At 67.5% G+C, this 169,286-nt stretch carries 146 protein-coding genes, 2 tRNA genes, 9 pseudogenes and 1 riboswitch; of the genes and pseudogenes, 80 read left to right on the top strand and 77 right to left on the bottom strand.

Features of this window, described 5'->3' with window-relative positions:
• Positions 1-74: 74 nt before the first annotated feature.
• Positions 75-2,885: an aconitate hydratase gene (locus ACFWBU_RS05140; RefSeq protein WP_169621899.1), complete on the bottom strand. Its 2,811-nt coding sequence runs from the start codon at positions 2,883-2,885 to the stop codon at positions 75-77.
• A 356-nt stretch (positions 2,886-3,241) separates the two neighbouring features.
• Between ACFWBU_RS05140 and ACFWBU_RS05145 the strand changes: the two genes are divergently transcribed.
• From ACFWBU_RS05145 to ACFWBU_RS05180, 8 genes are all read left to right on the top strand, one after another.
• On the top strand, positions 3,242-3,799 hold the full coding sequence (locus ACFWBU_RS05145; RefSeq protein WP_169621900.1) for a DUF6676 family protein: 558 nt from the start codon (positions 3,242-3,244) through the stop codon (positions 3,797-3,799).
• A gap of 462 nt (positions 3,800-4,261) precedes the next feature.
• Positions 4,262-5,776 (top strand): NlpC/P60 family protein, encoded by a 1,515-nt coding sequence (locus ACFWBU_RS05150; protein ID WP_378527699.1) that lies wholly within the window; start codon positions 4,262-4,264, stop codon positions 5,774-5,776.
• Between the two features lie 379 nt (positions 5,777-6,155).
• Positions 6,156-7,268, top strand: coding sequence for a MoxR family ATPase (locus ACFWBU_RS05155; RefSeq protein ID WP_346765179.1), 1,113 nt, complete (start codon positions 6,156-6,158; stop codon positions 7,266-7,268).
• Positions 7,265-8,227: a DUF58 domain-containing protein gene (locus tag ACFWBU_RS05160; protein WP_378527700.1), complete on the top strand. Its 963-nt coding sequence runs from the start codon at positions 7,265-7,267 to the stop codon at positions 8,225-8,227. The genes ACFWBU_RS05155 and ACFWBU_RS05160 overlap by 4 nt, the downstream gene beginning before the upstream one ends.
• A complete protein-coding gene (locus tag ACFWBU_RS05165) occupies positions 8,224-9,204 on the top strand; it encodes a VWA domain-containing protein (protein WP_378527702.1) in 981 nt (326 codons plus the stop codon). Before ACFWBU_RS05160 ends, ACFWBU_RS05165 begins: the two co-directional genes overlap by 4 nt.
• 65 nt (positions 9,205-9,269) lie before the next feature.
• Positions 9,270-10,019 (top strand): 3-oxoacyl-ACP reductase FabG1, encoded by a 750-nt coding sequence (gene fabG1 / locus ACFWBU_RS05170; protein ID WP_169621904.1) that lies wholly within the window; start codon positions 9,270-9,272, stop codon positions 10,017-10,019.
• A 53-nt stretch (positions 10,020-10,072) separates the two neighbouring features.
• Positions 10,073-10,879: an NADH-dependent enoyl-ACP reductase InhA gene (inhA, locus tag ACFWBU_RS05175; RefSeq protein ID WP_169621905.1), complete on the top strand. Its 807-nt coding sequence runs from the start codon at positions 10,073-10,075 to the stop codon at positions 10,877-10,879.
• A 20-nt stretch (positions 10,880-10,899) separates the two neighbouring features.
• Entirely contained in the window at positions 10,900-11,979 is a 1,080-nt protein-coding gene (locus tag ACFWBU_RS05180; protein WP_378527703.1) for a ferrochelatase, read from the top strand.
• Positions 11,980-11,990: 11 nt separating this feature from the next.
• Here the strand turns inward: ACFWBU_RS05180 and ACFWBU_RS05185 are convergent, their stop codons facing one another.
• A complete protein-coding gene (locus ACFWBU_RS05185; protein ID WP_169621907.1) occupies positions 11,991-12,677 on the bottom strand; it encodes a helix-turn-helix domain-containing protein in 687 nt (228 codons plus the stop codon).
• Positions 12,678-12,808: 131 nt separating this feature from the next.
• On the opposite strand from ACFWBU_RS05185, the gene ACFWBU_RS05190 reads away from it, so the two are divergent.
• Positions 12,809-13,642, top strand: coding sequence for a class I SAM-dependent methyltransferase (locus ACFWBU_RS05190; protein ID WP_169652132.1), 834 nt, complete (start codon positions 12,809-12,811; stop codon positions 13,640-13,642).
• A gap of 4 nt (positions 13,643-13,646) precedes the next feature.
• Here ACFWBU_RS05190 and ACFWBU_RS05195 read toward each other — a convergent pair whose 3' ends face one another.
• Complete coding sequence (locus ACFWBU_RS05195; protein WP_169621909.1) at positions 13,647-14,456, bottom strand: hypothetical protein; 810 nt, start codon at positions 14,454-14,456, stop codon at positions 13,647-13,649.
• A 76-nt stretch (positions 14,457-14,532) separates the two neighbouring features.
• Between ACFWBU_RS05195 and ACFWBU_RS05200 the strand changes: the two genes are divergently transcribed.
• Complete coding sequence (locus ACFWBU_RS05200) at positions 14,533-15,369, top strand: DUF3097 domain-containing protein (RefSeq protein WP_378527704.1); 837 nt, start codon at positions 14,533-14,535, stop codon at positions 15,367-15,369.
• Between the two features lie 39 nt (positions 15,370-15,408).
• Here ACFWBU_RS05200 and ACFWBU_RS05205 read toward each other — a convergent pair whose 3' ends face one another.
• Positions 15,409-15,837 (bottom strand): pyridoxamine 5'-phosphate oxidase family protein, encoded by a 429-nt coding sequence (locus ACFWBU_RS05205; RefSeq protein ID WP_169621911.1) that lies wholly within the window; start codon positions 15,835-15,837, stop codon positions 15,409-15,411.
• A gap of 180 nt (positions 15,838-16,017) precedes the next feature.
• Between ACFWBU_RS05205 and ACFWBU_RS05210 the strand changes: the two genes are divergently transcribed.
• Both ACFWBU_RS05210 and ACFWBU_RS05215 read left to right on the top strand, forming a co-directional pair.
• Positions 16,018-16,458 carry an NfeD family protein gene (locus ACFWBU_RS05210; protein WP_169621912.1) on the top strand — a complete coding sequence of 147 codons (441 nt, stop codon included), beginning with the start codon at positions 16,018-16,020 and terminating at the stop codon, positions 16,456-16,458.
• A gap of 3 nt (positions 16,459-16,461) precedes the next feature.
• The gene (locus tag ACFWBU_RS05215) at positions 16,462-17,703 is read left to right on the top strand and encodes an SPFH domain-containing protein (protein ID WP_169652130.1); all 1,242 of its coding nucleotides are present in this window, start codon (positions 16,462-16,464) and stop codon (positions 17,701-17,703) included.
• 34 nt (positions 17,704-17,737) lie between these two features.
• Here ACFWBU_RS05215 and ACFWBU_RS05220 read toward each other — a convergent pair whose 3' ends face one another.
• From ACFWBU_RS05220 to ACFWBU_RS05235, 4 genes are all read right to left on the bottom strand, one after another.
• Complete coding sequence (locus tag ACFWBU_RS05220) at positions 17,738-18,712, bottom strand: DMT family transporter (RefSeq protein WP_378527706.1); 975 nt, start codon at positions 18,710-18,712, stop codon at positions 17,738-17,740.
• Positions 18,713-18,853: 141 nt separating this feature from the next.
• Positions 18,854-18,944: riboswitch (glycine riboswitch) on the bottom strand.
• Positions 18,945-19,014: 70 nt separating this feature from the next.
• Positions 19,015-19,530, bottom strand: coding sequence for a hypothetical protein (locus ACFWBU_RS05225; protein ID WP_169621914.1), 516 nt, complete (start codon positions 19,528-19,530; stop codon positions 19,015-19,017).
• Complete coding sequence (locus ACFWBU_RS05230) at positions 19,527-20,108, bottom strand: hypothetical protein (RefSeq protein WP_378527708.1); 582 nt, start codon at positions 20,106-20,108, stop codon at positions 19,527-19,529. The genes ACFWBU_RS05225 and ACFWBU_RS05230 overlap by 4 nt, the downstream gene beginning before the upstream one ends.
• Before the next feature lie 49 nt (positions 20,109-20,157).
• Entirely contained in the window at positions 20,158-20,571 is a 414-nt protein-coding gene (locus ACFWBU_RS05235) for a cupin domain-containing protein (RefSeq protein WP_378527710.1), read from the bottom strand.
• A 317-nt stretch (positions 20,572-20,888) separates the two neighbouring features.
• On the opposite strand from ACFWBU_RS05235, the gene ACFWBU_RS05240 reads away from it, so the two are divergent.
• On the top strand, positions 20,889-21,908 hold the full coding sequence (locus tag ACFWBU_RS05240) for a zinc-dependent alcohol dehydrogenase family protein (RefSeq protein ID WP_169621916.1): 1,020 nt from the start codon (positions 20,889-20,891) through the stop codon (positions 21,906-21,908).
• 64 nt (positions 21,909-21,972) lie between these two features.
• The gene (locus ACFWBU_RS05245; RefSeq protein ID WP_378527711.1) at positions 21,973-23,622 is read left to right on the top strand and encodes a DHA2 family efflux MFS transporter permease subunit; all 1,650 of its coding nucleotides are present in this window, start codon (positions 21,973-21,975) and stop codon (positions 23,620-23,622) included.
• A gap of 25 nt (positions 23,623-23,647) precedes the next feature.
• Here ACFWBU_RS05245 and ACFWBU_RS05250 read toward each other — a convergent pair whose 3' ends face one another.
• Together ACFWBU_RS05250 and ACFWBU_RS05255 are read right to left on the bottom strand one after the other, a co-directional pair.
• The gene (locus ACFWBU_RS05250) at positions 23,648-23,812 is read right to left on the bottom strand and encodes a hypothetical protein (protein WP_378527785.1); all 165 of its coding nucleotides are present in this window, start codon (positions 23,810-23,812) and stop codon (positions 23,648-23,650) included.
• 175 nt (positions 23,813-23,987) lie between these two features.
• A pseudogene (locus tag ACFWBU_RS05255) lies at positions 23,988-24,527 on the bottom strand (Mur ligase family protein); the annotation flags it as partial.
• Positions 24,528-24,920: 393 nt separating this feature from the next.
• On the opposite strand from ACFWBU_RS05255, the gene ACFWBU_RS05260 reads away from it, so the two are divergent.
• The 5 genes and pseudogenes from ACFWBU_RS05260 to ACFWBU_RS05280 all read left to right on the top strand — a co-directional run bounded on the left by ACFWBU_RS05260 (position 24,921) and on the right by ACFWBU_RS05280 (position 27,791).
• Positions 24,921-25,634 carry a GAF and ANTAR domain-containing protein gene (locus tag ACFWBU_RS05260; RefSeq protein WP_169621918.1) on the top strand — a complete coding sequence of 238 codons (714 nt, stop codon included), beginning with the start codon at positions 24,921-24,923 and terminating at the stop codon, positions 25,632-25,634.
• Positions 25,635-25,763: 129 nt separating this feature from the next.
• The gene (locus ACFWBU_RS05265; RefSeq protein ID WP_378527712.1) at positions 25,764-26,519 is read left to right on the top strand and encodes a GAF and ANTAR domain-containing protein; all 756 of its coding nucleotides are present in this window, start codon (positions 25,764-25,766) and stop codon (positions 26,517-26,519) included.
• 77 nt (positions 26,520-26,596) lie between these two features.
• Positions 26,597-26,941 (top strand): hypothetical protein, encoded by a 345-nt coding sequence (locus tag ACFWBU_RS05270; RefSeq protein ID WP_378527713.1) that lies wholly within the window; start codon positions 26,597-26,599, stop codon positions 26,939-26,941.
• Positions 26,942-26,977: 36 nt separating this feature from the next.
• Positions 26,978-27,322, top strand: a pseudogene (locus ACFWBU_RS05275) (ANTAR domain-containing protein); the annotation flags it as partial.
• A gap of 163 nt (positions 27,323-27,485) precedes the next feature.
• Complete coding sequence (locus ACFWBU_RS05280; RefSeq protein ID WP_169621920.1) at positions 27,486-27,791, top strand: hypothetical protein; 306 nt, start codon at positions 27,486-27,488, stop codon at positions 27,789-27,791.
• A 61-nt stretch (positions 27,792-27,852) separates the two neighbouring features.
• On the opposite strand, the pseudogene ACFWBU_RS05285 reads toward ACFWBU_RS05280, so the two are convergent.
• Positions 27,853-29,320 (bottom strand): annotated as a pseudogene (locus tag ACFWBU_RS05285) (aminotransferase class I/II-fold pyridoxal phosphate-dependent enzyme).
• A 252-nt stretch (positions 29,321-29,572) separates the two neighbouring features.
• Between ACFWBU_RS05285 and ACFWBU_RS05290 the strand changes: the two are divergent.
• The gene (locus tag ACFWBU_RS05290; protein ID WP_378527714.1) at positions 29,573-31,060 is read left to right on the top strand and encodes a flavin-containing monooxygenase; all 1,488 of its coding nucleotides are present in this window, start codon (positions 29,573-29,575) and stop codon (positions 31,058-31,060) included.
• 29 nt (positions 31,061-31,089) lie between these two features.
• Here ACFWBU_RS05290 and ACFWBU_RS05295 read toward each other — a convergent pair whose 3' ends face one another.
• Positions 31,090-31,578, bottom strand: a complete 489-nt coding sequence (locus ACFWBU_RS05295; protein WP_169621934.1) for a hypothetical protein — start codon at positions 31,576-31,578, stop codon at positions 31,090-31,092.
• 283 nt (positions 31,579-31,861) lie between these two features.
• Between ACFWBU_RS05295 and rph the strand changes: the two genes are divergently transcribed.
• Complete coding sequence (gene rph, locus ACFWBU_RS05300; protein WP_378527715.1) at positions 31,862-34,501, top strand: rifamycin-inactivating phosphotransferase; 2,640 nt, start codon at positions 31,862-31,864, stop codon at positions 34,499-34,501.
• Here rph and ACFWBU_RS05305 read toward each other — a convergent pair whose 3' ends face one another.
• Positions 34,502-34,978 carry a polyketide cyclase gene (locus ACFWBU_RS05305; protein ID WP_169621936.1) on the bottom strand — a complete coding sequence of 159 codons (477 nt, stop codon included), beginning with the start codon at positions 34,976-34,978 and terminating at the stop codon, positions 34,502-34,504.
• A gap of 322 nt (positions 34,979-35,300) precedes the next feature.
• Between ACFWBU_RS05305 and nhaA the strand changes: the two genes are divergently transcribed.
• Both nhaA and ACFWBU_RS05315 read left to right on the top strand, forming a co-directional pair.
• On the top strand, positions 35,301-36,605 hold the full coding sequence (nhaA, locus tag ACFWBU_RS05310; RefSeq protein WP_378527717.1) for a Na+/H+ antiporter NhaA: 1,305 nt from the start codon (positions 35,301-35,303) through the stop codon (positions 36,603-36,605).
• 171 nt (positions 36,606-36,776) lie between these two features.
• A complete protein-coding gene (locus ACFWBU_RS05315; protein ID WP_169621938.1) occupies positions 36,777-37,481 on the top strand; it encodes a universal stress protein in 705 nt (234 codons plus the stop codon).
• A 108-nt stretch (positions 37,482-37,589) separates the two neighbouring features.
• On the opposite strand, the gene ACFWBU_RS05320 is transcribed toward ACFWBU_RS05315, so the two are convergent.
• Entirely contained in the window at positions 37,590-37,883 is a 294-nt protein-coding gene (locus ACFWBU_RS05320; protein ID WP_378527718.1) for a hypothetical protein, read from the bottom strand.
• A 121-nt stretch (positions 37,884-38,004) separates the two neighbouring features.
• Between ACFWBU_RS05320 and ACFWBU_RS05325 the strand changes: the two genes are divergently transcribed.
• From ACFWBU_RS05325 to ACFWBU_RS05340, 4 genes are all read left to right on the top strand, one after another.
• A complete protein-coding gene (locus ACFWBU_RS05325; RefSeq protein ID WP_169621940.1) occupies positions 38,005-38,148 on the top strand; it encodes a hypothetical protein in 144 nt (47 codons plus the stop codon).
• 99 nt (positions 38,149-38,247) lie between these two features.
• Positions 38,248-38,691 carry a hypothetical protein gene (locus tag ACFWBU_RS05330; RefSeq protein ID WP_378527719.1) on the top strand — a complete coding sequence of 148 codons (444 nt, stop codon included), beginning with the start codon at positions 38,248-38,250 and terminating at the stop codon, positions 38,689-38,691.
• A gap of 144 nt (positions 38,692-38,835) precedes the next feature.
• Positions 38,836-39,237, top strand: a complete 402-nt coding sequence (locus ACFWBU_RS05335; protein WP_169621942.1) for a DUF302 domain-containing protein — start codon at positions 38,836-38,838, stop codon at positions 39,235-39,237.
• 157 nt (positions 39,238-39,394) lie between these two features.
• Entirely contained in the window at positions 39,395-40,285 is an 891-nt protein-coding gene (locus ACFWBU_RS05340) for an NAD(P)-dependent oxidoreductase (protein WP_169652119.1), read from the top strand.
• Here the strand turns inward: ACFWBU_RS05340 and ACFWBU_RS05345 are convergent.
• Positions 40,282-41,877: an MFS transporter gene (locus ACFWBU_RS05345; protein ID WP_169621944.1), complete on the bottom strand. Its 1,596-nt coding sequence runs from the start codon at positions 41,875-41,877 to the stop codon at positions 40,282-40,284. The genes ACFWBU_RS05340 and ACFWBU_RS05345 overlap by 4 nt on opposite strands.
• A 230-nt stretch (positions 41,878-42,107) precedes the next feature.
• Between ACFWBU_RS05345 and ACFWBU_RS05350 the strand changes: the two genes are divergently transcribed.
• Positions 42,108-42,440 (top strand): amphi-Trp domain-containing protein, encoded by a 333-nt coding sequence (locus ACFWBU_RS05350; protein ID WP_169652118.1) that lies wholly within the window; start codon positions 42,108-42,110, stop codon positions 42,438-42,440.
• Positions 42,441-42,473: 33 nt separating this feature from the next.
• Here the strand turns inward: ACFWBU_RS05350 and ACFWBU_RS05355 are convergent, their stop codons facing one another.
• Together ACFWBU_RS05355 and ACFWBU_RS05360 are read right to left on the bottom strand one after the other, a co-directional pair.
• Positions 42,474-43,247, bottom strand: coding sequence for a crotonase/enoyl-CoA hydratase family protein (locus ACFWBU_RS05355; protein WP_296549528.1), 774 nt, complete (start codon positions 43,245-43,247; stop codon positions 42,474-42,476).
• An 86-nt stretch (positions 43,248-43,333) separates the two neighbouring features.
• Complete coding sequence (locus ACFWBU_RS05360; RefSeq protein WP_378527720.1) at positions 43,334-44,035, bottom strand: TVP38/TMEM64 family protein; 702 nt, start codon at positions 44,033-44,035, stop codon at positions 43,334-43,336.
• Between the two features lie 240 nt (positions 44,036-44,275).
• Between ACFWBU_RS05360 and mutA the strand changes: the two genes are divergently transcribed.
• From mutA to ACFWBU_RS05380, 4 genes are read left to right on the top strand one after another with little or no spacing between them, the layout of a single operon-like run.
• Complete coding sequence (gene mutA / locus ACFWBU_RS05365) at positions 44,276-46,165, top strand: methylmalonyl-CoA mutase small subunit (RefSeq protein WP_169621947.1); 1,890 nt, start codon at positions 44,276-44,278, stop codon at positions 46,163-46,165.
• Positions 46,166-48,412 carry a methylmalonyl-CoA mutase gene (gene scpA / locus ACFWBU_RS05370; protein ID WP_169652117.1) on the top strand — a complete coding sequence of 749 codons (2,247 nt, stop codon included), beginning with the start codon at positions 46,166-46,168 and terminating at the stop codon, positions 48,410-48,412.
• 7 nt (positions 48,413-48,419) lie between these two features.
• The gene (meaB, locus tag ACFWBU_RS05375; RefSeq protein WP_169621949.1) at positions 48,420-49,484 is read left to right on the top strand and encodes a methylmalonyl Co-A mutase-associated GTPase MeaB; all 1,065 of its coding nucleotides are present in this window, start codon (positions 48,420-48,422) and stop codon (positions 49,482-49,484) included.
• Positions 49,481-50,176 carry a lysoplasmalogenase gene (locus tag ACFWBU_RS05380; RefSeq protein ID WP_346765329.1) on the top strand — a complete coding sequence of 232 codons (696 nt, stop codon included), beginning with the start codon at positions 49,481-49,483 and terminating at the stop codon, positions 50,174-50,176. The genes meaB and ACFWBU_RS05380 overlap by 4 nt, the downstream gene beginning before the upstream one ends.
• Here ACFWBU_RS05380 and ACFWBU_RS05385 read toward each other — a convergent pair.
• The 3 genes from ACFWBU_RS05385 to ACFWBU_RS05395 all read right to left on the bottom strand — a co-directional run bounded on the left by ACFWBU_RS05385 (position 50,160) and on the right by ACFWBU_RS05395 (position 51,636).
• A complete protein-coding gene (locus ACFWBU_RS05385) occupies positions 50,160-50,579 on the bottom strand; it encodes an Hsp20/alpha crystallin family protein (protein WP_378527721.1) in 420 nt (139 codons plus the stop codon). The two genes, ACFWBU_RS05380 and ACFWBU_RS05385, sit on opposite strands and share 17 nt — an antisense overlap.
• A gap of 185 nt (positions 50,580-50,764) precedes the next feature.
• Positions 50,765-51,181, bottom strand: coding sequence for an amino acid-binding protein (locus ACFWBU_RS05390; RefSeq protein WP_378527722.1), 417 nt, complete (start codon positions 51,179-51,181; stop codon positions 50,765-50,767).
• Positions 51,178-51,636: an OsmC family protein gene (locus tag ACFWBU_RS05395; RefSeq protein WP_378527723.1), complete on the bottom strand. Its 459-nt coding sequence runs from the start codon at positions 51,634-51,636 to the stop codon at positions 51,178-51,180. The genes ACFWBU_RS05390 and ACFWBU_RS05395 overlap by 4 nt, the downstream gene beginning before the upstream one ends.
• Positions 51,637-51,700: 64 nt before the next feature.
• Here ACFWBU_RS05395 and ACFWBU_RS05400 point away from each other — a divergent pair, with 64 nt between their 5' ends.
• Positions 51,701-52,396, top strand: coding sequence for a helix-turn-helix transcriptional regulator (locus tag ACFWBU_RS05400; RefSeq protein WP_206037120.1), 696 nt, complete (start codon positions 51,701-51,703; stop codon positions 52,394-52,396).
• Positions 52,397-52,429: 33 nt separating this feature from the next.
• Here the strand turns inward: ACFWBU_RS05400 and ACFWBU_RS05405 are convergent, their stop codons facing one another.
• Positions 52,430-53,017 (bottom strand): hypothetical protein, encoded by a 588-nt coding sequence (locus ACFWBU_RS05405; RefSeq protein WP_378527724.1) that lies wholly within the window; start codon positions 53,015-53,017, stop codon positions 52,430-52,432.
• Between the two features lie 76 nt (positions 53,018-53,093).
• Complete coding sequence (locus ACFWBU_RS05410) at positions 53,094-54,053, bottom strand: sulfite exporter TauE/SafE family protein (protein ID WP_169621955.1); 960 nt, start codon at positions 54,051-54,053, stop codon at positions 53,094-53,096.
• A 408-nt stretch (positions 54,054-54,461) separates the two neighbouring features.
• Here ACFWBU_RS05410 and ACFWBU_RS05415 point away from each other — a divergent pair, with 408 nt between their 5' ends.
• Positions 54,462-55,298: a mycofactocin-coupled SDR family oxidoreductase gene (locus tag ACFWBU_RS05415; RefSeq protein ID WP_169621956.1), complete on the top strand. Its 837-nt coding sequence runs from the start codon at positions 54,462-54,464 to the stop codon at positions 55,296-55,298.
• A gap of 6 nt (positions 55,299-55,304) precedes the next feature.
• On the opposite strand, the gene ACFWBU_RS05420 is transcribed toward ACFWBU_RS05415, so the two are convergent.
• From ACFWBU_RS05420 to ACFWBU_RS05430, 3 genes are all read right to left on the bottom strand, one after another.
• The gene (locus tag ACFWBU_RS05420) at positions 55,305-56,540 is read right to left on the bottom strand and encodes a trans-acting enoyl reductase family protein (RefSeq protein WP_169621957.1); all 1,236 of its coding nucleotides are present in this window, start codon (positions 56,538-56,540) and stop codon (positions 55,305-55,307) included.
• Between the two features lie 126 nt (positions 56,541-56,666).
• Complete coding sequence (locus ACFWBU_RS05425; RefSeq protein ID WP_169621958.1) at positions 56,667-57,050, bottom strand: universal stress protein; 384 nt, start codon at positions 57,048-57,050, stop codon at positions 56,667-56,669.
• Between the two features lie 145 nt (positions 57,051-57,195).
• A complete protein-coding gene (locus ACFWBU_RS05430) occupies positions 57,196-58,668 on the bottom strand; it encodes an SDR family NAD(P)-dependent oxidoreductase (protein WP_169621959.1) in 1,473 nt (490 codons plus the stop codon).
• A gap of 86 nt (positions 58,669-58,754) precedes the next feature.
• Here ACFWBU_RS05430 and ACFWBU_RS05435 point away from each other — a divergent pair, with 86 nt between their 5' ends.
• Positions 58,755-58,997: a PLDc N-terminal domain-containing protein gene (locus ACFWBU_RS05435; RefSeq protein ID WP_169621960.1), complete on the top strand. Its 243-nt coding sequence runs from the start codon at positions 58,755-58,757 to the stop codon at positions 58,995-58,997.
• Between the two features lie 81 nt (positions 58,998-59,078).
• Here the strand turns inward: ACFWBU_RS05435 and ACFWBU_RS05440 are convergent, their stop codons facing one another.
• Together ACFWBU_RS05440 and ACFWBU_RS05445 are read right to left on the bottom strand one after the other, a co-directional pair.
• The gene (locus ACFWBU_RS05440; RefSeq protein ID WP_378527725.1) at positions 59,079-59,486 is read right to left on the bottom strand and encodes a YdeI family protein; all 408 of its coding nucleotides are present in this window, start codon (positions 59,484-59,486) and stop codon (positions 59,079-59,081) included.
• 1 nt (position 59,487) lies between these two features.
• Positions 59,488-59,907: a VOC family protein gene (locus ACFWBU_RS05445; RefSeq protein WP_169652112.1), complete on the bottom strand. Its 420-nt coding sequence runs from the start codon at positions 59,905-59,907 to the stop codon at positions 59,488-59,490.
• 94 nt (positions 59,908-60,001) lie between these two features.
• On the opposite strand from ACFWBU_RS05445, the gene ACFWBU_RS05450 reads away from it, so the two are divergent.
• Positions 60,002-60,946 carry a YafY family protein gene (locus ACFWBU_RS05450; RefSeq protein WP_169621963.1) on the top strand — a complete coding sequence of 315 codons (945 nt, stop codon included), beginning with the start codon at positions 60,002-60,004 and terminating at the stop codon, positions 60,944-60,946.
• Between the two features lie 29 nt (positions 60,947-60,975).
• Here the strand turns inward: ACFWBU_RS05450 and ACFWBU_RS05455 are convergent, their stop codons facing one another.
• The 3 genes from ACFWBU_RS05455 to ACFWBU_RS05465 form a co-directional block, all read right to left on the bottom strand.
• Positions 60,976-61,389 carry a lipopolysaccharide assembly LapA domain-containing protein gene (locus tag ACFWBU_RS05455; protein WP_169621964.1) on the bottom strand — a complete coding sequence of 138 codons (414 nt, stop codon included), beginning with the start codon at positions 61,387-61,389 and terminating at the stop codon, positions 60,976-60,978.
• A gap of 466 nt (positions 61,390-61,855) precedes the next feature.
• Positions 61,856-61,941 (bottom strand) — tRNA-Leu (locus ACFWBU_RS05460).
• 211 nt (positions 61,942-62,152) lie between these two features.
• A tRNA-Leu gene (locus ACFWBU_RS05465) sits at positions 62,153-62,238 on the bottom strand.
• Between the two features lie 118 nt (positions 62,239-62,356).
• On the opposite strand from ACFWBU_RS05465, the gene ACFWBU_RS05470 reads away from it, so the two are divergent.
• Both ACFWBU_RS05470 and ACFWBU_RS05475 read left to right on the top strand, forming a co-directional pair.
• Positions 62,357-63,709 carry a M20/M25/M40 family metallo-hydrolase gene (locus ACFWBU_RS05470; protein ID WP_378527727.1) on the top strand — a complete coding sequence of 451 codons (1,353 nt, stop codon included), beginning with the start codon at positions 62,357-62,359 and terminating at the stop codon, positions 63,707-63,709.
• A gap of 32 nt (positions 63,710-63,741) precedes the next feature.
• Complete coding sequence (locus ACFWBU_RS05475; protein ID WP_169622206.1) at positions 63,742-64,284, top strand: YbhB/YbcL family Raf kinase inhibitor-like protein; 543 nt, start codon at positions 63,742-63,744, stop codon at positions 64,282-64,284.
• A gap of 73 nt (positions 64,285-64,357) precedes the next feature.
• On the opposite strand, the gene ACFWBU_RS05480 is transcribed toward ACFWBU_RS05475, so the two are convergent.
• From ACFWBU_RS05480 to ACFWBU_RS05515, 8 genes are all read right to left on the bottom strand, one after another.
• Positions 64,358-65,428, bottom strand: a complete 1,071-nt coding sequence (locus tag ACFWBU_RS05480; RefSeq protein WP_378527729.1) for a quinone-dependent dihydroorotate dehydrogenase — start codon at positions 65,426-65,428, stop codon at positions 64,358-64,360.
• 40 nt (positions 65,429-65,468) lie between these two features.
• Entirely contained in the window at positions 65,469-65,723 is a 255-nt protein-coding gene (locus tag ACFWBU_RS05485) for a DUF5703 family protein (RefSeq protein WP_169622208.1), read from the bottom strand.
• A gap of 2 nt (positions 65,724-65,725) precedes the next feature.
• On the bottom strand, positions 65,726-66,730 hold the full coding sequence (locus ACFWBU_RS05490; RefSeq protein ID WP_378527731.1) for a hypothetical protein: 1,005 nt from the start codon (positions 66,728-66,730) through the stop codon (positions 65,726-65,728).
• 134 nt (positions 66,731-66,864) lie between these two features.
• Entirely contained in the window at positions 66,865-67,713 is an 849-nt protein-coding gene (locus ACFWBU_RS05495; RefSeq protein WP_378527732.1) for a heme ABC transporter ATP-binding protein, read from the bottom strand.
• Positions 67,710-68,726: a FecCD family ABC transporter permease gene (locus ACFWBU_RS05500; RefSeq protein WP_378527786.1), complete on the bottom strand. Its 1,017-nt coding sequence runs from the start codon at positions 68,724-68,726 to the stop codon at positions 67,710-67,712. Before ACFWBU_RS05500 ends, ACFWBU_RS05495 begins: the two co-directional genes overlap by 4 nt.
• Positions 68,727-68,821: 95 nt before the next feature.
• Complete coding sequence (locus tag ACFWBU_RS05505) at positions 68,822-69,847, bottom strand: hemin ABC transporter substrate-binding protein (RefSeq protein ID WP_169622211.1); 1,026 nt, start codon at positions 69,845-69,847, stop codon at positions 68,822-68,824.
• Between the two features lie 2 nt (positions 69,848-69,849).
• Positions 69,850-70,515: a heme oxygenase (biliverdin-producing) gene (locus ACFWBU_RS05510; RefSeq protein ID WP_169622212.1), complete on the bottom strand. Its 666-nt coding sequence runs from the start codon at positions 70,513-70,515 to the stop codon at positions 69,850-69,852.
• Between the two features lie 86 nt (positions 70,516-70,601).
• Positions 70,602-71,540 (bottom strand): aldo/keto reductase, encoded by a 939-nt coding sequence (locus tag ACFWBU_RS05515; RefSeq protein ID WP_378527733.1) that lies wholly within the window; start codon positions 71,538-71,540, stop codon positions 70,602-70,604.
• Positions 71,541-71,734: 194 nt separating this feature from the next.
• Between ACFWBU_RS05515 and ACFWBU_RS05520 the strand changes: the two genes are divergently transcribed.
• The 7 genes and pseudogenes from ACFWBU_RS05520 (at position 71,735) to ACFWBU_RS05550 (ending at position 77,462) form a co-directional block, all read left to right on the top strand.
• A complete protein-coding gene (locus tag ACFWBU_RS05520) occupies positions 71,735-72,580 on the top strand; it encodes an undecaprenyl-diphosphate phosphatase (RefSeq protein ID WP_378527787.1) in 846 nt (281 codons plus the stop codon).
• Between the two features lie 63 nt (positions 72,581-72,643).
• On the top strand, positions 72,644-73,372 hold the full coding sequence (locus tag ACFWBU_RS05525) for a histidine phosphatase family protein (protein WP_296550128.1): 729 nt from the start codon (positions 72,644-72,646) through the stop codon (positions 73,370-73,372).
• A gap of 45 nt (positions 73,373-73,417) precedes the next feature.
• Positions 73,418-74,005 (top strand): DUF3090 domain-containing protein, encoded by a 588-nt coding sequence (locus ACFWBU_RS05530; protein WP_169622216.1) that lies wholly within the window; start codon positions 73,418-73,420, stop codon positions 74,003-74,005.
• Between the two features lie 2 nt (positions 74,006-74,007).
• Positions 74,008-74,817 (top strand): SCO1664 family protein, encoded by an 810-nt coding sequence (locus ACFWBU_RS05535; RefSeq protein ID WP_296550125.1) that lies wholly within the window; start codon positions 74,008-74,010, stop codon positions 74,815-74,817.
• Between the two features lie 59 nt (positions 74,818-74,876).
• Positions 74,877-76,118: a cysteine--1-D-myo-inosityl 2-amino-2-deoxy-alpha-D-glucopyranoside ligase gene (mshC, locus tag ACFWBU_RS05540; protein ID WP_378527734.1), complete on the top strand. Its 1,242-nt coding sequence runs from the start codon at positions 74,877-74,879 to the stop codon at positions 76,116-76,118.
• A gap of 38 nt (positions 76,119-76,156) precedes the next feature.
• Positions 76,157-76,252, top strand: a pseudogene (locus tag ACFWBU_RS05545) (YfcE family phosphodiesterase); the annotation flags it as partial.
• Positions 76,253-76,496: 244 nt separating this feature from the next.
• The gene (locus ACFWBU_RS05550) at positions 76,497-77,462 is read left to right on the top strand and encodes a recombinase family protein (protein ID WP_378527789.1); all 966 of its coding nucleotides are present in this window, start codon (positions 76,497-76,499) and stop codon (positions 77,460-77,462) included.
• 725 nt (positions 77,463-78,187) lie between these two features.
• Here the strand turns inward: ACFWBU_RS05550 and ACFWBU_RS05555 are convergent.
• Positions 78,188-78,493 carry a hypothetical protein gene (locus ACFWBU_RS05555; RefSeq protein ID WP_378527735.1) on the bottom strand — a complete coding sequence of 102 codons (306 nt, stop codon included), beginning with the start codon at positions 78,491-78,493 and terminating at the stop codon, positions 78,188-78,190.
• A gap of 568 nt (positions 78,494-79,061) precedes the next feature.
• The gene (locus ACFWBU_RS05560) at positions 79,062-80,684 is read right to left on the bottom strand and encodes an LGFP repeat-containing protein (RefSeq protein WP_378527737.1); all 1,623 of its coding nucleotides are present in this window, start codon (positions 80,682-80,684) and stop codon (positions 79,062-79,064) included.
• 4 nt (positions 80,685-80,688) lie between these two features.
• Here ACFWBU_RS05560 and ACFWBU_RS05565 point away from each other — a divergent pair, with 4 nt between their 5' ends.
• A complete protein-coding gene (locus tag ACFWBU_RS05565) occupies positions 80,689-81,048 on the top strand; it encodes a hypothetical protein (RefSeq protein ID WP_378527738.1) in 360 nt (119 codons plus the stop codon).
• Between the two features lie 427 nt (positions 81,049-81,475).
• On the opposite strand, the pseudogene ACFWBU_RS05570 reads toward ACFWBU_RS05565, so the two are convergent.
• Positions 81,476-84,497 (bottom strand): annotated as a pseudogene (locus tag ACFWBU_RS05570) (Tn3 family transposase).
• Between the two features lie 83 nt (positions 84,498-84,580).
• On the opposite strand from ACFWBU_RS05570, the pseudogene ACFWBU_RS05575 reads away from it, so the two are divergent.
• Positions 84,581-85,030, top strand: a pseudogene (locus ACFWBU_RS05575) (metallophosphoesterase family protein); the annotation flags it as partial.
• Here ACFWBU_RS05575 and ACFWBU_RS05580 read toward each other — a convergent pair.
• Entirely contained in the window at positions 85,031-85,573 is a 543-nt protein-coding gene (locus tag ACFWBU_RS05580; RefSeq protein ID WP_169622220.1) for a TetR/AcrR family transcriptional regulator, read from the bottom strand.
• Positions 85,574-85,659: 86 nt separating this feature from the next.
• On the opposite strand from ACFWBU_RS05580, the gene ACFWBU_RS05585 reads away from it, so the two are divergent.
• Positions 85,660-87,222, top strand: a complete 1,563-nt coding sequence (locus ACFWBU_RS05585; RefSeq protein ID WP_378527739.1) for an MFS transporter — start codon at positions 85,660-85,662, stop codon at positions 87,220-87,222.
• Positions 87,223-87,321: 99 nt separating this feature from the next.
• Positions 87,322-88,209 (top strand): alpha/beta fold hydrolase, encoded by an 888-nt coding sequence (locus ACFWBU_RS05590; protein WP_378527741.1) that lies wholly within the window; start codon positions 87,322-87,324, stop codon positions 88,207-88,209.
• A gap of 18 nt (positions 88,210-88,227) precedes the next feature.
• Here the strand turns inward: ACFWBU_RS05590 and ACFWBU_RS05595 are convergent, their stop codons facing one another.
• From ACFWBU_RS05595 to ACFWBU_RS05605, 3 genes are all read right to left on the bottom strand, one after another.
• The gene (locus ACFWBU_RS05595) at positions 88,228-88,665 is read right to left on the bottom strand and encodes a carboxymuconolactone decarboxylase family protein (protein ID WP_169622223.1); all 438 of its coding nucleotides are present in this window, start codon (positions 88,663-88,665) and stop codon (positions 88,228-88,230) included.
• Positions 88,666-88,790: 125 nt separating this feature from the next.
• Complete coding sequence (locus ACFWBU_RS05600) at positions 88,791-89,363, bottom strand: DUF488 family protein (protein ID WP_378527743.1); 573 nt, start codon at positions 89,361-89,363, stop codon at positions 88,791-88,793.
• Between the two features lie 10 nt (positions 89,364-89,373).
• Complete coding sequence (locus ACFWBU_RS05605; protein ID WP_378527744.1) at positions 89,374-90,225, bottom strand: SDR family oxidoreductase; 852 nt, start codon at positions 90,223-90,225, stop codon at positions 89,374-89,376.
• Between the two features lie 199 nt (positions 90,226-90,424).
• Between ACFWBU_RS05605 and ACFWBU_RS05610 the strand changes: the two genes are divergently transcribed.
• Positions 90,425-91,168 carry a VIT family protein gene (locus ACFWBU_RS05610; RefSeq protein WP_169652102.1) on the top strand — a complete coding sequence of 248 codons (744 nt, stop codon included), beginning with the start codon at positions 90,425-90,427 and terminating at the stop codon, positions 91,166-91,168.
• Between the two features lie 82 nt (positions 91,169-91,250).
• Here the strand turns inward: ACFWBU_RS05610 and ACFWBU_RS05615 are convergent, their stop codons facing one another.
• Positions 91,251-92,066 (bottom strand): glycoside hydrolase family 19 protein, encoded by an 816-nt coding sequence (locus ACFWBU_RS05615; RefSeq protein ID WP_378527746.1) that lies wholly within the window; start codon positions 92,064-92,066, stop codon positions 91,251-91,253.
• Between the two features lie 720 nt (positions 92,067-92,786).
• On the opposite strand from ACFWBU_RS05615, the gene ACFWBU_RS05620 reads away from it, so the two are divergent.
• Entirely contained in the window at positions 92,787-93,359 is a 573-nt protein-coding gene (locus tag ACFWBU_RS05620) for a TetR/AcrR family transcriptional regulator (RefSeq protein ID WP_378527748.1), read from the top strand.
• A gap of 135 nt (positions 93,360-93,494) precedes the next feature.
• Here ACFWBU_RS05620 and ACFWBU_RS05625 read toward each other — a convergent pair whose 3' ends face one another.
• Positions 93,495-94,055 carry a hypothetical protein gene (locus ACFWBU_RS05625; RefSeq protein ID WP_169652053.1) on the bottom strand — a complete coding sequence of 187 codons (561 nt, stop codon included), beginning with the start codon at positions 94,053-94,055 and terminating at the stop codon, positions 93,495-93,497.
• A gap of 250 nt (positions 94,056-94,305) precedes the next feature.
• Between ACFWBU_RS05625 and ACFWBU_RS05630 the strand changes: the two genes are divergently transcribed.
• Positions 94,306-95,817 carry a YdiU family protein gene (locus ACFWBU_RS05630; protein WP_378527749.1) on the top strand — a complete coding sequence of 504 codons (1,512 nt, stop codon included), beginning with the start codon at positions 94,306-94,308 and terminating at the stop codon, positions 95,815-95,817.
• Between the two features lie 27 nt (positions 95,818-95,844).
• On the opposite strand, the gene ACFWBU_RS05635 is transcribed toward ACFWBU_RS05630, so the two are convergent.
• Positions 95,845-96,048 carry a zinc-ribbon domain-containing protein gene (locus ACFWBU_RS05635; protein WP_378527751.1) on the bottom strand — a complete coding sequence of 68 codons (204 nt, stop codon included), beginning with the start codon at positions 96,046-96,048 and terminating at the stop codon, positions 95,845-95,847.
• A gap of 30 nt (positions 96,049-96,078) precedes the next feature.
• On the opposite strand from ACFWBU_RS05635, the gene ACFWBU_RS05640 reads away from it, so the two are divergent.
• Positions 96,079-96,663 carry a DinB family protein gene (locus ACFWBU_RS05640; RefSeq protein WP_169652097.1) on the top strand — a complete coding sequence of 195 codons (585 nt, stop codon included), beginning with the start codon at positions 96,079-96,081 and terminating at the stop codon, positions 96,661-96,663.
• A gap of 40 nt (positions 96,664-96,703) precedes the next feature.
• Here the strand turns inward: ACFWBU_RS05640 and ACFWBU_RS05645 are convergent, their stop codons facing one another.
• Positions 96,704-97,486, bottom strand: a complete 783-nt coding sequence (locus ACFWBU_RS05645; RefSeq protein ID WP_378527752.1) for an SDR family NAD(P)-dependent oxidoreductase — start codon at positions 97,484-97,486, stop codon at positions 96,704-96,706.
• Positions 97,487-97,667: 181 nt separating this feature from the next.
• On the opposite strand from ACFWBU_RS05645, the gene ACFWBU_RS05650 reads away from it, so the two are divergent.
• Positions 97,668-99,320 carry a RecQ family ATP-dependent DNA helicase gene (locus ACFWBU_RS05650; RefSeq protein WP_378527753.1) on the top strand — a complete coding sequence of 551 codons (1,653 nt, stop codon included), beginning with the start codon at positions 97,668-97,670 and terminating at the stop codon, positions 99,318-99,320.
• Positions 99,321-99,357: 37 nt separating this feature from the next.
• Here the strand turns inward: ACFWBU_RS05650 and ACFWBU_RS05655 are convergent, their stop codons facing one another.
• The gene (locus tag ACFWBU_RS05655; protein ID WP_378527754.1) at positions 99,358-100,002 is read right to left on the bottom strand and encodes a dihydrofolate reductase family protein; all 645 of its coding nucleotides are present in this window, start codon (positions 100,000-100,002) and stop codon (positions 99,358-99,360) included.
• Between the two features lie 141 nt (positions 100,003-100,143).
• On the opposite strand from ACFWBU_RS05655, the gene ACFWBU_RS05660 reads away from it, so the two are divergent.
• Positions 100,144-100,701 carry a dihydrofolate reductase family protein gene (locus ACFWBU_RS05660; protein ID WP_169652093.1) on the top strand — a complete coding sequence of 186 codons (558 nt, stop codon included), beginning with the start codon at positions 100,144-100,146 and terminating at the stop codon, positions 100,699-100,701.
• Between the two features lie 100 nt (positions 100,702-100,801).
• A complete protein-coding gene (locus ACFWBU_RS05665; protein ID WP_169622235.1) occupies positions 100,802-101,017 on the top strand; it encodes a hypothetical protein in 216 nt (71 codons plus the stop codon).
• Between the two features lie 12 nt (positions 101,018-101,029).
• On the opposite strand, the gene ACFWBU_RS05670 is transcribed toward ACFWBU_RS05665, so the two are convergent.
• From ACFWBU_RS05670 to ACFWBU_RS05690, 5 genes are all read right to left on the bottom strand, one after another.
• Positions 101,030-101,374 carry a type II toxin-antitoxin system Phd/YefM family antitoxin gene (locus tag ACFWBU_RS05670; protein WP_296549655.1) on the bottom strand — a complete coding sequence of 115 codons (345 nt, stop codon included), beginning with the start codon at positions 101,372-101,374 and terminating at the stop codon, positions 101,030-101,032.
• A 162-nt stretch (positions 101,375-101,536) separates the two neighbouring features.
• Positions 101,537-102,034 (bottom strand): hypothetical protein, encoded by a 498-nt coding sequence (locus ACFWBU_RS05675; RefSeq protein WP_240952574.1) that lies wholly within the window; start codon positions 102,032-102,034, stop codon positions 101,537-101,539.
• 395 nt (positions 102,035-102,429) lie between these two features.
• A complete protein-coding gene (locus ACFWBU_RS05680; protein ID WP_378527755.1) occupies positions 102,430-106,593 on the bottom strand; it encodes a TIGR02680 family protein in 4,164 nt (1,387 codons plus the stop codon).
• Positions 106,586-107,971 (bottom strand): TIGR02678 family protein, encoded by a 1,386-nt coding sequence (locus ACFWBU_RS05685; protein ID WP_378527756.1) that lies wholly within the window; start codon positions 107,969-107,971, stop codon positions 106,586-106,588. Before ACFWBU_RS05685 ends, ACFWBU_RS05680 begins: the two co-directional genes overlap by 8 nt.
• Positions 107,968-109,440, bottom strand: a complete 1,473-nt coding sequence (locus ACFWBU_RS05690) for a TIGR02677 family protein (protein WP_378527791.1) — start codon at positions 109,438-109,440, stop codon at positions 107,968-107,970. Before ACFWBU_RS05690 ends, ACFWBU_RS05685 begins: the two co-directional genes overlap by 4 nt.
• A 155-nt stretch (positions 109,441-109,595) precedes the next feature.
• Between ACFWBU_RS05690 and ACFWBU_RS05695 the strand changes: the two genes are divergently transcribed.
• Complete coding sequence (locus ACFWBU_RS05695) at positions 109,596-110,045, top strand: hypothetical protein (protein WP_378527757.1); 450 nt, start codon at positions 109,596-109,598, stop codon at positions 110,043-110,045.
• A gap of 161 nt (positions 110,046-110,206) precedes the next feature.
• Positions 110,207-112,954, top strand: coding sequence for a cation-translocating P-type ATPase (locus ACFWBU_RS05700; RefSeq protein ID WP_378527758.1), 2,748 nt, complete (start codon positions 110,207-110,209; stop codon positions 112,952-112,954).
• A 27-nt stretch (positions 112,955-112,981) separates the two neighbouring features.
• Here ACFWBU_RS05700 and ACFWBU_RS05705 read toward each other — a convergent pair whose 3' ends face one another.
• Both ACFWBU_RS05705 and ACFWBU_RS05710 read right to left on the bottom strand, forming a co-directional pair.
• Complete coding sequence (locus ACFWBU_RS05705) at positions 112,982-116,515, bottom strand: trehalose-phosphatase (protein WP_378527759.1); 3,534 nt, start codon at positions 116,513-116,515, stop codon at positions 112,982-112,984.
• A gap of 338 nt (positions 116,516-116,853) precedes the next feature.
• The gene (locus ACFWBU_RS05710; RefSeq protein ID WP_378527760.1) at positions 116,854-117,231 is read right to left on the bottom strand and encodes a hypothetical protein; all 378 of its coding nucleotides are present in this window, start codon (positions 117,229-117,231) and stop codon (positions 116,854-116,856) included.
• A 29-nt stretch (positions 117,232-117,260) separates the two neighbouring features.
• Between ACFWBU_RS05710 and ACFWBU_RS05715 the strand changes: the two genes are divergently transcribed.
• Positions 117,261-117,890 carry a class F sortase gene (locus ACFWBU_RS05715; protein WP_296549665.1) on the top strand — a complete coding sequence of 210 codons (630 nt, stop codon included), beginning with the start codon at positions 117,261-117,263 and terminating at the stop codon, positions 117,888-117,890.
• 63 nt (positions 117,891-117,953) lie between these two features.
• Here the strand turns inward: ACFWBU_RS05715 and ACFWBU_RS05720 are convergent, their stop codons facing one another.
• From ACFWBU_RS05720 to ACFWBU_RS05740, 5 genes and pseudogenes are all read right to left on the bottom strand, one after another.
• Entirely contained in the window at positions 117,954-119,048 is a 1,095-nt protein-coding gene (locus ACFWBU_RS05720; protein ID WP_378527762.1) for a hypothetical protein, read from the bottom strand.
• Between the two features lie 423 nt (positions 119,049-119,471).
• Entirely contained in the window at positions 119,472-120,239 is a 768-nt protein-coding gene (locus ACFWBU_RS05725; protein WP_378527792.1) for a MerR family transcriptional regulator, read from the bottom strand.
• Between the two features lie 65 nt (positions 120,240-120,304).
• Positions 120,305-120,892, bottom strand: coding sequence for a DJ-1/PfpI family protein (locus ACFWBU_RS05730; RefSeq protein WP_296549668.1), 588 nt, complete (start codon positions 120,890-120,892; stop codon positions 120,305-120,307).
• Between the two features lie 55 nt (positions 120,893-120,947).
• Positions 120,948-121,895, bottom strand: a pseudogene (locus ACFWBU_RS05735) (FAD-dependent monooxygenase); the annotation flags it as partial.
• 44 nt (positions 121,896-121,939) lie between these two features.
• Positions 121,940-122,947 carry a site-specific integrase gene (locus ACFWBU_RS05740; protein WP_229564909.1) on the bottom strand — a complete coding sequence of 336 codons (1,008 nt, stop codon included), beginning with the start codon at positions 122,945-122,947 and terminating at the stop codon, positions 121,940-121,942.
• A 254-nt stretch (positions 122,948-123,201) separates the two neighbouring features.
• On the opposite strand from ACFWBU_RS05740, the gene ACFWBU_RS05745 reads away from it, so the two are divergent.
• A complete protein-coding gene (locus ACFWBU_RS05745; protein ID WP_229564910.1) occupies positions 123,202-123,846 on the top strand; it encodes a trans-aconitate 2-methyltransferase in 645 nt (214 codons plus the stop codon).
• A gap of 512 nt (positions 123,847-124,358) precedes the next feature.
• On the opposite strand, the gene ACFWBU_RS05750 is transcribed toward ACFWBU_RS05745, so the two are convergent.
• Together ACFWBU_RS05750 and ACFWBU_RS05755 are read right to left on the bottom strand one after the other, a co-directional pair.
• Positions 124,359-127,376 carry a Tn3 family transposase gene (locus tag ACFWBU_RS05750; protein ID WP_378527763.1) on the bottom strand — a complete coding sequence of 1,006 codons (3,018 nt, stop codon included), beginning with the start codon at positions 127,374-127,376 and terminating at the stop codon, positions 124,359-124,361.
• 132 nt (positions 127,377-127,508) lie between these two features.
• Positions 127,509-128,018 (bottom strand): annotated as a pseudogene (locus ACFWBU_RS05755) (FAD-dependent monooxygenase); the annotation flags it as partial.
• 336 nt (positions 128,019-128,354) lie between these two features.
• Between ACFWBU_RS05755 and ACFWBU_RS05760 the strand changes: the two are divergent.
• The 4 genes from ACFWBU_RS05760 to ACFWBU_RS05775 all read left to right on the top strand — a co-directional run bounded on the left by ACFWBU_RS05760 (position 128,355) and on the right by ACFWBU_RS05775 (position 135,760).
• On the top strand, positions 128,355-130,088 hold the full coding sequence (locus tag ACFWBU_RS05760) for an ABC transporter ATP-binding protein (protein WP_169622247.1): 1,734 nt from the start codon (positions 128,355-128,357) through the stop codon (positions 130,086-130,088).
• A 77-nt stretch (positions 130,089-130,165) separates the two neighbouring features.
• The gene (locus tag ACFWBU_RS05765; RefSeq protein ID WP_169652204.1) at positions 130,166-132,040 is read left to right on the top strand and encodes an ABC transporter ATP-binding protein; all 1,875 of its coding nucleotides are present in this window, start codon (positions 130,166-130,168) and stop codon (positions 132,038-132,040) included.
• 73 nt (positions 132,041-132,113) lie between these two features.
• Positions 132,114-134,603 carry an aminopeptidase N gene (gene pepN / locus ACFWBU_RS05770; protein ID WP_378527764.1) on the top strand — a complete coding sequence of 830 codons (2,490 nt, stop codon included), beginning with the start codon at positions 132,114-132,116 and terminating at the stop codon, positions 134,601-134,603.
• Positions 134,604-134,695: 92 nt separating this feature from the next.
• Positions 134,696-135,760, top strand: a complete 1,065-nt coding sequence (locus ACFWBU_RS05775) for a tyrosine-type recombinase/integrase (protein WP_169652203.1) — start codon at positions 134,696-134,698, stop codon at positions 135,758-135,760.
• A gap of 45 nt (positions 135,761-135,805) precedes the next feature.
• On the opposite strand, the gene ACFWBU_RS05780 is transcribed toward ACFWBU_RS05775, so the two are convergent.
• Positions 135,806-137,212, bottom strand: a complete 1,407-nt coding sequence (locus tag ACFWBU_RS05780; protein ID WP_378527765.1) for a PLP-dependent aminotransferase family protein — start codon at positions 137,210-137,212, stop codon at positions 135,806-135,808.
• On the opposite strand from ACFWBU_RS05780, the gene ACFWBU_RS05785 reads away from it, so the two are divergent.
• From ACFWBU_RS05785 to ACFWBU_RS05805, 5 genes are all read left to right on the top strand, one after another.
• Positions 137,211-138,203 carry a DMT family transporter gene (locus ACFWBU_RS05785; RefSeq protein WP_378527766.1) on the top strand — a complete coding sequence of 331 codons (993 nt, stop codon included), beginning with the start codon at positions 137,211-137,213 and terminating at the stop codon, positions 138,201-138,203. The genes ACFWBU_RS05780 and ACFWBU_RS05785 overlap by 2 nt on opposite strands.
• A gap of 44 nt (positions 138,204-138,247) precedes the next feature.
• Entirely contained in the window at positions 138,248-138,655 is a 408-nt protein-coding gene (locus ACFWBU_RS05790) for a YciI family protein (protein ID WP_169622251.1), read from the top strand.
• 22 nt (positions 138,656-138,677) lie between these two features.
• Positions 138,678-139,868, top strand: coding sequence for a DUF6596 domain-containing protein (locus ACFWBU_RS05795; RefSeq protein ID WP_169622252.1), 1,191 nt, complete (start codon positions 138,678-138,680; stop codon positions 139,866-139,868).
• Positions 139,869-139,952: 84 nt separating this feature from the next.
• Positions 139,953-140,927: a pirin family protein gene (locus ACFWBU_RS05800; protein ID WP_169652076.1), complete on the top strand. Its 975-nt coding sequence runs from the start codon at positions 139,953-139,955 to the stop codon at positions 140,925-140,927.
• Positions 140,928-141,037: 110 nt separating this feature from the next.
• Entirely contained in the window at positions 141,038-143,461 is a 2,424-nt protein-coding gene (locus ACFWBU_RS05805) for a phosphoketolase (protein ID WP_378527767.1), read from the top strand.
• 22 nt (positions 143,462-143,483) lie between these two features.
• Here the strand turns inward: ACFWBU_RS05805 and ACFWBU_RS05810 are convergent, their stop codons facing one another.
• From ACFWBU_RS05810 to ACFWBU_RS05825, 4 genes are all read right to left on the bottom strand, one after another.
• On the bottom strand, positions 143,484-144,290 hold the full coding sequence (locus ACFWBU_RS05810) for an HAD family phosphatase (protein WP_169652074.1): 807 nt from the start codon (positions 144,288-144,290) through the stop codon (positions 143,484-143,486).
• Between the two features lie 19 nt (positions 144,291-144,309).
• Positions 144,310-146,754, bottom strand: coding sequence for a glycoside hydrolase family 65 protein (locus ACFWBU_RS05815; protein WP_378527768.1), 2,445 nt, complete (start codon positions 146,752-146,754; stop codon positions 144,310-144,312).
• A 35-nt stretch (positions 146,755-146,789) separates the two neighbouring features.
• Complete coding sequence (otsB, locus tag ACFWBU_RS05820; RefSeq protein ID WP_378527769.1) at positions 146,790-147,605, bottom strand: trehalose-phosphatase; 816 nt, start codon at positions 147,603-147,605, stop codon at positions 146,790-146,792.
• 140 nt (positions 147,606-147,745) lie between these two features.
• Positions 147,746-148,828: a helix-turn-helix domain-containing protein gene (locus ACFWBU_RS05825; protein WP_378527793.1), complete on the bottom strand. Its 1,083-nt coding sequence runs from the start codon at positions 148,826-148,828 to the stop codon at positions 147,746-147,748.
• A gap of 112 nt (positions 148,829-148,940) precedes the next feature.
• Between ACFWBU_RS05825 and ACFWBU_RS05830 the strand changes: the two genes are divergently transcribed.
• Positions 148,941-149,402, top strand: coding sequence for a 6,7-dimethyl-8-ribityllumazine synthase (locus ACFWBU_RS05830; RefSeq protein WP_378527770.1), 462 nt, complete (start codon positions 148,941-148,943; stop codon positions 149,400-149,402).
• A gap of 26 nt (positions 149,403-149,428) precedes the next feature.
• Here the strand turns inward: ACFWBU_RS05830 and ACFWBU_RS05835 are convergent, their stop codons facing one another.
• Entirely contained in the window at positions 149,429-150,343 is a 915-nt protein-coding gene (locus tag ACFWBU_RS05835) for an SDR family oxidoreductase (protein ID WP_378527771.1), read from the bottom strand.
• 126 nt (positions 150,344-150,469) lie between these two features.
• On the opposite strand from ACFWBU_RS05835, the gene ACFWBU_RS05840 reads away from it, so the two are divergent.
• The gene (locus ACFWBU_RS05840) at positions 150,470-151,483 is read left to right on the top strand and encodes an AraC family transcriptional regulator ligand-binding domain-containing protein (RefSeq protein ID WP_378527772.1); all 1,014 of its coding nucleotides are present in this window, start codon (positions 150,470-150,472) and stop codon (positions 151,481-151,483) included.
• Positions 151,484-151,703: 220 nt separating this feature from the next.
• On the opposite strand, the gene ACFWBU_RS05845 is transcribed toward ACFWBU_RS05840, so the two are convergent.
• From ACFWBU_RS05845 to ACFWBU_RS05865, 5 genes are read right to left on the bottom strand one after another with little or no spacing between them, the layout of a single operon-like run.
• Positions 151,704-152,201 carry a hypothetical protein gene (locus tag ACFWBU_RS05845; protein ID WP_378527774.1) on the bottom strand — a complete coding sequence of 166 codons (498 nt, stop codon included), beginning with the start codon at positions 152,199-152,201 and terminating at the stop codon, positions 151,704-151,706.
• Positions 152,202-152,234: 33 nt separating this feature from the next.
• Positions 152,235-152,579, bottom strand: a complete 345-nt coding sequence (locus ACFWBU_RS05850) for a Rieske 2Fe-2S domain-containing protein (RefSeq protein WP_378527775.1) — start codon at positions 152,577-152,579, stop codon at positions 152,235-152,237.
• Positions 152,576-155,086 (bottom strand): nitrite reductase large subunit NirB, encoded by a 2,511-nt coding sequence (nirB, locus tag ACFWBU_RS05855; RefSeq protein WP_378527776.1) that lies wholly within the window; start codon positions 155,084-155,086, stop codon positions 152,576-152,578. The genes ACFWBU_RS05850 and nirB overlap by 4 nt, the downstream gene beginning before the upstream one ends.
• A gap of 56 nt (positions 155,087-155,142) precedes the next feature.
• Positions 155,143-156,309, bottom strand: coding sequence for an MFS transporter (locus tag ACFWBU_RS05860; protein WP_378527777.1), 1,167 nt, complete (start codon positions 156,307-156,309; stop codon positions 155,143-155,145).
• Complete coding sequence (locus ACFWBU_RS05865; protein ID WP_378527778.1) at positions 156,306-157,205, bottom strand: PAC2 family protein; 900 nt, start codon at positions 157,203-157,205, stop codon at positions 156,306-156,308. The genes ACFWBU_RS05860 and ACFWBU_RS05865 overlap by 4 nt, the downstream gene beginning before the upstream one ends.
• 51 nt (positions 157,206-157,256) lie before the next feature.
• On the opposite strand from ACFWBU_RS05865, the gene metH reads away from it, so the two are divergent.
• The 6 genes from metH (at position 157,257) to hisG (ending at position 164,569) form a co-directional block, all read left to right on the top strand.
• Positions 157,257-160,826 (top strand): methionine synthase, encoded by a 3,570-nt coding sequence (gene metH / locus ACFWBU_RS05870; protein WP_378527779.1) that lies wholly within the window; start codon positions 157,257-157,259, stop codon positions 160,824-160,826.
• Positions 160,819-161,535 (top strand): HAD family phosphatase, encoded by a 717-nt coding sequence (locus ACFWBU_RS05875; protein WP_296549358.1) that lies wholly within the window; start codon positions 160,819-160,821, stop codon positions 161,533-161,535. The genes metH and ACFWBU_RS05875 overlap by 8 nt, the downstream gene beginning before the upstream one ends.
• A gap of 1 nt (position 161,536) precedes the next feature.
• Positions 161,537-162,397, top strand: a complete 861-nt coding sequence (locus ACFWBU_RS05880) for a rhodanese-related sulfurtransferase (RefSeq protein ID WP_378527780.1) — start codon at positions 161,537-161,539, stop codon at positions 162,395-162,397.
• Position 162,398: 1 nt separating this feature from the next.
• On the top strand, positions 162,399-163,286 hold the full coding sequence (locus ACFWBU_RS05885; protein WP_378527782.1) for a pseudouridine synthase: 888 nt from the start codon (positions 162,399-162,401) through the stop codon (positions 163,284-163,286).
• Between the two features lie 50 nt (positions 163,287-163,336).
• The gene (locus ACFWBU_RS05890) at positions 163,337-163,618 is read left to right on the top strand and encodes a phosphoribosyl-ATP diphosphatase (RefSeq protein ID WP_206037218.1); all 282 of its coding nucleotides are present in this window, start codon (positions 163,337-163,339) and stop codon (positions 163,616-163,618) included.
• An 87-nt stretch (positions 163,619-163,705) separates the two neighbouring features.
• Entirely contained in the window at positions 163,706-164,569 is an 864-nt protein-coding gene (hisG, locus tag ACFWBU_RS05895) for an ATP phosphoribosyltransferase (protein ID WP_169622269.1), read from the top strand.
• 62 nt (positions 164,570-164,631) lie between these two features.
• Here hisG and ACFWBU_RS05900 read toward each other — a convergent pair whose 3' ends face one another.
• Positions 164,632-165,462, bottom strand: coding sequence for a thioesterase family protein (locus ACFWBU_RS05900; protein ID WP_378527783.1), 831 nt, complete (start codon positions 165,460-165,462; stop codon positions 164,632-164,634).
• Between the two features lie 246 nt (positions 165,463-165,708).
• On the opposite strand from ACFWBU_RS05900, the gene ACFWBU_RS05905 reads away from it, so the two are divergent.
• Positions 165,709-166,560 (top strand): tRNA (adenine-N1)-methyltransferase, encoded by an 852-nt coding sequence (locus tag ACFWBU_RS05905; protein ID WP_169622271.1) that lies wholly within the window; start codon positions 165,709-165,711, stop codon positions 166,558-166,560.
• A gap of 51 nt (positions 166,561-166,611) precedes the next feature.
• Here the strand turns inward: ACFWBU_RS05905 and ACFWBU_RS05910 are convergent, their stop codons facing one another.
• Positions 166,612-167,100: a nuclear transport factor 2 family protein gene (locus ACFWBU_RS05910; RefSeq protein WP_378527784.1), complete on the bottom strand. Its 489-nt coding sequence runs from the start codon at positions 167,098-167,100 to the stop codon at positions 166,612-166,614.
• Positions 167,101-167,286: 186 nt separating this feature from the next.
• On the opposite strand from ACFWBU_RS05910, the gene arc reads away from it, so the two are divergent.
• On the top strand, positions 167,287-169,071 hold the full coding sequence (arc, locus tag ACFWBU_RS05915) for a proteasome ATPase (protein ID WP_072698186.1): 1,785 nt from the start codon (positions 167,287-167,289) through the stop codon (positions 169,069-169,071).
• Positions 169,072-169,103: 32 nt separating this feature from the next.
• Positions 169,104-169,286 (top strand): annotated as a pseudogene (locus tag ACFWBU_RS05920) (hypothetical protein); the annotation flags it as partial.

Below are 169,286 nucleotides of genomic sequence, written 5' to 3' on the forward strand. Positions count from 1 at the left end.
GAGACGAGACGTCCCGGGCCCGCCGTCACTTCACAGCGTGGGCCACCCGCGGATGTGGGCGGCCGATCGGGATGTCAGCCCCGGATCATGTTGCGCAGCACGTACTGCAGGATGCCGCCGTTGCGGTAGTAGTCCGCTTCACCCGGCGTATCGATGCGCACGACCGCGTCGAACTCGACCTTGCTGCCGTCGTCCTTCGTTGCGGTGACGTGCACGGTGCTCGGCGTGGTGCCCTCGTTGAGCGCCTCGATACCGGTGATATCGAAGACCTCGGTGCCGTCCAGTCCGAGACTTGCCGCAGACTCCCCGGCGGGGAACTGCAGCGGGACGACGCCCATACCGATGAGGTTCGAGCGGTGGATGCGCTCGAAGGACTCGGTGATGACGGCCTTGACGCCGAGGAGGCTGGTGCCCTTGGCCGCCCAGTCGCGCGACGACCCGGAGCCGTACTCCTTGCCGCCCAGGACGACCAGCGGGATGCCGGCCTTCTGGTAGTTCTGCGACGCGTCGTAGATGAACGCCTGCGGTGCACCGTCCTGGGTGAAGTCGCGGGTGTAGCCACCGGACACACCGTCGAGCAGCTGGTTCTTCAGGCGGATGTTCGCGAACGTGCCGCGGATCATCACCTCGTGGTTACCGCGACGCGAACCGAGCGAGTTGTAGTCCTTGCGCTCGACGCCGTGCTCGTCCAGGTACTGAGCGGCCGGGGTGCCCGGCTTGATCGGACCCGCGGGGCTGATGTGGTCCGTCGTGACCGAGTCGCCGAGCAGCGCGAGCACACGAGCGCCCTTGATGTCGGTGACCGGAGCCGGATCCATCGTCATGCCGTCGAAGTACGGAGGCTTCCGCACGTAGGTCGAGTTCTCGTCCCACGCGAAGGTGTCACCCGCCGGGGTCTCCAGGTTCTGCCAGCGCTCGTCGCCCTTGAAGATGTCGGCGTAGGAGTTGCGGAACATGTCCTGGCTGATCGCCGACTTGATGGTGTCGTCGATCTCCTGCGCGGACGGCCAGATGTCCTTGAGGAAGACGTCGTTGCCGTCCTTGTCCTTGCCCAGGGCGTCGGCCTCGAAGTCGAAGTCCATGGTGCCGGCGAGCGCGTACGCGATGACGAGCGGCGGCGACGCGAGGTAGTTCATCTTCACGTCGGGCGAGATGCGACCCTCGAAGTTGCGGTTACCCGAGAGCACCGCGGTGACCGAGAGGTCGTTGTCGTTGATCGCCTTGGAGATCTCCTCCGGCAGCGGACCGGTGTTGCCGATGCACGTGGTGCAGCCGTAGCCACCGAGGTAGAAACCGAGCTTCTCGAGGTAGGGCCACAGGCCCGCCTTCTCGTAGTAGTCGGAGACGACCTGCGAACCCGGCGCCATGTTGGTCTTGACCCACGGCTTCGTGGCCAGGCCCTTTTCGACCGCGTTGCGGGCGAGCAGCGCTGCACCCAGCATCACGGACGGGTTCGAGGTGTTGGTGCAGGAGGTGATGCCCGCAACGACCACGGCACCGTGATCGAGGACGAACTCGCCCTGCTCCGTCTTGACGGTGACCGGCTTGGACGGCCGGCCGGTGGCACCGTTGGCGGCGGACTGCACGCGGTCCGCGGTGTCGTCACCGTCGTCGGCGAACGAGAGAGCGGCCGGGTCCGACGCGGGGAAGGACTCCTCGACGGCCTCGTCGAGCTGGCTGTGCTCGGTCGGCTGGTCGTCGCCCACGTAGGTGCGGATGTCGCGGCGGAAGGCGAGCTTCGAGTCGCTGAGCAGGATGCGGTCCTGCGGGCGCTTCGGGCCGGCGATCGACGGAACGACGGTGCTCAGGTCCAGCTCGATGTACTCCGAGTAGACCGGCTCCTTGTCGGCGTCGTGCCACATGCCCTGTTCCTTGGCGTACGCCTCGACGAGCGCGAGCTGCTCGTCGCTGCGGCCGGTCAGGCGCAGGTAGTTGATGGTTTCGCCGTCGATCGGGAAAATCGCTGCGGTGGAACCGAACTCGGGGCTCATGTTGCCGAGGGTGGCGCGGTTCGCGAGGGGGACCTCGGCGACGCCGGCGCCGTAGAACTCGACGAACTTGCCGACCACACCGTGCTTACGCAGCATCTCGGTGACGGTGAGCACGACGTCCGTCGCGGTCACGCCCGGCTGGATCTCGCCCGAGAGCTTGAAGCCGACGACGCGCGGGATGAGCATGGAGACCGGCTGGCCGAGCATTGCGGCCTCGGCTTCGATGCCGCCGACGCCCCAGCCGAGGACGCCGAGTCCGTTGACCATCGTGGTGTGCGAGTCGGTGCCGACACAGGTGTCGGGGTAGGCCTGGCCGTTGCGGGTCATGACCGTCGGAGCCAGGTACTCGATGTTGACCTGGTGGACGATGCCCATGCCGGGCGGGACGACCTTGAAGTCGTCGAACGCGCCCTGGCCCCAGCGCAGGAACTGGTAACGCTCACCGTTGCGCTGGTACTCGAGGTCGACGTTGCGCTCGAGCGCGTCGGCGCGGCCGAAGACGTCGAGGATGACCGAGTGGTCGATGACCATGTCGGCGGGGGAGAGCGGGTTGACCTTGTTCGGGTCGCCGCCGAGGGTGGTGACGGCCTCGCGCATGGTGGCCAGGTCGACCACGCACGGCACGCCGGTGAAGTCCTGCATGATCACGCGGGCAGGCGTGAACTGGATCTCGATGCTGGGATCGGCTGCGGGATCCCAGTTGGCGATGGCGCGGATGTGATCGGCGGTGATGTTGGCACCGTCTTCGGTGCGCAGCAGGTTCTCGGCGAGAACCTTCAAGGAGTAAGGGAGTTTCTCGGTGCCGGGGACGGCCGACAGGCGGAAGATCTCGTACGAGTTATCTCCGACCTGCAGGGTCCCCTTGGCGCCGAACGAATCAGTATTGGTGCTCACGTCAGCTCCACTCGTCGTTTCGGCTCGCCGCCGACGGGGCTGTGTCGACGGCTGAAGCGAGGCACACAGCGTCCACAGAGGAGGAATTTCCTGTGCGGTGCCGCCGTGGCGTCTCACCGTAGAGTCTAACAGTACGCTTGTCCTGTAATAAAGCCGGGAGTGTACAGAGAATACGGCGCTCTCAGGGGTGCGCGACGCCACATCGGACGCGCCCGCCGACCTCGGCGCGGCTGCGCCACCCGCGCGCGATCGCGTACTGTTCGGTGTTGCCCTGCGAGCGTGTGCTCCCTGTGCCGACTGCTCGACGCGGCGAAGCCGGGCTCGCACACGCTCCCGACCAGCACTACCGGAGAGAAATGTCTGCGCCACTGCTACGAATTCCCGGGCCGTCGGCCACAGATCTCCCTCCGGGTGTCACGGTCGAGGCGATCCTCGCCGACCTGAGCGACGACCAGGTCTCCGCGCCTCCCGAACAGGTCGACGATCTGGTCGCGGAGGTGGCGCGGGCGCAGGAACACGGGATCGACCTGAGTGTCGTGGTGATCGATCGAGATCCGCGCATGGACTCCCAGCTCCGTGACCTCGCCACCGAGGTCGGAGCCGAAGACGGGGGCACCGTGCTCGTCCTCAGCCCCGGGTGGGTCGGCACGTTCAGCGACAGCCTGGACCGGGTCACCCTCGAAGCCGCCGAGGACCGCACCTATACCGGCAACCCGGTGGTCTCGACGAAGAACTTCGTCGATTCCGTGATCGAGCCCTCGCCACCGTGGACGATGCTGACGATCCTGCTCGTGCTCGTCGTCGCTGCGGCATCGGGCGCGACGTACTGGGCGAAGATCCGGCGTGCCGCCCGATCCGATGCGGCCGAACACGAGCAGGTCCCCGCCGAGGACACGACACCCACGACCTCCTGACGGCGCCGCCGCCTGTCTTCTCGCCGGCTCCGGTGTCGATGTCCGGCGCCGGAGTGCGCCCCGAAGGTCGCGTTCCGTAATCGAAATCCGTAACTGTCGCGCGAGACGCGCCTGGTGTGTCGTACGGTTCAGATGACGCTCTTGGGGAAGGTGTGTCACAAGCCCAGTCGTGGGGCGCTGCCCGCGACCGGAGACCGGTACAGCGACCGATCGCGGGGACCCCGCGAGCGGTGTTTGCTGTGCGCTCCCCGAGGCGTCGGGCCCGACTGTTTCTCAGGTCGGCACGACCGAGGGAGAGCGCAAGTGAGACGATTCGGTTTCCACGGGGGGATTCCGCGACGGTCGTCGCCTACCGGCGCACCGGCATCGCCTACCACTGCCGGACGTCGGCGGTCTTCTCTTCGCAGCACCCGTTCGGGCCACGTCGTCCGCGCCTCCCGGTTGCTCGCGGGAATCGGCCTCTTGACGACGGTGCTCGTCGCAGTGGGGTCGACTGCGGCCGCGGTGCCACCACCACCGCCCAATCCGTCGGACACGGAACTGGACGCGGCCGGGGCGGCCGTGAACTCCGGGATCGACCGCATCGGTGAACTGATCGTGCGCATCTCCCACGCAGATCAGCAGCTCGCCGAACTCGACGCCAAGGTCGCGATCAAACGCGAGGACGTCAACCGCGCCCTCGTCGACTTGCATTCCGCCCAGGACGCCGTGGCAGCAGCCGCGCAGGCCGTGGCGTCCTCCCAGCTCGCCCTCCAGGACGCGGGCGCCCAGATCTCACACGCGCAGGCGGACTTCGACTCGTTCGCGCGGGAGAGCTACACCCGCGGATCGAACGCGACATCACTCGCCGCGTTCCTGACCACCGACGGCCCCGAGGACCTGCTCGACCGCGCGCAAGTGATGCGCATGCTCTCGACCGGGCGCGACGCGGTGCTCGACGCACTCGAACGCGCGCGCACCGAACAGGCGAACTCCCATTCCCGTGCGCGCGCCGCGAAACAGGAGGCCGACGCCGCAGAGGCGGCCGCCGAGCAGCGCAAGGTGGACGCGGAAGCTGCGATCGCCGTCGCCCGCGATGCCCTCGACCGGGAAGCCGCAGAAAAGAGCCGCATCGAGCAGGCACGAGCGGGAGCCCAGGCCGAACTGGATTTCGCGCGCTCCAACGTTGCCGGTCTCGAGGGTCAGCGCGCGGAGTACGTGGCATGGGATCGCCGCCGCGTGGCGGAGGAGGCGGCCCGTGCCGCTGCCGCCGAGGTGGCGCGTGAGGAAGCGGCAGCGGCGGCCCAGCGGGTCGCAGCCGACGACGCCGCGCTCGCACGGGCAGCCGAACTCGCCAACGGACGACGCCCCCACGCCGACTTGGGGGAGAGCGCACCTGCCCTCGACACGGCCGTGAACGCCGCCGTACCGGACGAGGACCTCGATCCTGACGTGACACCGAGCCCGGGTAGCGAGGTGAACCCGGCAGACGAAGTCACCGAGACACCTCGCACGCCCACACCGCAGACTCCGCGGTCGTCGCCGCGCACCCGGTCGACGCCGTCGCTCACCGGCGCCGCGGCGGTCGAGACCGTGATCGACCGTGGGCTGTCCCAGATCGGCGTGCCGTATGCGTGGGGTGGGGGAGACGAGAACGGACCGACCCGCGGAATACGGGACGGCGGTGTCGCCGACAGTTACGGAGATTTCGGCAAGGTGGGCTTCGACTGCTCCGGGCTGATGATCTATGCGTTCGCCGGTATCGGCATCTCCCTGCCGCACTACACCGGATATCAGTACACAGCGGGCACCCAGATCCCGTCGTCGGAGATGAGACGCGGCGACATGATCTTCTACGGCCCCAATGCGAGCCAGCACGTGGGCCTGTACCTCGGCGACGGCACAATGCTCGAGGCGCCGCAGTCGGGTTCGCACGTCATGATCTCGCCGGTACGCTGGGACGGCATGACATCGTATGTGGTGCGCATGGTGTCCTGACGGTGAAGTGATCGTGATCGCACTGTCCGGGCGTGGGACTCGCCCACGCCGCGGGCCTGGCGTTACGGCACACTGAATCGACACCTGCCATAGTGGTGCAGCAGGCGATTTCCAGTGGATCAACGTAGGCGAAAGCGGTGGATTCTTGGTGACCTCACGCGAGGGCGGGACGTCGGGTACGGCAGCGGGCGCACAGAAGGGCGGGGCCGGCTCGAACAACGCCGCCGGTCAGGGCCACGACGTGGAGCCGCAGGGCACGGCCGGACCGGGCAGCGGCAGGGCGGACGCCGGCGCTCCCACACGGGGCAGTGTCGCGGCGAACCCTCCCGTTGCCGGAAACGGCCCGTCCGCCGGTGCGACGAGTGCGTCCGCTCCCGCCGTGTCCACGTCGAAGGAGCCTGTGGCCGCACCGGAGAAGGCGTACGACCCGGCAGACGACGTCCGCCTTCTCGAGCGCGCCATCTACGAGGTCAAGCGAGTGATCGTCGGCCAGGACCTCCTCGTCGAACGCATGCTCGTCGGAGTGCTCGCCCGCGGGCACGTCCTGCTCGAAGGCGTGCCGGGTGTCGCGAAGACCCTCGCGGTCGAGACGTTCGCCAAAGTTGTCGGTGGATCCTTCTCCCGCGTCCAGTTCACTCCCGACCTGGTACCCACCGACCTCGTCGGAACCCGGATCTACCGGCAGGGCCGCGAAGAGTTCGACACCGAACTCGGCCCGGTGGTGGCGAACTTCGTGCTCGCCGACGAGATCAACCGCGCCCCGGCGAAGGTGCAGTCGGCGCTGCTCGAAGTGATGGCGGAACGGCACGTCACCATCGGTGGCAAGACGTTCCCGATGCCCGACCCGTTCCTGGTCATGGCGACGCAGAACCCCATCGAGAACGAAGGCGTCTACCCGCTGCCCGAGGCGCAGCGAGACCGGTTCCTGTTCAAGGTCCTCGTCGACTACCCCTCGGTCGAGGAAGAACGCGAGATCGTCTACCGGATGGGAGTCGCGGCTCCGGAACCGAAGCAGGTGCTCTCCCGGGAGGAACTGCTGCGACTGCAGAAGATCGCCAGTCGCGTGTTCGTGCACCATGCGCTCGTCGACTACGTGGTGCGGGTCATCTTCGCGACGCGCTCGCCGGCCGAACTGGGTCTGCACGACGTGCAGGGATGGATCGCCTACGGCGCCTCTCCGCGTGCCACCCTCGGCATCATCTCCGCAGCCCGCGCGCTCGCTCTCGTCCGCGGGCGCGACTACGTGATCCCGCAGGACATCATCGACGTGATCCCCGACGTGCTGCGTCACCGCTTGGTGTTGTCGTACGACGCGCTGGCCGACGACGTCTCACCGGACCGGATCATCGCCGAGATCCTCCAGACGGTCGGTCTGCCGCAGGTCGCGCCCCAGGCCACGGCACCCGTGCCGGCGGGTCCCCCCGCGGCGGTGCGTCCCGGTGCTCCTGTGGTGCCCGCGCCCGGACCGCACGGAGGTGCAGGGCAACGGTGAGCGAACCCGCCCGCGACGGGTCGCCACCCACGTTCCGTTCCGGCGAGCTGCGCGACCCCGCATTGACTGCTGCGCTGCGCACCCTGGAACTGACCGTCCGGCGCCGGCTCGACGGTGTCCTGCACGGTGATCACCTGGGCCTGATTCCCGGACCCGGGTCCGAACCGGGCGATGCCCGGGAGTACCAGCCGGGCGACGACGTACGCCAGATGGATTGGTCGGTCACCGCCCGCACCACCCATCCGCACGTGCGGCAGACCGTCGCGGATCGCGAACTCGAGACCTGGCTCGCGGTCGATCTGTCCGCGAGCCTCGATTTCGGCACGGCCGCGTGCGAGAAGCGCGATCTGGTCGTCGCAGCGGTCGCGGCGATCGCGCATCTGACGATCGGCGGCGGCAACCGGATCGGCGCCGTGGTGTCCACCGGCCGCGACACGGTGCGGATTCCCGCGCGCGGGGGACGGGCCCACGCCCAATCCATGCTGCGCACCATCGCGACCATCCCGCACCCACCGGACGGGACCCGCGGTGATCTGCGCGGTGTCGTCGAGGCGCTGCGGCGGCCCCAGCGCCGGCGCGGTCTTGCCGTCGTGATCAGCGACTTCCTGGGACCGCTCGAATGGCAGCGGTCGTTGCGTGCCCTCTCCGGCCGGCACGACCTGCTGGCAGTCGAGGTGCTGGACCGCCGCGATCTGGAACTGCCCGACCTGGGAGACGTCGTCCTGCACGATCCCGAAACCGGACGCACCCGTGAATTCACCACCACCCCCCAGCTTCGCGCCGACTACGCCCAGGCTGCAGCGGAGCATCGCGCTGCCGTGCAGCAGGCGATGCGCAGTTGCGGGGCCCCGATGCTGAGTTTGCGGACCGATCGGGACTGGATCAGCGACGTGGTTCGTTTCGTCGCGGCTCGCCGGCACAGTTACGCGGCCGGCGGCGTGGGGAGGGTGGGCCGGTGAGCATCTCCGGTTTCACCTCACCGTGGTGGTTGCTGTTCCTGGTCGTGGTTGCCGCCCTCGGCGTCGGCTACGTACTGGTGCAGCGCCGCAGGCTCTCGCACACGCTGCGGTTCACCAACTTCGAACTTCTCGAGAAGGTCGCTCCCGACCGGCCCGGCCGTGCCCGCCACATTCCGGTCGCGCTGCTGCTGGCCGGCCTGTTCTTCCTCACGGTCGCCCTCGCCGGACCTACGGCCGAGCAACGGGTGCCGCGTAATCGCGCGACGGTCGTCGCGGTGATCGACGTGTCGCTGTCGATGGAGGCGACCGATGTCGCACCGTCCCGGCTCGCCGCCGCGCAGGAAGCGGCGAAGCAGTTCGCGGACGATCTGACTCCCGGGATCAACCTCGGTCTCGTCGCGTTCTCCGGTACCGCGTCGGTGCTGGTGTCACCGACCACCAACCGGGAAGCGACGAAGACGGCAATCGATCACCTGCAACTGAGTGAGCGCACCGCCACCGGCGAAGCGATATTCACTGCGATGCAGTCCATCGACACCCTGGCCGCTGTGCTCGGCGGCAGCGATCAGGCGCCGCCCGCCAGGATCGTGCTGCTCTCGGACGGAAAGCAGACCGTGCCGGAGAGCCCCGACGACCCGCGGGGAGGTTTCACCGCGGCGAGGCAGGCAGCCGAGAAGGGAATCCCGGTCTCGACGATCTCGTTCGGCACCGCGACCGGAACGGTCACGATCGAGGACGAGCGCATCCCGGTCCCTGTCGACGATCCGTCTCTCAAGGAGATCGCGAACCTGTCCGGGGGCAGCTTCTTCACCGCGTCGAGTCTCGAGGAACTCGAGGACGCCTACAACACTCTCGAGGAGCAGATCGGCTTCGAAACGACGCGCGGCGATGCCAGCCGGCCGTGGCTGATGCTCGGTGCTCTCTGCGTCGCCGCAGGCCTCCTCTCCGCCATGGTGCTTCGCCAGCGCCTGCCCTGACCCTTCTTGTCGCCGCTCACGGAGCCCTGTCCGTGTGCGATCCACCACCAGATAGGTTTGTCGCCATGACTGACGCAAGTAGCCCCGCCGCGTCCACGCGCCCCGCGGGCACGCCCCGGTCCGTTCTCGTCACCGGAGGAAACCGCGGTATCGGCCTCGCGGTGGCTCGCCGCCTGCAGGCCGACGGACACAAGGTTGCCGTCACCCACCGCGGTTCCGGTGTCCCCGACGACCTGTTCGGTGTCGTGTGCGACGTCACCGACGCCGAGTCGGTCGACCGCGCATTCACCGAGGTCGAAGAGCATCAGGGCCCTGTCGAGGTGCTGGTCGCCAACGCCGGCGTCACCGACGACACCCTGCTGATGCGCATGACCGAGGACCAGTTCACCAGCGTCCTCGACGCCAACCTCACCGGATCCTTCCGGTGCGCGAAGCGCGCCAACCGGGCGATGCTGCGCGCACGGTGGGGACGGATGATCTTCCTCGGTTCGGTTGTCGGTATGGCAGGCCAGGCCGGGCAGATCAACTACGCGGCCTCGAAGGCCGGCGTGATCGGACTCGCCCGGTCGGTGACCCGCGAACTCGGCTCACGCTCGATCACCGCCAACGTCGTCGCACCCGGGTTCATCGAGACGGACATGACCGCGGAACTGTCCGACGATCTGCGCGACATGGCAAAGAAATTCATCCCGATGCAGCGTCTCGGCAAGCCCGACGATGTCGCGGGCGTGGTGAGCTTCCTCGCCTCGGACGACTCCGCCTACGTCTCGGGCGCTGTCATCCCCGTCGACGGAGGCATGGGCATGGGTCACTGACCCGCCGCCACACCCGGACCACATCCGAATCTCACTGGAGGATCGACACACTCATGGGCGGACTGCTCGAGGGCAAGACCATTCTCGTCACCGGCATCATCACCGATGCCTCCATCGCGTTCCACACCGCCAAAGCGGCACAGGAACAGGGCGCGAAGATCATCATCACCGGCTTCGACCGGTTGCGGCTGATCGACCGCATCGCGCAGCGTCTGCCGCAGCCGGTGCCGCCGGCGATCGAACTCGACGTGCAGAACACCGAGCACCTCGCCGGGCTCGCCGACAAACTGCGTGAACTCGCGCCCGAAGGGATCGACGGCGTCGTGCATTCGATCGGTTTCGCGCCGCGTTCGTGCCTGGGCAGCCCGTTCCTCGATGCCCCGTGGAGCGACGTCGCCGTCGCCCTGGAGGTCTCCGCGTATTCGTACGGTGCACTTGCCAAGGCGGTGCTGCCGGTCATGAACGAGGGCGGTTCTCTCGTCGGCATGGACTTCGATCCGTCACGCGCGGTGCCGTTCTACAACTGGATGGGCGTCTCCAAGGCGACCCTCGAATCGGTCAACCGGTATGTCGCCAAGGAGGTCGGTCCGCGCGGAATCCGCTCGAATCTCGTCGCCGCCGGCCCGATCAAGACCCTTGCGGCGAAGGCGATCGCCGGGGATGCCACCGGACCGGGAGCCGAGATGAACCGGCTCAACGAAGGCTGGTCCGCCGCGTCCCCGATCGGATGGGACGTCGAAGACCCGACTCCGGTCGCGAAGACCGTGTGCGCGGTACTGTCCGATTGGTTGCCCGGTACCACCGGGTCGATCGTGTACGTCGACGGTGGTTTCCACTCACAGGTCGGCCTCGGCGCCTGACAGGTCAGGAGAGCACTCCCATGGTGAGCACCCCCGAATCGTTCGACGCGCTGCTGGTGCTGTCGTTCGGCGGCCCCGAAGGCCCGGACGATGTCCGGCCGTTCCTCGAGAACGTCACCCGGGGCCGGGGGATCCCGCCGGAACGTCTCGACGACGTTGCGCAGCACTACCTGCACTTCGGGGGTGTCTCACCGATCAACGCGCTCAACCGGGCCCTCATCGATGCCGTGCGCGGCGAGTTCGAGGCGCACGGCATCGACCTGCCGGTGTACTTCGGAAACCGTAACTGGCATCCGATGGTCGAGGACACCGTCGCGGCCATGCGTGACGACGGAATTCGCAACGCGCTGGTCTTCGCGACCTCGGCGTGGGGCGGTTACTCGGGATGCCGGCAGTATCACGAGGACATCCGCCGGGCGCGGAGCGCGGTCGACGACGCCCCCGACCTGACGAAGATCCGGCAGTTCTACGATCACCCGCTGTTCCTCGACGCGGTCGCCGATGCCGTGCGCGCGTCCCGCGCCGAACTATCCGACGAGGCAGCGGACGCGCGCCTGGTTTTCACCGCTCACTCGATCCCGACGTCCGCCGATGCGACCGGTGGACCGCCGGACGCCGGCGGGCGTCTCTACAGCCGCCAGGTGGCCGAGGCCGCGCGCCTGGTCGCGGATTCGCTCGGTGTCGACGACTACGACCTGGTCTGGCAGTCGCGTTCGGGCCCGCCCCGGGTGCCGTGGCTCGAACCCGACATCGTCGACCATCTCGATGCTCTCCACGAGCGGGGAGTGACCGCGGTGATCGTGGTTCCGGTCGGATTCATCTCCGACCACCTCGAGGTGGTCTGGGATCTCGACACCGAAGCCCGGGACCGTGCGGCCGAACTCGGCATGGAGTTCGTGCGCGCGGCGACGGCCGGGACCGATCCCCGTTTCGCGCAGATGGTCCGTGAGCTCGTGCAGGAACGCCTCGGTACGGCATCGCCGCGCCGGCGCGGAACGGAACCGGAGTTCGGAGTGGGGTGCAACGGCACGCTCTGCGCGGTCCGGTGCTGCGAACCCCCGGCGCGGCCCTCTCGGCCGGCGCCCACAGCGGAGGACTGAGCACTCACGGCTCAGAGCGCCGGCTCACCACTGCGATTCGCCCCGGCCAGGGGAGAGACGAACCAGCTCGGGAGGGACCGCCGCAGCCCCACCGGGCCCTCCACCACCACGGCTCCGGTCCGCAGCGCCTCGGGCCAGTCGTTTTCTCCGCGCCAGATTTCGGTCAGATCCCGCAGCCCAGCCGTGACCGTGACGGAGACCTCGAAGCCCGGATCGGTGTCGCAGACGTCGACCTCTCCGGGAACGATGACCAGCCACCACCGCCGCGACCCGCGTGGGGCGCCGGTGAAGACGAACTCCACGACCACCCGAGTCTCCTCGATCGCGGAGTGGTCGACGTTGCGGTGCATATCCCACATCAGCAGCTTGGGGTCGAGGTCTTCGTCGCCGAGCCGGCCCGTCCACCGCGATCCCCACGTGCCGAGCGCGGACACCACCGGTTCCAGATCACGTCCGGCGGGTGTGAGCACGTAACGGACCTCCGAACCGTCGACGGTCCGTTGCACGATGCCCGCGACCGTCAACTGGTGCAGGCGGGTGGACAGCAACGACGGCGACATCCGGGGGAGTCCGCGGCGGAGGTCGTTGAATCGCTCGCTACCGAGCACCAATTCGCGCACCAGCAGAAGTGTCCACCGCTCGTCGAAGAGTTCCATCGCTTTCGCGACGGGACAGAATTGGTGGTAGGGCGAGCCCATGCTTCGAATGGTAGGCCTGCCGAGCGGTACAGATTCCGAACTGGAAGCAATCCGCGGGTGTTCATACCGTTGACGTGCGCCTCCGAGATCTGTCGACGACGGATCGGACGCTCCGTTGAAGGAGATGTGTGATGACGCAATCCCGCTCGGCACTCGATGCAGACCGCGACCTCAAGGCGAAACACCGGGCCATGTGGGCGCTCGGCGATTATCCGGCCGTCGCGTCCGGAGTGATCCCGTCGCTCGGGCAGATCCTCGTGTCCGCGTGCCGGGTCGGCCCGGGCGACCGGGTGCTCGACATCGCGGCCGGTTCGGGCAACGCCGCGATTCCCGCCGCACTGACCGGGGCCACCGTCGTGGCGACGGACCTGACTCCCGAACTGTTCGACATCGGCCGGCGCGATGCCGAGGACGCCGGCGCCACCGTGACCTGGCAAGAGGCGGACGCGGAGGCGATGCCGTTCGGCGACGCGAGTGCCGACGTGACGCTCTCGTGCGTCGGGGTGATGTTCGCGCCGCACCACCAGGTAGCGGCGGACGAACTCGTGCGCGTCACCCGTCCGGGAGGCCGGATCGGGCTCTTGAGCTGGACGCCCGCGGGTTTCATCGGCCGGATGTTCGCCACGATGAAGCCGTACGCGCCCGCACCACCCCCGGGGGCACAACCACCCCCGCTCTGGGGCGACGAAGACCATGTGCGGACCCTGCTGGGGGACCGGGTGACCGATCTGACGGCGAGCACCGGTTCGTTACGTGTCGACCGTTTCCCCACGGGCGAAGCGTTCCGCGACTTCTTCAAGACGAACTACGGGCCGACGATTGCGGTCTACCGCGCACTCGCGGGTGATCCCGAGCGAGTCGCCGCGCTCGACGGCGAACTTGCCGAACTGGCGCGCCGGCACGATCTGGGTGGGGGAGCGATGGACTGGGATTACCTGCTGGTCACTGCCAGTCGCGCGGGGTGAGAACTCAGCCGTGCTGGGGCGCGCGCAGAGCGGCGTCGACCGCGCCGACTCGCGCGTGCCGCACCGCGGTCCACAAGGGACGCAGCGCGGATTCGCGGGCGTCCAGCGTGGTCGCCGAACCGGCACGCAGACCCCCGCCGCGCCCCGCGACGGTGAGGATCGCCGCGACCTGATCGGCGGAATCGAGGATCCGCACGGCACGCTGCGGGATCGAGTCCGGATACCGGTGACGGGCGTACTCGGCGATCTCGGCCGCGATCTCGGCACGCGGGTCGGTGCTGCGCCCGTCGTCGCCGACCGTGCGGATACCCGTGAGCGTGGCGGCGGCGTCGCGCACCGCTTCGCGCATGGTGAATTCCGCTTCGCCGAGGCCTGGTAGGTCGGTGAGTTCGGGTACCGCCGGGACGGCGAACACGGTCCAGCGGAGTACATCGGGTCCCTCGACGGTCGGAACCAGGCCGAGTCCGGGCGTTCCCGGCGCGCCGACGAGTACACCCTCCCCGGCAGCCGTTGCTGCTGCGGAGAAGGCGATGCCGACGGGCAGGCCGCGCACATCGCCCGGAGACGGCAACAGCAGTCGGATGCCCGAACCTCCCGCGGGGTCGGCTCGCCGGATCACGGTGAGCAGTACCGCGGCGCCGTCCTGCGGGTCCTGGCCGGTCAGCCCGGCGCGGTGTTTCGCGTCCGCCTCGGCGGCAGCGACGAGGTGCATCGGCGCCCACTCGTGCAGGGCATCGATGACCTCGTCGGGCGCCGCGCGACCGGAGAGCCATGCTCCGGCCCACAGCGTCAGGCTCTGACTCGGGGAACTCACGGAACGAGCATAGGACGCCTGTTCTCCGGCGTGGCGACGACCGCCCGCCGGTGTCGTTGTCCTAACGTTGACCGGCGTGAGTCCACGCGACAGCTACGGCGACATCTATGCCGGACACAACCGCAAGCGGAGGAAGACCGTCCCGGAACTCGAGGCCGAGAAGGATCTCGTGGTCGAAGACGCCGCGTCGGGGTGGTGCGGCGCGATCGTCGGCATCGAACGCACCTACGACGGCGACTTCGTGCGCTTGGAGGACGGGCAACGCCGCACCCGTCTGTTCGCGATGCGGCCTGCCGCGTTTCTGATCGACGGTGCACCTGTCACTCTGGTGCGGCCGAAGCCGCGACCGGCGGCGCAGACCCCGGCGAGATCGGCCTCGGGGTCGACCAGAGTCGAGGGCTTGCGGGCACGCGTGGCCCGCGGAAGCCGCATCTGGGTCGAAGGTGTGCACGACGCGGCCCTCGTCGAACAGGTCTGGGGACACGACCTCCGTGTGGAGGGCGTCGTCGTCGAACAACTCGAAGGGCTCGACAACCTGGCCGAGCGGCTCGCCGAGTTCCGTCCCGGTCCGGGACGGAGGGTCGGTGTCCTGGCGGACCATCTCGTCACCGGATCGAAGGAAGAGCGGCTGACCGCGAACCTCGGCCCGCACATCATGGTCACCGGCCATCCCTACATCGACGTGTGGGAAGCGGTGCGCCCCAAGGCCGTCGGGATCGAGTCCTGGCCGACGATTCCGCGCGGCCAGGACTGGAAAACCGGCGTGTGCCGTGAACTCGGCTGGGGTACGCCGCAGGAAGGCTGGCGGCGGGTCTACGGCGCGGTGTCGTCGTTCCGGGACCTCGAAGCCCCGCTGATCGGCGCTGTCGAGCGACTCGTGGATTTCGTCACCGAACCCGGCGACGGCGACTGAGCGCCCCGCACCGAAGGTCGACGGCACATCCGGGCGCACTCAATACCTGTACCGCCGCACGGTATCCGGATGGATGACGATACGTACCTGGTCTTCGGCGAGGATCCCGGCGAGATCGGCGGCACGAACCGGATCGTCGAGATCCCAATAGCGCGCGGCCAGGCGGGAACACAACTCGTGTGCTCCGTCCGCCTCGATCGTGGTGTGGCCCGCGACCGACACCCACCGTTCACGTTCCCCGACCGGTGCGGCGACCACGATCGAGGCGCGGGGGTCGCGCCCCAGGCGGCGGATCTTCAGCGAGTCGGGGGCGGTGAACAAGTCGACGGTGCCCGCGTCGGTGGCCTCGAACCAGACCGGTCGGGGCTGGGGCGGGAGCGGTCCTGCGGCCACGCTCACGAATCCGTGCAGGGGGCGTCTGAGGAACTCCAGGTCCTCGGCGGTCAGTGAACTCGTGGGGGTGCTCATCATGACCCTTTCGGATTCGGGGAAGGGTGGGGCCGGCGGCGCCCGCCCGGTCGCGTTCCCTCCGCACGGACGGTTCGCCGACGTGCTGAGCATTGTGCTCGTCGCGGCGGGTGTGTGCGCGGCAACCGCTCGGCAAGCCTGTGAACTGGCTCTCTGCCGCAATGTCCGATTTATGGTTCGATGGTTGCTGTGGCGGCATTGATATGGCTTATCGCCGGCGTGGCACTGGCTGCGGCGGAAGCGCTCACCGGTGACTTCGTCCTGCTGATGCTCGGCGGTGCGGCGCTGGCTACCGCCGGTGTCTCGGCTGCAACGGATCTGCCGGTGTGGCTCGACGCCGTGGTGTTCGCACTGTTCTCGCTGGTATTGCTGCTCGGAGTCCGGCCCATCCTGCGCCGCCGCTATTCCGCGCCGCCCGCGCTCACGACGGGCGTCGACGCGCTACCCGGCAAGCACGCGCTCGTCGTCGAGCAAGTGGGTGAGCACGCGGGCCGGGTGAAAATCGACGGCGACGTGTGGACTGCCCGGCCGTTGGACGCCACCGAAGTGTACGAACCCGGAACAACCGTGACCGTGATGCAGATCGACGGCGCGACCGCCGTCGTATGGAGGGGTGTCTGACCTATGGAAGCGCTGATCGTACTCGCCGTACTGGTGGTACTCGTCGTGATCGTGGTGGTGAAGTCAGTCGCCCTGATCCCGCAGGCAGAAGCCGCGGTCATCGAGCGGCTGGGACGCTATTTCCGGACCGCGTCGGGACAGTTGACGTTCCTGGTGCCGTTCGTGGACCGTATCCGCGCGAAAGTCGATCTGCGCGAACGGGTGGTGTCGTTCCCGCCGCAACCGGTCATCACCAAGGACAACCTGACGCTGAGCATCGACACGGTCGTCTACTTCCAGGTCACCAACCCGCAAGCCGCGGTGTACGAGATCAGCAACTACATCGCCGCCGTCGAACAGCTCACGGTGACGACCCTGCGCAACGTCGTGGGCGGTATGACCCTCGAAGAGACTCTCACCTCCCGTGACTCGATCAACGGTCAGTTGCGCGGCGTGCTCGACGAAGCGACCGGCCGCTGGGGTCTGCGGGTCGCGCGCGTCGAACTCAAGAGCATCGATCCGCCGCCGTCGATCCAGGAGTCGATGGAAAAGCAGATGAAGGCGGACCGCGAGAAGCGCGCGACGATCCTCACGGCCGAAGGCCACCGCGAGGCCGCGATCAAGACCGCAGAGGGCGACAAGCAGGCACGCATCCTGTCGGCCGAGGGATCGAAGCAGGCCGCGATCCTCGAGGCGGAAGCGGAACGGCAGTCCCGCATCCTGCGGGCGCAGGGTGATCGGGCCGCCCAGTACCTCGAGGCGCAGGGCGAGGCGAAGGCGATCGAGAAGGTGTTCGCAGCCATCAAGGCCGGTAAGCCGACCCCCGAGATGCTCGCGTACCAGTACTTGCAGACGCTGCCGCAGATGGCTCAGGGTGACGCGAACAAGGTGTGGCTCGTGCCCAGCGACTTCGGTGACGCCCTCAAGGGTTTCGCAGGCGCGCTCGGTGCTCGCGGTGAGGACGGTGTCTTCCGTTTCGAGCCGAGCCCGGTCGACGAAGACCTCCAGCGTCCCGAGGACGACTCGGCAGAGGTCAGCGACTGGTTCGACATGAAGACCGACCCGGTCGTGGCGAAAGCGGTCGCCGAAGCCGAGGCAGTGGCACGCAAGCCGGTGGACCCCGCGGTCCCGGTCGTCTCCGGAGAGAAGCCGGCCGGTGTCACGCGCGGTAGCCAGTCGTCCGCGCTGCCGGCCGCAGACCCCGCGCCCGAAGAGCGCGTTCCGTCTCTGGAGACAGAGGTCGGCGAGGAACTCCCGAGGCAGTAATCCTGCCCCGGCCGCCGGGGCGTGCGCACGCACGTCACCGGCGGCGAGGAGATGTGAGCGGAAGTGCCATCGCCACGATGACGAGACCGGCGCCCACGCCCGCGAGGAGCGACACGGATTCGCCGAACACCGCCACACCGAGCAGCAGAGCGACCACGACTTCCAGGTACGACAGTCCGGCGAGTTCGGCCGCACGCAGATACGAGCCGGCGACGACGAGCAGGCCCAGGGCGAACAACCCGCAGACGACGAAGAACCCGATAGCCCATACCCAGTTGCCCGGGGTCATTCCGGAAAGATCGGGCCGGGTGACCACCACGACGAGCCCGGTCGCTGCCGCCCCGAATGCGAAGGTCCAGAAACTGCGTACGTCTGCGGGCATATCCGAGCGATAGCGGTAGCAGAGCAGCGCGGCGCCGTAGAACACTCCCGACACGACACCGAGCACGGTACCCAGCACTTGCTCGTCCGAACTCGGGGCGGGCGCGCCGCCGATCAGACCCGCGGCCAGGAGCATCCCGGTGAACGCGGCGACAAGGGACACCGCATCTCGGCGAGTGATCGTCTCTCCGAGGAACATCCTCGCGAACACGGTCGCGAGAACCGGGCCGAGATAGTGCAGGACCACCGCGCGCGACAGGTCGGTGAGCACGGTCGCGGAGAGATAGGTGGCAAGGGACAGGGCGAGGAACACGCCGCCGAGCACCACCGACCACGACAGCCGGGCTCGTCGCAGTTTCCCGAGACGTCGCGACAGTGCCAGCATCACCAGCATCCCCAGCCCGCCGACGAGCATCCGGCCGAAGGTGAGGGCTTCGCCGAGTACGGCGCCGGGAGGGGTGGCCATGCGGCCGAACAACCCGGCGGTGCCCATCGCCGTTGCGGAGACCACGATCGCTGCGATACCCAGCCGCCTTCGGCGGGTATGTGCCGACTGATCGGCCGGGCGGTTATCGATGAGAAGCGGAACGACAGGCACGCGTGAGGGTGCGTCGACAGACGGAGCCACGGAACTTCCTCCGGACAGGGTGCATCGCGCACCGGCGGGTGGTCGGTTCCCCGCTCTGTCATGTGACCTGAGAGCTTTCGCGGATCCGTGGACCCACTTACACCTTCGGTGAACCCCGCGGGGTTGCTTTCCAGAGGAGCCTCGCCGGCGGCGGTCTGGGGGCCTGAGAGATTCCCGGGGAGGTTGCTCCTTCGGCGCCCGCACGTGTGCGGAACTCTCCCGCTGCAGTTCGATGGCATATTCGGTTGTCCGAGCGAGTATGCCAGCCCGATGCGGAGGCCCTGGATCCGGGTGAGCGCGGATCAGGTGATGAGCGCGGTACCGACGCCACACGCGGCACACGCCCACAGCACACTGGTGGCCGTGCCGATGATGAACTGCTCCGAGGCGTTCGGCTCGCGTAGCTCCGGGTACCGCGCGAGACCCTTGACGGCCATGATGATCGCGATGCCTTCGGGCCACCCGGCAAGGATCGACACCGCGACGGCGCCGCGCTCGAGCACGCCGATGACCCGTCCGCCCCGCAGCGGCCCGGGCGGGGGAGCGGGATCGGGTCCGGCATCCGGTTGGCGTCGGGCGACACGGAAGGCGACGAGTACGGCCGGTCCGCCGCCGGTGACGGCGGCCAGGGTGGTGAGCGCGAGTGTCACTGCCAGCGCGAGGCCGTGCACGGGCGCGGTGGCGGTGGCTGCCAGGGCTGCACCGCCGAGCGCTGTGGTCGTCACTGCCGCGCCGAGCCACGCCGGGAGCGTAGGACGGAGAGAGAGCGCGGGCGCGAGGGCGGCAACGGCGAGGCACACCAGCGAGACGACAGTCAACGATCGGCCCTTTCCAGCAGTCGGTGAGCGAGCGCGCATCCTGCGATCTCGGCTTGCCACCCGGCCGCGGCCAGGCGTTGGGACACGGCTTGCTTGCTGATGCCGAGTTCGTCGGCGATCCGGGCTTGCGTCGATCCGGTGCGAGCGAGTGCCACGGCTTCGTGTCCCTGGGGGGAGCGCCGGAGGACGAGGGTAGCGAGCAAGGTCAAGGCGGCGTCGGCATCTGCTGCGGCCTCGGCGTCGTCGCCCTCCACGGCGACCTGCCCGATGGAACTCTTGGCGCGTTCGACGGCACGTCGGGCGAGTTCGAATGCCGGTCCGCGACCGGCGCGGGTCTGTTTCGGCAAGGGAGTCTCGACGGGGCCGATCCCGATTCCGATGCTCCACCGCTCTCGCCGGAGCAGTTCCAGCACGAGGTCGACCACAACCCCGGGATCGTCGGCGACGGCCTGAACTTCGTCGCCGGCTGTGCGGTCGAACGGACGGACCAATCGTGGGTCACGCAGGTCGGTGAGAAGTCCCGAGACGCGGTCGATGTCGCGGCGACTGCCTCGTTGATCGACCGTCAAGACGAACATCGGTCAAGTGTGGAACCTTGTTTCATCAAAGTCAAGGGTTGAGGCTTGTTCAGAGTTCGCCTTCGGGCACCCGGTTGTATTCCTCGTCGGTGACAGGTTCGAGCCAGTGGACCGTATCGTGCTCGTCGTCCGTTTCGTTGATGGCGAGGTGAATCATCAGGCGGGTGGCCGCGGCGCCGTGCCAGTGCTCCTCGTCGGCTTCGAACCACACCCGATCTCCGGGCCGGATCACCTCGACCGGGCCGCCCCGGCGCTGGCACAACCCGACCCCCTCCGTGACGAAGACGGTCTGGCCGAGGGGATGCAGATGCCAGTGCGTGCGCGCGCCGGGCATGAAGTGGACGAGAGCGGCCGACACTCGCGACGGTGGCGGCGCTGCCGCCACCGGGTCGATGTAGACATCACCGCTGAACCAGTCCTCCGGGCCTATCCCGGTATCGAGCGAGCTGCGCACGATCTGCATGACGTCCTCCTTCGGCCGAGCCCTCCCACGTATGTCCCGGACGGCGAGGGCGGCCGTCATCGCCCGATGTCGTGCTGTCCATCAGATCAGGCGGCATCGTCGGGGATGCACTTTCCGAACGGCAATTGCCCGTACTGTGACCTGGAGAGCAGTGCAGCCGTGATCGGTAGCGGGAACGCCGCGGGCTGCGTGAGCAGCACCCGAACGGAGTGCACGTTCGCGTCGTTGATCGCCGAAGTTGACCTTTCGGACGCGAGCGGAACCCCGAACCCGAAACGGGTGAACCGGAATCCGTGTCGGCAGACGAAGGAGATCTCATGCGTGGAGTCATTCTCGACGGGCCCGGCGAGGTGCGGATCGCGGACCGTCCGGATCCGGAGATACTCGAGCCGACCGACGCCGTCATCCGATTGGCCGCCACCTGCATTTGTGGTTCCGATCTGTGGCCCTACCGCGGCGCAGACCCTGTCGACCACATGCCGATGGGTCACGAGTACGTCGGAACGGTCACCCGGATAGGCGATGCGGTTGCCGACGTCGCGGTCGGGGACTTCGTGGTCGGTTCGTTCTTCGCATCCGACAACACCTGTGAGATCTGCCGCGCCGGTTATCAGTCCCGGTGCGTGCACGCCGTACCGATGGGTGCCATAGGCACCCAGGCCGAGTACGCGCGCGTCCCGTTGGCCGACGGCACACTCGTCCGGACGCCCGGCCCACCCGACCCGGATCTCATCCCCTCGCTCCTGGCAGCGTCGGATGTACTCGGAACCGGGTGGTTCGCCGCGGTTGCTGCGGAGGCAGGCCCCGGTAAGACCGTCGCAGTCGTCGGTGACGGTGCAGTGGGGCTACTGGGGGTCATGGCAGCGAAACAGCTCGGCGCCGAACGGATCATCGCCATGAGCCGCCACGCCGATCGTCAAGAGCTGGCGCGCGAGTTCGGAGCCACCGACATCGTCGAGGAGCGCGGGGACGAGGGCGTCGGGAGAATCAAGGACCTCACTTCCGGACTGGGAGCGCACTCGGTGATCGAGGCCGTCGGCACCCAGGAGTCGATGATGCAGGCGATCCGCTCGACACGGCCGGGTGGGCACGTCGGGTATGTCGGTGTGTCCCATGACGTATCGCTGCCCGGCGGAGAACTGTTCTTCGCCGAGGTGCATCTGCACGGCGGGCCCGCCCCGGTACGGCGCTTCCTGCCGGAGTTGATCGACCTGATCTGGAACCGCGCCATCGACCCAGGAGCCGTATTCGATCTGACTCTGCCTCTCGACGAGGCAGCCGAGGGCTACCGCGCAATGGATGAACGTCGAGCGATCAAGGTGATGCTCACTCCCTGAGTTCCGTCGATGGTGCGGTGCTGTCCAGGGCGACGAACTCCGCAGCCGGGAAAGGAAGCCTCCGATGACGATGGAAACCCCTGATCCTGAAGTCGACGTGGGCCGCCGGAAGTGGATCGGACTCGGCGTCCTGGCCCTGGGACTGTCGTTGATCGTCGTCGACGGCACGATTGTCAACGTCTCCCTCCCGGTCATCATCGACGACCTGAACCTGGATCTGACCGACGCGCAGTGGATCAACAGCATCTATTCGGTCGTGTTCGCGGCATTGTTGCTCACGACGGGAAGGCTCGGCGACCGAGCCGGTCGCCGAATGCTGTTCATCATCGGGGTGCTCGTGTTCATCTGCGGAAGCCTGGCCGCAGCGGCGTCGGACAGTTCCACCACGTTGATCTCTGCCCGCGTCGTTCAGGGCATCGGAGGTGCCCTCGTTCTTCCCTGCACACTTTCGACGGTCAACGCCACCTTCCGCGGCAGGGACCGAGCAGTCGCGTTCGGCGTGTGGGGTGCGGTGATCTCGGGGATGGCAGCCGTCGGTCCGTTGCTGGGAGGTTGGCTGACGACCTCGTTCACCTGGCCGTGGATCTTCCTCGTGAATGTGCCGATCGGCATCCTCGTCATCATCGGAGCGGTGCTGTTCGTGCCCGAGACCCGGTCGAAGACCACGGTTCCCGGACTCGATGTCCTGGGGCCGATTCTGAGTGCGATCGGGTTCGGCGCGCTGGTGTTCGCCCTCATCGAGGGGCAGAAGATCGGCTGGTGGAAACCGATCGCCGATCTGAGGGTCTTCGGGGTGACGTGGCCGGAGACCGCGCCGATCTCGGCGACCCCGGTTGTCGCTGTGGTGGGAGTTGTCACCCTCGGGGCGTTCGTGATGTGGGAGCGACACCGTGCCGGCCTCCGGCGGTCCGCAATCCTCGACCTGACCCTGTTCCGGATCCGCACCTTCAGCTGGGGAAACACCACCGCGATGACGGTGGCGATCGGAGAATTCGGGCTCCTGCTGGTGCTACCGCTGTTCCTCGTGAACGCCTACGGACTCAGTACCCTCGGCGCCGGCTATGTGCTGGCAGTAATGGCGCTGGGCGCGTTCGCTTCCGGGGCTTCGGCGCGCTTCGTCACCGGGAAACTCGGAGCTCCCCGTACCGTCATGCTGGGTCTGACGCTGGAAGTGATCGGGGTGCTCGCCTTCGCGCTGTACCTCCGCCCGTCGGCGAGCTCCGTCCTGCTCGCGCTGCTGCTCGCGATCTACGGCATGGGCTTGGGCCTCGCGTCCGCCCAGCTCACCGGAACCGTGCTGGTCGATATCCCGACAGCGGAGTCGGGGGAGGGGTCTGCCATTCAGAGCACCTCCCGGCAGCTCGGCGCAGCCCTGGGCACGGCCATCCTCGGGACCGTGCTCTCGCTCGGCTTGGCGCACAGCCTCACCGACCGCCTCGAATCGAGTCCTCTACCGGCGCAGGTGCAGTCCGGCTTGGCCGACAGCACCCGGGACTCGGCAGGCAGCACCATTCCGATCATCCGCGATCAGGGCGACGACGGCCGTCTCGGTCCGGCCGGTCCCGAGACCGCCGAGGCCCTGTCGGAAGGTTTCGCGGACGCCACCAGGTGGTCGTTGTTCTTCGCGGCGGGATTCCTCGTCATCGGACTGGCGAGCGCCACCCAGTTACAACCGCGCAGGCAGGCTGGAGTGCCGGTACCGGACGCCGGATAGCAGTCGGCGCTTGCTCGTCACCGGATCAGGTGACGACGACGTCTGCGTACGCGGCGGCAGTGTGCCCGAGCGGGAACCGTTTGCTCGGATCCCGGTCGCCGGTCGCGCCGATCACGAGGATGAACAGCCCGCCGGCCGTCAGCGAGCGCAGAAACGGCAACAACTCTTTCTGGCCCGACGTGTTGTGCATGTAGTCCACGAGGGCGAGGAAATCCTGGCCGGCGTCGAGGCGGCCCGGGGACGCCGTGCAGAGTCTCGAGGCCCGCCGCCGCACCCAGTACGTCGGCACCGGTGGCGGCGAGCGACGTGAGAGCGGTCAACGCGTTACCCACCTGGTGCGGTCCGAGAAGGGAAAGGCGGACTCGGGCATACCCGTCGGGTGTGTGCAGAGAAAAGTCGGTTCCGTCGGCACCGCAACGTATTTCGTCGGCGTACAGATCCGCATGCGTGTCGTTCGTCGAGTGGGTCCACACCGGTATCCTCGCGGTCGCCGCCAATCGCCTCGCGTATTCGTCGTCGCGATTGACGACGGCGGCCTTTGCGCGGTCCGGGGTGAACACGGCGGCTTTGGCGGCGAAGTAGCGGTCCATCGTTCCGTGGAAGTCCAGATGATCGGGTCCGAGGTTGGTGAACGCAACGGTGCGGAACCACACGCCGTCCACGAGGCCTTGGACGATGGCGTGAGACGACACTTCCATCGGCACCGCGCCCACGTCCTGCTCCCGGAACTCGGCGAGGATGCGCTGGAGCACCGCCGCTTCGGGGGTCGTTCGCGTGGCTGGACGGGCGCCGCCGGGACCGCGCACGGTGACTCCACTGATCATGCCGGTGACGACGCCGAGCGTCCCGAGAGCGGCGTCGAGGAGGTACGTCGCCGCGAAAACTGTTTCCGGGCCCGGCGGCATAGAGGCAGCGGAGGGCTACCGAGCGATGGACGAACGCCGCGCGATCAGGGTGCTGCTGACCGTCTGACCTCCACCGAGGCCGGTCCCGTCGTCCGCGGTAAGGGGACCGCTCGGAATGCACACCGTCGTCTCCCACAGCGTGATCGGCACTGGGACGTTTCCTTCGGGACCGACCCGGGAACCCCTGATTCGCGATGGAAGGTCCCGCTCATGAAGGCAACGGTCGAAGGTAAGGGGCCGGCGCGGGATCGACACAGTGGTCGACGTCCGAGCCGTCGGACGACGCGAGGCGGACACATCACCTCGGTGGCAGGCGGCTGGCGGCATGTGTAGGCAACCTCCCGCACGGTCGGCGTACGGTGTGCCTTTTCCAGCCGAAGAAAGGACCTGCTCATGAATGCGTCGGCGGAACCACAGGACCTCGGTCGCCAGATGGCGAAGCTGGCACGCGAGTTCTACCGTCCCAGCAGTCTCGCGGATACGTTGCGCGGTGTCACCACCGCTGCGGTCGAACTGGTGCCGGACGCCGACTGCGCCGACGTCCTCGTGGTGACCGGCAGGAGGAAGGTCGAATCGTACGCCGCTACCTCGACTTTGCCGGAAGAACTCGATGCCGTGCAGGAGAAGCTCGGCGAGGGGCCATGCCTCGATGCTGCGTACAAGAATCTCATCGTAAGGACGGATGATCTTCGGACCGAGACACGGTGGCCGCGTTTCTCCCGCGAAGCGGTCCAGGCAGGAGTGCTCAGCACTTTGTCGTTCCAGCTCTACGTCGAGAAGGACTCGATGGGTGCGCTGAATCTGTTCTCGTTCAAGCCGAATGCTTTCGACACGGACGCGGAGGCGATCACCGAGGTGCTGGCCGCGCAGGCAGCAATGGCGTTGAGTGCCGCACGTGACCACCAGAACTTCTCGTCGGCACTGGCGAGCCGCGACATCATCGGTCAGGCCAAAGGCATGATCATGGAGCGGTTCGGCGTCGATTCCGTACGCGCTTTCGAGTTGCTGCGCAAGCTCTCCCAGGACAGCAATATTGCGCTTGCCGAAGTCGCGGCCAGAATTGTCGAGGCGGGTCCCGCCCAACTCGGCGGCGACCCCTCCGCCTGACCGAGCTCCCGGAACCACGTGGGGCTGCGCTCGCATCGGACAAGACAGGTCCGCTCCGGGTTCCGGAGCACGCGCAGCGCTACAGGTCCCTGGGCACGAATCAGGGGTAGCGTGGAGGTCACGGGCAACTTGGCCCGGGCACTTTTTCGCCTCGTCAGCGACATCGTGGTCGATGCGGAAGAGGGCGCTCTCATGGCAGAGCCGATCGACAACAAACTGGTGGATTCGCTGGCAGCACTGGCGCGATCTCTGTCGGGACAGCGCGACCTCGAGGGTGTACTGCGCACGGTCACCGACTCTGCCGTCGACTTGATTCCCGGCGTCGAGAGCGCAGACATCCTGCTCATCAGCGGGAAGAACACGTTCGAATCCCATGCCCCGACGTCGCTGTTGCCCGTCGAACTCGATCGTGCGCAGGAGCGGCTCGGGGAAGGACCGTGTGTCGATGCCGCGATGGGTGCCTTCACCACCCTCAGCGATGATCTCGTGTCGGAGACCCGATGGCCCCGGTTCACCCCGGAAGCGCTCGACGCGGGGGTGCGCAGCATTCTGTCGTTCCAGCTGTACACCTCGGCGAGCACCGCGGGGGCGTTGAATTTGTTCGCCACGTCACCGAACGTATTCGGCGGCGAATCGATTGCGGTCGGGGAGGCGTTCGCGGCGCATGCGGCCATCGCCATCGCCGCGGGACGGGACGAACTGAAGCTGCATTCCGCAGTGCTGAACCGTGACGTCATCGGCCAGGCCAAAGGCATGATGATGGAGCGATTCGGCATCCCCGCCGACCGTGCGTTCGGCATGCTCATCAAGCTTTCGCAGGACACCGGGATTCCGCTCGTCATCCTTTCCCGGTGGATCGCCGAAGAGCGCACCGAACCTTCGTAACGCGAATTCGGTAGAATTATCTGCTTGCTGCTTGCTGCTTGCTGCTCCCTGCGCTACACTGTGGGAGACTATCGAGTATGGACGGGTGGGAACGGGGGGAAGGCGCTCCGGCCGGTTTTCCGACCTCGGCGGAGATCAGCCGACGGATCGGAGTGCTGGCGCGTGAGTTCTTCGTTCCCGAGGATCTCGACAGCACGTTGTATCGGATCGCTGCGTCGGCGGCAGAACTGATCGGTGCGGCCGACGGTATCGGCATTCTCCTCTCGGTCGATCGGGAACAATTTCGATCCACCGCTGCCACCTCGCCTCTGGCCGCGCAGCTCGAGGCAATGCAGATCAAACTGGGCGAAGGCCCGTGCCTCGACGCTGCCAGGTCCGACCCCATCGTCCGGTGCGCGGACTTGCGTACCGAGACGCGATGACCGGCGTACGCGTCGGCCGCGGTCGACGCGGGAGTCCTCAGCTGCCTCTCGGTGCGCTTGTACACCCACCGCGACGAGGTCGGGACCTTGAATCTCCATTCCCGCGTCGCGGATGCGTTCGATGCCGGGGACGAGGCCCTCGTCGATGCCCTGGCCGCACAAGCTGCCACGGCGATCACGGCTGCCCGTGTTCAGGAACAACTCACCTCGGCTCTCGCAACCAGGGATGTCATCGGCCAGGCCAAGGGCATCATCATGGAGCGCTACGGTATCGACGCGCTGCGTGCCTTCGACATGCTGCGGCGGCTGTCGCAGGACACCAACACTCCTCTTTCCGAGCTTGCGACCCGACTCGTCGACTCGGGGCCCGCCACGGCGTGACCGCGTCGCGGCGGCGTTCCACCCGGATCGTGGGCAGCACCACCTCACCCTCAGGTTTACCCGGGGACACGCCGCGGTATCTGTACTGATACCCGGGGAGGGTGTCCGGCGTTGCTACACGGCGCCGGACACAGCCGGCCGCTACGAGAAGGTGAGGGTGACAATGACGTCTCCGCAGAGATATGTGGTGTTGGTGGGCACGCCGTGCGATGCTGCCGCCCGCGCTCACTGGGACGCGGTGCAGAGTTGGGCGGACGAACACGGGTGGCTGACGACGCGAGACATTCCCGCGGCCGGAGATGTCTGGGGCGCAGTGGCCACCGAGGAGGTCCTCGACGGTATGTGTTCTCCGACGGAGGCGAAGGTGATCTACGACGTCCGCGCGGCAGGAATCCCCTGCGTCAGCGTGCATCGGGCGCCTGCGATGCTCGCGTCCCTGTTCCTGACTGCGGCCGTCCAGCCGGCCTGAGGCGACCGCCGCGCTCGACCTCGGCGGAGGGCAGGTGGGTTCCGTCTGTTCCGGACCGACGTCAGTCCTCGACGACCACACGTAGCTTTTCGAGAGTCGCGTCGGTTGCGTCGGGGAGAGTCATCCCCGGCGCCCGGTCCGCTGCGCAGGTAGTCGAGAACCGCCCGATCGAGCCGCTCACCGGGCACCACCGCGGGGATGCCCGGGGGATACGGGGTGATCTGCTCGGCTGCGATACGGCCGGCGGCCTTGTCTGCCGCGACCATTTCCGCACGGCCGAAGAATGCATCTCGCGGCGACATCACCGACTCGAGCTGGATCTCGTCGGGTCCCGGCAGATACATTTTCGGCGGGGGATCGAACGATTCGGCTGCCTGCACCAGCAACTCGAGGGAACGGACCAGACGGTCCGTGGTGTCCTCGTCGTCGGCAATCGAGATCGTTGCGAGGATCCGGCGGTGATCGGTCAATCCCATGTCTATCCGGCAATGTTCGCGGAGCCAGTCGGCACATTGATAGCCCGAGGCGCCGAGCGCGTCGACGTCGACGAGAATCTGGAGCCGGTCCAGGTCGTGTGAGGCCTGGTCACCGAGCAAGCGGCCTTCGAGGACATCGAGTCCGTCGAGTGCGGCGATCCGGTCCCTCGTGCGACGGGCGAGGTCGAGTGCGCTCCCGAGTAATTCGGTGCCGTGCTCGACCATCTGCCGTCGCCAGCCGTCCATCGCGGCGTAGATCATCACATTGGGGCTCGTGGTCATGAGCAGATCCGCGCAGGCGGACAGGTGTGCGCCGTCGACCAGGTCTCCCTGCACGTGGTACACCGAACCCTGCTCGAAGCCCGAACCCGTCTTGTGGACGCTCACCACGCACACGTCCGCCCCGGCATCCATGGCCCACGTCGGCAGGTCGTCGTCGAAGGGCAGGTGCGCGCCCCACGCCTCGTCGACGATCAGCGGTTTGCCTCGTTCGTGGCATACCGCGGCGATGCCCTCGATGTCCGCGCATGTGCCGTACGGGCTGGGGCTGACGATCAGGGCTCCGGCGGCATCCGGGTATTCCTCCCATGTCTGCCGCACCTGTTCGGGTGAAGGCGGATGGGAGAAGTGCATATCCTCGTCCCACTGCGGGGTGATCCACCGGGGAACGACGCCGCTGAAGATCAATCCCGCAACAACCGATTTGTGGGAATCGCGCCCGAGCAACAAGCCGCCGGGATCGTTTCCCGCCACGGCCATCATCGCGGCCTTGACCGAGAGCGAACTGCCGCAGGTCGAGAAGAAGGCCTGTTCGGCGCCGACTGCTTCGGCCATGAGTTGCTCGGCCCGGGACAGGTACCCGTTGCTGGAGGTTCGGTCGTCGAGACCGCCGGAAGCGAGTACGTCGGCCCGGAACGGATCGATGCCGAGCACCTCTACGACGCGTGAATCGACCCCGCGGCCCTCGCGGTGCGCCGGCGGGGAGAATCCGTAGCGACCAAGTTCGTGGTATTGCGCCAACCCCGTCAGCAGCGGTGTCTCCGACTGGTCCATGACGTCGAGATACCCGGTTATCCCTCCGGCAATCGGCTGACGCTGTTCGGATCCGGAGGGCCCGCAGAACATATGCCGAGCGAGTGGTCGACGCGGTGGTCGGAGACTGCATGGCCTGGTAACTTCTTGGTATGACGGCGAGTTACACACAATTCGTCGATGGATCGGTTTCCGGCACCGCTCGCACCTACGGGTGCACGTGGACGGCGACTCGGTCCTGTCATCGGGGGAACTGCATATGGAGGCTCGGCAGTGAAGCATTACGAGGTGGTGATCGTGGGCGCCGGAATCTCCGGTATCGGCGCGGCGGTCCGGTTGAGCCGGCAGGGGATCGACGACTTCGTTCTTCTCGAAAAGGGAGACGCTGTCGCGGGTACGTGGCGTGACAATACCTATCCGGGATGTGCCTGCGACGTCCCCTCTGCTCTGTACTCATACTCGTTTGCACCCAACCGGGAGTGGTCCCGCCTCTTCGCCGGGCAGGCCGAGATTCGGCATTACGTCGAGCGAGTGGCCGGGGAACACCGCATCTTTCCCCGCGTGCGTTTCGGTACCGAGATGCGTCGCGCCCAGTGGGACGAACAGACCCACCGATGGATCATCGAGACCTCCGCCGGCGTGATCACGGCCGGCGCGCTCATCGCGGCAGCAGGTCCCTGGAACGAACCCCTCGTCCCCGACGTCCCCGGACTCGACACGTTCCCGGGCGAAGTGTTCCATTCCTCGCGGTGGAACCACCGGTACGACATGACCGGAAAGCGCGTGGCGGTGGTCGGCACGGGTGCGTCCGCGGTGCAGTTCATCCCCGAGATCCAGCCGAAGGTCGAAGCCCTGCACGTGTATCAGCGCACGGCCCAGTGGGTGCTGCCCAAGCCGGACTACGCCCTGCGCGCCTTCGAGCGCACCGTACTCCGGCGTGTGCCGGGCGCGCACGACGCTCTCCGGCGCGTCGAGTACGGCATCATGGAGGCGCTCGGACTCGGCTTCCGAAACCCGTGGATCATGAAGGTGATTCAGCAACTCGGCAAGATATGGCTCCGACTTCAGGTGAGCGAACCCCGACTCCGCGAGACGCTGACGCCTCGGTACATGCTGGGTTGTAAACGACTTCTGTTCTCCAACAAGTACTACCGGTCCCTGGCCCGACCCGGCGTCGAGGTTCATCCGACGGCCGTCGCGTCCGTGCGCGGGAACGTCGTGGTCGCGGCGGACGGAAGCGAAACCGCCGTGGACGCGATCATCTTCGGCACCGGCTTCCACATTCTCGACATGCCGGTCGCGAGCCGAATCTTCGACGCGCAGGGCCGTAGCCTCGACGACCACTGGAAGGGCAGTCCGCAAGCATATCTCGGAACCACGGTCGCAGGGTTCCCGAACGCATTCGTTCTGCTCGGCCCGTCGCTCGGCACCGGCCACACCTCGGCATTCACGATTCTCGAAGCGCAGCTCGGTTACGTCCTCCAGGTGCTGACCCGTGCACGGCAGGAGGGATGGACCCGCGTCGAGCCCCGCCGCGCCGCGCAGGACTCCTTCAACACGCGCGTACAGAAGGCACTCGCCGGCACGGTGTACAACGCCGGAGGCTGCCAGAGTTACTTCTTCGACGCCAACGGCCGTAACAGTTTCAACTGGCCGTGGTCGACCCGGCGGATGCTGAAGGAGCTTGCGGCATTCGACGACACCGCGTTCGACGTGGCGTCGGCTTCTCGTGCGGACGTAGTCACGGCGCCGCCGTCCTGACCAGGGGTCAGGACGGCTTGCGTGCTTCGTCAGGGCACGGTGTATTCGGTGGAGCAGTCGTAGTACGTAACGTTCTGCCCGTTGTCTGCGGTGTTGGTGACACCGGTGACGGCCGTGATCCGGCCCGGTTCCGTGTTCTGGACAGGCAACTCGATGATCGTGTCACCAGCGTCGATACGCGCCGTTGCCTCGCCGACGCCGTTGAAACCCGTGTCGAGGTTTGCCCAGACCACATGCGCCCTCTGGGTGTACGGCGCTGCAGACTGCGAATGGGTGTGGAACGTGAAGATCACTTGCCCGGGTGCGGGCGAGGCCACGGTGACGTCACTGCTGTCGAATCGACCGAAGTCGTTGGGGTCGACGTAATCGATGCTGCAGAACGGTGTCTCGACGGGATCCTTCGGCGGGAACAAGTCGACGGAGTTCCACGGGACCGCGTGCGCCGCACCCACGCTCAGTGATGCGGCCGCGACGGTGACGAGCGGGGTGACGATCAGGCGGGACAGTTTCCGGTGCATATCTCTCCTCGGACGGTTCGGTGGCGCGACAGGCACGCACGAAATGGCCGGGTGGTGAGAGAATTCTGGCATCGCGATACGTTTCCGGCGCCCGAAAACCTCGAATACGTTGGCGCCGTGTGCGTTCAGCGGACGCTCCGGAACCCCAGGCCCGCTAGGACGGGGTATACACGTCTCGCTATCCCCCTTTCACGTTATACCGCATCGGGCGACCTCATGAGACCCGGATTTTCGGCCCATACTCGCTCGCAGAGTGCTCGGGCGCGCAGCGAGAGGAGCGGGCATGAACTACGTACTGGGTCTAGGTGAGGTCGGGCGGGAACAGGGGGCGCCGGCAGGAGGAAAAGGGGCGAATCTAGGAGAACTCACGAGGGTCGCAGGGACGCGTGTGCCGGACGGCTTCTGCGTCACAGCGGATGCATTCACGCGTGCCATGGACGCCGTTCCGTCATTCGGTGACCTGCTCGATCGACTGTCGCTACTCGACCCGGACGACCGCGACGGGATCCGTGTGGCGAGCGGGACGCTCCGCGACTCCATCGAAGATCACGGCGTTCCGGACGATGTCGCGGGCGCGGTCCTCGCGGCGCTCGGCGGGTTCGGTGGAGATGCCGCCTTCGCGGTCCGGTCCAGTGCCACCGCCGAGGACTTGCCCACGGCGTCTTTCGCCGGACAGCAGGATTCGTACCTCAACGTCTCGGGCCGTGACCAGATCCTTCGGTGCGTAACGCGATGCTGGGCGTCGCTGTTCACCGAGCGGGCCGTGGCCTATCGAATGCGGAACGGATTCGACCACCGGCAGGTCCGTATGGCTGTGGTCGTGCAGAAGATGGTGTTCCCGGACGCGGCGGGGGTTATGTTCACCGCAGACCCGGTTACCTCCGATCGCACGGTCGTGTCCGTGGAAGCAGTCTTCGGGCTCGGTGAGGCGCTCGTGTCGGGCTCCGTGAACCCGGACGTCTACAGCGTGCGCGCAGGCGATGTCGTCACCAGGGCGGTTGCCCGGAAACGGCACGCTCTGTGGGCTGCGCCCACCGGGGGAACGCGCGTCCGGGAAGTCGAACCGGAGCGGCGGAACATCCCCGTCCTGTCCGACGCGCAGATCCTTCGTCTCGCGCGTCTGGGGCGGGACATCGAGGCTCATTTCGGCTGCCCCCAGGACATCGAATGGTGTCTGGTGGGCGACGACTTCCGCGTCGTCCAGAGTCGGCCCGTCACCACCCTGTTCCCGCTCCCCGCAGTACGGGACGGAGAAAAACACGTCTACGTGTCGGTCGGACATCAGCAGATGATGACCGACGCCATGAAGCCGTTGGGAATCTCCGTGTGGCAGTTGACGAGTCCGGCACCCATGCGTGATGCGGGAGGACGGTTGTTCGTCGATGTCACCGCTGCGCTGTCCGCACCGGCGACCCGTGCCGCCCTGGTGGAAGGCCTCGGAAGATCCGATCCACTCATCGGGGATGCCTTGCACACCGTTCTCGCCCGCGCGGATCTCGTTGGATCGGGCACCGACGAGCAGCCGGGCGGTCCCGTGCCGGACGCACCCGACCTGCTCGACGCGGACCCGGAGGTCGTCACCGAGTTGATCGCGCACGCGGAGGCCTCTCTGGACGCGTTGCAGCGCGAGATCCGTGGCAGATCCGGGACGGCGTTGCTCGATTTCATCGAAAGCGACATCCAGGAGCTGAGACGGCTGTTGTTCGATCCCCGAAGTCTTCGGGTGATCACCTCCGCGATGGAATCGGCGCGGTGGCTCGGCGCTCATCTCCACGAGTGGCTCGGCGAGAGGAACGCTGCCGACACGCTCGCGCAATCCGTTCCCCGCAACGTCACCTCCGAGATGGGTTTGGCGCTCCTCGACGTCGCGGACGCGATCCGGCCGTACCCGGAGGTGGTGGAGTTCCTTCGGCATGTGGCGCGATCGGGTGGCGACGACGAACGTTTCCGGCGGGAACTGGGTGAGATCCCCGGCGGTCGGCAGGCCGAAGCCGCGATCGACGAGTATCTCGCCGAGTACGGGATGCGCTGTGCCGGCGAGGTCGACATCACGAGGCCGCGATGGAGCGAACGGCCGACGGCTCTGGTGCCGGTGATCGTCGGCAACGTCGAGAACTTTGCTCCCGGCGCTGCGAGGCGGCGTTTCGAACACGGCCGGCGTGAGGCGGAAGAAAAGACACGCGAGTTGCTCGGACGCCTACGGACGCTGCCGGACGGGAATCGGAAAGCGGACGAGACCGAACGCATGATCGACCGTCTCCGGGCTTTCTCGGGGTACCGGGAGTACCCGAAGTACGCCATGGTCAGCCGTTATTTCGTGTACAAACGAGCACTGTCCGCCGAAGCCGAGCGCCTCGTGCACGCAGGTGTACTCCGCCACCGGGACGACATCTTCTACCTGAGGTTCGAGGAACTGCGCGACATCGTGCGCACGCATCGAGAGTGCGATGCCCTTGTGCGGGAGCGGAAAGACTTGTTCCGCACGTACACGTCTCTCACGCCCCCTCGGGTCTTCACGTCCGACGGGGAGGTCATCGTGGGGGAGTACCGGCGTGAGGACGTCCCCGACGGCGCACTGACCGGCATGCCGGTCTCCGCCGGGGTGGTCGAGGGGAGAGCCCGGGTGGTCGACGACATGGCGAAGGCGGACCTCGAGCCGGGCGACATCCTGGTCACCGCGTATACCGATCCGAGTTGGACCCCATTGTTCGTCTCGATCGGCGGGTTGGTCACCGAGGTGGGCGGACTGATGACCCACGGCGCGGTGGTGGCACGGGAGTACGGCGTGCCGGCCGTGGTGGGCGTGCAGCACGCCACCGGGACGATCCGGGACGGCTCGCTCATTCGCGTGAACGGGACGGACGGCTACGTCGAGATCATGCCCGAGGCAGGCACGGGACGTGACGCACCCCCGGGTCCGTGATCAGTGCGGATAACCCCGGCGCACGGTGCGCGCGAGGATACCGAGCGACGATTTGAGAGTCGCCTCGGAGATCACCGGAAAGATGCCCGCCTCGCGCCACGTCGGGTGGATCTCGGACCAGTCGTAGTACGACGTCACGAGAGAACCGTCGTCGACGGGTTCGATCCGGTAGCCGTAGATGTGCCCGATCTGGGGTCGCACTCTTCCCAGGATGGTCCAGGAGATCTCTCGTTCCGGGACGAAGTCTCTGATCGTGACCGTGACATCGTATTCACCCATCGGAATGTCACCGAGGGCCTCCCGGTCCATGTGAACGACGAATTTATCGCCGGCCGCGGTCACCACCGGGCCCTCCGCGTCCATCAACATGCCGGAACCGTCGATGGCAACGTGCCCCTGGGGGTCGCACAGCACCGCGAAAATCGCTGCGGGATCGGACTTGACGGTCCGCTGTACTTCGATCCGATCGGTCGTCACGCCATGATGGTGCCAGAGATACGGGATCACCGCACGGGAGCGCCGGTTGCTCGCGACGGCCTGCTCCAGCATGTGCGAGGCGCAGGAGGGCGACGACCGTCCGCACCGTACGAGTGCGGTACTGTCCTTTCCGGTGCGCCGGGAAGTCTGGTCGGCAAGGTGATGATCTCACTCTCGAGCCGGAGGACTGTGTGTACCGTCGTGTTGTATCTCCAACCCCGCCTGCCGGGATGCCCGGCGCGTTGACTCCCGTCGTGAATTCTCGGCCCGGCCGATGCTGCCCCGCACGACAGTCGGCCGCGCTGTCTTCCGAGGACGTGTGATGTCGAGCATCTTCTCCGGCCTTCCGTTCCTGTCCCGTGGTTCCTGGGAGGAATCCCGGCGTGTGGCGGACATTCTGCGCAAAGAAACGGTGGGCGGCATCCTGCTGCTCGTCGGGGCGGTCGCCGCGCTCATCTGGGCGAACACCGCGTGGTCCGACTCCTACCACGCCTTGCGCGAGACCACCGTCGGTCCGTCGGCGCTCCACATGGATTTGTCGTTGGGCACGTGGGCGGCGGACGGGCTGCTCGCGGTTTTCTTCTTCGTCGTCGGTGTGGAACTGAAGCGCGAATTCGTCGAAGGCAGTCTGCGGGATCTGCGCCGCGCCGCGATGCCTGTCACCGCCGCGCTCGGCGGCATGGTGGTCCCCGCGTTGATCTTCGTTGCGATCAACGCGCGCGGCGGTGCGGAGGCGCTCAACGGCTGGGCGGTCCCCACCGCGACCGACATCGCGTTCGCGGTGGCCATCCTCGCTGTGATCGGCGCACACCTGCCGTCGGCGCTGCGGACGTTTCTGCTCACGCTGGCCGTGGTGGACGACCTCCTGGCGGTGACGGTGATCGCCGTGTTCTATACCGACGATGTAAAGCTGCTCTTTCTCGGCGCTGCGTTGCTTCCCCTGCTGGCGTTCGGGTTCGCCCTGCAGCGCGGGGTGAACGCATGGTGGGTGCTGGTGCCCTTGGCTGCTGTCACCTGGTGGCTCGTCCACGAATCCGGGGTGCACGCCACGATTGCCGGCGTCCTGCTCGGGTTCGTGGTTCCGGTGTCACGGATGGTCGACGGTAATAAGGTTCCGGTGGCCGAGCACATCGAACACCGGATTCGCCCGCTGTCCGCCGGAGTCGCGGTACCGGTGTTCGCGTTCTTCGCCGCCGGCGTGACGGTCGGCGGCCTCACGGGGTTGGCCGATGCCCTCACCGATCCCATCTCCATCGGCGTGATTGCGGGCTTGGTCATCGGTAAGGTCGTCGGAATCTTCGGTGTCAGCTACCTGGTGGCGCGCTTCACCCGCGCGCACCTGGACGACGAACTGAGCTGGGTCGATGTGTTCGGTGTCGCGCTGCTCGGCGGTATCGGATTCACGGTGTCGTTGCTGATCGGGGATCTCGCGTACGGCGCGGGGACTCCTGCCGCCGACCACATCAAGGTCGCCGTCCTGTGCGGCTCGCTGCTCAGTGCCTTGTGCGCTTCGTCGGTGCTTGTCGTCCGCAACCGCACCTACCGGAGGATCGTCGCACTGGAGACGGTCGACGACGACGGAGACGGGATCCCCGACGTCTACCAGAAGGGTGAGCGTCATGCCTGAGATCGGGCTCGGCGCGGCGCCGGGAGGCAGAGTTCGGCCGAGCTCGGCGCGGGACACAGTCCCCGACTTCCGCACTGTCCCCGACTTCCGCACTGTCCCCGAGGTGCGCACTGTCCCCGAGGTCCGCACGCGGACACACCGTGATGCTGCATCGTGTACGAGGAGAAGATCGTGAACTGGACCGTATTTGCCGTCTTCGTCGTCGTGTGGGTGTGCGTCGGATTGCTGACGGGTCTATGGATGGCGCGCCGCGGACACGACGGTCGATGGACACTCATCGCGGTGATCCTCGGGCCGTTGTTCGTCCCCATTGCGTACGAGCGAGTCGAACGCAATCCCCGCTCCGTCGACGTGACGTCCGTCGACAGCTGGGGCGCCGACGCCGCGAAGGCGTCCGGACTCCGCGTAATGGTCGGGTACGACGCTTCCGTCGAGGCCGAGCACGCGCTGCACTCGGCGCTGCGCTTGTTCGGGAGCGGCGGCGGAGTTCTCGAGCTGGTCGCGGTCGTGTCCTACGACGACGCCAACGACCCCGACTCGACGATGGTGGACCGGGCGAAGCAGCGTCTGACCGCGGCAGCCTCCGGCGCCGGGACCGTTCCGGTGGGTTACGCGGTTCTTGCAGGTCCGCCCGGAGAGTGCCTGCGCTGGTACGCCGAGAACCACCGTGCAGACGTGCTGGTCGTCGGGAAGCGGGGCCGCGGGATGTCGACCCGGATGCTCGGCAGCGTGGCGGAGTATCTCACGGCGCACTGTCCGGTCCCTGTTCTCGTGGTGGATCCGACGGTTCCGTCGGAAGGGCAGGATTCCGCAGAACCCACTGTGGCCGTTCGGGTGAGCCCACTCGACTCGCCGAGAGAAACCGGAAACCGTTAGCGATCCCCCATGTTTCCCACGCATCGACGACGGTCGATCCGGCCACGGCGGTGGGCGCAGCGAACGCCGGGCGGCGTCGGACGACAGCCGGGGGAGCGGTCGCCCGCCTCAGTGAAGTCCGCGCCGCTGAGCCTCGCTCGTGAATTGTCCGAGGGCGGCGCGAGCCTCTTCCTCGGCGACGGTGTCTCCTTCGGAAGCGAAGTGGCGCAGTCTGTTTCGCCAAAAATAGAGGCCTTCTACGATCTCGTCGTCCGAAAGATCGGCGGGCACCCCGAAGTTCCCCATGCGGTGATTCTCTGCAGGAAGTCGGCCCAGCACAAGGGATGATCGTCGCGCGATCAGGGACCTTCGGACCTGGATATCGTGTCCTTTCTGTGGATCGTGATGATCGTCCGTCGTCACTGCGGGAGCATTGCCTTGCCTCCTGGTGGGTCCGGAGTACTACCGGTAGGTCGCGCAGTCCGGTGTCGGCTCGTACCGTTTGAAGTATCGGATTCGATGTCCGCACGACAGGAGGCACACGATGGGAATGCTCAGCAGGGTCATCAAGGGCGGCGTGGCCGTCAAGGCAATCCAGGTGGTCAAGCGCGAAGCGTCCAAACCGGAGAACCAGCGCAAGGCGCGCGAGTTCGCTACCCGGTTACGCGACAAGCGCCGCTCGCGCTGACGTGTGACGGCGGAGGTCCGCAGAAACACTCACCCGTCCCGCCGCACTCCGGCGACGAATAACTCTCGTACGAGTGACCACGAGGAGAGCGGGCGAGCGATGAAGGAGCTTGATACCGGATTCTTCAGCTGGACTGCCCGGCGGGTGAGCCTCGGTGGGGAACTGCAGGAGGTGCGTCGAGGCGAGCACGTGGACGTTTCCTTGCCCGCAACGACGCGCCCCAGCCATCTCGTCGTCTACCACGACGACGAAGCCGACTACGTCGCGCTCGTCGTCGGAGATGCTGCCGGAAACGAGGACGTCCCGGTCCATGCCGTCCACGAGGAACAACTCCTGCTCGAGGGTGGGCGCAGTACTGCCCCTGTCGAGATCCTCGTCGGGGTACCCGACGGCCGTGATCTGGGCGCGCAACAGAGAGAACTCGACCGTCAGTTGTGCGCAGGCGGGCCGATTCGGTCGATGCTGGAATGTTCGGGGGTGCGGTCGGTGGTCGTGAGTTGGTCCGGGCCGTCGAGGACGCCGGCGTCGCCCTCGCCGGAGTAGGGGTCCGAGTTCGTCGCGCACCCTCGGTCGGCCCGGTGGGCCGGGCGTCCGAACGGGGAGTGGGGATACCCCGAGGGGTATACTGAGAGGCGGCGCCCGCCTGACGCAAAGCGGGCCCGACGCCGGACCGGAAAGGAAACACCCATGACCCTCGCACTCTCGACCACTCTCGCGACCACCTTCGACGACGCACTCGACCGGACTCGAAAAGCATTGTCGGAGCAGGGTTTCGGTGTTCTCACCGAGATCGATATGAAGGCGACGCTCAAGGCCAAGCTCGACGAGGACATCGAAGACTACGTGATTCTCGGCGCGTGCAATCCGCCACTCGCGCATCGCGCCGTGACCACGGACAGGCAGATCGGACTTCTCCTGCCCTGCAATGTCGTGGTGCGTCGGGACCCCGAGAACGACGACGTGATCATCATCGATGCGATGAACCCGCAGATCATGGTGCAGGTGGCCGACACCGAGGGGTTGCGTGAGGTCGCGGAGGACGCCGCCGCCAAACTCGCAGCCGCGATCGACGCACTGCAGAACGACTGATCCACGACCCTGCGTGATCCGGCGGTACTGCTTCTCTCGGGTCTCACGAGCCGCCGCGACCGTTCGCCCGCTTCCGTCGAGCGCCCGCGCCCGCACGGAGGCGGCGCTAGAGTTGAACCGGCCGCCAACACGCTTTCCCGATGGGAAGGACTTTGCTGTGGAGATCGGATTTCTCGGCCTCGGCACGATGGGTACACCGATGGCCCGCAATATGGCACGAGCCGGAAACACCGTCTCCGTCTGGAATCGAAGCCCCGGCAAAGCCGGCGCTGTGGTCGAGTACGGTGCCACGGAAGTCGACTCGCCGGCGGAGGCGTTGCGTGTGCCCATCTCGTGTAGTGCACTCGCCGACGACCACGCATTCGCGGGCACCGTACTGTCTCCCGACTCTCTCGCTGCGATGCCGCCGGGTGCCATCCACGTCAACCTCGCCACGGTGAGCCCCGAAATGGCTACCCACGCTGCGGAGGCGCTGACAGGTATCGGCGTCCGCTACGTGGCCTCCCCGGTCTTCGGGCGCGCGGAAGTTGCGGACGCGGGCAACCTGACGGTGCTCGCCGCGGGTGACTCCTCCGCCGTGGAGGAAGTGGCTCCGCTGCTCGAGGCGATCGGACGCCGGACGTGGCGGATCGGCGAGGACCCCAAGCAGGCCAACATCGTCAAGATTCTCGGCAACTATCTGATCGCCAACGCACTCCAGGCCATGGCCGAGGCGACGACCATCTCGGAGAAGGTGGGCGGATCACCGGAGTTGCTGATGAACATCATGAACGACAGCTTGTTCCCCGGTGCCGTCTACGAGGGCTACGGGCGGATGATCTCTCGTCGCACGTATGAGCCGACCGGATTCGGACTGGCTCTGGGGCTGAAGGATGTGCGTCTCGCACGCGCCCAGGCGCGGGAGGCCGATGTGACACTGCCGTTCGGAAGCGTGCTCGAAGATGTGTTCATCGATGCGCTGGCCCACGGGCAGGCCCGTCAGGACTGGTCCGCGATCACCGAGGCGACCCGGCGCAGGGCCGGTCTGACCGGGGACACCACCGCCTAGGTGCTGTCCGCCGGTTCGTGGGATTCCGGATCGGGTATGCGCCCCATCCGTAGGCATGTGACGATCCCGGCGAGGCCTGCGACAAGGGGAACGAGCAAGGCAACCTGGAGAGCGCGAGGACGGCTGTCCGTGTTGATCCGAACGATCTCGTCTCGAATCACCGGCGGCTGTTCTACGAGCAGTTGTTCGAGTTGTGTGTTGCTCATGACCTGCGCGTCGTCCTCGAGCACGTGCGCGACCTGACGCTGCTCGGCCGGAGGGAGTACGGTGCTCGATTCCGCCATGGACGTGAACGTGAAGGACAGTGTCGCCAGCATCAGAGCACCTGCGAATGCGAGTCCGAACGAGAGTCCGAACGACCCCGACGCGGAGTTGACCCCCGCCGCTTCGCTGATGCGCTCTTCGTCGATCGGTGCGAGTGTGTAGTTGTTGAGCTGGGACACCAGCAAACCGAGGCCGGATCCGGCGATCATCAGGGGAAGTATGAGCCCCCATCCGAATTCGGCTCGCGGCACGATCGGTATCAGCGCGGCGATGCCGATCGTCAACAGCACGAATCCTCCGCGGATGATGCTGCTGGGGCGCCGGTCGCCGGCCTTGTTGCCTGCGAGCAACGCCACCGCGAACATACTGAGAGACAGCGGCGCGAGCGACAGTCCCGCTTGAAGCGCGTTGTATTCGAGCACCATCTGTAGGTAGATGGGCAACGCGATCATCGTCCCGCCCAGGGCGATCTGCTGGAGCATCTGTCCCGTGATTCCAAGCCGGAACATCGTGGAGTGAAACAGATCCGGGTCCAGCAACGTCGTCTTCCCTCGATGTTTGCGGCGCACGAGCCAGCCCGCGAGGCAGACCAGCGAGAGTGCGCCGAGCACGAGGAGCACGCCGACGAACTCGCCGCCTTCCTGCCACACCAGAATCCCCAGTACGACGCCACCCATTCCCACGACGGAGAGGGCGGCGCCGACCAGGTCGATCGTCCGCGGACCGGTGTACGGCACGTCGCGGACGAGTCCGATCCCGCACAACACGATCCCGATGACGACAACCTCGAGGACGAAGCCCACCCGCCACGACAGGAACGTGGTGATGAACCCGCCGAGCAGTGGCCCGACCGCAGCGGCGATCGCGGCGGCCGCCCCGACCAGGGCGTAGACCTTCTTCTGCGCCTTCCCTTCGAAGTTTCCGTGGATGAGCGATTGCATGGCGGGTAACAGCAGCGACGCGCCGATACCGCCCAGGACGGCCCAGAAGACGATGACCGCCGTGAGGGTCTGTGCGAGTGCCATGGCTGTCGCACCGACGGCATAGCCCAGCAGGCCGAGTACGTAGGCCCGCTTCCGTCCGATGAGGTCGCCGATCTTGCTGCCGATCAGGATGAACGCGGCCGAGACCAGTGCCTCGAGCGCGATCGCCGACTGAACACCGCTCACGGTCGTGTCGAGATCGCGAACCACAGACGAGATGGACACGTTCATCAGTGAGGTATCGACGACGAGGACGAACATCGCCATCGCCAGCAGGAGACCCAGCAGCCGCCGAGGAGCCACTACTTCCCCGGACGATTCGCCGGCAGGTGGGTGTTCGCTCATGCGGTGTGCACCGCCGTTCGGTCGGGGTCGCCGGAGCGGCCGGGAAGCCACACCGGTACCCGGTGTGATACCCATCCCGAGATCGAGTTTCCCACGAGCGAGGGCGATGCAGGCAGAGGTCGCGAAGGTTCGTGCGGCCGCTGACCCGCCGTCCGTCTTCTCGTTCGGGCCGGTCACATACCTCGCGGCGGTTACGGTGAGTGCACACTGCGCTGAGGTCAGGAGTCGTCGTGCCCAAGCTGGAGATCAAGAAGACGTCCGAGCTTTCTCGTAAGGAAGCGTCCGAGCGGCTGATCGAACTCGGCCGTGCTCTCGCCGACGGCTCGGAGGTGGAGCTGGGATCGTCCGGTGACTCGGTGACGATGGAGGTCGCCGACCGAGTGCGGTGGGAGCTGGAGATCGAGGTCGACGGCGACGAGATCGAAATCGAAATCGAAATCAGCTGGCGCGACGCTCCGTCCGGCGCATCGGGGGCCGAGGAACAACCGTCGACGGAGCCGGCGAGCCCGTCTCCTGCCCGGCCGGCGCGCCGGGGACGGCCCCGCAAGACCCCGGCAAAATGACCCCGTGGCGCACGCCCGTCCAGCCGGGCCGGTCTACGAGAAGTCGCCGTGGCGGCCTTCTCCGTCGCTGAACCGAGCAGCGCCGTGGGTCGTATCGACCGCGAGAGATTCCATCCCGACCCGGATCTCGAGTGCCATGGCCTCTCGCTCTGTGCGTCCGAACTGGTTGTGAGCCGACCGGCGGTCGTTGCGCATGCAGGTTTGCGGAAAGCGCGTCAGCTCGCGGGCAAGCTGCTCTGCGGCTGCTCGCGCGGTGCCGGGCTCGACCACACGATTGGCCAGGCCGAAACCGAGCGCCTCGTCCGCACCCACCGGCCGGCCGGTCAGAATCATGTCCATGGCCCGGCTCTCGCCGATCAGTCGCGGTAGGCGCACGGTGCCGCCATCGATGAGCGGTACTCCCCAGCGCCGGCAGAACACGCCGAACACGGCGTCCGACGCGGCAACCCGCAGGTCACACCAGATCGCAAGCTCGAGACCACCGGCCACCGCATAGCCCTCGATCGCCGCGATCACCGGTTTCGACATGCTCAGGCGCGTCGGGCCCATCGGGCCGTGACCCTCCACCGCGACGGTGTTGGCTCTCTCTGTACCGATCGATTTCAGATCGGCGCCGGCGCAGAACGTCCCGCCCTCGCCGTACAGGACGGCGACGTCGGTGCCGGGGTCGGTGTCGAACTCTTCGAATGCCCGCGCGAGTTCCGCAGCCATCGCACCGTCGACGGCATTGCGACGACCCGGTTGCGCCATGACCACCGTGGTCACGCGATCCTCGGTCTCGACGCGAATGGACTCGTATCTCGTCATCTTCCCGCTCCGCTCCCCGTCATCGCTCCCAGTGTGAAGGGGAGTGCGGCAGAGCCGGGGCAATACTCAGTATCGACCGGGGCATGTCACTCGCTCCGGGGCGAGTGTGCCGGGGGATCGACGACAGCATCCAGAGCCGAGCCCGCCGGTTCGGGGAGTCGCGCTTCGAGTAGGAGGCCACCGATACCGACCGCGATACACACGGCGCTGACGACCATCAACGCGGGATCGGCCCGGCCGGTGAGGGCGTCGCCGAGCAACACGACACCGACGGTGCCGGGAAGGATGCCGATCATCGTGGCGAGGGTGTACGGCACGAATCGCACCGACGACACCGCGCAACAGCAGTTGACGACAAAAAACGGTGCAGCCGCGATCAATCTCAGGGACCCGACAGCGAGCCAGCCACGGCGGGCCAGGCGCAGATCGACCGCCTTGGCGGCGGGGTGCGTCAGATGCGCCTCGACGACGGTGCGCCCTACGGCGCGCAGCAGAAGAAACGCCAGAATCGCGCTTGCGGTTGTTGCGGCGACCGACACCGCGATTCCGGTCACGCTCCCGAAGAGCACACCGGCGCTGAGCGTGAACACCGTTCGCGGCACGGGAGCGATCGTCACGAGTGTGTGGATCGCAAAGAACGTCAGGATCAGCGTGGGGCCGTTCACCGACTGGGACCACTCCCGAATCTGTCCTACGGAGGGGAGCGGAACCAGCAGCGCCACGGCGATCAGGCCGGCGAGCAAGAGGAGGAGACCGAGGATCCTGCGGTCTCCGATAATCCTCGTCACGGGGTCTGAGCGTACCCGCGGGGCGCGGTACTTCCGGAGGTGCCGCGACCGGCGTGCCCGATCACACACTGCGGACCACATTTATCGATCGTTAGAGAATCTGTGGGAATCCCCACAGTGAGTGCCCAGAGTGTGCGGCTAGCATCACAGCGACAAAGGTTTAACCTTTTCGGGATCATCCGCCTCCGGCCCACAACGCCGCCGAACAGATCCTGCATGCCGCAGTAGGAGGAATCGCACGTGTCATTAGCTGCAGAAGCCGAGGACGCCGCGCGCGCATATGCGCAGTGGCAGGACGCGGTCGCGGGAGTGCTCGCGAAGTCCCGGCGTGTCGATCCGGCAGAACTCGGCCCTGAGCCGCAGCGACTGCTCGAGACCACGACGTACGACGGTGTCACCGTGAACCCCCTCTACGGCATTCGCGACGAACGTCCCGAAGTCCCGTTGCCCGGTGAGTTCCCGTTCGTACGCGGAGGTTCCTCCACCCGCGACGTCACCACCGGTTGGCTGGTGTCCGCGCAGTTCGGCGGCGACGCGGCAGCGACCGGTTACGGCACCGCCACCAAGGTCAACGAGCGCATCCTCAACGGACTCGAAAACGGCGTCGGTGCACTGTGGCTGCGTGTCGGCGGCACCGACCTTCCCGTCGAGTCTCTCGGCGCAGCCCTCGAGAACGTACTGCTCGACCTCGCGCCGGTGACACTCGACGCCCGGGCCGAGACCGTTGCTGCCACCGCAGCGCTGTACGCGGTCGTCGATTCCCGCAGCGACCTCGCCGACCCGGATGCCGTACGCCTCTTTCTCGGTGCCGCGCCGCTGACCAGCGAATTCTCGGGCCGCGCGGACACCACCGTGCCGGAAGCGGTCGAACTCGCGGTCGTGGCGGCAGAGCGAACCGGCACGGTTCGGGCCCTCACCGTCGACGGCACCGCATTCCATGACGCCGGTGCCTCGGACGCCGAGGAACTCGCCGCCTCGGTCGCCGCCGGTCTCGCGTACGTTCGCGAACTGATCACCGCCGGACTCTCGCCGGAGCAGGCGCTCGGACAGATCGAGTTCCGCCTGGCTGCGACGGACGATCAGTTCCAGACCATCGCGAAGTTCCGCGCGGGCCGGCAAGTGTGGGCACGTATCGCCCAGGTGGTCGGCGCACCGGAAGCCGGCAACGCTCCCCAGCACGCAGTCACCTCGGCCGCGATGATGGCCCAGCGCGACCCCTGGGTGAACATGCTGCGCACCACCCTCGCCGCATTCGGCGCGGGCATCGGCGGTGCCGACGCCGTGACCGTGCTGCCGTTCGATGCCGCTTTGCCGACGGGCGCGCTCGGCGTGTCCGAAGGGTTCGCCGCACGCATCGCCCGCAACACCCAGTTGCTGCTCCTCGAGGAATCCAACCTCGGCCGCGTTCTCGACCCCGCCGCCGGATCCTGGTACGTCGAGGAACTCACCGCGCAGATCGCCGCCAAGGCCTGGGAGTTCTTCCAGGAGATCGAAGCTGCCGGTGGATACCGCGCCGCCCTCGAGTCGGGGCTGGTCGCCGAACGCATCGCCGCGACCCGTGCGCACAGGGAAGACGACATCGCGCATCGCAGGACCGCGCTCACCGGCATCAACGAGTTCCCCAATCTCGCCGAGGCCCCGCTCCCCGCCGGAGCCGCGGACGCCGGCACGTTCGCCGCGCGCTATGCGGCGCCGTTCGAGGCGCTGCGTGACCGCTCGGACGTCTACCTCGCCGCACACGGCGCCCGGCCGAAGGTGCTGCTCGCACCGCTCGGACCCGTCGCAGAACACAACGGCCGCAGCACTTTCGCCGCGAACCTGATGGCATCGGGCGGCATCGAGACCGTCAACCCGGGTCCGCTCGATCTCACGGGCGATGCCGTCGCCGCCGCCGTCAGCGGCTCCGGCGCGAGTATCGCGATCCTCTGCGGCACCGATGCCCGGTACGGCCAGGAAGCCGCGACCGCCACCGCCGCGCTGCGCGCCGCGGGAATCACGACCGTGCTGCTCGCCGGACCGGAGAAAGCCGTCGGCGATGTGCAGGGCGAGAGCCGTCCCGACGGCTTCCTCACCGCCCGTATCGACGCGGTTGCCGCGCTGACCGACCTGCTCGACACCCTGGGAGCGTAAGTGAGTATCGAACACGAGATCGGCAGCTTCGCCGACATCCCGCTGACTGATCCGGCGGCGCCGGTGCCGTCCGCTCCCACTCCGGAGCAGGCCGACGCGCTCACCGAATCCGTCGCCACCGCCAACCTGTACACCAAGGACCAAGTGGTGTGGTCCACCCCCGAGGGGATCGACGTCAAGCCGGTCTACACCCGGGCGGACCGCGACGCGATCGTCGCCGAGGGCTACCCCCTCGACAGCTACCCGGGGATCGCGCCCTTCGTGCGCGGCCCCTACCCGACGATGTACGTCAACCAGCCGTGGACCATCCGCCAGTACGCCGGATTCTCCACCGCCGCGGAGTCCAACGCCTTCTACCGCCGCAATCTCGCGGCCGGGCAGAAGGGCCTGTCGGTCGCCTTCGACCTCGCGACCCACCGCGGCTACGACTCCGACCATCCGCGCGTCCAGGGCGATGTCGGTATGGCCGGTGTTGCGATCGACTCGATCCTCGACATGCGGCAACTCTTCGACGGCATCGATCTGTCCCAGGTGTCCGTGTCGATGACGATGAACGGCGCGGTGCTGCCGATTCTCGCGCTGTACGTCGTCGCCGCGGAAGAGCAGGGCGTCAAGCCCGAACAACTCGCCGGAACCATTCAGAACGACATTCTGAAAGAGTTCATGGTCCGCAACACCTACATCTATCCGCCGAAGCCGTCGATGCGGATCATCTCCGACATCTTCTCGTACACCAGCGCGAAGATGCCGAAGTTCAACTCCATCTCGATCTCCGGCTACCACATCCAGGAGGCCGGAGCGACCGCCGATCTGGAGCTGGCGTACACCCTCGCCGACGGTGTGGAGTACATCCGTGCCGGGCTGGACGCAGGCATGGCCATCGACAAGTTCGCACCACGGCTGTCGTTCTTCTGGGCGATCGGAATGAACTTCTTCATGGAGGTGGCCAAGCTCCGCGCCGGCCGGCTCCTGTGGGCCGAACTGGTCGAAAAGTTCGAACCGAAGTCCGCCAAGTCGCTGTCGCTGCGCACCCACTCGCAGACCTCGGGGTGGTCGCTGACCGCGCAGGACGTGTTCAACAACGTCACGCGTACCTGCGTCGAGGCGATGGCCGCGACACAGGGTCACACCCAGTCGCTGCACACCAACGCGCTGGACGAGGCGATCGCGTTGCCGACCGACTTCTCCGCCCGTATCGCCCGCAACACGCAGCTGTTGTTGCAGCAGGAGTCGGGCACCACCCGGCCCATCGATCCGTGGGGTGGCTCGCACTACGTCGAATGGCTCACCCACGAGCTCGCCAACCGGGCCCGCGCGCACATCGCCGAGGTCGAGGAAGCCGGCGGAATGGCACAGGCCATCTCCGAAGGCATCCCGAAGTTGCGCATCGAGGAAGCTGCCGCGCGCACCCAGGCCCGTATCGACTCCGGGCGCCAGCCGCTGATCGGCGTCAACAAGTATGTTCCCGACGAGGTGGACACCATCGAGGTGCTCAAGGTCGAGAACTCCAAGGTGCGCGCCGAGCAGATCGCGAAGCTCGAGCGGCTTCGCAGTGACCGCGATGAGGCGGCAACGAAGGCCGCGCTCGCCGAGCTGACCCGCGCCGCCGCGTCGGCCGACGGCGGCATGGAGAACAACCTGCTGGCCCTCGCGATCGACGCGGCACGCGCGAAAGCGACTGTCGGAGAGATCTCCGACGCCCTCGAGAAGGTCTACGGGCGGCACCAGGCCGAGATCCGCACGATCAGCGGGGTGTACCGCGACGAGGCCGGAAAGGCGACCAACATCACCACGGCAACGGAACTCGTCGAGAAGTTCGCTGAAGAGGAGGGCCGCCGGCCCCGCATCCTCGTCGCGAAGATGGGGCAGGACGGCCACGACCGCGGACAGAAGGTGATCTCCACCGCGTTCGCCGACCTCGGCTTCGATGTGGATGTCGGACCGCTGTTCCAGACGCCCGAAGAGGTCGCCCAGCAGGCGGCCGACAACGACGTGCACGTCATCGGTGTGTCGTCGTTGGCCGCGGGTCACCTCACTCTCGTTCCTGCTCTCAAGCAGGCACTGGCCGAGGTGGGCCGCGAGGACATCATGATCGTGGTGGGCGGCGTCATTCCGCCCGGGGATTTCGACGAGCTCTACCAGGCAGGTGCCGCGGCGATCTTCCCGCCCGGAACCGTGATCGCCGACGCGGCCGCCGGCCTGCTCACGAAGCTGGCAGCCCAGCTCGGCCACCACGTCCAGGGATAGACCGGACATGGGCAGACCTCCGGTCGATACCGACGCTCTCGCCGACGCGGTGCTCGCGGGACAGCGAGCCGCCGTGGCGAAGGCGATCACCCTGGTCGAGTCCACCCGCAACGACCATCGGGAGCAGGCGCAGCAGTTGCTGTTGCGCCTGCTCCCGGAGGCGGGCGGGGCGATCCGGGTCGGCATCACCGGCGTTCCCGGTGTCGGCAAATCGACGTTCATCGACAACCTCGGCATGTACCTGCTGGGCAAGGGGCACCGCGTGGCGGTCCTGGCGGTCGACCCGTCGTCGACCCGCACCGGCGGATCGATTCTCGGTGACAAGACCCGCATGGCCAGATTGTCGGTGGAACGCGATGCCTTCATCCGGCCGTCGCCGACCGCCGGAACACTCGGCGGTGTCGCGAAGGCCACCCGCGAAACCATGGTGCTGCTCGAGGCGGCCGGATTCGACGTGATTCTCGTCGAAACCGTCGGTGTCGGGCAGTCCGAGGTGACGGTCGCGAACATGGTGGACTGCTTCACCTTCCTGACACTCGCGCGCACCGGCGACCAGTTGCAGGGCATCAAGAAGGGCGTGCTCGAACTGGCCGATCTCGTTGCCGTCAACAAGGCCGACGGCAAGTTCGAGCGCGACGCCCGCGTCGCCGCCCGGGAACTCGCCGGGGCCATGCGGCTCGTGCACCCGCACGACGCGCTGTGGAAACCTCCGGTCATCACGATGAGCGGGCTCGAAGGCAGCGGCCTGGACACGTTCTGGGACACCGTCCTCGAGCACCGTCGCGTGCTGACCGAGGCGGGCCGATTCGAAGAGAACCGGCGTCGTCAGCAGATCGACTGGACCTGGACGATGGTGCACGACCAGCTGCTGCGGCGTCTCGAATCCGCACCGCGGGTCAAGGCGATCCGGGGCGAGGTCGAGGCGGCGGTGCAAGACGGATCGCTCACCGCGGCTCTGGCGGCGCAACGAATTCTCGATGCGTTCGACGGTGTGGGCGAACAAGAGTCTGCCGGCGCTACGGCTACGAACGTCGGCAGCGCGGTGTCCACGGGTGACGGCGGCGAGCGGTGAACCGCACTGCGGCCGCTACCGCCGCATTCGTCGCGTTCGCGGCCGTCGCAGTGGCGCACCTCGTCGCCCAGCTGGTGGACCCTGATTCCTTCGTGACCGAGTCCACTCAGTGGCTGCTCATGCCGCTGCTCGCGCTCGGAGTGGCCGCCCGGACCGCGCGTCCCCGGGATCGGCTGGTGACACTGACGCTTCTCGCGCTGGTGTTTTCGTGGCTCGGCGACGCAGCCCCGGACCTGTTCGACGGCGACACAGCATTCCTCGTGCTGATCGGGTTCTTCCTGTGTGCCCAGATCACGTATATCGCCGCGTTCCTGCCCTACCGCCACCGCAGCGTGATCCGCACGAACCGGTGGCTTCTCGCGCCGTACGCCGCGGCAGTGGTGATTCTGATCGCGGTGTGTGCGCCGGGCGCCGGGGCTCTCGTCGTCGCGGTGACGATCTACGGAGCGTGCATCGCCACGATGGCGGTTCTCGCGACGGGCGTGTCCCGGACCGTCGCGTGGGGCGCGGTCGTCTTCGTGGTCTCGGATTCGCTGATCGCGCTGAACGCCTTCGTCGACGGGTTCTCCCTGCCCGCCACCGGTTTCTGGATCATGATCACCTATATCTGCGCGCAAGCTCTCATCGCACGCGGTGTCCTCACCAGGAACGCGGAAGCACAGGCCGACGTCCGCGTCAGTCCGCTTTCTTGACCTCGATCTTCTTCGCGGACGAGTCGGTGTCGCCGATACCGACGGACACGGTCAGAATTCCTTGGGCGTACGAGGCGTCGATGTCGTCCTCCTTGGCTCCGCGCGGGAGGGTGACGCTGCGCCGGTAGGAACCGTAGGTGAACTCGGAGTGGCCGTTGTCCGTTTTCTTGTCGGTGCGCTCGGCCGAGATCTCGAGCCGCCCGTCGTTCACCTGCACGTTGATGTCCTTGTCGGGATCGAGACCGGGCATTTCGGCGCGCACGATGTAGCGGCCGTCTGCCAGTTCGTCCTCGACGCGAATGATGTTGTTGCCGAGAGTCGGGCGGAACCCGCCGATCGAATCGAAGAAGTCGGACAGTTCCGGAAACGGGTTCCAGGCGCGGCGTGCGGGAACAGTGGACATGAGATCTCCCTAGAGGTGAATGCCGGTTTCGTGTCCGGCCCAGTGCGGACAATCCACGCGAATGCACCGATTGTCCTTGTCGGGCAATCGAATTCGGTCGCGCTCTGGCTTCAAGGTAGTGCACCGTGTGTGGCCTCGTGGCGGGTATCGGGCGATCGGTGCGCAGGGGCGTGCCGATCGCGCAGTCACCCGCTTCGCTGCGACCGGGTCGTCCACTCTGCGGCGACGTGTCGGGCGTCCTCGTGTCGCGCTGGGTCGGTGACGATGACGAGGTGGTGGTCGTGGTCGCTGTACTGGACGAGAATATTGATCGCTTCGTCCGCAAGGCAGCGCGTGAAGGCACCCAGCTGACCGGGCACCTCCTGATCGAGCGCGAGCATCACCACGGGCCGGATCGTCACCGGCCCGACGCCTGCCGTGTCGAGCACGCGACTCGCGGTCTCGGCGTCGCCGACGAGGAAATGGGCGATCGCTGTACCTCGGAAGGTGAAGACGCCACCGCCTTCGAGGCTCACTCCCGCCCGGCCCAGCAGCTCACCGAAATGCGCGAGGGCACCGGGCTCGTCGGGGAGTGTTACTTCGATATCGCGGAGGGTGCTCATGCGTCGATCACCGTCACCTCGACCTGAACGGGACACTTCAGCGTGTTCGCGATGTAGCACCCGCGGTGCGCGGCGGCGGCCGCGGTGCGGACCTTCTCGTGATCGGTTCCCGGAGCGACGCGAATCATCGGTGCGAGCCGGATTTCGGCTATCTGCGGAGGGGCGCTACCGGTATCGAGCACCGCAGTGGCGGCGTCCTCGTAGGAGAGCACGTCGAGGCCGGCCTGAGCAGCAACCGCGAGAAACGAGAGCAGTTGGCAGGACGAGGCGGCGGTGACCAGGAGCTGCTCGGGGTCCAGCAGGTCCGCGTCCCCGCGGAACGCCGGATCAGCGCTGAGAGAAAGTTGCTGGGCTGCCGGCGGAGCGGTGGCGGTGTGAGTGCGTGAATACCCGCCGTACCCTGCTCCTGTCGTGCCCTGCCATTCGATGTGAGCGCTGTAGTGGTGTCGAGTCATGTCGGCACCGTATCCCTGCAAAGTTTCGGCGTGCGCCGAACTGTCCCCGTTCTACAGTTGTGTTGTGAGTAAAGACTTCTCGGTGATCGGGCACGCGCTGTCGGCCCCCGCGCGGTCGGTCGTGCTCAATGCGCTCATGGACGGATCGAGTCGGCCGGCATCGGAATTGGCTGCGGCTGCGAGGGTCAGCCCATCCACTGCGAGTGGGCATTTGGCGATTCTCTGCGACGCCGGCCTCATCGTGGGCACGGTACGCGGCCGGCAACGCTTCTACCGCATCGCCGGTCCCACCATCGCCGCTGCGCTCGAACAGCTCGGCCATCTGTGCCCCTCTGCTCCGGTGGTGTCGTACCGGCAATCTCGTCAGGCCGAAGACCTTGCGCAGGCACGGCTGTGCTACGACCATCTCGCCGGGCGTCTCGGCGTCGCGTTGACCGACGCAATGGTCCGGGCCGGGTGGTTGTGCGAGGAAAGAGGGCTGGAGGCGACCGATCTCGGGCTGATCCGGCTCGGCGACATCGGCCTGGACCTCGCGGCAGGCGCGTCGTCCCGCCGACCGCTCTGCCGGGCGTGTCCCGACTGGACGGAGCGGCGGCCACACCTCGCAGGACGACTCGGCGCCGTCCTCGCGAGTCACGCCCTCGCAGCCGGTTGGGTCCTGCCCGCTCGCCGCGGTCGTGGTCTCGCGGTCAGTGCCGCGGGACGGGACGCGCTCGAGAAGCACTGGGGTGTCGACGGCGACACCCTCGCGTCAGTCTGATCGGGTCGTCGGCGGTGCCGCGGTCGCTCGGCGTTACAACCCGAGCAGCTTCTTCGTGATCTCGACAGCGGCAGGTCCACTCGGTGTCGACTGCGCGCCGCTGCCCCCGACGGTGATCGACACCGACACCTGGGGCAGTTCGACTTTCGTCGCCGAGAAGGCAGTCCCCGCGGTCGAGACGGACATGCTGTAGGCGAGCCCGCCCAAGAATTCGATCTGCTCGTCGGGAATCATCTCGAGTCCGGTGGTCGCGGCTGAAGCGGTCGCGACGACACCGTTGCCCGGTTCGATGAGGATCTCGACGCCGCGTGAGCCGCCGGCATCGGACGAACCCCGGCTTCCCCACGTGCAGTACACCCGGGACGGGTCGAACCTGTCCGACGGTGTGGACACGAGGCCGGCGACATAGGGAGTGACTGTCGCACCGATCGCCTCGCAATCCGCGAAACGGGCGCGTACCGCGGCCACGTAGTCCGGTCCGCTGCTCTCCGGGGAGTCGGAGGCGGCGAGATCGCGAGGACCACCGGTCTCGGCCTCCGCGGGGGAGCCCGCCGAACACGCTGCGAGTACCAGTCCGCCCGCAAGGAGAGCGGCAACAATGTGTATTCGGTTTTGTGTCACGCCGGGGATAGTAGCGATCAGGCGGGCCCGGTGGTGGGGTATGGCGAGGGGAGCGGACATTGCTCGGCCGAACCGGTTACGGGCGCGGATTCCCCGCGCCGTCGATCACAGTTTCGCGCAGGGGGACAGGCGTGGGCACACCGAGGCGCTCCAGCGCCCCGGAGGACTCGGCCGGAGTCAGGCGCGAACGCTTCCACGACACTGCCAGCAACGCGATCCAGGCGCCCACGATCGCGCACGTCACCGAGGCCGACGCGATCGGTCCGGCGTCGGCGACGCCGAGCAGCTTGTAGGCGTTGGTGAGGACGATGACCCCACCGACGGCAGTACCCAGCAACGTGGCCGGTACCCGGCTCACCAGCCATGCGGCGAACGGAGCCGCCAGGGCGCCACCGAGAGCCAGACCGGCGACCACCAGCAGATTGCCGAGGGACTCGTGCCCCAGGCCGACGAGGAAACCGATGCTCGCCGACACGGCCACGAGGAACTCGGACGCGCTCACCGAGCCGATCACGGTGCGGGGGGCGGTTTTGCCGCGCGACAGCAATGTGCTGGTCGTGATCGGACCCCAGCCCCCACCGCCGCTCGCGTCGACGAAGCCGCCGAAGAAGCCGAGAGGGGAGAGGAACTTCGCCGTGTGCGGCGAGGTCCGTGCGTGCGCGACCGCCGGTGGCCGCACCGAGAATCGCAGAGCGACGTACACGCCGATCGCCAGCAGGATGGCGGCAGTCACGGGTGCCGCTGCCTCGGTCGACAGACTCGACAACACCGTCGCACCGAGGAACGCGCCGATCGCCCCGGGAACACCGAGTCGCAGCACGACCTTCCAGTCGATGTTGCGGAACCGCCAGTGCGACGCGCCGGAGACCAGCGTGGTCCCGACTTCTGCGAGGTGCACCGCCGCGCTCGCATGAGCGGCACCGACACCGCTGAAGATCAGCAGGGTGGTCGCGGTGACGCCGAACGCCATGCCCAGGGCGCCGTCGACGAGCTGCGCACCGACGCCGACAAGGGTGAATACGAGCAAATTGAACATGAGCAGAGCTCCGAAGTCCGAAAGTAACCGAGCTGTGCTCGGTGGTGAGAACCGAAAGGAGCGGTCGAACCGCTCAGCAACAGACCTCGGTGCAACACAGACAGTCGAAACACGCGCCACGACGCGTAGGCCAGAACGGCATGAGCGCAAGCATGGTGGCCGGAGCCGCCTCGATGCTCGTCGCGTGCACGCTACCGTCCTCGGATGTCGTCGATGTCACCACTGCTCGCGGCGACCGGTCGAGCATAACCCGTTCCGCCGACAGCAACAGCGTCCACCGGAAAATCTGGGAAAGCCGTTTCGGCACCGCCCGGTAATCCCGATGTGTGAGACCGGCGGGAGACGGTTCGGGGCCCCGTGGCTTACTGGCGGATCTACGGGCACACCGGAACGACTTGGAGGAATCGCGTGAACGGATTCGAAGGCAGAGTTGCATTCATCACCGGCGCCGCACGAGGACAGGGCCGTGCGCACGCGGTGGCCTTCGCCGAGCGTGGAGCCGACGTCGTTCTCCTCGATCGTTGCGAGGACCGTGACGTTCTCAGCTACCCGATGGCCACTGCCGACGATCTTGCGGAGACCGCTCGCATGGTCGAGAAGGCCGGGACACGGTCCGTGGTCGTGCACGGCGATGTGGGGGATCGGGACGCGATGAACGCCGCTGTCGAGGCGGGTATCTCCGCGTTCGGCCGGATCGATATCGCGGTCGCCAACGCGGGGGTGACGCTCATGGGATCGGTTCAGCACACCACGACCGCACAGTGGGACGAAGTCCTCGGCAGCAATCTCACCGGAGTGTTCAACACCATCGGAGCGGTCGCGCCGGGAATGATCGAACGCGGCTACGGCCGGATCGTGACCGTCTCCTCGATGCTGGGCCGTCAGGGCGGCACCAACACTGCCGCCTATTCCGCCTCGAAGTGGGGCGTGATCGGCCTGACCAAGAGTGCCGCACTCGATCTCGCAAGGCACGGCATCACGGTCAACGCTGTCGCACCCGGCAACATCAGCACCCCCATGATCCACAACGAGACGCTCTACGGCCACATGCGTCCGGATCTGGAATCCCCGACAGCCGACGACGTCGAACCGGTCTTCCGCTCCCTCCACGTGCAACCCGTCGCGTGGCTCGATCCCTTCGAAGTCACGCGGGCAGTGCTGTTCCTGGCGGCCGAGGACAGCGTTCACCTCAGTGGCGTCGTGATCCCCGTCGACGCCGGCAACGCCGCCAGGACCAGCGGCTGACCTCGGTCAGGGGAGGCGGCGTGCGGAGATTTCGAAACCGGCGTCGCGCAGGCGCTCGGTCAGTACGTCGCCGAATGCGACCGCAGGCGTGAGGACTCCGCCGCCCGCATGCAGGGCGGACCCACCCGAGGCGAGCGAGAGCGCAGACTCCGCCAGCATGACAGCGGTCGCCTTGTAGCCGGGGTCGCCCTGCGCTGCGAACCGTGCGGTGTAGCGTGCGCCGGATTCTGTTGTCGTGTAGAGGTCGACGGTGAAATGGCCCGATTCCCGGGTCTTCTCGGACGGGCCTTCACCCGGAGCGGGCAGCACCTTGTCGAGCAGGAAACGGGTGGGCGGAAACGCCAATCCTGCCGCAAGTGCTCCGCTCCCCGCCGCGACCAGGCCGGCGAGGACCGGAGAGAACGCGGACGAGCCGACGCTCATGACCTCCCGGTACGCAAACTTCTTCCCGTACGCCCACCCGGTGAGCGCGTTGCTGCGGCGCACGACCCGCGTGTTGTAGGACGCCATGACGAACGGCGCCTTCCAGCCCGACAGTTCCGGGGCAATCGACTTGCCGTCGACCATCGCGAAGTCGTTCTGGCGCCCGAGGTCGGGTTCCTGTGCGGGGTCGGGGGACAGGGAGTACGGCCGGGCCGCGATCTTGCGGGCGGCAGAATCCTTGCGCACGGCGTCGAGTTGCAGTCGCAGCGAGTCGATCGTGCCCCCGCTGACCCCGCCGCGCAGCGACGTCAGTACGAACGTCGTGTCGGTGAGGGCACCGGCATCGTCCGCCTCCGCCGCCCGGAACAGCGCGTGGACGCCCAGATCGGAGGGGATGGAATCGAAACCGCACGAGTGGACGATGCGTGCACCCGTGCGCCGGGCGACGTCGTCGAATCGATCGATGCTCTCCCGGTGGAACAGCACTTCGCCGGTGAGATCGACGTAGTCGGTTCCGGCTTCGGCACACGCTTCGACCAGTGGCAGACCGTATTTGGCGTACGGGCCGACGGTGCTGATGACCACGCGCGTCGCGCGTGCCAGTGACGCCAGGGAGACCGGGTCGTCGGAGTCGGCTTCGATCAGCGGCCAGTCGGTGCCCAACTCCACACGCACTTTCTCGAGTCGATCGGCGGACCGGCCGGCCAGTCCGACGGCGACGCCGGTGGGCAGGTGCGCGGCGAGATAGGCAGCGGTCAGCCGCCCGACGAATCCGGTGGCGCCGTAGACGACGATGTCGAGGTCACGTGAGGCAGTCATGTGACTCACCCTACTGCCGGGTAAGTCCGGGTGCGAAGCGCGTCACATCCGTGGGACGTCGCAGAACCGACCGCGAGCGTGACGCCTCAGGGCGTCGGGTGAACTACCGGCACTCCCGAATCCGGCTCACGCTGCCTTGACGATCAGGACCGGAACCCCGACCTCGATCAGCAACCGCTGTAGCGGGCGTTCGAGGAGGAACTTGCCGACCGCGTTCTTGCCGCGGCTTCCCGCCACGACTCGTTCTGCTCCGGTGCGGGCCACGAGATCGATCACGGCGCCGACGCGATCACCGTCGTGCACCTCGGTGCACAGATCCCAGTCGTCGTTCCCGAGGACCTCGCGGACGGCGGCGCGCACCTTCTCCTCCTGTGCCCGGGCGACAGCACCGTCGTCGTCGAGAACGTGAAGGACGACAAGCCGCTCGTCCCGATCGGCCGCTTCACGCGCTGCGGCGACGAGTGCGGCACGACCCTCCGGGCTATCGGTATGGACCACAGCGACAGACATAACTCTCCTCGGGCGGTGGAACGGCGACGACCTTGTCCATTATCTCCGTGCTCGAGGTCCGCTCGCGTCACCTGACGGTGTGCAACGGGCCTCCAAACCGTGTTCGTGTCGGCCCGGTCGCAGACGCGGGCCGACACCCGGAGCATCACCACGGGGCGGGACGGTAGTCCTTGAGGAAACAGCCGTACAGATCCGTACCGGCCTCGCCTTGCACGATCGGATCGTAGACGCGGGCCGCACCGTCGACCAGATCGAGAGGAGCGTGGAACCCTTCCTCCGCCAGTCGCATCTTGGTGTGGTGGGGACGCTCGTCGGTGATCCAGCCGGTGTCGACTGCCGTCATGAGAATGCCGTCCTCGAGCATCTCCTCGGCGCTGGTGCGAGTGAGCATGTTCAGCGCGGCCTTGGCCATGTTGGTGTGCGGATGCCCGGCGCCCTTGTACCGGCGGCCGGCGAACTGACCCTCCATCGCGGAGACGTTCACGACGTACTTACGGCGGGCGGGGGAGGCCGCCATGGCCGGCCGCAACCGGTTGACCAGGATGAACGGTGCCACCGAGTTGCACAGCTGCACCTCGAGAAGCTCGAGCGGTTCCACTTCGCCGACGGTCTGCACCCAGCTGTTGGTGTGCACGAGATCGGGAAGCAGGCCGCCCGCGTCGACCGCAATGCCGGCGGCGACCCGTTCGGGTGTCGCCGACCCGGCCACGAGCGCGAGTGAGGTCAGCGCGTCACCGGACAACTCCGCGGGCAGTGCACCGGTCAGCGCCGCCGGATGCGCGTCGGAGGGCTTCCCGAAGGTGAGCACTTCGGGAAGCGGTCCCGCCGGCAAGGGGCCCGATTCGGCGTCGGCGAGCGCCGAGTAGGCACCGGGGGAGCGGCGCACGGTCTGGGCCGCGTTGTTGATGAGGATGTCGAGAGGGCCTTGCGCGGCCACGTCCTCGGCAAGTGCGACGACCTGGGCGGGATCGCGGAGGTCGATTCCGACCACACGCAATCGGTGCAGCCAGTCGCCGCTGTCCTCCATCGCGGAGAAACGGCGGATCGCGTCGTTGGGAAACCGGGTGGTCACGGTGGTGTGGGCGCCGTCGCGGAGCAGTCGCAACGCGATGTACATACCGATTTTGGCACGACCGCCCGTGAGCAGCGCGCGGCGACCCGTCAGGTCGGTGCGGGCGTCGCGTTTGGCGTGGTTCTCGGCCGCGCACGACGGGCAGAGCTGGTGGTAGAAGGCATCCACCTGCGTGTAGCGGTCCTTGCAGATGTAGCAGGGGCGCGGACGCAACAGCGTACCCGCACTCGCACCGCTCGTCGAGGAGGTGATCGGGACCCCGGCGGTTTCGTCGTCGATCCGCTGGGGAGACCCGGTGGCCGTCGCCGAGATCACCTCTCGGTCCGCCGCGGCCTTGCGCCCACGGGTTTCCTTACGCCGCATCTGCTTGAACTTCTTGAACATGTGCCCGACCGCGCGCTGCACGGTCACGGCGTCCGGATGCTCGGCGTGGAGTTCGGCGGCCTGGTCGAGAACTCTCAGGCAGATTTCGAGGTCGGCGGGATCGATGCGATCGGTACCGAAGGTCTCGCTGGTCGAAGTCAGGGTGTCGCTTTGGGGGTTCATCTGCCTTTTCCGTGTGGTGCTGTACCAATAATGATATCGGGCGTGGTTGTCGCGCCCGATATCGCTATGCCACACCAGGAGGAACGATGAGCCGGACCGTGACGACACGGACGTCGAAGAAGACCAGGTTTGCCGAGATGCCTCCGTGGAAGCAGGCACTGGTTCTGACACTCGCGTCGGTGCAGTTGTCCTTGGCGGCGACGGCCTGGGCGGACCTCGCGACACGTCCGGCGGAGAAGGTCAACGGCAGCAAACTCAAGTGGGCGCTGGTGATCGCGGTGAACTTCTTCGGACCGATCCGCTACTTCCGCAAGGGACGCCGACCCTGAACGGTTGTCGCGGACGCCGACAGCACGGAGTGAGGCCCCGAACCGACATGGTTCGGGGCCTCACTCGTCCGATGATCCGACTCAGCGGCGACGGTCCCGGACCTGCGCCCCTTCGCGCCGATGGACGGGCGCTGTGCCGGGCGTCGGCTGCCAGGTGCCCCGCTTTTTGGCGAGGTCGATCGCTGATTGCCCTGCCTCGGTCATCAGACCCTGCGCGACCATCCGCTCGGCGCGTTCCCGGTTCAGCGCACTCCACGTGCTCCTCGGCCGCCGGGGGCTGAACCGGAGCCGCGAGCTGTGTGCGTCGTGTTTGCGGTGCAGACCGTCGATCCATCCGTAGCAGAGTGCGTGCTCGACCGCCTCGTGGTATCGCAGGCTCGGCCTGCCGCTGCCTTTGTGCGCGATGATCAACCACACTTCGGTCTCGGACCGGCCGTGGGTGTCCAGCCATGCGCGCCATTCCTCGGCGTTGCTCGCCACGACATCCATGTCAGGAGCCCTTCGTCGACTCGACGATGTCGAGATAGTGCTGGTTGTACATCACGCCGAGCGCGTTGCCGAACGGATCGACGACCGACGCGGTGACGAACCCCGGTCCGCGCTCGGTCACGTCCTCGTGTGGCGTGGCGCCCATCGACAGCAAGCGTTCGTATGCCGCCTCGACGTCGTCGACGGCCCAGTAGGTCAGCGCCGAGCCGAGTTCCGCGCTGCCTCGGCCCGGAGGGGTGAACCGCCGATCGACGAATCCGAGTTCGTGCTGGAAGTCGCCGATGCGGAATTCTGCGTACGCCGTCGTCCCCTCTGCTTCACGGACGAAGTAGGGCTCGATGCCCAGCAGTTCGCTGTACCAGCTCACGGCAGAGTCGAGGTCGTCGACGACGAAATTGGTGGTGGTCAGTCCTCGCAGCATGGCAGCAGTTCCTTTCTCGTTTCTTTCCGGTGAGATCCACTTTTCTCCTCGAAGTGCTCATCAACTGAGCACTTTTACGGGGATAGTTGGGGCCATGCGCGCAGACCGGCTCGTCGCGGCCCTGCTGTTTCTCCAGCAGCGGGGGCGGGTGACCGCCGGGCAGCTCGCCGACGAACTCGAGGTGTCGGTGGCGACGGCCCGACGTGACCTCGAAGCGCTGTCGATCGCCGGGATTCCGGTCTACCCGCAACCCGGGCGTGGTGGTGGCTGGGCACTGGTCGGCGGCGCCCGCACGGACCTGAGTGGCTTGTCGGCCACAGAGACGCAGGCGCTGTTTCTGCTGGTCGGTCCGTCGGCCGCGATCTCGGGGGAGGCCAGGACCGCTCTGCGCAAGCTCGTCCGCGCCCTTCCTCAGACCTTTCGGGCCGACGCGGAAGCGGCTGCCGGTGCCGTGATGAGTGACCGCACGGGGTGGAGCCGGCTCGACCGGCCGCGGCCGCACACCGTCGACGTCTTGCAGAATGCCGTGGTGCGTCGCCGGAAGGTGCGACTCACCTACACCAACGCGCTGGGGGACCGCTCGGTGCGCTCGGTCGCTCCGTGGGGCCTCGTCGACAAGGACGAGACCTGGTACCTGATCGCGGGCACCGAGCGTGGGCAGCGCACCTTTCGCGTCGATCGGATCGCCGAGGTCGAAGCAACCGAGGAGATCGCAGAACGTCCCGACGACTTCGCGCTCGACCGGGCGTGGAACGAGGTGGTAGGCGAAGTCGAGCAGAAGCGTTCCGGGACTTGGGCGACCGTCCTCATCGAGACCCGCTACGTCCCGATCCTGCGTGACCACTTCGGTCGCCACTGCCACGTCGACGCCGAGTGCGACGACGGGCGCAGCCGGGTCCGGATCGCTGCACCCAGCCCGCGTGACATCGCTCGCAATCTGGCCGGTTGGGGTGGGGCGGTCGAGGTGCTCGCTCCTGACACCGTGCAGCGTGCGCTCGCGCGGATCGGGGCCGAACTCACGCAGCGGTACGGCGGCTGATGTTCTCGGCCGCCGTACTCGTCTCCGTCCTACTGTCCGGTGGTGAGTGTGCGCTGCCGGTTGGCTGCGTGCCGAAGCTGCAGGATCCGCAGGCCCCCGGTGAGTCCGACGATCACCGCTCCGGCGATCGCGGCGAACAGTAGTGCCACACCCAGCGGCAGCGAGAAGTCCCACCCGAACAGTTCGAGCGTGATGCTGTCGAGGTTCTGCAGGATGAACACCAACAGCAACAGCAAGATCAGGATGCCGGCCAGCAGTGCACTCCAGAGAGCACCGGTCCGGGTGTGCCTGATGCCTTTACGCCGTTCGAGGTCGGGGTGCAGATCACCAGGGGAGTCGGGGTCCGGCGTTGTGCCCGACGAAGGGACGGAGGCGCCGCTGCGCTGCGGGGAGGGGGAGTAGTCGGGATTCGACTCGCCTGGGCCTCGAGAGCTGGTTGACATGCCGTCGGGTACCCCTGCACCGCTCCGATTACTCCGATTCCGGGCGGGCATGTGCCCTTGACGTCGACTTCCGACCGAGCTCGGCAACCGGCAGAGCGAGAAATGAAATACCGCACCATACGGAAACCCTGGAAATGCAGAATCCAAACCCCAAAACCCCCTCACGGAGCGGGCCGGGATTCCGGCGGTCTCGCCGGCGCTCGGCGATCCGGCCGGAAACGGATGCGCTCCCGAGCTCGCCGAACGGTGCTCACGCCCAGACTGGGAGCGTGTCCGGCTGTCAGCTGTGCGTGGGGGTACCGAGCCGGACGATCGCTGCGCAGTCAGAGGAGTGAAGGACGATGAAGGCGACGACATGCGGTCGGATTCGTGCGAGGCATTCGGGTGCGGACGTACGAAAAACGAGGCCACAATCTCTTTCGGGTTCGTGACCTCGTGTGGTTGCAGTTCGTGGAACTGCCGGGAGTGTCCGAGGGGGGACTTGAACCCCCACGTCCGTTAATAGGACACTAGCACCTCAAGCTAGCGCGTCTGCCATTCCGCCACTCGGACCGACGTCCACGAGGGACATGCCGGTAGCACCCGCTCCCGCGGGCGCTGAAGAAACAGTAGCGCATGCCGGGGCCGATTCCCAAAACGCCTCGACATCGCGGAGGAACGGCCGTCGGGGCCGATCGGGAGCCACGAACGGGAGCTGCCGGCCCCACGACAAAGGCCCCGAACCTTGCGGTTCGGGGCCTTCATCGTCTGTCTCAACGCAGAGTGTCCGAGGGGGGACTTGAACCCCCACGTCCGTTAATAGGACACTAGCACCTCAAGCTAGCGCGTCTGCCATTCCGCCACTCGGACTCATGCTTGCGCCCGCTCCGGCGGGTGCTGTGAAAGACTATCCCACCGAGGCGCCCGCCCCAAATCGCCACCCTCACCTGCACTGATCCAGGACCGGGGCAATGGTAGACATGCATGCATGGCCACACATCCGAGTGCTCACCGTCCCTCCCGGGCAGAGTCGGAGGTCGTCGACCTCGTCTCCCGGTTGATCCGTTTCGACACGTCCAACACCGGCGATCCCGCGACCACCCGCGGCGAGCGCGAGTGTGCCGAATGGGTGGCCTCGCTGCTCGAAGAGGTGGGGTACGAGACCGTCTACGTCGAGTCCGGTGCGCCGGGTCGCGGCAACGTCTTCGCTCGTCTCGCGGGCGCCGACCCTGCCCGCGGTGCGCTGCTGCTGCACGGGCACCTCGACGTCGTGCCGGCCGAACCCGCCGACTGGAGCGTGCACCCGTTCTCCGGTGCCGTGGAGAACGGCTACGTCTGGGGGCGCGGCGCGGTCGACATGAAAGACATGGTCGGCATGATGATCGCGGTCGCGCGGTACTTCAAAGCCGAGAACATCGTTCCTCCCCGCGATCTCGTGTTCGCCTTCCTCGCCGACGAGGAGGCCGGCGGCAAGTACGGGTCGCAGTGGCTCGTCGAACACCGGCCCGACCTGTTCGACGGCGTCACCGAGGCCGTCGGGGAAGTGGGCGGCTTCTCGCTCACCGTCCCGCGTCCCGACGGCAGCGAACGCCGCCTCTACATGGTCGAGACGGCAGAGAAGGGAATGGGCTGGCTGCGGCTGACCGCAACCGGTGTCGCGGGCCACGGTTCGTTCCTCCACGAGGACAACGCCGTCACCGTCCTCTCGCAAGCCGTCGCCCGACTGGGATCCCACACGTTCCCGCTCGTCGTCAACGATTCGGTCGCGGAGTTCCTGGCTGTGGTGGGGGAGGAGACCGGACTCGACCTCGGTCCGTCGTCCCCGGACCTCGACGGCACCCTCGCGAAGCTCGGGTCGATCGCCCGGATCGTCGGCGCGACCCTGCGCGACACGGCAAACCCGACCATGCTGGACGCGGGTTACAAGGCCAACGTGATCCCCCGGACCGCGCATGCGATGGTCGACTGCCGAATTCTCCCCGGCCGCCTCGCCGAATTCGAACGCACCGTGGACGAATTGATCGGGCCGAACGTCACGCGAGAATGGATCACGAGCCTCGAGTCGTACGAAACCACCTTCGACGGCGATCTCGTGGACGCGATGAACGCTGCGATCCTCGCGCACGACCCCATCGGGCGCACCGTGCCGTACATGCTCTCCGCCGGGACCGACGCGAAGGCGTTCGCGCGACTGGGTATCCGGTGCTTCGGCTTCGCGCCTCTGCAGTTGCCGCCCGACCTGGACTTCGCTGCTCTGTTCCACGGGGTGGACGAGCGTGTCCCCGTCGACGCACTGCACTTCGGCACCCGCGTCATGGAACACTTCCTCATGCACGCCTGACCCAGTTGTATCCCGATCACGAAAGGACCGGTATGGCCTTCGATTACGACCCGTACAAGTTCCTGCCCGCGTTGCCGACGTTCGAGGTCACCAGCGAAGACTTCGCCGAGGGTGAGGAATGGAAACTTCCTCAGGCGAGCGGAGCGTTCGGGATCCCCGGCGGCGGTGACGTCTCGCCGCAGCTGTCCTGGTCCGGGTTTCCGGCGGAGACCAAGAGTTTCGTCGTCACGGTGTTCGACCCGGATGCGCCCACCGGTTCGGGATTCTGGCATTGGGCTGTCGCGAACATTCCGGTCACTGTCACCGAGTTGCCCACGGGCGCCGGGACTCCCGGAGCGCCGGGGCTGCCCGAGTCGGCTGTGACGCTCCGTCACGACGGCGGCGCGCACGGATTCATCGGCGCTGCGCCTCCGGCGGGTCACGGCTACCACCGCTACATCGTCGCGGTGCACGCACTCGACGTCGACGTTCTCGATGGTGTCACGGCCGATTCGAGCCCGGCGTTCCTCGGCTTCAACGTCTTCGGCCACGCCATCGCGCGCGGACTTCTCACCGGGACCTACGAGGTCGCCTAGATCTACAACGGCGGGTGACATCGAGGCACGTGATGTGCTGCGATGTCACCCGCCGTGACGGTTCCGCCGGGGGCTACACCCGGGCTCCCGCGCCGACGGCATCGGCGATCGACCGGTAGCCGTGGGCACGCAGTTTGCACGCGATGCCCTTGTTGATGCGGCGTGCCCACAGGCCGCCGCCGTAGATGAACCCGGTGTAGCCCTGCACCAGTGAGGCTCCCGCGAGGATGCGTTCCCACGCCTGCTCCGCGGTTTCGATGCCGCCGACGGACACGATCACCAGACGGTCACCGACGCGATGGTGGAGCCGTTGCAGAACCTCGAGCGAGCGAGCCGCCACCGGGGGACCCGACAGACCGCCGGCACCGATCTCGTCGATGCGCGCCCGGTCGGTGCGGAGACCGTCGCGGCGGATGGTGGTATTGGTCGCGACGATGCCGGCAAGCCCCAGTTCGAGCGCGAGATCGGCGACGGCGTCGATGTCGTCGTCCGACAGGTCCGGCGCGATCTTCACGAACACCGGCACCGTCACGGTCTCGAGGACGGCAGCGAGCAGTGGGCGCAGGGACGCGACGGCCTGCAGGTCGCGAAGTCCGGGAGTGTTCGGGGACGAGACGTTGACGACGAGGAAGTCGGCGAGTGGCCCGAGCAGGCGCGCGCTCTCGGTGTAGTCGGCGGTCGCGTCCTCTGCGGGCACGACCTTCGTCTTGCCGATGTTTGCGCCGATCGGGACGGTGCGGCGACGCTGCCGGAGCCGGTTGGCGGCCTCACCTGCGCCGTGGTTGTTGAAGCCCATTCGGTTGACCAGCGCACGGTCCGCGGGGAGCCGGAAGAGCCGGGGCGCCGGATTGCCGGGTTGTGCCTGCGCGGTGACAGTGCCGATTTCAGCGAATCCGAAGCCCAGCGGACCCCATACGTCCACACCCGTGGCGTCCTTGTCGAAACCGGCAGCGAGCCCGAGCGGCGCCGGGAAGTCCACCCCTGCGACGGTGTTGCGCAGGATCGGGTCGTCGGTGACGAGAACCTTCGAGACGAGTGCCCGGGTGGGCGCGAACCGCGTCACCAGACGCATCGCGAAGAACGCGAGGTGGTGCGCACGTTCCGGGGGGAGAAGGAACATCAGCCGAAGAAGCAAGCGGTACACGGACAACTCCCTGCGGGCCCGGCGGCGGCCGGGGTTCGGATCAGCGGACAGTGGGGTGGGGAACAGGTTGGCCGGTCTTGCGGCGACGCAGCAACACCCGGCGACTGCCGTCGGGATAGAGCCGCAGGCGCGTCAACTCCCAGCCGTGGAACTCGGCGGAGATCGCCAGGCGAAGCGACGCACTCACCCGCGACACGTCGCGCGGGAGCCGCAGCGGTGCGTATTCGTATTCGTCGTTACTGGTGTCCCAGTCGACGGGGAGTCGGGTGAACCGGCTGAATCGCTCGTTTGCCATCTCTACCCTTCGATCGGGATCCTCTGCAGTCCGTCGCCGGTCGCCGAGGCGATCACCAGCGTCCCATCAGCCGGGTCGACGGCAACCGAATTCGGCTGTCGCACGGTCGCGAAACGATGGCGTTCCTCCGCGGTCCCGGTCGACAGATCGTAGCCCACCACCTCGTTGCTTCCGGTCAACGTCACCCATACCAGATCACGCTGTTCGTCGTAGGTAACAGCGTACGGAGCGGGGCCGACGGGGTAGCGCTGCCGCAGGATGAGCGAGTCGATGGTGTAGACGAGCAGTTCCTCGCCGGTCGTATCGGTGACGAGTACGCGCCCGTACGGATCGGTGGCCAGCTGCGTCGCGCCGCGTCCGGCCCGCAACGCCGCACCGAGATGCGCGTCCTCGATATCGACCGAGGTGAGCGAGGTCTGTCTGCGGTCGAGAGCGGCGACCGAGTCGCCGCTGACGGCGATCAGGTCGGTCGAGGCGAGTCCCGAGATGGTCTCTTCGACCTCGCCGGTATCCGGCGCGACGACCAGGACCCGGCCGTCGGCCGTGCCCACCGCCCACCGGCCGTCGCTCAGGACCGCAGCCGAGAGAGCGTCGGCGTCCACGGAAACTTCGGTGACCGCACCGTCGCTGGTGTCGACCTGCGCCACGACGCCGGACCCGGGTGCGAGCACGGTGCCGTCCCGTCCGGCGACCACGGTCGCCGCCTCGGCAGGAAGGTCCACGACGCGGGGTTCGGCGGCGCCGTCGTCGAGCAGAAGCAGACGGGCTCCGTCGTCGGCGAGGGCGACCAACGTGCCGGTGTCGGGCTGGACGATCAGGGCATCGACCCGGTAGTCGAACGGGCGAACGTTGCCGGCGGCCTCGGGTGCCACGCTGGGGGCGGACGCGGGGGTGGCGGGTTCGATGGTCTGGATCGTGTCGGACGCATTCTCCGACGAGCAGCCGGCGAGTACCGCCACCGCGACTCCCCACACCAGCGCGGTCCCACGGATACCCGGTCTGCCCATCGTTCTCGCTCCTCGTCGTCGCGTCGCTTCACGCGCCGACACGTTCCGCGGCGGCGCGTTGCTTCCAGTGTTCCTGATCGCCGTTGCCTCGCCGCACCCGGCTCGGGGCGATCGCGGTGCCTGTGACGCCCGGCTCACATCCCGGAGGATGTGCCGGCGCGCCGCGGGAGCACGAGCGGAGTCCCGGTTTCCGGATGCTGCGTCACGCGAACCTGATAGTTGTAGACCCTCGCCAGGAGGTCTTCGGTCAGGACCGCGGCGGGTGGACCGTCGGCCGCGATCCGGCCGTTCTCGAGCACGCAGATCCGGTCCGCGTAGGCGGCTGCCAGGCCGAGGTCGTGCAGGACCACCACGACAGCGTGACCTCGGTCGGCGCGATCCCGCACGACCTGCATCACCGATTCCTGATGGCCGATGTCGAGGGCTGCCGTGGGCTCGTCGAGCAACAACGTTTCGGTGTCCTGCGCGAGTACCCGCGCGAGCGCGACCCGGGCCCGTTCGCCGCCCGAGAGCGCAGGGAAGGGTCGGTCGGCGAGGTGCGTGACGTCGCAGGTGGCGAAGGCGTCCGCGACGATCCGGTCGTCGTCGTCCTGCCGCGGTGTGCGCGACCATGCCGCACGTCCCATGCGCACCACCTGCCGGGCGGTGAACGGGAAACCGACGGCGTGGTGCTGCGGCAGCACCGCGCGCCTGCGGGCAAGGGCCAGGGGAGACCAGTCCCCGAGCGGTCGTCCGTCGACCTCGATGCGTCCGCCGCTGATCGGGAGGTCACCGGTCAGTGCGGCGAGCAGGGTGGATTTGCCGGCGCCATTGGGGCCGACGAGCGCGAGCACCTGACCGGCCCGCACCTCGAGGTCGACGCCGCGGAGGATCTCCCGGGTGCCCCGGCTCAGCCGTACCCCGGTGGCGCGCACGGTGGTGGTGCCGGGCCCGGATCGTGCCGGTACCGCGCGGTCCTCGCGTCGGTGCAGCAGGCGGCTCATGCCCAGCCTCCCTGTTGGGCGCGGGTGCGGCGCAGCATCCAGAAGAAGGCCGGGCCGCCGATCAGCGCCGTGATCATGCCGAGTGGCAGGTCGGCGTTTTCGACGAGGGTGCGCGCGCCCAGATCGGCTGCGAGGAGAACGACGGCGCCCGCCAGAACGCTCGCGCAGACGAGCACGCGATGCGCCGGGCCGAGGAGCATGCGCATCAGGTGGGGCACCACCAGACCCACGAACATGATGATTCCCGTGAAGGCGACTGCGGCGCTGACCAGCACCGCCACCACGACGATCGAGATCTGGCGGACCCGTTCGACCTCGACGCCGAGATGCCGGGCCACGTTTTCGCCGAGCGCGAGGAGGTCGAGTTTGGGAGCCAGCACGACGGCGGCCGCGACGCCCACGAGGGTCAGGGGCGCCACCACGGAGACGGTGTCCCAGGTGGCCCCGCCGAGGCTGCCGAGTTGCCAGAAGACGATCTGGTCGCGGGCGGCGGGATCGGCGACGAAGGTGAAGAAGGCGATGAGACCTCCGGCGACGGCGTTGACTGCGACCCCGGTGAGGATGACGGTGACGACCTCGGTACGTCCGTCGGAACGCGACAGCATGTAGACGAGCGCGGTGGTGACCAGACCGGAGAGCAGTGCCGCCCACGCGAGTGACCATCCGGAGGTGAACGCGCCGCCGAGCACGATGACCGCGGACGCGCCTACCGCGGCTCCGGAGGACACCCCGATCACGCCGGGTTCGGCGAGGGGATTGGCGAAGATGCCCTGCAGAAGCGCCCCGGAGCAGCCGAGCGCCGCCCCGACCAGCATGGCGAGCGCCACGCGCGGGAACCGCACCTCCCACAGCGTCACTTCGCCGGCGGGATGCGCGGGCATCGACCCGAGGTCCAGACCGATGCGGTGCAGCAGGCTTCCGACCACTTCCGCGGGACTTGTGGGCACCTGCCCGAGACATGCGGACACGACAGCGAGGATCAGCAGTGCTGCGCCGAGGCCCACGAAGACCATCGTGGTGCGTCCGATGCCTGCTTTCTCGACCGTCCCGCCGGGGGCCACCGGATCGTCGGCGGTGCCGCTGAGGGGGCCGCCGGGGCGACCCGCGGTCATGCGGTATCCGTCCGGTACAGCGCTTCGACGAGTGCCCCGAGCACTTTTCCGGTGTCGGGTCCGAAACTGAGCAACACCGAATCGTCCATGTCGACGATGTTCTGCGTCTTACCGGCGGGCGTTTGCGCCACGCCCGGAAGGGCTGCGAGACCGTCGGGGCCACCGACGGATTCGAGACTGTGCGTCATGATCAGGATGACATCGGGTGAGGACGCGATCATCGCCTCACTGGTGATGGGCACGAACTGGGATTCGAGGCCGGCGAGGATGCCGGCGTCGCGTGCGCCCGCGGCGGCGACCAGGGCATCTGCGCCCGATCCCGGTCCGCCGAGCATTTTGATCGCCGAACCCCGCAGGTACAGGAACGCGACGGTGAGATCGGGATGGTCGGACGGGACGGAGTCGCGTGCCGCGGTGATCTCGTCGAGAGTGCGCCGGGTCAGCGCCGCGCCGGCTTCGGGCACGCCGAGGGCTGCGGCGACCATCTCGATGCCGGGGGCGACGGTGTCGAGGTTGCGCTCGGGGTCGACGAACACCACCGGCACTCCGGTTGCGCGGATCTGTTCCTGCACCGCGAGCGGGCCGATGGAGGTGTCGGTGAGCACGACCGTCGGGCTCAGCGCGAGGACGGCTTCCGCGTTGAGGCTGTGGCCGCCCGGCGTCACGTTGGGAATGTGTTCGCCGGCAGGGAAAATCGCGGTCGACCGCCCGACGATGTTGCCGCCGAGACCCAGTGAGTGCACGGTCTGGGCGAGGGTTCCGGAGCGGTCCGCGACGACGATCCGGGAGACGTCGGTGACGGTGACATCCACGCCGTCGGCGCCGCGCACGGTGGCGGGCAGGGTCGGCGACGGGGTTGCTCCGATCGGACGGGGGTTGCGGTCGTCGACCACGGCGGTGCGGTGACCTGTCGCATCGGAACTGGACGGGCCGTCTCCGGCGGGTGAACTACACGCACCGGCGAACGCGGTGGCGACTACGAGCAGCAGCACGGTCAGCGTCGTGCGGGGCGAGACGAGCATCGTCAGGCCCGAACCCGGTAGCGGTCGATGCGTGCAGCAAGGTCCTCGAACAGCGCACGGTTGAGGCCGTAGGCGAGGATTGTCTCGTCGATCACTGCCTGCTGCTGGTCGCTGTCGAGCGGGGCGGCATCCAGGGTGGCGCGGTAGGCGTCCTTGAACGGCTTGGGCTTGGGGATGGCGTCGAAGATGTAGAACCGCAGACCGTCCCGTTCGTAGCCGTAGGCACGCTCGAGCATCCGGCGGATGATCTGTCCGCCGGACAGGTCACCGAGGTAGCGCAGGTAATGGTGGGCGACGAACGCTTCCGGCGAGGACGCCGCTACCTGCTCGAGACGCTGGACGTACGCGGTGGTCGCGGGGAGGGGAGTGATCCGGCTGCGCCAGTCGTGGCCGATCAGGAAGTCGAGGTCGGCTTCGAGGGCAGGGATACGAAGCAGGTCGTCCGAGAGCAGCGGCCCGACGATCGGATCGGCGGTGTAGGTGCGGCCGATGCGTTCGAGCGCGTCGTAGAGGAACCACGACTGCGCGATCAATTCGGCGTGGGCTTCGGCGGTGAGCGTGCCGGCGAGCAGTTCGGAGACGAACACGGAGTTCTCGGTGTCCCGGTGCGCCTGCTGTGTATCGATCTTGATGCGCTCGGCGAATCCGGCGACCTCGATTGCGGCCATCGGCCGACCTCCCTGCATTCCGAATGATCCTACCTACGGAGAGGGTAGCCTAACCTTTGCTGATTCGGCGAGGGCGATGCAGCCGGTTATGCGCTCACATCGTCGAGCGCGGCAGCGATTGCCGGCGGCAGCGCGAGCTCTTCGGCCACGAGCACCCCGGTGAGCTGTGCCAGGTCGCGCGCACCCACCAGAGTGGATGCCACCTGCGGCCGGTCCCGGACCCACGCCAGCGCCACCGCGAGCGGCGACGTTCCCAGCCCGTCCGCTGCCGTTGCCACCGCATCGACCACGCGTACCGCGGATTCGGTGAGGTAGCGACGCACTTCCTCGGTGTGCACCTCGTCCGCGCCGCGCGAATCCGCCGGCATTCCCGATCGATACTTGCCGGTCAGCACGCCGCCGGCCAGGGGCACCGCCGCGAACACTCCGACACCGTGATGGGCCGCGGCCGGGACCAGTTCCTCCTCGACGCCGCGCGCGAGCAACGAATACTCGACCTGCGTACACACCATCGGGGCCGGTCGCCGTGCCGCCGCAGCGGCGGTCGCCAGTTGCCATCCGAGGTAACCGCGCACCCCGACATACCGGACGCGACCGCTCGCGACCGCGAACTCGAGTGCGGAGGCGACTTCTTCGATCGGAGTGTGCGGATCCCACGTCGCGACCTGCCACACATCGAGGTGGTCGGTTCCGAGTTCCCGCAGCGTCGTATCGAGCTGGGTGAGCAACCCGCCGCGCGAACAGTCGACGCGCCCGGACCCGATCTTGGTCGTGTCGATGCCCGAGCTACCGGACAATACGAGTTCGTCCCGGGGGACGACGTCGTCGAGCAGTTCCGCGAGGATGCGCTGCGACACCCCGTCGCCGTAGGCCGGAGACGTATCGACGAGCGTGCCCCCGGCGTCGACGAAAGCCGACAGCTGCGCCGCCGCCTCGTCCCCATCGGTGCCGCGACCCCACGTCAAAGTGCCCAAGCCGAGCCGCGACACGCGCAACCCGCTCGAACCGACAGTCCTGTATTCCATAGCGACCGCACTACCTCCCCGGCATCGGGATCGTGCGGTACCGCACCGCGCTCCCCGGGTGGCAAGCCTAGTGCCGAGGCGTACCGAGGGTGTTCCGGCGCGCCGAGAGCACCGTTGCCACGTAGCCTTCCGCGAGTGAGGAACCAGCGCCGCGCCCTCTCCTGCTCGGCCGGGCACACGGAGGTCTCCGCATGATCGGCGAATCGATGACCTGGCTACAGACGATCGTGCTCGGAATCGTCCAGGGGCTGACCGAGTTTCTTCCCGTGTCGTCGTCCGGTCACATGCGCATCGTCTCCGAGGTCTTCTTCGGGGAGGACGCCGGAGCATCGTTCACCGCGGTGACCCAGCTCGGCACCGAAGCCGCGGTGTTCGTGTACTTCGCCCGCGACATCTGGCGCATCATCCGGGCCTGGTTCCGCGGGCTCGTGAACCGCGAGCGGCGCGCCGACCACGATTACAAGATGGGTTGGTACGTCATTCTCGGCACCATCCCCATCGGCATCCTCGGCATCGTCTTCAAGGACGACATCCGCACGGTTGCCCGCAACCTCTGGCTCGTCGCGACGATGCTCATCGTCTTCTCGATCGTGATCGCGGCAGCCGAGTACTTCGGCAAGCAGCGTCGCGGCGTCGAGCAGCTCACCCTCAAGGACGGTCTGATCATGGGGTCGGCGCAGGCGCTGGCGCTGATTCCCGGCGTCTCGCGCTCCGGCGGCACCATTTCGGCGGGCCTGTTCCTCGGCCTCACCCGAGAAGCCGCGGCCCGGTATTCGTTCCTGCTCGCGATTCCCGCGGTCGTCGCGTCGGGTCTGTTCAGCCTGCCCGACGCATTCGAGCCGGTCGGAGAGGGACTCAACGCATCCGGACCGCAGTTGCTCGTCGCTACCCTCATCGCGTTCGCTGTCGGTTACGCGGCCATCGCCTGGCTGCTCAGGTTCCTCGTCAACCACTCGATGTACTGGTTCGTCGGTTACCGCGTCGCGCTCGGCGTCGTGGTGCTCGCGCTACTCGGCACCGGCGTGATCTCTGCGACGTGATCGGCCGGTGACCCGCCGACTGTCTGCGGCGACGCCGCGTGGCGCGGCCTCTAGGCTGGATCCATGACGGTAATCCTGCTGCGCCACGGACGATCGACGGCCAACACCTCGCATGTTCTGGCCGGCCGTACCCCGGGTGTCGAACTCGACGAGGTCGGCCACATCCAGGCGAAGAATCTCGTCACCAGGCTGTCCGGGCTCGAGATCACCGAGATCGTGCGGTCGCCGCTGCTCCGGTGCCGGCAGACCGTGGAGCCGTTGAGCCACGACCGCGGACTGACCCCGGTGGTCGAGGATCGGCTCGCGGAGGTGGACTACGGCGGATGGACCGGCCGGGCCCTGAAGGATCTGCTGCAGGAGCCGCTGTGGAAAGTAGTTCAGCAGCACGCGTCGGCGGCGGTGTTCCCCGACGGTGAGGGCCTGGCCCAGGTGCAAGCCCGCGCGGTCGCGGCGATCCGCGAACACGACCGGCGCCTCGCCGACGCGCACGGCAAAGACGTCGTCTGGGTGGCCTGCACGCACGGCGACGTGATCAAGTCGATCCTCGCCGATGCGCTCGCCACCCACCTCGACGGATTCCAGCGGATCGTCGCGGAACCCGCGTCGATCTCCGTCGTCCGGTACACGGATACGCGACCGTTCGTGCTGCGCATCAACGACACCGGTTCGGACCTGTCCGGGCTCGCCGGGCCGGCCGCTCCCAAGTCGGTACCCGGCGGCGAGGTACCCGGCGGTGCTGCCGACGGCGACGAATCCGCAGGTGGAGAACCCGAAGGGAATACGGGCGGATAATGAGAATGTCCGGCATGGCAGAGTGGGTTGACTCGAGGAGGTGCGATGGCTCGCGCGATACACGTGTTTCGTACTCCGGACCGGTTCATCGCCGGCACCGTCGGTGAACCGGGGGACCGGGTGTTCTATCTGCAGGCCGTGCACGAGTCCCGGATTGTGAGCGTCCTGCTGGAAAAGCAGCAGGTGCAGATCCTGGCCGACAGGATGGGCCTGTTGCTCGAAGAGGTGCACCGCAGGTTCGGCACGGCGGTACCGGATGAACTGCCCGTCGACATCGATCCGCTGGTGACACCCATCGAAGCGGAATTCCGCGTGGGCACCATGGGCCTCGGCTGGGACTCCGACTCCGGGGCCGTGGTCGTGGAGTTGCTTGCCGTCACCGACACCGAACTCGACGAGTCCGTCGTCCTCGACGACACCGAGGAAGGCCCCGACGCCGTTCGGGTGTTCCTCACCCCGGTGCAGGCCCGCGAATTCGCCGCGCGCTCGGACATGGTGATCGCGGCAGGCCGCGCGCCGTGCCCGCTGTGTGGTGAGCCCATCGGCGGCGACGGCCACATCTGCATTCGCACCAACGGGTACCTGCGTACTCCCGGCTTCGATCCGGCGTCCTGGTTCGGCGAGGAGAGCTGACGGTGACCCCCGTCGCCGACCTGCGCACCGTTCTGACCGAAGGTGAACTCACCGTCATCGGTCAGATCGCCCACGCCAGCAACGCGACGCTGGTGTGCGATGCGAGCTACGGCGGCACCGTCGTCCGCTGCGTCTACAAGCCCGTGCGCGGCGAACGGCCACTGTGGGATTTCCCGGACGGCACCCTCGCCGGCAGGGAGGTCGCGTCGTACCTGATCTGTGAAGCGCTCGGCTGGGGCGTCATCCCGCTCACGGTGCTCCGCGACGGTCCGTTCGGCCCGGGGATGGTGCAACGCTGGATCGACACCCGCGATCCATCCGACGGCCCGGCCGACCGGCTGGACGTGGTCGATCTCTACCCGGCCGGAGCTGTGCCCGAGGGATGGCTGCCGATCCTCCGGGCCCGCGACCTCGACGGTGACGACGTCCTGCTCATCCATGCCGACGACCCGCGCCTGCACCGGATGGCGGTGCTCGATCTCGTGCTCAACAATGCCGACCGCAAGGGCGGGCACGCCCTCGAAGGTGTCGACGGCAACGTCTACGGGATCGACCACGGCATCTGCCTGCACCGCGACGACAAGCTCCGGACGGTGCTGTGGGGGTGGGCCGGCGACCCCATCGACCCCGCACTGCTCACCGACCTCGACAAACTCGCGCGCCGCCTCGAAGGTGAATTCGCCGACGTGCTGCGCGAGTACATCACCGCCGACGAGGTCGAGGCGCTGCGCCGGCGAATCGAGGCCCTCCTCGAGCATCCCGTCATGCCCCGGCCGCTCGGCGAGCGCCGGATTCCGTGGCCCGCCTTCTGAGATCCTGACCGCCGGGTGCCCCGGCAGGGGCGTCGCGCCGCTCCACTACTCTCGTATCCATGCAGTCTTGGTCCGACGTCGCGATCCCGTCCGTCCCCGGTGAGGGGCCCCCGTTGCGGTTGTTCGACACCGCGGATCGCGCGGTGCGCCCCGTCACACCCGGCGCGACCGCGACGATGTACGTCTGCGGCATCACCCCGTACGACGCCACCCACCTCGGGCACGCAGCCACCTACCTGGCCTTCGACCTCGTCAATCGCATCTGGCGCGACGCCGGACACGACGTGCATTACGTGCAGAACGTCACCGACGTCGACGATCCGCTGTTCGAACGCGCGGAGCGCGACGGCGAGGACTGGATGGTCCTCGGAATGCGCGAGACCGCGCTCTTCCGCGAAGACATGGAAGCGCTCCGGGTGCTGCCGCCCCGCGACTACATCGGCGCCGTCGAATCGGTGAACGAGGTCGTCGAACTCGTCGAGAAGCTCGTCGCATCGGGCGCCGCCTACACGGTCGACGATCCCGAGTACCCCGACGTGTACTTCCGGGTGGACGCCACCGAGCAGTTCGGCTACGAATCCGGGTACGACCACGACACGATGATGCGGTTCTTCGCCGAGCGCGGCGGCGATCCCGACCGTGCGGGCAAGCGCAATCCGCTCGACGCGCTGCTGTGGCGCGCGCAGCGGCCGGGAGAGCCGGCGTGGCCGTCTCCGTTCGGTGACGGCCGCCCGGGCTGGCACATCGAGTGCGCGGCGATCGCCCTCAACCGCATCGGCAGCGGTTTCGACGTGCAGGGTGGCGGCAGCGACCTGATCTTCCCGCACCACGAGTTCTCCTCCGCACACGCCGAAGCCGTCACCGGCGATCGGCGTTTCGCGCGGCACTACGTCCACACCGGCATGATCGGTCTCGACGGCGAGAAGATGTCCAAGTCGCGCGGCAACCTCGTGTTCGTCTCCAAGCTGCGGGTGCAGGGCGTCGACCCCTCCGCGATCCGCCTCGGGCTGCTCTCCGGGCACTACCGCACCGATCGGGCCTGGACCGACGAGGTGCTTTCCGACGCGCACACCCGGCTCGCGCTGTGGCGTCAGGCGGCGGCACTGAAGTCGGCGCAGTCCGCCGACGACACCGTCGCGCGCCTGCGCCAGCACCTCGCCGACGATCTCGACACCCCGAAGGCTCTTGCGGCCCTTGATGGTTGGGCCCGGTTCGCGGTCGAGCAGGGTGGTGACGATGCGTCGGCGCCCGGCCTGTTCGCGGACGCGGTCGATGCGCTGCTGGGTGTTCCTCTGCGGTAGTACCGGCACGCCCGAGCAGGGCGCGGCACACTGGGCCGATGAGGTTGCTGCTGCTGGCCGACACCCACGTCCCCGCGCGGGCACGTGGGCTCCCCGCGGTCGTGTGGGACGAGGTGAGGGTGGCCGTAGTACTCGGGAGAAATCGGGCGGATATGGGCTGAGTGCACACCTCCGGTCTATGGAACCGCGAGGGAGTGGCCGACGGCCGGGAGGCGACGGGGGATGCGGCCGAGATGGCGACCGTCCCCGTTGGTCGTGTCGAAAAACCTTCGTTTCTCGACAGGGTTGAGCGTGAAACCGTTTATCCAGGTCGAGGATGTTGAATACCCGTGTCGAGAAACTACGTCGGATAACCTCACCGTCGGATATTGTCGACACGTGCTGATCGGCTACGCCCGCGTCTCGACCGGCGACCAGAACCCGAATCACCAGATCGACGCGCTGCGCCGGGCCGGCGTTTCCGACGAGAACATCCACGTCGACCACGCCTCCGGCGCGAAGGCATCCCGCCCCCAACTGGATCTGGTGCTCAGGTTGCTGAGACAGGGAGACCAACTCGCGATCACACGCCTCGACCGGCTAGGCCGCTCGGTACTGCACCTGATCGGCCTCGGCGCCGAACTCCGGGAAAAGGGCGTCGGCCTGAAGGTGCTCGAACAGGGCATCGACACCGCCACCGCAGAGGGCCGCGCCATGTTCGGGATGCTCTCGGTGCTCGCCGAGCTCCAACGCGAGTTGATCGTGGCCAACACCCGCGATGGGCTTGCCGCAGCCAGGGCTCGCGGCCGCAAGGGCGGGCGCCCACCGAAACTCACTGCCGAGCAGGTCGAGCACGCTCAACGTCTCTACGACGCCAACACGCACACCGTCGCCCAGATCGCCGGACTGCTCGGCGTGCGCCGCACCACTCTTTATGGGCACCTGAGCAAGTCCGACGATGTATCGGCAGGTTCCGAGACAACGACCTCTACTGACCTTGGCCTGGACATACTCGAGCACCCCGTCCCGGTGCGGAAGACACGGGGTGCCTGCCCGAGTTGCGGGCACGAGCCCAGCACCCGATCCGAGGCCGCTCACCAACGCGCCGACGTGGCCGTCACCTGGCTACACCGAGACCTCGACGTCCCTGGCGAAATCGTCGCTCGAAACCATTGCCGCAATTGCCAACCTGAAGAACCTGCTGTCGATGTTGCCTGCACCGTCTGTGGAGACGGCCCCATCCTCGCCGGAGAATTCGCCGCCGAAATCGACACCAACGACGTCCTGCCCGATCCGGTAAAACAGTGGCTCACCGACGCCGGATGGCAAACGGACCCAACGCTGCTGTGCCCCGAACATGCCTGAATGGCCAGTCGGGTCCTGGGTCCGCCTCTTGCCCGCGCCGAGTTGTCCACATAATCAAAACCCCACGCAGGTGCAACAGAACTCGCCCGCCTGCCATGCCGGGGTCAGTATTCACATGCCGCCGACACTCTGCGTCGACGTTGGGCAGGTGCACCTATACGCGACCTCGACGCCACGCCCACACGGACAGCCCGATTCCTACGACAGACGCCACCGGTAGCAGCCATCTCATCCGATTCCACATGGTGATCTCGTGGTACTGCTCGCTCGACAGGAATTGCCCTGTCGGTGTTCTCGGACCGGACAAGTCCCACCAGAGACTCCCGGAACTGCTCATGGCCTGTGGCCAGGCCATGAAGACCCCTACCGAGGTTGCGATCATGAGGCACGTGACAGGGAATACCATCCAGAACCAAGGGGATTCAGGGGTCCGCTCATGTCGGGAGCCCTTTGGCAGAACCACACACGCCACCAATGCCACAACGCCGAAAGCACAGAATATCAACCACGCCACGACCTCGATGGTAGTGGTCCACTGCTGCACACTCCTGGAGGCGTATGATCGTCGTCCACGATGGGCAAAGAGATCATATCTCGGGCCTAGGTCCGGGCGTCTCTTATGCGGTGCGAGCGGTAGCAACTGGCTCTGAGCGCGTACAGGCCAGCGGCGGACCTGTTTGTTCTCCAGATGAGAACCTGGAGAAGGTAGTCGACGGGACCGATCGTTAAAGGAAATCGATCGCGTAGACCTCTTCGGTCTCTCTATTCCCGGGTTCGGATATGATTCGGGCCTTGGAGGCTGCCATTTCGATGCCTGCCCCATCGGGATGGTCGATCTTGTAGTAGACCGCTATCCGGTGAAGCAAATCGATAATTATCTCCGCTCGACTACCCTCGCCCTGTCGACGTTCGTCCGGACGGAACAAAATTCGACTGTAGCGCTCGTTGCCCATAGACACGCGATCGGGAATGAAGTCGCGAGCATAGCGCTCGATGGTGGATCCCCAGATCGGCAGGTTGTCGTAGAACACAAGGTTAGATGGGCAGAGATAGTGTGGCCGCGGAACGTAGGGAGCAGACGTCGTATAGGATTCTCCATCTGCCCTCAACCAGCTCATCCCAACTCGTCCCACATTGCGACTGTATTCGACTCCGTCGACTAACACCTCCCACGCCGATTCCATAGGTGCGACAGTTGCAAGAAATAACCGTAGAATTCCGTCTCTTGACGTTTGGCCTTCGATTTCTATCAAGAAGTATCCCGACGGCCTTATAAGGATACTGGAGATCCCGGATTCTTCAATGTGGTCGAATTGCTGAATTCTGGAAACGGAGCGTGTTTCGCAGAGGTTGTCCCAATAGCTCATGATACCTCTCGTACTGAGGTTATAAAAAGAAAAGGTGTTTTAGGGCGAGCTTCCTTGCTACCGCCTATCGTCTGCCTTCCCGACCTCGCTTCGGTGATGCTCGGGACCTCCATGGCATCAGGCGCACCGTCAGGTCGACAAGGAGCGGGAGTTTCGAGAATTGGTTGGTTTCCCGTCCGTGAAACTCCCGCTCGGCCATGTCCCACTTGGCTCGCTGCGCGTGAGCCGCAGTTTATGTGTGGTCGTCGATGGGGTTTGTCCACTGGCAGAGGTCGCCGGGCCCGCTTCCTGAATATTCCGAACAAGTGTACCGACCGATCGCGAACCGAAGCCCGCCAAATGTTTGGTCGTATCCGAGCGACGGAATCTCCAGTCCGAGATTGATTACCTCGACGAAATATTTTCCCTCAGAGAGCGGAGTATTATAGGTGCTGTATGCCGGATTGGTGTCCGTCCCAGAATTAACGAGGGTCTTCTCCGTTACAGTCCGATCCCCGGCTCTAGAAATATCCTGTCGCACTCGGTAGGTCAGAGCGAAAGTCCGTGACGGGAAGCCGAGGGTAGTCACTCTGGTCTCGACCCGTTGGTTAGTCCTATTGTCGAGAATGTTTGCAACTTGGAAGGCGAACTCTTTGCTCCACTCGACCTGCCCCGAGCTGGATGCGGCACCGATACACAAATCAACATGCTTGGATACACGCGGTCCGTTCAAGCTCGGCGCGGAAATGTTGGTCGGCTCCATCGTGTCGCACTCTATTGTGGAGTTGTTGAGGCGTGGTATTGACGGGGCCTGGTTGAATTCCTCGGAATCCGGTACCACGAAGACATTCTGCCCGCCTGCGCCTGTGACCGTTACGCCGAACGGTGTGCAACCAAATTGGAAGCCGGAGGTCAATCCGGAGTCCTGGGCCGTGCTAAGCGCAACGTCGATGCAGGAGTACGCTGACCTGACGGGTGAACGAGGCGTTTCAATGTCCCGATGTTCAAAGGCCTGAAACGTTCCTCCGATGTCGTTCGGGCTCGCATCGGATACAGGATATCCATAGACGCTCTGCTCGTAGCCTGCTGTAGACCATTCGTCGAGGACCGGACTGGTCACGGGCCATGCTCCGTGGTTGGGGTGCCAGTAAAGGACGCCGCGTTCGAAGCGGTTCATGCGGCCTTCGCTGCTGGCTCCGACCCAGATCTCGTCGGTGATGGGGTACCCGAGCAGGCCGCCGGGTCCCTCCCCACCGGTCAGTGCCCATTTGTCCCGGATCGCACCACCGATGACATTTGCTCCAGGTGAAGCGACAGGGTGCCAGTAGATGTCCGCGTTCTGGAAGTGCTGGCGGCGACCGATCCCGTCGGAATTGACGATCTCATCGGTGGTGGGATAGCCCAGAAAGCTGGCCTCCCAGCCGAACGAGCCCCATTTGGTCATGAAGCTGTTGACGACCGGGTGAGCGCCGGCGGTGGGATGTGCGTAGATAGGCCCGACAAGAAACTCCTGGCGGGATCCGATGCCGTCGGGGTTGGACAGCTCGACGTTGATCGGGTGCTTGAGGAAGCTGTTCTCCGCACCGAGGGATAGATACTTGTCGAGGATCGCCCCGCACACGATATGCGGTGACGGCCAGAAGTACTGACACGCCATCGGCGCGAACGCAGACCGGGAGGCCTGGGCCTGAGCCTCCAATGTCTCGGCCAGGTCGGCGTCGGCCTTGGTGAACGGCTCCGGGATCTCCTGCCGGTCGGACCGCATCTGTCCGGGCACGATCGTCGCGTTCGGATTCTCCGTGGGGCCCGCCGCGTAGGGAACCTTGCTGATCGGTGGTACTTCTGTCGGCCCCGATTCCGGGGTCTGGGTGCTCACTTCCGTGGGAACCGCCGGGGCCTGCGCAGGCTGCGGCGCCGCAGCGGTCGCCGAGATTGTCGGCACGGGCTCGGGCGCCGGTGGAGTCGTCGCGCACGGCACGGATGGCGGCGTCGTCGCGGTCGCGGTGGACGACGGTGTGGTCGTGGGTGCCAGGCAGGGATCAGCCGAGGTCTCGACTGGCCTGTCCGTCGGTGCGAGGTCTGGGGCGGTCGAGAGTGTGGTGGTCGTGGGAGCGGCCGGGCTGGTGGTGGTCGGCTGTGCGAGCGCTGCCGACTCCCCGGCGGCAATCATCACCACAGCCGTGCCGGCGACCACACACCGGCCCAGCCATCTGTGTCGAGACATGAAGGAACCACGCTGAGTGTGCAAATCCATCTGACACCTACTGTCTTTCGAGTGGTACAGGGTCAGCGGCGGCGCCATCGCTGCCTCAAAACGTAAACGCTTTCCTATGAAGCGCAAACGCATCAGGCATCACTTTGGTAACAGAAAACAAATGTTCAGTATGTTGAGGAAGTCCGATCCCGGGTCGCGTTCGGCGTGCAATGTGCCGCGCCCACGATCTCGAAACGGGGCTGTACGGCTCTGCCTGCTGGCGTGCTGCGCGACGAGCACGCCGACGGGCTCGCCCCCTGGACGTACTGGAATAGCGCCATGACGGGTTCTGGTCGAGGGCGTCCACCACCGCTGTCATCGCGCACCGACCGACACCGTCGAGCGCCGAATCCGTAAACCGCTCCTGCCCGGGAACCTGCCATCGGGCGCGGTTGGTCTCTGTCAGGCGGCGCTCAGAACAGGGTGTCGGCAATCCGTAGCGGCCGGTAACCGGTGGGGCCGAGCTGAGCCAGCTCACCCTCGATGTCGACGTCGATAGAGCCGAAGAAGTTGATGTTCTCGCTGTGCGCCGGGGAGATATGGGTCAGGACCTCGTCGTCGATAGCCCGTCCGGACCTGCGCATCGACTCGACCGCCAGCCCGTAGTACTCGGTTGTCCAGGTCACCACAGCGTTGGTGACCAGCGTCAGGCACCAAGCCTGCTCGGTCTGCTGCTCGAGGTGGCGGGCACGGATCGTGCCCTCGTGGGCATACAGCAAGTCACGTTTGAGGGCGTGCAGCGACTCGCCCTTGTTGAGCTGACGGGAAATCCTGCGTCGGTACGCGGGATCGGACAGATAGCGAGCAGCGTAGATGGTGCGCCGCACCGCACCGTACTCCTTGAGGGCTGCGGCGAGCGCGTTCTGCCGGGTCGCCGCGGAGAGTTTGCCGACCAGCAGCGACGCGGTGGCATGCCCGAACTTGAGCGATCCGGACAGGCGCAACAGATCGTCCCAGTGCGCGGCAATCAGCTCGAGGTTGGCCCGCCGGGTCAGCAGCGGCCCCGCGAGCGGGGACTTTGCCTCTGCCTGTGATTTCGGGCCGGTCCGGTACAGGGTGATCTTGCCCAGATCCCGGATCCGCGGGGAGAGCTGCAACCCCAGCAGGTCGAACAGGCCGAAGTTGACCAGCGTCACCCCGTGCGTGTCGGTGGCGTGTTCGGTGATCGGGATATCGGTGGCATTACCGAGAATCTCGTCGAGCACATAGTGCGCCTCGCGTTTCGTCGCGACGATGATCTTGGTCCCGTAGGTGGTGTGCTGGTCGGTCACGTGCGTGTACGTCGAGAGCCCCTCGTGCGCGAAGTACCTGCTCAATGCCCTGGACGTGATCGATTTTCCGCGGGTGGGGAACCGCTGCCCATCCGAGGACGACAGCGTGCCGGAGCCGAGAATCGGGGTCAGCGGCAACACGCCGTGGTAGCCGATCAGCGCGAGGTTCGCCGCCCGCAGTGTCTCCTCCCGCACGTACCACTCTGCGGTCCAAGCCAGCGTGTCGTAGGAGATGCCGCAGGCATCCGCCATGCGGGTCAACCCGAGGTTGGTCGCGTGCGCCAGAAGCACCGCGATCAGATTCCGTTTCAGCTCCGGGCTGCGGGTCGCCTTGCCGCCAGCGTGGGTGAAGCAGTCCAGCAACCCGGTGCGCTGGTCCATCTCGATCAACAGCGACACGATCGGCGCGAACGGCAGCATCTCGGTCAGCTCCGCCTTGAGTGCCACCGACTCGGCTGGCACGTCCTCCGCAGGCAATGGAGAGATCACCAGATCGCCCCGCTCATCGAGGCGGACCGGGCCATCGCCTTCGCTGAGAGTCTGTTCCAGTTCGCCCAGCGCCGTGTGCAGCTCGTCCTGCAGCTGGGCCAGCGCGGTGGTGGCGTCGGCGGGTTTGCCGACCAGTCGACAGAACTCTGCACGCTGGTCGGCCCACTTTTCGCGGGTGAGCAGGTAGGCGGCCGGATCGCAGTAGCGGCGCGAGCCCGGCACCCACACATCCCCCGACCGCAGCCCGTCGCGCAAGGCGAGCAGCACGCACAGCTCCCAGTAGTGGCGGTACGCGCTGGTGTTGCCGCTTTTCGGTCGCCGTGTCCAGGTAGCCGCGCCAGCGGGCGGGTACGAACCCGTTCGGAGCATCGTCGGGGACCTTGCGGGCACCGGTGGCATTCAAGTGCCGCAGGATCGCCACCGCCCCCAGCAGCTCGGTGGCGGCGGTGCCGCCGGCGAAGGTCACTGCTGCCAGCACCTGTGGGGTGAACTGCCGCAGGTACCCGTAGGAGCCGTCCAGCGAGGCGAGGTGGCCGTGATCGCGCGGCAATGGTGGCAGCGCGGTCGACTGCGCCGACCGCAACCGTTGCCATCCGATCTTCTCGCCGCGGATCAGTGCGCCGACCTGCTCGTCCGGCACCGCCGGGTCGGCGACGATGGCTAGGATCGCGTCTAACAGCGACTGCCGGTCCTCCCCGGACTTGGCGCGTTCGGCCAGCGCTTCGCGCATCTTGTGTCCGGCCTTGCTCTCCCGCGCCGAGATGGCCTGGTCGAACAACTGGATCACCTCGTCGAGTACCTCGGTGGCCGACTGCGCCACCAGCGTCAGCAGGATCGGGTACCGCCGTTGCGGCTCACGTCGTGTCAACGCCTGCGCGGTCAGGCGGCGACCCATCGTGGCCAGGAACCGGCGCCGCTCCGCGGGCAGTGCCGACAAATCCAGGGTGTCCGCGCCGAGGGAGCGCAGGAACTCCAACTTCGCGATCTCGGCCTTCACCGCGGCGGGTGAGGCCTCCACCGGTCCGGTACCCAGCCACCGCAGCCGGGTCATTCCGATCATCGGATCGGTCACCAGCAGGCCATCGAGTCCGGTCCGGCGTTCGGCGGTGAATTCGTGCGCCAGCCGGGTGAATGTCTCTCCCTGCGCCACCTCTCGTGCATGGGCAATCCGCTTGACCACCGTCAGCGGACCCGGCCGGATCACCTTCGCCGAGGTCAGGTATTCACAGGCCAGCCGAAACAGCAGGGTCGGCGAATCGTGCTCCATCGCCCGCGCCAACAGGAACTCGTCGAGTTCCTTGAGCTCCAACGTCGTCGGCGTCCGCCACCCGAGATACCTTGCCGCCAGTAGTAAATGATCTGTGCGGGTCTTTGCTCGCCGCCCGTAGGAGCCGATCGCATCCGGATCGACTCGAAGCTGCTCGGCCAGCCGCAGAACCGCTGACCGTGGTGCGGAGGTCACGTCATCGGGTACGAAACCCAGCCACGGCAGCGTGCACAGGGCAACAGCAAGACCCAGCCGGTCGGCTGGACCGCGACCTCGACCTGGGTCGACGAACGCCGCATCGGCCGGGGTTAATGTGAAGAAGCGGAACAGCTCCTCCCGCCCGATCTCCGGGAACCTCCGCAGGGACATCAACTCTTCTTCGGTGAACACCTGGCCTGCCACCCGCATCTCCCACCTGAGTACGAAGACTCCCAGGTCAGCAGGTTACCTTGCCATATCCGCCCGATTTTTCCCGAGTACTACGGCTACCCCAGGTGGACCGCGCCGACATCGTCGTCCACGCGGGTGACTGGATCGGCGTCGGACTGCTGGACGCCCTCGAAGAACGTGCACGGCGCCTGATCGCATGCTGGGGGAACAACGACGGACCCGCCCTGCGGGAGCGGCTTCCGGAGGTCGCGCGGGTGACGCTCGACGGGCTTCGTCTCGCGGTGGTGCACGAGACCGGCGCCTCGGCGGGCCGGGACAAGCGCATGGAGGCGGCGTATCCCGACACGGATGTGCTGGTATTCGGTCACTCCCACATCCCGTGGGACACCACAGCTCCCGGCGGTCTGCGCCTGCTCAATCCGGGCTCGCCCACGGATCGGCGCAGACAGCCGCACTGTACGTACATGACCGCGACGGTCGACGGCGGTGCGCTGGGCGACGTCGAGTTGCACCGTCTCCCGGCGAAATCGAGCGGACCGGCGGGTCGCTGATCAGTCGCGTCCGTCGGTCATGCGTCGCACGACTTCGAGGAGTTCGTCCACGTCCTCGGGCGGTGTCTCGCTTGTTTCTCCCGACATCGCGGCGTTGTAGTACAGGCCGTCGCCGATCAGCATCACCGCTCGCGCGACGGCGGGGTCCTCGAGTGCGTCGGTGAGAACGTCCAGCCAGCCCTGCCGGATGCGGTGCAGCGCCTGCCGGGCGCGTTCGTTCGCGCCCTGGCTCAGGCGGGTGGTCGCGATGATGGCTCGGTCGATGGGGGTGTCGGCGTACACCGAAGTGTGAATGTAGTACGCGGCAGGACCTTCCGGGGCTGTGCGCATGAGTTCGGCGTCGTCGGCGGCGAGCTGTTCGACATGTTCGGCAAGACCCTCGATCAGGGCCGCTTTCGACGGGAAGTGATAGAGGAGCCCGCCTTTGGAGACGCCGGCGGCGGCCGCCACCGCGTCGAGGGTGGCGGCGCGCTCACCGTGTTCGAGGAGGACCGACACGAATGCGTCCACAAGTTTGGTGCGGGCGGCAGGTGGGGGTGGCACCAGGCGATCCTACGACCTTCGTTACTATACCGTCCAGCTGGTACAGTAACGAACGTTCCGGCCTTGACTTCGAAAGCACGAGATCCATGTCCACCACCCCTGTTTCCCCGCCCGACCTCTCACCGAGCGCCAAGGCAGGTCCTCGTGAATGGGCCGCGCTCGCGGTGCTCATGCTTCCGGTGCTGCTCGTCTCCGTGGACAACACCGTCCTGGCCTTCGCGTTGCCCGAAATCTCGTCGGCACTGCAGCCCACCGGAGCGCAGCAGTTGTGGATCATCGATATCTACCCGCTGGTGCTTGCCGGTCTGCTCGTCGCGATGGGCAGCCTCGGTGACCGGATCGGGCGCCGACGCCTGTTGCTCATCGGCTCGACGGGATTCGCCGCCGTCTCCGTTGCGGCCGCCTATGCACCGTCCGCCGAACTGCTGATCGTCGCCCGCGGTGCGCTCGGTTTCTTCGGCGCGATGCTCATGCCGTCCACGCTGTCGTTGTTGCGCAACATCTTCCTCGACGGCGACCAGCGACGTTTCGCCATCGCGATCTGGGCGTCGTGCTTCGCAGCCGGCGCCGCACTGGGCCCGATCGTGGGCGGATTCCTGCTCGAGCACGCGTGGTGGGGCTCGGTGTTCCTGCTCGCCGTGCCCGTCTTGATCCCGCTGCTCGTGCTCGCACCGATGTTCGTTCCCGAGTCGAAGAACCCGAATCCCGGCCGGGTCGACGTGGTGAGCATCGGACTGTCCATGCTCGCGCTGGCACCGCTGGTCTATGCGATCAAGCGCCTCGCCGGCGACGGGATGGGTCTCGCCGCGCTCGTTCCCGCAGCAGTGGGGGTGCTCGCGCTGGTGCTCTTCGTTCGGCGGCAACTGCACCGGAGCGACCCGATGCTCGACGTCCGGCTGTTTCGGGTACCGGCCTTCTCGGGCGCCGTCATCGTCAACCTGCTGTCGGTGTTCTCGCTGGTGGGTTTCCTGTTCTTCGTCTCGCAGCACCTGCAGCTCGTCATCGGGCACAGCCCGATGCAAGCCGGGATCGCTCTCGTTCCGGGACTGGCCGTCATGGTCGTCGCCGGGATGTCGGTGGTGCTGCTGGTGCGGTGGATCCGGCCGTCGACGATCATCGTTGCGGCCCTTCTGCTGTCCGCAATCGGTTACGGGCTCGTGTTCCTGACGGCCTCGCCGTCTGCCGTCACACCGATCATCGTCGCGTTCGCCGTGCTCGGTGCGGGCATCGGTGCGGCGGAGACGCTTTCGAACGACCTGATCGTCTCGAGCGTGCCTCCGACGAAGGCCGGCGCGGCCTCGGCGGTGTCGGAAACCGCGTACGAGATGGGTGCCGTGCTCGGAACCGCCGTACTCGGCTCGATTCTCACGGCGTCGTACACGTCCCACTTCACCGTCCCGGCCGGGATCGATGCGGCGCAGGCGGCGGCCGCGCAACAGACGCTCGGCGGCGCGCACGCAGTGGCCGAGACACTGCCCGCGGTGCAGGCCGACGCCCTCCTGGCCGCCGCCGGATCCGCGTTCGACAGTGGGGTGACGATCACGTCGGCGATCGGAGCCGCGCTGATGGTCGTGTCCGCGCTCGTCGCCTGGCGCATGCTGCGTCCGCGGCAGGACGGGCACGTCCCGGGACCGGCTTCCCACGTATGAACCCGTAGGCGCCGAACGCTCGAGGTTACTTATTACTCCGCGTCACGTTAATCTGGGCGCCATGCGTACTTCCAGTGCTGCGCGACATCGGGGGAGAACATGAACAGTCGTGTCGTCACCAACGGACCGACCCGGCTCCACGTCGTGGAGGAAGGCAACCCGGACGGGCCGACTCTCGTCCTCGTCCACGGCTGGCCCGATACGCACGCTCTATGGGATCGGGTGACGCCGCTGCTCGCCGACACCTTCCGGATCGTGCGCTTCGACAATCGCGGCGCCGGGAAGTCCACCGTCCCCGATGCGGTGGAGGACTACCGGCTCGAGCACCTCGCCGCCGACCTGTTCGCGGTGATCGACGCGGTCAGCCCGGACGAACCGGTCCACCTGCTCGGTCACGACTGGGGTGCGGTCCTGTGCTGGGAAGCCGTGTGCGAGCCGATCGCCACCGGACGGATCGCGTCGTACACCTCGGTATCGGGGCCGAACCTGGACCATCTGGGCCTGTGGATGCGCCGGCGGGCAGGGGAGTTGCGGCTCCTCGGACCCGGCGAGCAGGCGCTGGCCTCGTCCTACACCCTGATGTTCCAGATCCCCGGAGTGCCGGCGCTCGTGCTGCGGGCAGGGTTCGCCCGGCGCTGGCCTGCCTTCGTCGGATTCTTCGACCGGACGGACCCGGCGGCGATCGGGCCGGTCGCGCCGACCCTGCCCGACGACATGGCGCACGGACTGAAGTTGTATCGCGCCAATCTGCGCCGGCGGCTCGCCGGTCCGCGCGAGCGACGGACCGAGGTTCCCGTCCAGCTGGTCCTGAATCTGCGGGACCGGGCGGTGCGGCCGGTCGGGTACGAAGACACCGACAGATGGGTGACCGATCTGCGCGTGCACCCGCTGGATGCGGGCCACTGGTCACCTCGTTCGCATCCCGCGGAACTCGCCGACGCGACCACCCGGTTCGTGCGGGACGTCGAGGCCGCTGTCCGTCCGTAGCGGCCAGGACCCGGACGCTCAGGGTCCGACGGGATAACCGCTGGTGATCGCCACCCGGTTCCACGCGTTCATCACGACCGCGAGCCAGCCGACTGCGGACGCCTGCGCGGGCGTGAGCGACCCGTCGTCCCAGGTGTGTGCGTCCGGCACCGGCAACCGCGTGACCTGTTCGGCCAGCGCGAGGGCCGCGCGCTCCTGGGATGTGAAGTACTGCGACTCCCACCACGCGGCCACCACCGCCAGCCGGTCGCCGGTCTCGCCCTTCTCGACGGCGTCGCGGGTGTGCATGCGCAGACAGAACGCGCACCCGTTGATCTGTGAAATCCGGATCTTGACCAGTTCTGCGAGCAACGGGTCCAGCTCGGCCTGCCGGACTGCTTCTTCGGCCTGCTCGTTGAGACTCACCAGTTGCTTGTATGCGGCGGGGTGTTGCTTCCCGAGGTTGACGACGCTCATCCGGCTTCCCTTCGAAGGTTGGAGGCAGAACAAGTCTGTCAACGACGGTCGCGTTCCATCAGGGATCGGCGCGTTCCGGTGCTCGTCGTTTTCACGCCGGTCCGTGCGAGCGCAGTGTCGGGGTCTCACCCAGTGTCGGGGTCGCGCGCCGCGTCGGGGTACGTCACGACACCGTCGGCACCGACCTTCGGTACAGCCCCCCACCCGCCGAGGACGTGGTGCCTCGGTGCCGCGCCGGTCATCAGGTGCACCACCGTCCATCCCCGCGCGGTCAAGGTGTTGGCGATCAGAAGGCGGTGGCAACGCCACGGCATGGGCTCGGCGCACATGATCGCGACGCGGTGGTCGTGGGCGAGGTCGCTCAGATGCGCCAGCCCCGTCTCGAACGCGGGGGTGAGCGTGTAGTCGGCGTAGTTCTTGAAACTCGTGTTTCTCCACCCGGCGTTGATCTGCGGGTCGATGTCCTTCTGCTTCGGTCGCCGGCCACCGAGTTCGGTCAGGTGCAGGTATCCGATCTCGGCTTCGCCGAGCCATGACGCCATCGCGTCGGCGTCGACGTGCGGACTGCGGCGCGAACCGGGCATCTTGCGTACGTCGGCCACCAGGTCGATGTCTGCGGTCGCAAGCGTGTCGAGCAGGACGGCGGGTGGGCATGTCCAGTGCCCGATCGTCCACAGTGTGCCGGGTTCGCCGCTCATGGCCGGTTCCCTAGGCCTGGTGTGAACCCGGGGCCAGGAGTTCGGCGAGACTCAGCGGCGCAGCGCCGGTCAGTTGCTGGACCGCGTCGGTCACCGCGGCGAGCTCACCGGCGGCGATCGCCGTGTACGTCGAGACCCACGCGTCGAGTTGCCACGCGGGGGCCTTGTACTTGCGACGCGAGGCGTACGCCTGCTCGACCGTTTCCTCCTCGTACGTGGTCGCCCGCCCCGTCACGTCGGTGATCGTGCGCGCGACCTCGCTCAGCGTCATCGCTCCCGGACCGGTCAGGTCATAGGTCCGGCCGGCATGAGCATCGACCCCCGCGAGCACGGCGGCGGCGCTGCGCGCGATGTCCGCTCGTGCCACAGCGCCCACCCGGCCGTCCCCGGCCGGGCCGCGAATCACTCCGTCCTCGTCTGCGAGCGTGGGCAGGAAGTCGAGGTAGAGGGAGTCCCGCAGAAATGTCCATGCCATCCCGGACTCGCGCAGGTACTGCTCGGTGGCCCAATGGTCGCGGGCGAGCGTGAAGGTCGCGTCGGGGGCGGCCCCGAGATACGACGTGTAGACCACGTGCCGCACCCCGGCGGCAGCCGCGGCGTCGACGAAGGTGCGGTGCTGTGTGAGACGGTCCGCGCTCTCGGATGCCGAGACCATGAACAGCACCTCCGCCCCGCGTAACGCGGCGGTCGCGGCCTGGAGGTCGCCGTAGGACGCCTGCACGACGTCGCGGGCTCCGGTCGGCGCGCGCGCAGGATCGCGTACCACCAGACGCATGTGGGTCCCGGTCTCGTCGAGGTGGGCGGCGACAGCGCGGCCGATGTTGCCGGTGGATCCGGTAACCGCGATACGGGTGCTGGCCATGGCAGTCTCCTCTCGCGCCGCAGTCCTCTCGCGCCGCAGTCCTCTCGCGCCGCATTGTCCGAGACAGGGGCCGGGGCGTGGCCTTCGGCGGGTGAGCCGGCGATCTCTCCCGCAACCGTCACACACTACGAGCCGGCAGGAGGTGCTTACGGAGAGCGAATGCTCATCCTTCGGCCCGGGACGGTGTTAGCTTGACGGCATGTCGTTGCCCGAACCACGGTCGCAGGGGGGCGAGCCGGGAGGCCACAAGGGCGCAGAACCCCACGGCGGCTCCTTGGCGGGCAAACTCAACTGGCTGCGCGCAGGTGTACTGGGCGCGAACGACGGCATCGTCTCGACCGCAGGACTGGTCGTCGGCGTCGCGGCAGCTACGACGACGGAACAGACCATTCTGACCGCCGGTGTCGCCGGTCTCGCGGCGGGAGCCGTGTCGATGGCACTCGGTGAATACGTCTCGGTGAGCACTCAGCGCGACACCGAACAGGCCGCATTGGTCGCGGAACGGCGCGAGCTCGAGGTGATGCCGGAAGCCGAACTGGCCGAGCTGGAGGATCTGCTCGAGAGTTGGGGGCTCTCGGAGAGCACGGCCCGGACCGCGGCCGAGGAGATGACCGCCCGGGATCCGCTCGCTGCGCACGCGCAGGTGGAACTGAGGATCGACCCGACCGAACTGGCCAATCCGTGGCTCGCCGCGCTGTCGTCGGCGGTGTCGTTCACGCTCGGGGCGCTCGTGCCGCTGCTGGTCATCGTGCTCGCGCCGGACGGGGTGCGGATTCCGGTGACGTTCGCGTCCGTGCTCGTCGCGCTGGCGATCACCGGGTCGACGAGTGCGTGGCTCGGGGGAGCCCGGCGCGGACGAGCCGTGGTGCGCGTCGTGCTCGGGGGCGCACTGGCAATGGTGGTGACGTACGCAATCGGGCAGATCTTCGACGTAGCGGTCTAGGCCCGACGAAAACGATCCGGCCCGCCCTGCGAAAGGGCGGGCCGGATCGGCCGGGTGGTCCAGGACCGGGAGTCCTGTGAGGTTACGGCTGCAGCAGCACGTTCAGGCCGCGCTCGAAGTCGGCGACCCGCCGCTGCAGGGCGTGGTGACCGCCGTTGACCAGTTCGGAGACCCGAACGATTCCGGCCGTGTCCGCGACCTCGTTGAGATTGCGCGAGGTCCAGTACCAGGCAGCGGTGGTGAAAGCGTTTTCCCCGGTGGCCAGCAGTTCGGGGTGCGAAACGAAGTCCACCCCGGTGTGCTCACTCAGCTTCTGGTAGTTGTGGCGACCCGTGACCTGGATGGCGCCGCGGCCCTTGTACCGCTCGCCGTCTCCCGGCTGGGTATTACCGAGGTCGGCGCGGCCCTCGTAGGCGCGACCGGATGCGTACTCCTCGAACGTGCGGAACGAATCGGACTCGACGGCGAGCTGCGCGATGAACGCCGCCTGACGAACCGGGTTGTCGATACCGTGGCGAACCATCGCATCGTTCAACGGGGCGATGATTTCGCCGATCTTCTCGGGCGGGACGCCCGGCACGATGCGCGCCAGCTCGTCGGGGGTGACCACAGGCGGCGGAGGAGCCAGGGCGGGCTCGGCCACAGGCTCGACCGCTTGCTCGGTTTCCTCGGAGGATTCCTCGGGTTCGACGGTGGTGTTGTCCACCTTCGACCATCCCGAGCCGGTGAGCGCGTCGATGTCGAGCGTCTTGAGCAGGTTGCCGGGCTCCTGGTAGCGGGTGGCCGCAGAGGTGACCGGATTGGCGTTGGCGGTGGCGGTACCGAATCCGACGCCGGCGGTGATGACGGCAGTGGCGGCGATGGCGCACTTGATACGGCGCGAGGGTGAAACAGGCATGAGTCGTGCTCCAAGATTCGGCCGAAAGCTGGGGCTCGGCCCTTTCAAAACGGGACCGCTGGCGTTACCGAAAGGAGATGTTTAAATTCCGTTCCAGCGGTTTTTATGTCACAACCAGGTAACGCCGCAGCTAGGGCGCGTTTCAAGGCATCGTGCCGAAGGCCATTTCAGCCCCGGGGACGTGACAGCCGTCGCAGCCGACCGCGATTCGTCGCCGCCGGAACCGCCCGGAGCGGCCGCTCGAGGTTGCCGCCGCAACGCCGAACCCGTCGTGTTGGGCGCTCCTGGGCAGACCGCGCTTTCGATCCTAATCCGTTCTGCCGCAACATAATTCGGTAGGAGCCCATCGACGTCCGAGCGCCCGGTTCGGTTCGTTCGCAGACTGCGCCTCGACGCGCTTGGTGCTGCCTCCCCGCCCTGCCCGGAATTGGGTGCGGAAGCCGCTTTCCATGGGGCGGCCGTGACCTTTTCGTGCCCGAGGACACAGCGGCGTGAAGGGGGCCGTGACCTGCGGTTGATCTTCGCAGGTGCGTTGCCGGACGCATTCGACGCACCCGTGCGGGTTCGTTGGTCCGGGTGTTTTTCGGGGACCGGCCAGGACGGTGGCGGCGCCGTCTTGTTGCTAGCCTACCGTCCGGTAGGTAGGCTGATGTGCATGCGCAGTTCCCTTGCACTCGAAATAGCCGACCTGGCCAAGTCCTACGGCGCTCGGAGGAACCGATGACCGACGGAACCGACACCCGCACGCAGATCATGGCCGCTTTCGCCGACCAGCTTGCCGGCACCGGCTACGCCGGGATCTCCCTCGTCGGCGTGGCCGGCACCGTCGGAATCAGGAAGCCGTCGATCTACCATCACTTCCCCGGTGGGAAGCAAGACCTGTATCGGGCGGTCGCCCGCGAATTCATCGGCAACCTGCACCTCCGTATCCGGAAGGCAGTCGACACCGAGGGATCTCTGGACGACCGTCTGACCGCACTCGCGGTCGCCTGTTCGGAAGACCACGGGTCCTCCATCTCGTTCGAACAGCGCATCTACGATGCCCTCGACCAGGTGAGCGACACGACTCGCGACGAGATCTCCGCGCTCTACGTCCGCGAGGTGCTCAGTCCCGTGGTCGTACTGTTCGAGGGGGCCGTGGCCGGAGACGAACTCACCGGCGACCCGCAGTTCCTGATGAATGCGTTCCTCCATCTGGCCCGCGCGACGGACTTGGCCGGAGGAGCCGACAATGCACGGCGGATCACGGAGTTGTTCCTGAACGGCGCGCGACCCCGCGCCCGCCCCATGTAAGAGCCCTGTCGGTGTGCGCGCGAGGTGGCTGCGCACGGGGAGCCGAACGCGGAGGTGGTGCGGACACGTGGTTCGGACGGCCCGGTCGTCCCCTGACGGTTCGCCGGTGAGTGGACCGAGAGCTGGGAGGAAGTATCAGGAGATCGGTGCGGGACACTGGCCCGTCTGCTCGCCGATCGAGTTGATTTCGGCGTTGGAACGAGGATCGCCCGCATAGTTGATCTGATTCGTGCAGCGGTCGTCGGGCACAGCGTTGGGGTCGGGTGCGATCTCACCCGACGGGTATCGGCACACGATTCCGTCGCAGACCGGCGCATTCGCGGCGCGTTCACCTTCGAGCACACGGTCGTGTACCGACTGGCAGTAGTCGGTGTATCCGGTGACGGTGCCGTCCGACCAATAGGTTTCGATCGGGCCGAGACCGGTCTGACAATCGACGATGTAGGCCTCCGTGTCGGACACCGGTGGTTCCGATGCGGGCGCCGGCACCTGCGTCGACGGTTCGGCCGTGTCCCACACCGGAGTGGAGGTGGCCGGCGGGGCCGACGGCGGCGGGGGATCGACCGTTGTGGCGACGTCGACGCTCGTGGTGCGCGAAGTGGCCGGTTGCGGCGGATTCGCGGCGTCGTCGGCACCGCAACCCGCAAGTACGGCACAAACGCAGGCGATTACCGCCAGACGCGCAGTGTTCGACATACCACCTACGTCGCCCCGGCCGAAAGAGCCGTTACCACGTTGGCTCGGCGGTCATCCCACCGAGCTGCTTCGGACACGACCCCGGAGGCAGCATCGCGATGAAAAGGCGTCTCCCTCTCCACGGATCCGGGATTCGGGGACGCAGCAGCGTCCCGGCGACGCGGCAGCCGAGAATGTATCTGCTGAGTGCGCACAGCTACCCGAACCGACCCTCCCGGTTGGCTCGTCGAGTAATGGTTACTCTCGGAAGATGGCTGCGAACCCGGATTTCACCCTCAGCGGCGCGAGCACGGCGGTGCCCGGTCTCGCGAGCACCTTCGCTGACGAGTTCGGCGACCTCACGGTGCCGTGGAAGGGTGCACAGGCTCCTGACCCCGCACTGCTTGTGCTCAACGAGCAACTGGCAGCCGAACTTCGGCTCGACGCCGTGGTGCTGCGCAGCGAAGAGGGCGTCGGTGTGCTGTCCGGATCGGCTGTTCCCGACAGAGCCGCGCCGGTGGCGATGGCATATGCGGGTCACCAGTTCGGCGGCTATGCCCCGCTCCTCGGAGATGGACGCGCCCTGCTGCTCGGTGAACTCGCGGGCCAAGGCGGGCGGCGAGTCGATCTGCATCTCAAGGGCTCGGGGCCGACTCCGTTCTCCCGCGGCGGTGACGGGTTCGCCGTCGTCGGCCCGATGCTGCGCGAGTACCTGGTCAGCGAGGCGATGTACGCGCTCGGCATTCCCACGACGCGAGCTCTCTCTGTGGTTGCCACCGGCACACACGTGCCCCGAAACGGACTCGAGCCCGGGGCTGTGCTCGCCCGGATCGCCGCGAGCCACCTCAGGGTCGGGACCTTCGAGTTCGCGGCGCGTCGGGGCGAGGTGCTGCCGCGCCTTGCCGAGTACGCGATCGGCCGCCATTATCCGGAGCTCACCGAACTGCCCGCGACGGGTGACGGCAACCGCTATCTGCGGTTTTTCGAGGCTGTGGTCGAGGCGCAGGCGTCACTGGTGGCGAAGTGGATGCTCACCGGTTTCGTGCACGGAGTGATGAACACCGACAACACGACCATCTCCGGGGAGACCATCGATTACGGTCCGTGCGCTTTTCTCGACGCGTTCGACCCGGCCGCGGTGTTCAGTTCGATCGATCATGGGGGCCGCTACGCGTTCGGTAACCAGCCCGCAGTCCTGAAATGGAATCTGGCGAGGTTCGCCGAAACGCTGCTGCCCTTGATGGCGCCCACCCCGGACGATGCGATTACCGCCGCGACGGGCGTGCTCGACACCTTCGACGAGCGTTACGACGCCCACTACACGACGGGAATCGCCGCGAAAATCGGCGTCGCCGGCACCCACATCGACCGAGCGCTGGTCGACGATCTGCTGTCGTTGATGGAAGAATCGGGCGCCGACTGGACGGGGACCTTCCGTGCTCTCGCCGAGGAACTGCGCGGGCACTCCGCCTCTCTCGACGGCCTCCTGCCCCGGACGGCTATCGGCCCCTGGCTGGAACGCTGGAACGAGGTCCTGGCGCAACAGGGCAGGGGACCGGCGGCGACCGCGGACGCGATGGACGAGGTCAATCCGCTCTACATACCCCGAAATCACCAGGTCGATGCTGCTCTCCGCGCCGCCACCGACGGAGACCTCTCGCCCTTCACGACGTTGCTCGAGGTCGTGACGCATCCGTTCGGCCGGCGCGACGAATGGTCGGACTACGCCGGTCCCGCGCCACGGCAGTTCACCGAGTCTTTTCAGACCTTCTGCGGGACCTGATACGGCAGCTTTCGGGGCTCACGGCGGTCAGCTTTCGACGACGGTGCCGCAGATCCCGCATTCCTCGAACTCCCGGCGATTCCACCGCGCGACCGGGATGAAGAACAGTGTGAACTGCTTGTACACGCGCAGCCTTCGCCACTGGGTTGTGTTGTGGCAGCGCGGGCACGTGCGAGTGTGCCCCTCGCCGAGGTACTGCCGTTTGGTGCCGTAGCCGAAGAGAAAGAACATCGCGTCAGCATAGGCCGATACACTCCCTCTGTGACCGAGGCGACGACCTACAAGTCCGACCTGATCTACCAACTCCAGAGCCTCCGTGAATCGGTTCTGTGGAAACTGGAAGGCCTGTCGGAGTACGACCTCCGCCGTCCGCTGACGCCGACGGGCACGAACCTGCTTGGACTGGTAAAGCATTTGGCGAGTTGCGAATTCGGCTATTTCGGTGAGGCATTCGCACGACGGCCTCCCGTGGACTTTCCGTGGTTACATCCCGACGCTCCGGAGAACGCCGACATGTGGGCGACGCCCGCCGAGTCGAAGCAGTTCATCGTCGACGACCTCTACCGTCGCTCCTGGGAACACGCCGCGCAGACTTTCGACGAATGCGACCTGGATTCGACCGGGCGCGTCCCATGGTGGAGGGATGCACGTATCACCTTGCACCAGGCTCTGATGCGCATGATCATCGAGACTGCGCGGCATGCCGGACATGCCGACATCGTCAGGGAGACCATCGACGGATCCGCGGGATTGTCGGAACGTGTCGACAGCCTCCCTTACACGAACGGCGCCCGATGGCGCGCACACGTCGCACAGGTTCAGGCCGCGGCCGACGCGTTCCGCTGAGTTGGCGGGCACCCGGAATACCGTCGCCCGAGATGCCGTGTCAGCGGGGTTTCGCGATGACGCGGTTCAGGGCGGTGGTCACCGGCTTCGGTGTCACGGTAGTGAGTGCTGCGAGCGACTTTGTCAGCAGCGATCCCGCGACCACGATTCGGTCGCCTCTCATCAGCGCCTCGTACCCGTCTTTCGCGACGACGGAGGGGTCATCCTTGGGAGCCTTGCCCATCACGGTGTCGAGCAGACCCGCGCGCGCGAAGAATTGGGTGTCGGTGGCTCCGGGCAACATCGCCGTGACGGTCACACCGCTGTCGCGCAGTTCGTTGCGCACTCCCTCCGCGAAGGACTGCACGAATGCTTTCGACGCGTTGTACACCGCCTGGTACGGACCGGGCATCTTCGACACCAGCGACGAGGTGATCAGAACACGACCCGACCCGGCTCGCACCATGTCGGCGAGCACCAGACGCGCGAGATGCACCGTCGAGCGCACGTCCAGGTCGACCACCGACAGCAGATCCTCGACATCCGCATCCACGAAGGCGCCCCCAACCCCGGCCCCCGCGTTGAGTGCTGCGGCCGACAGCGGCCGCCCATCGGCGACGACCGCTTCGTAGAGCGCGCGCACACCGTCCTCGGTGCGCAGATCGACCTGGACCGGGTTCACCGAGACGCCCCGCCCCCGCAATTCGCCGGCGGCGTCGTGGATCGCTTCCGACGAGGCGGCGACCATCAGGTCGTAACCGTTCTCGGCAAACAGATTCGCCAGCTCGAATCCGATACCTCGCGAAGCGCCGGTCACCAGCGCCAACGGACGAGTTCCAGCCATGACTTCCTCCTCGAGTCGTGACGTGCTGTGCACGTGTGATGCGGTCGGGTACCCCTGAACCGCGTCCTCGAACGACTGCGATTCTCCGAAGACGGCCGTTTGCGCCGGGGTGCTCGGGGTAGGCCGGGTTTGCCCCATCCCGTGGACAGCCCCTACCCCGCAGACAGGAGCCTTCGTGTCCGTGAACTCCTCTTCGACGAGCGATCCCCGCGACAGGTTGGAGGACGCCGCCCGGCGCGTGTTCGGATGGCAGACACTGCACCCCGAACAACTCGACGCGATGGTGCCGCTCCTCGACGGTCGTGATGTTCTCGCGGTGCTGGCCACGGGTTACGGCAAGTCCGCGATCTACCAGATCCCGTCGTTGCTGCTTCCGGGAGTGACCGTGATCGTGTCTCCGCTGATCGCGTTGCAGAACGATCAGATCGCCTTCCTGGACTCCACGAGTGCCCCGAAGGCAATGGCGATCAATTCCAAGCAACGTGCGGCGGAGAACGAGGCCAACTGGCAGGCGGTGAGCCGGCACGAAGCGGGTTACGTCTTCGTCTCGCCCGAGCAACTCGCGAAGGACGAGGTGATCGAGCGCCTCGGCGACGTGCGCGTCGCACTGATGGTGGTCGACGAAGCGCACTGTGTCTCCGTGTGGGGCAGCGACTTCCGGCCGGACTATCTGCGGCTCGCCGATGCGCTCGAGCGTCTCGGACGACCGCCCGTGGCGGCCCTCACCGCCACGGCCTCGCCCCCGGTCCGCGACGACATCGTCGGTGCGCTGCGCTTGCGCGACCCGGTCGTGGTGGCCGGCGGATTCGACAGACCGAACCTCGATATCGCGGTGCACCGCCACATCGAGGACGCGGAGAAACGTCGCGCGGTCATCGACGAGGTGGTGTCCCTCGAGGGGCCAGGCATCGTGTACGCGGCTACGCGCAAGGACACCGAGCGCTACGCGGAGAGTCTCGCCGAACGCGGCATCCGCGCCTGTGCCTATCACGCCGGCATGCCCGCGCAGCAGCGCCACGACGTGCACGAACGATTCCTCGACGGCACCTGCGAGGTGGTGGTGGCGACCTCTGCGTTCGGCATGGGGATCGACAAGCCTGACGTTCGGTTCGTCGTCCACGCGTCCGTGCCCGACTCGATCGACTCCTACTACCAGCAGATCGGACGTGCGGGCCGGGACGGGGAGCGAGCGACCGTCTCGATGTTCTACCGGACGGAGGATCTTTCCCTCGCCACCTTCTTCACCACGCACTCGCCGGACGACGACTTGATCTCGCGGGTGTTCGCCGTGGTTCGCGCATCGGGCCCTGTGCGGCTCGGACGGATACGCGAGGAACTCGGTGACCGAGGGCGGCGGCTCGCGAACGCGGCGAACCTCCTGGAGCGGGCCGGTGTGATCGTCGGAGGTCGCCGTGGGTTCATCGCTGCCGATCTCACTGCGCGCCGGGCACTCGAGCGTGCGAGGGACGCCGCGGAAGCCGGCGAACGCTTCGACCGGTCACGTGTCGAGATGATGCGTGGCTACGCGGAGACACGTGGTTGCCGTCGGCAATTCCTGCTGGGCTACTTCGGCGAGACAATCCCCGACCCCTGCGGTACGTGTGACAACTGCGTGGCCGGGGTCGTGCCGGACCTTGCACCGGACGCCGGATCGACCATCGCCGGCGAACCGCTCTCGCCGGAGACGCCCGTCGTCCATGAGCACTGGGGCCGGGGCGTGGTGCTGAGTGCCCAACACGACCGCGTCACCGTTCTGTTCGACACCGAGGGATACCGCACGTTGTCGCTGGATGTGGTGGACGAATCCGGAGTGCTGACGGTCGCCGAACCGTGAGCACCCCGAAACTCACGGGCCGGGGCGCGTACGGGTGTCAGGCTCCGCGCTCCACCCCGCGATCGGGTGCGCTCATGTCGCCGGTTTCCGGTGTGCCGTCGGCGAGTTCGTAGCGCAGATAGACGGTGCCCTTCGGATCGGCGACCGGTGGCGCGAGGAGGGTGAGGTTCGTGGGCACCCCGCCGCCGTCGAACAGCTTCTTCCCGACCCCCAGCACGATCGGGTGCACCCAGAGGTCGAGGCGGTCGTAGAGTTTTTCGCGCAGGAGGGTCTGCACCAGATTCAGGCTTCCGACGACCTTGATGTGCTCGTGCCGGTCGCGGACCTCGCGCACCGCGGCGACCAGATCGGGCCCAAGCTTCGTGGACCCCGCCCACGACAGGTCGGGGTTGCCGCGGGAAGCCACATACTTCGGAACCGAATTGAACAAGGTGGCGATCTCGCTGTCCTCACCGCCTTTCTGGTGGGGCCAGTATGCGGCGAACACGTCATAGGTTCGACGACCGAGAAGGAGTGCGTCCGTGCCCTCGTACGCGGCACCGATCTGCGCTCCGGTCACCGCGTCGAGCAGGGGTGCCTGCCAGCCGCCGAACGGGAATCCTTCCGGGTCCTCCTCGGGGCCGCCGGGCGCTTGCCCGACGAGGTCGAGCGTGGTGAACAGTTCGATCTCGATGAGGCCCATGCCCCCACCTCCCCGTCGTAGTTCCTCGGTCGAAGAAGTAGACCGCGGCGGGTAGGCATACTCATCGCACACTCGGCATCTTCTTGTATCGGTGCAGCCGAAGCGCCGGAACGGAACTTGCTCCTCACGTATTCTCGGCCGATGGGACTACTCCGGTACTCCATCAACATCACTCTGGACGGATGCTGCGATCATCGCGCGGTGCCTGCGGAGGAAGAGTTGCAGGGGTTGCACCGCCACCACACCGCGAACCTCGAGCGGGCCGACGCGCTGCTCTTCGGCCGCGTGACGTACGAACTCATGGAGTCGGCGTGGCGATTGTCGCCGTCGTCGGCAGAGAATCCCGAATGGACGGACCCGTTCGCCCGGACGATCGACGCAGCGAAGAAGTACGTCGTGTCGAGCACGCTCCCGAGTGTCGACTGGAACGCGGAACTCGTACAGGGGGACCTGGCCGAGGCGGTGCGGAAACTCAAGCAGGAAGCGCCCAACGGTCTGTTCGTCGGAGGCGTGCGACTCCCGCTGGCGTTGGCCGAACTGGGGCTGATCGACGAGTACGAGTTCGTGGTGCAGCCCAGGGTCGCCGGCCACGGACCGACGTTGTTCGCGGGGTTGTCGAAGCCCCTCGAATTGCGCTTCCTGGACCGGCACGAATTCGGTGCGGGCACCGTGGCAATGCGATACGAACCGCGCCGGTAACCCTCGAGGGGTGCATTGCTCGACACAACCTGCGATCCTGTGCCGTGACCCGTTCGAGTTGCTCGGGTCGTCCGGCGAACAACCCTGATTGCGGTGAACGATGGCGAACGATCATGACGACACGGCCCGGGCAGCACGAGGGCGTGCCGCCGCGATCGCGATCTGGCTGGCAACATTCGGAGCGGTGCTCGCGATAGGTGGCGTGGTCGTCGCTTTTCGTCCGGACATTCCCACGACTGTGGGCGGCTCGATGATCGCTGCAGGACTGGTCTCGGTGGTGTTCTTCGGTTATCGCGCCCGGCTGAACAACCCGTAGGACGTGTCGGCGCTAGTCGGCTTTCTTCCGCTTCTTCTTCCGCTGCTTGCGGGAGCGCGCGCGTGGCGGACGCCGGGCGGGTGTTTTCGGTTTCTCGGCCTTGTCGGTGGCGCCGTCCGGCGCGGTGGTCGAGTGTTCTTCGAGAAGCGAACGCGCCATCTCCTTGCGGAGACTGTCCATGAGTTCGGGTGAGCGGAGGAGAAACGTGGCCTCCTGCAGCGCGAGATATCGCTTCTTCGAGATCAGCACTGCCTCATGGTGTTTCCCGGTAATCTCGACCGCGACGGTGTCGTCGTTGACTTCGCGCACCAGCGCACCCAACCGCTCGCGAGCGAACTTGACCGTGGTTGCTCGCACTCCCGCCGACTCCATTCCCCTGCTCGACCGACCCCCGGCACCCTCGTGCCCCGGACCGGAAACAGTCCGGGGACACGACGCGGCGCATCACACCGTTGCAGGGCCACTGTATAGACCCGGGACGAATGCGCGGATCGGACGTGCTCATGCCGCCGGGGAGAGTCAGGGAGCGACGAAACCTCCGATACCGGGGAGCGACGGTTGTCCGGCATTGGGGTAGCCCTCGGCCCCGACGATGGCGACGGTGATGGCGACGGGTCCCGATCCGGTGTCGACCGTGGGCGCATCGGGCAGTGAACCGTATGGCGTGCAGGGCCGCAAGCTCGTGGAGCCGCTGGTGCCGTTCGCCAGATTCACATAGTTGATGCGGACGAGCGTGAGCGCAGCGCTGGTCCAGCACGGGGCGTCGCTCACGGGCAGGGTGAAGGTCGTCCGGCCCTTTCCGGGAGACGAGGCGTTCACAGAGGAGAAGAGCAGATCCGGAAGTCCGAGTCCGGTGATCTGCACGCCGACAGCGGGAATTTGGTAAACGGAGATCGGAGCAGAGGTCAGCGTGGGGCCGATTGGGTCGGCTGCGGCGGCGGGCGCTCCCGCTACCGCCACACCGGCGGCGGCGAGCGCCGTACCGGTCAGAATCGAAAGCCGTGTGGAGACGCGCATGGTGTTTCCTTTCGGTTCGGTGAGATTCGATCCGGAATAGGAGAGCGGGTGTTCGGTGATGCCCCGACGAGGCCGGTGGGTATTGCGGAGACCGATCCGTGCGGGTGTGTCATGCCCCGATCATCGTGGGAAATTCGATGTTCATTACACAATCGGCGAAAATTGCCGGGGTTTTCTTTGGCCCGGACGGGGTTTCGGATAATGAGCCGGCTTCGGTAGTGAATCGTGGAATCCACGCCGGCACATTTGCGATGTTCGCGAAACTAATTGCGTACCTACTTCGGTCGCCGAATTCGCACTCGCCGCACGGAGATCGGTTCGCTGGGCCTGCTGTACCAGGGGCGATCCGATCTCCGTGCGGTGACTGTGGAACCGGGCCCGCCGCCTGCACGTGGCTAGACGAATTCGAGTGACCCCTCCACCGGCTGCGCCACCTTCCGGGTACCGGGGGATCCCAACGCAATTGCGAGGTCCGAGCCGTCGTGCTCAGCCAGCAGTTCCCCGCCCGACCACACCAGCAGCGTCGCGGCAACGGTGTGCTCGGCGACCGAATGCGACAGGTCGTAGTGCGCGCAACCGGGAACACCGGCGTACGTGATCCACAGGTCGAATCCGGTCATGAACAAGTCCAGGTCGAACTGCACACACAGACTGAGCAACTCGCTTCGCCCTGTGTCGTCGACGCCCGCGAACGCTTCGTCCAACGCCAGCAACCGCGGCGCATGCGGATCCGCGGAATCGAGCATCACGTGCGCCGCCGCGAACAACGGCAGATGCAGCGACACCGACTGCTCACCGCCCGACAACGCCGAATGCCGCGCAGGTGTGAGTTTGTCGTCGCTCCCGTCCGCGCCGATGAGACTGAACGAGAACACCCGCCAACGGCGGTAATCGAGGGTCGTGGCCAGGATTTCCGGGTAGGAGCGCTCCGGATGCGCGGCTCGTTCCGCACGGATCCGGGATGCGAAGTGCGCCCGGATGCCGGCGAGGTCGTCCGCCGACAGCGCCGCAGCGTCGCGGTCGAGCAGTTTGCAGACCGCGCGCGCCGGGTCGTCCAGATCGTCCGCGAGCACCCAGTGCACGCCGATCGTGTTACCCGAGGACATGTGCCGCTGCCGCATCTCGGCGCCCATGCGTGCGATCAGATCTCGTGCGTCGACGGTGCGTTCGTGGATCTGCTGGGACAGAGCCGCCAGCAGGGCATCTTCGAGGATGCGGCGCTCGGAGTCGGTCAGCAGCAACTCCTGCTCGCGACGCGCGTGCGCGATGCGCACCGCGAACTGCCCGACCGACGAGTACCCCTGTTCGTCCTGCACCTGCACCACGGTCAGCCCGTCGGGTGCATCCCACTGCAACCGGTAGTCCTGACTACGCGCGAGTTCCGTATCGAACTCCTGCACGGCAGCGGTGAGCGCGGTGCGCGTGGACTTGCGAGCCGATTCACTGGCGGTGACCGTGCCCGTTGCTGCTGCCAGCGAGCGGAAGAGCGCCTGCACCTCGGACGGGAAGACCGGAACGTCAGCGTCGGGTTCCGCATGCTGAATCCGGTACAGCAGTTGGTCGGTGTCCAGCCACGCCGCGGTGCTCGCGGGCCACGCGTGCGGGTGCTCGATCCCGAGGAGCGCCAGCAGGTCCGGCCGCGCGAAAGGCGCCAGCCGCTCGGCGTCGGCGCGGGATTCCGCCAGCGCCGAACGCAGGGTGTCCTCGGCGGCGGTATGCGCGGCCTCCGACTTGCCGATCCGCTCGATGGCCGCTTCATACGCTTTGCGCGCGGCACGCTGGGAGGTCTTCGCAGACTCGATCCGGGCCCGAGCCTGTTCGAGTTGCACGTCGATCCGGTCGGCGCCGGCACCGAGCGCGTCGCGCAGTGTTTCGAGTTTCTGTCGCTGGGCGGTGAACGACTCTTCGGAGATGGCCGATTGTTCGGCGGCTTCGTCGGCGACGCGGCGTGCCTCGTCGAGCCGCACCCGCGCTTCTCGTACCCGCTCGCCGGTGGCGGCGTGCTCTCGCAACGCCCGCAGCAGGGCCTGTCCCTGCGAGCGGAAGTGCCGCACCGCAGCGTCCAGGCTGTCGAGTTCCTGCGGGAGGTGGGGCGCGCGATGTCGTGCGGCGGTCGAGCGCAGGTGCTGCTGCCGGGTAGCGAATTCCGCCAGTGCCTGATCGAGATCGCGGTCGGCGGCCGCAGCCGCCTCGGTGGACGTCCGCAGTGCCCCCGCGCACTCGGTGACCTTCCGCAAAGCGGCAAGCACCGACCCGGTGCGGGGCACCGCGGCGGCGGCCTCGTCGAGCCCGGTCAGCCGGTCCCCGAGGAGGCGATGCTGCTCGCGCAACGACTCCGCCGTCGAACGTGCTTCGGCGACCGCACGTTCGAGTTCCGTGACCCGTCGTTGTCGCCGGCGTGCGCGGGCCGTCGCCCCGATGAACTCGGCGTGTGTCTTGACGTGCCGGCCCACCTGAGTGCCCTGCCGGAAACCGCCCTTGACATCCACCGACACTGCGACCCCGCCGGCCGGTGTGGACGTCAGCGCGATCGACTCGAGCACGGCGGCGACATCGCGCTCGGGAACCTCCGTATCGGGTTCGGGCACCAGCACATCGGCCAGCGTCGGCCCGGACGGCCGATGCGGCGCCGGCACCGCGACGAGGAACTGTTCCGACTCGGTGGCAGGCAACTCGCCGGTACCCGCCCAGATCCACCCGTCGAGCACGTTCGCGGCCTGCAGGGCCGCCTCGATTCCGGCTGCGTCCGCTGCGGTGACGTCGTCGCGGAATCGCACCAGACGCCACAACGGAGCGCCCGGCAGCGACTCCCGGCTTCCCGTCCGCGCCGGGAACGGCGGGGGAGCGTCGTCGTGTTCGGCGTCCACTTCGGTCCGCTCGGCGTCGAACTCCGCGATCCGCACCCCGAGCGCGTCGATCTCCGACGTGAGCGTGCGTCGCCGGAACCGGAGTTCCTCGAGCGCGGGGGCCGTGTGGATGCCGAGCACGGAGGCGGGTGTCGCGGCGTCGTCCTGCCCGGCGGCCGCGATCGCGGAGTCCAATGCGTCGAGCAGATCCGGCGAAATACCCTCTACCGCATAGCGTTCTGCATGTTCTGTCCACCATGTTCGCAGGTCGGCCGCCGTCTCCGCTCGCGTCAGTGCGACCACTGTTTCCGCCGCGTCCACCGCAGCGGCGGCCGACTCGCGTTGCGCGCGACTGCGCGTCGCCGCGGCCTCCGCACGCGTGCGCGCTGCCGCAGCGGCGTCCACGCTTCCGGTGGCCGCCCGCACCGCCCGCACGTCGGCGTCGCGTTCTTCCGCGTGTGCGTCGAGCGCGGCGACGAGCCGATCTGTTCGATCGAGATGTTCGGCACCGTGCCAGTCGATGCCCGCGTCTTCGGCGGCCTCGTGAAGTGCATCCTCGCAGCGGGTCCGCGTCGACAGTGCTGCGGCGAGGGCGGACTCGGCCCGCTCGAGTTCGTCGGCACGCTGCGCGACCGCGCTCTGAGCCCGCTCTGCCTGCTCGGCCTGCACCGCGGTGGTGCGTTCGAGGTTCGCGACCGCCTGCGCGAGGTCGTCGAGTTGTTGTTTGCCCTCGTATGCGCCGGAGCGTTGCAGGGCGTCGAGATTGGCGCGGGCCTGTTCGAGGTCGCGCTCGGCCACGGCGAGGGTTTCCTCGGCCTGTGCGCGAGCAGCGGCGGCCCCTTCTCTGTCGGCGACGGCAGAGCGCAACGCCTCGACTGCGGCCCGGACCGTCGCGAGACGCATCCCCACCTGGTCGACCTCCGAGCGTGCCTGCTGCCGGAGGTAGTTCGAGTACACGGCGACGAAACTCTGCGCCGCGTCGTCGGCGGCGGCCAGCGATTCGAGCGTCCGCGCCACCTCCTCCATGTCGGAGAACGACCGGGCAGCCTCGACCAGCAGTTGGTCGTCGAGTGGGCGGAGACCGTCGGTCAGCGCCTGGGACAACCCCTTGGGATCGAGGTTCTTCGCCAGCTGCGGGCGTCGCAACGTGAGGATCAGGTTGATCAATTGGTCGTATCGCTGCGCCCCCAGCCCGAACATGCGCGCATCGATGGCCGCCCGGTACTCCACCGGCCGGTCGGTGACCGCGTCGGCGCCGACTTCCTCGATCAGCTGCTTCCGGGTCAGCGGCCGGTCTTCGGTGTCGAGCAACGAGAAGTCGACACCCACGCGTCCGTCGACGACGAAATACCAGCGCGTGACCTTGTCGTTTCCCCGCGTGGCGCGCATGCCGATCCCGACCGTGACGGCCTCCGGGTCCTCGGCCCGGCCGCGGCAGAACTCCATCCACACGTAGGAATACGCGCTGTCCTGCCCCTGGTACAGCAGGTTCGAGCGCATGGTGCGCTCTTCGCCCGCGAACGGGTTGAGCCGGCGCGGTTCGATGCGCCCGTCGAACACGAACGGGAACAGCACCTCGAGGGCCTTGGTCTTACCCGACCCGTTGGGGCCACGGAGCACCAGGCGCCCGTCCGCGAACGAGAACTCTTGATCCCGGTAGTCCCACAGATTGATGATTCCGGCGCGGGTGGGCCGGAAACGGGCACTACTCATGACTCTCCGTCTCGCTTGTCTCGTCCGGGAACAGGTCGATCTGCGGATCTCGTTTACGCACACTGACGGTCGCGCCCCGGAACCGCGCCGACGCGGGCAGCGCGAGCACGCCACCGGGCACCCGGGCGACGAGGTCCAGCTTCGCGAGCAGAGCCACCGCCGCGTCCGTGAGGCCCGCCGGATCCGCCTGCCACTGCGCCGCGAAGGTGCGGCCGTAGGTGTCGACGAGCCCGCGGATGGTGCTCGCCAGCCACGCATCGTCGACCATCGGGTGCTCGGGCCGGACGCGCGCTCCGGCGAGATCGTCTCCGTGCGCGCGGTCGGGTGGGCCGGTCACCGCCAACGCGGTGAACACCCCCGGGCGTGGAATCGCTGCGTCCACCGCCGCGACGAGAGCGTCGTGTTCGTCGGCGGGGAGGGGAAGTCGCGCCGGTGCAGGCAGATCCGGGTCGAGCACCCGGTCGCAGATCTCTCCGGCCAGCAACAGTGCCACCTGCGCGACGGTGCCGGTGCCGGGGAACCGCACGTCCGACAGGCGACCGGAGGTGTCCACCAGGGCCACGCCCTCCGCACGCCGCTCCGCCACCAGTCCGGTGAGCACTTCCAGGTCGGCGGTGGTGCGCGGCAGCGCGAGCTGCACTGCTTCGGCGTCGTCGAGTCCCTCCGCGTAGACGACGGGACGCTGGATCAGAGCGCGACGAACCCGTCGCGTGGCCTCGGCGGAACGCCGCCCGTCGGACACGTGGGCGCCGCCGGCCGGGTCCGCGAGCAGACCGCGCACCGAGTTCAGGTGCTGCAGGGCCAGCGGCGGACGGAACAATGCCGCCACGACCGACCGGTCGATGTCGTAGAGAGCTTCGCCGCTGTCGGGATCGCTCGCCCATCCACCCGCATCACCGTCGGCGAGGGAAATCGCCCCGCGCGCCGCGAGCCAGGCCACCGCGTCGACGAAGGCGTCGCGGTCCGTCGCCCTGTCGGTGGCCAGATCCACTCCGTCGATCCGGGAGGCATCGGCGGCTACGTGGCCGGCCAGTTCGGACAGGCTGATCTGTCCACCTGCGCGGCCGAGCGCCGCAACGGCCAGTGCGAGGTAGGCATACCGCCGCCGGTCGAAGGGCCGGTCGGTGTGGGTGGCGGTACCAGCCCCCGGGTCGAGCCGGTCCAGCACGGTGAACAACCTGGCCGTCGTTTCGGTCACCTCGAGCCGGTAGCCGAGTGTGTCGAGCAGGTCGTCACGTAATTCGGTGGCCCACCGCCGCAGCAACGGCAGGGCGGTGCGGTCGGGGAACGTCGAGGTCACCAGGTGGTGGGTGAGGATCAGGCGGGCCGCGCGCTGGTACGAATCGAGGTCGAGCGGCGCGATGGTGCGTGCTCTCACTGCACGTCCACGGTGAGAGCGTCCAGATACAACCGTCCGCGTGCGGTGCGCACCACCGTCGATTCGGTGCTGGGACGCAACGTGAGTTTCACGCCGTGCTGCGTACCGGACGTTCCGTCGCCGCAGACGCGTCCGCTCACCGGTACACGCGCCGACAGCGCCGCGTCGATGAGGCTGAGCAGCACCTCGGTCTCCGGTTCGGTGAGTTCACGGTCCCGCACCCCGCCGGACGCGAGGGACCGCGCCGCGTCGGCACGGCGTCGCTGGTTCTCCCACTGCACTTCACGCAACCGCCGCACGGCCGCGTCGTTGCGGTGCACCCGGCCGGGCGCACCGGCAGACGGTGTCCGGCCCGTTTCGGCCAGCGTGCGGGAGATCTCGACCGGCGGTGCGTCCCACCACGACCGGTTGGCGGGCACCACGTCGGCGTCGGAATGCGGCACCGAGAAATGCCGGGGACGGCCCAGGTCGAACACCGCCCCGAACAATGCGTGCGCGGCATCCTCGCTGGGCGCGGCAGCGAACCATCCCGCCAGGTGCCGCAACTGCGACTCCCGGCTCACTCCGCCTCGGCGGGTCTCGGTGAGGCGGCGCAGCAGCGCCAGCACCGCCGCGATCGCACTCATCGTGCCCTCCCGCAACCGCTCGGATTCGCTCGGCGCCGACCCCATGCCCGCGAACCAGTGTTCGAGCCCGCGCCAGCGCTGGCGCCAGTCGGCTTCGCGTTCCTCGTAGGAGAGCAGGACCCTTTCGTCGTGCGCCGCGGCGAGGGCAGGTAGCCGCGCGGCGCCGGTGGCCTGGACCCGCGCGAGGGCGGCGGTGAGCTTCGGCGCGTACCGGGCGAGGTCGGAACTGAACTCCCGCATGTGCGAGAGCAGCGCGTCTTTGTGGGTGAGAAACACTTCGGGTGTGATCTCGGTGGTGCGCACCAGGTCACCCAGGACGAGGTAGAACCGCGCGGCCCGCTCCGCCATGTCCGACAGGGTCGCATCGAGGCGGTTGAGTTTCCGGTACACGAGTTCGCCGTCCCCGGCGTCGTTGGCATCGGCGAGTTCGGTCAGATCGGCGAGGAGATCGGCCAGCGCCAACCGGGACAGCGCGACATCGTGCCCGCGACCGGTCAGGACGTCGTCGACGGCACGGAAGGCATAGAACCCTTCCTGCCCGAACTGGTAGACGAAGTGCCGGTTGCGGTACTCCGCGAGGGTGGCTGCGCGGGTTCCGTCGTAGCTGCGTTCGAGCACGCCCCACGCGTGCAACTGCTCGAGCAGGGGAGCGATCTCCGACGAGGTCAGTGCTGCCGCCGGATCGTCACCGCTGATGCGGCCGAGCACAGCTTCGACATCGGCTGCGTGCAGCAGCACCACGTAGTTGGCGCGGGCATGATCGAACGCCCGGAGCACCCACAGATATTCGGTGCGTTTCTCGGCGGTCGCAAAGGAGAACAGCCGGAGCCGGCCGTGCCGCACCGTCGGGTCCTCGACCGTCCGGGTGCCGGATCGACCTGTTTCGTTCACCGTGACAGGGTAGGCGGACGGGCGCCCGGAGCCCGCATCACCCGCCGCCCGTGTCGGCGCGCTTCCTTATTCTGGTCGTGCGACAACGCGCGACCGTAGGAGGGGAGATGCCGGATCCCGGGGCCGGTTCGGGTGCCACGACGTGGGACGACATGGCGCAATGGCTCGTCGCGTCGCTCACCGGCAGGCCGGTCGGATTCGTCCTCGAGATCGGCCCGCGCGACTATGTGCCGTCCGAGGACGACCCCGAGGTCGTGTGCGCGCAGATCCATGTGCTCGCCGACGGTGTGCTCATGCTCCGCCGCTCACGTATCGAGCTGTCGCACCTGCTGCTCGGAGACCACACCCCGAACGGGCTGGTCCTGGACCTGTGGCACTTCGACGGCCACTTCGAGGACTGCACCGACGGCTATCTGTTCTCCCGCGACGTCCGCCTCGTCGCCGACACCTGTGTCGCCTGGTTCCGGGACGGCTGGAGCACCGCGTCCGCCGACGAACTGGGATGCAGCCTCCGGTTCCCCGACGAACTGCCCCGTACCGATACGACGATGCCGTAGCCCGCTGCGTGATACACCCGCCCGCACGCACCGTGAACGGCGATCGATACCGAAGTGGTGCCTCGTTCCTCCCACGAGGAACGCCGTCGCCCTGTTGACTCTGCACTCAGCGGCCCTGACTCCCAGCACCGACACCGCATCGGCGCAGAGGCGGTTCCCTCATGACGAGTCCACCGACATCGCCACCGGTCTCGGACGGAGGTTTCTCCGTCACGGACCCGCAGGAGTCGCTCGACCGCCTCTTGCGGGATCTGCGTACCCGCACCGAGGGCCTCTCGGCCAGAGAGGCCGAACGGCGTTTGGCCCAGGTGGGCGCGAACGACCTGGTCCGGCAGAAAGGCGAGCCGGCCTGGCGCGAGCTGCTGCGCCAGCTCGTCCATCCGCTGGCGCTGTTGCTGTGGGTGGCGGCTCTCCTCGCCTGGGTCTCCGGTTCGGGGCCGCTGGCCGTCGCGATCGTCGTCGTCATCTGCCTCAACGCAGGATTTGCCTTCGTGCAGGAGCGTCACGCCGAACAAGCCGTGGAAGCATTGTCGGCCTACCTGCCGCCGCATGCGCGGGTGCTGCGAGACGGACAGGAGACTCAGGTCGAAGCGCACCTGCTGGTGCCGGGTGATGTCGTTGTCGTCTCCGAGGGCGACCGCATCTCCGCGGATGCTCGGCTGTTGTCCGGGGCGGTGGACATCGATACGTCGACACTGACCGGTGAATCCGCGCCGGTCGAGGTACGCGTCGACGCCGGCAGCACCGATGTGCCCCTCATCAGGGCACGAGACGTGGTGTTCAGTGGAACCTCCTGCACGGCGGGCGAGGCCACCGCGGTGGTGTTCGCGACGGGCATGCGCACCGAACTCGGCCGGATCGCCGCCCTGTCGCAGCGAGTGGGGCACGAGGAGAGCCCGCTCGAGAAGCAGGTCAAGCGGGTGGCGCAGCTCATCGCGCTGGTGGCGGTCGGGATGGGGATCGCCTTCATTCCGCTGGGCACCATCTTCGCGGGCTTGTCGCTCTCCCAAGCCGCCGATTTCGCGATCGGGTTGCTCGTCGCGAACGTCCCCGAGGGACTGTTGCCGACGATCACGCTCGCCCTGGCGGTCGGGGTGCGGATCCTCGCCCGGCGGGGTGCCCTGGTCAAACGGATCTCCGCGGTGGAAACACTCGGTTCGACGAGCGTGATCTGCACGGACAAGACCGGCACGCTCACGCTCAACGAGATGAGCGTGGTGGAAATGTGGACTGCTGCCGGTGTCCTCGACTTCGACGGGTCGCCGGAGCGCCCGGCACCCGACACGCCGCCGGCTCGCCTCGCCTGGGCTGCGGTGTGCTGCAGCAATGCGACGATCCGCCGCAAGGACACATCCGGTGACGATCAAGGCACCGGGGACCAGACCGAATTGGCGCTGCTCCGTGCGGCCGAGGCGATGGGTGTCGACGTACCCGCCGAGCATTCCGGTCGCCTGGCGCTCTACTCGTTCGACTCCGTGCTGCGCCGCATGTCCACGGTCGATGACGGTCCCGGCGGTGCCTGGGTGCACACCAAAGGTGCGCCGGAGGTCGTGCTCGCCCGCTGTACACGGATCGCGGTCGGCGTGGGCGGCGACCGCGAACTGACGGACGCCGATCGCCTCGAGGTCGAGGGTGTCGTCGATTCGTGGGCACGACAGGGACGACGCGTCCTCGCGCTTGCCGAACGCCGTCTCGATCCCGAAGCGGGGTCGCTGCCCGAACGCGACGACGCCGAACACGACCTGGTGTTGCTCGGTGTCGCCGCCATGATCGATCCGCCCCGCGCAGAGGTGCCCGACGCGGTCGCGCGATGCCACGACGCCGGGATACGCCTGATCGTGGTCACCGGCGATCACGCGCTGACCGCCCGAGGTGTCGGCGAGAGCGTCGGTATCGGGCGGGGCGGACTGACCGTGCTCGGGGGTGACGAGGTCGACCGCATGTCCGACCGCGAACTCGACGCGGTCCTCGCGACTCCTGGCGAATTGATCTTCGCGCGCAGTTCGCCGGAGTCCAAGCTGCGGATCACCGACGCGTTGCAGGGTGCCGGATACATCGTGGCCATGACCGGCGACGGCGTGAACGACGCTCCGGCGTTGCGCCGCGCCGACATCGGTATCGCGATGGGCAAGTCGGGTACCGATGTGGCGCGCGAAGCGGCGACTATGGTTCTCACCGACGACAACTTCGCGACCATCGTCACTGCCGTCGAGGCCGGCCGCAGGGTCTACGACAACGTCCGCAAGTTCATCGTCTACATTTTCGCGCACACCACCCCGGAGGTCGTGCCGTTCCTGCTGTACGCGTTGAGTGGCGGGGCCATACCTCTGCCGTTGACGGTGATGCAGATTCTGGCGATCGACCTCGGGACGGAGACGGTGCCTGCTCTGGCGCTGGGACGTGAACGCGCGGAGCCGGGACTCATGGAACGCGCACCCAGGACGCGGGCCCAGTCGGTCATCGACCGATCCATGATGGTCCGTGCCTGGTTGGTGCTCGGCGGTGTCTCGACGGTGCTGGTGCTGGCACTGTTTCTCGGCACGCTGGTGGCCGGGGGATGGTCGCTCGGCGCCGACGTCGGCGCCGGTCCGCTGCACCACACCTGGCAGCAGGCGACCACCATGACGTTCCTTGCGATAGTCGCGTGCCAGATAGGCACCGCCACGGCGGCCCGCACGCAGCGTGCCTCGCTCGCCGACATCGGGTTGTTCACCAACCCGCTGTTGCTGTGGGGCATCGTATTCGAGGTGTGCTTCGCGGCAGTGATCGTGACGGTGCCGGTCCTCCGGGAAGTGTTCGGTACTGCGGTGCCCGAGTGGTGGCAGCTGCTGCTGTTGTTGCCGCTTCCGGTCGTGGTGTGGGGATGCGACGAACTCCTGCGCAGAAGAGCCCGCCGCCACGCCCGATGAGCGGCTCTGCGCAGGGTTCGCGCGAGGTCAGCTCAGCGCAACGGTGCACCCGGGCTGCAATGTGGCTGTCCGGTCGCGGCACATCACCTCGATCGGGCGATGGTCTCCGGGTCCGGCGGTGACCTCCACCTTCCGGCCGTGGACCGACACCTGGAGGTTGTGTCCGCGGTAGCGCATCGGGAACTCCAGTGCACCGAGGCTTTCCGGCCACTGCGGGTTCAAGATGAGGTGGTCGCCTCGTGTCTCGAGTCCGGTGAAGCACCGTTGCAGCAGGTCGATGCTTCCCGCCATCGCCGCAAGATGGATGCCCTCCCGGGTGGTGCCACCCTGAATATCGGTGACATCCGAGACGAGAACTCTCTCGAAGTACTCCACGGCCTCGTCGCGATGGCCGCGCGCGAGGACCCACGAGTGCACCACGGCGCTCAGGGTCGATCCGTGGGACGTGCGCGCGAGGTAGTAGTCGATGGTGCGGGGGATCGCGGCCGGTTCGAACCGGTAACCCGCGCGTCCGAGCAGGTCTCGCAGTTCGTCGGCCGAGAGTACGTAGAACAGCATCACCACGTCGGCTTGTTTCGAGGCGCGGTACCGGTTGACATCGTCGCCTTCCGCCTCGAGGATCCGGTCCAGTCGCTGAATGTTTCCGTACCGCTCGCGATAACCGTCCCAGTCGAGTTCGGCCAGATCGGCGTATCCCTCGAATTGGCTCAGTACCCCGTCGTGGAACGGAACGAACATCCGCCGGGTGACATCGGTCCACCGGGCGAGTTCGTCCGCGTCGAGGTGCAGACTGTGCATCAGGTCGGTCCGGTCCGGATCAGGAAGTGTGGCAAGCGCTTCCATCGCACGAAGAATGACCCATATCGCCATCACGTTGGTGTAGGCGTTGTTGTCGATGCCGTCGTACGGAGCCTCGGGGTACCCGGAGTGGAACTCGTCCGGTCCCACGACCCCGCGCATCACGTATCGGGACCGAGTGCTGTCGTACGTGGCGAGACTCGCGAAGAACCGTGCGATCTCGACCAGCATCTCGGCGCCGCACTCACCGAGGAACGCGAGATCCCCGGTGACCTGGTAGTACTGCCACACGTTGAAGGCCACGGCAATGCCGATGTGATGCTGCCGCGCACTGGGGTCCGGCAGCCACCGCCCGGACCGCGGATTGAGGTGCCACTGCTGGCTCTCTTCCCGTCCGTCGCTTCCGGATTGCCACGGGAACATCGCGCCCTGGTAACCGGCGGCACGGGCCGCGCGGCGTGCCTCCGGCAGCCTGCGGTACCGGTACATCAGCAGGGACCGGGTCAGCGACGGTTTCCTCAGGTTGAGCACCGGGAAGACGAACAACTCGTCCCAGAAGATGTGTCCGCGGTAGGCCTCGCCGTGCAGGCCGCGGGCCGGGACACCCGCATCGAGATCGGCGGTGTTCCGCGACAGGGTCTGGAGGAGATGGAGCATGTGCAGTCGCAGAATCCGGGACTCATCCGGCCGATCATGGAGAGTGATCCGGGTCCGGTCCCACAGGAGTTCCCACGCCCGCACGTGACCGTCGAGGATCTCGTCGAACGTGCCCGACGCCGACAACAGGCGGGTGGCCGCGTCGGCAGGATCGGAGACCGCACGGTCGCGACCGGTGAACACGGTGGCCAATTTGTCCACCGTGACGGTTCGACCCTCGTCGACGCGGACAGCGACGATATGGCCGATGCTGCCGTCATTCTCGAACAACTGACAGGTGCTGTCGTGCCGTTCGCCGTTGGACCGGACGGTGGTGCGTGCTGCCGTCGCCACCGGGACATGCGACTGGTTCGTCCGCATGCTCAGCATCACCGAACCGGGCGACACCTCGCGCGCGTCCATCGGGACGAGATGTCGATCGGCCAGGTCACGGTATCGGTCGACGAGCGCGTTGCGGACCGAACCGTCGAGCGAAGATCTGAACTCCACGAGGCCCGACCAATCGTGCGCCACCACCGTGGTCTGGAGCGCGCCGATATGCGCCAGATGCATCGCGACGAACCGTCGCTGGACCACTGTGGTCGTCCGCCCGGCGGCGTCGCGATACTGCACCCGGCGGGTGAGAACCGCCCGGCGCAGGTCGAGGTACTGGCGGTAATCGAGCAGTTCGACCGCGTCCACGTCGAACCACGGTCCACCGTCGATCCGGAACGTCAGCGGCAGCCAGTTGGGCGTGTTCACCAGGCTTTCGTTGACGAGCGTCATGCCCGGACGGTCGTCCTGCAACCGGTTGAACAGGCCGGCGACGTACGTGCCCGGATAGTGGGTCGGACCGGCGACTGCTTCGGGCGCACACCCGCGCGTGGCGAAGAACCCGTTTCCCACGGTGCAGAGTGATTCCCGGAGTTTCTCGGAATCAGGGTCGTAGTCGTCGTAGAACAGCGTCCACGCACCGGCCCGGGACGCATCCGGCGGGTTGCGCTCGAGCATGTCGCCGACCAGATCCAGCAGCTCCTGCACCCCGGCCGCGCCGTTCACCGCGAACCGGGCGGCGCTCCGTCGATCCTCGCCGGCCTCGTGCCGGACCACGACCCCGATCCCGCCGCGGGGCAGCGCATCGAATGCGTCCTCGTCGGTGCGATCGCCTCCGATGTATACGGGCAGCACCGACTTCCCCTGGGCGATGTGTTCGAGCACCCAGTGCAGTGCTGTGCCCTTGTCCCGCCCAGGCGCGGGACTGATTTCCCCGCCATCCGGGTGACCGGATGCTCGGTCGGCACCGGTCCCCGTCGCGAGTACGGCAGGGTGTTCGTACTTCTCGCCGGCCGGTCCGGCGAGTTCGAACCCGTGTCGGCCCGCGTACCACAGACCGGGTATCCCGAGCCGGTCCTGCAGGCCCGTCAGGTCTCGTTCGCTCAGCACCACGACGATGCATGTTTCCGCCAGCCTCGCCAGAGCGCTCCGAAGGTTTTCGGTCGGCTCGGTATCCGCCGTGGCGGTGTCGAGGTCGAGTAGCAGGACCGGTTCGTGGAGCCGCAGGAACGCCGCCAGTTCCGCGTCGGACGCGGCGGCGTCGGGGATGTCCGAGAGGGGGCGATCATCTGCCCGCAGTCCGATCTCGCCGAGATCCCGGACCACCACGTGTGTGCCCGCGACGATCGGATCCCGCTCGCCTCCCTCCCGGTCGACTTCGATGACCAGGGCGAACCCGGCACGATGCCCGGGGTGCACCCCGTGCTCGCCGCGGGCTGTGACGAGCACGGCGGACGACGGCCTGGCGCCCAGGAGTGCCGCGGCACCCTCGGGTGTCGTCTCGTTCACCGCGACGGACAGTGGCCCGTTGAGGCCTGCGGTCTCCAATGCGTCCTTCGCGTTTCCGCTGGGCGAGAACACCGCCATCCCCACACCGACACTGTCCAGTCGGCGCAGCAGTGCAGTCACGGGGTCGGCTCGTTTCTCGGGTTCGCCGGGACCGGACGCTTCGGAAGCCCCGGCACCGGAGAACGACGCGACACCCGGAACGACCCCGAGATCGACGACCACCGCGCTGTGATGCCGCAGGTCGATGAGCGGCCGGTCAGCGGTGTCACCCTCGTCGTTCTGCACAGTGCCTCCCGGACGGAACGAGAACAGTCTTCCCACCTTCCACCGGACAGTAGCCCGGTGATGCGGGCGCGAGTTCGAAAAGGACGAGACCTATCGATACTGCGGAATAGAGCGTCCGGCACCCGGAGAGGACACGGCGCGGTATCGGAGTTGCGTCGGCTGGGACTCGACTCGCGGAATCGTTAACACCCGTGGTCGTCCCTGCGACATGTCATACGTCGGGGTACCCATCCATTCGGTCATCGAATTGAGGCACCCACCATGCGAAAAGCATCTCCATTCCTCGCCGCGCTGTTCGGAACGACACTGCTCGTGGCTGTGGCCGGCGGAGCCGGCGCTCAGATCCCGGGCGATACCGGAGAGTCCGCGCCGACGGCGGCAACGGCCCAAACGACACCGCCGCCGACACCGCCGCCTACGACGACTCCACCACCGACGACCACGCCGCCGCCTACGACGACTCCACCACCGACGACGAAACCACCGACCACGAAGCCACCGACGACGACACCGCCGACCACGAAACCACCGACGACCACACCACCGCCCACGAAACCACCGACGACCACACCACCGCCCACGAAACCGCCGTCATCGACGACGCCGCAACCGACGCACCCGCACAGCACCGTGCCGCCGCATGCCCCGGTTCCGGATAGTCCGAGTACGCCGCCGGTCCATCGCGATCCCGATGCGCGGGTGCCGGTGCAATCCATCCCTGCCGGATCGATTTACGGTCGTTGACATGCGGGCACGACCGAGCATCACCGTTGTGTGCGCAGCCGCCCTTGTATTTCTCGGCGGCTGCGCCACCACCTCCGATCCGGATACCGCCTCCGTCCCGGCGTCGGTGACGGAGGGCAAGAAGGACATGCCGCCACCGGTCGCGGCGATCGCCGACGACCCGGCAGCACCGGTGTCCCTGACGCTCGACGGCGTCACCGCGCCGACCGACCCGGTCGCCACCGACGCGAGCGGCACATTGCTTCCCCCGCAAGATGTTTCACGACTCGGCTGGTGGGTGGACTCTGCGATGCCCGGCGGGGGGAGCGGTGCGATCGTGGTGACCGGACACGTCGACGACGTCGATCAAGGAGACGGGTTCGCCGCGCGATTCGCCGACGTGCGCGAAGGTGACGAATTGACCGTGTCGACCGGTGACGGGCGCGCACGCGAGTATCGCGTGGACCGGTTGCTGAGCGTGGGCAAGGAGGGAAACCTCCCGCTCGACGAAATCAACCGGCTCGACGGTCCTGAAACGCTGCTGCTCGTCACGTGCGGCGGGGAATTCGTCGGACCGCCGCTCGGCTACGCGAACAACGACTTCGTGTTCGCCGTGCCGACCGGTCCCGTCGCCGAGGTACCTGCCCCGTAGCCGGCGGCAGCAACGGCTCAGCGGCCGAAAGGAATACGGAGCCCCGTCCGCAACGGCCGGCCGTCACTTCTGTGGTTCGACGCCTGCCGAATCGTCGCGCGGATGCTTCACCGAATCCGCCGTCATTCGTGCTCGCACGAGTTCCGTGCGCGCGGCATCGAGTTCTGCCCGGCACCGGACGACTTCGGTGCGCAGATCGTTCAACTCGGCCCGCAGCTCGTCGCTGCGCTCGCGGGAGGCCGTCTCCGCGGCGCGGGAGGTGGCGGCCGAGACCCGGGCCTGCTCGAGGTGATCCCGAAGCTCGGCGTTCCGGTCGCGTTCGGCGCCGAACTCGGACTCGAGGCGGGCGACGGTTGCAGACTCGCGTTCGAGCGCGGCCCGAACCCGACCGAGTTCGTCGCGTGTCTCGGAGAGTTCGGTGCGGATGCGATCTCGTTCGGCGGCGGTGTCGTCGAGCGCGCGACGGCACCCGGTGAGGTCGGCCTCGAGTTCCTCGATGGTCTCCCGGTATTCGGCGGCGACCCGGTGGTGCTCGGACTCGGCATCGGCGAGCCGGCCCTGAAGATGTTGCAGCGTGTCGGCATGGTCGTCACTCACCTGGGTGAGTTCTTCCTCATGGGACTGCTGGAGCCGACGGACCTGTTCGGCGTGGGCGGCCCGCGCGTCCGCGAGTTCGGCGTCGACAGCGACGACCGCCGCATCGGCGTTCTCGCGATCCTCGGTGGCCTGCGCGAGCTGTTCGCGCAGTCGCGCGATCTTGGCGTCGGCGTCGGCGCGGACCTTGGCCAGTTCGGTCGCAGCTCTGGTCATCTGCGCTTCGACAGCCTCTGCGTCGGTCAGCTTGTCGACCGCTTCGGTGATACGGGTCGCGATTGCTGCGTACTGCTCGAGTGTCGTCGCGGTGAGAGTCCGCAACGCCGTCGTGGTTGTAGCCAGGGTGGAAATCGCGTCGTCGGGTGTGGATGCCTGCGCAGCGGCGGGGGAGAGCGCCGCTTGTTTCTTGGCACGTTCGCGCTCGCGGTGGGCACGTACCCGGTCGGCGGCCGACGCGTACTTGCGGGGCCGGCCCACGCGCGCGGGTGCACCTTCAGGCTGCCCGGACGGATCCCCGCCGTGGTCGTTTTCCGGGCGGGAGGTATCGGGGGAAGGGGTGCTCATGGAGTCCTCGTGTCTGGGATGCGCGTCCGACGCCGCTTATCGGGCTATGCACGACCATAATCTATATTTCATATCCGTACAAGAACGAAATGAATTACGAAACGTAATGAAATGAAACGGACTGAACAGGGAATACGCCGACATCGGAAGATACGAAACTAATAAGTAACGAAGTCGATCCGTCAGAGGCGACGTGATGGGCGTCCCGAACGCGCTCGCGGGAGCCTAGTGTCTGATCGTCATAATTCCCTCTTATGGTGAGTTACTCGCCGAGGGGTGCGAAAAACTGTGCCCCCCTTCCTGGCGCCTACGAGGCCCCGCGGACGGCGAGTCTCGGGGGAGGAAAAGTGGGCAGCCGTGCCGGGTGGGAGTGTCGACGTACCTCGACCTGCGCGGGAGTTACCGCGAACCCGGAACCGACGCTCAGTGATCCGAACGAGTGTGCGTGTCCTCGCCGAACAACTCGCGCACCATCCCCGCAGCTTCCGGCGGTGCCTCGACCTCGAGAACCACCCGGCTACCACTCAGACGCAGGGTGAACTCGAAGAACGGGCAGCACTGCTGCTCTGCGGCGGCGAGTCGGGCGAGAGCACCTGCTCGGTCGACGGGCAGCCGCAACCGGACCCCTGCCGTGCTCGGTTCCCGGACGGCGCCGATGAGCAGCCGGCGCCATTGTTGCGCGCGAGTGCGATGGTCGGCGCCGCCGAGGGAGCAGGCGATCGGCGTCGCGGACCCGCCGTTGTCCGCGACGCGGGATGGGGTGAGAGGCAGATGGTGTGCCCGACTGCGAGTGTCCGGTGCATGCACGACGCAGGTGGCATCGCACGGCTCGGCGCGTTCGGGCATGTCGTCGAGCCAGCTAAGTGCCCGTCGAAGTGTGTCGGCGAATGCGATGAGCTCCGCAGTCCGCGCATCGGTGTCGTCCAGGCGTGCAGCCGTCTTCGGCCGTAGCCGAGCACGCACCGCGGCGCAGGAACCGTGCTCCCACACCGCGAGCAATTCACGGATCTCACCGAGGCTGAGTCCTAGATGTTTGGCTGCCTGAATGAACCCGACGCGGTCGAGATCACGCTGCCGGTAGATGCGATATCCGCTGTCGGTTCGGCCGGCCGGGACCAGCCCTGCGGATTCGTAGTACCGCAGGGTGGTCGCTGGGACGCCGGTGTGTTCGGCGAACTGGGAAATCAGCATCGTGCCCACACGTCGACGGTAAACCTTCGACTCGACTCGAAGGTCAAGCTCCGAACCCCGATCCCTTATCCGCGGTAGTCCATCTGCCGGGCCACGCGCCGCGCGAGATCGTCGTCGACGAGGGACACCAGGTGCAGGGCGAGGTCGATGCCTGCCGAGATACCGGCGGAGGTGTAGATGCCGCGATCGTGCACCCAGCGTGGCCCGTCCAGCACCGTCAACTCGGGAAAGCGGCGCGCGAGTTCGGCGAGGTCGTCCCAGTGCGTGGTGACGCGGTGGTCGGTCAGCACACCCGCGACGGCGAGTAGGAACGCTCCGGTACACACCGAGGCGACGATCGGGGTCGACGATCGCGCAGCGATCCAGGCACGCAGGTCCGGATCGCTCTCGGCGACCTGCGTGACACCGCCCGGTACGAGCAGCACATCGAATTCCGGTGCGGTGGCAATCGATACGTCGGTACACACCCGCAGACCGCCGCGGGCGGTGACGATCGACCGATCCGGATATGCAGACACGAGTGTCGCACCGGCGCTTCCACGGGGACTACCTGCCGAAAGGCGCGCGGCCACCGAAAACACCTCGAACGGCCCGAACGCGTCGAGCACCTCGACGTCGTCGTAGACGAGGATGCCGTACCGAGTCGCTGCCACGGCGCGATCGTATCGTCGCTGCCGCGCGGTGAGTGCGCGCGGCCGGCGGGGAGCTTCAGCGGGCGGGGGCGCCGAACCACCGTGTGAGGCGACTTTCCGCATCCCGCTGGTCCTCGCCTACCCATGCCACGTGGCCGTCCGGGCGCAGCAACAGCGCTGGTACGTCCAGTTCTTCGCAGGGATCGACGATGTGGTCGACGCGGTCGGCCCAGCCCGCCACCGACAGGCGACCGGTGCGGTCGAGCAACAGTCCTCGGCCGGCGTGCAGCTGCTCGTAGAGCCGCCCGCGTTCCAGGCGTACATCCCTCATGTGCCTGCCGACCAGGTCGTGCGGGTCGCCGAGGTCGTAGCGGACTCCGATCGCGGTGACCTTCTCGACCAGGTAGCGGTTCACCACGTCGAAATCCATCAGTTGCGTCACCAGGCGGCGCACAGACTGTGGGCCCGGTTCGACGGACATCAACTCCATCATCGCGCGGGTGGTGTCGAGTACGTCGGCGGCGACCGGGTGTCGCTCGTCGTGGTAGCTGTCCAGCAGTGCCTCCGGCGCCCACCCGCACACGGCGCCGGCCAGCTTCCAGCCGAGATTGAACGCGTCCTGGACACCGAGATTGAGCCCTTGCCCACCGGTCGGTGGATGAATGTGCGCGGCATCGCCGGCCAGTAGCACCCGGCCGACGCGGTAACGCTCTGCCAACCGGGTGCCGTTGCCGAACCGGGACAACCAACGCGGGGAATGTGCGCCGAAGTCCGTACCAGACACACTCCGCATCTGGTTCCGCAGTTCGTCGAGGGTCGGTGGGACCCTGCGGTCTTCGGCCACCCCGGCAGCGGGCACGATGACCCGATAGCGCCGCCCCTCACCCACAGGCATCGCGCCGAACCGCAGCTGCGTCTTCCGGACTTCGGCACTCACGGCGGCGATCGTCTCCGGCGTCGCGGTCAGTTCCACCTCGCCCAGCAACGTGTCCACCGTGGACGGTTCGCCGGGGAACGGGGTTCCGGTAGTAACCGCCGAAAAATCAACGGATATGACGTAGCTGCTGGTCAGCGTCGGCGTTCGGCTCCCGGGCCCAAGATCGAGGTCAGCTCGCGCATCGCCTGTGGGGACGGTTTGAAGTATCGGCGCAGGTTCTCGGCTTTGCGGTGGCGGGACTTGGCCATCAGTTCCAGCAGGCTGGCCCCGGATTCCCCGAGGTGGGTCAGGCCGGAGTGGCGCAGTTCGTGCAGGTCCCAGCCGGTCCGGGGTCCATCGACGGCGGTGGCGGCGTCGAGCAGGTCGCGGGCCTGGTCGTAGGACAGCCGGGCCAGGCCGGTGTTGGGACAAACGTCGCGGTCGGCGAGGTACTTGCCGGGCCCCGGCCGGCGGTGGGTCACGAAAACAGGTCCGCGGGTGCGGTCGCGGATGAGCCGGGGCAGCAGGCGGGCGGTGCCCGCGTCCCAGTACACGTTCTCGAGGACGTGTTCGTGGTGGGCGGCGCCGCGGCGGCGGGTACGGGGTTTGGCGCCCTTGGACTTCACCGCCGCGCACCGCCCTGCGAGGTCGAGGTCTTCGACGTTGAGCTGGAGCAGTTCCTCGGCACGGGCACAGGTTTCGTACAGCATCCGCCACAGCGTCTTCTCCCGCAGGTGGATCTCGCGGCGGGCGATGAGCCGGTCGATCGCGGTACGCGAGCGGACGGGGGTGTCGGAGTCCGGCGGAGTGGACCGCGCGGCCGAGGCCGGGACGCTCGGCGCGGTCCAGCCCTGCTCGGCGCACCAGGACAGCCATCTGGCGACTGCGGCGCGGCGCGCGTTCCAGGTGTTCACCGCGGCGGTGCCCCAGAGGGTTTCCAGTGCGGCGCCGACTTCGGTGTCGGTGACCGAGTCCAGGGCGCGGCTGGCGGCGGTGAGTCCGTCGTGGCGGGCGTCGAGCTGGTCGACGGTCTTGACGACGGCGATGCCGTAGGCGCGGCGGGTGTTCGCCGAGCCGATCGTGTCGAGGAACGCCTCGGCGGCGGTGCGCAGGGTGCGCGCCGGCGGGGCGGTACGCAGCCGGGTCACTCTCGCGGCCATCGGATTCCCCTCTTCAGTACTATAGCCCCGGATAACGGGGTCGCTTCGTGTGCACCCCGGAGCGGGTCCGCCGCAGGTCGCCTCTCAAGTTACCCCGGATAACAGACCATTATCCGGGGTATCACTGCTATCGTTGAGCGGTCACGGCCAGACGCGTACCGCCGTTCCGGTGCCTCCACCCGACCGGGTGGAGGCACCTTCGCCGTTCCCGGGTAGCGCCGAGTCCGCCGCGATCATGGAATATCGTGCCGGTCATGACCACGGATGATTGGTTGGCCGACACCCGAACCTCTTATGACACGGTTGCGGTCAGCTATGCCGACCAAGTGCGCGGCGCCCTCGCCGGACACCAGTACCTTCGCGCGGCTCTGGCATTGTTCGCCGACAGCGTGCGGACCGCTGGCGGCGGACCGGTCGCGGACGTCGGCTGCGGCCCCGGTGAAGTCACCGCCCACCTGCATGAGCTCGGTGTCGACGCCTTCGGTATCGACCTCTCCCCGGCGATGATCGACGTGGCCCGACGCGACCACCCCGACCTGCGGTTCGAGGTGGGCTCGATGACGGAACTGAACCTGCCCGTCGCTTCGGTGGCCGGCCTGCTCGCCTGGCAGTCTTTGATCCACATCCCAGACGACGAGGTGCCGACTGTATTCGGGCGCTTCCACCAAGCACTGCGTCCCGGCGGACCGTTGCAACTCCTGTTTCACGTCGGCGGCGAGTCGCTGTTGAAGACAGAGGGCTACGGCGGTCACCCGATGAAGGTCCATGTCCACCGCCGGCAGCCGAACCAGGTGGCATCGTGGCTGCACGATGCCGGATTCGTGGTCGAGGCCCAGATGCTGCTCGACCCGGATGCGAAAGCTCAGCAAGCGATTCTCTTCGCACGCAGTAAGTCCTAACTTCTGCACATGTCGGGCTCGCCATTCGGAACCGCGAGGTCCCCGACGTACACCGCCCGGCGGGAAGCGTGGACCTGGAGTACGCATGTCACCGACCAACGCGACGCCGAACCGCATCGCCCCCACTGACGCGCCGCCCCTTCGGCGCCGCGGTCACCTGCCGACCAGACGCCCCGCCCGCGCAGTCGACCCAGGAGCCGGCATGGAATCCCGGCGTCACCCACAGCGAGCCCGAAATACGCCCTGCACGTCTGGACCGGCCGGGCACGGCCGGTGATCAGCCGGCACACCGGACGCCAGTGGGCGGGCATCACCGCCGACAAGCTGCGGATCGGAGTCGAGGGCGCCCCTACTCCTTCGGCTACATCGCCGGACCGCACCACTCACGGGCCTGGGACCACGACTGGACCCAGGACGGACGATCCTGCGCGGACCTGATCCCGGACATGAGGACCACCGAATGGCTCGACCACGAGCACACGAACCGGGCCCTGGGGTAACGCCGGGACCGGTCAGAACAGGGTGTCGCGCACCCGCAGCGGCCGGTAGCCCGTCGGGCCGAGCGCGGCGAGTTCGCCCTCGATGTCGACTTCGATCGCGCCGAAGAAGTTGATGTTGGCGCTGTGCGCGGGGCTGACGTGGGCCAGGACCTCGTCGTCGATGCGGTGCCCGGCCCGGCGCATCTGCTCGACCGCGAGGCCGTAGTACTCGGTGGTCCAGGCGATCACGGCGTTGGTGGCCAGGGTCAGGCACCACGCTTGCTCGGTCTGGTCGGCGAGCTGGCGGGCGCGGATCGTGCCCTCGTGTGCGTAGAGCAGGTCGCGGCGTAGTGCGTGCAGGGATTCGCCCTTGTTGAGCTGGCGGGTGATCTTGCGCCGGTAGTCCGGATCGGAGAGGTATTTCGCGGCGTAGATGGTGCGCCGCAGCGCCCCGTACTCCTTGAGCGCGGCGGCCAGGGTGTTCTGACGGCCCGAGGCGGAGAGCTTGCCGACGAGCAGGGAGGCGGTGGCGTGCCCGAACTTCAGCGAGCCAGCCAACCGGAGCAGGTCGTCCCAGTGCTCGGCGATCAGATCGATGTTGGCCTTGCGGGTCATCAGCGGGCCCGCGTGCGGGAACCGGGCCTCGGCGTCGGCGCGGGGGCCCGGCCGGTAGAGGGTGATGCGGCCCAGGTCCCGGATGCGTGGGGACAGCTGCATCCCGAGCAGGTCGAACAACCCGAAGTTGACCAGGGTGACCCCGTGGGTGTCGGTGGCGTGTTCGGTGATCGGCAGATCGGTGGCGTTGCCCAGGATCTCGTCGAGCACGTAGTGGGCTTCGCGTTTGGTCGCCACGATCACCTTGGTGCCGTAGGTGGCGTGGGTGTCGGTGACATGGGTGTAGGTCGACAGGCCCTCACCGGCGAAGTAGCGGCTCATCGGCCGCGCGGTGGTGGATTTCCCGCGCGTGGGGAACCGCTGCCCGTCGCTCGACGACAAGGTCCCGGTGCCGAACACCGGAGTCAGCGGGAGCCGCTGGTGGTAGTCGATGAGTACTAGGCTGGCCGCGCGCAGGGTTTCCTCGCGCACATACCATTCGTCGGTCCAGGACAAGATGTCGTAGGAGATGCCGCAGGCCTCGGCCATCCGGGTCAACCCGAGGTTGGTCGAGTGCGCGAGCAGCACCGCGATCAGGTTGCGCTTCAACTCCGGCGTGCGGGTGGCCTGTCCGCCGGCGTGGGTGAAGCAGTCCAGGTAGCCGGTGCGTTTGTCCAGCTCGATCAGCAACGACACGATCGGTGCGAACGGCAGCATCTCGGTCAGCTCGGCCTTGAGCGCGATCGCCTCGGCCGGAACGTCCTCGGCGGTCAGCGGGGAGATGATCAGATCCCCGGACTCGCCGTCCAGGCGTACCGGCCCCTCACCTTCGGCGAGCACGGTCTCGAGTTCATCGACCGCGGTGTGCAGTTCTTCGACGACGGCGGCCAGGGCGACGCCGGGATCGGCCGACCGCCCGACCAAACGGCAGAACTCGCCGCGCTGCGGTTCCCACCGTTGCGGTGTGAGCAGGTAGGCGGCCGGGTCGGCGTAGCGGCGTGAGCCGGGCACGTACACGTCCCCGCTGCGCAGCCCGTCGCGCAGCCCGAGCAGCACGCACAGCTCCCAGTAGTGCCGGTAGGCGGTAGCGCTGCCGGACTTGCGCGCCGCGTCGAGGTAGCCGCGCCACTTCGCGGGCACGAACCCGGTCGGGGCCTCGTCGAACACCTTCCGCCGCGCGGTCGCGTTGAGTTCACGCAGCATCGCGACCGCGATCAACAACTCCGTCGCCGCGGTCCCGCCCGCGAACTCCACCGTCGACAGCACCGCGGGGGTGAACTGACGCAGGTAATTGTAGGAGGAGTCCAGCGCGGCCAGGTGCCCGTGATCACGCGGCAACCGGGGTTTGGCCTGCGCGATCGCCGCCCGCAGACGTTCCCACCCGATCGCATCGCCGCGGATCAACGCACCGATCTCCTCATCGGCCACCGCAGGATCGGTCACGATCGCCAGGAGGTCGTCCAGCAGGGCCTGGCGGTCCTCTCCGGATTTGCCGCGTTCGGCCAATTCCTGCTGCATCCGGCGTTCGGCGGCACCGAACTTCGCCGAGATCGCCTGATCGAACAAGGCCACGACCTCGTCGAGCACGTCGGTTCCGGACTGCGCCAGCACGGTGAGCAGGATCGGATACCGCCGCTGCGGATCCCGGCGTTCCAACGCCTGCGGGGTCAACCGGCGCCCCATCGTGGCCAGGAACCGGCGTCGTTCGGCGGGCAGCACCGACATATCGAGCCGGTCGGCACCCAGGTCGCGCAGGAACGCCAGCTTGTCGACCTCGGCGCGCACCGCAGCCGCGGACGCCTCCACCGGCCCGGTCGACAGCCACCGCAACCGCGAAACCCCCAGCGAGGCATCGGTGGTCAGCAGTGCGTCCAACTCGGCGCAGCGGGCCGGGGTGAACTCGTGGGCCAGACGGTCGTAGGTCTCGCGCTGGGCCTGCTCGCGGGCGTGGGCGACGCGTTCGACCATGCTCACCGGGCCTGGGCGGATCACCCGCGCCGAGATCAGATACTCACACCCCAACCGGAACAGCAGAGTCGGGGAATCGTGTTCCATCGCCCGCGCGAGCAGGAACTCGTCGAGCTCCTTGAGTTCGAGCGCACCCGCCGCCCGCCAGCCCAGATACTGAGCGACCAGGCGTAGATGGTCGGTGCGGGTCTGGGCGCGGCGGCCGTAGGAACGGATCTCAGTGCCGTCGAGCCGCAGCTGCTCGGCCAGCCGCGCTACCGCGACCGGCGGGGCGGTCACCACACGATCGGGCACGAATCCCAGCCACGGCAACGTGCACAACGCGATCGCGATCCCGAGCCGATCAGCCGGACCACGACCGCGGCCGGGATCGACGAACGCCAGATCCGCCGGCGAGAGCGTGAAGAACCGGAACAGCTGCTCCCGGCCGATCTCCGGGAACTCCCGCAGACGCGCCAACTCCTCATCCGCGAACACCCGCGTCGCCACGAAACCGACCTCCCATCAACCAACCACGTTGGGAGCCAAGCCAACCAGTAGTCCGCCTCCACCGCAGGCCGAACCGGGCCCTCACCAGCAATCAGCCGCGGCTACGCCATATCCGTTGATTTTTCGGCGGTTACTACCGGAACCCCGGAACGCAACCCCGAGCAGCGTGCGCACCGTGCTGCGACCACCGTCGCAGCCCACCAGATATCGGGAGCGCAGCCGCGTTCCGTCCGTCAGCACCGCGGTGACACCGTCGTCGTCCTGCTCGAGTCCGACGACCGTGCAACCGCGCCGGATCGACGCGCCCAGTTCGGATGCGCGTTCGGTCAGCAGACGATCGGTGACGGGCTGGGGGATGCCGAGGACGTACGGGTGTGTGGTGTCCAGACCCTGCGGGGCCGGTGCGGGAATGCCCGCGAAGAAACCGCCCACCGCGTGCTTCTTTCCGTGCGAGAGGAACCGCTCGAGCAGTCCGCGCTGGTCCATCACCTCGAGGCTGCGTGCGTGCAGCCCGAGCGAGCGCACGACCGGGGTCGGCTCCGTGTCCTGTTCCGGTACGACCACCTGCAATCCGTGCAACCGAAGTTCGGCCGCCAGCATCATGCCGGTCGGCCCGCCCCCGACCACGATGACGTCGATCATGAGAACCCCCATTCGTCCGAAGTGGATCCGGTGCGCCGGCCAGGCGGCGATGCGGCGTGGATGCCGCGCAACCCTGCATGTGTGCAGGTCCTGGCCTCGAACGGCGATTGTGCAGGACGCTGGGGGTCTTGCCGCAAGACCGGGGGTGAGCTATACCTTGAAAGGGGCAGGGAGCGCACGACTCCTTGCCTTCGTCGTTTCCGACGTCCCTCCTGTAGCCCGATCCGTCCGGCCGCACCCGTCGATCCGCATCTGGGCACGCGCGGGCCGTGGCCCCCGAATGGGTGACATCGGGCATCTGCGTCGAGTTGTGGTTACCGTTGTGAGGGTGATCACATGCTGACCCGTCTGATCGTCGCGTACCTGTCGCGTTATCGCGCGTACGTCGTCGCGGTGGTAGCACTGCAGTCCGTCGCGACGGCTGGGATGCTCTACCTGCCGACGCTCAACGCCGACATCATCGACAACGGCGTCGCGAAAGGTGACACCGGATACATCATGCGCATCGGCGGGTGGATGCTCGTGGTGGTGCTGCTGCAGGTGATCTGCACCGTCTCCGGTCAGTACTTCGGTGCCCGCGGCGCGCTCGCCGCCGGCCGCGACATCCGGCACGATCTCCTGCACCGGGTGAACACCTTCTCCGCGCGGGAGGTCGGCACGTTCGGCGCTCCGTCGTTGATCACCAGGAACACCAACGACGTTCAGCAGATCCAGCTTCTCCTGGTGATGAGTTCGTTCGTTCTGGTCACCGCGCCGATCATGTGCATCGGCGGCATCGTTCTGGGCATGCGCGTCGCGCCGGGGCTGGCCTGGCTGCTGGTGGTGGCGGTGCCCGTCCTCGGTCTGACGATGAGCCTGATCATCCGGGTGACGATCCCCGGGTTCCGCTCCATGCAGGCGTTTCTCGACAGCGTGAATCGCGTCCTGCGCGAACAGATCACGGGCATCCGGGTCGTGCGCGCCTTCGTTCGGGAACACCACGAGATGGAACGCTTCGGGGTCGCCAACGACAAACTGGCCGACGCGACCCTACGGGTCGGACGAATGATGGCACTGATGTTTCCGGCGGTCATGTTCATCACCAACGTGACGACCGTGGGGATCATCTGGTTCGGTGGCCACGCCGTGTCCGACGGGAGCGTGGAGATCGGCGCGCTGAGCGCGATGATCACCTACGTCGTGCAGATCATGATCTCGGTGATGATGGCGTCGTTCCTGGCGATGATGGCCCCGAGGGCGGCCGTTTGTGCGGACCGGATCGGGGATGTTCTCGCCACCGAAACGTCGGTGGTGCGGCCGGCCGACCCGGCCGGGTTCGCCGCGGATCCGGCGACCGTCGACTTTCGCGCCGCCGAGTTCCGATACCCGGGTGCCGACCAGCCGGTACTGCACGACCTCACCTTCCTCGTCGCGCCCGGCACGACCACGGCCGTCGTAGGGTCGACCGGCTCGGGGAAGACCACCCTGGTGGGGCTGGTGCCGCGCTTGATCGATGCGACGGCCGGGTCGGTGCTCGTCGGCGGCACCGACGTCAGGCGACTCGATCCCGACACGCTGCGATCGGTGATCGGATTGGTCCCGCAACGGGCGTACCTGTTCTCCGGCACCATCGCCTCGAATGTGCGGCACGGAAAGCGTGATGCGACGGACGAGGAGATCTGGGAGGCGCTACGTATCGCGCAGGCCGACGAGTTCGTCCGTGCGATGCCGCTGGGCCTCGACACTCCCGTGGCCCAGGGCGGCACCACGGTCTCGGGTGGGCAGCGCCAGCGTCTGGCGATCGCCCGGGCGCTCGTCCGAAGACCCGCCGTCTACGTGTTCGACGACGCGTTCTCCGCGCTCGACCTGTCGACCGACGCGCGCCTGCGGTCCGCGCTGCGGCCGGTCACCATGTCCGCTGCGGTGATCATCGTTGCCCAGCGCGTATCGACCATCATCGACGCCGACCAGATCGTGGTACTCGATCGCGGACGGATCGTCGGACTGGGCCGGCACGACGAGCTGGTGGAGACCTGTCCGACCTACGCGGAGATCGTCGGGTCGCAGCTCGCGGTCGAGGAGCAGGTGTGACGGGCCCCGCCGCACGGCACGCGGCCACCGCACCGATCCAGAAGCCCCGGTCGTTCGGACCGTCGGTGAAACGGTTGATGCACCGGCTGGTGTCCTACCGCGGTTTCGTGGTCACGGTGCTGCTGGCCACCGTCGGATCGGTGATCCTGTCCGCGATCGCGCCCCGGGTTCTCGGGCACGCCACCGACTTGATCTTCAACGGCGTGGTCGGGCGGATGCTTCCGGCCGGTGCCACGAAGGACGAGGCCGTCGACGGGCTTCGCGCGCAGGGGCAGGACACCTTCGCGGACATGGTGGCGTCGATGGACCTCACCCCCGGTGTGGGCGTCGACTTTTCGGCCGTCGGTCGAGTGCTGATGATCGTGCTCGGGCTGTATCTAGGCACCGCGCTGCTGTCGTGGATCGGCGCCTATCTGCTCAACATCGTCGTCGTCGGCACGATCCGGCGGTTGCGCTCGGATGTGGAAGCGAAGCTGCACCGGTTGCCGTTGCGCTATTACGACACCATGCCGCGCGGCGATCTGCTCAGTCGCGTCACCAACGACCTCGACAATCTGTCCCAGAGCCTGCAACAGACCATCTCGCAGGCACTCAACTCGGTCCTCACCGTCGTCGCGATCCTGTTCATGATGTTCTGGATCTCGCCGCTGCTCGCACTCATCGCGCTCGTGACCGTCCCGTTGGCGCTCGGAGCAACGGCCCTGATCGCCCGCAGGTCCAAACCGCATTTTTCCGCGCAGTGGTCCTCTACGGGAAAACTCAACGCCCAGGTGGAGGAAGCCTTCACCGGTCACGACATCGTGCAGGTGTTCGGACTGCAGGCCGAGGTCGAGCAGGAGTTCGACACCCGCAACGACAAGCTCTACAACTCGAGCTGGCGGGCCCAGTTCATCTCGGGCCTGGTGCAACCGGCCATCATGTTCATGGGCAACCTGAATTTCGTGGCGGTCGCCGTCGTCGGCGGACTACAGGTCGCCTCGGGGTCACTGAGCTTGGGGTCGGTGCAGGCCTTCATCCAGTACTCACGCCAGTTCACTCAGCCGCTCACCCAGATCGGTGCGATGTTCAACCTCCTCCAGAGCGGAGTCGCCTCCGCCGAACGCATCTTCGACATCCTCGACGCCGACGAGCAGACCCCCGATCCCGCCCGGCCGCAGAGCCCGTCGACCGACAACGGGCGCATCGAATTCGACGACGTGTCGTTCCGGTACGTGCCGGACAAGCCGCTCATCGAGAACTTGTCGCTGGTGGCCGAGCCCGGCCACATGGTGGCCATCGTCGGCCCCACCGGCGCGGGCAAGACGACCCTGGTCAACCTCATCATGCGGTTCTACGACGTCGACTCGGGAACGATCCGCGTCGACGGTGTGGATTCGACCGCCATGACCCGCGACGACCTGCGAGAACGCACCGGGATGGTCCTGCAGGACTCCTGGCTCTTCGGCGGCACCATCTACGACAACATCGCATACGGCGACCCGTCCGCGTCCCCGGAGCAAGTGCGCGAAGCCGCCGAGCTGAGCCACGTCGACCATTTCGTGCGTTCCCTGCCCGCCGGGTACGACACGCTGCTGGACGAGGAAGGCGGCGGGGTCAGCGCCGGTGAACGGCAGCTGATCACCATCGCGCGCGCATTCCTCGCGAAGCCGGTCGTCCTCATCCTCGACGAGGCGACGAGTTCCGTGGACACCCGCACCGAGCTGCTGATCCAGCAGGCGATGGCGACCCTGCGCACGGATCGCACGAGTTTCGTGATCGCGCACCGGTTGTCGACGATCCGCGACGCCGACGTCATCGTGGTCATGGAGGACGGGCGCATCGTCGAGCAGGGCAACCACGAGGAGTTGCTCGCCGCCCGCGGCGCGTACTACGAGCTGTACCTCAGCCAGTTCACCGGCCCGGCGGACTCGGCGGTGGGCGCCGGGCCGGCGTCGACCGTCGAGCATGCGTGACGACCGCACCCCGACAACGCCGACGCGCGGCCCGACGCCACGAATTCGGCGTCACAGTGGCAGGATCGAGCCCGTGAGTTCCGCGAACCTGACCCGATCCGAAACCGCTGCACGCGCCCGTGCCGTCGACGTGCACTCGTACGAAGTCGAACTCGACCTGCGCGGCGCGGTGGACCCGCAACGCACGAACTTCCCGGTGGTGACGACGATCGAGTTCACGTCCTCGACCGACGAGACCTGGATCGATTTCCTCGGCGACTCGGTCGAGTCCGTCACCGTCAACGGCGAATCCGTCCCCGTGGTGTACGACGGAGCGCGCATCACCATCGGCGGTCTGCGCGAAATCAACGTGGTGAGTGTCGCGGCGACCGGACGATACAGCCGCTCGGGGGAGGGCCTGCACCGGTTCGTCGACCCCGTCGACGGGGAAACCTACCTCTACACCCAGTACGAACCGGCCGACGCTCGCCGGGTGTTCGCGTGCTTCGAACAACCGGATCTCAAGGCACCGTTCACGTTTGTGGTGGCCGCCCCCGAACACTGGCAGGTGCTCTCCAACCAGGTCGCCGAGCGACAGCGGTCCACCGAGGGCGCACAGACGGTCACCTTCGCGCCCACCCTGCCGATCTCGACGTACATCACCGCGATCGTCGCCGGTCCCTACCATCGCGTCGACGCGATCTGGACCAGGGGCGACCTCGAGGTGCCGCTCGGTGTGTTGTGCCGCGCCTCCCTCGCCGAGTATCTCGACGCCGACGAGATACTCGAGATCACCGCGCAGGGGATGGACTACTACGCCGATCACTTCGAGTTCCCGTATCCCTTCACCAAGTACGACCAGGTGTTCGTCCCCGAGTACAACCTCGGCGCGATGGAGAACCCGGGATGTGTCACCTTCACCGAGGCCTATGTGTTCCGCGGGGTGGCCACCGACGCGCAACGTCAAGGTCGGGCCAACACGATCCTGCACGAGATGGCGCACATGTGGTTCGGCGATCTCGTCACGATGAAATGGTGGGACGATCTGTGGCTCAAGGAGTCCTTCGCCGACTACATGGGAGCGCTGGTCAGCGCCGAAGCGACCGAGTTCCGTGACGCCTGGGTCTCGTTCGCGAACCGGCGCAAAGCGTGGGCGTACCTGCAGGACCAACTGCCCACCACCCATCCGATCGTCGCCGACATCGTCGATCTCGAAGCCGCCAAACTCAACTTCGACGGCATCACCTACGCGAAGGGCGCCAGCGTCCTGAAACAGCTGGTCGCGTATGTCGGCCGCGACGCGTTCTTCGACGGCATCCGCCGCTACTTCCACGCACACGCCTTCGGCAACACCACCCTCGGCGACCTGCTGTCCGAACTGTCCGCGGCGTCCGGACGCGACCTGGCCGAATGGGCCCGGCACTGGCTGCAGACCACCGGCGTGACCGCACTGAGCCTGGAACGGGCCGGCGACCGCTGCGAGATCGTGCAGTCCACACCCCGCCCGCACCGTCTCGCGGTCGGCATCTACGACTTCGACGATGCCGGCGACCTCGTCCGTACCGAACGCCGGGAACTCGATGTCGCCGAGAGCCGCACCCGCCTCGATCTGCCCGACGCACCGCTGACACTGCTCAACGACGACGACCTCACCTACGCGAAGATCCGGCTCGACGAGCACTCGCTCGCCACCGTCGACGAGTCCCTCGACCGGGTCCGGGACCCGCTCGCACGCGGGCTGGTGTGGTCGGCACTGTGGAACGCCACCCGCGACGGAGAACTCGCCGCGGCGCGGTACGTGTCGATGGCACAACGCTTCTCGCCGAGCGAGGAGAACCTGGCACTGCTCGCATCGGTCCTGGCGAACGCACCGGCCGCCATCGAGCACTACCTTCCGGCCGCCGAGCGGCCGTCGGCGCGCGCCGACTGGCTCGAGGCCGTGTGGGCGGGCCTTTTCGCTGCGGAACCGGGGAGCGGGGCGCAGCTGTCCTTCGCGCGGGCGCTGGCCGCGGCGGCCGAGACCGCGGACCATCGCGCCGCCGATATCCGCGGCATCCTCGAAGGCATCGGGGCGCCGACCGGGCTGGCGCTCGACCCCGATCTGCGCTGGGCACTGTGGACGGCGCTGAGCGCGACCGGGAACGCCGACGAAAGCGACCTCGCCGAGGAGTTGCGCCTCGACGACACCGCAACCGGACGCACCGCCTACCTGCAGGCCCAGGCCGCGCGACCCCGCGCCGACGTGAAGGCCCACGCGTGGGCGTCGGTCCTCGCGGACCGCACTCTCACCAACGATCACCTCGACGCCGTCATCGGGGGTTTCCGGGCGGGTGCGCGGCGCGACCTCACGGCCCCGTACGACGCCGACTACTTCGCGGTGCTCCGCGACACCTGGGCCGACCGGAGCATAGAAATCGCCCGCCGGATCGTCGTCGGGCTCTTCCCGCCCGCCGATACCCTCGACCCGGTGGACGCCTGGCTGGCCGCCAATTCCGATGCGCCGGCGGCGTTGCGGCGTCTGGTCGTCGAGCAGCGCGACCACCTGGCCCGGGACCTGCGCGTCCAGAAACTCAACACCCCGTGACCGGACTCGATCCGCGGTCAGTCCCGGACGTCGTCTCGGGTGACCTTTCTGCGTCGTCGGCTCCGGCCGTGCCGGACACGGTCGCGGACGCGATGCGTCGCCTGCGGGACAAGGCGGCGTCCGGAAACACCCGCGCGGCGCACCTGAGCGATTGGGCGATCTTCACGCGCTGGTGTGAGAGCACCGGGCACGCACCTCTGCCCGCCACGCCCGAACAAGTGGGCTGGTTTCTCACCGAGAAAGCCGCCGAACTCCGGCCCGACGGCCGCTGGGCGTACGCACCGTCGACCCTGTCCCGCTGGGTGTCGACGATCAACAAACTCCACGCCCTCGCCGGTCACCCGCGACCCGGGCAACACGAAAGCGTGCGGGATCTGTTGCGCGGCATTCGCCGTGAGCGCGCCACCCCGCCTGCCCGGCGGACACCGCTGCTCACCGACGACATCCGCAGCATCCTCGCCGACATGCGGACCACCGCGCGCGAGGGCGGATGGCCGGACCGTGCCGCCGAGCGGCGCGATTCGGCGCTGCTGCTCATCGGACTCGCCGGTGCGCTGCGCCGCAGCGAACTGTCCGCACTCGCCGTCTCGGACGTGGTGCCGCACCGTGCCGACGGGCTGTACGTGACGGTGCGCCGCTCCAAGACGGACCGCGAAGCCCGGGGCCGCACGGTGACCGTGCCGTACGGGTCCGATCCGCACACGTGCCCGGTGTGCGCGTACCGGCGCTGGCGGGAGGTTCTCGACGCGTGGGACGACGGGGGCCGCGCCGCGGTCGCCGAACTCCTCGCCGCGGACGCCGCTCCTGTCGACAACCATTGCTGCCGCGGCTTTTCCGTCGACACGACGGATGCGGACCGGCCGTTGTTCCGGCCCGTCCACCGCTCCGGGTCGCTCGGTGGGGGAGCGCTGACCGGGCAGTCGGTGCACTCGATGATCCAGCGCCGCGCGCTCCGGGCGGGGTTCAGCCCCGATCTGGTCGCGACCCTCGGCGGGCACAGTCTCCGCGCCGGGTTCGTCACCCAGGCGGTCCGCAACGGGGCGACCACGCAGACGATCATGACGCAGACCGGTCACGCCGACGAACGCATGGTCGCGCTCTACAGCCGGCACCACGCCGGACTGGTGGGCAACGCGGTCACGCACCTCGGACTCTGACGGATCCGCTCTCTGCGCAACCGAGCCGCCGCACACTCCGGGGGACTAGCGACCCGCCAGCACGTCGCCGAGGACCCGGGCGGCGTCGGGGAACGATCCGGGGTTCGCTCCGGAATAGTTGAGCCGCAGGTGCGGAGCGGTGGGCTCGGCAGGAAACCACTCGTCGCCCGGCGCCACGACGACACCCCTGGCTTCGCAGTCGCGGACGAGCGCGGGCAGGTCGGTACCGTCGGGAAGCCGCGCCCACAGGTGGAGGCCACCGGGCGGCACCGCCTCGATGTGCGCGGACGGTGCGTGCTCCCGCACCGCCGTGACGAGAAGGTCCCTGCGCGACGCGAGTTGGTGCCGGACCCCGCGAAGATGGGTACGCCAGGCCGGTTGTGAGACGACATCCCAGGCCACCGCCTGAAGCATCCCGCTGACGTACATCGACTGAGCCTGCACCTCGGCGAGGATGCGGTCGCGGGCCGGTCCGCGGGCGACGACGGCAGCGACACGCACGGACGGCGACACACTCTTGGTCAGGGACCGGAGGTAGACGACATGCCCGCTGTCGTCGAGGGCGGCGACCGGGTGCGCGTCGGTGGTGATCCCGAAGTCGTGCGCCCAATCGTCTTCGATGAGGAAGGCGCCCGCGTCCCGGACCAGGTCGAGGACGCGCTCGGTCAGCGCCGGCGGCCATTGCGCGCCGCTCGGGTTCGCGAAATTGGGCTGGGCATAGAACGCCCGGGCGCCGGTCCGCTCGAACGCCCGGGCGAGTTCGTCGGGATCGGGACCGGCGGGGCCACCGGCGACGGGTACGAGGCGGACCCCGGCGCGGGCCGCCGCGAGCATCGCGCCCCAATACGTGGGGGACTCCACCAGCAGCGGGTTCCCGGTTCCGACGAGGGCATGGAACGCGGCGCCGAGGCCGCCCTGACTTCCCGGAGTGATGATGACGTCGCTCGCGGACGGGGCAGCCACCCCGAGCGGAGTCGCCGCGCCGAGCTCGCCGGCAAACCACGCCTGAAGCTCCGGAATCCCCGCTGCGGGTGGGCGGGCGATGGCGGCGTCGCTGCGTGCGGCACGCCCGAACGCACCCCGAACGAGTCGCTCCGGGAGCAGTTCTCGATCCGGGTAGCCCGAGTGCAGGGCGATCACATCGTTCGGGACACTGCGCAGGGCCGAGGAGAAGCGGGGAATGCGGTGCTGGGGCGTGCCCAAGGCCGCGGTCTGCCAGCCGAAGTCGGTGGAATGCGCGAGCCGGGCGGCGCGCACGAAGGTGCCGACACCCGGACGGCTCTCCACCGCGCCCGTGGCCTGCAGCGCGCGGAGGGCTTTCTGCACGGTCACCGGGCTCACGCCGTACTGCTCGACGAGTGCCCGCGTCGACGGCAATTGCGCGCCGGGCGACGCCGAGGCGATCCAGCGCTCGAGCCCGGCGACGATTCGCGCACTGCTACTATCGTTCATGAGACACAAGAGTAGCGCTATCGTTCCCGGCAGGCTTGCGTTATCGTCGCCCGAGCACGGACTCCGGTGGGGCCTGCTCGGAGTGGTCGCATTCTCCTTCACGCTCCCGATGACCCGCTTCGTGGTCGAGAAGGGTGCGATGACACCGTTGTTCGTCGGCGCCGGCCGTGCGGTGGTCGCCGGACTGCTGGCCGCGATCGCCTTGCTGCTCACCCGTCAGGTGCGCCCCCGCGGCTCCCAATGGATACGGCTGACCGCCGTCGCGGGCGGGGTGGTCATCGGCTTCCCCTTCCTGACGTCGTACGCCCTGACGACCGTGCCGGCGAGCCACGGCGCCGTGGTGGTGGCGATCCTGCCCGCCGCGACCGCCGTGGCAGCAGTTCTGCGCGGACGGGAGCGGCCGCCCGCCGCGTTCTGGGCCACCGCGGGTATCGGGACCGTTGCCGCGCTCGTGTTCGCGAGCCTGCAGACCGGCGGATTCGCCGGTCTCGAGGGAGCCGACGTACTGCTCTTCGGCGCCGTGATCGCGGCTGCCGTCGGCTACGCCGAAGGCGGATTGCTCTCCCGGGAACTCGGTGCGTGGCAGACCATTTCCTGGGCGCTCGTGCTGAGTACACCGTTCACCGTTGCGCTCACCGGGCTGTCGATGGCAGATCGGATGCCCACCGGCACACTCCCCGAATGGGGCGCTTTCGCGTATCTGGGAATCGTGAGCATGTTCCTGGGTTTCTTCGCGTGGTACCGGGGACTGGCGATCGGCCCCATGGCGCAGGTCAGCCAGATCCAGCTCACCCAGCCCGTCATGACCATCTGCTGGGCCGCGCTGATCCTGCACGAACACCTCACCTGGCCGGTCGTCGGCGGAGGACTCGTCGTGATCCTGTGTGCCGCGACCGCCGTACGCACACGCGCCGCGACCACGTCGGGTTCCCGTCCCGAAGAAAGTTCGCGCCGCGATGTCGAGAATCCGTCACCTGCTCCGTCTCCGTAGTGAGTGCGACCACAATGGGTCACACCGGACACGAGGAGAAGACGATGGCCAAGTACCTCTTGCTCAAGCACTACCGCGGCGCTCCGGCGGCCGTCAACGACGTACCGATGGATCAGTGGACACCGGACGAAGTGTCCGACCACATCCGGTATATGAACGACTTCGCCGCACGACTCGAACAGACCGGCGAGTTCGTCGACGGACAGGCGCTCGCCCCGGAGGGCACCTTTGTCCGGTACGACGGGGAGGGCCGCCCACCCGTCACGGACGGACCGTTCGCCGAGACCAAGGACCTCATCGCCGGCTGGATGGTGATCGATGTGGACAGCTACGAGCGGGCTCTCGCTCTGGCCGGGGACCTTTCCGCCGCCCCCGGCGCCGGAGGAAAGCCGATTCACGAATGGCTCGAAGTACGTCCGTTCCTGACGGCGCCACCCACCGTCACCGAGTGACCCCGCAGTAGACGAAAACGAAGTGAACGACACCGAACTCCGTCACCTCACTCCGGTGGTGCTCGGCATCCTCGTCCGCCGCGGAGCAGAATTCGCGGCGGCCGAGGATGCCGTCCAGGACGCACTGATCGAAGCCCTCAGGGTGTGGCCGGACGATCCGCCCGACGACCCCAAGGGGTGGCTCGTCGCAGTCGCCTGGCGGCGGTTCCTCGACGCGACCCGTGCAGACGTGGCACGTCGGCGGCGTGAAGCGCTCGTCGCCCATGACCTCGAGAGGGCCGAACGCGGTTCCGGTGGTGGAGCATCGGACGCGCGCAGCGCTGCGCCACCGGCTGGGGTGGACGACACCCTCGCGCTCTACTTCCTGTGCGCTCACCCGGTGCTGACTCCGTCGTCGGCGGTCGCACTGACCTTGCGCGCGGTGGGCGGTCTGACCACGCGGCAGATCGCGCAGGCGTATCTGGTGCCCGAGGCGACGATGGCACAGCGCATCAGCAGGGCGAAACGCACGGTCTCCGGCGTGCGTTTCGACCGGCCCGGCGATGTCGCCACCGTGCTTCGGGTGCTCTACCTGGTGTTCAACGAGGGATACTCGGGGGACGTCGATCTCGCCGGCGAAGCGATCCGGCTCGGGCGGCAACTGGCAGCGGTGATCGATCATCCCGAAGTGCAGGGTTTGCTCGCCTTGATGCTGCTGCATCACGCGCGGCGCACTGCCCGGCTCTCGGCGGAGGGCAGCCTGATCCCGCTTGCGGAGCAGGACCGCACCCGGTGGGACACCACGTTGATAGCCGAGGGGATCGACATCCTGCAGGCGGCACTCGCCCGCGACCGGCTCGGCGAGTATCAGGCCCAGGCGGCGATCGCGGCTCTCCATGCCGACACTCCCACCGCCGAGGAAACCGACTGGGTGCAGATCGTCGAGTGGTACGACGAACTCACGCGGTTGACCGGCAATCCTGTCGTCCGGCTCAACCGGGCGGTGGCGGTCGGGGAGGCGGACGGACCGCGTGCCGGGCTGGCGGCGCTCGCCGAACTGGACGACTCGCTGCCCCGGTACCGGGCGGTCGCCGCGTATCTCCACGAACGTGACGGCGACCCGGCAACGGCGGCCCGGATGTATGCCGAGGCCGCCCGCGCCGCGCCCAACCTGGCCGAGCGCGAGCACCTCGTGCGGCAGGCCGCGCGGCTCAACACCGGCCTGTCGCGCTGACCGGGGAACAAAATCGACACCGCGGTGTTGAGGTGGGCAAGATAGTTGAGAAATCAATTATTTCCGCATCGAGGGAGGATCCACATGCCCGCCGTGACCGTAGACAACATCCTTGCCCTTCCGCGCATCACCGATCCGGTGCCCACTGCGCAGCCTCGACCGGTGCTGTCGGTGACCACCGCTCCTCGCGGCTTCGAGGGCGACGGGTTTCCCGTCCACCGCGCCTTCGCCGGCATCGAGATGCGGCACCTCGACCCCTTCATCCACATGGACCAGATGGGGGAGGTGCACTACGCACCCGGCGAACCGAAAGGTACCCCGTGGCATCCGCACCGCGGCTTCGAAACCGTGACCTACATGATCGACGGAACCATGGAGCACCAGGACTCGCACGGGGGAGGAGGCACCATCGCGAACGGTGACACCCAATGGATGACGGCCGGTGGCGGCATCCTGCACATCGAAACGCCACCGGAGCGCCTGGTGACCAGCGGCGGCCTGTTCCACGGCGTGCAGCTGTGGGTGAATCTGCCTCGTGAGGACAAACTGGTTGCGCCTCGCTACCAGGACATCTCCCGTGACCGCGTCACCTTGCTGTCCTCACCGGACGGTGGAGCGCTCATCCGGGTGATCGCCGGCGACCTCGACGGGCACCGCGGACCGGGCTCCACCCACACCCCGATCACCCTGCTGCACGTGAGCCTGGCGCGCGGTGCGCGCGTGACGGTGCCGTGGAATGCGGAGTTCAATGCCCTGGCGTACGTGCTGGCGGGAGACGGCTCCGCCGGTGCCGACCGCCGTCCGATCCACTCCGGGCAGACGGTGGTCTTCGGGCGCGGCGACACCCTGACGATCGACGCGGCCGACGAGCAGGACTCGCGTACCGACACGCTCGAGGTGTTCGTTCTGGGCGGCAAGCCGATTCGTGAACCTGTGGCGATGGCGGGGCCCTTCGTGATGAATACGAAGGCGGAGGTGATCGCCGCGTTCGAGGATTTCCAGGCGGGACGCTTCGGCTCCGTCCCCGCGACCGGCGGACTCCCAGGGCCGGCGCAGTAACTCGGTGCACGCCGTCGCGGGGGCGCGTCGCACCCATGCGTGAGGCGCGCACCCGGCGGGTACCCGGTCCGGGCACGGACCGATCTGCCGGCGGGCGACCGAGGAGAGCAATGGAGTCACGTACAGCGGAGTCACCACGAACAGCGACGGGCAGCGAGGCGGCAGTTCCGGTCGACTCCGAGTTCCACGACCTCGACGCATGGTGGCGCGCAGCGAATTATCTGTCGGTAGGTCAGATCTACCTCATGGACAATCCGCTTCTGCGGGAACCGCTCCGGCCCGATCACATCAAACCCCGTCTGCTGGGGCACTGGGGGACCACCCCCGGACTCAACTTCATCTATGCGCACCTCAATCGGGTCATCACCGCCCGCGATCTCGACATGATCTACGTGATGGGCCCCGGCCACGGTGGCCCGGGCCCGGTCGCGGCGGGGTGGCTCGAAGGCACCTACAGTGAGCGTTATCCGGAGGTCTCACAGGACGAGGCCGGGATGGCTCGCCTGTTCACGCAGTTCTCCTTCCCCGGAGGCATTCCGAGCCACGTCGCCCCCGAAACGCCGGGGTCCATTCACGAGGGCGGCGAACTGGGGTACTCGCTCGCCCACGCTTACGGGGCTGCGTTCGACAATCCCGATCTGGTCGTCGCTGCGGTGATCGGCGACGGCGAGGCCGAAACAGGTCCGCTCGCCGCGAGTTGGCACTCGACCAAGTTCGTCGACCCGCGCCGGGACGGCGCCGTCCTCCCGATCCTGCATCTCAACGGTTACAAGATCGCCAACCCCACGGTGCTTGCGCGCATCGACCCCGGGGAACTCGACTCTCTGCTGCGCGGCTACGGCCACGACCCGATCGTGGTGGCCGGCTCCGACCCGGCCGAGATGCACCGGGCCTTCGCGTCGGCACTCGACCGGGCACTGAACCGTATCGACGAGATCCAGGAGCGCGCGCGCCGGACCGGTGATACGGAGCGTCCGGCATGGCCGATGATCGTGCTGCAGTCGCCCAAGGGGTGGACGGGTCCCGCCGAGGTCGACGGCACTCCGATCGAGGGCAGCTGGCGCGCGCACCAGGTGCCGTTCGGCAACGCCCGCAACGACGCCGGGCACCGCATGATCCTCGAAGAGTGGATGCGGAGCTATCGACCGGGAGAACTGTTCGACGACAACGGGGCTCCCGTCCCGCAGATCCGTGACCTGCATCCTTCGGGCGCACGGAGGATGAGCGCCAACCCTCACACCAACGGCGGCGCGATCCTGCGGGATCTCGCGTGCCCCGATTTCCGCGACTACGCCGTCCGCATCGGCACACCCGGAAACGAGACCGCCGAAGCGACCCGGGTGCTCGGCGACTTCCTCCGCGACGTGATGGTGCGCAATTCGAGCACCTTCCGGATGTTCGCGCCGGACGAGAACAATTCGAACCGGCTCAACGCCGTTCTCGAGGCCACCGACCGGACCTGGAATGCCCGGACGGTGCCGGGAGACGACCATCTCGCGCCCGACGGACGCGTGATGGAGGTGCTCTCCGAACACATGTGCCAGGGCTGGCTCGAGGGCTACCTGCTCACCGGACGGCACGGGCTCTTCTCCTGCTACGAGGCATTCGTCCACGTCGTGGATTCGATGTTCAACCAGCACGCGAAGTGGCTGCGCACCACCAACCGCATCGAGTGGCGCAAACCGATCCCGTCGCTCAATTACCTGCTGACCTCACATGTGTGGCGGCAGGACCACAACGGCTTCTCCCATCAGGACCCCGGCTTCATCGACCACGTCGTCAACAAGAAAGCCGAAGTCATCAGGGTCTATCTGCCGCCGGACGCCAACACCCTGTTGTCCGTCGCCGATCATTGCCTCCGCAGCCGCCAGTACGTCAACGTGATCGTCGCGGGCAAGCAACCGGAATTGCAGTACCTCGACATGGATGCGGCCGTCACCCACTGCACCAAGGGAATCGGCATCTGGGAGTGGGCTTCGACCGACGACGGCGCGGAACCGGATGTGGTTCTCGGATGCGCCGGAGACGTACCCACGAAGGAAACGCTCGCGGCGGTCGACATTCTTCTCGGATACTTCCCGGACCTGAAGATCCGCGTCGTCAACGTCGTCGATCTCATGAGACTGCAAGACGACCGGGAACATCCCCACGGTCTGCCCGCCGCCGACTTCGATGCCCTGTTCACCACCGACAAGCCGGTCATCTTCGCCTACCACGGATACCCGTGGCTGATTCACCGCCTCACCTACCGCCGCGCCAACCACGACAACATCCACGTGCGCGGTTATATCGAGGAAGGCACCACCACGACACCGTTCGATATGTGCGTCCTCAACCGGATCGACCGATTCCATCTCGCGAAGGACGTCATCGACCGGGTGGACCGCATCCGTCCCATCGCCGGTCACGCCCGCGAACACCTGCTGAACACGCTGGCCGAGCATCACCGCTACATCCGCACCCACGGTGAAGACATGCCGGAGGTCACCCAGTGGACATGGCGCGGAACCGACGCCGCACGATTCTCGTCGTGAGCCGCGGTCCCGCGCGCCCCGTTCAGGCGAGATCTGTTTCCGGACGCCGCAAGACGGGCTCACCGCGGACGAGACGGGCGATGTCGACCTGGTCGAGCGAGGTGACCACGAGGTCGGCACCGGCCTCGGCGAGGCCGACCTCGTCGTCCGCGCGCGCGACCCCGATCGAGAGCATGTGTCCGGCTTCGGCGGCTTCGATTCCGCTCACCGCGTCTTCGACGACCACACATGCTTCCGCCGGGACACCGAGTTCGGCGGCCGCAGTGACAAATATTTCGGGATCCGGCTTCCCGCGGGCGAAATCGCGACCGGACAGGTCTGCGTCGAACATGTCGCTCAGCGTGGCGCCCTCGTCGATCGAGGCGGTATCGAGACCCTCATCCCGCGCGAACACGTCCATCCGGACGGCCCGCAGGAACCGGAACGCGTTTTTCGACGACGACGCCGCGGCGAGTGGGACCCCAGCGGCCCGCATCGCGAGCACGAACCGCAAGGCATCCGGGTACGCCCGGAACCTGCCGTCGTCGATCAAGCGGATCAACAGATCCTGCTTGCGATCCGCATAGGTGCGGAGGTGTTCGTCGTCATCCGGGATCCCGAAGTACCGCAACGCGGCACCGGCGCCCTCCATGCGCGGCCGGCCCGACATCACCTCCTGGTACACCAGGGGAGTGAACGCGTCTTCCGACCACGAACTGCGGTCCCGGATCGGCGCCCATTCGCCGAGCATCAGGTCGCGGAGGCTCTCCCGCCACGCGTGCTCGTGGGGTGAATCGACGAGCACCCCGTCGACATCGAAGATCGCGCCGCGCAGTCCGTGCTCGCTCATCGTCGCTCCCGTCGTCCGGTCAGGCCGGTAGCTCGTGGCGATCCGGTGCCGCCGGCACCGGCGGAATATGGAACACGTGCGACGCGCCCGCCCCGAGTTCGACGATGTTGTCGGCGACGCCCACCCGCACCGGCACCCGGAAACCTTCGACCTCGGCGAGGACGGTCAACTTGTCGCCCACGATGCGCACGCGCAGGGGAGTGCCGCGATACCGCATCGAGAACGACACCCCGTCGAGCCGGTCCATCAGGCGAGGGCGGAACATCAACGCGCCACCGTAGTGGCGGGCGCCGACGTAGTAGCGCTGCACGAGGTCCAGCGTTCCGGCCATCACCCCCATATGGATGCCCTCCTTGGTGGTGCCGCCCTGCAGGTCACTCACATCGCTCTCGAGCGCCACCATGAACCGCTCCCACGACGACTCCGGATCGAACGCCGCCAGCACACCGGCGTAGGTGAGGAAGCTCAACGTCGACCCGTGTGAGGTCCGATGGTCGTAGTATTCGACCGTCCGCACGGCCATGGGGCGATCGATGTCGTAGCCGAGTCGCGCGAACAAGGGTTGCAGCTCGTTGAAGTCGAACAGGAAGAACAGCATCACCGCGTCGGCCTGCTTGGAGACCTTGTACCGGTTCGGGTCCTTGCCCTCGGCCCGCAGGATGCGGTCCATCCGCTGAATGTTGCCGTACTTGCTGCGGTAGTGGTCCCAGTCGATCTCCTCGAGGTCTTCATAGCCCTCGAACTGGCTGATCACCCCGTCGTGGAACGGCACGTACATTTTGGTGGTCATCTCCGACCACGTCTCCAACTCCTCGTCGGTCACGCGCAAGCGGGCGCGCAGCGCCGTCTGGCGACTCGCGGACAGGCGTTCGAGCACGTCGAGAGCCTTTCCGGCGATCCACGCGACCATGACGTTGGTATAGGCGTTGTTGTTCAGTCCCGCTGCCTCGACATCCGGGTACCGCTCGTGGAACTCGTCGGGCCCCATCACACCGTGGATCTCGTAGCGGTCCCGTTCGGGGTTGTACTGGGCGATGGACGACCAGAACCGCGCGATCTCGAGCATCAATTCGGCACCGAAATCGGCGAGGAAATCGAAGTCGTCGGTCGCCTGGTAGTACCGCCACACGTTGTAGAAAATCGCTGCGCTCACATGGCGCTGATTGCGGCTCAGATCCGGATCCCACTGTCCCGACAGGGGATTGAGGTGAACGGTCTGGGTTTCCTCTGTGCCGTCGCTACCGCTCTGCCAGGGGAACATCGCACCGGCGTACCCGGCGTCCCGCGCCGCGGCCTGGGCCTCACCCAACCGGCGGTACCGGTAGCCGATCAGGCCTCGTGTCACGTCGGGCATGCGCAGGTCGAGGAACGGATAGACGAACAACTCGTCCCAGAACACGTGCCCGCGATACGCCTCGCCGTTGAGCCCGCGCGCCGGCACGCCCGCATCGTGCCGCGCGGTGTGCCGCGAACACACCTGCAGCACGTGCGCCACGTGCAACCGCAACAGCATCTGGACGCGGGGTTCGCGGGGCACCCGGATGTCGCAGATGTCCCACAACTCGTCCCACGCGGCCTCGTGTTCGACGTAGGCCTCGTCGAAGCCCGGATAGCGCACCACATGGCGTCCCGCCGCGGCTAGGGGCTCGGTGATCGCATCGTCGCGGGCGGTGAACATCGCCACGAGTTTCTCGACCCGCATGGGCGTGCCCTGGGTGACGTCGAAGGTGAGTACCTGCTGGATGTAGTCCTCCATCTGATACAGGTCGCGTTCGACGTCGAGACAGTCCTGCTCGCCTTCGTAGAAGACCTGCGTGCGGGCAGCCTGCGCGATGTAGATATCGGACTGCCGTGTCTGCACCTTCAGGGCGATCGTGTCGGCGCTGAAGGTTCGGGGCGAGACCGGATCGAGGTGGCGACCCTCGAGTTCGCGGTAACGCGCCACCGCGCGGTTGGTCATGCGCCCGTCGAGCGCCGAGACCAATTCGATGCGTCCGGACCAGTTCTCAGCGGTGATGGTCCAGGACAGGCCGCCCTGGTGCCGGTGCGCCATACTCACGAACCGCCGGCTGTGCAGGGTGGTTTCACGGCCCTTCCGGTCCCGGAACCGGACCTTGCGCATCACCGTGGCGGTGCGAATGTCGTAGATATGCCGGTACGACAGGATTTCGACGTTCGACAGCCGGATCGCGTCCTCACCCTCGATGCGCAGTTTGAGCACGAGCCAGTTGGGGAGGTTGACCAGATCCTCGTTGAGGACGGGGCGACCACCCATGATGGTGGTCTCACGGTTGTAGCAGCCGTGGGAGTACGTGCCGGGATAGTGGACTTCGCCCATGTCCTCCCACTCAGCCGTACCCCGGGTGCAGAAGTATCCGTTGCCGGTGGATGTCATCGCCTCGCGGAGTCCTTCCTCGTCCGCGTCGAAGGTGGTGTATTCGAGGGTGAACTCCGGGTCGGACACGCTTACCTCCAGGGCGAGTAGCGGTGGGCGACGAATCAGCTGGCCAGGCCGGCCAGGAACTTCTCGACGTCCTGCACCGAGTCGAGCACGAAATCGGCGGCCGTGGTGCGGCCTGCCATCTCCGGGTCGTCGGGACGGCCCACGAGGATGCCGATACCCCGACCGCGCAGAGCCCGGAACGCGCTTTCGTCGGTGATGTCGTCGCCGAGATAGAGCGGAACGATGTCGTCGGAGTCGAGCCCGAGAACGTCGATGAGGTGCAGGACGGCCTTGCCCTTGTTCCAGTCGATCGCCGGGGTGAACTCGTAGACCATCTTCCCCGGGACCAAAGTGAGTCGATCGCTGTTCCGGTCGCGCAGTTCGTGGATGATCTCGTCGACACGGGCGCGGGTATCCGGTGCGGCCTGCCGGTAGTGCACGGCGACCGACGCGTGTTTGGCTTCGATGGACACACCGTCGAGACCGTGGAGCCTCTCGCGCAGGGTGGCGGTCGTTTCCGCGATCAGGTCCGTGAAGTCGGTGAGCGCCTCGTGTACGACCGGTCCCTGCTCCGGACTCCAGATGTCGAATCCGTGGCTTCCGGCGACGATCAGGTCGTCCACACCCATCAACTGCTGCACGACCTGGCGGTCGCGCCCGGTGACGATGCAGACGGAGCACCGGTCCGCCAGAGCGAGCACGGTCCGGCGCATACTGGCGGACCACACCGCGTCCTCGGGGCGGGGAACGATGGGTGTGAGCACGCCATCGTAATCCAGGAATACCGCCGGCCGGCGGCCCTCCAATCGCTGCCGCAACGCCTCGGACCCGAGGGCCGGGGGCAGATCTCCCACGGTCGACACCGTTTCCATGTCGTCCGTACCTCCTGCAGTCGGGGTCGTCGTCAACGGTTCCACGCTCCGGGCGGTACCTGCCCACCAGGGAGCCGCCCTCCCCGAACCGTACACCTCACGGACTGCCGCCCGGAGGCAATAGAAGGGGCGCGCCGCCGTCAGCGGATCGGGCGCCGCCACCGGGCGTCGTCGGCGGTCAGCTGCGTGATCAGGTGCTCCGCCGCATCGGTATTCCGGAACGGACCGGCCAGCAGATCGGCATAGACGTGTGACGGTGCGACGTGCCGCAATCCTCCGCGACGGTCCATGCGATCGAACACGACCGGCGACCAGGGGATCGCGACGACGACGTCGCCTCCCCGGTCCACCGGTCGCAGACCGAGGACGGCCGCGAACTCGTCCGGATCGTCGGCGTACACCTCGAGGAGCGCCGGTTCGGCGTAGTCGGTTGCTCCTACTCCGGTGAGCGCATAGGGGATATCGACGTGCTCGGCGAGCCGGTTGCGGATCGCTGCCACGCCGTCCGGGGCCGCGAAACGGCGGATCGGGCAGACCTTGCGGTCGTCGGCCCACGCACGGAGCATCGGCTCCCACCGCACTTCGGTGATGGCACCGCGGGGAATGCGGCGGATGAGTTCGCGTTCGACCAGGACCTCGACGACGCGGTAGGTGGCGCCGGTCGATGCTCCCGACAGCTTGATCAGCTCGGGAACGGTGATCTCGCCTTCGTGGTCCGCCAGCGCGCGGACCACCCGATCGGACGGTTCACCGGTGAGGACTCCGGAGGGTCTGCCCGGGCCACGCCACGGATCGGCGTCGGCGCCGCGGTTACGCACCCAGATGGCGGGGCGTGCCGCCACGAGGGCGAGGTTGCCGGTGGCGTCGGCATACGAGATGCCGTGCTGGTCGAGCTGGCGGCGAACCGGATCGGACAAGTAGTGGGCACAGACGAATCCCCGGTCGGATTCGGTCAATTCGGCCGTGATGCGCGCGACGTCGCCGCTGAGCACTCCGCGTGAGGGTATGACCGCGAAGGACACCGACTCGCCGTCGGGTGCGGTGACGAGGAGCCGGCGGGGCGCCTCGGGGGAGCGGGACCGGTCGGCGCTCAGACTCCATCCGAGGGGCATGCAGGCCTCGAGGCCCGCGGCGGCTCGCCGGTAGATGTCGATGTGGCGTTCGGGGCGCGGCCCGGCCGGATTCTCGACGGTGGGCAGGGAGTCCAGTTGTGTCACATCCACCACAGTAGCCACTCTGTGCACGACGGAAAAGGCTTTTTCGCGAATTTCCGATGCAGTGGTCTATCCGGTGCCCTCGACGAAGACGAACATTCCATGCGCTAGCGTCTTTCGCATGACTGACAGCGCCGGCCGGATCGCATTCATCCAGGCCACATGGCATCGCAACATCGTCGACCAGGCGAAAGCCGGGTTCACCGACGAGATCGTCTCGCTCGGATGGTCCTCCGAGAACATCGACTACTTCGAGGTCCCCGGGGCGTTCGAGATCCCCCTGCACGCCGCACGTCTGGCGCGCACCGGCCGGTACGCCGGCATCGTCGCCGCGGGACTGGTGGTCGACGGCGGGATCTACCGGCACGACTTCGTGGCCACCGCTGTCATCGACGGATTGATGCGCGTGCAGCTCGACACCGATGTACCGGTGTTCTCCGTCGTGCTCACTCCGCATCACTTCCACGAGCACGACGAGCACGTCTCGTACTACACCCGCCACTTCGTGACGAAGGGCGCCGAAGCGGCTCGCGCACTCGATGCCACCGTCACGTCGCTGCGCGCGTTGCCGACCGCGGACTGATCCGCGGCCGGCGCACGCGTCGGGCATTACCGCACCGGTCGCTGCGTCTCACTCTCGATGACAGGACTGCCCGTGACGGGAGTGACAGCGGGGGTGGACTCGGTGCGATTCCGGTAGGCGGCCCGGGCGTTCTCGTCCGATTCGAGAACGACGGACTGCAGTCCGAACGCGCCGGAGATCCGGTGCCGGGCCGCCTCCGGCATCAAGCGCAGGACGGCGAGGATGGCTCCCGCGGTCCGGGGCACGTAGCGCAGACCCGGACGTCCCGAGCCGATCACCGCGGTGATCGCCTGGGCGACGTCCTCGGGACCGACCATCGCGACGCGCTGGATCAACGCGTTGGGCTTGATGCCCGCAATCAGTTCGGTGCGTACGAATCCCGGCGCGATCGTCGAGACCGTGACGCCGGAACCGGCGAGCTCCTGCCGCAGCACGGAACCCAGACCGATCACCGCATGCTTGGTGGCCGAGTACACGGCGATCCCCGGTGCGCCCTCGATGCCGACGATGGACCCGAGGTTGACGATGTGACCGTGCCCCTGCTCGGTGAAGCGCGCGGCCGCGAGTTTGCAGCCGATGATCACGCCCCGCACGTTGATGTCGATCTGGCGGTCGGACACCGCGTCGGACTCGTCGAGGAACCGCCCGGTCGGCATGATCCCGGCGTTGTTGACCACGACGTCGAGTCCGCCGAGTTCGATTGCGGCGAGGTCGAGAAACTGCTCGAACGAGCCGCGGTCCGTGACGTCGAGTGGCAATCCGAGGACGGTCGAACCGAATCGGGCGGTCAGCGCGGCAGCCGTTTCCTCCACCAGGGCCGTATCGATGTCCCCGATGACGACCTGTGCTCCGGCGCGGAGAAGCGCTTCCGCGGTGGAGCGGCCGATTCCGCGTGCGCCACCGGTGATTGCGACGCGCTTGCCCTGTGCACCTCGGGTCATGTTGCCATCCTTGCTCTCGAGCGGATTGATGCGTTGTGCTCACGCTAGAAAGCTCGGTGCCGGTGAACCATGCCCAAACCGGCTGTTTCTTGTGAATTTCGGCCACGTGGCCGAAGATTGGCACCCGTGACGATCTTGGTCCCTCGCCGGGCCGCAACCAGTGCGCGGCTACTGGTGGACTTCGCCCGCGAATGCGGTCTCGAGACCGAGTCGGTCCTGCGCGGCACCGGAGTACCGGCAGAGGAACTCTCCGACCCCAGAAGCGAGATCACCGACGAGCAGGAACTGGTCCTGATCCGCAATCTCGTGGAAGCGCTGAACGACGCGCCGGGCTGCGGTTTCGCTCTCGGCGCTTCCTATCAGGCGGCGGTACACGGGATCTACGGATACGCCCTGATGAGCTGCGCGACGGTGCGGGAGGGAATCGAGGTGGGTACGCGCTACTTCGACCTGTCGTACGCGTTCTCCCGCGCGACGTTGGCCTACGCAGACGACGAGGTGCGGTTCTCGCTCGACGATCGTGAGGTGCCGCGCGATGTACGGGGATTCCTTCTCGAACGCGACCTGTCCGGAATCCTGGCGCACTGGACGGCGTTGTGGGGCAACCCGGTCGAGGTGCGGCGGATCGAAGTGAACGAGTCGCTGTTCGGTCGCATCGCACCGATGGTGCGTGAACACGGCTACGAGGTGGTGTCTGTATCCGGGCCGCACACGGTCGTGGTGGACGCGGCGGCGGTGGAACGTCCGATGCCCACCGCCAGCGCGGCCGCGTCGGCGGTGCTGCTCGAAGAGTGCGCAGAACTCCTTCAGCGGCGGCGATTCCGCAGTGGAACCGCATTCCGGGTCCGTGAGATCCTGCTTCGTGCCGCGTCGTCGGGTGCGACGCAACAGCGTGTCGCGGGGGAGTTGGGGCTCAGCGTGCGGACGCTGCGGAGGAGGCTCGAGGAGGAAGGAACGTCGTACCGGGAGGTCGTGGCGGAGACGTACAGCGCGGTGGCCGAGGAACTTCTCGCTGCAGGGCTGTCGGTCGAGCGGGTGGCACACCGCTTGGGGTATTCCGACGCGTCGAGCTTCACGGTAGCTTTCACGAGGTGGACGGGAACGACTCCGGGCCGGCGGGCCAGGGGAGTGCGTGGATGAAGGATAGGCAGCTTGATCCTTTTCCGGGGGAACGGCATTCGCGGCGGGGAAGGACGACGACATGGGAGTAGGGCGCACCCGACATGCGGGTTCGGCTGAGGACGCGACCCTGGAAGATATTCTGGATCGGACGGAATAAACAAATAACAGAAATATCCGCCATTTCCACCACCAACTCGTCTCGATCCCGCCAGTCACCAACACTTCACGTGACTCGCAGCTACGCCGGGGGTCTGTGGAAGTAGCGGGCGAGCCTGCGATGCCGGTGGGCGAACAGTCCCGCGATCACGCGGTGCGCCACGGCGACGACGATCGGTACACGCGACAGGGGCGCGCGCAACTCGAAGGTGAGGCGATCGTGGACACGGGTTCCGCCGGACGGCAGCGGTTGTAGTTCGCGTTCGTGCTCCCAGCGGCGCAGGAGCACCATGCTGGACTTCTCGTGGAACCGGCGACCGGGTTCGACGGCAGCGACGGTGAGGTCATCGAATTCGACCGGCAGTACCCCGAAGAGCAGGAGCGGTGCACGGCCCAGGCGCACGCCGACCGGCACCTCGTCGATGGACAGGCCCCGGACCGCACGCGGCATGCGCATCGACAGCACGGGAGCAAGTTCGTCGTTGATACCGCCGGGATCTGTGATGCGGGCCCAGACCGCGGGGCTCGTGGCGGGAAGGACCGACTCGTGTTCGACGACGACACATCCCACTGTGGGCACCCTTCCCTCGGGGGAAGGACGATAGCAGGAGTGTTACTGCGATCCCGAGAAGGACGAGGACAGCAGGATTCGGCCTTCGCTCACCTGCACCGCGTAGGTGCGTACCGATCCGATCCCGTGCGCGGCGCACGCACCCGTGTCGAACGAGAACGCGTACTGATGCAGCGGGCACACCACACCGGTGTGGTCGATCTGCCCGTCGGCCAACGGCCCTCCCTTGTGTGGGCACACGGCGTCGGTCGCGCGGACCGAACCGTCGGACAACAGGAACACGGCGATCTGCCGCCCGTCGACCGTATAGGTGCGCCCCTCGCCGCGGGTGAGACCCGAGACCGGTCCGAGGTCGACGACGGCACTGTCGTCCACGGCGGCGGTCATCGAACGGGGACCTGGGGGAGGGGCAGCAACGGCAGCGACGGCGCAAACTGCGCGGGAGACTTGGGGTCCGAACGGTCGAGCCAGGGATCACGGTAGCCGGCGACGGCGACCTCGACGCGTTCGTCCAGTCCGGACACCAAGTTCTCCTCGTCTCGAATCAGCAGGTCCTGTAGTCGGTCCAGACCGATGCGCGGCACGAAGGCGTAGGTCCGCTCGAGCCACTGCGCGTTCTCGCGGTAGTACTGGATGAACCGTCCCGCCACGGAAAGCACCTCGTCGGCGGAGCCCACCGTCGCGAGAAGGTCACCTTTGCGGACGTGTGCACCGGCGGCGCCGCCGACGTAGATCTCCCACCGCCCGTCGCCGACGGCGACCACCCCGAGGTCCTTGCACAGCGCCTCGGAACAGTTGCGGGGACACCCCGCCACCGCCAATTTGAGCTTGGCCGGTGTCTCGAGCCCCTGGAAGCGTTCCTCGAGTGCGATACCCAAATTCGTGGAGTCGCCCAGACCGAACCGGCAGAAATCGCTGCCCACGCAGGTTTTCACAGTGCGGAAACTCTTGCCGTAGGCGAAACCCGACGGCATATCGAGATCGGCCCAGACCTTCGGCAGGTCCTCCTTCTTGATGCCGAGGAGATCGATCCGCTGACCACCGGTGACCTTCACCATGGGCACCCGGTACTTGTCGGCGACATCGGCGATCCGGCGCAACTGATCCGGTGTGGTCACCCCGCCCTTCATCTGAGGCACCACCGAAAATGTGCCGTCCCGCTGGATATTGGCGTGCACACGGTCGTTGATATAGAGCGCGCCACGCTCGTCGACCCAGTCGGGGCCCCACAGTGTGCGCAACAGCGACGCCAGCGGCATCTTCGCGGAGGCATCCTCCCGGCCCCCGGTCGCGAGTTTCGCGAACACCTGCGACACCGCGCGCAGGTCGTGCTCGCGGATAGCGGCGATCAGGTCGGGTTTGGTCAGCGGGATGCACGGCACATACCAGTTCGCGGCGGGGTCCTCGGCGAGCGCGCCGCCGGCCGCGAACGCGACGATGTCACCCACGAGGGCCTTGCACGACCCGCAGCCCTTACCCGCCCGGGTGGTGGCGCAGACGTCCGCGAGGCTGGCCGCTCCGCCGTGGACACAGGCGACGATGTCGCCCTTGGTGACGCCGTTGCAGTTGCACACCTGGGTGCTGTCGGGCAGATCTGCCGCCACGTCGGCGCCCTGGGGCTCTCCGATGTCGAACAGCAGGGCCGCGCGATCCTGGGGGACCTCGATCATTCCGTCGAAGGCCTGTCCGAGCATCGACGCCCGGCCGATGTCGCCGAGCAGCATCGCGCCGATCAGTTGGTCGTCACGCACGACGACGGCCTTGTACACACCGCTGCGCGGGTCGTAGAACTGCACGAACTCGTCGTCTTCGCGTTCGGGTCCCTTCACGCCCATCGCGGCGACGTCGATACCGGCCACCTTGAGCTTGGTGGTGGTCCGCGAACCCTCGTACGCGGCGTGCGCGTCGGTGCCGGTGAGATGCTCGGCGAGCACGACGGCCTGCTCCCACACCGGCGCGACCAGTCCGTACACCTCGCCGCGGTGCTGCACGCATTCCCCGACTGCGTACACGCTCGATTCGCCGTCGCAGCGCAACTGATCGTCGACGACCAGGCCGCGCTCGACGAGAAGACCGCCGGTGCGCGCGAATTCGGTGTTGGGGCGGATACCTGCCGCGACGACCACCATGTCCGCCGGGACGACGGTGTCGTCGGAGAACCGGACCCCGACCACCTCGCCGTGGCCGTCGCGCTCGATGCCGATCGTGCGTGTACCCGTGTGCACGGTGACCCCGAGTTTCTCGATCTCGGTGCGCAGGACGCGGCCGCCGCGCTCGTCGAGTTGCTGGTTCATCAGGTGCCCGGGCGAATGCACGACCGTCACCTCGAGTCCCTGGGTGCGCAACCCGTACGCGGCCTCGAGGCCGAGCAGGCCGCCGCCGACGACCACTGCCGACACGTCGTCGCGGGACTCCGCCATCTGGAGCATGCCGTTGGTATCGGCGAGGGTGCGGAAACCGAACACGCCGCGCCCGAGGCGGCCGTCCGCTTCGCGCAGGCCGTCCATGTTGGGGAAGAAGGTCGACGATCCGGTGGCGACGACGAGCACGTCGTAGCCCGCCACCCGGCCGGATTCACAGGTGACCGTCTTGGCGAACCGGTCGAGGCGGACCGCGCGGTCGCCCGCGAAGAGGGTGATGCCGTGCTCGCGGTACCAGCTCATCGGATTGAGCACGAGATCGTCGTCGTCGGCGGTCGCTTCGCCGGACAGGACGTGCGAGAGCATGATCCGGTTGTAGTTGCCGTACGGCTCGTCGCCGATCATGGTGATGTCGAAGAGCTCTCGTCCACCTCGCGCGAGGATCTCTTCGACGGTGCGAGCACCTGCCATGCCGTTGCCCACGACGAGGAGCCGCCGACGCGGTGTCTCCGGTTGGGGCTGGGTCGATGTCATACTTCGAGGGTCTGCCGCGTCGGTGACGGATCGGCTGCCGGCGCGTTACATGCCGATCAGGAAGACCTCACCCCGTCCTTGCCGGAACTGTCAGGTCGCGGCGACGCAGGCATCGCGAGCGGGGTGACGACGGCGAGCAGCACCGCGGGCACGAGGAACGCAGCGGTCGGATCCGCCGAGTACACGGGCGTGAGTGCCAGCGGAGCGAACGCGCCACCGCCGAACCGGAAGGCCTGCACCACCGACACCGCGCCGCCGCGGTTGGCTCCGGGATCGCCCAGGACGGCGGCATTGACGCCGACGAGCACGCATTGCGAGGCGACGCCCGCGAGGAACCAGGCGACGGCGACGACCATGAGATTCGTCACCGTACCGACGGTGACCACCAGCACTGCGCCGGCGAAGGCACCGATGAGGACGGTGCGCCGCGCGCCGATCCGGTCGACGAGGATCCCGACGCGCCGGGCGGTGAGGATGCCGGCGAAACCGAGGACGGTGAGCAGCGCGCCGCGCTCGGACGGGGTGAGAGCGAACACGTCCTCGGCACGGAAGGCGAGGAGGAAGTTGAGTCCGCCGATCGCGCCCCAGCCGAGCAACGCCACGATGCCGATGCGGACGATGCGGGAACGCAGCGCGTCGCGAAGCCGGGCGGGTTCGCCGGCGGTGTCCTCGTCGACGGTGCCCGGTAGTCCGATGCACGCGAGCGCCAGTGCGGCGGCGGCGAGCACCACGAACGCCCATCGCCAGTCGATCTCGGCGGCGAGCCCGCCGACGAGCGGCGCGAAGGTCAGCCCGGCGGCTTGCAGGGCACCGAAGAGACCCAGTGCGCGACCGAGCCGATTCTGCGGTGTCAGGGACGCGAGGGCCGCGAGCAGCAGCGGTGTGGTGAAGGCGTTGGCCGCGCCCTGGAGCATGCGGGCACCGAGCAGCACGGCGAGAGTGGGGGCGAGCGCGGCGGCGACGGACACCACCGCGTAGGCGAGGTAGGCGAGGCGGACCGTGCGGGCCCGGCCCCAGCGGGCACCGAGCGTGCCGGAGAACAGCATGGCGGCGGCGAAGACACCGAGGTAGGCGGTCACGGAGGTGGCCGCGGTGGCGGCCGTGACGCCCAGGTCGGCGCCCATCTCGGGAAGCATCGAGACGACGACGCTGCCGCCGAACGGGCCGAGGAAGCCGCCTGTGTAGAGCGCCGCGCGCGGGAGTGCCGCGCGCAGGGCGCTCACTGGGCGAGTCCGCCGGGACCGCGTCGACGCAGGTAGCGCTCGAATTCGGCGGCGATGGCGTCGCCGTCGATGTTGGAGATGTCGTCGGTGATGTCGGATTCGGCTTCGGCGTCGCCGCGTTCTTCGAGTCCGCGGACGTAGTCGGCGACGTCTTCGTCGTCGTCGGTCATCTCGGTGACGGCCTCTTCCCATTCTTCGGCGAGGACGGGCAGTTCGCCGAGGGGAACTTCGACGTCGAGGATGTCTTCGAGCCGGCGGAGGAGTTCGACGGTGGCTTTGGGGTTGGGCGGGTGCGAGACGTAGTGGGGGACCGCTGCCCAGAAGGACACGGCGGGGATGCCGGCGCGGACGCAGGCGTCCTGGAGGACGCCGGTGATCCCGGTAGGTCCTTCGTAGCGTGATTTTTCGAGGTTGAAGCGTTTGGCGGCTTCGGCGCTGTATGCGGTGCCGGTCACCGGGACGGGCCGGGTGTGGGGGGTGTCGGCGAGCAGGGCGCCGAGAAGGATGACGGTGTGGACGCCGATGTCGTCGATGAGTTCGATGATGGCGTCGCAGAAGCTGCGCCAGCGCATGTTGGGTTCGATGCCGCGCAGCAGCACGATGTCGCGGTCGCTGCCGGGCAGTGCGCAGACCGACAGCCGGGTGGCGGGCCAGTCGAGTTCGCGGCTGACGCCGTCGACGAGCCGGACCTGGGGGCGGTTGACCTGGTAGTCGTAGTAGTCCTCGGAGTCCAGTTCGGCGAAGGGTTCGGCGTCCCAGATCAGTTCGAGGTGTTCGACGGCTCCGCTGGCGGCGTCGCCTGCGTCGTTCCATCCTTCGAACGCGGCAACGAGCACCGGATCACGGAGGACGGGTACGTCCTGGTCCGGGGTGTCGGAGTTCTCGCGTGCATTCACTCGTCCAGCCTACGACCCGGGCCGGTTCGTCCGCCCACTAGTCTGGTGGGCATGTCCACCCCATTGCACTCTGTCTTGCTCGATGCGTTGAAGCGGCGCGTTGTCATCGGAGACGGGGCGATGGGCACGATGTTGCAGGCCGCGGATCTTTCGCTCGACGATTTCCGCGGTTTGGAGGGGTGCAACGAGATTCTCAACGAGTCTCGGCCCGATGTGATCCGGGGGATCCATCGGGCGTATTTCGAGGCCGGCGCAGATGTGGTCTCGACGAACACCTTCGGTTGCAACCTGCCCAATCTCGCCGACTACGACATCGCCGACCGCATCCGTGACCTGTCCGAACGGGGCACCCGTCTGGCCCGTGAGGTGGCCGACGAGATGGGCCCGAGCGACGACGGGATGCCCCGGATGGTGATCGGCTCGATGGGGCCGGGCACCAAGCTGCCCAGCTTGGGGCACGCGCCCTACGCGGTGTTGCGGGATGCCTACGCGGAGGCCGCTCTGGGCATGATCGACGGCGGCGCCGATGCGATCCTGGTGGAAACCTGCCAGGACCTGTTGCAGGCGAAGGCCGCGATCGTGGGTAGCCGCCTGGCGATGGAGCAGGCGGGCCGGCGACTGCCGATCGTCACCCATGTCACGGTGGAGACCACGGGCACGATGCTGCTCGGTTCGGAGATCGGTGCGGCGCTGACGGCGCTCGAGCCGCTGGGCATCGACCTGATCGGGCTGAACTGCGCGACCGGCCCGGCGGAGATGAGCGAACACCTGCGGTACCTGACGCAGCACGCACGGATCCCGGTGTCGGTGATGCCGAACGCGGGGCTCCCGGTGCTGGGGCCCAACGGCGCCGAGTACCCGCTGGGTCCGGAGGAACTGGCGTCGGCGTTGGCCGGGTTCGTCGCCGACTACGGGCTCGCGTTCGTCGGCGGGTGCTGCGGCACGACTCCCGAGCATGTCCGGCAGGTGGCCGCGGCGGTACGTGAGGTGACGCCCGCCCCGCGCACGCCGGTGCCGGAGCCGGGTGTGTCGTCGCTCTACACGGCGATGCCGTTCGAGCAGGACGCGTCGATCCTGATGGTCGGCGAGCGCACGAACACCAACGGGTCGAAGGCGTTCCGGGAGGCGATGCTCGCCGCGGACTGGCAGAAGTGCCTCGATATCGCGAAGGACCAGATTCGCGACGGCGCGCACATGCTGGACCTGAACGTCGACTATGTGGGACGCGACGGTGCCGCCGACATGGCAGAACTGGCGTCCCGGTTCGCGACGGCCTCGACGTTGCCCATCATGATCGACTCGACGGAGCCGGACGTGATCCAGGCCGGTCTCGAGCACCTCGGTGGCCGGTGCGCGGTGAACTCGGTGAACTACGAGGACGGCGACGGCCCCGGCTCGCGGTTCCAGCGGATCATGCAGCTCGTCGTCACGCACGGCGCGGCCGTGGTCGCGCTGACGATCGACGAGGAGGGTCAGGCCCGTACCGCCGAACACAAGGTGCGGATCGCGGAGCGCCTGATCACCGATCTGACGGAGAACTGGGGGCTCGCACCGGAAGACATCATCGTCGACGCGTTGACCTTCCCGATCTCGACGGGGCAGGAGGAAGTCCGCCGCGACGCGATCGAGACGATCAGCGCGATCCGCGAACTGCACCGGCGACATCCCGAAATCCACTTCACGCTCGGCATCTCGAATGTGTCGTTCGGTTTGAATCCGGCGGCCCGGCAGGTGCTCAACTCGGTGTTCCTGAACGAGTGCACCGAAGCGGGGCTGGATACGGCGATCGTGCATGCGTCGAAGATCCTGCCGATGGCACGCATCCCGGAGGAGCAGCGGCAGGTCGCGCTGGACCTGGTGTACGACCGTCGCCGCGAGGGATACGACCCCCTGCAGAAGCTGATGGAACTGTTCGAGGGTGTGTCGGCGGCGTCGGCGCGGGAGTCGCGCGCGCAGGAGCTGGCGGCGCTGCCGCTGTTCGAACGGCTCGAGCGGCGCATCGTCGACGGGGAGCGCAACGGCCTCGAGGACGATCTGACGGAGGCGATGACGACGACACCGCCGCTGACGATCATCAACGACACGTTGCTGTCGGGGATGAAGACGGTCGGTGAGCTGTTCGGGTCGGGGCAGATGCAGTTGCCGTTCGTGCTGCAGTCCGCCGAGGTGATGAAGACGGCGGTGGCGTTCCTCGAACCCCACATGGAGTCCACCGGCGCCGACGGTAAGGGCCGGATCGTGCTGGCGACCGTCAAGGGCGATGTGCACGACATCGGCAAGAACCTGGTCGACATCATCTTGTCGAACAACGGCTACGAGGTGGTCAACCTCGGGATCAAGCAGCCCATCGCCACGATTCTCGACGCGGCCGTCGACAAGAGAGCCGACGTGATCGGGATGTCCGGTCTGCTGGTGAAGTCGACCGTGGTGATGAAGGAGAACCTCCAGGAACTCAATGCCCGCGGGGTGGCCGAACAGTTCCCGGTGATGCTCGGCGGCGCGGCACTGACCCGCAGCTATGTGGAGAACGATCTCGCGGAGGTCTACGAGGGTCAGGTGTCGTACGCCCGCGATGCGTTCGAGGGCTTGTCGTTGATGGACAAGGTGATGGCCGTCAAGCGCGGTGAGGCTCCGGCGCCCGACAGCCCGGAGGCGCTGGAAGCTGCCCGGAAGGCCGCCGAGCGCAAGGAGCGGCACGAGCGCAGCAAGAGGATCGCGGAGAAGCGCAAGGCGGCGGAGGCACCGGTGGTGGTGCCTGCGCGCAGCGATGTCGCAGCGGATCTTCCGGTGCCGACCCCGCCGTTCTGGGGTACCCGCGTGGTCAAGGGCATCCCGCTGGCCGAGTATGCGTCGCTGATCGACGAGCGCGCGCTGTTCCTCGGACAGTGGGGTCTGCGTGGGCAACGGGGCGGCGACGGCCCGAGCTACGAAGAGTTGGTGGAGACCGAAGGCCGGCCGCGGTTGCGGTACTGGCTGGACCGGTTGGCGACCGAGGGGATCCTGCAGCACGCGGCCGTGGTGTACGGCTACTTCCCGGCGGTGTCCGAGGGTGACGACGTGGTGGTGCTCACCGAGCCCCGCCCGGACGCGCCGGAGCGGTTCCGGTTCACGTTCCCGCGGCAGCAGCGGTCCCGGTTCCTGTGCATCGCCGACTTCGTGCGGTCCCGGGAGGATGCGCTCGCGTCGGGGCAGGTCGATGTGTGGCCGTTCCAGCTGGTGACGATGGGGCAGCCGATCGCCGACTTCGCGAACGAGTTGTTCGCCGCGGACGCGTACCGCGACTATCTGGAGGTGCACGGTATCGGCGTGCAGCTCACCGAGGCGTTGGCGGAGTACTGGCATCGCCGGATCCGGCAGGAACTGGCATTCGCCGGGGGCGGCACCGCCGCCGACGAGGATCCCGACGAGATCGCCGAGTACTTCAAGCTCGCCTATCGCGGGGCCCGGTTCGCGTTCGGGTACGGCGCGTGCCCGAATCTCGAGGATCGCATCAAGCTCGTCGAGTTGCTCGAGCCCGAACGTATCGGCGTGGAATTGTCGGAGGAATTGCAGTTGCATCCCGAGCAGTCCACCGACGCGTTCGTGCTGCACCACCCGGAGGCCAAGTATTTCAATGTCTGATCAGCTCGAATCCGGTTGCGCTGCACCGTCGATCGGGGCCACCCGACTGCAGGCGGTGCTGTGGGACATGGACGGCACGTTGCTCGAGTCCGAGCAGTTGTGGGACATCGGGATGCGGGAGTTGTCGCTGCATCTCGGTGGCCCGATGAGTGAGGAGACCCGGCGCGCGACGATCGGCGGACCGCTCGACCTGTCGGTGTGGCGGGCGTTCGCCGGTCTCGGTCTCGAACCGACCCCCGACGAGCAGACCGCCGCCGAGGACTGGCTCAACGCATACATGGCCGGGTTGTTCGCCCAGGGTCTGCGGTGGCGGCCCGGCGCGCAGGCGGCACTCGATGCGGTACGTGCGGCGGGACTGGGCCAGGTGCTGGTGACCAACACCGGCCGCCGGTTGTGCGACGTCGCGCTCGAGACGCTCGGCCGGGACCGCTTCGACCACACGGTGTGCGGTGACGAGGTGCCGGCGGGCAAGCCCGACCCGGCGCCGTACCGGCGGGCCGCGGAGTTGCTCGGGCTCGATCCGGCACAGTGCCTGGCGATCGAGGATTCCCCGACCGGCGCGACGTCCGCCGAGGCCGCGGGCTGCGCGGTACTGGTGGTGCCGTCGCTGGTGGAGGTGCCCGGCTCGCCGCGCCGGGTGTTCCGGTCGACGCTCGAGGGGCTGACCGTGGCGGACCTGCGCGAGTTGCACGGGTCGGGATCGCGCTGACATGGCGATTCCCAAGATCGTGTTGTTCTACGCGTTCACGCCTTTGCCCGACCCGGAGGCGATCCGGTTGTGGCAGCACACCCTCGCGTCGTCGCTGGGGCTGACGGGCCGGATCCTGATCTCCGAGCACGGCATCAACGGCACCGTCGGTGGGGACATCGCCGCGGTGAAGCGCTACGTGCGCGGACTGCGCGGCTATCCGGCGTTCAAGGACACCGACGTCAAGTGGTCCGACGGCACCGGCGACGACTTCCCGCGCCTGTCGGTCAAGGTGCGCCCGGAGATCGTGACGTTCGGGGTGCCCCACGAGGTGAAGGTCGACGAACACGGTGTGGTGGGCGGCGGCACCCCGCTCTCGCCACGCGCCGTGCACGAACTGGTGTCCGAGCGCGGCGACGAGGTGGTGTTCTTCGACGGCCGCAACCGGTTCGAGGCGGAGATCGGCCGGTTCCGGAATGCGGTGGTGCCCGAGGTGGAGACCACCCGCGATTTCGTCGCCGAACTCGACAGCGGCCGTTACGACCATCTCAAGTCCCGTCCGGTGGTGACCTACTGCACCGGCGGGGTGCGGTGCGAGGTGTTGTCGGCGTTGATGCGCAACCGCGGTTTCGAAGAGGTGTATCAGCTAGACGGCGGAATCGTGCGCTACGGCGAGACATTCGGTGACGACGGGCTGTGGGAAGGTTCGCTGTACGTCTTCGACGGCCGCATGAACGTCGAATTCAGCCCGGCCGCAACAGTGTTGGGCCGGTGCACCGAGTGCGGAACGCCGACGTCGCGGTACCGCAACCACCCCGATCGCGACGGCCGCGACCTGACGCTGGTCTGCGCGGGGTGCGTACCGGACCCCGTCGAGGCCTGAGGTGCGCGGAGCCCCGCTGCCGGTGCGGGACGGTCTCGGCCCGGACCGGCTGCGTATGCCCGCCGAGACGGACGCGGCCACCATCGTCGAATTTCTGCAGTCCCGTCACCCGGCGGAGGACTGGCAGGCCCGCGTGAGCGCCGGTGAACTCGTCGACGAACACGGCCGGCCGGTGGACGCCGGCACCCGTTATCAGCCGACCCGGTTCGTGTACTTCTACCGCGACCCGCCGCCGGAGGTGCCGGTGCCGTTTCCGGTGGAGGTGCTGCACCGCGACGAGCGACTGGTGGTGGTGGACAAACCGCACTTCCTGGCGACCATCCCGCGGGGCACCCACATCCGGGAAACGGTGGTCGTGCGGCTGCGCCGGGAGCTGGACCTGCCGCATCTGGTGCCGGTGCACCGGCTCGACCGGATGACCGCCGGTGTGCTGCTGTGCACCACCGACCCGCGCTGGCGGCGGCCGTATCAGGAACTGTTCGAGCGGCAGCTGGTCGTCAAAGAGTACGAGGCGGTCGCCGGATTCCGGCCGGAGCTCGCATTCCCGCAGGTCGTGCGCACCCGCATCGACAAGCAGCACGGTGAGCTGACCGCCGTGCAGAGCTTCACCGCACCGAACTCCGAGACCCGCGTCGAACTGCTCGAGCAACGCGGAGAGCGGGCCCGGTACCGGCTGCACCCCCGCACCGGGCGCACGCACCAGTTGCGTCTGCACCTGACGGCGCTGGGGATCCCGATCGTGGGGGACAACTTCTATCCGGTGTTCCGGCGCCGCGACCCGGACGACTTCACCGATCCGCTGCGGTTGCTGGCACGTGCGCTCGAGTTCCCCGATCCGGTCAGCGGGGCGACGCGGCGGTTCGTCAGCGCCCGGAACCTCGGGTGGTGAGCCGCGCGCCGGGCGCGGTGGTGTCCTGAATTCGGGGGGAGCGGCGCGGCATGAAACAATCAACCCCTGTGAAGACCTTCGATTCCCTGTTCGCCGAGCTGTCCGAACGTGCTGTGACCCGTCCTGAGGGGTCCGGCACCGTCGCCGCGTTGGACGCCGGTGTCCACGCGCAGGGCAAGAAGGTGATCGAGGAGGCCGGCGAGGTATGGATCGCCGCCGAGTACCAGTCCGATGAGGAGCTCTCCGAGGAGATCTCGCAGTTGCTGTACTGGGTGCAGGTTCTGATGGTGGGGCGCGGTCTGAAGCTCGAGGACGTCTACAAGCATCTGTGACGGCCGGTGCCGCCCCTTCGAGGTGGCTGCCGTCCGTGCCCGTGGACCTCGTCGATTCTTCCCTCCCTTTCCGAAAGGACGTTCGTCATGCTGCGCGTCGCAGTTCCCAACAAGGGCTCGTTGTCCGAGTCTGCCGCCGAGATTCTGCAGGAGGCCGGGTACCGGCGCCGCACCGATTCGCGGGATCTGACGGTCATCGATCCCGTCAACGACGTCGAATTCTTCTTCCTGCGCCCGAAGGACATCGCGATCTATGTCGGGTCCGGTGAGCTGGATCTGGGGATCACCGGCCGTGACCTGGCCCTCGATTCGGGTGCGCCCGTCGCGGAGCGGCTCTCGCTCGGGTTCGGGCGGTCCTCGTTCCGGTACGCCGGCCCCAAGGGCCGCGACTGGACGGTCGAGGACCTGCACGGGCTGCGGATCGCCACGTCGTACCCGAATCTGGTGCGCCGGGACCTCGAGTCCCGTGGTCTCGACGCGACCGTGATCCGGCTCGACGGGGCGGTGGAGATCTCCATCCAGCTCGGGGTGGCCGACGCGATCGCCGACGTGGTCGGGTCGGGTCGCACGCTGCGGCAGCACGATCTCGTGGCGTTCGGTGACTCGCTGTGCGATTCGGAAGGTGTGCTCATCGAGCGGGAAGGCTCCGATCGTGCCGATCGGGCCCGCAATCAGCTCATCGCCCGGCTCGAAGGCGTGGTCTTCGCGCAGCAGTACGTGATGCTCGACTACGACTGCCCGAAGCACCTGCTCGAGCAGGCGGTGCAGGTCACGCCGGGACTCGAGTCCCCGACGATCTCCCCGCTGGCGAACGACTCGTCGGTCGCGGTGCGGGCCATGGTGCCCCGCAAGGGCCACAACGCGGTGATGGACCGTCTCGCCGAGATCGGGGCGCACGCCATCCTCGCGTCGAACATCCGGTCGTGCCGCGCGATGCGCGCCGCCGAATAGCTCTCCGGAAGAGAACTACCGGCGGGCACATCCCGTCTCTCGCCTCAGGTGCGGTCCCGCGATCAGCGGGACCGCACCTGCACGTTCTGGGCGATGCGGCCGAGCGCACCGGCCTCGTCGTAGAGCACCCCGGCGGTCATACCGACGCCGTCGGGACCCACGGACGTCTCGGCGGAGATCCCGACCCAGGTGGGGTCGGGAGCGCGGAACAGGTGCACGGTCAGTTCCGTGTTGAGGAACAGCCAGCGGGTGGGGTCGAGCTTGGAGCCGACACCGTTGGCGACGTCGGCGACGGTCATCAGCCGGTCCAGCCCGGTGGGGGTTTCGCCGTCCACCAGCGGCAGCGGGGCACACACCCACGCCGCGGAGGGGCCCGGCACCCCGAACTCGGTGACGACCCGCCACTCGAGGGTGGAGATGTACCCGCCCGACCACGCCGGGTGACCGACCGAGCCCGCGGGAACGGTGTCGACCGGCGGCAGCGGCGGCTCCGAGGTGCGGGCGACGTCGGGCAGGTCGACGGTCTCGAGCCGCCAGCCGGTGCCCCGCGCGACCGCCCGGGCGGTGCCGTCGGGGGCGGTGGCCCACAGTTCGGCGACGACCAGTTCGATCTTTCGGCCCGGCCGGTCGATCCGGGTGCGCACCTCGAGGTCGGAGAGCGGAACCGGACCGAGCAGGTCGACGGTGATGCGGGTCAGCCGGGTGCCCGGGCGCGGCCGGTGCCGTTCGAGCGCGCGGGCGAGCAACGCGGACGGCGGCGCGCCGTGCTGCAGGTCGGGTCCCCAGGTGCTCACGGTGTGCTCGGTGGGCCGGAAACGTTCGATGCTCACGTCGGGGTCGGCCCCGGGATCGGCGGGGACGGGGACGGGCACGTAGTACGCGGCGGCGCTCACTGCAGGAACTCCTTGTGGGGATGGGACGGCACGGCGCCCGGTGGGAACCGGGCGCCGGATCCGATGATGGCAGTCGCGGCGCCGTGCGGCGCACACCGGGTGCGCCGCCGCCGGTGAGGGCGTGGTCGGTGGGGGGCGTGGTCGGCCGCCGGGCGCGACCTGGCACGCTAGAGACCCGGGACCGGCACCATGCGGGGTCCCGCGCGCCGAGGTCGGCGCGGTGATCGGACGAAGGTGGACACGGTGATGGCAGAAGGCGGACTCGGGCGCAGCGGACCCTTTCAGGTCGGGGACCGGGTGCAGTTGACCGACGCCAAGGGCCGCAAATACACCGTGGTGCTCGAGGCGGGCAAGGAGTTCCACACCCATCGCGGCGGAATCGTGCACGACGCGCTGATCGGCGCGGACGAGGGCTCGGTGGTGACCTCCACGAACGGCACCCCGTATCTGGCGTTGCGACCGCTGCTGGTCGACTACGTGCTCTCGATGCCGCGGGGCGCGCAGGTGATCTATCCGAAGGACGCAGCGCAGATCGTGCACGAGGGTGATGTGTTCCCCGGTGCGCGGGTGCTCGAGGCGGGCGCCGGATCGGGCGCACTGACGTGCTCGCTGCTGCGGGCCGTCGGCCCGGAGGGCACCGTCATCTCGTACGAGGTGCGCGACGACCACGCGGTCCACGCGGTGCGCAATGTGGAGACGTTCTTCGGGGAGCGGCCCGCCAACTGGAATCTGACGCTCGGGGATGTCGCCGACTACGACCTCGAGGCGCACGGACACGTCGACCGGGCGGTGCTGGACATGCTCGCGCCGTGGGATGCGCTGCCGGCGGTGGCCGACGCGCTGGTACCGGGCGGGGTGCTGATCGTGTACGTGGCGACGGTGACGCAGTTGTCGAAGGTGGTCGAGGCGATGCGGGAGCAGGCGTGCTGGACCGAGCCGCGCTCGTGGGAGTCGATCGTGCGGGGCTGGCACGTGGTGGGGTTGGCCGTGCGGCCGGAGCATCGGATGCAGGGGCACACGGCGTTCCTGGTGTCGGCGCGCAAACTCGCCGAGGGCACCGTCACCCCGAAGCCGCAGCGCCGGGCCGGTAAGGGCTGACCCAGCGGCTGCGAGTCCGTCGGGCCGGGAGTCCGACGGGCCGGGGCGCGATTATGCGCAGGTGATCCGGCCCATTTCGAGGATCGAGCAGGCGGCGTCGTCGTCGAGGACCCAGCGCCCGTCGTCGGTGCGGCTGAATTGCAGAGGCATCGGGGCGCCGCCGTGCGGCCCGGCGACCTCGGTGGTCGCGGTGACGGTGTCGTCGTCGACGACGGTGACCTCGCCGACGGTGCCGGTGAGCGAGTAGTCGGCGAGCACGCCCGTGAACTGGTCGAGTTCGGCGCGGTGCTCGTCGCCGTCCTCGACGACGGCGACGCGGTCGTCGGTGGTCGCGGCGGGGTCGAAGAACACGTCCACCGGCTGCTGCAGGACCGCCGCGTCGACCGGGGCCGCCGCGGTGGCAGTCGTCGTGGTGGCGGTGGTGGTCGCGCTCGTCGCTGTGCTGTCGGTGGTGGTGGTGTCCGACGACGAGTCGGAGCAGGCGGGCAGCAGTGCCACGGCGGCCACCGCGGCGGCGGCCAACAGGGTTCGGGTGGTCACGGAGTGGGTCCTTTCGGGACAAGGGACGAAACAGATAGTTAGGTTAGCCTAACAGCGCTGACCGGGTGCCGGGGAGGTGCCGGTCGAGCACACCGACACCTGTTCGGTACCCGACGAATTCGTGTCGTCGTACACATTCGGCCAACGCCCGGTAGCGTGGAATAACCACAGTGGAGGGAGTCGCTCATGAACTCACAGAATCCGGATGCGGTTGCGGCGGCACGGGAGATCGAAGAAATGCGCGCGGAGGTTGCCACCCTGCGCCGCATGCTCGCCGAACCGTCCGACCGGGTACGCGACCTCGAAGCCCGGCTCGAGTCCCTCACCGTGCGCAACGGCAAGCTGCTCGAGACGCTCAAGGACGCCCGGCAGCAGCTGATCACGCTGCGGGAGGAAGTCGACCGGCTCGGACAGCCGCCCAGCGGCTACGGGGTGATGCTCGAAACCTACGACGACCACACGGTCGACGTGTTCACCTCGGGCCGCAAGATGCGGGTCGCGGTCTCACCCAACCTCGACCTCGACGAGTTCCGGCCCGGCCAGACCGTCCGGCTCAACGAGGCACTCACCATCGTCGAAGCCGGCGAGTTCGAGCGGGTCGGGGAGATCACCACCCTGCGCGAACTCCTCGACGACGGGCGCCGCGCACTGGTGGTCGGGCACGCCGACGAGGAACGCGTCGTGTGGCTGGCCGCGCCGCTGGCTGCCGCGGCCGCCCGCACCCTCGACCCGGCATCGACCGTCTCCACCGACGAAACCGACGGGCCGGACAACTTCAAGCTGCGGCCCGGCGACTCCCTGCTCGTCGACAGCAAGGCCGGGTACGCGTTCGAACGGGTCCCCAAGGCCGAGGTCGAAGATCTGGTGCTCGAGGAGGTCCCGGACGTCGACTACGGCGACATCGGTGGCCTGGGCCGGCAGATCGAGCAGATCCGCGACGCGGTGGAACTGCCGTTCCTGCACAAGGACCTGTTCCACGAGTACGCGCTGCGACCGCCGAAGGGTGTGCTGCTCTACGGGCCGCCCGGCTGCGGTAAGACGCTCATCGCCAAGGCGGTGGCCAACTCGCTCGCCAAGAAGATCGCCGAGGCCCGTGGCGAGGACTCGAAGGACGCGAAGTCCTTCTTCCTCAACATCAAGGGCCCCGAACTGCTCAACAAGTTCGTCGGTGAAACCGAGCGGCACATCCGGATGATCTTCCAGCGGGCGCGGGAAAAGGCGTCCGAGGGCACCCCGGTGATCGTGTTCTTCGACGAGATGGATTCGATCTTCCGCACCCGTGGGTCGGGGGTGTCCTCCGACGTGGAGACCACCGTCGTGCCGCAGTTGCTCAGCGAGATCGACGGCGTCGAAGGGCTCGAGAACGTCATCGTCATCGGTGCCTCCAACCGTGAGGACATGATCGACCCGGCGATTCTGCGGCCCGGCCGCCTCGACGTAAAAATCAAGATCGAACGGCCCGACGCGGAAGCGGCACTGGACATCTTCTCGAAGTACCTCACCGAGACGCTGCCCGTGCACGCCGACGACATCGCCGAATTCGGCGGCGACCGTGCCGCCTGCATCCGCGCGATGATCGAACGGGTCGTCGACCGCATGTACGCCGAGTCCGAGGAGAACCGTTTCCTCGAAGTCACCTACGCCAACGGCGACAAGGAAGTCCTGTACTTCAAGGACTTCAACTCGGGTGCGATGATCCAGAACATCGTCGACCGCAGCAAGAAGTACGCGATCAAGTCGGTGCTCGAGACCGGCGCGCCCGGTCTGCGGGTGCAGCATCTGCTCGATTCGATCGTCGACGAGTTCGCCGAGAACGAAGACCTTCCCAACACCACCAATCCGGACGACTGGGCCCGGATCTCGGGGAAGAAGGGCGAACGCATCGTCTACATCCGGACGCTGGTCACCGGCAAGAACGCCAGCGCCAGCCGCGCGATCGACACCGAGTCGAACACCGGTCAGTACCTGTAGGAGCAGCCACCGTCCCGATCGGCGCCGAGGGCCGGTTCGTGCCGCTGGAGGACGTCATCGCGACCCACCTGGGGCAGTTGTTCCCGGGGATGGAGGTCACCCAGCACCACACCTTCCGGGTCACCCGCAACGAGGACCTGGAGGTCGAGGAGGACGACACCGCCGCCGCAGTCGTGCCCGCCGCGCCGACATCCCGGCCGACGGTGCGCGTGCCG

The sequence above is a fragment of the Rhodococcus sp. NPDC060084 genome (genome assembly GCF_042730335.1).
Taxonomy (GTDB): domain Bacteria; phylum Actinomycetota; class Actinomycetes; order Mycobacteriales; family Mycobacteriaceae; genus Rhodococcus.

Excerpts from the sequence above, each read along its gene's own strand:
- ACFWBU_RS05145 (WP_169621900.1), top strand. The coding sequence starts at position 3,242 with ATGTCTGCGCCACTGCTACGAATTCCCGGGCCGTCGGCCACAGATCTC.
- fabG1 (WP_169621904.1), top strand. The coding sequence starts at position 9,270 with ATGACTGACGCAAGTAGCCCCGCCGCGTCCACGCGCCCCGCGGGCACG.
- inhA (WP_169621905.1), top strand. The coding sequence starts at position 10,073 with ATGGGCGGACTGCTCGAGGGCAAGACCATTCTCGTCACCGGCATCATC.
- ACFWBU_RS05180 (WP_378527703.1), top strand. The coding sequence starts at position 10,900 with ATGGTGAGCACCCCCGAATCGTTCGACGCGCTGCTGGTGCTGTCGTTC.
- ACFWBU_RS05185 (WP_169621907.1), bottom strand. The coding sequence starts at position 12,677 with ATGGGCTCGCCCTACCACCAATTCTGTCCCGTCGCGAAAGCGATGGAA.
- ACFWBU_RS05190 (WP_169652132.1), top strand. The coding sequence starts at position 12,809 with ATGACGCAATCCCGCTCGGCACTCGATGCAGACCGCGACCTCAAGGCG.
- ACFWBU_RS05205 (WP_169621911.1), bottom strand. The coding sequence starts at position 15,837 with ATGAGCACCCCCACGAGTTCACTGACCGCCGAGGACCTGGAGTTCCTC.
- ACFWBU_RS05210 (WP_169621912.1), top strand. The coding sequence starts at position 16,018 with ATGGTTGCTGTGGCGGCATTGATATGGCTTATCGCCGGCGTGGCACTG.
- ACFWBU_RS05215 (WP_169652130.1), top strand. The coding sequence starts at position 16,462 with ATGGAAGCGCTGATCGTACTCGCCGTACTGGTGGTACTCGTCGTGATC.
- ACFWBU_RS05230 (WP_378527708.1), bottom strand. The coding sequence starts at position 20,108 with ATGTTCGTCTTGACGGTCGATCAACGAGGCAGTCGCCGCGACATCGAC.
- ACFWBU_RS05235 (WP_378527710.1), bottom strand. The coding sequence starts at position 20,571 with ATGCAGATCGTGCGCAGCTCGCTCGATACCGGGATAGGCCCGGAGGAC.
- ACFWBU_RS05240 (WP_169621916.1), top strand. The coding sequence starts at position 20,889 with ATGCGTGGAGTCATTCTCGACGGGCCCGGCGAGGTGCGGATCGCGGAC.
- ACFWBU_RS05245 (WP_378527711.1), top strand. The coding sequence starts at position 21,973 with ATGACGATGGAAACCCCTGATCCTGAAGTCGACGTGGGCCGCCGGAAG.
- ACFWBU_RS05250 (WP_378527785.1), bottom strand. The coding sequence starts at position 23,812 with ATGCACAACACGTCGGGCCAGAAAGAGTTGTTGCCGTTTCTGCGCTCG.
- ACFWBU_RS05260 (WP_169621918.1), top strand. The coding sequence starts at position 24,921 with ATGAATGCGTCGGCGGAACCACAGGACCTCGGTCGCCAGATGGCGAAG.
- ACFWBU_RS05270 (WP_378527713.1), top strand. The coding sequence starts at position 26,597 with ATGGACGGGTGGGAACGGGGGGAAGGCGCTCCGGCCGGTTTTCCGACC.
- ACFWBU_RS05280 (WP_169621920.1), top strand. The coding sequence starts at position 27,486 with ATGACGTCTCCGCAGAGATATGTGGTGTTGGTGGGCACGCCGTGCGAT.
- ACFWBU_RS05295 (WP_169621934.1), bottom strand. The coding sequence starts at position 31,578 with ATGCACCGGAAACTGTCCCGCCTGATCGTCACCCCGCTCGTCACCGTC.
- rph (WP_378527715.1), top strand. The coding sequence starts at position 31,862 with ATGAACTACGTACTGGGTCTAGGTGAGGTCGGGCGGGAACAGGGGGCG.
- nhaA (WP_378527717.1), top strand. The coding sequence starts at position 35,301 with ATGTCGAGCATCTTCTCCGGCCTTCCGTTCCTGTCCCGTGGTTCCTGG.
- ACFWBU_RS05325 (WP_169621940.1), top strand. The coding sequence starts at position 38,005 with ATGGGAATGCTCAGCAGGGTCATCAAGGGCGGCGTGGCCGTCAAGGCA.
- ACFWBU_RS05330 (WP_378527719.1), top strand. The coding sequence starts at position 38,248 with ATGAAGGAGCTTGATACCGGATTCTTCAGCTGGACTGCCCGGCGGGTG.
- ACFWBU_RS05335 (WP_169621942.1), top strand. The coding sequence starts at position 38,836 with ATGACCCTCGCACTCTCGACCACTCTCGCGACCACCTTCGACGACGCA.
- ACFWBU_RS05345 (WP_169621944.1), bottom strand. The coding sequence starts at position 41,877 with ATGAGCGAACACCCACCTGCCGGCGAATCGTCCGGGGAAGTAGTGGCT.
- ACFWBU_RS05355 (WP_296549528.1), bottom strand. The coding sequence starts at position 43,247 with ATGACGAGATACGAGTCCATTCGCGTCGAGACCGAGGATCGCGTGACC.
- meaB (WP_169621949.1), top strand. The coding sequence starts at position 48,420 with ATGGGCAGACCTCCGGTCGATACCGACGCTCTCGCCGACGCGGTGCTC.
- ACFWBU_RS05385 (WP_378527721.1), bottom strand. The coding sequence starts at position 50,579 with ATGTCCACTGTTCCCGCACGCCGCGCCTGGAACCCGTTTCCGGAACTG.
- ACFWBU_RS05390 (WP_378527722.1), bottom strand. The coding sequence starts at position 51,181 with ATGAGCACCCTCCGCGATATCGAAGTAACACTCCCCGACGAGCCCGGT.
- ACFWBU_RS05395 (WP_378527723.1), bottom strand. The coding sequence starts at position 51,636 with ATGACTCGACACCACTACAGCGCTCACATCGAATGGCAGGGCACGACA.
- ACFWBU_RS05410 (WP_169621955.1), bottom strand. The coding sequence starts at position 54,053 with ATGTTCAATTTGCTCGTATTCACCCTTGTCGGCGTCGGTGCGCAGCTC.
- ACFWBU_RS05420 (WP_169621957.1), bottom strand. The coding sequence starts at position 56,540 with ATGACTGCCTCACGTGACCTCGACATCGTCGTCTACGGCGCCACCGGA.
- ACFWBU_RS05425 (WP_169621958.1), bottom strand. The coding sequence starts at position 57,050 with ATGTCTGTCGCTGTGGTCCATACCGATAGCCCGGAGGGTCGTGCCGCA.
- ACFWBU_RS05430 (WP_169621959.1), bottom strand. The coding sequence starts at position 58,668 with ATGAACCCCCAAAGCGACACCCTGACTTCGACCAGCGAGACCTTCGGT.
- ACFWBU_RS05435 (WP_169621960.1), top strand. The coding sequence starts at position 58,755 with ATGAGCCGGACCGTGACGACACGGACGTCGAAGAAGACCAGGTTTGCC.
- ACFWBU_RS05440 (WP_378527725.1), bottom strand. The coding sequence starts at position 59,486 with ATGGATGTCGTGGCGAGCAACGCCGAGGAATGGCGCGCATGGCTGGAC.
- ACFWBU_RS05445 (WP_169652112.1), bottom strand. The coding sequence starts at position 59,907 with ATGCTGCGAGGACTGACCACCACCAATTTCGTCGTCGACGACCTCGAC.
- ACFWBU_RS05450 (WP_169621963.1), top strand. The coding sequence starts at position 60,002 with ATGCGCGCAGACCGGCTCGTCGCGGCCCTGCTGTTTCTCCAGCAGCGG.
- ACFWBU_RS05455 (WP_169621964.1), bottom strand. The coding sequence starts at position 61,389 with ATGTCAACCAGCTCTCGAGGCCCAGGCGAGTCGAATCCCGACTACTCC.
- ACFWBU_RS05470 (WP_378527727.1), top strand. The coding sequence starts at position 62,357 with ATGGCCACACATCCGAGTGCTCACCGTCCCTCCCGGGCAGAGTCGGAG.
- ACFWBU_RS05475 (WP_169622206.1), top strand. The coding sequence starts at position 63,742 with ATGGCCTTCGATTACGACCCGTACAAGTTCCTGCCCGCGTTGCCGACG.
- ACFWBU_RS05485 (WP_169622208.1), bottom strand. The coding sequence starts at position 65,723 with ATGGCAAACGAGCGATTCAGCCGGTTCACCCGACTCCCCGTCGACTGG.
- ACFWBU_RS05490 (WP_378527731.1), bottom strand. The coding sequence starts at position 66,730 with ATGGGCAGACCGGGTATCCGTGGGACCGCGCTGGTGTGGGGAGTCGCG.
- ACFWBU_RS05495 (WP_378527732.1), bottom strand. The coding sequence starts at position 67,713 with ATGAGCCGCCTGCTGCACCGACGCGAGGACCGCGCGGTACCGGCACGA.
- ACFWBU_RS05500 (WP_378527786.1), bottom strand. The coding sequence starts at position 68,726 with ATGGTCTTCGTGGGCCTCGGCGCAGCACTGCTGATCCTCGCTGTCGTG.
- ACFWBU_RS05505 (WP_169622211.1), bottom strand. The coding sequence starts at position 69,847 with ATGCTCGTCTCGCCCCGCACGACGCTGACCGTGCTGCTGCTCGTAGTC.
- ACFWBU_RS05510 (WP_169622212.1), bottom strand. The coding sequence starts at position 70,515 with ATGGCCGCAATCGAGGTCGCCGGATTCGCCGAGCGCATCAAGATCGAT.
- ACFWBU_RS05515 (WP_378527733.1), bottom strand. The coding sequence starts at position 71,540 with ATGGAATACAGGACTGTCGGTTCGAGCGGGTTGCGCGTGTCGCGGCTC.
- ACFWBU_RS05525 (WP_296550128.1), top strand. The coding sequence starts at position 72,644 with ATGACGGTAATCCTGCTGCGCCACGGACGATCGACGGCCAACACCTCG.
- ACFWBU_RS05530 (WP_169622216.1), top strand. The coding sequence starts at position 73,418 with ATGGCTCGCGCGATACACGTGTTTCGTACTCCGGACCGGTTCATCGCC.
- mshC (WP_378527734.1), top strand. The coding sequence starts at position 74,877 with ATGCAGTCTTGGTCCGACGTCGCGATCCCGTCCGTCCCCGGTGAGGGG.
- ACFWBU_RS05585 (WP_378527739.1), top strand. The coding sequence starts at position 85,660 with ATGTCCACCACCCCTGTTTCCCCGCCCGACCTCTCACCGAGCGCCAAG.
- ACFWBU_RS05590 (WP_378527741.1), top strand. The coding sequence starts at position 87,322 with ATGAACAGTCGTGTCGTCACCAACGGACCGACCCGGCTCCACGTCGTG.
- ACFWBU_RS05595 (WP_169622223.1), bottom strand. The coding sequence starts at position 88,665 with ATGAGCGTCGTCAACCTCGGGAAGCAACACCCCGCCGCATACAAGCAA.
- ACFWBU_RS05600 (WP_378527743.1), bottom strand. The coding sequence starts at position 89,363 with ATGAGCGGCGAACCCGGCACACTGTGGACGATCGGGCACTGGACATGC.
- ACFWBU_RS05605 (WP_378527744.1), bottom strand. The coding sequence starts at position 90,225 with ATGGCCAGCACCCGTATCGCGGTTACCGGATCCACCGGCAACATCGGC.
- ACFWBU_RS05610 (WP_169652102.1), top strand. The coding sequence starts at position 90,425 with ATGTCGTTGCCCGAACCACGGTCGCAGGGGGGCGAGCCGGGAGGCCAC.
- ACFWBU_RS05615 (WP_378527746.1), bottom strand. The coding sequence starts at position 92,066 with ATGCCTGTTTCACCCTCGCGCCGTATCAAGTGCGCCATCGCCGCCACT.
- ACFWBU_RS05620 (WP_378527748.1), top strand. The coding sequence starts at position 92,787 with ATGACCGACGGAACCGACACCCGCACGCAGATCATGGCCGCTTTCGCC.
- ACFWBU_RS05625 (WP_169652053.1), bottom strand. The coding sequence starts at position 94,055 with ATGTCGAACACTGCGCGTCTGGCGGTAATCGCCTGCGTTTGTGCCGTA.
- ACFWBU_RS05630 (WP_378527749.1), top strand. The coding sequence starts at position 94,306 with ATGGCTGCGAACCCGGATTTCACCCTCAGCGGCGCGAGCACGGCGGTG.
- ACFWBU_RS05635 (WP_378527751.1), bottom strand. The coding sequence starts at position 96,048 with ATGTTCTTTCTCTTCGGCTACGGCACCAAACGGCAGTACCTCGGCGAG.
- ACFWBU_RS05645 (WP_378527752.1), bottom strand. The coding sequence starts at position 97,486 with ATGGCTGGAACTCGTCCGTTGGCGCTGGTGACCGGCGCTTCGCGAGGT.
- ACFWBU_RS05655 (WP_378527754.1), bottom strand. The coding sequence starts at position 100,002 with ATGGGCCTCATCGAGATCGAACTGTTCACCACGCTCGACCTCGTCGGG.
- ACFWBU_RS05660 (WP_169652093.1), top strand. The coding sequence starts at position 100,144 with ATGGGACTACTCCGGTACTCCATCAACATCACTCTGGACGGATGCTGC.
- ACFWBU_RS05665 (WP_169622235.1), top strand. The coding sequence starts at position 100,802 with ATGGCGAACGATCATGACGACACGGCCCGGGCAGCACGAGGGCGTGCC.
- ACFWBU_RS05675 (WP_240952574.1), bottom strand. The coding sequence starts at position 102,034 with ATGCGCGTCTCCACACGGCTTTCGATTCTGACCGGTACGGCGCTCGCC.
- ACFWBU_RS05680 (WP_378527755.1), bottom strand. The coding sequence starts at position 106,593 with ATGAGTAGTGCCCGTTTCCGGCCCACCCGCGCCGGAATCATCAATCTG.
- ACFWBU_RS05695 (WP_378527757.1), top strand. The coding sequence starts at position 109,596 with ATGCCGGATCCCGGGGCCGGTTCGGGTGCCACGACGTGGGACGACATG.
- ACFWBU_RS05700 (WP_378527758.1), top strand. The coding sequence starts at position 110,207 with ATGACGAGTCCACCGACATCGCCACCGGTCTCGGACGGAGGTTTCTCC.
- ACFWBU_RS05710 (WP_378527760.1), bottom strand. The coding sequence starts at position 117,231 with ATGGATTGCACCGGCACCCGCGCATCGGGATCGCGATGGACCGGCGGC.
- ACFWBU_RS05715 (WP_296549665.1), top strand. The coding sequence starts at position 117,261 with ATGCGGGCACGACCGAGCATCACCGTTGTGTGCGCAGCCGCCCTTGTA.
- ACFWBU_RS05720 (WP_378527762.1), bottom strand. The coding sequence starts at position 119,048 with ATGAGCACCCCTTCCCCCGATACCTCCCGCCCGGAAAACGACCACGGC.
- ACFWBU_RS05725 (WP_378527792.1), bottom strand. The coding sequence starts at position 120,239 with ATGCTGATTTCCCAGTTCGCCGAACACACCGGCGTCCCAGCGACCACC.
- ACFWBU_RS05740 (WP_229564909.1), bottom strand. The coding sequence starts at position 122,947 with ATGGCCGCGAGAGTGACCCGGCTGCGTACCGCCCCGCCGGCGCGCACC.
- ACFWBU_RS05745 (WP_229564910.1), top strand. The coding sequence starts at position 123,202 with ATGACCACGGATGATTGGTTGGCCGACACCCGAACCTCTTATGACACG.
- ACFWBU_RS05760 (WP_169622247.1), top strand. The coding sequence starts at position 128,355 with ATGCTGACCCGTCTGATCGTCGCGTACCTGTCGCGTTATCGCGCGTAC.
- ACFWBU_RS05765 (WP_169652204.1), top strand. The coding sequence starts at position 130,166 with ATGCACCGGCTGGTGTCCTACCGCGGTTTCGTGGTCACGGTGCTGCTG.
- ACFWBU_RS05775 (WP_169652203.1), top strand. The coding sequence starts at position 134,696 with ATGCGTCGCCTGCGGGACAAGGCGGCGTCCGGAAACACCCGCGCGGCG.
- ACFWBU_RS05785 (WP_378527766.1), top strand. The coding sequence starts at position 137,211 with ATGAGACACAAGAGTAGCGCTATCGTTCCCGGCAGGCTTGCGTTATCG.
- ACFWBU_RS05780 (WP_378527765.1), bottom strand. The coding sequence starts at position 137,212 with ATGAACGATAGTAGCAGTGCGCGAATCGTCGCCGGGCTCGAGCGCTGG.
- ACFWBU_RS05790 (WP_169622251.1), top strand. The coding sequence starts at position 138,248 with ATGGCCAAGTACCTCTTGCTCAAGCACTACCGCGGCGCTCCGGCGGCC.
- ACFWBU_RS05800 (WP_169652076.1), top strand. The coding sequence starts at position 139,953 with ATGCCCGCCGTGACCGTAGACAACATCCTTGCCCTTCCGCGCATCACC.
- ACFWBU_RS05805 (WP_378527767.1), top strand. The coding sequence starts at position 141,038 with ATGGAGTCACGTACAGCGGAGTCACCACGAACAGCGACGGGCAGCGAG.
- ACFWBU_RS05810 (WP_169652074.1), bottom strand. The coding sequence starts at position 144,290 with ATGAGCGAGCACGGACTGCGCGGCGCGATCTTCGATGTCGACGGGGTG.
- otsB (WP_378527769.1), bottom strand. The coding sequence starts at position 147,605 with ATGGAAACGGTGTCGACCGTGGGAGATCTGCCCCCGGCCCTCGGGTCC.
- ACFWBU_RS05830 (WP_378527770.1), top strand. The coding sequence starts at position 148,941 with ATGACTGACAGCGCCGGCCGGATCGCATTCATCCAGGCCACATGGCAT.
- ACFWBU_RS05835 (WP_378527771.1), bottom strand. The coding sequence starts at position 150,343 with ATGACCCGAGGTGCACAGGGCAAGCGCGTCGCAATCACCGGTGGCGCA.
- ACFWBU_RS05850 (WP_378527775.1), bottom strand. The coding sequence starts at position 152,579 with ATGACCGCCGCCGTGGACGACAGTGCCGTCGTCGACCTCGGACCGGTC.
- nirB (WP_378527776.1), bottom strand. The coding sequence starts at position 155,086 with ATGACATCGACCCAGCCCCAACCGGAGACACCGCGTCGGCGGCTCCTC.
- metH (WP_378527779.1), top strand. The coding sequence starts at position 157,257 with ATGTCCACCCCATTGCACTCTGTCTTGCTCGATGCGTTGAAGCGGCGC.
- ACFWBU_RS05875 (WP_296549358.1), top strand. The coding sequence starts at position 160,819 with ATGTCTGATCAGCTCGAATCCGGTTGCGCTGCACCGTCGATCGGGGCC.
- ACFWBU_RS05880 (WP_378527780.1), top strand. The coding sequence starts at position 161,537 with ATGGCGATTCCCAAGATCGTGTTGTTCTACGCGTTCACGCCTTTGCCC.
- ACFWBU_RS05890 (WP_206037218.1), top strand. The coding sequence starts at position 163,337 with ATGAAACAATCAACCCCTGTGAAGACCTTCGATTCCCTGTTCGCCGAG.
- hisG (WP_169622269.1), top strand. The coding sequence starts at position 163,706 with ATGCTGCGCGTCGCAGTTCCCAACAAGGGCTCGTTGTCCGAGTCTGCC.
- ACFWBU_RS05905 (WP_169622271.1), top strand. The coding sequence starts at position 165,709 with ATGGCAGAAGGCGGACTCGGGCGCAGCGGACCCTTTCAGGTCGGGGAC.
- arc (WP_072698186.1), top strand. The coding sequence starts at position 167,287 with ATGAACTCACAGAATCCGGATGCGGTTGCGGCGGCACGGGAGATCGAA.